The organism is Hymenobacter sp. UYP22 (genome assembly GCF_040547285.1).
Taxonomy (GTDB): Bacteria; Bacteroidota; Bacteroidia; order Cytophagales; family Hymenobacteraceae; genus Hymenobacter.
This window is the reverse complement of the sequence record NZ_JBEPPK010000002.1, coordinates 1-230,686: the sequence shown is the minus strand read 5'-3', so window position 1 is coordinate 230,686 and position 230,686 is coordinate 1. Positions and strand designations below refer to the sequence as shown.

General features: G+C 58.3%; 198 protein-coding genes, 5 tRNA genes, 2 pseudogenes and 2 riboswitches (1 of these 207 cut by a window edge). Of the genes and pseudogenes, 131 read left to right on the top strand and 74 right to left on the bottom strand.

Translation table 11 applies throughout. From position 1 onward, the window contains the following. The 11 genes from ABIB60_RS04385 to ABIB60_RS04335 form a co-directional block, all read right to left on the bottom strand. A protein-coding gene (locus ABIB60_RS04385; RefSeq protein WP_354577987.1) for a M28 family metallopeptidase crosses the window boundary here: on the bottom strand, positions 1-961 show its 5' portion. 368 nt of this gene lie to the left of the window's left edge; 961 of the gene's 1,329 nt are visible here — the first part of the coding sequence; its start codon is at positions 959-961; its stop codon lies off the left edge, out of view. Positions 962-996: 35 nt separating this feature from the next. Then, positions 997-1,404, bottom strand: coding sequence for a VanZ family protein (locus ABIB60_RS04380; protein WP_354577986.1), 408 nt, complete (start codon positions 1,402-1,404; stop codon positions 997-999). Positions 1,405-1,427: 23 nt separating this feature from the next. After that, entirely contained in the window at positions 1,428-1,808 is a 381-nt protein-coding gene (gene gcvH, locus ABIB60_RS04375; protein WP_354577984.1) for a glycine cleavage system protein GcvH, read from the bottom strand. Between the two features lie 117 nt (positions 1,809-1,925). Next, complete coding sequence (locus ABIB60_RS04370; RefSeq protein WP_354577982.1) at positions 1,926-2,489, bottom strand: hypothetical protein; 564 nt, start codon at positions 2,487-2,489, stop codon at positions 1,926-1,928. A gap of 120 nt (positions 2,490-2,609) precedes the next feature. Then, positions 2,610-10,130, bottom strand: a complete 7,521-nt coding sequence (sov, locus tag ABIB60_RS04365; protein ID WP_354577980.1) for a T9SS outer membrane translocon Sov/SprA — start codon at positions 10,128-10,130, stop codon at positions 2,610-2,612. 124 nt (positions 10,131-10,254) lie between these two features. Next, entirely contained in the window at positions 10,255-10,860 is a 606-nt protein-coding gene (gene ruvA / locus ABIB60_RS04360) for a Holliday junction branch migration protein RuvA (RefSeq protein WP_354577978.1), read from the bottom strand. 233 nt (positions 10,861-11,093) lie between these two features. Then, positions 11,094-13,370, bottom strand: coding sequence for an NADP-dependent malic enzyme (locus tag ABIB60_RS04355; protein ID WP_354577976.1), 2,277 nt, complete (start codon positions 13,368-13,370; stop codon positions 11,094-11,096). A 154-nt stretch (positions 13,371-13,524) separates the two neighbouring features. Next, positions 13,525-15,381, bottom strand: a complete 1,857-nt coding sequence (locus tag ABIB60_RS04350) for a LysM peptidoglycan-binding domain-containing protein (RefSeq protein ID WP_354577974.1) — start codon at positions 15,379-15,381, stop codon at positions 13,525-13,527. A 286-nt stretch (positions 15,382-15,667) separates the two neighbouring features. Then, positions 15,668-17,107 (bottom strand): Asp-tRNA(Asn)/Glu-tRNA(Gln) amidotransferase subunit GatA, encoded by a 1,440-nt coding sequence (gene gatA / locus ABIB60_RS04345; protein ID WP_354577973.1) that lies wholly within the window; start codon positions 17,105-17,107, stop codon positions 15,668-15,670. Between the two features lie 12 nt (positions 17,108-17,119). After that, positions 17,120-17,485: a Sec-independent protein translocase subunit TatA/TatB gene (locus ABIB60_RS04340; protein ID WP_315997015.1), complete on the bottom strand. Its 366-nt coding sequence runs from the start codon at positions 17,483-17,485 to the stop codon at positions 17,120-17,122. 12 nt (positions 17,486-17,497) lie between these two features. Next, on the bottom strand, positions 17,498-17,731 hold the full coding sequence (locus ABIB60_RS04335) for a Sec-independent protein translocase subunit TatA/TatB (protein ID WP_354577972.1): 234 nt from the start codon (positions 17,729-17,731) through the stop codon (positions 17,498-17,500). 319 nt (positions 17,732-18,050) lie between these two features. On the opposite strand from ABIB60_RS04335, the gene ABIB60_RS04330 reads away from it, so the two are divergent. Next, on the top strand, positions 18,051-19,007 hold the full coding sequence (locus ABIB60_RS04330; RefSeq protein ID WP_354577971.1) for a GAF domain-containing DNA-binding protein: 957 nt from the start codon (positions 18,051-18,053) through the stop codon (positions 19,005-19,007). Between the two features lie 267 nt (positions 19,008-19,274). Here the strand turns inward: ABIB60_RS04330 and ABIB60_RS04325 are convergent, their stop codons facing one another. The 7 genes from ABIB60_RS04325 to ABIB60_RS04295 form a co-directional block, all read right to left on the bottom strand. Further along, complete coding sequence (locus ABIB60_RS04325) at positions 19,275-20,618, bottom strand: murein hydrolase activator EnvC family protein (RefSeq protein ID WP_354577969.1); 1,344 nt, start codon at positions 20,616-20,618, stop codon at positions 19,275-19,277. Then, entirely contained in the window at positions 20,602-21,360 is a 759-nt protein-coding gene (gene lolB1 / locus ABIB60_RS04320) for a lipoprotein insertase outer membrane protein LolB1 (RefSeq protein ID WP_354577968.1), read from the bottom strand. The genes ABIB60_RS04325 and lolB1 overlap by 17 nt, the downstream gene beginning before the upstream one ends. Next, positions 21,353-23,167: a tetratricopeptide repeat protein gene (locus ABIB60_RS04315; protein WP_354577967.1), complete on the bottom strand. Its 1,815-nt coding sequence runs from the start codon at positions 23,165-23,167 to the stop codon at positions 21,353-21,355. The genes lolB1 and ABIB60_RS04315 overlap by 8 nt, the downstream gene beginning before the upstream one ends. A 115-nt stretch (positions 23,168-23,282) precedes the next feature. After that, positions 23,283-24,293 carry a sugar phosphate nucleotidyltransferase gene (locus ABIB60_RS04310; RefSeq protein WP_354577965.1) on the bottom strand — a complete coding sequence of 337 codons (1,011 nt, stop codon included), beginning with the start codon at positions 24,291-24,293 and terminating at the stop codon, positions 23,283-23,285. A 110-nt stretch (positions 24,294-24,403) separates the two neighbouring features. After that, positions 24,404-24,838: a dUTP diphosphatase gene (gene dut, locus ABIB60_RS04305; RefSeq protein ID WP_354577964.1), complete on the bottom strand. Its 435-nt coding sequence runs from the start codon at positions 24,836-24,838 to the stop codon at positions 24,404-24,406. Positions 24,839-25,008: 170 nt separating this feature from the next. Further along, positions 25,009-26,508 (bottom strand): polysaccharide biosynthesis C-terminal domain-containing protein, encoded by a 1,500-nt coding sequence (locus tag ABIB60_RS04300; protein ID WP_354577963.1) that lies wholly within the window; start codon positions 26,506-26,508, stop codon positions 25,009-25,011. A 117-nt stretch (positions 26,509-26,625) separates the two neighbouring features. Then, complete coding sequence (locus tag ABIB60_RS04295; protein ID WP_354577961.1) at positions 26,626-27,414, bottom strand: enoyl-CoA hydratase/isomerase family protein; 789 nt, start codon at positions 27,412-27,414, stop codon at positions 26,626-26,628. Positions 27,415-27,656: 242 nt separating this feature from the next. Here ABIB60_RS04295 and mscL point away from each other — a divergent pair, with 242 nt between their 5' ends. The 3 genes from mscL to ABIB60_RS04280 all read left to right on the top strand — a co-directional run bounded on the left by mscL (position 27,657) and on the right by ABIB60_RS04280 (position 29,703). Then, a complete protein-coding gene (gene mscL, locus ABIB60_RS04290; RefSeq protein ID WP_354577959.1) occupies positions 27,657-28,082 on the top strand; it encodes a large conductance mechanosensitive channel protein MscL in 426 nt (141 codons plus the stop codon). Between the two features lie 74 nt (positions 28,083-28,156). Beyond that, the gene (locus ABIB60_RS04285) at positions 28,157-29,158 is read left to right on the top strand and encodes a DUF3078 domain-containing protein (RefSeq protein WP_354577958.1); all 1,002 of its coding nucleotides are present in this window, start codon (positions 28,157-28,159) and stop codon (positions 29,156-29,158) included. A gap of 92 nt (positions 29,159-29,250) precedes the next feature. Further along, complete coding sequence (locus ABIB60_RS04280; protein WP_354577956.1) at positions 29,251-29,703, top strand: hypothetical protein; 453 nt, start codon at positions 29,251-29,253, stop codon at positions 29,701-29,703. A gap of 542 nt (positions 29,704-30,245) precedes the next feature. Here ABIB60_RS04280 and infB read toward each other — a convergent pair. The 4 genes from infB to ABIB60_RS04260 form a co-directional block, all read right to left on the bottom strand. Next, positions 30,246-33,392: a translation initiation factor IF-2 gene (gene infB, locus ABIB60_RS04275; RefSeq protein WP_354577955.1), complete on the bottom strand. Its 3,147-nt coding sequence runs from the start codon at positions 33,390-33,392 to the stop codon at positions 30,246-30,248. Between the two features lie 124 nt (positions 33,393-33,516). Then, positions 33,517-34,803 carry a transcription termination factor NusA gene (nusA, locus tag ABIB60_RS04270; RefSeq protein ID WP_315997001.1) on the bottom strand — a complete coding sequence of 429 codons (1,287 nt, stop codon included), beginning with the start codon at positions 34,801-34,803 and terminating at the stop codon, positions 33,517-33,519. Between the two features lie 99 nt (positions 34,804-34,902). Continuing rightward, positions 34,903-35,376: a ribosome maturation factor RimP gene (gene rimP, locus ABIB60_RS04265; protein ID WP_354577954.1), complete on the bottom strand. Its 474-nt coding sequence runs from the start codon at positions 35,374-35,376 to the stop codon at positions 34,903-34,905. Positions 35,377-35,604: 228 nt separating this feature from the next. Beyond that, on the bottom strand, positions 35,605-39,084 hold the full coding sequence (locus ABIB60_RS04260; protein WP_354577953.1) for a DUF7948 domain-containing protein: 3,480 nt from the start codon (positions 39,082-39,084) through the stop codon (positions 35,605-35,607). 135 nt (positions 39,085-39,219) lie between these two features. Between ABIB60_RS04260 and ABIB60_RS04255 the strand changes: the two genes are divergently transcribed. From ABIB60_RS04255 to ABIB60_RS04240, 4 genes are all read left to right on the top strand, one after another. Continuing rightward, positions 39,220-40,347: an endonuclease/exonuclease/phosphatase family protein gene (locus ABIB60_RS04255; RefSeq protein WP_354577952.1), complete on the top strand. Its 1,128-nt coding sequence runs from the start codon at positions 39,220-39,222 to the stop codon at positions 40,345-40,347. Between the two features lie 239 nt (positions 40,348-40,586). Next, a complete protein-coding gene (cysS, locus tag ABIB60_RS04250; protein ID WP_354577951.1) occupies positions 40,587-42,134 on the top strand; it encodes a cysteine--tRNA ligase in 1,548 nt (515 codons plus the stop codon). Positions 42,135-42,292: 158 nt separating this feature from the next. Then, the gene (locus ABIB60_RS04245) at positions 42,293-43,315 is read left to right on the top strand and encodes a M28 family peptidase (RefSeq protein ID WP_354577949.1); all 1,023 of its coding nucleotides are present in this window, start codon (positions 42,293-42,295) and stop codon (positions 43,313-43,315) included. 90 nt (positions 43,316-43,405) lie between these two features. Then, positions 43,406-44,731: a MutS-related protein gene (locus tag ABIB60_RS04240; protein WP_354577947.1), complete on the top strand. Its 1,326-nt coding sequence runs from the start codon at positions 43,406-43,408 to the stop codon at positions 44,729-44,731. A 55-nt stretch (positions 44,732-44,786) separates the two neighbouring features. Here ABIB60_RS04240 and ABIB60_RS04235 read toward each other — a convergent pair whose 3' ends face one another. Further along, positions 44,787-45,698 (bottom strand): S66 peptidase family protein, encoded by a 912-nt coding sequence (locus ABIB60_RS04235; RefSeq protein ID WP_354577946.1) that lies wholly within the window; start codon positions 45,696-45,698, stop codon positions 44,787-44,789. 139 nt (positions 45,699-45,837) lie between these two features. Between ABIB60_RS04235 and ABIB60_RS04230 the strand changes: the two genes are divergently transcribed. Together ABIB60_RS04230 and ABIB60_RS04225 are read left to right on the top strand one after the other, a co-directional pair. Continuing rightward, positions 45,838-47,064 carry a carboxylesterase family protein gene (locus ABIB60_RS04230; protein WP_354577944.1) on the top strand — a complete coding sequence of 409 codons (1,227 nt, stop codon included), beginning with the start codon at positions 45,838-45,840 and terminating at the stop codon, positions 47,062-47,064. Positions 47,065-47,140: 76 nt separating this feature from the next. Further along, entirely contained in the window at positions 47,141-48,298 is a 1,158-nt protein-coding gene (locus tag ABIB60_RS04225; RefSeq protein WP_354577943.1) for an alpha/beta hydrolase, read from the top strand. 69 nt (positions 48,299-48,367) lie between these two features. Here ABIB60_RS04225 and ABIB60_RS04220 read toward each other — a convergent pair whose 3' ends face one another. From ABIB60_RS04220 to ABIB60_RS04205, 4 genes are all read right to left on the bottom strand, one after another. Beyond that, positions 48,368-49,633, bottom strand: coding sequence for a homoserine dehydrogenase (locus ABIB60_RS04220; protein WP_354577942.1), 1,266 nt, complete (start codon positions 49,631-49,633; stop codon positions 48,368-48,370). Further along, positions 49,623-50,660, bottom strand: a complete 1,038-nt coding sequence (gene metX, locus ABIB60_RS04215) for a homoserine O-acetyltransferase MetX (protein ID WP_354577941.1) — start codon at positions 50,658-50,660, stop codon at positions 49,623-49,625. The genes ABIB60_RS04220 and metX overlap by 11 nt, the downstream gene beginning before the upstream one ends. A gap of 290 nt (positions 50,661-50,950) precedes the next feature. Continuing rightward, positions 50,951-52,330, bottom strand: coding sequence for an O-acetylhomoserine aminocarboxypropyltransferase/cysteine synthase family protein (locus ABIB60_RS04210; protein ID WP_354577939.1), 1,380 nt, complete (start codon positions 52,328-52,330; stop codon positions 50,951-50,953). Positions 52,331-52,712: 382 nt separating this feature from the next. Further along, positions 52,713-52,826, bottom strand: a riboswitch (SAM riboswitch). 356 nt (positions 52,827-53,182) lie between these two features. After that, entirely contained in the window at positions 53,183-53,479 is a 297-nt protein-coding gene (locus tag ABIB60_RS04205; RefSeq protein WP_354577938.1) for a LysM peptidoglycan-binding domain-containing protein, read from the bottom strand. Between the two features lie 227 nt (positions 53,480-53,706). Between ABIB60_RS04205 and ABIB60_RS04200 the strand changes: the two genes are divergently transcribed. Both ABIB60_RS04200 and ABIB60_RS04195 read left to right on the top strand, forming a co-directional pair. Then, entirely contained in the window at positions 53,707-54,126 is a 420-nt protein-coding gene (locus ABIB60_RS04200) for a lipocalin family protein (RefSeq protein ID WP_315996987.1), read from the top strand. Positions 54,127-54,255: 129 nt separating this feature from the next. Continuing rightward, on the top strand, positions 54,256-56,847 hold the full coding sequence (locus ABIB60_RS04195; protein WP_354577936.1) for an erythromycin esterase family protein: 2,592 nt from the start codon (positions 54,256-54,258) through the stop codon (positions 56,845-56,847). Between the two features lie 296 nt (positions 56,848-57,143). Here the strand turns inward: ABIB60_RS04195 and ABIB60_RS04190 are convergent, their stop codons facing one another. Beyond that, positions 57,144-58,229 carry a lysylphosphatidylglycerol synthase transmembrane domain-containing protein gene (locus ABIB60_RS04190; protein WP_354577935.1) on the bottom strand — a complete coding sequence of 362 codons (1,086 nt, stop codon included), beginning with the start codon at positions 58,227-58,229 and terminating at the stop codon, positions 57,144-57,146. Between the two features lie 492 nt (positions 58,230-58,721). Between ABIB60_RS04190 and dxs the strand changes: the two genes are divergently transcribed. The 4 genes from dxs to ABIB60_RS04170 all read left to right on the top strand — a co-directional run bounded on the left by dxs (position 58,722) and on the right by ABIB60_RS04170 (position 63,985). Further along, a complete protein-coding gene (dxs, locus tag ABIB60_RS04185) occupies positions 58,722-60,665 on the top strand; it encodes a 1-deoxy-D-xylulose-5-phosphate synthase (RefSeq protein WP_354577933.1) in 1,944 nt (647 codons plus the stop codon). 209 nt (positions 60,666-60,874) lie between these two features. Beyond that, positions 60,875-61,405: a YceI family protein gene (locus tag ABIB60_RS04180; RefSeq protein WP_354577932.1), complete on the top strand. Its 531-nt coding sequence runs from the start codon at positions 60,875-60,877 to the stop codon at positions 61,403-61,405. Between the two features lie 388 nt (positions 61,406-61,793). After that, positions 61,794-62,549 (top strand): alpha/beta fold hydrolase, encoded by a 756-nt coding sequence (locus tag ABIB60_RS04175; protein WP_354577930.1) that lies wholly within the window; start codon positions 61,794-61,796, stop codon positions 62,547-62,549. Between the two features lie 203 nt (positions 62,550-62,752). Continuing rightward, complete coding sequence (locus ABIB60_RS04170; protein ID WP_354577929.1) at positions 62,753-63,985, top strand: isocitrate dehydrogenase (NADP(+)); 1,233 nt, start codon at positions 62,753-62,755, stop codon at positions 63,983-63,985. Positions 63,986-64,165: 180 nt separating this feature from the next. Here ABIB60_RS04170 and ABIB60_RS04165 read toward each other — a convergent pair whose 3' ends face one another. Next, positions 64,166-65,287 carry a TraB/GumN family protein gene (locus tag ABIB60_RS04165; RefSeq protein ID WP_354577928.1) on the bottom strand — a complete coding sequence of 374 codons (1,122 nt, stop codon included), beginning with the start codon at positions 65,285-65,287 and terminating at the stop codon, positions 64,166-64,168. 119 nt (positions 65,288-65,406) lie between these two features. Further along, positions 65,407-66,405: an aspartate-semialdehyde dehydrogenase gene (locus ABIB60_RS04160; protein ID WP_354577927.1), complete on the bottom strand. Its 999-nt coding sequence runs from the start codon at positions 66,403-66,405 to the stop codon at positions 65,407-65,409. Positions 66,406-66,537: 132 nt separating this feature from the next. Here ABIB60_RS04160 and ABIB60_RS04155 point away from each other — a divergent pair, with 132 nt between their 5' ends. From ABIB60_RS04155 to ABIB60_RS04140, 4 genes are all read left to right on the top strand, one after another. Then, entirely contained in the window at positions 66,538-69,150 is a 2,613-nt protein-coding gene (locus ABIB60_RS04155; protein WP_354577926.1) for a lamin tail domain-containing protein, read from the top strand. Positions 69,151-69,464: 314 nt separating this feature from the next. Then, on the top strand, positions 69,465-71,036 hold the full coding sequence (locus ABIB60_RS04150) for a DUF1800 domain-containing protein (protein WP_354577925.1): 1,572 nt from the start codon (positions 69,465-69,467) through the stop codon (positions 71,034-71,036). 135 nt (positions 71,037-71,171) lie between these two features. After that, a complete protein-coding gene (locus ABIB60_RS04145; RefSeq protein ID WP_354577923.1) occupies positions 71,172-72,383 on the top strand; it encodes a DUF1501 domain-containing protein in 1,212 nt (403 codons plus the stop codon). Between the two features lie 121 nt (positions 72,384-72,504). Further along, the gene (locus tag ABIB60_RS04140; RefSeq protein ID WP_354577921.1) at positions 72,505-72,900 is read left to right on the top strand and encodes an SPW repeat domain-containing protein; all 396 of its coding nucleotides are present in this window, start codon (positions 72,505-72,507) and stop codon (positions 72,898-72,900) included. A 120-nt stretch (positions 72,901-73,020) separates the two neighbouring features. On the opposite strand, the gene ABIB60_RS04135 is transcribed toward ABIB60_RS04140, so the two are convergent. From ABIB60_RS04135 to ABIB60_RS04125, 3 genes are all read right to left on the bottom strand, one after another. Further along, positions 73,021-73,881 carry a transporter gene (locus ABIB60_RS04135; RefSeq protein WP_354577920.1) on the bottom strand — a complete coding sequence of 287 codons (861 nt, stop codon included), beginning with the start codon at positions 73,879-73,881 and terminating at the stop codon, positions 73,021-73,023. Between the two features lie 63 nt (positions 73,882-73,944). Continuing rightward, on the bottom strand, positions 73,945-76,413 hold the full coding sequence (locus ABIB60_RS04130) for a TonB-dependent receptor (protein WP_354577919.1): 2,469 nt from the start codon (positions 76,411-76,413) through the stop codon (positions 73,945-73,947). Between the two features lie 149 nt (positions 76,414-76,562). Then, positions 76,563-77,939: an Nramp family divalent metal transporter gene (locus tag ABIB60_RS04125; protein ID WP_354577918.1), complete on the bottom strand. Its 1,377-nt coding sequence runs from the start codon at positions 77,937-77,939 to the stop codon at positions 76,563-76,565. Positions 77,940-78,133: 194 nt separating this feature from the next. On the opposite strand from ABIB60_RS04125, the gene ABIB60_RS04120 reads away from it, so the two are divergent. Beyond that, on the top strand, positions 78,134-79,117 hold the full coding sequence (locus ABIB60_RS04120) for a cation diffusion facilitator family transporter (protein ID WP_354577917.1): 984 nt from the start codon (positions 78,134-78,136) through the stop codon (positions 79,115-79,117). 234 nt (positions 79,118-79,351) lie between these two features. On the opposite strand, the gene ABIB60_RS04115 is transcribed toward ABIB60_RS04120, so the two are convergent. After that, positions 79,352-80,749, bottom strand: coding sequence for a PQQ-dependent sugar dehydrogenase (locus ABIB60_RS04115; protein ID WP_354577916.1), 1,398 nt, complete (start codon positions 80,747-80,749; stop codon positions 79,352-79,354). A 134-nt stretch (positions 80,750-80,883) separates the two neighbouring features. Here ABIB60_RS04115 and ABIB60_RS04110 point away from each other — a divergent pair, with 134 nt between their 5' ends. The 6 genes from ABIB60_RS04110 to ABIB60_RS04085 all read left to right on the top strand — a co-directional run bounded on the left by ABIB60_RS04110 (position 80,884) and on the right by ABIB60_RS04085 (position 88,660). Next, positions 80,884-81,318 (top strand): GNAT family N-acetyltransferase, encoded by a 435-nt coding sequence (locus tag ABIB60_RS04110; RefSeq protein WP_354577914.1) that lies wholly within the window; start codon positions 80,884-80,886, stop codon positions 81,316-81,318. Positions 81,319-81,360: 42 nt separating this feature from the next. Further along, complete coding sequence (locus ABIB60_RS04105) at positions 81,361-82,011, top strand: HD domain-containing protein (protein ID WP_354577913.1); 651 nt, start codon at positions 81,361-81,363, stop codon at positions 82,009-82,011. Positions 82,012-82,188: 177 nt separating this feature from the next. Continuing rightward, positions 82,189-83,775 carry a glycoside hydrolase family 43 protein gene (locus ABIB60_RS04100; RefSeq protein ID WP_354577912.1) on the top strand — a complete coding sequence of 529 codons (1,587 nt, stop codon included), beginning with the start codon at positions 82,189-82,191 and terminating at the stop codon, positions 83,773-83,775. Positions 83,776-83,950: 175 nt separating this feature from the next. Continuing rightward, positions 83,951-86,398: a S9 family peptidase gene (locus tag ABIB60_RS04095; RefSeq protein WP_354577911.1), complete on the top strand. Its 2,448-nt coding sequence runs from the start codon at positions 83,951-83,953 to the stop codon at positions 86,396-86,398. A gap of 8 nt (positions 86,399-86,406) precedes the next feature. Then, positions 86,407-87,663: a hypothetical protein gene (locus ABIB60_RS04090; RefSeq protein WP_354577910.1), complete on the top strand. Its 1,257-nt coding sequence runs from the start codon at positions 86,407-86,409 to the stop codon at positions 87,661-87,663. A 79-nt stretch (positions 87,664-87,742) separates the two neighbouring features. After that, the gene (locus ABIB60_RS04085) at positions 87,743-88,660 is read left to right on the top strand and encodes a hypothetical protein (protein WP_354577909.1); all 918 of its coding nucleotides are present in this window, start codon (positions 87,743-87,745) and stop codon (positions 88,658-88,660) included. 156 nt (positions 88,661-88,816) lie between these two features. Here the strand turns inward: ABIB60_RS04085 and ABIB60_RS04080 are convergent, their stop codons facing one another. The 4 genes from ABIB60_RS04080 to ABIB60_RS04065 form a co-directional block, all read right to left on the bottom strand. Beyond that, the gene (locus ABIB60_RS04080) at positions 88,817-90,001 is read right to left on the bottom strand and encodes a hypothetical protein (RefSeq protein ID WP_354577908.1); all 1,185 of its coding nucleotides are present in this window, start codon (positions 89,999-90,001) and stop codon (positions 88,817-88,819) included. Between the two features lie 389 nt (positions 90,002-90,390). Next, a complete protein-coding gene (locus ABIB60_RS04075) occupies positions 90,391-90,630 on the bottom strand; it encodes a helix-turn-helix domain-containing protein (protein WP_354577907.1) in 240 nt (79 codons plus the stop codon). Beyond that, on the bottom strand, positions 90,630-91,388 hold the full coding sequence (locus ABIB60_RS04070) for a DUF2975 domain-containing protein (RefSeq protein WP_354577906.1): 759 nt from the start codon (positions 91,386-91,388) through the stop codon (positions 90,630-90,632). Before ABIB60_RS04070 ends, ABIB60_RS04075 begins: the two co-directional genes overlap by 1 nt. Before the next feature lie 156 nt (positions 91,389-91,544). Continuing rightward, positions 91,545-92,363 carry a phosphatase PAP2 family protein gene (locus ABIB60_RS04065; RefSeq protein ID WP_354577905.1) on the bottom strand — a complete coding sequence of 273 codons (819 nt, stop codon included), beginning with the start codon at positions 92,361-92,363 and terminating at the stop codon, positions 91,545-91,547. Positions 92,364-92,576: 213 nt separating this feature from the next. On the opposite strand from ABIB60_RS04065, the gene metK reads away from it, so the two are divergent. Further along, entirely contained in the window at positions 92,577-93,836 is a 1,260-nt protein-coding gene (metK, locus tag ABIB60_RS04060; RefSeq protein WP_354577904.1) for a methionine adenosyltransferase, read from the top strand. Between the two features lie 86 nt (positions 93,837-93,922). On the opposite strand, the gene hpf is transcribed toward metK, so the two are convergent. The 4 genes from hpf to ABIB60_RS04040 all read right to left on the bottom strand — a co-directional run bounded on the left by hpf (position 93,923) and on the right by ABIB60_RS04040 (position 96,802). Beyond that, complete coding sequence (gene hpf / locus ABIB60_RS04055; RefSeq protein WP_315996959.1) at positions 93,923-94,222, bottom strand: ribosome hibernation-promoting factor, HPF/YfiA family; 300 nt, start codon at positions 94,220-94,222, stop codon at positions 93,923-93,925. Between the two features lie 41 nt (positions 94,223-94,263). After that, on the bottom strand, positions 94,264-95,151 hold the full coding sequence (locus tag ABIB60_RS04050) for a tyrosine-type recombinase/integrase (RefSeq protein WP_354577903.1): 888 nt from the start codon (positions 95,149-95,151) through the stop codon (positions 94,264-94,266). A 153-nt stretch (positions 95,152-95,304) separates the two neighbouring features. After that, a complete protein-coding gene (rpsU, locus tag ABIB60_RS04045; protein ID WP_125425461.1) occupies positions 95,305-95,505 on the bottom strand; it encodes a 30S ribosomal protein S21 in 201 nt (66 codons plus the stop codon). Between the two features lie 157 nt (positions 95,506-95,662). Beyond that, positions 95,663-96,802: an acyl-CoA dehydrogenase gene (locus ABIB60_RS04040; RefSeq protein WP_354577901.1), complete on the bottom strand. Its 1,140-nt coding sequence runs from the start codon at positions 96,800-96,802 to the stop codon at positions 95,663-95,665. Positions 96,803-97,057: 255 nt separating this feature from the next. On the opposite strand from ABIB60_RS04040, the gene ABIB60_RS04035 reads away from it, so the two are divergent. The 11 genes from ABIB60_RS04035 to ABIB60_RS03985 all read left to right on the top strand — a co-directional run bounded on the left by ABIB60_RS04035 (position 97,058) and on the right by ABIB60_RS03985 (position 109,843). Beyond that, positions 97,058-98,014, top strand: a complete 957-nt coding sequence (locus ABIB60_RS04035; protein WP_354577900.1) for a polysaccharide biosynthesis/export family protein — start codon at positions 97,058-97,060, stop codon at positions 98,012-98,014. Positions 98,015-98,061: 47 nt separating this feature from the next. Next, complete coding sequence (locus ABIB60_RS04030; protein WP_354577898.1) at positions 98,062-100,518, top strand: GumC family protein; 2,457 nt, start codon at positions 98,062-98,064, stop codon at positions 100,516-100,518. Between the two features lie 17 nt (positions 100,519-100,535). Beyond that, complete coding sequence (locus ABIB60_RS04025; RefSeq protein ID WP_354577897.1) at positions 100,536-101,300, top strand: tyrosine-protein phosphatase; 765 nt, start codon at positions 100,536-100,538, stop codon at positions 101,298-101,300. 36 nt (positions 101,301-101,336) lie between these two features. Further along, positions 101,337-102,338 carry an NAD-dependent epimerase/dehydratase family protein gene (locus ABIB60_RS04020; RefSeq protein WP_354577896.1) on the top strand — a complete coding sequence of 334 codons (1,002 nt, stop codon included), beginning with the start codon at positions 101,337-101,339 and terminating at the stop codon, positions 102,336-102,338. A gap of 207 nt (positions 102,339-102,545) precedes the next feature. After that, positions 102,546-103,943 carry a tetratricopeptide repeat protein gene (locus ABIB60_RS04015; RefSeq protein ID WP_354577895.1) on the top strand — a complete coding sequence of 466 codons (1,398 nt, stop codon included), beginning with the start codon at positions 102,546-102,548 and terminating at the stop codon, positions 103,941-103,943. 214 nt (positions 103,944-104,157) lie between these two features. Further along, on the top strand, positions 104,158-104,991 hold the full coding sequence (locus ABIB60_RS04010; protein ID WP_354577894.1) for a phosphosulfolactate synthase: 834 nt from the start codon (positions 104,158-104,160) through the stop codon (positions 104,989-104,991). 95 nt (positions 104,992-105,086) lie between these two features. Then, positions 105,087-106,424 carry a PQQ-dependent sugar dehydrogenase gene (locus ABIB60_RS04005; protein ID WP_354577893.1) on the top strand — a complete coding sequence of 446 codons (1,338 nt, stop codon included), beginning with the start codon at positions 105,087-105,089 and terminating at the stop codon, positions 106,422-106,424. A 180-nt stretch (positions 106,425-106,604) separates the two neighbouring features. Beyond that, a complete protein-coding gene (locus tag ABIB60_RS04000; protein WP_354577892.1) occupies positions 106,605-107,519 on the top strand; it encodes a TraB/GumN family protein in 915 nt (304 codons plus the stop codon). A gap of 81 nt (positions 107,520-107,600) precedes the next feature. After that, positions 107,601-108,263, top strand: a complete 663-nt coding sequence (locus ABIB60_RS03995) for a spermidine synthase (protein ID WP_354577891.1) — start codon at positions 107,601-107,603, stop codon at positions 108,261-108,263. 83 nt (positions 108,264-108,346) lie between these two features. Then, positions 108,347-109,003 (top strand): DedA family protein, encoded by a 657-nt coding sequence (locus ABIB60_RS03990; RefSeq protein WP_315996947.1) that lies wholly within the window; start codon positions 108,347-108,349, stop codon positions 109,001-109,003. Between the two features lie 96 nt (positions 109,004-109,099). Then, positions 109,100-109,843 (top strand): shikimate dehydrogenase family protein, encoded by a 744-nt coding sequence (locus tag ABIB60_RS03985; protein ID WP_354577889.1) that lies wholly within the window; start codon positions 109,100-109,102, stop codon positions 109,841-109,843. A gap of 183 nt (positions 109,844-110,026) precedes the next feature. On the opposite strand, the gene ABIB60_RS03980 is transcribed toward ABIB60_RS03985, so the two are convergent. After that, entirely contained in the window at positions 110,027-112,507 is a 2,481-nt protein-coding gene (locus ABIB60_RS03980) for a TonB-dependent receptor (RefSeq protein WP_354577888.1), read from the bottom strand. A 297-nt stretch (positions 112,508-112,804) separates the two neighbouring features. Between ABIB60_RS03980 and ABIB60_RS03975 the strand changes: the two genes are divergently transcribed. Together ABIB60_RS03975 and ABIB60_RS03970 are read left to right on the top strand one after the other, a co-directional pair. Continuing rightward, positions 112,805-113,923: a sensor histidine kinase gene (locus ABIB60_RS03975; protein WP_354577886.1), complete on the top strand. Its 1,119-nt coding sequence runs from the start codon at positions 112,805-112,807 to the stop codon at positions 113,921-113,923. A gap of 43 nt (positions 113,924-113,966) precedes the next feature. Next, the gene (locus tag ABIB60_RS03970) at positions 113,967-114,719 is read left to right on the top strand and encodes a LytR/AlgR family response regulator transcription factor (protein WP_354577885.1); all 753 of its coding nucleotides are present in this window, start codon (positions 113,967-113,969) and stop codon (positions 114,717-114,719) included. A 103-nt stretch (positions 114,720-114,822) separates the two neighbouring features. Here ABIB60_RS03970 and ABIB60_RS03965 read toward each other — a convergent pair whose 3' ends face one another. The 3 genes from ABIB60_RS03965 to ABIB60_RS03955 form a co-directional block, all read right to left on the bottom strand. Next, positions 114,823-117,390: a TonB-dependent receptor gene (locus ABIB60_RS03965; RefSeq protein WP_354577883.1), complete on the bottom strand. Its 2,568-nt coding sequence runs from the start codon at positions 117,388-117,390 to the stop codon at positions 114,823-114,825. Positions 117,391-117,564: 174 nt separating this feature from the next. After that, positions 117,565-118,410, bottom strand: coding sequence for an ABC transporter permease (locus ABIB60_RS03960; protein WP_354577881.1), 846 nt, complete (start codon positions 118,408-118,410; stop codon positions 117,565-117,567). Between the two features lie 129 nt (positions 118,411-118,539). Next, on the bottom strand, positions 118,540-119,475 hold the full coding sequence (locus ABIB60_RS03955; protein WP_354577880.1) for an ABC transporter ATP-binding protein: 936 nt from the start codon (positions 119,473-119,475) through the stop codon (positions 118,540-118,542). A gap of 289 nt (positions 119,476-119,764) precedes the next feature. On the opposite strand from ABIB60_RS03955, the gene ABIB60_RS03950 reads away from it, so the two are divergent. Then, a complete protein-coding gene (locus ABIB60_RS03950) occupies positions 119,765-120,988 on the top strand; it encodes a sensor histidine kinase (protein ID WP_354577879.1) in 1,224 nt (407 codons plus the stop codon). 285 nt (positions 120,989-121,273) lie between these two features. Further along, entirely contained in the window at positions 121,274-122,014 is a 741-nt protein-coding gene (locus ABIB60_RS03945; protein WP_354577877.1) for a LytR/AlgR family response regulator transcription factor, read from the top strand. 167 nt (positions 122,015-122,181) lie between these two features. Here ABIB60_RS03945 and wrbA read toward each other — a convergent pair whose 3' ends face one another. Continuing rightward, positions 122,182-122,793: an NAD(P)H:quinone oxidoreductase gene (gene wrbA / locus ABIB60_RS03940; protein ID WP_354577876.1), complete on the bottom strand. Its 612-nt coding sequence runs from the start codon at positions 122,791-122,793 to the stop codon at positions 122,182-122,184. A gap of 475 nt (positions 122,794-123,268) precedes the next feature. On the opposite strand from wrbA, the gene ABIB60_RS03935 reads away from it, so the two are divergent. The 6 genes from ABIB60_RS03935 (at position 123,269) to ABIB60_RS03910 (ending at position 129,266) form a co-directional block, all read left to right on the top strand. After that, positions 123,269-123,853: an RNA polymerase sigma factor gene (locus ABIB60_RS03935; protein WP_354577874.1), complete on the top strand. Its 585-nt coding sequence runs from the start codon at positions 123,269-123,271 to the stop codon at positions 123,851-123,853. Beyond that, entirely contained in the window at positions 123,834-125,465 is a 1,632-nt protein-coding gene (locus tag ABIB60_RS03930; protein WP_354577873.1) for a hypothetical protein, read from the top strand. The genes ABIB60_RS03935 and ABIB60_RS03930 overlap by 20 nt, the downstream gene beginning before the upstream one ends. Positions 125,466-125,489: 24 nt before the next feature. Beyond that, positions 125,490-125,843: a DUF6970 domain-containing protein gene (locus ABIB60_RS03925; protein ID WP_354577872.1), complete on the top strand. Its 354-nt coding sequence runs from the start codon at positions 125,490-125,492 to the stop codon at positions 125,841-125,843. Between the two features lie 277 nt (positions 125,844-126,120). Beyond that, complete coding sequence (uvrB, locus tag ABIB60_RS03920) at positions 126,121-128,157, top strand: excinuclease ABC subunit UvrB (RefSeq protein WP_354577871.1); 2,037 nt, start codon at positions 126,121-126,123, stop codon at positions 128,155-128,157. 94 nt (positions 128,158-128,251) lie between these two features. Then, positions 128,252-128,599: a hypothetical protein gene (locus tag ABIB60_RS03915; protein ID WP_354577870.1), complete on the top strand. Its 348-nt coding sequence runs from the start codon at positions 128,252-128,254 to the stop codon at positions 128,597-128,599. Positions 128,600-128,735: 136 nt separating this feature from the next. After that, on the top strand, positions 128,736-129,266 hold the full coding sequence (locus tag ABIB60_RS03910; RefSeq protein WP_354577869.1) for a hypothetical protein: 531 nt from the start codon (positions 128,736-128,738) through the stop codon (positions 129,264-129,266). Between the two features lie 9 nt (positions 129,267-129,275). Here the strand turns inward: ABIB60_RS03910 and ABIB60_RS03905 are convergent, their stop codons facing one another. Beyond that, entirely contained in the window at positions 129,276-129,980 is a 705-nt protein-coding gene (locus ABIB60_RS03905; protein WP_354577867.1) for an HAD family hydrolase, read from the bottom strand. Between the two features lie 46 nt (positions 129,981-130,026). Here ABIB60_RS03905 and ABIB60_RS03900 point away from each other — a divergent pair, with 46 nt between their 5' ends. From ABIB60_RS03900 to ABIB60_RS03890, 3 genes are all read left to right on the top strand, one after another. After that, the gene (locus tag ABIB60_RS03900; protein WP_354577866.1) at positions 130,027-130,656 is read left to right on the top strand and encodes a CatA-like O-acetyltransferase; all 630 of its coding nucleotides are present in this window, start codon (positions 130,027-130,029) and stop codon (positions 130,654-130,656) included. A 215-nt stretch (positions 130,657-130,871) separates the two neighbouring features. Beyond that, the gene (locus ABIB60_RS03895; protein WP_354577864.1) at positions 130,872-131,966 is read left to right on the top strand and encodes a glycosyltransferase; all 1,095 of its coding nucleotides are present in this window, start codon (positions 130,872-130,874) and stop codon (positions 131,964-131,966) included. Between the two features lie 39 nt (positions 131,967-132,005). Continuing rightward, entirely contained in the window at positions 132,006-132,263 is a 258-nt protein-coding gene (locus ABIB60_RS03890; RefSeq protein ID WP_354577863.1) for a hypothetical protein, read from the top strand. Between the two features lie 146 nt (positions 132,264-132,409). On the opposite strand, the gene ABIB60_RS03885 is transcribed toward ABIB60_RS03890, so the two are convergent. From ABIB60_RS03885 to ABIB60_RS03855, 7 genes are all read right to left on the bottom strand, one after another. Further along, the gene (locus tag ABIB60_RS03885; RefSeq protein ID WP_354577862.1) at positions 132,410-134,626 is read right to left on the bottom strand and encodes a bifunctional alpha,alpha-trehalose-phosphate synthase (UDP-forming)/trehalose-phosphatase; all 2,217 of its coding nucleotides are present in this window, start codon (positions 134,624-134,626) and stop codon (positions 132,410-132,412) included. Between the two features lie 188 nt (positions 134,627-134,814). Next, positions 134,815-135,660: a cyanophycinase gene (locus ABIB60_RS03880; RefSeq protein ID WP_354577861.1), complete on the bottom strand. Its 846-nt coding sequence runs from the start codon at positions 135,658-135,660 to the stop codon at positions 134,815-134,817. A 252-nt stretch (positions 135,661-135,912) separates the two neighbouring features. Beyond that, a complete protein-coding gene (locus ABIB60_RS03875; RefSeq protein ID WP_354577860.1) occupies positions 135,913-136,827 on the bottom strand; it encodes an isoaspartyl peptidase/L-asparaginase family protein in 915 nt (304 codons plus the stop codon). After that, positions 136,824-137,243 carry a hypothetical protein gene (locus tag ABIB60_RS03870; protein ID WP_354577859.1) on the bottom strand — a complete coding sequence of 140 codons (420 nt, stop codon included), beginning with the start codon at positions 137,241-137,243 and terminating at the stop codon, positions 136,824-136,826. The genes ABIB60_RS03875 and ABIB60_RS03870 overlap by 4 nt, the downstream gene beginning before the upstream one ends. 593 nt (positions 137,244-137,836) lie before the next feature. Further along, a complete protein-coding gene (locus ABIB60_RS03865; RefSeq protein WP_354577858.1) occupies positions 137,837-138,463 on the bottom strand; it encodes a ferritin-like domain-containing protein in 627 nt (208 codons plus the stop codon). Positions 138,464-138,717: 254 nt separating this feature from the next. Next, complete coding sequence (locus ABIB60_RS03860) at positions 138,718-139,536, bottom strand: RES domain-containing protein (protein WP_354577857.1); 819 nt, start codon at positions 139,534-139,536, stop codon at positions 138,718-138,720. Between the two features lie 119 nt (positions 139,537-139,655). Next, positions 139,656-140,150, bottom strand: coding sequence for a YciE/YciF ferroxidase family protein (locus ABIB60_RS03855; RefSeq protein ID WP_354577856.1), 495 nt, complete (start codon positions 140,148-140,150; stop codon positions 139,656-139,658). A gap of 558 nt (positions 140,151-140,708) precedes the next feature. Here ABIB60_RS03855 and ABIB60_RS03850 point away from each other — a divergent pair. Further along, positions 140,709-140,972, top strand: coding sequence for a hypothetical protein (locus tag ABIB60_RS03850; protein WP_354577854.1), 264 nt, complete (start codon positions 140,709-140,711; stop codon positions 140,970-140,972). A gap of 102 nt (positions 140,973-141,074) precedes the next feature. Here the strand turns inward: ABIB60_RS03850 and ABIB60_RS03845 are convergent, their stop codons facing one another. From ABIB60_RS03845 to ABIB60_RS03835, 3 genes are all read right to left on the bottom strand, one after another. Further along, a complete protein-coding gene (locus tag ABIB60_RS03845; protein WP_354577852.1) occupies positions 141,075-141,974 on the bottom strand; it encodes an SDR family oxidoreductase in 900 nt (299 codons plus the stop codon). A gap of 10 nt (positions 141,975-141,984) precedes the next feature. Next, positions 141,985-143,271: a family 1 glycosylhydrolase gene (locus ABIB60_RS03840; RefSeq protein WP_354577850.1), complete on the bottom strand. Its 1,287-nt coding sequence runs from the start codon at positions 143,269-143,271 to the stop codon at positions 141,985-141,987. A gap of 375 nt (positions 143,272-143,646) precedes the next feature. Further along, positions 143,647-143,719: transfer RNA gene (locus ABIB60_RS03835), tRNA-Gly, on the bottom strand. A gap of 154 nt (positions 143,720-143,873) precedes the next feature. On the opposite strand from ABIB60_RS03835, the gene ABIB60_RS03830 reads away from it, so the two are divergent. The 3 genes from ABIB60_RS03830 to ABIB60_RS03820 are packed head-to-tail and all read left to right on the top strand — an operon-like array spanning position 143,874 to position 145,838. After that, positions 143,874-144,116 (top strand): hypothetical protein, encoded by a 243-nt coding sequence (locus tag ABIB60_RS03830; RefSeq protein ID WP_354577849.1) that lies wholly within the window; start codon positions 143,874-143,876, stop codon positions 144,114-144,116. Positions 144,117-144,161: 45 nt separating this feature from the next. Further along, entirely contained in the window at positions 144,162-144,698 is a 537-nt protein-coding gene (locus tag ABIB60_RS03825) for a GNAT family N-acetyltransferase (protein ID WP_354577848.1), read from the top strand. Between the two features lie 57 nt (positions 144,699-144,755). Further along, positions 144,756-145,838: a dienelactone hydrolase family protein gene (locus tag ABIB60_RS03820; RefSeq protein WP_354577847.1), complete on the top strand. Its 1,083-nt coding sequence runs from the start codon at positions 144,756-144,758 to the stop codon at positions 145,836-145,838. A 10-nt stretch (positions 145,839-145,848) separates the two neighbouring features. Here ABIB60_RS03820 and ABIB60_RS03815 read toward each other — a convergent pair whose 3' ends face one another. The 3 genes from ABIB60_RS03815 to ABIB60_RS03805 form a co-directional block, all read right to left on the bottom strand. Beyond that, the gene (locus tag ABIB60_RS03815; RefSeq protein WP_354577845.1) at positions 145,849-148,185 is read right to left on the bottom strand and encodes a B12-binding domain-containing radical SAM protein; all 2,337 of its coding nucleotides are present in this window, start codon (positions 148,183-148,185) and stop codon (positions 145,849-145,851) included. Positions 148,186-148,385: 200 nt separating this feature from the next. After that, positions 148,386-149,894 (bottom strand): hypothetical protein, encoded by a 1,509-nt coding sequence (locus tag ABIB60_RS03810; protein ID WP_354577844.1) that lies wholly within the window; start codon positions 149,892-149,894, stop codon positions 148,386-148,388. A 174-nt stretch (positions 149,895-150,068) separates the two neighbouring features. Beyond that, on the bottom strand, positions 150,069-150,641 hold the full coding sequence (locus ABIB60_RS03805) for a helix-turn-helix domain-containing protein (protein WP_354577843.1): 573 nt from the start codon (positions 150,639-150,641) through the stop codon (positions 150,069-150,071). A 576-nt stretch (positions 150,642-151,217) separates the two neighbouring features. On the opposite strand from ABIB60_RS03805, the gene ABIB60_RS03800 reads away from it, so the two are divergent. Continuing rightward, positions 151,218-151,493: a hypothetical protein gene (locus ABIB60_RS03800; RefSeq protein ID WP_354577842.1), complete on the top strand. Its 276-nt coding sequence runs from the start codon at positions 151,218-151,220 to the stop codon at positions 151,491-151,493. A 109-nt stretch (positions 151,494-151,602) separates the two neighbouring features. On the opposite strand, the gene ABIB60_RS03795 is transcribed toward ABIB60_RS03800, so the two are convergent. Continuing rightward, positions 151,603-152,682: a DUF5074 domain-containing protein gene (locus ABIB60_RS03795; protein WP_354577840.1), complete on the bottom strand. Its 1,080-nt coding sequence runs from the start codon at positions 152,680-152,682 to the stop codon at positions 151,603-151,605. 33 nt (positions 152,683-152,715) lie between these two features. Beyond that, a complete protein-coding gene (locus ABIB60_RS03790; protein ID WP_354577838.1) occupies positions 152,716-154,662 on the bottom strand; it encodes a TonB-dependent receptor plug domain-containing protein in 1,947 nt (648 codons plus the stop codon). A gap of 165 nt (positions 154,663-154,827) precedes the next feature. Next, a riboswitch (cobalamin riboswitch) is annotated at positions 154,828-155,049 on the bottom strand. A 48-nt stretch (positions 155,050-155,097) separates the two neighbouring features. Here ABIB60_RS03790 and ABIB60_RS03785 point away from each other — a divergent pair. Further along, positions 155,098-155,700: a DNA-3-methyladenine glycosylase gene (locus ABIB60_RS03785; RefSeq protein ID WP_354577837.1), complete on the top strand. Its 603-nt coding sequence runs from the start codon at positions 155,098-155,100 to the stop codon at positions 155,698-155,700. A gap of 72 nt (positions 155,701-155,772) precedes the next feature. On the opposite strand, the gene ABIB60_RS03780 is transcribed toward ABIB60_RS03785, so the two are convergent. Together ABIB60_RS03780 and ABIB60_RS03775 are read right to left on the bottom strand one after the other, a co-directional pair. Further along, a complete protein-coding gene (locus ABIB60_RS03780; RefSeq protein WP_354577836.1) occupies positions 155,773-156,981 on the bottom strand; it encodes a THUMP-like domain-containing protein in 1,209 nt (402 codons plus the stop codon). Between the two features lie 231 nt (positions 156,982-157,212). Further along, positions 157,213-157,836 carry a hypothetical protein gene (locus ABIB60_RS03775; RefSeq protein WP_354577835.1) on the bottom strand — a complete coding sequence of 208 codons (624 nt, stop codon included), beginning with the start codon at positions 157,834-157,836 and terminating at the stop codon, positions 157,213-157,215. Positions 157,837-157,981: 145 nt separating this feature from the next. Between ABIB60_RS03775 and ABIB60_RS03770 the strand changes: the two genes are divergently transcribed. Together ABIB60_RS03770 and ahcY are read left to right on the top strand one after the other, a co-directional pair. Continuing rightward, positions 157,982-158,743, top strand: coding sequence for a DUF4397 domain-containing protein (locus ABIB60_RS03770; RefSeq protein ID WP_354577834.1), 762 nt, complete (start codon positions 157,982-157,984; stop codon positions 158,741-158,743). 155 nt (positions 158,744-158,898) lie between these two features. Continuing rightward, on the top strand, positions 158,899-160,215 hold the full coding sequence (gene ahcY, locus ABIB60_RS03765) for an adenosylhomocysteinase (RefSeq protein WP_354577832.1): 1,317 nt from the start codon (positions 158,899-158,901) through the stop codon (positions 160,213-160,215). A gap of 83 nt (positions 160,216-160,298) precedes the next feature. Here ahcY and ABIB60_RS03760 read toward each other — a convergent pair whose 3' ends face one another. The 4 genes from ABIB60_RS03760 to ABIB60_RS03745 all read right to left on the bottom strand — a co-directional run bounded on the left by ABIB60_RS03760 (position 160,299) and on the right by ABIB60_RS03745 (position 163,624). Further along, positions 160,299-160,646 carry a DUF4870 domain-containing protein gene (locus ABIB60_RS03760; protein WP_354577831.1) on the bottom strand — a complete coding sequence of 116 codons (348 nt, stop codon included), beginning with the start codon at positions 160,644-160,646 and terminating at the stop codon, positions 160,299-160,301. A gap of 75 nt (positions 160,647-160,721) precedes the next feature. Further along, positions 160,722-161,759: an LLM class flavin-dependent oxidoreductase gene (locus ABIB60_RS03755; protein ID WP_354577829.1), complete on the bottom strand. Its 1,038-nt coding sequence runs from the start codon at positions 161,757-161,759 to the stop codon at positions 160,722-160,724. A 132-nt stretch (positions 161,760-161,891) separates the two neighbouring features. After that, complete coding sequence (locus ABIB60_RS03750; RefSeq protein WP_354577828.1) at positions 161,892-162,770, bottom strand: SDR family oxidoreductase; 879 nt, start codon at positions 162,768-162,770, stop codon at positions 161,892-161,894. A gap of 68 nt (positions 162,771-162,838) precedes the next feature. Next, positions 162,839-163,624 carry a tetratricopeptide repeat protein gene (locus tag ABIB60_RS03745; protein WP_354577827.1) on the bottom strand — a complete coding sequence of 262 codons (786 nt, stop codon included), beginning with the start codon at positions 163,622-163,624 and terminating at the stop codon, positions 162,839-162,841. A gap of 98 nt (positions 163,625-163,722) precedes the next feature. On the opposite strand from ABIB60_RS03745, the gene ABIB60_RS03740 reads away from it, so the two are divergent. The 6 genes from ABIB60_RS03740 (at position 163,723) to nadD (ending at position 168,073) form a co-directional block, all read left to right on the top strand. After that, positions 163,723-164,487, top strand: coding sequence for a glycosyltransferase family 2 protein (locus ABIB60_RS03740; RefSeq protein ID WP_354577826.1), 765 nt, complete (start codon positions 163,723-163,725; stop codon positions 164,485-164,487). Continuing rightward, complete coding sequence (locus ABIB60_RS03735; RefSeq protein ID WP_354577824.1) at positions 164,484-165,524, top strand: glycosyltransferase family 9 protein; 1,041 nt, start codon at positions 164,484-164,486, stop codon at positions 165,522-165,524. The genes ABIB60_RS03740 and ABIB60_RS03735 overlap by 4 nt, the downstream gene beginning before the upstream one ends. A gap of 389 nt (positions 165,525-165,913) precedes the next feature. Continuing rightward, positions 165,914-166,561: a sigma-70 family RNA polymerase sigma factor gene (locus tag ABIB60_RS03730; RefSeq protein WP_354577823.1), complete on the top strand. Its 648-nt coding sequence runs from the start codon at positions 165,914-165,916 to the stop codon at positions 166,559-166,561. A gap of 25 nt (positions 166,562-166,586) precedes the next feature. Beyond that, positions 166,587-166,877: a hypothetical protein gene (locus ABIB60_RS03725; RefSeq protein WP_354577822.1), complete on the top strand. Its 291-nt coding sequence runs from the start codon at positions 166,587-166,589 to the stop codon at positions 166,875-166,877. Between the two features lie 9 nt (positions 166,878-166,886). Next, a complete protein-coding gene (gene gmk, locus ABIB60_RS03720) occupies positions 166,887-167,471 on the top strand; it encodes a guanylate kinase (protein ID WP_354577820.1) in 585 nt (194 codons plus the stop codon). Further along, positions 167,468-168,073 carry a nicotinate (nicotinamide) nucleotide adenylyltransferase gene (gene nadD / locus ABIB60_RS03715; RefSeq protein WP_354577819.1) on the top strand — a complete coding sequence of 202 codons (606 nt, stop codon included), beginning with the start codon at positions 167,468-167,470 and terminating at the stop codon, positions 168,071-168,073. Before gmk ends, nadD begins: the two co-directional genes overlap by 4 nt. A gap of 109 nt (positions 168,074-168,182) precedes the next feature. Here the strand turns inward: nadD and frr are convergent, their stop codons facing one another. From frr to ABIB60_RS03700, 3 genes are all read right to left on the bottom strand, one after another. Continuing rightward, positions 168,183-168,746, bottom strand: coding sequence for a ribosome recycling factor (frr, locus tag ABIB60_RS03710; protein WP_354577818.1), 564 nt, complete (start codon positions 168,744-168,746; stop codon positions 168,183-168,185). Positions 168,747-168,832: 86 nt separating this feature from the next. Continuing rightward, positions 168,833-169,621: a UMP kinase gene (gene pyrH, locus ABIB60_RS03705; protein ID WP_354577817.1), complete on the bottom strand. Its 789-nt coding sequence runs from the start codon at positions 169,619-169,621 to the stop codon at positions 168,833-168,835. 114 nt (positions 169,622-169,735) lie between these two features. After that, the gene (locus ABIB60_RS03700; protein WP_354577815.1) at positions 169,736-170,245 is read right to left on the bottom strand and encodes an acyl-CoA carboxylase biotin carboxyl carrier protein subunit; all 510 of its coding nucleotides are present in this window, start codon (positions 170,243-170,245) and stop codon (positions 169,736-169,738) included. Positions 170,246-170,344: 99 nt separating this feature from the next. Here ABIB60_RS03700 and ABIB60_RS03695 point away from each other — a divergent pair, with 99 nt between their 5' ends. The 57 genes and pseudogenes from ABIB60_RS03695 (at position 170,345) to ABIB60_RS03415 (ending at position 217,795) form a co-directional block, all read left to right on the top strand. After that, entirely contained in the window at positions 170,345-172,942 is a 2,598-nt protein-coding gene (locus ABIB60_RS03695) for a M1 family aminopeptidase (protein WP_354577814.1), read from the top strand. Between the two features lie 249 nt (positions 172,943-173,191). Beyond that, a tRNA-Tyr gene (locus tag ABIB60_RS03690) sits at positions 173,192-173,271 on the top strand. A gap of 59 nt (positions 173,272-173,330) precedes the next feature. Then, positions 173,331-173,403: transfer RNA gene (locus ABIB60_RS03685), tRNA-Gly, on the top strand. 92 nt (positions 173,404-173,495) lie between these two features. Further along, positions 173,496-173,567, top strand: a tRNA-Thr gene (locus ABIB60_RS03680). A gap of 167 nt (positions 173,568-173,734) precedes the next feature. Further along, positions 173,735-174,922: an elongation factor Tu gene (gene tuf, locus ABIB60_RS03675; RefSeq protein WP_125435376.1), complete on the top strand. Its 1,188-nt coding sequence runs from the start codon at positions 173,735-173,737 to the stop codon at positions 174,920-174,922. 128 nt (positions 174,923-175,050) lie between these two features. Next, a tRNA-Trp gene (locus ABIB60_RS03670) sits at positions 175,051-175,124 on the top strand. A 63-nt stretch (positions 175,125-175,187) separates the two neighbouring features. Further along, on the top strand, positions 175,188-175,382 hold the full coding sequence (gene secE, locus ABIB60_RS03665; protein WP_354577812.1) for a preprotein translocase subunit SecE: 195 nt from the start codon (positions 175,188-175,190) through the stop codon (positions 175,380-175,382). Positions 175,383-175,400: 18 nt separating this feature from the next. Then, positions 175,401-175,967: a transcription termination/antitermination protein NusG gene (gene nusG / locus ABIB60_RS03660; RefSeq protein ID WP_315996891.1), complete on the top strand. Its 567-nt coding sequence runs from the start codon at positions 175,401-175,403 to the stop codon at positions 175,965-175,967. A gap of 117 nt (positions 175,968-176,084) precedes the next feature. Then, on the top strand, positions 176,085-176,528 hold the full coding sequence (rplK, locus tag ABIB60_RS03655; RefSeq protein ID WP_315996890.1) for a 50S ribosomal protein L11: 444 nt from the start codon (positions 176,085-176,087) through the stop codon (positions 176,526-176,528). Positions 176,529-176,547: 19 nt separating this feature from the next. Further along, positions 176,548-177,243 (top strand): 50S ribosomal protein L1, encoded by a 696-nt coding sequence (gene rplA / locus ABIB60_RS03650; RefSeq protein WP_125427633.1) that lies wholly within the window; start codon positions 176,548-176,550, stop codon positions 177,241-177,243. Between the two features lie 19 nt (positions 177,244-177,262). After that, positions 177,263-177,817: a 50S ribosomal protein L10 gene (rplJ, locus tag ABIB60_RS03645; RefSeq protein ID WP_354577811.1), complete on the top strand. Its 555-nt coding sequence runs from the start codon at positions 177,263-177,265 to the stop codon at positions 177,815-177,817. A gap of 63 nt (positions 177,818-177,880) precedes the next feature. Beyond that, a complete protein-coding gene (rplL, locus tag ABIB60_RS03640; RefSeq protein ID WP_354577809.1) occupies positions 177,881-178,258 on the top strand; it encodes a 50S ribosomal protein L7/L12 in 378 nt (125 codons plus the stop codon). Positions 178,259-178,542: 284 nt separating this feature from the next. Beyond that, positions 178,543-182,418, top strand: a complete 3,876-nt coding sequence (gene rpoB / locus ABIB60_RS03635) for a DNA-directed RNA polymerase subunit beta (RefSeq protein ID WP_354578479.1) — start codon at positions 178,543-178,545, stop codon at positions 182,416-182,418. 82 nt (positions 182,419-182,500) lie between these two features. Next, a complete protein-coding gene (locus ABIB60_RS03630) occupies positions 182,501-183,082 on the top strand; it encodes a hypothetical protein (protein WP_354577808.1) in 582 nt (193 codons plus the stop codon). A 262-nt stretch (positions 183,083-183,344) separates the two neighbouring features. Then, positions 183,345-187,697 (top strand): DNA-directed RNA polymerase subunit beta', encoded by a 4,353-nt coding sequence (gene rpoC, locus ABIB60_RS03625; protein WP_354577806.1) that lies wholly within the window; start codon positions 183,345-183,347, stop codon positions 187,695-187,697. 709 nt (positions 187,698-188,406) lie between these two features. Further along, on the top strand, positions 188,407-188,748 hold the full coding sequence (locus tag ABIB60_RS03620) for a DUF3467 domain-containing protein (RefSeq protein ID WP_354577804.1): 342 nt from the start codon (positions 188,407-188,409) through the stop codon (positions 188,746-188,748). 290 nt (positions 188,749-189,038) lie between these two features. Continuing rightward, the gene (gene rpsL, locus ABIB60_RS03615; RefSeq protein ID WP_045688446.1) at positions 189,039-189,467 is read left to right on the top strand and encodes a 30S ribosomal protein S12; all 429 of its coding nucleotides are present in this window, start codon (positions 189,039-189,041) and stop codon (positions 189,465-189,467) included. Positions 189,468-189,553: 86 nt separating this feature from the next. Further along, positions 189,554-190,021: a 30S ribosomal protein S7 gene (gene rpsG / locus ABIB60_RS03610; protein ID WP_110976705.1), complete on the top strand. Its 468-nt coding sequence runs from the start codon at positions 189,554-189,556 to the stop codon at positions 190,019-190,021. Positions 190,022-190,126: 105 nt separating this feature from the next. Beyond that, positions 190,127-192,271, top strand: coding sequence for an elongation factor G (fusA, locus tag ABIB60_RS03605; RefSeq protein ID WP_354577803.1), 2,145 nt, complete (start codon positions 190,127-190,129; stop codon positions 192,269-192,271). A gap of 20 nt (positions 192,272-192,291) precedes the next feature. Beyond that, entirely contained in the window at positions 192,292-192,597 is a 306-nt protein-coding gene (rpsJ, locus tag ABIB60_RS03600) for a 30S ribosomal protein S10 (RefSeq protein ID WP_022822123.1), read from the top strand. A gap of 114 nt (positions 192,598-192,711) precedes the next feature. Continuing rightward, a complete protein-coding gene (locus ABIB60_RS03595) occupies positions 192,712-194,052 on the top strand; it encodes an O-antigen ligase family protein (RefSeq protein WP_354577801.1) in 1,341 nt (446 codons plus the stop codon). A 249-nt stretch (positions 194,053-194,301) separates the two neighbouring features. After that, positions 194,302-194,922 (top strand): 50S ribosomal protein L3, encoded by a 621-nt coding sequence (rplC, locus tag ABIB60_RS03590; RefSeq protein ID WP_315996884.1) that lies wholly within the window; start codon positions 194,302-194,304, stop codon positions 194,920-194,922. Positions 194,923-194,931: 9 nt separating this feature from the next. After that, the gene (rplD, locus tag ABIB60_RS03585; protein WP_044003254.1) at positions 194,932-195,570 is read left to right on the top strand and encodes a 50S ribosomal protein L4; all 639 of its coding nucleotides are present in this window, start codon (positions 194,932-194,934) and stop codon (positions 195,568-195,570) included. After that, entirely contained in the window at positions 195,570-195,857 is a 288-nt protein-coding gene (rplW, locus tag ABIB60_RS03580; protein WP_125417664.1) for a 50S ribosomal protein L23, read from the top strand. The genes rplD and rplW overlap by 1 nt, the downstream gene beginning before the upstream one ends. Before the next feature lie 40 nt (positions 195,858-195,897). Next, positions 195,898-196,725: a 50S ribosomal protein L2 gene (gene rplB / locus ABIB60_RS03575; RefSeq protein WP_354577799.1), complete on the top strand. Its 828-nt coding sequence runs from the start codon at positions 195,898-195,900 to the stop codon at positions 196,723-196,725. Positions 196,726-196,728: 3 nt separating this feature from the next. Next, on the top strand, positions 196,729-197,007 hold the full coding sequence (gene rpsS / locus ABIB60_RS03570) for a 30S ribosomal protein S19 (protein WP_044003251.1): 279 nt from the start codon (positions 196,729-196,731) through the stop codon (positions 197,005-197,007). Positions 197,008-197,009: 2 nt separating this feature from the next. After that, positions 197,010-197,345: pseudogene (gene rplV / locus ABIB60_RS03565) on the top strand (50S ribosomal protein L22); the annotation flags it as partial. 155 nt (positions 197,346-197,500) lie between these two features. Beyond that, the gene (gene rpsC / locus ABIB60_RS03560) at positions 197,501-198,373 is read left to right on the top strand and encodes a 30S ribosomal protein S3 (RefSeq protein ID WP_354577796.1); all 873 of its coding nucleotides are present in this window, start codon (positions 197,501-197,503) and stop codon (positions 198,371-198,373) included. Between the two features lie 38 nt (positions 198,374-198,411). Continuing rightward, the gene (gene rplP / locus ABIB60_RS03555) at positions 198,412-198,837 is read left to right on the top strand and encodes a 50S ribosomal protein L16 (RefSeq protein ID WP_125417668.1); all 426 of its coding nucleotides are present in this window, start codon (positions 198,412-198,414) and stop codon (positions 198,835-198,837) included. A gap of 3 nt (positions 198,838-198,840) precedes the next feature. Continuing rightward, positions 198,841-199,053, top strand: coding sequence for a 50S ribosomal protein L29 (rpmC, locus tag ABIB60_RS03550; RefSeq protein WP_125417669.1), 213 nt, complete (start codon positions 198,841-198,843; stop codon positions 199,051-199,053). 2 nt (positions 199,054-199,055) lie between these two features. Beyond that, entirely contained in the window at positions 199,056-199,346 is a 291-nt protein-coding gene (gene rpsQ / locus ABIB60_RS03545; protein WP_125417670.1) for a 30S ribosomal protein S17, read from the top strand. A 1-nt stretch (position 199,347) separates the two neighbouring features. After that, the gene (gene rplN, locus ABIB60_RS03540) at positions 199,348-199,716 is read left to right on the top strand and encodes a 50S ribosomal protein L14 (RefSeq protein WP_110976717.1); all 369 of its coding nucleotides are present in this window, start codon (positions 199,348-199,350) and stop codon (positions 199,714-199,716) included. 3 nt (positions 199,717-199,719) lie between these two features. After that, positions 199,720-199,968, top strand: a pseudogene (gene rplX, locus ABIB60_RS03535) (50S ribosomal protein L24); the annotation flags it as partial. Positions 199,969-199,997: 29 nt separating this feature from the next. Continuing rightward, the gene (gene rplE / locus ABIB60_RS03530) at positions 199,998-200,558 is read left to right on the top strand and encodes a 50S ribosomal protein L5 (protein WP_354577793.1); all 561 of its coding nucleotides are present in this window, start codon (positions 199,998-200,000) and stop codon (positions 200,556-200,558) included. After that, positions 200,551-200,820, top strand: coding sequence for a 30S ribosomal protein S14 (rpsN, locus tag ABIB60_RS03525; protein WP_044003242.1), 270 nt, complete (start codon positions 200,551-200,553; stop codon positions 200,818-200,820). Before rplE ends, rpsN begins: the two co-directional genes overlap by 8 nt. 199 nt (positions 200,821-201,019) lie before the next feature. Next, positions 201,020-201,418, top strand: coding sequence for a 30S ribosomal protein S8 (gene rpsH / locus ABIB60_RS03520; RefSeq protein WP_044003241.1), 399 nt, complete (start codon positions 201,020-201,022; stop codon positions 201,416-201,418). A gap of 20 nt (positions 201,419-201,438) precedes the next feature. Beyond that, positions 201,439-201,993, top strand: a complete 555-nt coding sequence (gene rplF / locus ABIB60_RS03515; RefSeq protein WP_354577791.1) for a 50S ribosomal protein L6 — start codon at positions 201,439-201,441, stop codon at positions 201,991-201,993. A 9-nt stretch (positions 201,994-202,002) separates the two neighbouring features. Then, entirely contained in the window at positions 202,003-202,353 is a 351-nt protein-coding gene (rplR, locus tag ABIB60_RS03510) for a 50S ribosomal protein L18 (RefSeq protein ID WP_044003239.1), read from the top strand. Positions 202,354-202,359: 6 nt separating this feature from the next. Continuing rightward, positions 202,360-202,968: a 30S ribosomal protein S5 gene (gene rpsE, locus ABIB60_RS03505; RefSeq protein ID WP_315996878.1), complete on the top strand. Its 609-nt coding sequence runs from the start codon at positions 202,360-202,362 to the stop codon at positions 202,966-202,968. Between the two features lie 6 nt (positions 202,969-202,974). Continuing rightward, positions 202,975-203,154 carry a 50S ribosomal protein L30 gene (gene rpmD / locus ABIB60_RS03500; protein ID WP_044003237.1) on the top strand — a complete coding sequence of 60 codons (180 nt, stop codon included), beginning with the start codon at positions 202,975-202,977 and terminating at the stop codon, positions 203,152-203,154. A gap of 13 nt (positions 203,155-203,167) precedes the next feature. Next, on the top strand, positions 203,168-203,611 hold the full coding sequence (gene rplO, locus ABIB60_RS03495; RefSeq protein ID WP_354577788.1) for a 50S ribosomal protein L15: 444 nt from the start codon (positions 203,168-203,170) through the stop codon (positions 203,609-203,611). 12 nt (positions 203,612-203,623) lie between these two features. Continuing rightward, the gene (gene secY / locus ABIB60_RS03490) at positions 203,624-204,940 is read left to right on the top strand and encodes a preprotein translocase subunit SecY (RefSeq protein WP_315996876.1); all 1,317 of its coding nucleotides are present in this window, start codon (positions 203,624-203,626) and stop codon (positions 204,938-204,940) included. A gap of 1 nt (position 204,941) precedes the next feature. Continuing rightward, positions 204,942-205,712 (top strand): type I methionyl aminopeptidase, encoded by a 771-nt coding sequence (gene map, locus ABIB60_RS03485; RefSeq protein WP_354577786.1) that lies wholly within the window; start codon positions 204,942-204,944, stop codon positions 205,710-205,712. A gap of 4 nt (positions 205,713-205,716) precedes the next feature. After that, on the top strand, positions 205,717-205,935 hold the full coding sequence (gene infA / locus ABIB60_RS03480; RefSeq protein WP_022822146.1) for a translation initiation factor IF-1: 219 nt from the start codon (positions 205,717-205,719) through the stop codon (positions 205,933-205,935). 9 nt (positions 205,936-205,944) lie between these two features. Further along, entirely contained in the window at positions 205,945-206,061 is a 117-nt protein-coding gene (rpmJ, locus tag ABIB60_RS03475; RefSeq protein ID WP_044003233.1) for a 50S ribosomal protein L36, read from the top strand. A 27-nt stretch (positions 206,062-206,088) separates the two neighbouring features. Continuing rightward, on the top strand, positions 206,089-206,466 hold the full coding sequence (rpsM, locus tag ABIB60_RS03470; protein WP_045688471.1) for a 30S ribosomal protein S13: 378 nt from the start codon (positions 206,089-206,091) through the stop codon (positions 206,464-206,466). 75 nt (positions 206,467-206,541) lie between these two features. Beyond that, complete coding sequence (gene rpsK, locus ABIB60_RS03465; RefSeq protein ID WP_044003231.1) at positions 206,542-206,934, top strand: 30S ribosomal protein S11; 393 nt, start codon at positions 206,542-206,544, stop codon at positions 206,932-206,934. Between the two features lie 116 nt (positions 206,935-207,050). Further along, positions 207,051-207,656, top strand: a complete 606-nt coding sequence (gene rpsD, locus ABIB60_RS03460; RefSeq protein WP_315996874.1) for a 30S ribosomal protein S4 — start codon at positions 207,051-207,053, stop codon at positions 207,654-207,656. Between the two features lie 140 nt (positions 207,657-207,796). Then, positions 207,797-208,786: a DNA-directed RNA polymerase subunit alpha gene (locus tag ABIB60_RS03455; protein WP_315996873.1), complete on the top strand. Its 990-nt coding sequence runs from the start codon at positions 207,797-207,799 to the stop codon at positions 208,784-208,786. Positions 208,787-209,002: 216 nt separating this feature from the next. Beyond that, complete coding sequence (gene rplQ / locus ABIB60_RS03450; RefSeq protein ID WP_354577783.1) at positions 209,003-209,593, top strand: 50S ribosomal protein L17; 591 nt, start codon at positions 209,003-209,005, stop codon at positions 209,591-209,593. A gap of 203 nt (positions 209,594-209,796) precedes the next feature. Further along, positions 209,797-212,148: an outer membrane beta-barrel protein gene (locus tag ABIB60_RS03445; protein WP_354577781.1), complete on the top strand. Its 2,352-nt coding sequence runs from the start codon at positions 209,797-209,799 to the stop codon at positions 212,146-212,148. Positions 212,149-212,262: 114 nt separating this feature from the next. Then, complete coding sequence (locus ABIB60_RS03440; protein WP_354577780.1) at positions 212,263-213,288, top strand: sensor histidine kinase; 1,026 nt, start codon at positions 212,263-212,265, stop codon at positions 213,286-213,288. Between the two features lie 64 nt (positions 213,289-213,352). Next, positions 213,353-214,147 (top strand): LytR/AlgR family response regulator transcription factor, encoded by a 795-nt coding sequence (locus ABIB60_RS03435; RefSeq protein ID WP_354577779.1) that lies wholly within the window; start codon positions 213,353-213,355, stop codon positions 214,145-214,147. Positions 214,148-214,310: 163 nt separating this feature from the next. Beyond that, a complete protein-coding gene (gene eno / locus ABIB60_RS03430; RefSeq protein WP_354577778.1) occupies positions 214,311-215,582 on the top strand; it encodes a phosphopyruvate hydratase in 1,272 nt (423 codons plus the stop codon). Positions 215,583-215,767: 185 nt separating this feature from the next. Next, the gene (locus ABIB60_RS03425) at positions 215,768-216,082 is read left to right on the top strand and encodes an FtsB family cell division protein (RefSeq protein ID WP_354578478.1); all 315 of its coding nucleotides are present in this window, start codon (positions 215,768-215,770) and stop codon (positions 216,080-216,082) included. 56 nt (positions 216,083-216,138) lie between these two features. Beyond that, positions 216,139-217,242, top strand: a complete 1,104-nt coding sequence (locus ABIB60_RS03420) for a CARDB domain-containing protein (RefSeq protein ID WP_354577776.1) — start codon at positions 216,139-216,141, stop codon at positions 217,240-217,242. A gap of 190 nt (positions 217,243-217,432) precedes the next feature. Further along, positions 217,433-217,795 carry a hypothetical protein gene (locus tag ABIB60_RS03415; protein WP_354577774.1) on the top strand — a complete coding sequence of 121 codons (363 nt, stop codon included), beginning with the start codon at positions 217,433-217,435 and terminating at the stop codon, positions 217,793-217,795. A gap of 1 nt (position 217,796) precedes the next feature. Here ABIB60_RS03415 and ABIB60_RS03410 read toward each other — a convergent pair whose 3' ends face one another. Next, positions 217,797-219,008, bottom strand: coding sequence for an anhydro-N-acetylmuramic acid kinase (locus ABIB60_RS03410; protein WP_354577772.1), 1,212 nt, complete (start codon positions 219,006-219,008; stop codon positions 217,797-217,799). Between the two features lie 189 nt (positions 219,009-219,197). Beyond that, entirely contained in the window at positions 219,198-221,057 is a 1,860-nt protein-coding gene (gene hscA, locus ABIB60_RS03405) for a Fe-S protein assembly chaperone HscA (protein WP_354577771.1), read from the bottom strand. A gap of 473 nt (positions 221,058-221,530) precedes the next feature. On the opposite strand from hscA, the gene ABIB60_RS03400 reads away from it, so the two are divergent. The 8 genes from ABIB60_RS03400 (at position 221,531) to ABIB60_RS03365 (ending at position 230,603) form a co-directional block, all read left to right on the top strand. Next, positions 221,531-223,615: a DUF4331 family protein gene (locus tag ABIB60_RS03400; protein ID WP_354577770.1), complete on the top strand. Its 2,085-nt coding sequence runs from the start codon at positions 221,531-221,533 to the stop codon at positions 223,613-223,615. 252 nt (positions 223,616-223,867) lie between these two features. Then, the gene (locus ABIB60_RS03395; protein WP_354577768.1) at positions 223,868-225,193 is read left to right on the top strand and encodes a tetratricopeptide repeat protein; all 1,326 of its coding nucleotides are present in this window, start codon (positions 223,868-223,870) and stop codon (positions 225,191-225,193) included. Positions 225,194-225,341: 148 nt separating this feature from the next. Then, positions 225,342-226,004 carry a HupE/UreJ family protein gene (locus tag ABIB60_RS03390; RefSeq protein WP_354577766.1) on the top strand — a complete coding sequence of 221 codons (663 nt, stop codon included), beginning with the start codon at positions 225,342-225,344 and terminating at the stop codon, positions 226,002-226,004. 64 nt (positions 226,005-226,068) lie between these two features. Next, positions 226,069-226,455 (top strand): hypothetical protein, encoded by a 387-nt coding sequence (locus tag ABIB60_RS03385; RefSeq protein ID WP_354577764.1) that lies wholly within the window; start codon positions 226,069-226,071, stop codon positions 226,453-226,455. A 137-nt stretch (positions 226,456-226,592) separates the two neighbouring features. Then, entirely contained in the window at positions 226,593-228,881 is a 2,289-nt protein-coding gene (locus ABIB60_RS03380; protein ID WP_354577762.1) for a TonB-dependent receptor, read from the top strand. A 319-nt stretch (positions 228,882-229,200) separates the two neighbouring features. After that, positions 229,201-229,401 (top strand): hypothetical protein, encoded by a 201-nt coding sequence (locus ABIB60_RS03375; RefSeq protein ID WP_354577760.1) that lies wholly within the window; start codon positions 229,201-229,203, stop codon positions 229,399-229,401. Positions 229,402-229,536: 135 nt separating this feature from the next. Then, the gene (locus ABIB60_RS03370; RefSeq protein WP_354577759.1) at positions 229,537-230,394 is read left to right on the top strand and encodes a murein L,D-transpeptidase catalytic domain family protein; all 858 of its coding nucleotides are present in this window, start codon (positions 229,537-229,539) and stop codon (positions 230,392-230,394) included. Positions 230,395-230,405: 11 nt separating this feature from the next. Further along, positions 230,406-230,603, top strand: a complete 198-nt coding sequence (locus tag ABIB60_RS03365) for an SMI1/KNR4 family protein (protein WP_354577757.1) — start codon at positions 230,406-230,408, stop codon at positions 230,601-230,603. Positions 230,604-230,686: the final 83 nt, after the last annotated feature.

Below are 230,686 nucleotides of genomic sequence, written 5' to 3'. Positions count from 1 at the left end.
AATAACGGGAGCCAACCAAGCCCGCCTCTTCCGCGCCAAAGGCTATAAACACGAGCGAGCAGGCGGGGCGGTTTTCGGGGCGGGCGTAATGGGCCGCTAACTCCAGGAGCATTGCCACGCCGCTGGCGTTGTCGTTGGCCCCGGGGAAATAGGTGCGCTTGCCCATGGTGCCCAGATGGTCGTAATGAGCCGTCACCACCAGAAAGGAATCGGGTTGCACGCGGCCGGGCAGATAGCCCACGATATTCTGGGTTAGGTACTGACGCTGCAGCACTGCCTCCACGCGCGCGGCCACCAAGGCCACCGTGGGGCCGCTAGCCGTCGAGGAAATACTGTTCCATACCGAATCCCGCACCTCCAACCGCATCTGCGAAGCCTGCTCGGCGGCGAGTGAGGCAGTGAGCTTGGGGACCAGCGTCAGGCGCAAAGCCGCTGAATCCAGGTGCTGGCGCAGGGGGAGCGGCAGGGTAGCGAGTCGCCGCTCATCGGCGGCCCGGAGTACCAGGCCGCCCCCGTGCCAGGGGTGGTGCAGCAACTGTTGCTGGGCCGTGGCATCAATGAAGGCCAAGGTATCAAAACGTAGTAAGGGTACCGCTGAAAACGGGCCGCCCACTTTGCCGCTGCCCGAAGCCGGAGCCGCAATAAAATCGTGGCCGGGACGCAGGCGGCGCGCACTGCCCAGGCCCGGAAAGCGGAGCATCCCCAGGCTTAGCTCCAACTTCAGCTTGCCCGGGAAGGTGTTTACATCCAGCGGAAACGGTTGGGTATAGTTGGGAGCAAGGGGCTCTAACCCCAACTCCCGAAACCGTTGCTGCAGGTAGCGGGCCGCTTTATGGTCGCCGCCGCGCACGTAGCCCCGGCCATGCAGGCTAGGCGAGGCCAGCGTGGCAATAGTTTGGCGCACCCGGGGCATATCCTGCGCCTTTGCCTGCCCCAGCGCCAGGGCGGCGCCAGCCGCCATGCAGCGGACAAAAGAGGCGGAGACCCGGCCGCGCATCATTGCCAAATTCGTCTGGTGGCCCACATCAGCAGCAGACCCAGCACCACGCCCAGCGAATCACTCAGTAAATCCGACCACTCGCCGTGGCGGCCCAGGTCCATGCGCATCTGCAGGATTTCGATGAAAGCACCCATGCCCACGGCAACCAGCAGCACCGTCCGGAAAGCGTGGGTGCGCAGGCTGGCAAACCACCGCTGCCGCCGGGCCGAAAAAACGCTTAGCACGGCCAGTACCCAGAACACAAACGCGTGGGCAGCCGTGTCGAAGGACAGCAGCTCCCAGTGCGGCGTGTTGGGCATAGACCGGGCCGGGGTGAGGGTGCTTACCAATACAAACGCCGCCCACGCCAGCGGCAGAACCACGAAGGCTCGGCGGCGGGGCGGGGGCGGCGCAGTGGCAGACAAGGCCGGAAAAAGTAAGCGGCGGACTAAGCGCCTACCAGCTCACCGTAGGTTTCGGCCGACAGCAGGGCCTCCAACTCGGCGGGGTTACCAATGGACATTTTGATCATCCAGCCGTCGCCGTAGGGGTCAGAGTTTACCAGCTCAGGGCTGCCATCGAGCTTGTCGTTGATTTCCAGAACGGTACCGGTGATGGGGCTGTACAGGTCGGAAACAGTTTTTACGGCTTCCACGGTGCCAAATACCTCGTTTTGCGCCACGTCTTTATCGAGGGTGTCAATATCCACGTACACAATGTCGCCGAGTTCCTTCTGGGCGTGGTCGGTGATGCCGATGAAGGCAACGTCGCCTTCCACGCGGATCCATTCGTGCTCTTTCGTGTACTTCAGGCTGGCGGGCAGATTCATGGGTTGCGGTACTTGATGGGTGTAAGTAAGGATGCGGAAGCCACGGGCTCCGGAGCCAAAAGTACGAGTTGCCGCGCAGTTTCCGAGAGAAGCGCCCCCGGAAGATTTGGGGTATTGTTACGGGTTTGGGGCCAGCATTTGCGGCTTTGCGCGGCACACTACCCAAAAGCCCCAGGCGCCCTGCTCCAGCTCCAGGGCCAAGTAGCGGGCCAGCACCGCGCGGCCAGCCTGTTGGGGTAAGGCAATCTGCGTGGGGTGGCCATCTAGAAGTACTGCCGCGTAGGCGTCCTGCGCGCCCGGCACCGAGGTGGTTTGCACGGGCAGCAGCAGATGGCGGGTAGGTCCCGAGGCCAGCAGCTGGTTGGATGCCAGCAGCAACACCGCCGCCAGCAGCCCGAATGCCACAGTCGAGTACAGATATAGCAACACCGCCGTTATCAGCACGCTCTGGATAGCAGGCGCAGGAGCCTGTTTACGGCGTCGCTGGCCGGCGAAAAACCACAGCAGTCCGCCCGTAACTACGCCAGCCGTACCCAGCACTACGCCCCAGAGCAAACCCGCTGAAACCACCGTGCGTGCGGCCAGGTGCAGCAGTGCAAAGCCCCATACAATACCTAACAGCAGCAATACGGCCCCACGTATCACTAGGCGACTGGACGAGGTAGAGGTGACGGCAGCCATAGTGGAATGCGGAATAAGGTAGAAATCGGCCTAATTACTGCCATTTACCCATGCATACAAAAGCCCGCCTTCACTGAAGACGGGCTTTTACCGAAATGAGATTAAGCAGAACCGTACTGCTTACTGCGAAAGGCTGTAGCGGAGCTGAATGCCGCCCTCGGTAGCCGTGTTGCGGAAGGCGTTCTGCACCCGAGGCTCGGTAATGTTCTGGGTGAAGAAGAACTGCAGATTCAGGCGCTGGTTCAGCACGTAGTCGATGGTAGGGCGCAGCTGCACCTGGTGGGTGCCGCTGGTTACCTGGCTGGAGGAGCGGCCCTTGTCGCCGGTGACGCCGGCGGTGGGGTCTACCACATCCAGAATGGTGCGCTGCACGGCGTAGTTGTCGCTGATGCTCAAATCGAGGCGGGCGGTGAGGTCGTTGCGCAGGATGCGCTGCTCCCCACCTACCCGGAAGGGCAGCTTGAGGCGGTTCGTGGAGAAGCCTACCCGAATCACGATATCGGAGCGGCGCAGCTCGGTTACCTGGGCGTTGGTGGTGTTCAGGCCAATGGTGCGGTCGATGCGGTATTCCAGACCGCCCGAGAGCTTGCCGGTGGTCTGGAAGTTTACGCCAGCCAGCGGGGCCAGCCGCTCGGCAATACTTACCTGCCCCAGAATAAAGTAGGGAATGTACTGCCCGGCTTGGTTGGTGATGGACGAGAATTCATCCTTGCCCGGCTCTTTGAGGTAGTTAGCCGACGTGGTGTATCCCGCAATATTGTACTGGGAGGTATACACGTGGCTGAGCGTAAACGAGCGGAAATACTGCTGCATAAAGGGCAGCTCCGCCAGGCCATTGTACTGAATGTTCCAGTTGGGTACGGGCAGCATGGAGAAGGGGCTGAACCCTTTGGCCTTGTAGCCATTCGACGACTTACCCCGGTAGGCATCCATGAAGGCCGGAATCAGCACGTCCTGGGAGTTATAGCCGTAGCGGCCGGTGGCGTTGCTGCCACCCTGCGCCTCCTGGAGGCGCTGCTGCACAAACACCCGGTTTTCCACGAACCGGTCAAACGCCTTGGAAACCTCACCGCCCCGGCTCAAATCACCGAACAGCGTCTGGACTGAAATAAACGAGGTAGTAAACGTGCCCGAGCCCAGCGAATTGCTGGCCGTGGGTACCGCGTTGGGCGCGGCTTGCAGCGTGAGGGTATCCACTGGGTTGCGGTAGAACACTTCCCGGTTGCGCACCAGGTTGCGGCGAGCATCCAACTGCACAATGAAGTCGCGGAAGGGCTCCAGGGTGGTGCGTAGCGTCAGGGCTTCGGTGAGCAGGGAGCTGAGTGGGGTGTTCAGGTACTGGCTCTCCTCAGTGTACCAGCCGTTGCGGTAGGCCCGCTGGAACAGGGCATCCAGGTCTTGCTGCTGACCCAACAGGAAGGGCACGCCCGGAGCATCAAAGCCTCTGTCCAGCCCGAAGAAACGGGTGCGGGGCAGGTAACCGGGCAGCAGCGTACCATTGGAGCGGGCGTAGGTGAAGTTCAGGGAGCGGGCCGTCATCAGGGAGCGAAGGATGCCCTTCAGCAGCCGAAGCTGCGGGCCCTGGCTGGAGTCAGCGGCGGCCGTTTGGCCGGGGGTGTTGGTTTGGCCCGGCGCGGTGCGCGGGTTGTTCTGTCCGGCCTCCGGCTTGACCCGGGGCGGGGGTGGGGGCGCGTTGTTGATAATGTTGAGGAAGCGCACCTTGTTGTAGAGCTTCACCAAGTCAATTTTCCCGTTGGCGCTCACCTCCCCGTTGTTCTGGATGGTGTTGCCCAGGTTCAGCTCCCGCACCTGCGTACTGTCCGGGAATTGGGGGTACACTGGGGCCGTAAGGGCCGTGGAGGCCGCCTGCCAGGTGTAATTGGCTGCGTACCGAATATCGGAGGAAACCCAGTCAGTGAGCGGAAACTTGTCCAGGGGCAGGCGGTAGGTGAGGGCCACCGTCTGGTAGAAGTTGGTGGTGCGGCCCCCATTGCGGAGCAGGTTGCGCTTGATCTGGTCCCGGTTGCGCTGGGCCTCATCCGAGCTGCCAATGCTGCGGCCCAGGCCCTCATCCACAATAGCGCGGTTGTTGGCCGTGTAGTCCAGGGCTAGGGCCTTGGTCAGGTCCCAGCGCAGGTCGTAGATGCGGTTTACGTAGAACGACTTCTGGAACACACCCGGAATACCAACCGTACTGGGTACCTGACCGGGCTCCAGGGTGCGCTGCAGGAACCGCTCGTTGTAGCGGCGGTCCAGATCGGCGCGGAAGGAGAAGCGGGAGGGGAGGGGCGTGAAGTTCACCTCCTTAAACATGGCCAGGTAAGGCGAGTCGAAGGCTTTTACCTGGGCCAGGGGCGTGTAGTTTTTGGGCGTGGCCTGGTACACGTAGGCCAGGGCCCCGGTGTAGGTGCGCGTATAGTCCCGGTCGGTGCGGATATCGGTGTGCAGGCGCTCAGTGAGGGAGTAGCTCACGGCAAAGTTTTCGATATCGTAGGGCCGCACTTTCCGCTCGGGGTTGGTGCGCTCCTTGCGCACGTTCAGCAGGGAAATACTGCGCTGGCTGGTCTGGTCGATTACTTCCTTGCGGTAGTTGGCCCTCTCTTCGCCGGACTTAAACTTCTCCAGCGACTGGTCGAGCTTGGTGTCGGGGTCCAGCGGATCGTACTTGGGGGCGCGGGTTTCGATGCCGGCCTGTACCAGCACCGGCACGCGCAAACCCAGCTTCTCGGGGAAGAACTTCTCGGCCGCTATGGTGGCATTCACGTCGCCCCGGGTGATGTTGTCGATGGAGCGTTGCTGGGCCCGGTCCTGCAGCCCCCCGAAGCCCGTACTGATGAAGCTGCCGGTGGCCGTAATGTTGGCCACATCGGCCAGCTTGGCATTGAAGCGGGCCGTGGCGGCCCAGCCACTCTCATTCTCAAAATCCAGCACCCGCAGCTCATCAGCCCAGAGGGTAAAGGACTTGTTGGCGCCATCGTCGCGGGGGTTAAGTACGCCAATCATGGCACCCTGTACCGCCGACAAATCGGGGTTACCCACTACCGTGATGGTGGAACCGTCGGGCAGCGTTACTACGAAGGGGCGAGTGTAATCGATGCTGGATGCGGCCTGCTTGTTCCGGGCCGATTTGGCATCAACGAAGGCCTGGAAGGGCAGATCAATGCGGTTTTCCACGGGCCATACCTCATCTACCAGGCGCTGACCGGGCTTGGTGAGGGTGAGGGGCTTGCTGTACTCGTAGTAGTTCTGAACGTAATCGGTACCGAGGCGTACAAAGCCGCGCAAGTCCTTGTCGTCCACTGACCGGTCGTCCGATTCAGCGTGCAGGAACATCTTCAGCCGCTTGTAGCGCAGCATGTTCAGGTTCAGGTTTTTGTAGGCCGCCTTGGCAAACCCGTCGCGCAGGCCGTCCACCACCAGGCGCAGGCTCTGCTCGTTTTGCTGGCGGTTTACGGTGCTGGAGCCGTATTCCCGGTCGCGGCGGATGTTGGGCGGCAGCACGTAGGGAATTGCGTCGTTACCCGCCGTATTGGAAATGCCATTTTCCTCGATGCTGACGGTTGAAATACTGAAGCCGTCAGCGTCCGTATCCGGGTTCACAATCGTCTGGCCCGGCTCGGCCAGCTTATTGAGGTAGCGCCGCCACTGGTTGGCTACAAACTGGGGCTGCACCATGCGCAGTACCACCGGCTGCTGCCAGCGGGTGAGGTACATGCGCAGGAACCGGATGGATTTGAAACCGAACTCCTGGTTGTTGTTGCCCACGATGCCGGTGTACTGGCGCACCGGCACCCGGAACTGGTACCAGGTCACCGGCTCGTTGTTGGTATCGGTGTTGTTCACCGTAATCTTGTCCACGATGTAGTTCTGGCCCACATCCAGCTGGCCGGGGCGCAGCTGCAGGCGGTACTCGTAGTACCGCTCCGTGTCGTTGAGTACGTTGTCCCGGTTCAGGTCTTCCTTGTCGGGAAAGGCCGTGGAGCTGAGCTGGCTGCCCTCGGGCGAGTTGCCTTCCAGGCCGTTGAAGTCCTTGTAGCGGGCCAGCACTTTGGCATCCTGCTGGTCGTAGCTAGCGTCGAGGTGGTGGCGGAAGTTGTCGGCGGCGGGGTCCGGCACCGTCTGATAAGCGGGGCTGATAGTGGGCAACTGCTGCTCTTCGCCGTCGTTCACGCCATCTAGGCCCACATCCTGGCGGGCGCGGGCGCCGGGGGCGGCACTAAAGGCATCCGTCAGGAACTGCTGGCGGGAAGCGCGGCCCCAGTCGGTGGCCACGGTTTCGGTGGTCAGGTTGGCTGGGTCAGCGGGCAGCCCGTTCTCAAACTCGTACTGGTTGTTGTCCTGCAGGACATCCTCCGATACCGAGCCCAGGTTGATGTACACCTCGCCGCCGGTGGTGTTGTTGCTGTTGTGCCCGTCGGAGTCCACCACCCGGCCATTGTCGCCGGTCAGGAAGGGGTCCATCATCCAGAACTCCAAAAACTCCACGTTGGCGTTGTCGAAGTCCGTATCGAAGGTGATTTCCCGGGAAATACCGGCGTAGCGGGCCGTGTTGGCGGCCGGGGTGGTAGTAGCGAAAAAGGTAGGCCGGGTGGGGTCGAACTGAGGCGTGTAGTTGTACTGGCCGCGTTGGTCCGGGAAATAAGCCAGATCCAGTGTGCTTTCGAACGAGTTGCCGGTGGTGCCCACGTCCCGGTTCGGGAATACCTCCGTGCGCTTGATGCCGCGCACGTAATGGTTTTTCAGGTCATTAACACCAATGTTATTGGGTCTGCTCTGGCCGTTGGTGTAGTAGGTCTGGTCGATGGTATACCAGGCCATTTTGGCGCGGCTGTAGGCCGCCGCCAAGCCCTGGGCGGTACCGGCCAGTGGGGCCGGCGTGGCCGCCAGCCGCCAGGTAGTAGCCGAGTTGATGCCGCCTAAGGAATACGGGGTGCGGGCGTTTTCGAAGTCGTCGAGGTAGGAAGCCCCATCTTCGCCCCCACTGCCGCCGCTGCCCAGCTTGCTCTGGGAGGGTAGCAACTGCGCAAACTCCCCGCTGAAGGCTACCGTCGAAATTTCCTTGGTGCTCACGAAGGGCAGGGCGTCCAGGTACTTGGTCAGGGCCCGTGACTCCCGGCGCATATTCACGTCGAAGCCGTAAAAGGTATTGTTGCCCGGCTCGTCGCCAATGTTCACGCGGTTGATGCCGGGGGCTTGGTTTTCGCGCAGGTGCAGTACCGTGGCGCCAAAATTAATGTCGGGGGAAAGGCGGTAGTCAAAGCGGGCACCCAGCAGCTTGCGGGGCTGCACCTGCACCAGAGCGTTTTTCTCAAACTCCACCCGCAGCTCATTGGCCGAGTTCAGGTAGGCCGGGTTCAGGATTTTAACCTTGGCTTGGTCGTAGAACACCTGGTAGTCGGTGCCTTCCTGTAGCAGAGTGCTGCCGGCAAATACCCGCACCGAGCCCTCCGCCACGCCAATACCGGGCAGGTTGATTTCGTCGGTGGAAGTAGCCTGATAGCGGCCGCGCAGAAAGAACTTGTCTTTTTCCTGGCGCTGCTGGGCGTCGCTCTGCACCTGGTTATACAGCTCCCGGTACACGTATTTGCGCGCCAGCTCCCGCTCTGAGGCCGAGGCCGTGGTATCAAACTGGGCCGCCAGGTAACTGCCGAAGGGTTGAATCTCGGGGAAAATGATGCGTCCCAGCTCCGTATCCACCGTCACGCCCGGGAAAAAGTCGAAGTTGCCGTCGGGGTTCCGGTCGTTGTTGGGGTTTACATTGTCGAGGTTGAGCACCTCAATCAGTGGGCGGTTGGCAATGCGCTGGCCTTCCTTGAGCGAAATCAAATCCACCCCCGTCACGTCATCCTTGTAGATGATCTGGAGCTGGAAATTGTCCCGGTTGAGCTGGTTGGCGTTCAGGGGATAGATGTTTTTCATCATCAAATCCCAGGTCGGCAGGTTGCGCGTGAGCAGGTTGCTGTTGCCGCTGTTGGGGGCGCCGGGAGGGGGCACGTTCACCGTCGGATCGGCAAGGTTGGCCAGGCCCACGCCGGGGTTGGTGGCCTTCAGCATCTTCAGGAAGATGACCTGATCCTGCCCCACGTTGGCGTAATCGTTCTGAATTTCCCCAACGGTGTAGGTTTTGCCGTTGTAGATGTATTGGTACGATACGCCTAGCACCTGCTCGGGCAGCAACTGCGTGTTCAGGGAAAGGTACCCAAGCTGCGCGTTGTAGGTGTACTCGCGCGGGTCCAGTTTCCGAGCCCGCACGTGCTCAAAGTCTACGTTTTTGGCTAAGCCCAGGCTGGCCAGCGTGTTGTCCACACCCAAATTGTCGCGGTAGCCGGCAGTGCGCTGAATGGTACTCAGCAGGGTGTTGGCCGGGTTGTCAGCCAGAGAGTTGGGCCCGAAGGTTTTCTGGAACTGGCGGCGGTAGAGGCGGCGCGGTTCGGCCACGTCCATCAGCGTGATGACGTTGCGCAGGTTGTCGCTCTGGCGGTTGTCGTTGGTCACCCACACCTCCAGGTGTGTGATTTCCACCCCGCTCTGAATAGTAGGCAGGTTGCGCAGGGCCGCGTCGTACCGGTCGCGGAAGGTCTGGTTCAGGAAGAAGTGCCGGTCCCGCTCGTACTGGCTGGCCTTAATTTCAAACTGCCGACTCTGGCCCCCGTTCTGAATACGCACTTCATCAGCCTGCCCGCGTAGAGTGCTGGCCAGGGCCGTTACACCCAGGCGCCCAAACTGCAGCTGGGTTTTTACCCCGAACAGGTTCTGCCCGCCCTGAATCAGGGAGTTGTTCAGGGGCAGGCTCACGTTGCCCAGTTCTACTTTGCGGATGATATCGGTTTCGTAGCCTGTGTAATCGAGCTTCATGTTGTTCTCGAAATCGAAGGCCGCGCGGGTGTCGTAGTTAAAGGTCAGCTTGAGCTTCTCGCCAATCTGCCCGGTGAGGTTGAGGTTGAGGTTCTGGTCGTACTGGAAGTCGCCCACGCGCTGCTGGCGCAGGGTGAGGGTAGGGTTTTCGTTACGGTTGCCCCGGTAGCCCATGCGCAACGTCACGGCGCCCTGGGGCCGGATGTCCACGTAGCTGCCCCCAAAAATCCGGTCGGCCATGGGCCCCAGGTAGATTTTGGGAATAAGGCGGCGGTTTTCGGCCTGGTTCTGGTCGCCGGCCACGCCCCCGTTGGAGCGCTGGCGGAAGTAGTTGCGCACGGCCTGTTGCTGCTGCCAGCGCGAGTATTCCTCAAACGTCATCCGGCTAGGGTTCCGGAAGTCCACGTCCGAGCCCACCCGCTCCCGGATATCGAAATTCTGCAGGCTGTCGTCGGCCTGTACGTCCAGCTGCACGTTCGAGGGGAGCGGCAGGACCAGGGGCGAACGGCGGCGCTGGGGCGAAAACGGTGTACCCACCCGGTCTTCGGGGGCTACGCGGGGCCGGGTGCTGGGCCGGTAGCGCGTGGTATCGGTGCGGGGCGTATCGGGTGAGAACCCCAGGGAGAACCGGGGGTGTGGGGCGGTGCCGGGCAGCCAATCAGACCAGAGCTGACGCATAGCAAACGGCGCGGCCGACCCGCCCAACGGCCGGGCCTGGGACCACCACGCCACCAACGACACAACGGCCACCACCGAGGCGGCCAGGGACTTCTTACCGGTATTCAAGCGTCAATAATCCGTCGGGCGAATGGAGAGATAGGAGGCAGGCAATCAACCAAGGGACCTTCGGCAACTAGGGGCTACTGTAGCAGCCAACCAAGTGCACTCCGAAGCCGTAAGCCGATCAGACCTAATGCGACTTGAGAGCGAATTTAATCAATTCCTCCACGCTCAGGTCGTTGCCGTGCTTGTGCTGAATTTGGTCGAGGGTTTTCTCGGCCGCGGCCCGCGCAAAGCCCAGCGTAATCAGGGCTGCTAACGCTTCGCTGCGGTTGGTATTGTGCGCCTTGGCCAGCGGCACCGTATCAATGCCGGCTTTGGCTAGCAGCTCGTCTTTGCGGAGCTTGTCTTTTAGCTCCAGCACCACGCGCTGGGCAGTTTTTGGCCCCACACCCTTGATGCTCTGGATAGAGCGCACGTCCTCATTCACAATAGCCTGGCGGATTTCGCCCACCGACATGGACGATACCATCACAATACCAGTGCCCGGCCCTATGCCCGACACCGAAATCAGCTGCATAAACAGGGCCTTCTCGTTGGGGTCCAGGAAGCCGTAGAGCGTCTGCCCATCCTCCTTAATGTGCTGGTAGGTATAGAGCTTGGCCTTCTCCCCATCGGCGGGCAGCTTGGAATAGGTAGCCAGGGAAATCCGGATTTCGTAGCCGATGCCGTTTACATCCAGAATAGCTTGGGTAGGGTCTTTATAAGCGAGTTTACCGTCGACGTAGGCAATCATGCGGGGTGGTAAGGTTGAAGTGTATCAGAACCAGCAGAACAGGGGCGGGGCGGAAATTGTGCCAGTGTATTTAGTGATTCTAACAAGGTTAGCGTAGGGTTGGATCGGCTACCTAGGGCAAGTTGCGCCGAATTCGGTCGGAATCAAAACCTTGCCTCTTGGCCTGCACGCAACAGCGCCAGAACTGCACGGGGCAACTCTGGCGCTGAGGATGAAAAAAGTACGCGGGCAGACTACAGCCCCTTGCCGTCGGGCTGCTGGGCGTCTACCACCGCAATGGCGGCCATGTTCACAATTTCCCGGACGGAGGCACCCAGCTGCAGGATGTGCACCGGCTTGCGCATGCCCATCAGAATGGGCCCGATTACCTCAGCCCCGCCAATTTCCTGGATGACCTTGTAGGCAATGTTGCCGCTAATCACGTTCGGGAAGATGAGGGTGTTGGCTCCGCCGTGGGCGGCCAGCTCCGAGAAGGGATACTGTTCGCGCAGCAAATCGGGATTGAGGGCCGTATTGGCTTGCATTTCCCCGTCCAGAATCAGCTCGGGGAAACGGGCTTTGGCCAGCTCGGTGGCGCGGCGGGCCTTATCGGGCAGCTCACCAGGGTTAGAGCCAAAGTTAGAGTAGCTGATTACGGCCACCTTGGGCTCGGCATCAAAGAACTTTACCGCTCGGGCCGAGAGGCCGATAATTTCCACCATCTCCTCGGCCGTAGGGTCGATGTTCACGGTGGTATCGGCGAAGAAGAACGGGCCCTTCTTGTGCTGGATAATGTACATGGAGGCCACGCGCTTCACGCCCTCGGCCACGCCAATCACCTGCAACGAAGGCACAATGCTCTTGCCGTAATCCTTGCTGAGGCCGGTGATAAAAGCATCGGCCTCCCCGGTTTCCAGCATCATCGAGCCGAAGTAGTTCCGCTCCCGCAACAGGCGGCGGCCTTCGTAGAGCGTGGTGCCCCGGCGCTGCCGCTTCTCATAAAACAGGTTGGCAAATTCCTCGCGCTTGGCCTCCTCGTGCAGAATGTCGATGATCTGACAGCCTTCCAGGTCCAGAGAATTCTCCTGGGCAATGCGGGCAATTTTGTTGCGGTTGCCGAGCAAGATGGGCTGGGCAATGCCCTCATCGTGCAGGATCTGGGCAGCTTTGAGGATTTTGTAGGTGTCGCCCTCGGCAAATACTACGCGCTTGGGGTTGCTGCGGGCCGCCTGCGTAATACGGTTCATCAGCTTCTGGTTCACACCCAGGCGGGCGCGCAGCTCATCCTCGTAGGCAAACCAGTCGTCGATGTGGATGCGGGCCACCCCGCTTTCCATGGCGGCTTTGGCCACGGCCGGGCTCACGGCCGTAATCAGGCGCGGATCCAGGGGTTTCGGAATCAGGTAGGTACGGCCGAAGCTGAGGGTGTTGTCGCCGTAGGCCTTGTTCACCATTTCCGGCACGGCATCCTTAGCTAAGTCCGACAGGGCCTTCACGGCGGCCAGCTTCATAGCCTCATTGATTTCAGTAGCCCGCACGTCCAGCGCCCCCCGGAAAATGTAGGGGAAGCCCAGCACGTTGTTTACCTGGTTGGGATGGTCGGAGCGGCCGGTAGCCATAATGATATCGGGCCGGGTAGCCATGGCCACCTCGTAGGCAATTTCCGGGTCGGGGTTAGCCAGGGCAAACACGATGGGGTCGTGGGCCATTTTCAGCAGCAGCTCGGCCGGCAGCACGTTGGCCGCCGAAAGGCCCAGAAACACGTCAGCTCCGTCCATGGCCTCCGCCAGAGTGCTGATGGGGCGGGTGGTGGCAAACTGCAGTTGCAGCGCGGCCAAATCGGTGCGGGACGGGGTAATGATGCCGTCTTTATCGAATACCACAATGTTTTCGATGCGTAGACCCAGCGCCACGTAGAGGCGCAGGCAACTGATGGCCGCGGCACCTGCCCCGCTCACCACCATCCGGATTTCCTCAATCTTCTTACCCACCACTTCCAGCCCGTTCAGCAACGCTGCCGACGAAATAATGGCCGTGCCATGCTGGTCGTCGTGCATGAGCGGAATGTTCATTTGCTCGCGCAGGGCCGTTTCGATGCGGAAACACTCCGGGGCTTTGATATCCTCCAGGTTGATACCGCCGAACGTAGGCTCCAACGACTTCACGATGCGGATAAACTCATCGGGGTCGGTGGCATCAATTTCAATGTCGAAGCAGTCGATGCCGGCAAACTTCTTGAACAGTACGCCTTTACCTTCCATCACGGGCTTGGAAGCGTCGGGGCCGATGTTGCCCAAACCCAACACGGCCGTGCCGTTGCTGATAACGCCCACTAGGTTGCCCTTCGCCGTGTATTTATATACGTCTTCCTGGTTGGCGGCAATTGCTTTGCAGGGCTCGGCTACCCCCGGAGAATACGCCAGGGCTAAATCCAGCTGCGTACTGACGGGCTTGGTGGGAATCACCTCAATTTTGCCGGCAGGGCTCTGTGAGTGGTAGTTGAGGGCGTCCTGTTTGTTTATTTTCAGCATAAGCAAAGGCAGTGGGTAGGCTTCCAGCAGAAGAGCAAGGAAGCAAGATGGGGCAAAATCAACCCGCGTCAAAGGTACGCCCCGTTGCCCGGATAGAAAAAAGCCCCGAACCAGACTTTGGTTCGGGGCTAGTAAGGGCCCAATGAACAGGTAGTTAGCTTCTCACAATGAGTTTCTGGCCCGGCTTCACCTCGTCCGACTCCAGGTTGTTCAACTCCCGTAGCTTTTCTACTGTGAGGCCCTGGTAGCGGCGGGAGATGTTGTAAAGCGTGTCGCCGGGCTGTACCAAGTGCAGTTGGGGCGGTGGCAGCGTGGATTTCGACTTAGAAACCGGACGGGTAGCCGGGCGTTGGGCGGCTACCTCCCGGGTGGCACTAGCCAGTTCCGCAGTTGCCTCGTTCATGGCCCTGAGGTTGAGCCGCTGGCCGGGTTGCACCGTTTCACCCTTCAGGTTATTCCAAGCTTTGAGTTGGGCAATGGTGAGGCCGTGGGTGCGAGCTACTTTCTCGAGGAAGTCGCCCGACCGCACCACGTACGTGTTTGGTACCGAATCGTCTGCCGCCGGAGCCTCGGGCGCTGGTTTGCGTGCTGGCCGGGTATTGGCGGTTTTATTTACTGTAGGCTGCTTGAAAGCAGTTTCAACGGTTGTATCTTCCGCTTCGGGCTCCGGGGTGGGCTTGGGTTGGCGAATAGTGCCGGTAGGCTTTGTCCGGGCAACTGCTACGGTGGTTGACGCAACCGGCGCGGGCGCACTTTCCTGAGCGGTTAGGGGTACAAATACTACCAATTGCTTGCGTGAAGCCAGGGAGTTGCTGCGGCCCAGCTCATTCCAGCGCCGCACCTGAGCAGTACTTACAGCGTATTGCTCGGCCACGGAAGTCACCGTTTCACCCCGCTTTACGGTGTGGCGCAGGCGCCGGTAGCGCGGCTGCGCGGCAGTACGGGTGGTAGCCGCCACAGCCTTGTCGCGCGTCGGGAAAGGGTCTACCCCAGTCAGCACCACGGAGCGTAACGGAAGCATAGCCGGCAGCTCAGCCAAAGGGCGGCAGTAGTCAAACAGAGTTTCCCGGTCGACGGCGGCCAGGGTGGGGCGGGTGGCGGCCGGAAACTGTACTATGTAGGGCCGGTAACCGGCCGGTAGCCAGGGTTTGCGCAACTCCGGGTTCAGGCGGGCCAGCGCCATCGAGTCGGTGTAGCCGCAGGCCCGGGCCAGGCGCGTGAGGTCGAAAGGCCGGCCCCCCAGGTTCAGGGTATCCATGGCCTCGGCGTACTGGTAGCGCAGGGTAGGGGAGTGCAACTGGTGTTCCTTGGCGTACTTCATGGTATACATGATGGCCGTGAAAGTGGGCACGTAGTTGCGGGTTTCAGCGGGCAGGTTGGGGTGCACTTCCCAGTAGGTTTTTTTGCCGGTGCGCCGCACTACCCGCTGCATATTGCCCGCGCCCCAGTTATAGGCGGCCAGTACCATTTCCCAGTCATGAAATACACCGTAGAGGTAGCGCAGGTGTTTGCAGGCCGCCTCCGTGGCTTTTTCCGGGTTCATGCGCTCATCCACCCAGTCGTCGCGGCGCAGGCGCAGGTCGTTGGCCGTGGGGCCCATAAACTGCCAGAGGCCGGTAGCGCCCACCCGGGATTTGGCCGTCGGAATCAGGGCCGATTCCACTACGGCCAAATACTTCAGGTCGGCGGGCAGGTTGTACTTGGCCAGGTACTTCTCAAACAAGGGGAAGTAGAGGTTTTCCCGCTCCAGCACCCGTTGCGTGTAGCTGCGCTGCCGCTCGGTAAACAGCCGTACAAAAGCCAGCACGTGGTTATTAAAGGCGTGGGGCATATCCGTGTCAATGCACCCAATTCGGTCACCCACCAAGTCGCGCAGCTCGGGCGGAGTGCGCAGCCACACTAGCTTGGATGAGTCGATGGGAGCCGTTGCCAGCGAATCAGGCAGCAATTCCAGGTTCACTTGCACTGAGTCCGAGTTGCTGGGAACAGCGGGCTGCGGAATGGGTGGCAAACTGGGCTGCACTTGCGCTACCGCAGGCCGGGCTAGGGTCGAAGTGAGCAGAACAGGAAGGGCAGCACGCAGCAACGACTTTATCATCATCTACTATCAATCGGGCCAGCAGCCGGAGATACAAAACGCTGAGCATCAACCCAGCGTGTTTTCAAAAATAACGCAGAATCCCGAAAAAGCCAGCGCCATTACCAGCCAACTGCCTGGCAGGCCCTATGAACAATTCACCGGAATCGTTCAATAGAAGCCCGTCAGGCAGTTGGTAAGTACGTAGCGCTGCGCCTGGTTAAGCCTCAGCCGTGGCCAGTGTTTCGGTCACTGTGTTGGCAAATGCCAGCAAATGCTCCTCGCGGAAGGCCCCACTCAAAATCTGCAAACCAATGGGTAAGCCCTGCGAATCGGCCCCGTTCGGAACTGAAATAGCCGGCACCCCGGCCAGGGAAGCCTGCACCGTGAAGATATCAGCCAAGTACATAGCCAGCGTATCCTTGTTCACGTCGCCGATGCGGAAAGCCGTGGTAGGCGTAGTGGGCAGCACTAGGAAATCGTACTCCCGCAGCAGCTCGTCGGTTTTCTCCTTGATAAGCCGCCGCACTTTCTGCGCTTTCGTATAGTACGCGTCGTAGTAGCTGGCACTGAGTACAAACGTACCCAGCATGATGCGTCGCTGCACCTCCGGCCCAAAGCCCTGGGCCCGGGTTTTCTTGTAGAGCGACTCCAGGTCAGTAGCGTCCGGGGCCCGGTACCCAAACTTCACCCCGTCGTAGCGGCTCAGGTTGGAGCTGGCTTCGGCGGTGGTCAGGATATAGTAGGTGGGTACAATGAAGTCGAGGTAGGGGAAGTCTACGGCCTCCACCACGTGGCCCTGCCCGCGCATCTGCTCCAAGGCCTGCTCGGTGGCCGCCTTGATTTCGGGATTCAAACCCGGCCGGTCCAGACAGTCCCGGATATAGCCGATGCGGTAATGAGGAGCAGGAGCAAGCTGCTGGCTATACGCGGGCACTTCCCGCTGGCTTACGGTGCTGTCGAAGCTGTCGGCGCCGGCCATTACTTCCAGCAGCAGGGCGGCATCCTCCACCGAGCGGGTCAGCGTACCAATCTGGTCGAAGGAAGAGGCGTAGGCAATCAGGCCGTAGCGCGAAATGCGCGAATACGTGGGCTTGAAGCCCACAATACCGCAAAACGCAGCTGGCTGACGTACCGAACCGCCCGTATCGGAGCCAATGGAAGCCAGGCACATATCAGCTTGTACGGCTACTGCCGACCCTCCGGAGGAGCCGCCGGGCACGCGTTCAGGGTCTACCTCGTTGCGGGCCGGACCGAAATAAGACGTTTCATTGGATGCCCCCATGGCAAACTCGTCGCAGTTCTGGCGGCCAATCACAATGGCATCCTCGTCCAGCAGCCGCTGTACGGCCGTGCCAGTAAACAAGGATTTAAAGCCGTCGAGGATGTGGCTGCTGCTTTGCAGGGCGTGGCCTTCGTAAGCCAGCACGTCCTTCAGCCCGATAACCATACCGGCCAGCTTGCCGGCCGTACCGGCGGCCAGCTTGGCATCTACATCCTCGGCCTGAGCGCGGGCCTCATCGGGCCACACTTCCAAAAACGCGTTAAGGTGCTGCTTGCGGTGGATGTTATCCAGGTAATACTCGACGAGCTGGCGGCAGGACGTGGTGCCTGCCGCCAGCTCGTGGCGAACTTCCGTGAGGGAGTTAAAACGTCTCAAGACGAAAAGGATTTAGTTCAACTGGTCGGGGCGAGGGCGCTCGGCGGGCGTGGGCGTTACCGGAGGAGTAATGCCGCCATCCATGGGCGGTGCAACGGGCATAGCGGCCGGAGCATCGGCAACGGGAGCCTGGTAAGCAGGCTGCTGGTAGGGCTGCTGCTGAAACTGCTGCTGGTAAGGCTGCTGCGGAGCGCCGGAGTTTTCGATTTCACTACGGATTTCCCGGGAAGCATCTTTGAACTCCCGGATGCCTTTCCCCAAGCCGCGGGCCAACTCTGGAATTTTATTGGCCCCGAAGAAAATCAGGATGAACAGCACGATGACCATCAGCTCACCGCCGCCGATACCTTCCAAGAATAAAAACAAAGGAGTGTGCATGGCTACAGGGAATTAAACGCGGGGGGCGTTAGGGTCAGTGGTAGGGGGGGTAGGGTTATTAACAACCGGCCGGTCCCGGAATTCGGGGCTCTCCTCTTTGGTGGCGCTTTTAAATTCGCGCACGCCTTGCCCTACACCGCGGAACAGCTCCGGAATGCGCTTGGCCCCAAAAAGCAGAATTATAACAATGGCGACGAATATCACCGTGCGGGGGGATATCGACAGCAACAAGATGGTTGTTAGCATGAGAAAAGGCCCTGACTGGGCAAGTTTGGAGTGGCAAAGCTACTTATACGCAGCTTCGTGCGAACAAGGATTGATAAAGGTACCGCATAATTTCAAAATCAGTTCCCTTCACAATGCATCCGTCGGCCCCTATCTGACTGATAACGGGGTCTTCATCCGGAACTCATTTGGCCCGGAAAAGCCGACCTAGAAAACTCCACTATTAGGCGGGCAAATGTACTTATTCGGCGGGGTCACAAGCAAGATATCCTGATTAATACCCTATTTCGGTGTGTAGTACTGCCGGCCTCCGGTAAAAAGTATACTCACGCTTTACTAAATGTCGCCAAAACAGCTTACCGCTTCCTCCCGCACGAAACCGGCCGCCCGCCGGGCGAATGAAGCTGCCCGACTGGAAGCACTGCAGCGGTATCAGATCATGGATACCTCCCCCGAATCGGGCTTTGATGACTTGGTTCGGCTGGCTGCATTTATCTGTGAAACGCCTATTTCGCTGGTGTCCTTGCTGGATGAAGAGCGGCAATGGTTTAAGGCTAAAACCGGTTTGCCAGGTGTGGTAAGCACTCCTCGGGAACTGGCTTTCTGTCAGCATACCATTCAATCAGACGTACTGTTTGAGGTGGAAGATGCCCACGCCGACCCCTTGTTTCAGGACAACCCTATGGTAACCGGCGACCCGAACATTCGCTTTTATGCGGGTTTTCCTCTGCTCACCCCCGATGGCCAGGCAATAGGGACCATTTGCGCCATCGACCGGGTACCCCGCCGCCTGAACGCGGCCCAGCGGGAGGCCTTGCGAATTTTGGCCCGGGAAGTAGTAGCACACCTAGAGTTGCGGCGCGCGCACATTCAATTGCAGGAAGAGAAAAATAAGTTGGAAGGACTATTGCGAATGGCTAACGACAAAGCCGAAACGCTGTACCTCAACGGGGGACACAACGAGATATTCATCAAGCAGGATCATAAACTGCTCCGCGTTCAAACTACAGATATCCGCTACGTTGAAGCCTTGGGTGACTACGTGAACATTTACTCGGGGCGGGAGCGGTACACGGTATACAGCACCATGAAGGAACTGGAAGCCAAGCTACCGGCCCGGGAATTTGCTCGCGTACACCGCAAATACATTGTGCGCCTTGACCGGATCATCTCCATCGAAAGTGACGCACTGATTGTGGAAGCGGGCCGCAACCCGGATCAGGGAAACAGCCTGCTACCCGTCCCCATCGGCAATTCTTACAAATCGGCCCTCTTGGGGCGGCTAAACCTCATCTAGGGCAATATACACCGGCGGCATCCGGATTTTAATTATTCACCGAGCGAAAAAACCGATTCGGCGAATTTGAATGATCAGCTGATAGTAGCTCCCGTATCTTTCGAGCAGTTATCGGGGATTAACCCTGAAAGGCTTGGCGCACCGCTCGGTGCGCTCTGCTTTTAGGGGAGGGATTTCGGTAGCTAAGTTTGTTTTCATAGCTCAGAAAGACACCGTGCTTTGTGCGGTGTTTTTTTATGCCCTCTCTGCAAGCCTACGCCGCGTACTTTACTTGCGGCCCAGCCAGTTTTCCGGGTTCAGATTGGAGCTGTTGTGCCACACCTGAAACTGTACTTCTGAGGTGCCCTCTGCATCGGTAGATACTGTGCCGATGGGCTGGCGAGCCTGCACGGTTTGACCTTCACTTACGCTCACACTCCGCAGTTTGGCATACACCGTGAAGTAGTCGCCATGCTGCACCATTACAATGGTGTTCATGCCGGGCACGCTGGCCACAGTTAATACCTTGCCGCTGAATACGGCTCGTACAGCCTCTCCGGCACTGGTCTGGATATCAACGCCCCGGTTTTCTACCACCACATTTTTGAGTACTGGGTGGTTGTGGCGGCCAAACCGCTGGCTGATGAAGCCCCGCCCTACTGGCCAGGGCAACTGCCCCCGATTGTCGTGGAAAGAGGCAGCCAGCTCCGCCGTTTCGGGCGTGAGCGTTACCCGGTCTACCCGCTCCGCCGCCGATACGGCCGCCGCTTCCGCTTCGGCTGTGGGGCTGGTGCGGGAGGTTGCGGCCGGGCTGCGGGAAGCAGAGGCGGCCGTAGAGGAGCGGGCCGCGTTGGCCGCCGCAGCTTTACGTGCCGCCGCCCGGGCTGCCCGGGCAATTTCCTCACGCACCCGCAGGGCAATCAGGTTATCAAGGCGGCCGATGGCCTGCTGACGGGCGGCTAGCTCCTTACGCAGGGTTTCCTCCTGCTGGGTGAGCTTTACAACGACTTCGTCCTGCTGGGTTTTGAGCGTAAGCAGGTTTTTCTTCTCCGAAATCTGGTTGTTCAGCAGGCTGCCCTTCTGCTCCTGTTTCTCCTTAAGGCCTACTAGCTGGGTGCTGAGGCGCTGCTGAGTGTGGGTGATTTGGGCAGCTTGGGCCTGGCGCACTTCCGTATACTGACGAATGTAGCGCAGGCGCAGCATAAACTGGTTGAACGACTCCGAGGCAAACAGGAACATGAGCCGGTTGTAGCCGTTGGCCGTTTTGGAGCCGGCATAAATCAGGCGGGCATACTCAGCCTTGAGTTGCTCCAGGTTCTGGCGGGTTTGCTGCACCTGGCTTTCCGTCTGGCGCACATCGGTTTCAATGTAGCGCAGCTCACTGCTGATATTCTTGATAACGCCCTGCTGTACCGTCAGCTTTTCCTTCAACGCGTTCAACTGGCCCACGGAAGCCTGTTTCTGCTTTTGCGTTTGGGCCAGAATACGGCTGGTTTCCTGTACGCGCTGAAGGGTAGCGCGCCGCTCCCGCAGCAACTGAGCCTTGGTTTTGCGCTGCGCCCAGGCCGGCTCCGCTGAGAGCAGCAGAAGTACCCCAGCCGCCAGCCACCATCCGTTACTTTTTCCGTGCATATCCCTTCGGAACCGAAAACGGGAATTGTAGCCGTTCCTTATCCACGTCTACTGAGCGGTAGGTAAGCGTGACGGTAGTAGGGGCCGTTTGCCCTTGCTGCACCTGTACCAGCGTGTTATGGGCAAACTGCTGCGAGTTGCGCTCCAGGGTCCGAAAATCGGAGTATTCTACCGTGAGCTTGTTCTGGTTGGCGGGCGTTTGCACCTGCAGCTGCTGGATTCGGCCGCCCTCCAGGTTAATGAGCTGCTGTACCAAAGAGCCGGCCTGCTCATAGTTCACGCGTTGTAGGGAGCCTTCGGTGGTTACCGTGGGCTGCACCGAGGCGCTCAGCGGGGCCAAGTAGTTGCCCAGCAACATGGCCTGTATCACATCAAAATTGACGGGCACGTTCAGCCGCTGGCTTAGGTAGGCAAAGTCGCCGGAATAATACTCCTTGTGCAGCTTATCCAGCACCTGCACCGAGTCGCGGGTGATGTAGATGCGCCCGCCCTCAATGCCAATCAACGAGGCCGAAATCCAGATGACGCTGTCCTTTCGAATCCGCACGTTGATGTTGCCGCTCTGGTCGCCGAACTGGGCTTTGCCCTTGGCCGCCAAAAATCGAAAGTCTACGTTGGCAGCCCGCACAGCCTCGGGCATAGGTACTGCGGCAACTGGTTTTTTGCCGGGTAGCAGGTTGCGGGTACAGCTGCCCAGCAGCATCAGGGCGCTCAGCAGCACCAGCACATGGCGGTTACTCATACAGTTTTTTGTCTTTGATCTTCCGGTCGATAAGCGAGGAAGCTCCACCGAGTTTCTTGGCCCGTTGCCATTCGGCCAGGGCTTTATCCACTTCACCCAGCCGGAACAGTACGTCGCCGTAGTGTTCTACTACGGTAGCGTCGGTGGTGGTTTTAAGGGCTTTTTCGAGCTGCTGCCGGGCTCCGGTGTAGTCCTTTAGCCGGTACAGAACCCAGCCATACGTATCCAGGTACGTGTCGTTGTCGGGGTTCTGCTTTACCAGCTTGCCCGCCATTTCCTTAGCCCGCTCCAGCTTTTCGCCCCGCAAAGAAAGGTAGTAGCTGTAATTATTGAGCGCCTGGGCGTTGTTGGCATCAAACGTCAACGCCGCCTCATAGGCCGCGTCCGACTTTGGGTAGTCCTTGAGCTCGTGGTAAGTGTCGCCGAGCTGGGTATCAAACTGCGCCAGCAGCTCCGGGTTATCGGTGGCGAGCTTGCGCCCGTATTCCAAGGATTTTACGGCCTTGGTAGGCTGCTTATTGAGTTGGTAGCCTACGCCGTTGTAAAACCACAGAGGCGCTTGGTTCGGGAACAATTCCAGGGCCTGATTGGTATGCAGCAGAAGAGAATCTACCTGCGAGAGTTCAGCATCAATGAGTACCACTTGCTGCCAGATCTGGTAGCGGGAGTTGTCCAGGCGAATGGCCTTGAGGTAGTTGCTGCGGGCGGCGGAACGGTTGCCGCTCACCGTCTGAATGTCGCCGGCTATGGAAAAGGCTTTGGCTTCCTTGGGATGTACCCGGGTGGTAATGGCGGCCAACTCCTGCGCCGTCTGGTTGAGGTCGGGATTAGGCAGCTGCTTAATAAAGTCTACCAGGATGCGGACTTTGTTATCGATATCCAGGGATGGACTTTCAAAAGCCAGCTTCAACTGCCGCTCCGATTCCTGGCTGTTTTTCTGCTGCCGGTACACATCAGCCAGAATCATGTGGGCGCGAGGGTTATCGGGGTCCTGCTTCAGGGCCTGCTCCGCTACCCGAATGGCATCAGGTAGGCGGTTGTTGGTGGCGTACATCTGAGCCTGTGCCAGCACGTAGCGCACCTCGTCGGGGTTGGCCGTAATCAGGGCCTCGCCTTCCTGCAAGGCCTTGTCGAGGTTGTTCTGCTTGAGGTAAATCTGCTGCTTCTTGAACGACACCTCATCCAAGGGGCCAAATTTCTGCTCCGCCTGCTCAAACGTAGCCAAGGCCTCGTTCAGCTTCCCTTGAGCCATGTATAAATCGGCCAGGTTGAACAGATAAGGACCCGAGTTCGGAACAACCTTAATGAGGGTGGTGTAGGTCTGAATGGCTTCTTCGTACTGCTTCTGGGAGCTGTACACCTGGGCCAGTAGCAAGTAGTAATAGGCGTTCTGCGGGTCAAGCTTCACGGCCGCCAGCGCAAAATTGGTGGCGTCCTTGAGGTTGCCGCTCAGCAGGTTGGTTTCGGCAATCTTGTAGTTGATGGCTGCGTTGGTGGGGTTGAGGGCGTAGGCCTTTAGCAGCCGCTCCAGGGCCTTGTTATAATCTTCCAGCAGCAGAAACCGCACGCCATCCACGAAAAAGGACTCGCTCAACTCCCGGTCTTTCTCCGAGAGGTTCACGCGTTGCCGGGAAGCGGCGTCCAACGCAGCGCGGCGGGCTAGCTCCTTGCGCTCTTTCCGGCTTAGCTTACGAGGTTTCGTCGGCTCAGCCTTGGGAGCTGGCGCGGCTGGTTGTTGCTGGGCATACCCGGGCCCGGCCAGCAACAGGCCCAGCAACAACAGGAGAAAGACGCGAAATCGGCTCATTGAAAACGGTAGCGCGGACCCCAAGGCCCGCGAATTGGAAATAGGTAACCCAACCCCAACACGCTGTCAGCCCACAAAGGTCCGCGCTACTAAAACGTCAGGCGCCGCAAAAATATCACACGCGCAGGTTGTTGTAGTCGCCCACGCTCAAATCATTGGGCTGGCTGGCTACGGTGGCGTGGCTGCCCACCATGGAGTTGGTGATGTTGGCGTGCAAAATAGAGGCCGACTGTTGCACAATGGAGTTAGTAACGACGGAATGGCGCACGTTGGTATGGTCGCCTAAGGACACGTGCGGGCCCACCACCGAATCGGTGATAACCACGCCTTCGCCCACGTACACCGGTGGAATCAGTACGGAGTTGGTCACCTTCGCGGATTCGGCCACCAGCGTTTCGCCGCGCTCCTGCAGGTATTCCAGGTAGCGTTGGTTGGTGAAAACGGTAGCGTCCTTGTTGCCGCAGTCCAGCCACTCGGTTACGCGGCCGGGCACAAACTTGGTGCCCTTGTTTTTCATATTTTCCAGGGCGTTGGTGAGCTGGTACTCGCCTTTGTCCTTGATGTCGTTATCGAGCAGGTACTGCAGCTCCCGCTTTAGATATTCACCGTCCTTGAAGTAGTAGATGCCAATAATGGCCAGGTCCGATACGAATTCCTGGGGCTTCTCTACAAAGTCGGTAATCTGGCCCTGCTCGTCTAGCTTCACTACTCCAAAAGGCTTGGGGTCGTCCACGCGCTGCACCCAAATGGTGCCTTCCGCTGAAGAATCCAGCACGAAATCAGCTTTGAACAGGGTATCGGCGAAGGCTACTACTACCGGCCCATCCAGAGCCGATTGCGCGCACAAAATGGCGTGGGCCGTGCCCAGGGGCTCGTCCTGGTAGTGAATAGTACCCTTGGCCCCTACCGACTCAGCAATGTTGATCAGGCTTTTCTCCACCTCGCTGCCAAAGCGCCCGATGATGAAGGCAACTTCCTCCACCGGTTCGCCGCACACCTTGGCAATATCCTCTACCAGGCGGCGTACAATGGGTTTGCCGGCAATAGGAATCAGGGGTTTAGGAACAGTGAGCGTGTGGGGGCGCATGCGCTTGCCCATGCCTGCCATCGGGACGATAATCTTCATAAAAACGAGTAAGTGGAGAGTGAAAATTGAGTGAAAAAGCCAGAGGGCGGATCAGCTGCTGAAGCCAAGGGAAACAACGTAAAAATGATCGTTAGCAGCCGGCTCGTGCATTAACGCACCCCGGTGCTACCGTAGCCACCGGTGCCGCGCTGGGTTTCGCTGAGTGTTTCGGTGGGCTGCCAAGTAATGGTTTCGTGGCGGGCTACTACCAGCTGCGCAACTCGCTCCCCGTCCTGCACCACAAACTCCTGGTCCGACAGATTCACGAGTAGCACTTTCAGCTCGCCACGGTAGTCAGCATCAATAGTACCGGGACTGTTGACGATGCCAATGCCATGCTTGTAGGCCAAGCCGCTGCGGGGGCGAACCTGCATTTCGTAGCCAACCGGAATTTCCAGAAATAAGCCCGTGGGAATGAGGGCGCGTTGCAGGGGCTTCAACGTAATCGGCTCCGGGAGGTTGGCGCGTACATCGAGGCCCGCCGCGTGGGCCGTTTGGTATTCCGGCAGCGGGTGCTTGCTCTGGTTGATAACGGGAATCTGCATGAAGAGAAGAAAGTCAGGCAGTTGCCAGCAAGGCCAAGGCCGCTGCTGCCCCCAAAGGTCCGGATTACTTGCCGGATTCAGAGGAAAATATGGAAAATTTTGGGAGGAAAGCCCACCGAAAACGGCTCAATCTAGCGTTTTTTACGGTATTCGCAGTAGCCATAACGGGGTTAAATAGTGCGCAGGCGGCGCCCTTCCACGGCGGCTACCAACCCCACAAAGCCCAGGGTAAGTAGTGCGTGAAAACCGTAGCGGGCCCAGCCTTCGGCAACCGGCACCCACCAGCTAACGGCCACCACGGCTACGGCTACGGCCAGCCAGCTTAACAGCCGCGCCACCGGGTAGGGCACCGGGTAATGCCGCTCCCCCAGCCACCAGCACAACGCCGCCATCATAAAGTAACAGGCCAGCGTGGCAAGGGCCGAGCCCATGTAGCCCAGCACCGGAATCAGCAGGAAGTTGAGGGCAATGGTGAGAATAGCGCCGACAAAGCCCAAATAAGTGCCGTAGTACGTTTTGTCGGTGAGCTTAAACCACACCGACAAGTTCCAGTACACTCCCAAGAACAGGTTAGCCAGCAGCAGAACCGGTACCACGCTTAGCCCCTGCCGGTACTCAGCCCGCCCCAGAAATATCTGAGCTACCAAATCCACGTTCACGCTTACGCCCACAAATAGCATGGCGCAGCATAAGGTAAACCACTTGAGTACCAAGGCAAATGTGCGGGGGGAATTCTGCTCAGTGCTTTGAGCAAAGAAGAAGGGCTCGGCTGCGTACCGGAAGGCCTGAATTACGAGGCTCATCAGAATACTGAGCTTATAGCAAGCCCCGTACACGCCCACAGCAGCCAAGTTGCTCTGGCCCGGGTAAAAGCCCTCGGGCAACCAGCGGGGCAGCAGAATCCGGTCCAGGGTTTCGTTTACCATTCCGGCTAGGCCCATCAGCATAATTGGGTAAGCGTACTTCAGCAAAGGCCGGAGCGGCTCCAAGCTCAGGCGCGGCCGGAAATCCAGCAACTCCTTGCCCAGCAGCAACAGCGTGAAGGCAGAAGCAGCCAAGTTAGATATGAACACGTAGCCTACTCCCACAGTGGGGTCGTACACGCGGGCCACCAGCGGCTGCAATGCGGGCAGATACTTGCCGGCCAGCACATCGGGGCAGAGTACGATGAAAAACAGGTTCAATCCGATGTTCAGCCCAATATTGGCCAATCGGATGCCCGCAAATTTGCGGGCTTTATTTTCCAGCCGTAGTCGGGCAAACGGAATGGCCGCCACCGCATCCAGCCCAAGAATAGCCGCTATCCAGATGGCGTACCGCTCGTGGCCGGGAGGGAGGCTTAGCAGGCTCATTAGCGGGCGGGCTAACAAGGCCAGCAGTATGGTCAGCAGCACACTGGAAATGAGCAGCAGCGTCATCACCCGGTCATACAGTTCACGCCGGTCGGTGCCAGGGCGGTTGGCAAAGCGGAAATAGGTGGTTTCCATGCCGTAGGTGAACAGCACATTCAGAAACGACACGTAGGCGTAAAGCCCCGTCACAATACCGTACTCGGCCGCTGCAAACCGCCCGGTGTACACCCGCACCAGCAGAAACGTGAGCACGCGGCCCAAAATGCTGCTCACGCCATAAATGGCCGTTTGCGAAGCCAGCCGCTTGGCTATACTCATCTATTCTCCGTCAATTTAGAAAGTGAAACCAGGGAAATGAAAACAGCAGGGGTGGGTACAGAAAAGCCACTGGGCCCGAAGCCGCCCATCTGCTTCCCTCGCCCGCCACTCTTAGTTTCATTTGCCCTGAAATGCGGCCGGGCGCTTTTCCAGGAAGGCCGAAGTGCCCTCTTGAAAATCCTCCGACCCAAAGCACTGCCCGAAAGCCTCGGCCTCGGCCTGGTACCCGTCGCGCTGCTTATCGAAGTAGGCATTCACGGCGTCAATGCACAGGCCCACGGCAATAGGGGCCTTGGTAAGAATGCGCGTGAGCAGCTGGCGCGTGAAAGTCAGTAGCTCAGCCTGGGGCACTACGTGGTTGGCCAAGCCCAGGCGCAACGCCTCATCAGCCTTCAGCATATCGGCCGTTAGCAGCAGTTCAATGGCTTTGCCTTTGCCAATAAGCTGGGTAAGGCGCTGGGTACCACCGTAGCCCGGAATCAGCCCCAGGTTCACCTCCGGCTGGCCGAAGCGGGCGTTGTCGGCGGCAATGCGCATGTGGCAGGCCATGGCCAGCTCACAGCCCCCGCCCAGAGCAAACCCGTTAACGGCGGCAATAACCGGTTTGCGGCTTTCTTCAATCAGGCGGAATGCCAGCTGACCCGCCTCGGCCACGCGGCGGGCGGCGGCTTCATCCAGCTGCGTCAGCTCGGCAATATCAGCCCCGGCCACAAACGACTTCTCCCCGCTACCCGTCAGAATAATGCCGCGTACCGTTGGGTCGTTCTGGGCTTGCTCCACCGCCACCCGAATCTCCTGGATAGTAGCCGCATTTAGCGCGTTCAGCTTGTCGGGGCGGTTGACGGTAATGGTCAGAATACCAGTTTCGGGCTCAGCCTGATATAAGATGTTGGAGAAGGTAGTCATGCAGAAAGTGGGTAGGGAGGAGTGTATTGGCAGCAAAGATACTGGAAACTGCGCCGCTGCCCGGCCCAGCGCACAGGAAAGGCCTTCAATGGGTAGCCGCTCCAGTTGAGCGAAAAAAGCCCGTGGCGGGCCTAGTACGTTACCAAATTTGCCACCGGTAGCTAAACCCTAGCGCTGGATACAGAAATTTATATATTTAGCCATAGGTTTCTACCCGTCTCACCTTCAAATACTTCTAAAACATGGGCTTCGTTTCCGAATTCAAGGAGTTTATTTCCAAGGGCAATGTGCTCGATCTGGCCGTCGGCGTTATCATCGGTGGCGCCTTCGGTAATATCGTCAAGTCGTTAACGGATGATGTGTTGATGCCCATCCTGACCTTACTCACTGGAGGACTAGACTTCAAGGATTGGTTTTTCGCCCTGGATGGCTCCGCGTACAAAACCCTGGAAGAAGCCAAAAAAGCGGGTGCTGCCACCATCAATTATGGCCTATTTCTGAATGCCGTTATTACCTTCCTGCTCATGGCCTTTGCCATATTCTGGCTGGTGAAGCTGGCTAACCGCTTCAAGCGCCCGCAGGAAGTAATACCGGTAGCCGACCTGGGCCCCACCAAAGACCAGCAGCTGCTGATGGAAATTCGGGATGCCCTGCGTACACGCAGTTAACGGCAGCTGTCCGTAGTTTTGGCCGGCTTTTGCCTCCTCTTTGGGGCAGAAGCCGGTCATTTTCTTGCCTACTGATGTCCTTACCTCTATTGATCTGCCGAGTAACCGTCCTGCTAACTGTCCTGAGCCTGGGTGCCGCCACGGCTCAGGCCCAAACCGACGACCCTCGCCGCCCCCCGGCGCCCTTGCCCGCCTACAAAATATCAGCGGAGGTAGATACGGCCCGGGGCTGGCAGCGGGGTGGGGCCGGCACACTCAACTTCAGCCAGGTAAGTTTGCGCAACTGGGCCCCCGGCGGACAAAGCTCCCTGTCGTTGCTTTCCAGCGGCAACCTTTACCTGCACTACCGCGGCCCCGACCACACCTTCGACCTGGCTGGCAACATGATCTACGGCTTGCTGAAAGCAGGTAAGAGTCGCCTCCGTAAAAACGATGACCGCCTCGAACTAAACGGCCGCTACGCCCGGCAGTTCACCACCACACTGTCGTACGCGGCGCAGGTGAACCTGAAAACCCAACTCACACCCACCAAAGCCCTGGAGAGACCCGACTCCCTATTGTCGCGGTTTTTTGCACCGGCCTACATTCTGGCTTCGTTGGGCGTCGAATACAAGCCCAACACCGATTTCTCCCTGCTCCTCTCGCCGGCCACGGGTAAGTTCACGGTGGTAGGCAGCCGGGCGCTGGCCGATGCGGGTTCATTTGGGGTGCAGGCCGCCCGCCGCGATACGGCTGGTGTCCTAATTCGTGGTACCGGGGAGCGGCTACGGGAAGAGTTAGGCGCGTACCTCAATGCCCGCTACCGCCACGTCCTCTTCACCAATATCACCTTCAACACCAAGCTGGAACTGTTCAGCAACTACTTCCACAACCCCCAGAATATTGATGTAAACTGGGAAAACCTGATTGACTTTAAAGTAAACAAATACGTAAGCGCCAGCGTGACTACCCTGCTGATTTACGACGACGATATTCGGGTGCCCCTGGACCGGGATGAGGACGGTATTCCGGACGACCGGGGCCGCCGAGTACAGTTCAAGGAAACGCTAGGTATCGGCCTGACTTACAAGTTTTAACAGTATTTGAACTAACTTTGCATTCCGTCCGTTGGCCGCAAATATCCCGAAGTGGTTGTTTTCTGGCACAGGCTCGTTTTCCTCTTCATTCTATGATAAAGTTGCTTTCTGTTCTGGCTGTTGCCGCTGGTCTGTTGGTTGCCCCTACTGCTATGGCGCAGAGCACCATTGCCGGCGATAATCTGGGTCAGCCCCGGCGTTCTACGGAGGAAGCTCCGCGCAAAAAGCGCAAAGCTGCCCCTACGGATGTAGCCCGCATGCAACGCCGCATGAGCATGAACCCCGACGAGGTAAAGCGCGACCAGCAGATGGAAGTGTTGGAAGCCCGTTCCGGAGCAAATACGGCCAACACCAGCTTTGGGCGCTCCTCCGGCCCGGCCCGGCAGTACGAGAAGGGAGCCGGTGGCTTCACGGTCCGCAAGTTCAAGGATAAGCGTATTGGTACTGCCAAACAGAAGCGCGGCCAAACCCGCCAAGCCGGCTTCGTGGACCCGAAAGGCAAGCCTTTGAGCCACAAAAAGAAAAAGCATTTCCTGTTCTTCTAGCAGTCAACTACCTCCAGTAAACATGAAAAAAGCCCCGGCGCAACGCTCCGGGGCTTTTTGTTTCTTCAGCAGTACCGAAGCCACCGTTCGCCCTCAGTTCGGCCGAAGAAAAGGTGTTTGTATATCTTGTACTGGCAGGCGTGATGTGGACTCAAGAAACCCACTAAACCAGACTGCGAGCAGGAGACGGTTGATAGTTGCCAGCATCCAGCCGAAACCTTTCGCTAAAGTTTCCTGATCCACTGTGTACCCTGCAGGCAACTACTCGCATACTGGGCTTGTGGAAGGAAGCAGTTCCCAGTGTACGCCTGTTGCTTCCCCTCATATCATCTCTTGCCTTGCCCTACACCAGTGAATCACTGCGCTAACAATCAGGTTAGTACTAATATATGTAATTTTGGATGTACGCGCAAGCGGCTAGGATGAGTGTACTGGATGAACAGTTGATAGAATAGCTCAACACAGCATAAAGCACCCATACGCAACAGGGCCCCAACTGCTAGCAGTTAGGGCCCTGTTGCGTATGGGTGTAGACGGAGCGGTTACAGCGTCCGTTTCACTTCTTGCTCTTCGAAGCCTTCAATATTGTCGCCTTCCTGGAGGTCGTTGAAGTTCTTCAGCGAGATACCGCACTCGTAACCCTGGCGTACTTCCGACACGTCGTCTTTGTAGCGCTTGAGGTCCTGAATTTCGCCCGAGTACACCACAATACCGTTGCGCACGAGGCGAACTTTGGTTTTGCGGGTGAAGGTACCGTCCGTTACCATACAGCCGGCAATGGTGCCCACCTTGGTAATGTTGAATACCTGACGAATTTCGGCGTTGGCTACTACTACTTCCTTCACCGTAGGAGCCAGCATGCCTTCCATGGCATCCTTCACCTCGTTGATGGCGTTGTAGATAATCGAGTAGAGACGGATGTCGATCTGCTCCTGCTCGGCCAGTTTCCGGGCACTCTGCGAGGGCCGCACCTGGAAACCGATGATGATGGCGTCGGATGCTGAAGCCAGCAACACGTCGGTTTCCGAAATGGCACCCACACCTTTGCTGAGGATGTTTACGGCCACTTCCGGCGTGCTCAGTTTCAATAGGGAGTCGGCCAGTGCTTCCACCGAGCCATCCACGTCGCCTTTCACAATGACATTGAGCTCTTTGAACGAGCCAATAGCCAAACGACGACCAATTTCGTCCAGGGTGATGTGCTTTTTGGTGCGCATGCTCTGCTCGCGGGCTAGCTGCTGACGCTGCGTAGCCAGTTCACGGGCCTCGCGCTCCGTTTCCATCACCTGAATTTTATCACCAGCCTGCGGCGCACCTGTCAGACCCAGAACCTGTACCGGCGTGGCCGGGCCAGCCTGCTTCATCTTCTTGCCGCGGTGGTCGGTCATGGCTTTCACGCGGCCGAAGTGCGGACCCGCCAGCACAATGTCACCCACGTTCATGGTACCGGTTTGCACCAAGATAGTCGTTACGTAGCCGCGGCCTTTATCCAGGGAGGCTTCAATAACGGTACCGATGGCGTTGCGGTCGGGGTTGGCAGTCAGCTCGAGAATTTCGGCTTCCAGCAATACCTTTTCCAACAGGTCGTCGATGCCCAGGCCGGTTTTGGCCGATACTTCCTGGCTCTGGTACTTACCACCCCATTCTTCTACCAAAATGTTGATAACCGACAGCTCTTCCCGCACTTTGTCGGGGTTAGCACCGGGCTTATCAATCTTGTTGAGGGCAATTACGATGGGCACGCCAGCGGCTTGCGCGTGGTTGATGGCTTCCTTCGTCTGGGGCATCACCGAGTCGTCGGCCGCTACCACAATGATGGCAATGTCCGTCACCTTGGCACCCCGGGCACGCATAGCGGTAAACGCTTCGTGACCCGGCGTATCCAGGAATGTTACGCGCTTGCCCGATTTGGTCATTACGTCGTAGGCCCCGATGTGCTGGGTAATACCGCCGGCTTCGCCTTTGGCTACGCTGGCATTCCGGATATAGTCAAGCAAGGAAGTCTTACCGTGGTCAACGTGGCCCATGATGGTCACGATGGGAGCACGGGGCTGCAGATCTTCCTCGTTGTCTTCAATCTCAATGGTAGTATCCTCTTCCTCGGCGCTCAGGAATTCCACGTCGTAGCCAAACTCATCGGCAATAACCGTAATAGCTTCGGCGTCGAGGCGCTGGTTGATGGATACGAACATGCCCATGTTCAGGCAGACCTTAATCACATCATTCACCGAGACATCCATGAACGACGCCAGGTCGTTGGCCGAAATGAACTCGGTTACTTTGAGGGTTTTGGCATCCAGCTCGTTCTGGGCACGCAGGGCTTCACGGTCCTCAGCGGCCATGTTGCGCTTGTCGCGGCGATACTTGGCGCGATTCTGCTGCTGACCACCACGGCCGCCGCTGAGCTTGGCTAGCGTGGCCTTGATCTGCTCCTGAATCTGCTTGTCGTTCTGCTCGGGGGTGAGCGGAACCGCGGGCTGGCGGTTGCCACCAGTGCGGTTGTCACGGTTGCCACCACCCTGCTGGCCAGGACCACCAGGACGGTTGCCACCCTGGCCACCGGGACGGTTACCGCCACCTTGCTGGCCGGGCCCGCCGGGCCTGTTGCCGGCTCCCTGGGTTTGGCCACCGGTAGCTTGTCCGCCTTGCTGACCGGGGCCGCTCATGGGGATGCGCTGGCGCTTCTTCTTATCGTTGGCATTGAGGCCGCTCTTGCGCACATCGGAAGAGGCAACAGGGCGGGCGCCCCGGCCTCCACCGCCACCACGGCGCGAGGAGTCAACGGGTAGCTCAATTTTGCCAAGCACCGTGAGGCCTTTCAGCTGGTCGGCCTTGGCCACAATGGTGCCTTCTTCAGTGGCAGCCTCGGGAGAAGCCGGTGCTTCGGGGGCTGCGGCCGGAGTGGGCGCAGCAACTGTTACTGGAGCAGCTGCAGGAGCGACCGGCGCTTCCGAAGCCTTGGGAGCCGGAGCAGCCGCTTGCGGAGCTGGGGCGGCGGGAGCCGCTTGGGCTTTCTCGGGAGCAGGGGCAGGCGCAGCAGCAGGTTCTGGGCGCGGAGTTTCCTTGGCTTCTACTGGGGCCTTCGCGGCGGGAGCAGGCTCGGCCACGGGGGTTACCGGAGCTTTGGGTGCTTCCGGTGCTTTGGGCGTCTCTACTGCCTTCAGAGCCTCTGGGGCCGGAGCGGCAGGTTGCGAAGCAGCGGGGGCTGGAGCCGGAGTTGCGGGTTTGGGCGGCACGGGGCGGCCTTTGGCATCCAACTCAATTTTGCCTAATACCTTCAAACCAGGCACGCGGGCTGGCTCCTCGGCAGGGGCAGGTTTGGGGGCCTCAGCAACCGGAGCGGGCTGAGGAGCGGCTTGCGGAGCAGCCACGGGAGCGGGAGCAGCAGGCTTAGGAGCGGGAGCAGCGGGCTTGGCGGCCTCAATGGCCCGCGCCGCGGCTGCTTGGGCAGCAGCGGCTTCCATCTCGCTTTGGCGCTTGGCCTGACTCACTTTTGCGGCATCCATCTTATCCTGCGCCGACGACGCGAAGGCCTTCTCCAGCAGAGCAACTTGCTCCGAGGATAGCTTGGTCGTGGGTTTATTTTCGATGGAATGCCCTTTTCCCGCCAGGAAATCCACGATTGTGGACAGCCCAACGTTCAGGTCTTTGGCCGCCTGATTCAGCCGTTTGGTTGCTGCTTCCGCCATTCTATGCTCGCGAACGATACTCTTATCTTGGTGCAAAGGTACTAACTTAAATCTTGCCGGGCGGCGCTAACTTCAAACCACCCGGCCTGATGTTAGCGCCCGTGCCGTACCGGCCGCCGCGCACTCATTGCGCGTCGCCGGAATTTGGGGTTTCTTCCTCCTGGTCTTCGTTATCTTCGAACTCCTGGCGGATCACGCGGAAGAGCTCTTCCACCGTTTCTTCCTCCAGCTCCGTGCGGCGCACGATATCTTCTTTGCTAACGGCCAGTACGGCGCGGCCGGTATCGAGGCCGATTTTCTTCAGTTCCTCGAGAATCCAGCCTTCAATCTCATCCTGGAACTCGTCCAGGGCAATGTCTTCCTCGAAGTCGCCGGCATCCCGGAATACATCGATTTCCATACCAACCAAGCGTGAGGCCAATTTGATGTTGGCACCGCCGCGGCCAATGGCCAACGAAACCTGGTCGGGCTTCAAGAACACCGAAACCCGCCCAGTTTGTTCGTTGATTTTCATCGACGTGAGCTTGGCCGGCGACAGAGCCCGGGCAATGTAGAGCTCCAGGTTGTCGGTGTAGTTGATAATGTCAATGTTTTCGTTCTCGAGTTCCCGCACTACGGCGTGAATACGCGAGCCTTTCATGCCCACGCAGGCCCCTACTGGGTCGATGCGGTCGTCGAAGCTTTCTACGGCTACTTTGGCCCGCTCGCCGGGTTCCCGCACGATATTTTTGATGGTGATGAGGCCATCGAAGATTTCGGGTACTTCCTGTTCCATCAGGCGCTCCAGGAAAGCGGGAGCAGCGCGCGACAGGATAATTTTGGGCGTACCGTTGAGCACATCCACGCGGTGCACCACGGCCCGGATGGAGTCGCCCTTGCGGTAGCGGTCCTTGGGGATTTGCTCGCCTTTGGGCAGTACCAGCTCGTTCTCGTCCTTGTCCAGAATAAGGGCTTCGCGGCCCCATACCTGGTACACTTCGCCTACCACTACCTCACCAACCTGGTCTTTGTAGGTCTGGTAGAGGTTGTCGCGCTCCAAGTCCTTCACGCGCTGAATCAGCGTTTGGCGGGCCATAAGCACGGCGCGGCGGCCGAAATCTTCCAGCTTCACCTCCTCAGCTACCTGCTCGCCAATCTCAAAGTCGGGCTCAATTTTCTGCGCTTCCGTCAGCGGAATTTTGTCGAAGTCCCAGATGTCCTCGGAGTTGTCGTCCACGATTTCGCGGTTGCGCCAAATTTCAAGGTCACCCTTATCCACGTTCAGAATCACGTCGAAGTTCGAGTCGTCGTCGTACTTCTTGCGAATCATCGTGCGGAATACTTCCTCCAGGATGCTCATCATCGTGGGGCGGTCGATGTTCTTCGACCGGGCGAATTCGGCAAACGATTCAATCAGGACGTTGCTGTTCATGCTGATTTTTAGTTGTTGGGTGTTGGTTGGCAGTGGCTGGCAGGTTGCGGGCAGGCTGGTGAAGCCGACAACGGACAACGCGCTACTGACAACTCTATACTACTTAAACGAAATCACCACTTTAGCTTCGCTGATATCGGCGAAGGGTACAAAAGCGGCCGGGAGAGTCTTTTTCTTGTTCTTTTCCTTCACTTCTTCAGCCAACTGAATGCCGGTGGCATCAGTAGCCTCCAGTACGCCGGTTTTCTCGGTACCATCGGCCATTTTCAGGCTGAGGCTACGGCCCACATGGCGGGTGTACTGGCGAGGGTCACGCAGGGGCTGGTCGGCACCGGGGGAGGTGACTTCCAGCGTGTAGCTGATTTCTTCGCCGTACGCTTCCTCCACGCGGCGGGCCAGGCGGCGGCTAATCTGCGCGCACTCATCAATACCAAGGCCCTGCTCCCCATCCAGGGTAACAGTTACTTTAGGCCGAATGGCATCCGACACGGCGAGGCTGACCACGAACAGACTACCATCAACTGGTAGACTATCCTGGAGCATCTCGGAGAGGCGGGCTTGGTCGAGTTTCATGGGCGGGACAGCTGATAAAAGAAAGAGGGGACTATCCGTCCCCTCCGTTCACATTCTAATTTGCTGGGACAAAGATACAATGCAAAATCACGGAAAGCAAGCCAGTAACCGGTTTGCGCCGAAGAGGAAGTCAGCTGGTAGTGAGGTAGACAGTTCTGGGCGGGGGCTGGTTATAGAGGGGCTTGGCAAGGCGGCGGTATACGCTTGGTTGACGGAACCAGGGGGAGCCTACCGCTCAACCGTAACCCAGCCTTTTATGGCCCGGCCATCGGCATCTTTCAGATGATAATAATACAGGCCGTCGGGCAGGTTGTCGGCGCGCCAGTCGTTGCGGTAAGTATCGGTTTCGAACACCTTATTGCCCCAGCGTGTGAATACCTGCAGGCGGGCCGGTCGGCAGCTGAAGCGGGGAATAAAGGTTTCATTCTTGTCATCGTGGTTGGGGGTGATGATGTTAGGCACAAATACCTCGCCCACCACTATTGGCACGAAGCTGGTTTCTACGGTGCAGTTGGCGTAGCGGGCCGTGAGCTTAGCGGTATAGTTGCCGGGCTGCTCGTACACGTGCGTGGGGGCCTCTTCGGTTGACGTTGGGCTACCATCGCCAAAATCCCAGACGTAGGTGCCGCCGGAAAGGACGGGTACGAAAGGACAACTGAAGGGAGCCAGTCCGGCGTATTGCGGGAAGCTGGTGCACTCCGGCGCGCTCAGGGGGAAATTGACGGCCGGAGAGGGCGCCAGTAACACTTGGCGGGTGGCCGTATTTACGCAGCCGTTTTCCGTGATTGAGTAAGTAAGCGTAAAGATGCCCCCGCGCAGGTTGGTATTCGGAGGCGTAAATAATCCACCCGCAGTAACCCCGGTACCGCTCCAAGTACCGCCAGCCGGCGAGAAGCCGCTGAGCTGCACGGGCTGAGTTTCGTAGGCGCAAAACGTGAGGTTGGGGCCGGCGGCTATCTGGGGCAAGGGGTTTACCACGATGGTGCGAGTGGCCGAGCCGCAGCCCAGAGTATCGGCGAAGGAGTAGGTAAGCGTGTACGTGCCGGCTCCCGCCTGCTGGGGATTAAATACGTTACCCGTGAGCCCCTTGGTGGCACTCCAGGTACCCCCGGCCGGCGTGGCCTGCAGCGTTACGGGCGAGCCGCTGGCACATAGCGCGGGCACCGCGCTGATGCTAACTGTGCGCTCGGGAGTTACAATCATGGCCAGGGGGCGCACACTCCGGCAGATGCCGGTGGTGACGACGGAATACTGCAGCACGTTGCGGCCGACCAGCGCTGCCGTGGGTTGAAACTGATAGGTGCCATCGGGCTGGCGGGTGACACCCGGGCCGCTCCAAGTGCCCCCGGCGGGCTGCCCACCCAGGGTTACTGGCCCGTTGTTGGCGCATACGTAGCGGGCGGGGCCGGTTTCGGCTACGGTGAGGCCAAAGCTGATGGCAAAGGCGGCGTTGTTGCAGTTGCTGCTGCCGTTGCGGGTAGTGTAATAATTGGCACCAGCCGGGGTGGGAAAGCCCTGAGTGCCCCGACATCCGCCGCATACGGCCTGGTACACCACGCCTTTTTTATCAAAGCGGGAGGTGCCCCCGTCTACGTGCTCACCGGTGCCGCCGGACTCCCCGTAAAAGGTAGCGTATTCCAGTGCAGTGAGGCCGGCAGTAAACTGAGCAATGTAAAAGTCGCTACCATCGGTGGTTCGCTGCAGCGCGTTGGCCGTAGTGGGCAACAAGCGGGTGGAACCGCCGGCATAATTGGCGTTACTGTTGCCGCCCCAGCCGCTCACATACACCCGCTCACAGTCATCTACCAGAAAAGCAGTGGGTGAAATATCGTAGCCAGGTGAGGTGGAGCCAAAAGCAGTGCTGTAGCGGGTGGTGGCCAGATCGGGGCTGAGCTTATGAATGAACTGATGCGCCCCCCGTACCCCATACAAGCCCGTCGTGATGGGGTAATTGCTGGAACTGGTCTGGCCGAGCACGTACACGTCGCCATCGGCATCCAGCTGCAGAAAGAAAGCTAATTCTGAGGCGGCCGTGCCCAGGTACGTGGCGTGCTGCAGGGCGGTGCCGCTGGGGGAGAAGCAAACGGCAAATCCGTCGCGGCCGCCGGGCTGCTGCCGTTGCAGGGCGCCGGCCGTCGTCGGGAAATCGGGGCTGTCGGTGCCGCCGGCCACAAACAGGCGCTGGTCGGGAGTGAGCTGCAGGGAAAAGGCGGCTTCGGCCCCGGCGCCTCCCAGGTAGGTGCTCCAAAGCTGGCGGCTTAGCTGGCGGTTAAGCTTGCAGACTACGGCATCGGAACTGCCCCGGCGCGTGCCCTGAATTGGCTGCAACAGGGGAAAATCGGCGCTTTGCGTGACAGTGGCAATGTAGATGTTGTTTTCGCCATCGGTCAGTACGTCGCCCCGGAAGGCATCCCCGTAGTTGTTTACCAGCCCCAGATTCAGGCCATCATTGGCGCTGCCGCCCAGGTACGTAGATGATGTGAGCCGGGTACCGTCGAAGCTCAGGGTGCTGATAAATAAGTCGGACCCACTGCCGTAGCCCATTGGGCCGCTGGAAATGCCTCCCGTAGGGTTTACGGAGTTACCGCCGCGAAAATTCCGCTGCAGAGCTCCCGTTGAGGTAGGAAAGTTGCCGGAGCCCGTGGAGCCCAGAATCACCAGCTCGCCTGCGTTATTCACAACTAAGCTGTGCGGCGCATCGGTACCGGAGCCGCCGAGGTAGGTGGCATACAGGCGGGCGGCTGGCCCAGAGGTAGTCACGCGGTACTTGATGATGGCCACGTCGCCGGCCCCGGCAAAGGAGGACTGAAAGGCGCCCGGGGAAGTGGGGTAGCCCTGGTCGAAGGCTACCCCACCAGAGTACATATTGCCTTGGGCATCATAAGTTGCCGTGAAGCCCCAGTTATCGGCCGAGGAGCCGGTAAACGAGGAGAACAGCACCGTGGGGTCGATGGTGAGTGGCCGCCTGGTATCGTAGTTGCCCAAGCGGAAGCGCACCGTTTGGCCAACCAGCTCGAACCGGCACTCCACCGGCTGGCGCTGGCCTGAGGGCGAGGTTTGCCAGGCGTTGGGAGCTTGCTCAGCAACGGTACCTACCGAGGTTTCCAGTTGCAGATGTCCCTCCGAGGTTATTTTCATTGAGGTGAGCCCATCATAACGCAACCGGATGAGGTTGGGCCGAGCCCCGGGAGCCAACAGGAAGTCGTATTCCAGGTGCTTCTGTTGGTTTTCGTAGAGCTGCACGTCAATGCCGGGGTAGACGCCGGCGTAGCGCACCTGCCGGTACCCGCGCACCTGCGAGGCCCACTGGTGCGCATCAGAGCCCCGGAAGTAATTGCGGGTGCCCTCGGTGGGCTGCTGAGTGGCCAGGGCCGGCCGGGAACTGCCGCCCTCAAACGACATGGTGTACGCGTGACCCCGCAGCAGGGATGGGGCCGGCTGGCGCTGCGCCGCGTTGCTGCTCTGGCCGTGGTGGCTTAGAGCGGCAACATCGGCGGGGTGCAACAGGGAGTAAGTGAAGCCGCTGGCCGTAAGGTAGAGCTGCCCGCCGGGCACCTCAGCCCGAAACAGAGCAGCCCGCGGCCACTGGCCTTTATTCTCCACGAACTCCAGGCTTTGTACGGGCTCGGGGGCATTAACCGGGCGGGGGGCTGCCGTGGCTGGCAGGCAGGACAGCAACAGAGAAATAAACAGTAAGAATTGGGGCATATACGAATGGAAATAAACCAGACGAAAGATACGCACTGCGGCGTTGAAAACGTGCGCCATTTTCCGGGGCGCTTGGCTCACCGGGAACGGTTACCTTTGCCCACCTGATATCTATCTGCCGCAGAAAGGTTGCCCGTGCGTCGTTCGTTTGCTTTCAAGAGTACCGTGTTGGTAATGGGGTGGGTGCTGGCAGCCATTGCCTGCGTCCAGATTCCGGCCTATACCTTTTGGCCAGCCATTTTTGGGGCGCTTACCTTGCCCGTGGCCCTGGCCCTAAATCTGCTGCTGGTGGGTTACTGGCTGTTGCGGCGCTGGCCGGTGGCGCTGCTGCCGCTGGCTTTGGCGGTGCTCACGTGGCCGCACTTTCAGCGGGGGCTGGCCCTGCACCCGTTCAAGCTGAGCACTGCCCCCGTCCCGGCTAACGGGCCGGTGGTAAAAGTGCTGTCGGCCAACGTGCGCATATTCAACGTGTATCCGCAGCTGCGCAACGAAGCCTCGCAATCTTCGAAGGCCATGATTAAGTGGCTTCAGCAAAACCCGGCCGATATCCTGTGCCTGCAGGAGTTCTACAACGAGCCGGCCGGCACTCGCTCCCAGGATGGCACCCTGTTCCGCACGGTAGACAAGATTGGGCGGGAAGCGGGCCGGGAGTCATTTCTGTCCAAAACCCTGACCAATAGTGCCGGGGCCGAGTTCGGCATGGCCATCTTTTCGCGCTTTCCCATCGTGCACCGGGGCACCATCAGTTTCGGTAAGCTCACCCAGAATCACGCCATGTGGGCCGATGTGCGCCTGCCCTCCCAGGATACGGTGCGGGTGTACAGCTTCCATCTGCAAAGCATGAGTATGGACGAGAAGGATATTGTGGATAGCTACTCCAGCAAGGCCGGCCTGCGGCAGAAGGGCGCCGGTCTGCTGCGGCGCTTCAAGCGCGGAGCCATTGCCCGGCACTGGCAGATTGATACGCTGGTGCAGCGCTTTGCCCGATGTCCTTACCCCATTCTGCTCTGCGCCGACCTCAATGACGTGCCCTACAGCTACAGCTACGACCAACTGGCCGACCGTTTCCAGAATGCCTGGGCTAGCGTGGGTAACGGGGTGGGCAGCACCTACAATGGCCGCTTGCCCTTCGTGCGTATCGACAATCAGTTTGCCGGGCCCCAGTTCTCCGTCGAGGATTTTCAGGTGCATTATTCCATTCCCTACTCCGACCACTTCCCGACTACAGCCAGCTATCAGCTACGGAAGGCCGTCCGCAAGTAACAACCGTTGTACCTCTTGGGGAACATCTTGTACTGCCCATCGAACCTTTTGGACCGCTCTGACGGATTTTTGTACTGTTTAGGCTGAAGTTTAGACTAAGTTTTGGGAAAAAGCGGCTTGCAGCAGACTTTGGTAAGCTTGGGTTGTTGTTCGGCACCTTAGTTACGTACTACCGTCGGCGGTTATAAAATCTGGCACCGCCGCCGTTTCATGCCGCTACGGCGGTTACTTTTGCACCCATGCAGCACCCACTCTCGCTCTATAACACCCTAACCCGCCGCAAAGCCCCGTTCCAGCCCCTCAATGCGCCCTTCGTGGGCGTGTACTTATGCGGGCCAACGGTGTACAACGAAGCCCACGTGGGCAACGCCCGCGGGCCGGTGGTGTTTGACGTGCTGACGCGCTACCTCCGCTACCTCGATTATACCGTGCGCTACGTGCGCAACATCACCGACGTAGGCCACCTGGAAGGCGACGCCGACGAAGGCGAAGACAAGATTGGGAAGATTGCCCGGGCCCGGCAAGTGGAGCCCATGCAAGTAGCCGAGGGCTACACCAACCTCTACCAGGAACACATGGAGGCTTTGGGCTGCCTGCCTCCCGATATTACGCCCCGGGCCAGTGGCCACATTGTGGAGCAGATTGAGATGGTGCAGCAAATCATCGACAATGGCTTCGGCTACGAGTCCAACGGCTCGGTGTACTTTGATGTGCCCGCCTACAATGCCGCCGGCCGCGAGTACGGCAAGCTCTCCAACCGCGTAGTAGAGGAACTGCTGGCCGGCTCCCGCGACAACCTGGCGGGCCAAGAAGAAAAGCGCAGCCCCTTGGATTTCGCCCTCTGGAAAAAGGCCGATGAGCGTCACCTTATGCGCTGGCCCTCACCCTGGAGCGACGGGTTTCCCGGCTGGCACCTGGAGTGCTCGGCCATGAGCCGGAAGTACCTAGGCGCTGAGTTCGACATCCACGGCGGCGGGCTGGATTTGATGTTTCCGCACCACGAGTGCGAAATTGCCCAAAGCCAGGCCTGCAACCACCCTACCAACGAGGCTCAGGTGTGGATGCACAACAACATGATTACGGTGAACGGCCAGAAGATGAGCAAGTCGCTCGGCAACTTCATCACCATCAGTCAGCTATTCTCGGGTGATAATAACACCTTGGCCCAGGCTTACTCGCCCATGACGGCCCGTTTCTTCCTGCTGCAGGCCCATTACCGCAGCCCCGTAGATATTACCGATGAAGGTCTGCAGGCGGCCCGTAAAGGCTACCGCAAACTCATGAACGGCCTGCGCCTGCTCGGAAAACTGCGGGAGTTCAGCCTGTCCTCGGAGGTAATCAAGGCCCGCACCGTGGCCCCCGTAGCCGAGGGCAAAGCCCCCGACACTACCGCCGCTGATGCGGAGCTGAACAAGCTGGTGCAGGACTGCTTTGTGGGCCTGAACGATGACCTAAACACGGCCCGCTGCATTGCCAGCCTGTTCAACCTGCTGCGCAAGCTCAACGGCTTTGCGGCCAACCCCGCCACCCTGGCCACCGTCAGCGCCGCTGCTTTGGAGGGAGCTACTACGGCCTACCAGGCCCTGGTGCAGGATGTGCTGGGCCTGCGCGACGAGCCCCGGGCCAGCGCTGAGGACCTGCTGCGCCTGACCCTGGAGTTCTACCAGGAAGCCAAAGCCACCAAGGCCTACGACAAAGTAGACCAGATTCGGGCGGCGCTCAAGGAGCAGGGCATTGTGGTAAAGGACACCAAAGCCGGCATCGACTGGGCGTACAGCGAGGAGTAAAACAACTTGTTTGACCGTCATGCCAAGGCATGTGGCGCATCAAGCCAGGGTCCGAAGTATCTCGCTCGTGAGTCTCGTGAGTAATAAATTGCCAGTGCAACATCAGCACGCGAGATGCTTCGGCTGCGCCTCTGCATGACGTTCTTTATTCATTTTCTATGACGTCCAACCTCTTCCGTCTTGCTCCGGCCGCTGTGGCCAGTTTGTTGCTGCTCACGGCCTGCCCCAGCAAAAACGACACTGCCGAAACCACTACCGATACGACCACCGAGGAGCCCGCACTGCCCAAAGCCCCGGCCTTCAACGCCGATTCGGCCTACGCCTTCACGGCCAAGCAGGTGGCTTTCGGCCCGCGCGTGCCCAATACCGCGGCCCACGTAAAAACCGGCGACTGGATCATCAACAAGTTTAAGGAAGCGGGCCTCACGGTGAAGGAGCAGCCCTTTGAGGCCATGGCCTTCGACGGCAAAATGCTGAAGTCGCGCAACATCATTGCCCAGTACATGCCCCAGGCTACGCGCCGGGTGGCCATTTTCGCGCACTGGGATACCCGCCCCTTCGCCGATAAGGACAAGGAGAAGAAAAACGCGCCGCTTGATGGCGCTTCCGACGGGGCCAGCGGCGTGGCCGTGGCCCTGGAAATGGCCCGCGTGCTGGGTGCGCAAAAAGACAGCCTGGCCCCCGGCGTCGGCGTCGATTTCATCCTGTTCGACTCGGAGGATTACGGCTATGACGGCAGCACCCAAAGTGAAAAGAAGAACCTGTTGGGCAACCAGGAAAGCTGGTGTCTGGGCTCCCAGTACTGGGCTAAAAACGTGCTGCCTGTCGGCTACAAGCCTAATTATGGCATTTTACTGGATATGGTAGGAGCCAAGGGCGGCAAGTTCAGCCGCGAGGAGCTCTCCCGCCAGAAAGCCTCCGATGTAGTAGCCAAAGTCTGGAATACGGCCTCCCAGCTGGGATTTTCCGACTACTTCCTGTTCGCCGATGGCTATGGCATCACCGATGACCACGTATTCACCAATAACGCCGGCATCCGCACCATCGATATTATCGACTTCCTGCCCAACGGGGAGTTCCAGCCCTACCACCACACCACCCAGGATAATATGAGCATCATTGACCGGCGCACCCTCAAAGCCGTCGGCCAGACGCTGCTGACGGTGCTGTACGGAGAGTAAGCTGGCTGTAATCAACCCATCAAAAAGCCCTGGAAGCACAAGCTGCCGGGGCTTTTTTGCGTTCTTGCTTTCAAGCTATAATTGCGTGCTATGCTACAAGTGAAAGATTTACGGGTTGAGGTCGAACTGCTACCCTTATTCAATCATACCCACACCTACGAGGCGGAGCAGGCACTGCTGGGGCTGCTCCAAAAGCTGCCCCCGACCCTGGCCGAAGTGCTGGAGCGGCAGGCGGTATTGCGGGCTATGTTGGCGCAGTGGAGCATACTAGCCGATTTTAGCTATTCCCGACTGCAGCTGCAGGAGGCCCGTGAGTTTCTGCAGCAAGCCGTAAGCGGACGACTACCGCTGGAAACCAACCAGGTGAAGATGGCCGGCAAGCTGCTGTTATCGGAAGAAGCCCGCTACCAAAGCCGCGCCCGTTACGTGCAGTGCCTGCTGTTGTTGCGGCGGCTGGAGCAGCAGTATTTCAACCGATTGGACGCCGCCCAGTTTCCGGCTGGCTTTAAGCCGTACTTGCTGCGCATCGCCCACTTTCTGGAGCGTTTCAGCCTCGCCGATACGGCCCAGGTTATTGCTGAGGATGCTTTTTCTGCCCGGCATATGGTGCGCTTTGCCCGGCAGCTGCTGGGCGTGAAACCCGAGGAGCTGACAGCGTTTTGGGAAGCGTTTTACCTAGTAGAAGCGTACTGGTCGGCTGCCAAGGGCCTGCTGACGCTGGGGCTGGTGTTTCCGGAATTTCAGGAAACCGGGCTGGAACTGGTGGGTTTCTACCATCCGCTGGTAAAAGCGCCCGTCAAAAACACGCTGCATCTGAATTCCACTACCAACGTGCTGGTGCTGACCGGGCCTAATATGTCTGGTAAATCCACGCTGCTACGGGCGGTGAGCTTGTGCGTATATCTGGCCCAGGCCGGATTAGGCGTGCCGGCTGCAGTCTGCCGACTACCATTCTTCACCTCGGTTGCCGTTGCCCTCAACCTCTCCGATAATCTGGCGGGCGGCTACAGTCATTTTATGGCCGAAATCAACAACCTGAAAGCCGTGGTGCAGGCCGCTCAGGCCGGCGGGTGGGTATTTGCGGTATTCGACGAGTTGTTTCGGGGCACCAATGCCGATGATGCGTTGGAAATTACCGCCACCACTTTGCAGGGATTAGCGGCGTATCCGGAGTCGTATTCTCTGGTTTCCACGCACCTGTTGGAGCTGGAAAGCCAGCTGCCAGCACGGGTGCTGGGAGGTGCTTATTGCATAGAATGCGTATTGCAGGAGGGCGTGCCGGTGTTTTCCTATCGGCTGCAAAAAGGCTGGTCTACGCTGCGCATTGGTCGGATTATGTTTGAGCAGGCTGGCCTGCATAGGCTGCTACGGCCACATTCTCTCCGGCCTCTTGAAGTAGGAGGCCACTCGGCATAGCCCGCTGTTCGCAGTGCTTTGATAACTTGGTCAGCTGAACGGACAAGCTGCGGGCCTACGCAGGCACATACGCCAGCCGTGAGCCGGCTGCCGACACGGTGAGTTGGGCTTCCCGGCCCACAATCAGGGCCTGGTTATGGGGCTCATGGCCTACCGGGAAACTGTGAGCCACCGGAAATCCGTATTGCGCGGCATAGTGCTGAATGATTTCGTTGGGGGTTTGGCCGTAGGGCACAGTATTGTCCTGGGGGTTGGAAAAGTGACCTACTACCAGCCCCGCCAGGCCCGCCAGCTTGCCGGTGCGGTCCAGGTGCACTAGCATTCGGTCAATGGCGTAGAGGTACTCGTCAATATCCTCCAGAAACAAGATGCGGCCGGCCGTGGATACATCCGACTGGGTGCCGGTGAGAGTTTGCAGAATGCTGAGGTTGCCGCCCACCAGCTCGCCGGTAGCCGTACCCAGTTGGTTGAGTGCGTGGGCCGGAGCCGAGTAGCTGATTTCCTCCCCGAACAACGCCCGGCGCAGGCTTTCCAGGGAGTCCTCGCCGCCTTCCTGGTGAAACAGCAGCGGCATTACGCCGTGAATGCTCTGGTGGCCGCGCCGCAGCAAATGGCAGTTTAGCGTGGTAATGTCGGAGAAGCCGGCTATCCACTTTGGGTCCTGCCCGAACCGGCTGAAATCAATGCCATCAATAATGCGGGTGGTGCCGTAGCCGCCCCGGGCGCAGAGAATAGCCCGGATGGCGGGGTTGTCGAGCTGCTGCTGAAAATCCTGGCGGCGCACGTCATCCTCCCCCCCAAACTGGTGGTGCGCCACGTTGGTACTGGCCCCCAGCACTACGCGCAGCCCCCAGCTTTCCAGCGTGGCAACGGCGGCGGCCAGCTCCTCGTGTGAGGCTTTGCGGGCAGGGCAGATGATGGCAACCTGGTCGCCGGGGCGGAGGGGGGAAGGGGCGGTAGTGGGCATAGCAGTTAGCGTATCTGAGGCGGTAAACCTACTGAACAGAACTACGCGCCGCGAGGGAACGTATGCGCAGTGCTCGAAAATAAATCCTCTGACCGGGGGAGTTATATTTTATATTGCGTAAGTCACATAAAACAGCCTCATGAAGAAATTACTACTTGCTCTGTTGTGTGTGTGGTTGGGAAGTGCAGGAGTTGCCTCGGCTCAAAGCCAGATTGACACCACCGGTGGCCGCTACTACCGGCCTGTTTTCGCCAACGTCACCCGCACGCAGGATGTCACCTACGGAGCGGCAACCGACTTCTTAGGCAGCAACCAGAACCTGCGCTTGGATGTGTATCAACCCACCGGCGACACCGTGCGCCGCCGGCCGCTGCTCGTGTTTGCCCACGGCGGTGGGTTTGTTTCCGGCAACAAGAACGACGCGGACGTAGTGGAGCTGTGCACCCGCTTTGCCCGCATGGGCTACGTGACGGCCAGCATTGATTACCGCCTGCTGTTTCTGCCCTTTGATACCGTGAATATCGGCCGGGCGGCTATTCGGGCTACCCAGGATATGCGGGCCGCCGTGCGTTTCTTCCGCCGCGACGCCGCTACGGCCCGCACTTACCGCATCCACCCCGATTTCGTGTACGCCGGGGGCTCTTCGGCCGGAGCCTTCATGGCTCTGCAAACCGGTTACCTTGATAAAGCCGCCGAAGTACCCGCCTACATTGGGCTGGCCGACCTGGGCGGGCTGGAAGGCAATAGCGGCAACCCCGGCTACAGCAGTGCCGTGCGCGGCGTTATCAACCTCTGCGGTGCCCTGGGCCGCCCCGCCTGGATTGAGCCCGGCAACGTGCCCCTGGTAAGCCTGCACGGCACCGCCGATGCCGTAGTGCCCTACGGCGCTGGCACGGTAGGTGGGGGCTTACCCCCCCAGAAAGTGTACGGCAGCTCCATTCTACACGCCCGCGCTACGGCCGTAGGCATCGTCAACCGCCTCTATACCTTCAAGCGCGCTGGCCATGTACCCTATAGTGGCAGCAGCGCCACGGCCATGGCCTACATGGACACTACCACGCGCGTTGTCCGGGATTTTCTGCGGCCCCTGCTTCGGCAGCCGGCAGTTGTAACGGCTACTAAATCGGCTACGGGCACTACCCCGCAGGCCTACCCGGTACCCGCTATGGGTACGGTGCAGCTACAATGGCCGGCGGCGCTGGCGTTCCGGCCCCAGCCGGTGGAGGTGCTGGATGCCACGGGCCGCGTAGTGCGCCGCCTGCGCTGGGAGCAGCCCACGCTGCTGATTCGCCGGGAGACACTGCCTGCCGGCACGTACTTGGTACGGGCGCCCGGGCTGGTGGCCCGCCGCATCGTGTTCGAGTAGAAAAAACTGGCGCATCGGCCCGCAAACTGGCCGTATCTTTGAAAAAGCAACGGCTCCATAGTCGTTGCTTTTTTGCATGAAATACGGTTGGCTGCTTGGGCTATTGTTGTTGCTGAATTTGGGGGTCCGGGCGCAGCCGACGGCTTCCATTGATACTACCCACGGCCGCTACCACCGCCCGGTGTTTCGGCAGGTGCAGGTGCGCCGCAACGTGGAGTTTGCCCACGTCACCACCATGCTTGGCTTGCCCCAGACGCTGTACATGGATGTGTACGAGCCCCAGGGCGACACCGTGCGCCGCCGCCCCCTGGTAGTACTGGCCCACGAAGGCGGCTTCCTGACCGGTACCCGCGACGATGCCGTAATGACGGCCCTGTGCACCCGCCTGGCTCGCCTGGGCTATGTGGCCGCTACCATTGACTACCGGCTCTATTTCTTCCCGTTTGATACCGTGGGCATTGGCCGGGCGGCTATTCGGGCTACGCAGGATATGCGGGCCGCCGTGCGCTTTTTCCGTCACGATGCCGCTACGGCCCACAAGTTCCGGGTGCATCCGCAGTACGTGTTTGTGGGCGGATCCTCGGCCGGAGGCTTCATGGCGCTGCAAACCGGCTACCTCAACAAGGCCTCGGAAGTGCCCGCTTACCTGGATGTGGCCGCCCTGGGCGGACTGGAAGGCACGGGGGGAAATGCCAAATTCAGCAGCCGGCCCCGGGGGGTAGTAAACCTGTGTGGGGCGCTGGCCAGGGCTACTTGGCTGGAGGCCGGCGACCCTCCGCTGTGCAGTGTGCACGGCACCCGCGACGGGTTGGTGCCCTACGGCAAAGGCACCATTGGGGCGCAGCTACCGGCCCAGCTGGTATACGGCAGCGGGGCCCTGCGCGTGCGCGCCAACGCCGTGGGCGTACCCAACGTGCTGCGCCGCCTGCGCGGAGCCGGCCACGTGCCGTATTCCTTCGAGCCTACCTACATCGACTCGGCTTTCGTGGCCATGCGCGACTTCCTGCGGCCGTTGCTGGGAAACGGGGCACCTGGCCCCCTGCTAGCAGCGGCCTTGAGTCCGCGCCGTGAAGCCCAGGTTACTGCCCTGCTTTTACCTCGGCGCATAGCCATACTACCTCCTCAACCGGCCCTGGAATGGCGGCCTGCTTTGCTAAAAACCGAATCAGATTCTGTACAGACGCGCCCACAACCTACAACTCCGGAAGCTGCTGGAGTTGGGCCGCCTCAGTAAAAACCGGGTGCCCCGCTACTCTGAGGAGGTAGCAGAACACCCGATAAATGATTCTCGAAAAACGTGAGGTTATGCTAAGACCTCGGCTACCAACACCTCATTGCTGACGGGGCGGAGGCGGCCGGTGCGCACGATGAACGCGCCGTATTTGCGCAGCGTGTCGCGGTGACGGATGAGGTTGGCCAGGGCCACGTAGCCGACTACGTACTCGTCCTCATCAGCTTCCTCCGAAATTTCGCTGAAGTCGAGTAGGTCAATGAGGCGGTCCTCATCGGTGCGCAGGTAAATTTCTACTTCCAGGTCGGAGGCGTATTCGGCGGGGGTAGCGGCTTTGGGGTAATGGTAAGCGAAGCCCTGGCGCAGCGCAACCAAATCGGCCAGTACGGCCGAGCCGGTGGGGTGCCCGCCGGCCCCACGCCCCCGCAGAAACTGCTCCCCGGCAAAATCGGCTTCCAACACTACACCATTGAACTCATGGTCAACACTATACAGCGGCGACTCAGGGCCTACTAGCTGCGGCGTTACCAGGGCGGTTATGCGGCCATCGGCCAGGCGCTGCAGGCCGGCTACTACTTTAATTTTCTGGCCCTGGCTGGCAGCAAAGGCAATATCCACCGCACTGATGCTCTCAATGCCCAAATTCAGCACTTCCTCCGGGTTCAGGAAGGAGCCATAGGCGTGAGCAGCTAGTAGCACGGCTTTGGAGCGCGGGTCGAAAGCGGCCATATCTAGGGTCGGGTCGGTTTCGGCGAAGCCTTTGTGCTGGGCTTCCCGCAACGCCGGCGTGTAGTCGGAGCCATCCTCACCCATGCGCGTGAGCACGTAGTTGGAGGAGCCGTTCAGAATACCCGTGAGGCGGCGCAGCGGCTCCTGCCCAAAATAGGCGTCCAGCGTCCGGATAATGGGGATACTGCCGCATACGGCCGCTTCATACAGCAACGTGCCCTGCCCGGTGCGCTGCAGCTGCACCAGCTCGGGCAAGTGGCGAGCCAGCATAGCCTTGTTGGCCGTCACTACGCGGCGGCCCCGGCGCAACGCCTCGCTCACCAGCCGAAATGCCGTGTCGGCATCATCAATGAGTTCCACCAGCACGTCCAGGGAATCATCGATAAGCAGCGCCTGGGCGTCAAACTCAAACCGCTCGGCGGGCAAGGGGCGGGCTTTGTGCGGGGTTTTTACGGCAATGCGGCTGATAACGAAGCTGCTTTCCGGGTGCTGCTGCAGAATATCGTACAAGCCCTGGCCTACGCAGCCAAATCCAATCAAACCAACCCGCCACGCTTGGGCAGGGGCAGAAACAACGGAAACGGGTAGGGAAGCAAGGTTAGTGGACATACGTCTGGACGTAGAATCGTTCGAGGAAATGAGTGATTTGAGCGGTTTCAATCAGAAAGCCATCGTGGCCGTACTGCGAGTCCATCTCGGCGTACATGGCCCCTTTGATGTAGCGCGCCAACTCCTGCTGCTCCTGGGGCGGAAACAGCACATCGGAGGTAACGCCCACCACCAGCGTGCGGGCCCGGATGCGGCCCAGCGCCGCCTGCACGCTGCCCCGGCCCCGCCCCACATTGTGCGAGTCCATGGCGTGGCTGAGCGTCACGTAGCTGTAGGCATCGAAGCGGGACACCAGCTTGTCGCCTTGGTAACGCTGGTAAGAACTGGCCAGAAAATCGGTGATTTTGGCCTCGTTCTGGTCGGTTTGGGTACTGCCGTAGGCGCCGTAGCTGCGGTAGCTGAGTAAGGCCACGGCCCGCGCTGCCCGCAAACCCGCCGCCCCGCCCGCCGGGGTAGCCTGCTGGTAGGTTGGGTCGGCGAAGATGGCCAGCCGTTGAGCTTCATTGAAGGCAACACCCCAGGCCGAGTGCCGGGCACTGGTAGCTAACAGTAGTAAGTTCTCAAATACGGCCGGGCGCTGAACGGCCCATTCCACGGCCTGCTGCCCACCCAAGGAGCCCCCAAGCAAGGTATGGATACGCGTCAGGGCCAGGTGTTCCCGCAACGCCTCGTGCACCGCCACCATGTCGCGGATGGTAATAAGCGGAAACTGCTGGTAGGCGGCTTCCCCACTGGTGGGGTCTGGGGTGAGCGGACCAGTAGTGCCGTAGCAGGAGCCCAGCACGTTGGCGCACACGATAAACCACTCACTCGGGTCAAAATGACAGCCAGGACCTACCAAACCGGGCCACCACTCCTGTACATCGGAGTTGGCCGTGAGGGCATGGCACACCCACAGCACATTGTCGCGGGTGGGGCTCAGCTGCCCGTAGGTGTGGTAGGTTACCTCCACGTGCGGCAGCACGGCCCCGTTTTCCAGCCGCAGCGGCCGAGGCAGACGAAACACGTGGGAATCTTCGGAAGGCATTGTGTAGGAGTACTAAAGGAATGCAGTAGGGTAGGATGGGGCTAAAAAGCCACCATGCTGAGCTTGAAGGAGTATGACGCTCTGATCTTACCTAGATGCTATGAATCAAAAACTAGCCCGCGGGCGGAGTCGAATTCTACCCGGCTCCGCCCCGGCTAGGTGCGGGCACCCCTGCTATTCCCGGAGTCTCTCTCGTAAGCCCGGGAATGGGGGCCCGCGCTGCGTGCTGGAAGTTGTGCCGCCGATGGCTCTCTCACCTGCCCTCGGCGGCTTCAACCCCTCTCATAGTTTTACACTTCCAGCGGTGCAGCGTGTTCAGTTTCGGGTTCGGGCAGTAGGGTGCTGTGGGTGTTGGGCGAGGCGGCGTTGCGCACCGCGTCAAATGCCTGCTGCAAATCGGCCCGGATATCCTCAAAATGCTCAATGCCCACCGATAGGCGCAACAACGTGGGCGACACGCCGGCCGCGCGTTGCTCCTGCTCCGAAAGCTGCTGGTGGGTAGTAGCCGAGGGCTGAATGATGAGCGTTTTGGCGTCGCCTACGTTGGCCAGGTGGCTGACCAGCTTCAGGTTATCAATGAACTGGGTGGCAGTTTCCTTGGAGCCTTTGATGGCAAAAGTGAGTACCCCACCGTAGCCGCGCTTCAGGTATTTCTGGGCCAGGATGTGGTAGGGGCTGCTTTTCAGACCAGGGTAGTTCACGGCTTCCACCTGCGGATGCTGCTCCAGCCAGTTGGCCACGCGCAGGGCGTTTTCCACGGTGCGCTCCACCCGCAGACTCAACGTTTCCAGGCCTTGGAGCAGCAGGAAGGAGTTGAACGGGCTCTGCGAGGGGCCAAAGTCGCGCAGCCCCTCTACCCGGGCCCGGATGATAAAGGCGATGTTGCCAAACGGGCCGTTTTTGCCGAATACGTCGTTGAAAATCAGCCCGTGGTACCCATCAGATGGCTCCGTGAACTGCGGGAACTTGCCGTTGCCGAAGTCGTAGGTGCCTCCATCCACAATTACGCCACCCACACTGGTGCCGTGGCCGCCAATCCACTTCGTGGCCGATTCCACCACAATGTTGGCCCCGTGTTCCAAAGGACGGAACAGGTAACCGCCGGCCCCAAACGTATTGTCCACAATAAGCGGCAAATCGTGCTTGCGGGCAATGGCGGCAATAGCCTCGAAATCAGGAATGCTGAAGCTGGGGTTACCGATGGTTTCCAGGTAAATAGCCTTGGTCTTCTCATCAATCAGGGCCTCAAACTTGGCGGGCTGGTCGCCATCGGCAAAACGGACTTCAACGCCTAAACGCTTGAAGGCCACTTTAAACTGGTTGTAAGTGCCGCCGTACAGGTGCGTGGTGCTCACAAAGTTGTCGCCGGCCTGCAAAATGTTGTTGAGGGCAATAAACTGCGCTGCCTGCCCCGAGGATACCGCCAGGGCTGCCACACCACCTTCCAACGCCGCCACCCGCTGCTCGAACACGTCGGTAGTCGGGTTCATCAGGCGAGTATAAATATTGCCAAACTCCTTCAGGGCAAACAGGTTAGCGCCGTGCTCAGCATTCCTGAACACGTAGCTGGTAGTCTGGTGAATGGGTACGGCGCGGGAACCGGTTACGGGGTCAGGCTGCTGGCCGGCGTGGAGTTGGAGGGTCTCGAAATGGAAGTTCTGCGTGGACATGGCAGGGCTGAGTTTGAAGACGTTGGGGGTAGGAAGAGAACCTGAAAGGCAGAGCCGCCGCGAGGGGAATAAGGCCGCGTTGTTCATGCCAAATTGTTGACGATGAAGTTGGTAACGCGTGGGTTGCCTGCCGGATGCCTAGTAGCAGGCACCTTCGGCTCGGGCCGAAGCTAGGCTGGGAGGGAAGAGGGCTGCGGGGCCGGGCTTGCGGCTAGCAACAGCAACAACACGCGCTGCTACAGCAGCGCATTCGCATTCGGCCGGTAGCGGCTGAGGCAGCCGGGGCAACGCAAAAAACCCACGACGAAACAGCAGGCGCAATGGCGGCTGAGGCGGTAGGGGCTGAAAAGGCGAAAGCGAGGGTGTTTTCCATGGTACTCCTGAGTTATATGCCCCGCCGCCGGATGGCTGGTCGGGCAGGAATTGGCACCTTTCGCGCGGTCGAAGGTTGCCAGTGGGTCAGGGAGCCTGTTCTCTCGCCACTTCTGTATAAATCCTATGAGAACTTCCCCGCCGCGAGCGGAGGAGTACCGAGTTGGTAGTGCAAAGGTATAAACGCAGATTTGATATCTGCAAGCATTATTGGGGAAAATGCTGAAATTATTTTTTCTGGCTAATGTCGTTTTATAAACGGATGAGATTATGCGTAAAACATTGTTAATAAGCGGGTAATATAGATAAAAGAGAAGGTAGATATGCCGGGCGAAGTTAATCAGTGACTAAGTTGATCTGTATAAGCCAATAGCTCCAGTGAACAGCCAGGCTGAGTTATTGCGAGTAGCAAGGGGGCTGGCGCACAAAAAAAGCCGCTCTTATAAGAGCGGCTTTCTTGCATATTTTAAAGAATTAACCTTAGCTGGAAGCTTTGGGCAGGGTAAGCACCTGGCCTACTTCAATCTTGTCAGGGTCGGAGCCAATGATGCCTTTATTGGCCTCATAAATCTGGTGCCACTTGGTGCCGTCGCCGTAGTGGTTGCGGGCAATTTTCGAAAGGGAATCACCGCTTACTACGGTATAGGTTTCGCCTTCGGTAGCGGCGGGCTGGTTGGCGTTGCCGAAAAAGTCGGTAGCACCACCGGCGGCAGGTTTGGCGGCTGGCTCAACAGGTTTCTTTTCGCCGTCGTTCGAGAGAAAATCAAACAGTCCCATAGGAGTAGAATCGTTAAGAGTGGGAGGGGAAGCACCGACGTTCGGCCGGGTTGGCAGTCAGTCAGATGCTTCTTACGCCGTGGCAGACATTAGGTTGTAGCTGCACTATGTTCCGCTGGAGCAGGCATCCGCCGGGCAAACATCTTGCGGCGGGGTTCCGTACTAGACGCATTATCGGCCGTTGCGCCGTTGAGTTTGCCACATCCTTCACCCTATTCACTCTCCCCATGAAAACCCTGACCTCTCCCTTCCGCCTCCTGGCCAGCCTGCTGGTGTTGTTGGTTCTCTTCACGGCTGCATCCTGCGGCAGCAAAGAGGGCAAAGTAGAAGGTGTAAATATGCTGTACGGTGCCCAAAGCAAAGTATGGAAAACCGACAAGGAGCTGAGCTCCACCGGCGACAAAGTAAAGCAGACTGATGCGCAGGAAGACGAGCGTATCACCTTCTTCGCCAACGGCCAGTACAACATGACCTCCGCCGCTGGTGCCGTAAACGGTAAGTACGATTTCGACCAAGCTGGTAAAAAAATCACCATGACTCCCGACGGCGCTGCCCAAAGCAACACGTTTGATGTAGTTACCCTCACCGATGACAAGCTGACGCTCAAAGCTCCTACCGGTGCTGAGCTGAAACTCGAAAAAGAATAACCCCGCTGCTAGGTTTGTATAGCAGTCCAAAAAACTCAAAAAAGCCCTTCTGCCCAGTGCAGAAGGGCTTTTTTGATGCATTTTACCGGAAGTATGTAGCTTGCTGATCAACTACATACTATTGTTCCTATGTTTTCTATCCGAATGCTGGCCCTGAGTGGCTTGCTAAGTATGCTTGCCGGGCCGCTACTGGCCCAAAATGCGCCCGGTACTACGGCGGCCGTTGCGCCAATCAAAACCTACCCGGTGCGCACCATCAACCCAACGGACGCTGACTTAAGTGACCTGGAGTTTTTACGGCAGGAAATTGGTCCGGCGCGGGTAGTCATGCTGGGCGAGCCCACCCATGGCGTGGGTACGGCTACCGAGGCCAAAGTCCGGTTGATCCGGTTTCTGGCGGAGCGCATGGGCTTTACCACCGTGGCGTTTGAAAGCAGCCTATATCCGTTAGATCAGGCCGAGCGGGCAATTCAGGCGGGCGCTCCGGTTCCGGCCGCCATTGCCGCTTCCGTGTACCCGGTCTGGACGGAAACCCAGGAGTTTCAGGCGCTGCTGCCGCTGCTGGGCAAGGGCAAGCTGCACGTAGCCGGCTTCGACTCGCAGGTGGGCTGGGGGCACGATGATATGCTGGACGACCTGGAAACCTTTCTGAGACCCGAAAAAGGTAGCTCCGATATTGCCTACGACTACCTGGATGAGTGCATCAGCACAATGGGAGAGCACAACATCTTTCCTCCTTCGCACCAGCTGGTTTTCTTCAAGATGCAGCTTGGCAAGGCGCGAAAAATCCTGGATAAAGTAGCCGCTGGCCCGGACGCTAAACGCCGGGAGCGGGCTGGTTTCTGGTTGCAACAGTTGCGGAGTATACAGGCCCTGGCCCAGGACTACGCCTCCAACGACCCTGGTGCCAAAGATTCGGCCACGTTTAAGGCCGCCGACAGCAACGCCCGCGACGCCCAAATGGCCGATAACCTGCTGTGGTACCTGCGCAACCATCCCCAGGAAAAGGTGATTTGCTGGGGCGCCATCGGGCACCTGTCCAATACCACGGCCGGACTGGATCAGGAAGAGTTAAAAGGATTTCGCCCGATGGGCCAAGCCGTGAAGGCCGCGCTGGGAACGGATGCGGTGTATGTGTTCAGTACAGTAGCCGGTAGTGGTAAGCATGGGTTTGGGTACTGGGGTAAACATCAATCCGTCCCGGCTCCGGCTCTCGGGACACTGGAGGCCGAACTGCTGGCTCAAGGTCAGGAGTACAGCTTTGTGAGCCTGAAGCACGACGCGCCGGGCCGCCGGCTAACCACTTATGCGTTTGAATTTCTGCCGATTTCCGGCCCCTGGAGTGAGGCAATTGATGGGCTCCTCTATCTGAAAACGATAGCCCCGCCCCAGCCTGTGCTGCCGACGGCTGCCGCCCCGCCCAGCCAGGCTGTAGGCGCTGCGGCTCCGCCCGCCGTGCTAAGCCGGCAACGGGCCAATGTGCGCCCAATAGCCGGTAAAACCAGTGCTGCGCTTACGCTCACTGGCACAGTGCTCGACCGCAAAACCGGCCAGCCAGTTCCCTTCGCCACGGTGGCCCTACCCGCCCGCAGTGCCGGCACCGTTACGGACGCGCAAGGCCGGTTCCGGCTGGAGGCCCGGCTGGGGGAGCAAGTGCAGGTGAGCAGCATCGGTTACGAACCGGCTACCCTAGCGGCGCAGCACGCTACGGCCCTACATGTGCGCTTGGTTCCGGCGGCCTTTGCCCTGGCCGATGTACGCGTGAGTGCCCAGTCGCAGGACCCAAAGCGCATCATGAAGAATGTTATCAAGGCCATTGAAACCAACTACGAGCGGCAGGACTATGCCCAGGAGCTGTACGTGCACCGCCGCATTATGGGGTTCGATACGCTGCGTCATGAGCTGGAATACACCGGCCGGCAATGGACGCCTGCGGGCTACCAACATTGGGCGGGCGGCTTTTTGATGCTGGAAAAGCGGCCGGTGATACAGGTACAGGAAAAACGTGAGGCAACGACGAAGGCTGACGGCCACGCGTACAGTGAGCCAGGCTACGGCTTTTCCGGGGGCTTTGACCCGGTGCGCGTTTCGCCGCTGTTTAAATCGGCCACTCTAAGCCGCTTCCGAGTGCAACTGGATAGCATAGAACAACGGGGCGAAGAAGCATACTACGTACTCAGTTTTGCGGCCAAGAAGGCCAGCCACCGAGCTACCGGGATGGGTTTTATTCAGGGTTACTCGGGCAAAATATACGTGCGTCAGCAGGACTACGCTGTGGTGCGCTATGAAAGCCTTTGGCAGCACGACACGGCGGAAGTAAACGCCATAGCGCACAAATACTACGGCACTAGAAGCAACATCCGTCACTTTTTCAATGCGGTGTACCAAGACCACCGAACCACGCACGTGGTAACGTATCAGCAGACTGGCACCGGCCGCTACTATGCCAGTGCCAGCGTAGCGCAGGCTTTGGAGGTTGGGCACATGCTAAGTGGCCGCGGCCGGCATTTTTACAACCAGAAAACCTGCGACGTGTATTACGCGCCGCCAGTAGTCGTGTCGGCGGCTGAAGTGCCCGACCCTAATGCCCAGCCCGAGCTACGCGGGGACAGTACGGGTATTTGGCAGGTTGGCAAAGTTTCAAACCGCCCGGATTTCTGGCAAACTTACCAGCGCCCCGTGCCGGTTGAGGCTGCTCCGACCCTGAAGACCACCAAATAAAACGTGTCATTCCGAGCAAAGCGAGGAATCTGGGCTAAGCTGTGTGGACAGTAAGCAAGGCTAAACAACGCCACGTCATGCAGAGCATTCTGCGAATCGAGCAGAGACGAAGCATCTCGCGTGCTGACGTTGGGGCTACTATCTACATCAGCACGCGAGATGCTTCGCCTCCGGCTCTGCCTGACGTTCCAGTTGGTAGTAAGAAGCGTTACTGTCCACTCAGCCTAGGCCGTTGCTACGGTAACTCCAGATTCCTCACTTCGCTCGGAATGACAGTTTTTGCTCGGAATGGCAGTCTACGAGTGCATTACCTGCTCAACCTTTCGCTTGCCATAGATGCGCGTAACCCAACGAGGCAGGAACACGGCCCCTAACACCAAGTACAAGTAATACGTGACGATGCGGTAGAGCAAGACCATAAAATTGGTCATGGTAGGCGTGCCGATGAACTTACCGAAGAATGTGGGAAAGGCACCCTCGGCAACTCCCGCGCCGCCGGGCGTAATGGCAATTAGCAGAATAACCTTGTAAGTGAGGTTACGGCCAAAAATCAGCCAGAACTCCGACCAGCTCACGTCAATAAACGCCGCAATCAGGCAGCCAATAACCAGGTAGCGCGCCGTCCAGACAAACGCCGTGCTCAGGGCCGCCCGCAGCCAGTAGCCCCAGCCGTTGCCGCGCAGCTGAGCCGAGGCCAGCACCAACTCGTTACCGTGCTGATATGCCTTGTTGCGCCAGCGCCGCAGTCCGCGCGTTGAGAACAGCCGGATAAACAGCCGCCGCACTGACTGCGGATTCACGAAAATGGCGTACAGCATCAGCAGGGCATAGGCCGTAACGAATACGTAGCTCAGCACAAACCCGGCGCGAAGCGTTGCCATCAGCCCGCCCTGCAACGCCTCATGCGGGTACAGCGCATCACCCCCGATGAGCACCACCAGCGGCACCATCAGCACGTAATACAGGTTGTCGAGCATGGCCGTAGCCATAATGTAGGCCACCGATTTGCCCAGCGGAATGCCCTCCTTGTGCAGCAGCACTGGCGCCACGGCCGTGCCCCCCACCGCCGATGGCAGCACGCAGGACGAGAATTCCCAAAGCATAATCACGTCCAGGGCAGCCCGCCAGCTGAGTACTTTCTCGGTGAGGTAACGGATGCGGTACACGTAGCCGGCGTCGCGGGCCACCAGCACTACTAGCATCAGCAGCAGCCAGAGCGGCTTGGCATTGGCCAGCGGGGCCAGGTCGCCGGGTTTGTAGCTGCGCCAAAACATAAAGCCCACCACGCTCAGGCCAATAAGCACCGGCAGCACAATCCGCGAGGGGCGGAGCTTGTCGAGCAGCTGCTGGTCTTCGGCCTGGGGTTGGGTGAGCTGGGGCATCGTGGGGTGGCGGTGGGTGCGGCTAAAGGTACGGATTTGCGTAGGCGGGGATGTTAAAGTAGGGTTAATGGCTGGTTTTGAAGGGTGGGGTGACGAGGGAACAAGTATGATGAAGAAATAAAGTTGAGCGTCATGCCGAGCATGTGGCGGAGCAAGCCAGGGTCCGAGGAATCTCGCGTGCTAAGGTTGCAGTGGTAATTTCAACGAAGCGGTGGAGATGCTTCGGACCCTGGCTTGCTGCGCCACATGCTCAGCATGACGGATGCTCTCTGGTGTCAGCACGCAAGATTCCTCGACTGCCTTCAGAATGGCGTTCTGGTTTCTCCCCCCTTCATCCCTGTACGCCCTGAATTTCGTAACTCGACGGTTCATCCGGCCGCGCGGAAAACCCGTACCTTTGCCTGTTGTACATTTACTCAACTAGTAACTGCCTAACCTTTAGCGGTAGTTGCCGGTTGCCTAGCAAGTATTCCCTCTTCCTACCCCCTGCACATGATTGTCGAACCTGGTGCCCTGCTGGCGGAAATCAATTCGCCCGACGACCTGAAAAAGCTCAGCCCCGACCAATTGGTGCAGGTTAGCCAGGAACTGCGGCAGTTTATTATTGATACAGTTTCCATCTACGGCGGCCACTTCGGCGCTTCGCTGGGGGTAGTCGAGCTGTCGGTAGCGCTGCACTACGTGTTCAACACGCCCTACGACCAGCTGGTGTGGGACGTGGGTCACCAGGCGTACGGCCACAAAATCCTCACCGGCCGCCGCGACCGGTTCCCCACCAACCGCCGCTACAACGGCATGTCGGGCTTCCCCAAGCGCAGCGAGAGTGAGTACGATGCCTTCGGCGTAGGCCACAGCAGCACCAGCATTGGCGCGGCGCTGGGTATGGCCGTAGCGTCTGATTACAAAGGTGAATTTGACCGTCAGCACATTGCCGTAATCGGGGATGGGGCTATGACGGCCGGTATGGCCTTTGAAGCTCTCAACCACGCCGGGGTGGAGAAGTCAAATCTGCTGGTTATTCTCAACGATAACTGCATGAGCATCGACCCCAACGTGGGCGCGCTCAAGGAATACCTCACCGACATTACCACCTCCCGCACCTACAATAAGGTGCGCGACGAGCTGTGGAATGTGCTGGGCAAGCTCAGCAAGTTTGGGCCCAACCCCCAGCAGATTGCCCGCAAAGTGGAGTCGGCCATGAAGGCGACGCTGCTCAAGCAGAGCAATCTGTTTGAGGCGCTGAACTTCCGCTACTTCGGCCCCGTGGACGGGCACGACGTGCAACACCTGGCCACCATCCTCAACGACCTCAAGAGCATTCCAGGCCCCAAAATTTTGCACTGCGTAACGGTGAAAGGCAAAGGCTACGCGCTGGCCGAAAAAGACCAGACGCTGTGGCACGCTCCCGGTTTGTTTGATAAGGTGACGGGCGAAATCCACACCAAAACCTACGAGAAGCCCCAGCCGCCCAAGTACCAGGACGTATTTGGGCACACCATCGTGGAGCTGGCCGAGCAGAACGATAAAATCATGGGTGTGACGCCGGCTATGCCCTCGGGCTGCTCGCTCAACCTTATGATGAAGCAGATGCCCGACCGCGCTTTCGATGTGGGCATTGCCGAGCAGCACGCCGTGACCTTCTCGGCCGGCCTCGCCACTCAAGGCTTGGTGCCGTTCTGCAACATCTATTCCTCCTTCATGCAGCGCGCCTACGACCAGGTGCTGCACGATGTGGCCCTGCAGAAGCTGCACGTAGTGTTCTGCCTCGACCGCGCCGGTTTTGCCGGTGCCGACGGCCCCACCCACCACGGCTGCTACGATTTGGCCTACATGCGCTGCATCCCGAACATGGTGGTATCGGCCCCCATGAACGAGGAGGAGCTACGCAACCTGATGTACACGGCCACCCTGCCCGAAAACGCCGGTCCGTTCAGCATCCGCTACCCCCGCGGGGAGGGCGTTATGCCGGAGTGGCGTAAGCCGCTGAAGAAAATTACCGTGGGCACCGGCCGCGTGGTGCGCGAGGGTGAAAGTGTGGCAGTGCTCAGCATCGGCCACATCGGCAACTACGCCGTGAAAGCCACCCAGCAGCTTGCCGCCGAAGGCCTGAACCCCGGCCACTACGACATGCGCTTCTGCAAGCCGCTGGATGAGGAAATGCTCCATAACATTGCTCGCCAGTACAAGGCCATTGTGACCGTGGAAGACGGCTGCCTGCCCGGCGGCTTCGGCGCGGCCGTGCTGGAGTTCCTCGCCGACCACGGCTACAGCCTGCCCGTCAAGCGCCTCGGTATTCCCGACCGTATCGTGGAGCACGGCACCCAGGATGAACTGTACAAAGAGTGCGGCTTCGACGCCGCCGGCATTGCCGCCGCTCTGCGCGAAATGAGCGGCAAAGTTGCCGCTGCCGCGCCACTGGAAACGGTGTTGCTGTAAGCTGATACCTTAAAACACGGAAGCCCCGCCAGATGACTCTAGCGGGGCTTCCGTGTTTTAAGGCTATTCAGAGTGCCTACGAAAAATTAAATTGATGTACATACATCAATTATAAAATAAGTACGTACATTTGTCAGGAATTCGGCGCAGCAGTGTAGCTTGCCTGAGTTCTTACAGTGTTCAATTTCTTCCCTCAACTAAGTACCACTATGGCAATTACCAAATGGGTTCTTGACCCGATGCACTCCGAAGTACAGTTCAAGATCAAACACCTCGTTATTTCGACGGTAACCGGCGCGTTCAAGAAATTTGAAGGCACGGCGGAGTCAGAAGGCGACGCGTTTGATAATGCCAAGGTGCACGTGAGCCTCGATGTGGACAGCATCGACACGAACCAGGAGCAGCGCGACCAGCACCTCAAGGCCGACGACTTCTTTGCCGTAGCAGCCTACCCTAATATCACCTTCGAATCGACCAGCCTGACCAAGTCGGGCTCCGACTATAAACTCACCGGCAACCTCACCATCAAGGACGTAACCAAGCCCGTTACCCTGGACGTGGAGTACGGCGGCACCGCTACCGACTTCTACGGCAACACCAAAGCTGGTTTTGAAGTGAGCGGCAAAATCAACCGCAAAGAGTTCGGCCTGACCTGGGAAGGCATCACTGAAGCCGGCTCTATTGTGGTAGGCGAGGACGTGAAGCTGATTGCCAGTGTGCAGTTTGCCAAGCAAGCCTAACTAACGGCTGTATCTCCCGCGGCGGGCCGCACACCTGGGGGCCGTTCAATCGGCCCACCCGCCGCGACGAGGTTATTTACAAAACGCCCGTTTCCTGCCCAGGATGCGGGCGTTTTGCGTGAGAATGAGTGACATATTTCCCTCGGTAGTATGGAGAGCAAGCTAAAAGACCGTCATGCAGAGCACCGCGAAGCATCTCGCGTGCTGATGTTGCCACACTGTTTAAACGTCGGCAGGCAAGATGCTTCGCGGCGCTCTGCATGATGTGCTGGGTAGTAGCAAGCTTCCTTACCTTCTGTACATCATAAGTTGCCGATAAGATGCTGTTGGCTGAATTGGGCAAATGCGCGTACCTATGCGTATTCATCACCGAGCAACGCTCCAGTTAATGACCACGGCTCTCCCTACTATCCTGTTCCTCCACGGCTTTGCTGAATCCCGCGAAGTATGGACGGAATTCACTCGCGACTTTCCCGACGGCTACCGTCTGCTCACGCTCAACCTGCCCGGCCACGGTACCAACGTGCACGATGTCCGGGACTACTCCATGGAAGCCCAGGCCCGTTACGTGGCCGAGCAGCTGCGGCAGAAAAATGTGGAGCGGGCCCTGCTGGTGTGCCACAGCATGGGTGGCTACGTGGCCCTGGCTTTTGCCGAGCGCTACCCCGAAATGGTGGCTGGCCTCGTGCTGTTCCATAGCACCGCCCTGCCTGATACCGAGGAAAAGAAGGCCAACCGGGACAAGAACATGGATTTCGTGCGCCGCCACGGCGTAGAGAAATTTATGGCGTCGTTTATCCGGCCGCTGTTTGCCCCGGCCAACCGGGAGTGCATGCTGGAGCAGCGGGAGTTTCTGGAGGAAATTGGCAAAAGCACCCCCGAAGCCACCGTGCTCGGCGCGCTGGAAGCCATGAAAAACCGCCCCGACCGTACCAAGGTGCTCCAGGAAGCCCGTTTCCCGGTGCTGTTTATTGCGGGCAAAGACGACGTAGCTGTGCCCACCGAAAGCCTGCTGCCCCAACTGGCCCTGCCGGCCCAAAGCCACGCCCTGCTACTCAGCAACGTAGGCCACCTCGGCTACTTCGAGGAGCCCGAACTTACGCGCCGCGCCGTGGTGGATTTTGCGGGCAGCATTTTCAACTAACCAAGAATTCGGGGCATCTTGCCAGCGCATCGGCAGCAGCAAGCTGTGCTGGCCGGTGGCCGTACCCAATAACTACTGGCCCTGATACAGGTTATTACCAGATGTGCCGTAGCTTGGGCCCGCTTTCGGGCTTACAATGCCCTCATATGCACCCACCGCCAAACTCGTGGCGCACAGATTGACCACTTAATCCCCACTAACACATGGCCAAAATTAAAGTAGCAAACCCGGTAGTAGAACTAGATGGCGACGAAATGACGCGCATCATCTGGAAGTTTATCAAGGACAAGCTGATTACGCCCTACCTGGAGCTCGATATCAAGTACTACGACCTGGGCATTGAGTACCGCGACGAAACCAACGACCAGGTAACCATCGACGCGGCCAACGCCATCAAGCAGTACGGGGTGGGCATCAAGTGCGCCACCATCACCCCCGATGAGGAGCGGGTGAAGGAGTTCAACCTCAAGCAGATGTGGAAGTCGCCGAACGGCACCATCCGCAACATTCTGGACGGTACTGTATTCCGGGAGCCGATTGTGATGCAGAACGTGCCCCGCCTGGTGCCCAACTGGACGGCCCCCATCTGCATCGGCCGCCACGCCTTCGGCGACCAGTACCGCGCCACCGACTTCGTAACCAAAGGCAAAGGCAAGCTCACCATCAGCTTCCAGCCCGAGGACGGCGGCGAGGCGCAGTCGTTTGAGGTGTACAACTTCAAAGGCGACGGCGTGGCCCTGGCCATGTACAACACCGACGAAAGTATCCGTGGCTTCGCTCATGCCTGCTTCAACCAAGCCCTGAGCAAAGGCTGGCCGTTGTACCTGAGCACCAAAAACACCATCCTGAAAAAGTACGATGGCCGCTTCAAGGATATCTTCCAGGAGATTTACGAGCAGGACTACCTGGCCAAGTTCCAGGCTGCTGGCATCACCTACGAGCACCGTCTGATTGACGACATGGTGGCCTCGGCCCTGAAATGGAACGGTAACTTTGTGTGGGCCTGCAAAAACTACGACGGCGACGTGCAAAGCGACACCGTGGCCCAGGGCTTCGGCTCACTCGGCCTGATGACCAGCACGCTGGTGACGCCCGACGGCGGCACCATGGAGGCCGAAGCCGCCCACGGCACCGTAACGCGCCACTACCGTGACCATCAAAAAGGCAAGCCCACCAGCACCAACCCCATTGCCAGCATCTTCGCCTGGACGCGCGGTTTGGAGTTCCGTGGTAAGCTGGATAACAATCAGGAGCTCATCGACTTCTGCCACGCCCTGGAGCAGGTGTGCATCGAAACTGTGGAAAGCGGCAAGATGACCAAGGATTTGGCCGTTTGCATCCACGGCAACAAAGTGGAGCACGGCAAAGACTACCTCTACACCGAGGAGTTCCTGGCCGCGCTGGACGAGAACCTGAAGGCCAAGCTGGCTAAGTAGGTCTGCGGCTACTCCAACAAAAAAGCTCCTTTAGCTAGCCGGAGGAGCTTTTTTGTGTGCATTTGGGTAGTTGAATAAATGTAGCAACCACTACCAGATCGTACCGCTAAGTGAAGGGCAGAGGTTTTAGTACAAGCCCTTCCCAGTTCTAGACCCACGAATAACAGGTTGCCAGTTGACTTAAAACCGTAGATCCTTCTCCACAATGAATACCTGCCCGTAGGGGCGCAGGGCTTGCCAGGAAGGGGAGGAGGTAAACAGCAGCGTGTGAGGCGTGGTGGCCGCGGCCTGCAGGCTGCGTTGCTCCGCCGATGAGAAAAACCGTTCGTCGGGGTACGCCTTCGACGACCAAGCCGACTGACAGTTCTGGTAGTACGGATGAAAGCTCAGTACGCGGTGCTGCTGGTTGAGGGCGTTTGCCAGCCAAGGCCCGGTGATGGTGGTTTTGTGCACCTGCGCGTGCAGGCGGCCGTACTGCAGAAAGAACTTGCCCGCGGGTAGCTCCTGGCGCAGGCGCTCAAAGTTGTTGGCCAGCTCCCCGTCGCTGCGGTGCAGGGCGGCGGGGTTGTGCACCAGCATAGCTAGGTGGCGGTAGTCAGGGCCGAGCCAGGCCCGGGCCTCGGCTTCGTGAGCTTGTACCAGCGCCCAGGCCCGGTCCAGGATGGGAGCCATCCGCTTCCGGTCAAGGCGGTGCAGCTGCATGAAGTCGAACGGTTGCTGGCTGCGCAGGGTCAGGAGTTCCTGCACAGTACTCTGCAGCACCGCGGGCACCTGCGGGTGGCGGGCTACCAGGTCGCGGAGCAGGCCGTTGGTCCAATAGGGTTCTGTATCGATGGCTACTACCTGAATTTTCTGATCTGCGGGAGCCTGTGCGTTCAGCTGGCGCAGGTTTCTCCACAACGCCATTTCACTCCTGACTCCCAAGTGTACCGTATCGGCCGCTGTTTGCCGCAGCGAGGCAATAGCCGAGTCTAGCCACTGTGGCTGGCCGGTTTGCACGTAGCGGTCCACGAAATACACGTAGGTATAGCTGCCTTCTTTCACGTAATGCCGCACCCCGGCCCGCTGGTGTAGGTAGGCAAACAGTTTGAAGTGGCGCGGCTCGTTGCCCGCAATGTTGTGCGCCTCGCCCGACACGAACACCTCATAGCGTGGCACTACCGTATCGAGAGGGGCAAAGCTGCGGAAGTCGGTGGAATAGTCGAGTCCTAAAGGCCAGGTTTGAGGAAAAGAAGCTTCAAATCGAAACTCACAGAAGAGGAGGGCAGCAAGCAGCAGAATAGTGATAAAAGTACCTTTCATAGCATATATACAAAAAGCGGATTGGCGACCCTGATTTCAATCCACCAATCCGCCTCAATTACATGTGGTGCGTTGCTGAAATAAAATTTTTCAGCAACGCACCAGAGCAAGTCAGGTGATTAGCCCTGTAATAGTCCCATTTTTAGCATGGCCTCGGCAATCTGCACGGCGTTGGTGGCGGCACCTTTGCGTAGGTTGTCGGCCACTACCCACAGGTTGAGGGTGCGGGGCTGGGTTTCGTCGCGGCGGAGGCGGCCGACGAGCACGGCGTCTTTGCCGTGGGCGTCTTTGGGCATGGGGTAGACGTTGTTTTTCACGTCGTCCACCAGCTCAACGCCTTCGGTTTGGCGCAGGATGTCGCGCACTTCGGCGAGGTCAAATTCCTCGGCAAACTCCACGTTGACGGCTTCGGAGTGGCCACCCATTACGGGGATGCGCACGGTGGTGGCCGTTACCCGAATCTGGTCGTCGCCGAAGATTTTCTTCGTCTCGTTTACCATCTTCATTTCCTCCTTGGTGTAGCCATTGTCCTCGAACACGTCGATGTGGGGCAGCACGTTCAGGTCGATGCGGTGGGGGTAGGCGGGGTTGCTGGGCTCCTGGCCGGCGCGCTCCTCCAGCAGCTGGTCCACGGCTTTTTTGCCGGTGCCCGTTACGCTCTGGTAGGTGCTTACCACAATGCGCTGGGCCTTGTACCGCTCGTGTAGCTTGTTGAGGGCCACCACCATTTGAATAGTGGAGCAGTTGGGGTTGGCAATGATTTTATCGGCGGGAGTCAGTTCTTTGGCGTTGATTTCGGGCACCACCAGCTTTTTGCTGGGGTCCATGCGCCAGGCCGAGGAGTTGTCGATTACCACGGTGCCCACCTCGGCGAAGCGGGGGGCTTCCTGCTTGCTGATGGAGCCGCCGGCCGAGAAAATGGCCACGGCCGGGCGGGCCGCAATGGCGTCGTCCATGCTCACCACCTTGTATTTCTGGCCCTGAAATTCAATTTCCTGACCCACCGATTTGGCGGAGGCCACGGGCAGCAGTTCGGTTACGGGAAACTGGCGCTCAGCCAGCACTTTCAGCATCTCAGTACCTACCAGGCCGGTGGCACCTACTACGGCTACTTTCATGGAGTTGCGAGTTTTAAGAGGCGTAAAGGTACGGTAGCGCGGGCATTGATTTCTGGGTATATTTCAGGCAGTGATACGCGGCGTGGCCCGGGCACATACGGCTCCCAGCAGCGCCAATAACCCCTATTCAATGTGAAAAAACTACTACTACCCTTCCTGGCGCTGCTTTGCGCGCGCACGGCTACTGCTCAGCTTGTCGATACTTTCGCCGACGGCAACTTCACCCAAAACCCCACCTGGACCGGCGACGCGGCCTCTTTTCAGGTAAACGCCGCCCTCCAGCTGCAAACCAACGGCCCCGCCACCACTGGCACCGAGCTACAGTTGGTAACACCCTGCGCGGCTACCACCGGTACCACCTGGGAGTTTTGGGCCAACCTGAAACTGGCCACCAGCAGCGGCAACTACGCCGACGTGTGGCTGATGGCCGACCAGCCCGACCTCAAAGCCAGCAGCACCAAAGGCTACTTCGTGCGCCTGGGCGGCACCCCCGATGAGGTGGCTCTATTCCGCAAGGATGCCACCGGCAGTCCAGTGTATGTGGTAAATGGCGCTGACGGTACGCTCAACTCAACAACGAACAACGTAGTGCGAGTGCGCGTGACGCGTAGCACAGCGGGCCTCTGGACGCTGGAGCGGGATTTGGCCGGGGGCACTATGTACGTGAGTGAGGGCACGGCCACCGACGCCACCCACCAGCGCAGTGCGTATTTCGGGGTCTACTGCACGTATTCATCCACGAATAATCGGGCGTTTTTCTTTGACGATTTTCGGGTGACGGATGCCACCGCGCCGGTGCTGCTGCAGGCTGCAGCGTCCAGCGCCCGGCAAGTTAACCTCACGTTCAACGAGGCAGTGGCCGCTACGCAGTCGGCGGCCAGCTACCGGCTGAGCACGGGTAGCCCGGCCGTAGCAGTTGCCGCGCGGGATGCCCAGGATCCTACCGTGGTGCACCTCACGCTAGCTGCCGATTTGCCGTTGGGCAGCATTACCGTGGAGGCCCGCAACGTGGCCGATGTGTTTGGCAACGTAGCGGCCGGACCACTTACGGCTACGTTTCAGAACAACGGCTTTGCGGTACCGCCCGTCTTCAACCAACTGCTCATCACCGAAATCATGGCCGATGAAACACCGGTGGTTGGGCTACCTTCCTCGGAGTTCATCGAAATTCATAATCCTTCATTAACAGCAGTGGTGGATTTGGCGGGTGTGCGGCTGTTGAAACCGGGTAGTACCAGCAACCCGGCGGTATTTCCGGCCGGGGCGGTGCTGCTGCCGGGCGAGTATGCGGTGGTGTGCGGCAGTACCCGCACGGCGCTATTTGCCGCTTATGGCAAGGTGTTCGGCTTGACCAATTTTCCCAGCTTAAGCAACGCTGCCGACCAATTAGTGCTGCGCGGCAAGGATGGCCGCACGCTGTTTGAAGTTAGCTATTCCGATACGTGGTACCGGGATGCGCGCAAGAAAGACGGGGGCTGGACGCTGGAAATGCTGGATACGGCCAACCCCTGCGCCGGCGCCGATAACTGGAAAGCCAGCGACGACCCCAGCGGCGGCACGCCCGGCCGCGCTAACTCCGTGCGTACCGCCAACCCTGACCGGACTGTTCCTGCTTTGTTGCGTGCCTTGGCCCTGAATCCTACCACCGTGCGGCTCTATTTCGGGGAGAAGCTGGATAGCGTAACGGCGTCTAACGTGGCGCTGTACACCATCACCCCAACAGCAAGCATCCTGCGCGCCGCTCCAGTAGGGCCGGATTTTCGGTTTGTGGATTTGGTACTGGCGGCTCCCCTTACTCCCAATCAGCCGCTAACGGTAACTGCCCAGCGGGCCGTAGATTGCGCCGGCAATGCCAGTGGCCCGGCTACTTCAGCCGCATTGGCTTTGCCGGTACCGGTGGCCGCGGGTGACGTGGTTATCAATGAAATTCTGTTCAATCCACGCACTGGGGGCGTGGATTTCGTGGAGGTGCTGAACCGCTCCAGCAAGTTTCTGGATTTGCAGGGCTGGCAGCTCGGCAACCAGCGCCCCGATAACTCCGTGGATGCTGAACCCATCAGCAGCGGGCCCGTCCTGCTGCCGCCCGGTGGCCTGCTGGCCTTCACTACCCGGCCCGATATTGTACAGCAGCAGTATCCTAACAGCACCGATGTGGCCCACTTGCTCCAACTCCCTGCCCTGCCCACTTTTCCGGATGATGCGGGTACAGTAGTGTTGTTTGATAGCCGGGGGCAGCTGCTGGACAAATACGCCTACGCCGCCACGCAACACCTCAAACTGCTGGATAACGTGGACGGTGTGTCCTTGGAGCGGATTCGGGCTACTGGCCCGAGCGAGGCCGCCAACTTCCACTCGGCGGCGGGCAGTGCGGGCTATGCCACGCCTGGCCGCCCCAACTCCCAACAGCAGCCCGACGTGGTCGGCACCGGCGTGCTCACGCTGGAGCCGGAAATCTTCACCCCCGATGACGACGGCCAGCAGGATTTCACCACTCTGGCCTACCAGCTCGACCAGCCGGGCTACGCCGGCTCCGTCACCATCTATGATGCCCAAGGCCGCCTGGCCCGCCGCCTCGTGCGCAACGAAACGCTGGCTACCCAAGGCGCCTGGCAGTGGGACGGCCTCACCGACCGGGGCCAGAAAGCCAGTGTGGGCTACTACATTCTGCACGTGGAGCTGTTCCGGTCCAGTGACGGCCAGAAGCACGAGTACCGCAAAACGGTAGTGGTGGGGGCCAGGCAGTAAATCACAGATAGTGCAGATGCAGCCGTGGATGCCGCAGATGACGTTCTGACGGGGGCTGGATGAAATAAATAGATGGATTTAACTGTCATCCTGAGCGGAGCGAAGGACCTTATTACATTAGAACAAGTCGATCAGATGATACCTACGTGATAAGATCCTTCGCTCCGCTTAGGATGACATTGTAATATCCTATTTCATGCTGTTGCCCTCATCTATTCAATTCATTCCTGACAGAACGTCATCTGCGGTATCTGCGGCTTCATCTGCACCATCTGTGATTTAAACCTACCTGCCGGTTCCGCGTCCAACCGGATATGACGACGCAACAGCAGCTGCAGCACCTGTATTGGCGGGCGGGATTCGGGCCCCGGCCTGAGGAGGTAGCCGCGGGCATTTCGCCGCGTAAGGCCTTGCGCCAATTGCTGCAGAACTCGGAGAAAGTAGAGCTGATGGATAATCCGCAGATGCGATATACGGAGCCGCTGGCCCAGTTTCGGCCGATAACACCGGGCAGTGGCTCCCCGCAGAGCGGCATGGTAACCACGCCAGACCAGACGGTCCAGCAAACCGGCCAGTCCCAGCCCGCGCCGGTGGCGGCTATGCTGGTCCGCTCGGCGGTGGCCGGGACGCGGGGGCGTAACCAACCGCCGCTGCTACGCCGGCAGGAAATAACGCCTGAGCAGCGCAAGATGCAGAACCGGAGTATCCGCGACGCATTTTACGCCATGAATACCGGCTGGATGCAGCGCATGGCAACCTCGCCGGCCCAGCTGCGCGAAAAGCTGACGCTGTTCTGGCACGGGCACTTTGCCTGCCGGGTGCGCCGCCCCGATGCGGCGCTGCACCTGAATAACACCATCCGGCAATTGGCGCTGGGCAAGTTTGGCGATTTGCTGCTGGCCGTGAGCAGGGAGCCGGCCATGCTGCAGTTCCTCAACAACCAGCAAAACCGCAAGCAGCACCCCAACGAGAACTTCGCCCGGGAGGTGATGGAGCTGTTCACCCTGGGCCGGGGCCACTACTCCGAAACCGACGTGAAAGAGGCTGCCCGCGCCTTCACCGGTTGGGGCTATAGTGGGCAGGGTGCTTTCGTATTCCGGGAGAAGCAGCACGACGAGGGCCCCAAAACCTTCCTGGGCCGCACCGGCAACTTCGGGGGCGAGGACGTGCTGCAGATCATCCTGGAGCAGCCGGCCTGCGCCGAGTTTATCACCACCAAGCTCTACCGGTTTTTCGTGAACGACGTGCCCAACGCCCAGCACATCGGGCCGCTGGCGCAGGCGTTTTTCCGCAGCGGCTACGACATCCGGGCCCTGCTGGAGCAGATGTTCTCGGCCGAGTGGTTTTACGAGGCGGTCAACGTGGGTACCTGCATTAAGTCGCCGGTGGAGCTGCTGGCGGGCATCAAGCGCACGTTGGGGCTGCAGCTGGTGGATGACAAGCCACTAATTGTGTTTCAGAAGGCGCTAGGACAAACCTTGTTCGAGCCGCCAAACGTGGCCGGCTGGCCCGGCGGCCGGAACTGGATTGACTCGTCAAGCTTACTCTACCGGCTGCAACTGCCCTCGGTGCTACTCAAAAATGCTGAGTTCAGCGTGGCGTTAAAGCAGGACGAAAACGACATTGCGCCCAACCTCAGCCGCGCCGACCGCACCTTTCAGCAACCGGTAAAGACCACCGTACGGCTGGCCCCAGTGCAGGCTCTATTGGCCAAAACGCCGCCTGCCCAGCAAGCCGCGCAACTCGGCCAGTTCCTGCTCCAAACTCCACTCCGCCCCGACAATCTGGCCCTTATTCAGCAAGCCGCCGACAAAGCGCCCGCCGAAGGCCGCCTGCGCACGATGGTAACGGCCTTGCTGAGTTTGCCGGAGTACCAGTTGATGTGATAATTGGGGATGAGGGATAGTAGGATGAAGGATAAAGGACAGCATAAGCCCAACCTTATGCCTCCCTGGTTTTTCACCTCTTGCCATTCCTTCATTCAAAGTCCCTTATCCATCATCCTTTAATCCCTTATCCGAATGACTTCCCGCCGCGACTTTCTCAAGACTTCCGTGCTGGCCAGCAGCCTGCTGTTTGTGCCCACGTTTCTGCACGCGCTGGACCGCCAGGGCCTGCGCGACCTGCGTGACGCCCGGGGCCGCCGCCTCGTGGTGGTGCAGTTGGGCGGCGGCAACGACGGTCTGAACACCATTATTCCCTACGAAAACGACCTGTACTACAAGGCTCGGCCCACGCTCGGCATCCGGCCGCAAAGCGGTATTCTGACCCTGGACCAGGGCTTGGGCCTGAACCCCGCCATGACCCGCCTTAAGGGCCTCTACGACCAGGGGCAGATGGCCGTGCTCAACTCGGTGGGCTACCCCAACCCCGATAGGTCGCATTTTCGCTCCATGGATATCTGGCAGAGCGGCTCCGCTTCCGACCAGTACCTGAGTACCGGCTGGCTCGGCCGTTATCTGGATTCCAACTGCGCCGCCTGCCAGCTGCCCTATAATGGACTGGAGGTGGACGATACGCTGAGCCTGGCTATGAAAGGCGACCTGCGCAAGGGGCTGGCCCTGAAAAATCCGGAGAAATTCCACCAGATAACCCAGAACCGTTTCATTGCCCAGGTGAGTGGCGAAAAGCCCCAAGGTACCCTGTCGGAGCTGGACTACCTGTACAAGACCCTAGCCGAAACCTCGTCCTCCGCCGACTATCTGTACCAGAACGCCAAGGTGTACAAATCGGCGGTGGCGTACCCGAATACGGAGTTTGGCCGTAACCTCAAAACCACCGCCGAGCTGATTAACTCCGGAGTAACCTCGCGGGTGTACTATGTGTCGCTGAGTGGGTTTGATACCCACGTGCGGCAGCGGGAGCAGCAGGGTAAGCTACTGGGTGATTTATCGGATGGGCTGGCCTCGTTTATGGAGGATTTGCAGAAAGCCGGCAACCTCGACGATACGCTGGTGCTGGTGTTTTCGGAATTTGGCCGTCGCGTGGGTCAGAACGCCAGCAACGGTACCGACCACGGCACCGCCAATAACGTGCTGCTGCTGGGCGGTGGCCTCAAACAGAAAGGTATCCTGAACGCCGCCCCCGACCTGGCCAACCTCCAGGACGGCGACCTACGCCACCAGCTCGACTTCCGCAGCCTCTACGCCACCGTGCTGCACGACTGGCTGGAGGCCGATGATTCAGCTGTTTTAGGTGGGCAGTTTGAGCGGTTGAACGGACTACTGGCCTGAACCCAAAATCGGCTGAAACAAGCTCTACGCTAGCAAAAAAGGCGCAGCTCGACGATATCAATGCGGAAATCAGGTGCGTACAATAGGGTGAAAACTGTTCTTCACCTCACCTGTACCCGCTATGAAAGTTCTGTCGCCCGCCGCTCACGGCATCCTCGACTATCTAACCGTGGCCTTCTTTGCCATGGCGCCTTCGCTCTTTAATCTGCACGGCACTTACGCCACTGTTTGCTACGTGCTGGCGGCCGGCTATCTGGTTATCACCCTGCTTACCAATTTTCCGCTGGGGCTGATGCGCGTCATTCCTTTCCCAGTGCATGGCAAGCTGGAGTTGGTAAGCGGCTTGGTGTTTCTGGTTTCTCCCTTCCTGTTTGGGTTTGCCGATGACAACATGACAGCCCGTAACCTGTTTATGGGCGCCGGTGTGGTGTTTCTAATCGTGTATTTCCTTACCGACTGGCGCATCCAGACGCATACCGCCAACACCCACAACACGGGCACGGCTGTATCTCATTAGTAAGATGCTTTGCACATAGAAAGGCGGCTTCCATACCGGAAGCCGCCTTTTTTGGTTCTGGTAACTTAGTCTATCGAACTCCATTCTGAGTACAGCTGGGGTATTCGCAAACGCTATTCGTTAGCGCCGGAACGTGAGGCCGAGGAAGAATTCCCGGTCGGTGCGGCGGTTGAGGGCCAGGTGGGTACCCAGGTCTAGCTGCAGGTTGTCGGTGAGGGTGAAGATGGGGGCTACGTTGATGGAGGCTCCCCAGCGGCGGCGCAGGGCATCCCATTGGCCCACACCTTCCACCAGAAAGCTGAATACGTCGGAAAACTCATGGTCGAGGGCCACGGAAGGTAGTACCTGCGCGTAATGCTGGCGGGTTTCGTAGTCAAAGTTCATGTCGCCTTCCACCTGCAGGTCCAGGTTGAATTTGTGGGGCAGCTCAATATTTACGGGCAGAATCAGGCCACCTTCAATGGCTCCGTTGCCGGAATGACGGCCGGTGGGCAGGCGCCCGTATGCCACCACGGCCATGGCCACTGGGCCATCCTGGTCGTCGCCCAGGAAGTTGTGCTTAACCCGCAAAGTCATGTCGCCAAAACCGCGCTGACTTTGCCAGTTGGGCTGCTCGGCGGTGCGCTGCTTTTCCACCTTGTACAATGGCACCTCCAGTTGCACATCGGTGCGCCGGCTGAGCCCCAGCTTGAACACCGAGTAGGCCGCTTTCCAGGTGCGTTCCTGCTGCTCGTCGTCGCGGGAGTTGATGAGGCGCAGGGCATCTACTTCCAGCTGAAAATGGCCGGCATCTACTGTGAAGGGGCTTTCCGTTACGCCGGGTCGGTCGGGCCGCAGGGGGCGCAGGCGGTTGCGCGGCACCGGATGAAACAAATCAAAGTGGGCCGAATCGTAGGGGCAGGTTTGGGGCTTGTTCTGGGCCAGCAACTGCCCGGGTAGCAGCAAACCCAGCAGCGCAACGGGTACGTAGCGGTACAACATACAGCAGAAAGGAGGGGAGTGAAAGGTCGTTGGGCCCCCTACGCAGCTACTGAAGCCAGGGGTTTAAAAAGTAGTACTGATTTTCAGGGTGAAGTTGCGTCCTTGGTTGAAGATGCCCGAGCGCCCGGTGGGGGATGCCGCGTAGTACTCGAAGTATTTCAGGCGGTTAAGGTGCGACTGATACACGGTGTTCAGCACGTTATCCATCTGCGCCACTACCTGCAGCCATTCTCGGTTTTCCGGGCCGGTAGTCAGGCTGAAACCGGCGCCCAAGCCCAGCAGCGCGTAACCGGCCGTGCGGGTTTCGGTGTTATCCACGGCGTAAAAACGGTTTTGCGGGGCATTATAATCCAGCACGGCCCGCAGGTAGAGGCCGGTAACCTGCCGCCAGTTCTGCTGGCTGCTGAAGCGCAATTCGGAGCGGGTGTGCAGGGGCGGAATCAGGGGCAGGTAGCGGGCGGCGCGGCCGTGGTCTTCCAGCAGGCCAGCCTGCTTGTTGAGGCCGGTCACGTAAGCCAGGCTGTTGTGGAAAGCCAGCATGGGCAGGGCGCGCGGGTGCAGGTTGGCCGTAATTTCGGTGCCGTACAGGCGGGCGCGGCCTTGTTGGTACTGGTAGGTAGCGTTGCCGGGAACTATGACCACCGGTTGCCCGTCGGCGTCGGTCAGGCGGGCCTGGTAGATATAGTTCTGGATGTCGTTGTTGAATACACTGGCGCTCAGTTCGGCATCAGGTAAGTAGGCGCTCAGGCCAATATCCTCCTGCAAGCTGAACTCCGGCCCGAACGTGCGGTTGCCCAGGTACACAATGTGAGCGCCGGGGTCGAGGCCGTTGGAGCCTACTTCGGTAATATTTGGTGCCCGGTACCCCCGCGCCACGTTGGCCCGCAGCAGCAGCTTGTCGGAGAAGGAATACGTAGCCCCCGCACTGGCCGATACGCCCTGGTAGCGCGTGCGGAAAGCACCAAACTGCGGCTCGGCTCCAGCGGCTTCCGCGCGGCTCACCTGTCGGGCAAAGCCGGTGCGGGCGTCGGTGCCCACGTAAAAATCATTCCAGCGCAGCCAGCGGGTATCATAGCGCAACCCACCCGACAGCTCCAGCGGCCCCCATGCTTTTTTCAGGTGCAGGTAGCCGCCCACGTCCGTCAGGTTGTAATCCGGAATCGGGAAGTCGGTGGCGTTGCGGTTCTGGTTGAGTTGGTGCATGCCGTTCAGGCCCACCGTGGTTTCCAGCCCTTGCCAGGTAGGCGCGGCGTAGCGCACATCGTAGCTGGTGGTAGTCAGGGCTACGGCCAGGCCCGGCTGGCTGGGGGCCGTGGGGTGGTTGTACTCCCGGCGCCGGTTCTGCTGCACGCCTAGCAGCGTCTGTAGCTCGCCGGTGCCCAGGCGCAGGCGCGTGCGGTTGAGCAGGCGGTAGTGCTGAATGTGCTGGTGCAGCGGGTTGATGCGGTAAGTGCTCAGGTCGGCGGCTGGTACCAGCGGGCGGTTCTTGATGTCGTCCTGTTCGCCCTCGAACACTTGCCGGGTAAAGCGCCGGCTCAAAGAGTCGCGGCTGCCGTCGGGTATTTCCTGGAGGTTGTTGTAGAGCGTGGCCGTGAAATGGGTGCTGCCCCAGGTTTTCTCCACCCCGGCCATGCCCGTCAGGTTTAGCTCCCGGAAGGCGGTGCCGTACACCCGGCCTTCCAGGGCGTTGCGGTAGTTTTGGGCCAGGCGGTAGGAGCCCCGGGCCGCGTACTGCCAGCCGCGCTGGTGGTAGGTGAGCCCCAGAGAAGTGCCCAGCAGGTTGTTATTCGTCTGGTACTCCGTGAGGGCGTCGCCGTGCAGGTGGCCGGGCGTGCCGGTGGGCAAACGGGGTAGCATATTAATCACCCCGGCCACGGCATCGGAGCCGTACATCAGGCTGGCGGGTCCCTTCACTACCTCAATCCGGTCAATATCATACTGGTCGATTTCGATGCCGTGCTCGTCCCCCCACTGCTGGCCCTCCTGGCGCAGCCCGTTGTACAAGGTGAGCACCCGGTTGTAGCCCAACCCCCGAATAAACGGCTTGCTGATGTTGGGCCCGGTAGTCACGGCACTTAGGCCCGGTACGCCTTTCACGGCCGCGTCAATGATGTTGCCGTTGCTGTTAAGCAGCACTTCCCGCTTGCTGAGCACGGCCACGGATACCGGGCTTTTCCGGATTTCAGTGGCCCGACTCACGCCCGTTACCACCACCTCAGTCAGCGTAGCCGGAGCAGCGGTCAGGCTCACGTCAATAGTAACCGTAGTTCCGGCCGTCACCGTTACGCTCCGCTCTGCAGGCTGAAACCCCACGGCGCTGGCCGCCAGTCGGTAGCTGCCTACTGGTACAGCCGTCAGTACAAATTCTCCCTTCTCATCGGCCGTAGCACCCAACTGACTGCCCTTCAGGCCCACACTGGCAAAGGCTACCGGTTGGCTGCCGGCCCGCACCACACCCTGCACGGTACCGGTAAGCTGGGCCCAGCCTGGAACTGAGCAAAGCAGCAAAATCAGCGAGAAAACGTATTTCATTTTAGAAAAGGCTGTGGTATTTATTTAGATTAACCTAAATCTGCAGTGCTGAAAAAAGCGCGAAACATCCGCGCTTTTATTCTTCCAGACGGAGTGAGAAATCTAACAGCAGACCTGGACTGCTTGCTCCGTTCAGAACGTCAGGGTTATCAACCAAAGAAGGTCTGGTACAACAGATACACATTCAGCACGATGATGATGCCCGACACGGTCCAGGCCGCCATCTGCAGCCAGGGCTTGTTAACGAACACGCCCATTTTGGCCTTGCTGCCCGTGAATAGCACCAGCGGTACCACGGCAAAGCTGAGCTGCAACGAGAGAATTACCTGACTGAGAACCAGCAGTTCGCCAGTGCCTTTTTCGCCGTAAAGTAAGGCCACAATGAAAGCCGGCACTACCGCAATACCGCGCGTAATGAGGCGGCGCAGCCAGGGCTTGAGGCGCAAATCCAGGAAGCCTTCCATCACAATCTGCCCGGCCAGCGTACCCGTCAGGGTAGAGTTCTGGCCCGAAGCCAGCAGGGCTATGGCAAATACTGCCGAGGCCGCACCGGCGCCCAGCACCGGGGCCAGCAGCTTGTGCGCGTCGCTGATATCGGCTACGTCGTGGTGGCCGTTCTGGTGAAAGGCGGCGGCTGAGGTAATCAGAATGGCGGCATTCACGAAGAAGGCCAGGAACAGCGCCACTGTGCTGTCGATGGTGGCAAACTTGATGGCCATGCGTTTGCCGGGCTCGTCCTGCTCGAAAGCCCGCGTTTGCACAATGCTGGAGTGCAGGTACAGATTATGGGGCATTACTGTGGCGCCCAGAATGCCAATGGCAATGTAGAGCATGCGCGGCGTGGTTACCACCTCCGGCCGGGGTACCAGGCCACCCAGGATGCCAAACCAATCGGGCCGCGACACGATGATTTCGTAGAGGAAGCAGCCGAAAATCACCACAATCAACCCCGCCACAATGCTTTCCAGCACCCGGAAGCCCTTGCTCTGGAACAGCAGCACCACTAGCACATCCAGGATGGTGAGCACCACGCCCCAGGTAAGCGGCAAGCCAAACAGCAGGTTCAGGGCAATGGCCGAGCCGATAACTTCGGCCAAATCACAGGCGGCAATGGCAATTTCGCAGAGTACCCAGAGCACCCGGGACACGGGCTTGCTGTAATGGTCGCGGCAGGCCTGGGCCAAATCCCGGCCCGTTACAATGCCCAGCTTGGCTGCCAGGTGCTGGAGCAGCATGGCAAACAGGTTGGAAATCAGGATAACCGATAGCAGGGTGTAGCCGAAGCGGGAGCCGCCCTCAATATCGGTAGCCCAGTTGCCGGGGTCCATATAGCCCACGGCCACCATCAGGCCCGGGCCCCAGAAAGCCAGCAGCTTGCGCCAGAAGGACGCATCCTGAGCTGGCACCCGCACCGAAGCGTACACTTCCTGCAAGGAAGGGGCCGTGCGGGCCCGCCGCCAGCCGCTTTCCGGCGGGGCAGTTTTGGGAGTAGCAGGTGGAGCAGGCGAGGGTAATACTGAGGGCATAATATCGGCTGAAGGCGTCGGCTGAGGTGCTGATGTATTGATATTCACAAAGAAAGGGAATTTTTAGGCTTGTCTAAATTTAAATTTAAGACAGTCTGCTTACTGTTTTTGTTCTAAAAAGTTGCGTATACCCGCCGAAGCCCGATTTTTCCCCGGAATTTTGCGCCCCCTTCCGCCGTTAGCCGCCTATGTTCATGCTGCCCGTCAAAACCCGTTTCGCCGTGCTGTCTTTGGTGGTCAGCGTGGTGCTGATAGCCATTAAGTTTTATGCCTGGCTGCTCACCCGTTCTCAGGCCGTGCTGACGGATGCGCTGGAATCCATCATTAATGTGGTAGCCAGTGGGTTTGCGCTCTACAGCATCTACCTGGCCAGCTTGCCCAAAGATGAAAACCACCCGTACGGGCACGGCAAAATTGAGTACCTGTCGGTGGGGTTTGAGGGCGGACTGATTCTGATGGCGGGGGTGTACATTTTCTACTCGGCCCTCAACTCCCTGCTGCACCCGCACGCCATGGCCCGGCCCGATTGGGGTATGGCCCTGCTGTTCGTGACGGCTCTGGCCAACCTAGCTACGGGGTTTCTGCTGATTCGGGCGGGCCGGCAGCACCACTCGCCCACGCTGGTCGGCGACGGGCAGCACCTCTACTTGGACGCCGTGAGTACCTTGGTTTCCTGCGGGGCGCTGCTGCTGGTGGTATTCACCGGCAATGTAGTGTACGACTCGGCGGCGGCTTTGCTACTGGGTATATTCATTGTGGTGAATGGCTGGCGCATGGTGCGGCGCTCGGTATCGGGGCTGATGGATGAGGCTGATACGGCTACTGTGGAGCACGTGGTGCGGGAGCTGCAGGAACACCGGGAGCCCGCCTGGATTGATGTGCACAACCTGCGCGTGGTACGCTACGGGGCCAATATGCACATCGACTGCCACGTAACCATGCCCTATTACTTCAGCCTGGAGCAAACCCACGAGCAGGTGCACCGCATCGAGCAGCTGGTAGACCAGGAGTTTGAAGTACAGGTGGAAATGTTCGTGCACGCCGACCCGTGCCGCTTCTACGCTTGCTCCCACTGCCACATGCCCGACTGCCCCGTGCGCCAGCATCCCTTCGCCCAGGAAATTCCCTGGACGCTGGCCAACGTAGCCAAAAACGAGCGGCACCAGTTGATAGGGTAGGAGGGTTTGGGGGTAAGAGGATAGGGTAGGCAATTAGAACAGCAGAAAGCTGGTAATTAGAAATACAATGTCATCCTGAGCCGAGCGAAGGACCTTGTCACGCAAGCTAAAGTTGCCGAGGTGACTATTACTCGGGCCGGTGATGAGGCCTTTCGCTTGGCTCAGGATGACATGTTTATTACTTGTTATTTCCCTTGTCTAACGCTTACCCTCCTACTTTCTGGGCCTGAAACCTTATTCTACCACAAAGCGCTGCACCACGTCATTGCTTCGTACAGAGTACACGCCGGGCCGCAAGCCCTGCAGCGTGACTTGGGTGGTGCGCTGGCCGGGGGTGAATTGCGCGGTTTGTACAATTCTGCCCAGTACGTCCCGGATTTCGGCGGCCGTGGCCTGAGTGGGGGCCGCTGCTAGCTGCAGGGTGAGGGAAGTGCGGGCGGGGTTAGGCCAAAGGCTGAGCTGGCCGTTATTGGGCTTAAGGGTGCTGGTGAACAGTCGGTTTTCCAGTACCAGAATCTGGTCGTCATTGGCTCCGGGAGTGGCCCGCCCGTCGCGGTTGCTGGTGCCCACGTACACCTTGCCCTGGGGCGAAACGCAGACGGAGCGTAGCCGCCCGAAGCTGGAGAGGAAATCGGCGCTGGTGCCGGCCGTGGTACCGGCGGCATTCAGCGGAATCTGAGTGATACGGTTGCCGCGCAGGGACAGCGCCAGCAGGCTGTTGCGCCAGCCCGGAATGGCGGGGTGGTCGTAGTAGGTGATACCTGCGGCGCCCACGGTGGGGGCCCAGTTGTAGATGGGTTGCCGCACATTATTGTCCGTACAGAAGGTCTGCTCGGCGGCCAAGTTGCAGAAGCCCTCCACCGTAGGCCAGCCGTAGTTGCGGTTGGGCTCAATGATGTTCACTTCATCCTCGGCGTTTTCGCCGTGCTCCGAGCTGTAAATGAGCCCGTTGCTGGCCCGCACGAGCCCCTGGGGGTTGCGGTGGCCGTAGCTGTAGCTGGCGTTGCCAGCCACGGGGTTATCGGCCGGAATGGTGCCATCCAGATTCAGGCGTAAAATTTTACCGTTGAGGGTGGCCCGGTCTTGGGCAGTGGGGCGGTTTTGAGCGTCGCCGGTGGTCATCAGCAGCGTCCGGTCGGGCAGAATGAGTAAGCGGGAGCCGCTGTGCGTGCTCACGGCTGGAATATCGCCCAGCAGAATCAGCGGGCTGCTTAAGGTGCCGTTGGCATAGGTCAGGCGGACCAGCTTTTCCCGATACTGGCCCCCAGCATCGTTGTAATTGTACACCACGTACACGTAGGGCGAGGTAGTCAGCAAATCGGGGTGCAAGGCCATGCCCAGCAGGCCGCCTTCCGAAGAAGTCACTACATCTGAGAGGGTAACCAAGGGGGTAACCTGCCCGCTGGTGGGGTTTACGCGGCTGATGCGCCCGCCCCGCTCCGTCATCCAAATGAAATTGTCAGGCCCCCACACCAGCTCCCACGGCACCGAAAGCCCCGTTGTGAGAGCCGAAACGGTAACAGTGGTGCTGCCCACGGGAAAAGTGGTGAGCGTAGGCGCGGTTTGTGCCTGCAGCAGCAGCGGGCTGCAATACACCAGGCCAGTGAGAAGTAGGGAGTGGAGGTGTTTCATAGTCAGATGGTTGAAAAAGGTGTCAGGAGTTGTTAAGCTAGAAGCAGTAACGTGCCGCAAAGTTTTTGGATTGAAAAATGTGCGGCTTTGCGGGCACTTGGCGTTCTTGCCAGCCGGCCATTTCCCCGCACGCTATGTTTACAATTAGCTCTGATTCCTCCCTGCTCAATGTTGCCCTGATTCACCGGTATCTGGCCGAGGAGTCGTACTGGGCCCGGGGCATTCCACTTGAAACGGTGCAGCGGGCCATTACCAACTCCCTCTGCTTCGGGGCCTACACCCCTGAGGGCCAGCAGGCCGGGTTTGCGCGGATAGTTACGGACAAGGCTACCTTTGCCTGGCTTTGCGACGTATTTGTGCTGCCGGAGTTCCGGGGCCAGGGCCTAAGCAAACAGTTGATGCAAGCGGTGTGGGGCCACCCGGATGTGCAGGGGCTACGGCGGCAGCTGCTGGCTACCCTGGACGCCCACGGCCTGTACCGGCAGTTTGGTTTTCGGGAGCTGGAAGCACCCGAGCGGTACCTGGAAATCCGGCGTCCTGACCCCTACGGAGCGCCCACAGCCAATTAACCACGTACATCTATACCGTATCCCCACCCAGAATCTGAGTTTATGGCCGCGCATACTACCCTGGCTGCCCGCTGGCAGCAACTTACTACTCCCCTGTTGGCGGATGAGGCCCTGCGCACGGCTATGTACCAACAACTGGCCACGGCCTACGGGGCATCCGACCGACACTACCACGCCCTGCCCCACATCCGGGCCCTGCTGGACGCGGTGGACCGGTACCCCACGCTGGTGCACGACCGGGAAGTAGTGGAGCTGGCTATTTGGTTTCACGATGCCGTGTACAACGCCCGCCGCTCCGATAACGAAACCCGCAGCGCCGCCCTGGCCCGGGAGTTTTTGCAGCACACCACGCTGTCTTTGGCGCGGCAGCAACGGGTGGCCTTCCTCATCGAGCGCACCCAGGACCACACCCAGCCCCAACCCGCCGACCCGGACTTGCACTTCTTCCTGGATGCCGACCTGCAAATCCTGGGCGCGCCCGAAGCCGATTACTGGCAGTACGCCCGCCAGGTACGGCAGGAGTATCGCCTCATTCCCGATTTTCTCTACCGCCGGGGCCGCCGCCAGGTGCTCGAAAAGCTGCTCCATACGCCCCAGCTTTACCACACCGCCGCCTTCCGGGAGCGGCTGGATGCCCCCGCCCGCCGTAACCTGCAGGCCGAGCTAAAGGCGTGGGAAAATGGAGGGGTGTAAGGAGGGCGTGAAAATGCAGCTGCGTTTGGCAACCCTAGTTTGCTCAAGACTGCTTGCTGGACTGTTAAGTGGCAAATAGGGTACTGCACTGTTCAGAGCCTTTCCGGGCCGTTACCCTACCAGAAGCCATAGGCCGGATGTTGCTACCTTGGCCGCTGTTCACTCGTGCATTTCCTCATGCGGCATTTTTCGGCTAGGCTTCTGCTTCTCGGAGCACTCTTTTCGTTTCTGCTCCACTCACCACTTTGTGCGCAGGTCAAGCAGGCGCAAAACCCGATTATCCACGCCGATGTGCCGGATATGTCGATAATTCGGGTGGGCGCTACTTACTACATGAGTAGTACCACCATGCACATGAGCCCGGGCGTGCCCATTATGAAGTCTCAGGACCTGGTAAACTGGCACTTGGTAGGCTACGCGCACGATACATTAGCCAGTATGGATGAGCTGACGCTGAGCAACGGCAAAAGCACCTACGGGCGGGGTTCCTGGGCCAGCAGCCTGCGCTTCCACCAAGGTCGCTACTACGTCACCACCTTCGCCCAGACAACCGGCAAAACCCACGTGTACTCCACCGCCGATATTGAGAAGGGGCCGTGGAAAGCCGTATCGTTTAAGCCCAGTTACCACGACCATTCCTTGTTTTTTGAGGATGATGGGCGGGCGTACATGGTGTATGGCGCTGGTATGTTGCGGCTGGTTGAGCTAACGGCTGACTTATCCGGCGTAAAGCCTGGGGCCCGGGAGCAGGTGCTCATTGAAAACGCCAGTGCGCCCGCCGGGACCGGCATTGCGCTGCCCGCCGAAGGCTCACAGCTGTTTAAGGTGAACGGCAAGTACTACCTGTTCAACATCGTCTGGCCCAAGGGGGGTATGCGCACCGTAGTAGTACACCGGGCCGATAAGCTCACCGGGCCCTACGAAGGCCGGGTAGCCCTCCAGGATTTGGGGGTTGCGCAGGGCGGCCTCATTGATACGCCCGACGGCCGGTGGTTTGCCTACCTGTTCCGGGATTTCGGAGCCGTGGGCCGGATTCCTTACCTGGTGCCGGTAACCTGGGCCGACGGTTGGCCGGTGCTGGGGGTAGGCGGCAAGGTACCCGCAACGCTGGACCTCCCGGTCAGCCGGGGTTTGGTGCCCGGTATTGTGGCCTCCGATAATTTTAGCCGGAAGGCCGGGGAGCCAGCCTTGCCACTGGTGTGGCAGTGGAATCACAACCCCGCTAACGCCCTGTGGTCGGTGAAGGAGCGCCCCGGCTATCTGCGCCTGAAAACCGGCCGCGTGGACACTTCCTTCCTACTGGCCCGCAACACACTCACCCAACGCACCATCGGGCCGGTATGTGCCGGTGCCACTGCCCTGGATGTTTCTCACCTCCGGGATGGGGACGTGGCCGGACTGGCCTTGCTACAGAAGCGCTACGGCCTGATAGGGGTGAAACGTGAGAAAGGCCGCAACTTCCTCGTGCTGGTTAGTGCCGAGTCGGAGAGGCCCGTGGAAGTGCAGCGCTTGCCACTAGCGCAAAGTACCGTTTACTTCAAGACGGAGTGCGATTTTACAGACCGCCGAGACGAGGCTACTTTCTTTTATAGCCTGGATGGTGCCTCCTGGAAACGCCTGGGTGGCCCACTGAAAATGGCGTACACCTTACCTCACTTTATGGGGTACCGGCTGGGGTTGTTCACTTACGCTACCAAAACCGCGGGGGGCTACGCCGACTTTGACTACTTCACCATCGACCAGCAAATCAGCCGAAAGGAATAGGGGGTATCTGGTTGCCGCACTAAGCAACCAGGTACTTGATTCACGGCTCTGCTTACAGGCGGGGGTAGAGTGGGCAGTGCAGGGTACATAACGCACTATTCAGGGGCCCAATGCTGGCAGGCCGAATATTGCATAGTAAGTTGCAGGACCGCACCATTTCCACTCCCTGTTCTGCATGCGCTACCACTACCTACTGTTGCTGGCCGCCGGGCCCTTGTTCTTTACTAATGCCCCTGCCCAGCAGCTTGGTCCGCTGACTGTGGAGAAAATCATGCGCGACCCGGTCCAGTGGCTGGGTAGCTCGCCCAGTAACGTGCAGTGGGCCGAGGATGGCAAAACCATCTACTTCAACTGGAACCCCGAAAAAGCCCGCCGCGACTCGCTCTACCGCCTCGCGCCCCAGGGCGGCACCCCGCGCAAAGTAAGCCTGCGGGAACAGCAAACCCTGCCTGCCACCAGCGGCGAGTACGACCAGCGCTACACCCGTAAACTGTACGAAAAGGACGGGGACATCTACCTGCTCGACCTCAAAACCCAGCGTATCCGCCGCGTAACCAACACGGCCGAGCGGGAAACTGATGCGCAGTTCGCCCTGCAGGAACAGGCTATTAGTTACACCCGGGGCGGCAACCTGTTCACCTGGAACCCCGTCACCGGCGAAACCGTGCAGCGCACCGACTTCCGCAAAGGTGCCCGCCCGGCCTCCGGGGAGCCCACCGACAAAGGCGAGAAGTACCTGAGAGCCCAACAGCTGGCCCTGTTTGAGGTGTTGCGCGGCAAAGACCAAGATGCTAAAGCCCGACAACGCCAGCAGAAGGCCCTGGCTCGGCTCCGGCCCAAAGCCATCTACCTGGGCCAGCAAACTGTGCGTAACCTGCGCCTCTCGCCCGATGGCCGCTACGTCACCTACACGCTGACCCAGGAGCCTGCTAGCGAGAAAGTGGCCATTGTGCCCAACTTCGTGACGGCCTCCGGCTTCACCGAGGATATCAACACTCGCACCAAGGTAGGGGCCGCCCAAACTGCCTACCAGCTCGGCCTCTACGATGTGAGTCGGGATACCACCTTCGTGCTGGGTTACAAGGAGCTAAAGGGCCTGGATGAGCAGCCGGCTTACCGCAAGGAGTACCAGCTGAAAGCCAAGGCCCCCGTGCCCGCCGATACCAGCAAAGCCACCGCCAAAAAGGAAAAGCCCGCCACCGAGCTGCGCCGCGTAATTCCCTTCGGCCCGTTCTGGTCTGATAACGGCCAGCAGGCTTTTCTGGTCATTCGCAGCACCGATAACAAAGACCGGTGGATTGTGGCCCTGGACCCCGCCACCCAGCAAATCAAGCTCCTGGACCGCCAGCACGACGATGCCTGGATCAACGGCCCCGGCATCGGCTACGACGAGGGTAATGTAGGCTGGCTGCCCGATTCGCGCCGCATTTGGTTTCAGAGCGAGGAAAGCGGCTATTCTCACCTCTACACCGTCGATGTTACCTCGGGGCAGAAAAAAGCCCTGACCAGCGGCAAATTTGAGGTGCAGCGGGCCCAGCTGAGCCGGGACCGGAAGACGTGGTACCTCACGGCCAACAAAACCCACCCCGGCGAACAGCATTTCTACCGCATGCCCCTGGAGGGCGGCCCCCTCACCCAAATCACCACCCAGCCCGGCGGCTATGAGGTCAGCCTCTCCCCCGATGAGAAAACGCTGGCCCTGCGCTACAGCACCAGCAACCAGCCTTGGGAGCTATATGTGATGGATAATAAGCCCGGGGCCAAGATGCGCCGCCTCACCCACAGCACCACGCCCGAGTTTGAAAGCTACCCCTGGCGGACCCCCGAGGTTATCAGCTACAAAGCGCAGGATGGGGCCGATGTGTACGCTCGGCTCTACCGCCCGGCCACTGGGCAGCCCCAGGGCCCAGCCGTGATATTCGTGCACGGGGCCGGCTACCTCCAGAACGCGCACAAATGGTGGAGCACCTACTTCCGTGAGTACATGTTCCATAACCTGCTGGTTGATAAGGGGTACACGGTGCTGGATATCGACTACCGCGGCTCCAGCGGCTACGGCCGCGACGTGCGCACCGGCATTTACCGCTACATGGGCGGTAAAGACCTCACCGACCAGGTAGACGGGGCCAGGCTCCTGACCACGAAATACGACGTGAGCCCCCAGCGCATCGGCATCTACGGGGGGAGCTACGGTGGCTTTATTACGCTTATGGCCATGTTCACTCAGCCCGACGTGTTCAAGGCCGGGGCCGCCTTGCGCTCCGTTACCGACTGGGCCCATTACAACCACGGCTACACCGACAACATCCTCAACGAGCCCTACAACGACAGCCTGGCCTACGCCCGCTCCTCGCCCATCAACTACGCCAGCGGCCTGAAGGGTGCCCTGCTTATGTGTCACGGCATGGTAGATACCAACGTGCACTTCCAGGACATCGTGCGCCTCTCACAGCGGCTGATTGAGCTGAAAAAGGAGAATTGGGAGTTGGCCGTATACCCCGTAGAAGACCACGGCTTTGTGGAGCCTTCCTCCTGGACGGATGAGTACCGCCGCATCCTGAAGCTGTTTGAAACCAACCTAAACCCCGGCAGCGCGGCTCCCAGAACCGCTGGCGGGCAGTAACAACAGCCATGGCAACCTTACTGGGGCAGTGGCTTCGGCGGGCAACTGCGTACACCGGGCTTATTGTGCTGGCCACGGTATCGTTTCTATTCTCGCCCGCCCCGCTCACCGAGGACGAGTACTGCGGCACTTACCTGCACCTGACCTCCTTTGCCGGCTTCACGGCCAACTGCGACGGGTTTGTGTACATGGAAGATGCCCGTTACCCAGCCCATTTGCTGGAACAGGGAGAAGTGCGTCAGTCCCGACCCCTGTTTATACTGTTGGGTACCGTTGTGGGCTACCCGCTTACTTGGACAGTGCAGGGCCTGCAGAGTAGCGGGTTGCTGCCGGCCTCGGTGGTGCAGAAGCTGCCGGTGAAGTATCAGCCGCTGCTGGGGTTTTACGTTGGCTACGTGTTGCTGAATTACGCGGTGCTGCTGGCGGCCCTACTGCTGTTTCGGCACCTATACTACCGGCTCACGGGCCGGCACGGAAGCCGGTGGGTGTTGGCGGCTCTGCTGGTTTTTTTGGTGTCTAACCAGGTAACGAAGGCATTTTTCTGGACGGTGCACCAGCAGATGTTCACTTTTCTGGTGCCGTTGCTGCTAGCGTATACCGGGCTGCAGCTGCGCGAGTCGGGGCGGTGGCGGGCGTGGCTACCGGGGCTGGCGGTGCTGGGCGGCTTGCTGGCGCTGGTGTATGGAAGCTTCGTGCTGGGGCTGCCGGTGCTACTATACGGTGCCTGGCTCCAGCAAAATAAGAACTTCACCGCTGGGTTCTTCCTCCAACTAGCGGGGCTGAGTTTTCTGTTCGCACTACCTACCCTCGGCTGGGTTGGCCTGCTGAAGTTGCACGGCGTAACCTATTACAACCATGAGGCCCAGTCCTACGGCCAGCTGGTCTGGCTGCGGGCAGCCTGGCAGCAGCCGTTTACTGGGTTTCTGCAGCTAGCGGGCCGCAACCTGCTCCGGTTTCTGGTTACCGTGCCGGCTATTGCGCCCTTTCTCGGGCTAGCGGCTGCCGTAGTGCTGTGGCCCCAGAAAACCAGACTTTTGCACCGGCCATTAACTCCAATAGGTGGGCTACTGCTCCTGCAAACCGGGTTTCTGGCTGGGCTCGGCTACTACAAGGAGCGGCTCACGTTTGCCCTGCTGCCTTTGCTCCTGTTGATAATAGCCGTGCAGCTGATACAATATCCTGGCCGCCAGACCGGCGCTTGGCTATTGGCCGCGGCCCTGGGGTGGCACGCCTGGCAGGTGCTGCGCTATGGCCCGTTTTCCTGAGCAAAATTAGCGGCGCGGCGTTGTGCGGTACAGGCTAAACGCCTAGGTTTGAGCATTTACGTCCTTTTCCTACTTTTCTATGACAAACTTGTACTACCAGCCTTCCGGACGTTTCACAGTGGGAGGCATTCTGGGATTGATAGGTGTGGGAGCATTGGCTGCCTTGCCGTTAGCATTCCTGTACGTGTATGCTGTATGGTATATCCCGTTTATCTACATCAACTTCGCCGTTACGCTGGGGTTTGGCTTTGGCCTGGGCTGGGTACTCAAGAAAATGGTGCGCGCCGGTAAGCTGCGCAATCCTAAGCTAGTGGGCTGGCTGAGCGTGGCCATTGGGGTATGGGCCTGGTACGTGCAGTGGTGCGTGTACATAGCCCTGCTGGCTGGAGCCGGCGAAACCGAAAGCCTGGGCAGTCGGGCCTCCTTCACCCATACCACCTTTCAGGAAGACGTGTTCCTGGGGTCTTTGCTGAATCCTGCCGCCGTATTCAGTGTGTTGCCGGGCTTGGCTGAAGAAGGCACCTGGAGCATTTTCAAGGTTACCGTCAGCGGTGTGTTTCTCTACCTGATCTGGCTGGCTGAATTCCTGATCATCGTGTTCCTGGCCTGGACGTTGCCCCACAGTGAGGCCGGAGTCCCTTTCTCCGAGCTAGCCGGTGAATGGGCCGAGAAGACCACGCTGCCCCAGCGCGCTATTCACTTCCCTGATGCCGCCGCCACCAAAGTAGCCTTGGAAGCGTCCGACTGGGGCCATCTTCAACCACATCAGCAGGATGCAGCTACCGGCTTGGACCCCTTCGGGCGGCTCCACTTCTACCGCGCCCCCTCCGACCCCGAATGCTGCTACCTCTCCCTCGAAAACGTGACGGTTGAACTGGATAAAAAGGGCAAGTCTTCGGAGAAAACAGCGGATGTAGTGGAATACCTGCGCGTGCCGCCCCAAGTCTGCACGGAGTTACACGCCCGGTTCGGGACCGAGGCAAAGGTGCAAGCGTAAAGCCTTCGAAGGCCAGATAAAGCTCCTGCGCCAACCGCGCATTCTGAAGCTGTTTGAGCCTGACCTGTGTAGCGTAACGCTTATTGGCTGCGCCGGCAGTAGTGGCGAAAGTGACGGGCGGATACTTTCGAAAAAAGTAATGAAGGGCCGCGCACTTTACCTGGCCTGGGGTAGCCGGTCGGAGTTACTGTTGAGTTGAAAGCCCAGACTTAAGGCTACACTCACAGTACGGGTTGTATAGCTATAGCCGCGGATAGAGTAAGCAGGATAGTTATAACTGCTGGTAGATACGGCCAGCGGGTCGTAGTAATTCTCCTTACCGTAGCGGCGGGCATGAAGCAGCAAAGTGAAACGGTTGCGGCGTATTCCGGCTTCCACGTACGGAAGCAAAGTGCGCTCAAAGCCAAGTAACGGATACTCTGAAAGGGTAGGAACAGGATGGGTATTATCAATCAGGCGGGGAGAGGTTGTGCCGTAGCGCAGCAACTGATTTCGGAAGGACTGGATGGGCGGAAGCGTAAGACCAGTGCCTAGTACCAACTGCGTAGCTGAGCCCAGTGAAGGCATAAAGCGTAGCCCTAACTCGGCGGATGTCATAGCGCCCTGCCATGCCAGCTCCCCTTTCCATTGGTCGGAACCATCGGGTGAGGCTACAGCCGTAACGCCCCCGAACCGGGCGTAGGTGAGGCCTGAGTGCAGGGCTAGTTTTCGGCCTCCAAAAATGACGTCAAGAAAAATACCGGCTTGAGGATGCAGACGGCCGTCTGCCTGCACGCCGTCCAGGGTTTGAACTTCCTGTCCGGCTGCCTCGGCAGCGCGCAAGCGCTGCGAGTTGTAGCGCATGCCCAGGGTAGGGCCAACTAGTATTTTGACACTGGGCCCGCGTTTGGCCGGGGCAGCAAGTGACCCTACCTGCCGCGTCGTGGAACAGGTAGTATTGTATAGTTGCACCAAGTTGCTGAGGGCGCTGGCCGTAAAAGGCGTTTTAGCCAATGCCGCTACCACAGCCTGACAGTCGCCAAAGTAGACTTGCAGTTGGGCGCGGTAGTTATTGCCGTCCACCACCTGTTGCCGGCCGTTTCGCTCAAGCAAATAGCGTCGCTCCGTTAGCTCCAAGTAGGGCTGCTGCTCCCGCCGCACAAAAAAATGCTTGACGTCGCTGGTTTCAATAGCCAGCAGCGAGGCAGGGCCTTCCAGCAGTACATCAGCCAGTACAGTATCGGGCCGCTGTGTGCTTGCTGGAGTATTAGAAAGCTGGTTGATGGTTGTTCGGGCTCCGTAATCAATGGGTAAAACCTCGCGCCGTAACCGCCGGCCGCTAGACAGCTGTAGCTCGCGCAAGTGTTGCACCGCGTAGGTGATAACCGGACTTTCTGAGTTTATTCTGAATCGAATGGTAGTTGGCGGATCTGACCAGAAAGCATTTTCTATTTCTCCTCGCAGTGTATCGCCGGAAGAAGAAAGCAGATACCCTGACTCGAACCGTTGCGCCAGTGCTGGCAATGTACATACGCTCAGGAATACGAGCAAAGAGAAGCTACGCGCCAAGGATGAGCGACAAACAGACATTATAAGAGCACTAGCCAGAAATAAAAAACGGTGACGTAGGGCGAAAGTACGTCATCTTACCTGATGGAAAAAGGCAGACCGCTTTCTGTCGGGTTCGACCAGGAAAATGCTTCTACAAGGAACACATGGCATTCCCGGGGCCATTCCGACCAAAAGCCGGGCTACTCAGGCCCCGAGCCTGGCCGCAGGTCAGCTGGGTCGGGGCGGTGCTCCAGCAAATCGGCGGGTTGGCACTCCAGCACCTGACAAATAGCGGCCAGGGTACTAAACCGCACAGCTTTGGCTTTGCCGCTTTTCAAAATCGACAGATTAGCCAAGGTAATTCCCACGGCTTCGGCCAGGGCGCTGAGCGTCATTTTGCGCCGGGCCAACATCACATCCAAGTTTACAAGTATCGGCATCAGACGGTCAGTTCGGCTTCTTGTTGCAATTCTACCCCGCGCCGGTACACCAAGGCAATAACGGTGAGCATGATGATGCCTAGGGCGCCCGGCGTGTGGCCGTCACCGTGTAACACCACATACTGCACCAGCGTCCCACCATCGGCCACAAAGTTAGGCACCAGGCGCAGCAACAGCATGTGCGCCAGCGTCTGCCATATTTCCCAGCTCACTACCAGTAGCATCATGGTACGCAGGCGGCGGGCATTGGCCAGCGTGAAAGGCGTGGCCGGCGTTACGTCCCGCAGTAGCTGCCACAGCAGCAGCGCTAGCCCAAACATAATCAAGGCCTCCACCACCGACATGGTAGTGGACGAGGCTCCTAGCCACAGCAAGGCCAGGCGCTTGCCAAAACTAGGCTCCTGATACCGGAGCACCTGCCGGTTACGCTGCACAACCACATCAAACCCTTGGGTGTTGAACGAGGCCTGTACCGAGTCGGGGGAGAAAAACACTGGCCGGCTAATAGCGCGGTTCTGCCACCGCTCATGGTTCCAGCCGTTCTGAAAAGCCCGCACAGCCCCATCAAAGGGGTAGCGCGTGGGATGGTTACGGTCCAGTTGCAGCATAATAGTATCCGCCGGTTTCAGCCGGGAGTGCGCCGCCACGTACCCCGTATCGTACCCCGACATAAATAGGTTGATGAGTGTGCCCAGCATAAACAGGAACACAACAACGCGGGTAAACCGCAGAAACCAGAACGAGAATTTGCTCCGCATAACAAGAAGAATAAGGACAGAATGACTGCGTCAAATATAGAGAAGTTATTTATTGATAAACAATAATTAAATATCGTTTAATGAGAAAAATGTATTGAAAAGCAACAAGCCGGCTTTCTGGGCCGGCTTGCTGTTAGTTGCTGGAAGGAGTTACTGCTACAGCTGCTTTGTCAACGACAAGCCACTATAGGAGTAGCCGTTCACGTTTACGCCCTGCACGGGCAGCACGCTCAGACCGTTGGCCTTCTTGTGCAGTTGGGGCACTACAATGCCGGCCGTAGCGCCCACCACGTAGCCCACAATGTTGTCGGAGAGGAAGTGTTTGCCGGCCTTGAGGCGGGTATAGCCTTCGGCTGCTGGCACCAGCGCCGCCGCCGTCCACACAAACGGTTTCAGCTTGGAATCTGGGTGGAAGTCGTGGTACACTTTGGCCGCGAAGAACGTAGCCGCCGCCGTGTGCGCCGTGTGCCCGGCAAAAAACGAGTTGGTGGAAATCTTGCTGTTCCGGTCGCCGCCGCCTTCCGTGCCATACAGGAAGGGTCGGTAGCGGGTGATGTTGCCCACGCTCATTGTGAAAGTGGCGTCGGCGGCCAGCATCGTTTGCAGATACAGCCCCAGCACTTGCCCGTACCGCCCGCGCACGTCAGCATCCAAAGCCAGCAGTGCCGGCGCTACTACCAACGATGGGTACACAATCAGGTCGCCAGCCGTTTGAGCCTTGTCACTGTAGTAGCCCGCCGAGAACCGGTCGAACTTGGGAATATCGTTTTTGTTAAGGGCCGCCAGTTGGGCGTCAGTCAGGCCGTCTTTCTGCTGCACCAGCAATAGCCCCGTAATACTAAGCGCCCCCAGGCCAGCCGAAATAGGTGCATCAACGGCAAAGCGCGTTTTGTAGGGCGAAGGAGCCTTTTGCGCCTGTCCGGGAAGGCTGGCAGCAAGGCAAAGTCCGAGGCTAAGGAGAAGCGGTTTTTTCATGTGGGCTGCGGGAAGAGTACAAGTCAGGAGATGGTGCCCTAAACGCAGACAGGCAGCAGGAGTTGAACTCAACTGTAAATTCCTGCGTCGGCAAATGAGCGTCAGCGCGTAGTAACCACCGGAAAACTTGTAGCTTTGCGGCCCTGCCTGAACAGTTGCTTAGAGCAGGGCAGGGGCTGCCGGCCCCTCGCGTACTACTACATTTTCAAGCTGATGCCCTACCTGTTCACCTCCGAATCTGTTTCGGAAGGCCACCCCGATAAAGTAGCCGACCAGATTTCTGATGCCATCCTTGACGAGTATTTGCGTCAGGACCCCACCGCCAAGGTGGCCTGCGAAACCCTGGTTACCACCGATTTTGCCCTGGTAGCCGGCGAAATCAAATCGACGGCCCACGTAGAAGCCGAGCCCATCATTCGGGAGGTAATCCGCCGCATCGGCTACAACAAACCCGAGTACTTATTCAATGCCGATACCTGCGAGGTGATGAACCGCCTCCACGAGCAGTCGGCCGATATCAACCAGGGTGTGGAACGCGCCGTGGCGGAAGAGCAAGGCGCCGGCGACCAAGGCATGATGTTCGGGTACGCCACCAAGGAAACCGACAACTACATGCCCCTGGCCCTCGACCTCTCGCACCGCTTGCTGCGCGAGTTGTCGGCCATTCGCAAAGCCGGCCAGGAGATGACCTATCTGCGCCCCGATGCTAAAAGCCAGGTAACCATCCGCTACGCCGACGACAACACGCCCGAGGCCATTGAAACCATTGTGGTGAGCACTCAGCACGATGATTTTGACGAAAGCGAGGAGCGCATGCTGGCCCGCATTAAAGAGGATATCATCAACATCCTGATTCCGCGCGTGAAGGCCCAACTGAGCCCCGAGGTACAGCAGCTGTTCACTGCCGACATCAAGCACCACATCAACCCCACCGGCAAGTTCGTCATCGGCGGCCCCCACGGCGACTCCGGCCTCACTGGCCGCAAAATCATTGTGGATACCTACGGCGGCAAGGGTGCCCACGGCGGTGGTGCCTTCTCCGGCAAAGACTCCTCGAAAGTAGACCGTTCGGCTGCCTACGCGGCCCGGCACATTGCCAAAAACCTGGTAGCGGCCGGCGTAGCCGATCAGGCGTTGGTGCAGGTAGCTTACGCCATTGGCGTTGCGGAGCCCGTGGGTGTGTTCGTGACCACCTACGGCACTACCAAAGCCACCAGCAACGGCCAGCAGCTCACCGACGGCCAGATTGCCGAGAAAGTACAGCACCTCTTCGACCTGCGCCCTTACGCCATTGTTCAGCGCTTAGGCCTGCAAAACCCTATCTTCGGCGAGTCAGCTGCCTATGGACACATGGGTCGCCAGCCCGGCACCAAGCAGGTGCAGGATGCTCACGGCAATACGCGCACGGTGGAAACCTTCACCTGGGAGAAGCTTGATTACGTGGATAAAATCAAAGCAGAATTTGGCTTATAAAATTCAGCTCAGCCTCCCTGCTGTATAGCTAAACGCCCCGCCTGATGATTCAGGCGGGGCGTTCTTTATATAAAGAGTTGCTCAACTTAGTGGTTAACCAACTTCTCTTTGTGCTTGGTGATTTGGCGTTTTAAGCTCTCAGCGGCAGCATCTGCAGCAGCTTCAAAGGAAGCCGCATCTTCCTGGGCGAATAGGCTGCCGCCGGGTACGTACAGCTTAATCTCAACTGTTTTATTATCGATGCCATCCTTGTTATTGAGGCGCATAATCACTTCGCCTTCTGTCACGCGGTCATAGAAGGTTTCGAGTTTATCGAGGCGCTTCTGGATGAAGTCGAGCAGTTTCTGGTCGGCGTCAAAGTGCACCGATTGGATCTGTACTTTCATCGGTCGTGGGGGTTAAGAGGTAAAGAAAAAAGGGAACAATATCAGGCCTTGGGATGGGCCTTTTCAAACACTGATTTCAATTTATCAATACTCAGGTGCGTGTACACCTGAGTGGCCGCCAAATTGGCGTGCCCGAGTAGCTCCTTGATGGCGTTCAAATCGGCTCCTTTACCCAGCAGATGCGTGGCGAAAGAGTGGCGCAGCACATGCGGATGCTGTTGCCCAGCCGCCGTAGTTATCTGACTCAGATAGTGCTTTACCGTCCGATACACGAACTTTTCATAGAGCGGTTCTCCCTTATCCGTAACGAGGAGTACGCCGTGGGCGTTGCTGACGGAGCCAAATTCCTGCTGCTGAAATGCTATATAGCGCTCTAAGACGACAAGTAAGGTGGGGTTCAGGGGAATAATGCGCTGCTTGTTCCCCTTGCCAGTTACCCGCACCGCTTTGCCAGGTAAACTGAGGTCAGCATGCTTAATGCCAAGCAGTTCCGAGAGCCGGATTCCGGTGCCGTATAGTAGCTCCAGAATTAGCTGGTCGCGCATGCCGGTTAACGTTTCCGGAAATTCAAAGGAATTCAGCAGCCCGTTGAGTGAATCCTCCGGCACGAAGTCCGGTAGCTTTTTGGCCACCTTGGGTGAGGTAATGCGCAGCATAGGATTTTTCTGCACCACTCCCGTCCGCAGTAAAAACTTGTAGTAGGAGCGCAGGCAAGCAATTTTGCGATTAACAGTACGAGGGTCATGCTGCCGCTGCATTAGGTCCACTACCCAGGAGCGGATCAGGGTGTGGTCGGCCTGAGCTGGCTCCGCCATGTCAAAGGTGGCGTTCAGAAAATCCGAAAACTGCCGCAGATCCGTTTGGTAAGAAAGTACGGTGTGGGGGCTATAGCGCCGCTCAAACCGCAGGTAGTCAAAAAACAATTCCATGCGCAAGGTGTCCAGCTACCAAGGCCGGATACCCAATGTATGGAATTCAATCGAAGAAAAAAACTGAACTATATAGACGCGAAAAAGCCGGCTGATTCGCCCGAAGGGGGCAAATCAGCCGGCTTTCGTCCTTACGAACAGGTAGTCAGAAACCTAGGCGTTCGTAGCGTCGGGGCCGTAGGTAGCCAGCTTGTAGATAGCCTTCTGCTTCTGCTTGCGGTTGGTGATGGAAGGCTTCTGAAAGAAGGTGCGGCGACGCAGCTCTTTCAGAACGCCAGTGCGCTCAAATTTCTTTTTGAAGCGCTTCAGCGCACGGTCAACCGACTCGTTTTCTTTGATTTGGACGATGATCATATCTTCAGTGAACTTGGAAACCCAGTTTGCAGGGGGCGCAAAGATACTCATTGATTGGAAAAATTGAAAATACTTCCCGTGTTTTTCCCTCATCGGCAGACCGATAGATAAAACATAGTCGAAAAAAATAGCTTCAATTCTTCCCAATACCTTATTTCTACTTGAGCAGGGTGCGGGCAATAACCAGCTTTTGAATTTCGCTGGTGCCCTCCCCAATGGTGCAGAGCTTGGCGTCGCGGTAGTATTTCTCCGCCGGGTAGTCTTTGGTGTAGCCGTAGCCTCCAAAAATCTGCACACCCTCGTTCGCTACCCGCACCGATACCTCCGAGGCATATAGCTTAGCCATTGCCGATTCACGGTTCACATTCAGGCCCCGGTCTTTCATGTCGGCGGCACGGTAGGTGAGTAGGGAAGCGGCTTCGATTTCGGTGGCCATATCAGCTAGCTTAAAGCTGATGCCTTGAAAGTTGCTAATGGGCTGGTTGAACTGGTAGCGCTCCTTGGAGTATTGCACGGCAGCCTCGTAAGCACCTTGGGCAATACCCAGGCTTAAAGCTGCAATGCTAATACGGCCGCCATCCAGCACCTTCAACGACTGTACAAAGCCGTCACCAACTTTTCCGATTACATTTTCCTTGGGCACACGGCAGTCCGTGAAAATCAACTCAGTGGTTTCGGAAGCGCGCATGCCCAACTTGTTTTCCTTACGGCCGGCCTCGAAGCCCGGGGTGCCGCGCTCCACAATAAAGGCCGTCATGCCGTGAGAGTCACCCACTTCACCGGTGCGGGCAATGACTACAGCCACATTACCGGATTTACCGTGCGTGATAAAATTCTTGGCTCCGTTCAGCACATAATGGTCGCCATCAAGCACGGCCACGGTGCGCATGTTGCCGGCATCGGAACCTGTATTGGGCTCAGTGAGCCCCCAGGCCCCAATCCACTCGCCGCTGGCCAGCTTAGGCAGATACTTGCGCTTCTGCTCCTCGGAAGCATGCTGCAAAATGTGGCCGGTGCATAAAGAGTTGTGGGCGGCCATGCTCAGGCCGATGCTACCATCAATTTTAGCCAGCTCAGCAATGGCCGTCACGTACTCTACGTAGCCGAAACCTGCGCCACCATACTCCTGAGGCACTAGTACACCCATCAGGCCAAGCTCACCGAGCTTGTGAAAAACGTCTTTGGGAAACTCCTGCGTTTCATCCCACTCCATCATGTGGGGTTTGATGTGCTGCGCACCGAAGTCGCGCACCATCTGGGCAATCATTGCCTGGTTTTCGGTAGCTACCAGTTCCATAAGTGGGTGGGGTGGGGGTGGGGAAGTATGGTCGAGGAAGTGATGAGAATGAACGTACTCGACCAAAAAATGAGTCTGCGAAAGTAGGGTTTTGTTGGCGTACAAGCCAGTGTAGGATTAGGTGCTTCACCGGAGGAATTTTGATAGGGGCGGCTAATTCGGTTTCTTTGATGGTTTTTAGGCAAAAACTGCCCTTGCAAACCAAGGCCAGTTTGCCGCCACTTCCGTACCTGACCCCGGAACACTCCGGTTTTCATGCAAACTACTCTGTTTCGCCGCTACGTAAACATCTGCCTCCTATGGGTAGCAGCAGGCTTTCTGTTAGGATCCTGTGCCACCGCACGGGTGCATCAGCAAAATATTCTGTTCCGCGCTGACGGCTCCGGTCGTATGGACACAGCTAAGTTGCGGGACGTAGTAAACCGGGCCGAGCGCAACTACATCATCCAGCCCAACGACGCCTTGGATGTGCGCGTGTATACCAATAACGGGGAACGAATTCTGGACCCCAACGGGGAGTTGATGTTTGGCTCTCCGGGTGGAACTGGTGGTGTAAGTGGGGGAGTAGGAGGCGGTGTAAGCCGACAATCTACCTCTGGCCGTTCTATGGGTCAGGGCCGACAGCAAAATCAACAGAGCCAGCAAGGGCAATATGGCAACACGGAGTTTTTGGTGCAGCATGATGGAGTAGTAAAGTTACCTATGGTAAATTATCAAAAGCTGGCTGGCCTCACTTTATTAGAGGCAGATAGTATGCTGCAACGCAAGTACACAGAATTCTATAAGGATGTATTTGTAACCACTCGCGTAAATAATAATCGAATCATTGTGCTGGGTGCCGCATCCGGGGGGTCAGGCCAGGTGATTCAGATGCTGAACGACAATATGAACTTGCTGGAGGTACTAGCGCAAGCTGGAGGTATCGAGGGCGCTTTTGTTGGCACCAGTGGTTCTGGACGGGCCGGCCGGGCAGATAATATCCGTTTGATCCGCGGTGACTTAAAGAATCCGCAAGTACAGATCATTGATCTGACTACTATCGACGGTATGCGCCGAGCTAACTTACAGGTGGAACCAAATGATATCGTGTATGTTGAGCCGATTCGACGGCCGTTCTACGAAGGGTTACAGGATGCAGCTCCTTTGTTTACGCTAATAAGCAGTGTAGCTGCTGTTGTTAGTACTATCTACTTCGTGAGTAATATCAAGTAAGGTAGGTAGGGCCCAGTCTCATTCATTTTTGTATTACCAGAACATACATGGCGGCGAAAGAAGACGCTGAATTAGAAGAGCTTATCCGCAACGCTGGCGGTGCCGACTCTGAGGCTGAGGATGATGGGCCAGAATTTGACCTAATTACACTGTTAGCTGTTGCTCGCAAGAGTTTACCTTGGATATTGCTATTGTTAGGACTGGGTATAACAGCATCCTGGTTATTTCTTCGCTACACGCCGGCCCAGTACAGATCCACGTCTACTCTCAAAATTGATGAGAAAACGGAGGCTGGAGTATTAGGATTGGGTGGCTTGGGAGCTGTAGCAGAGCAAAAGCAAAGTCTTAATAAGCTATCTGGCGAGATTGAACTAATTAAGTCTGATATCATATATCGGCGTTTGAAAGACTCACTGGATTTGGACGTAAACTACTATGTGCAAGGCACAGTGCTTGAAACCGAAATGTATGGCAGCTCGCCATTTCGGATTGTATTTGAGCCCACGTCGGCTGCTGCCTACGACCAGAAAATTAACGTTCAACTCCTCAGTTCTACCCGGTTCCGCATAGTACAGCCGGAACAGTTAGGCGGTGAAACAGCGGAACATGCAGTAGGAGCTCCGTTCATGGCAGCTGGGTTTCGGATGCGCTTGCTGCTCAATAATTCACTTACTCCAACTGACTTGGAGGGGGCGTATTCTTTTGTTGTCAACAGCAATGGGGCACTCAACGAGTATTTCAATAAAAACCTGTTGGTTGACATTATTAACCCTGACGCTAATACCATCAGCATTTCATTCACGGATCGTAATCCACTGAAGGCCCGGGCTATTGTCAACAAAATTGATTCGGTATACCTAGTGGAAAAGCTGTTGCGTAAGCAAGAGCAAGCAACCCGCGCTATGGGTTATATCAACGAGCAGCTAGGAGAAAATAATCAGAAGCTGGGCCGTGCTGAGGAAGATATGCAGGCATTTGTAAAGCGAAACGGTACATACGATGTAAAAGGTGATGTAGGCCAGATTACTTCTTTATTGCAGGAACAGGAGACAGAACGGGAAAAAATTCAGGAGCAGATTGATGTATTGAATGATTTAGCAAAACTGATAGAGCAAGAGCGCCTAACGGAACGTGCTGACGGTGATGTTACCCAGAGTATACCTGCTCTGGCTGATATCAAAGATTCTCAGTTGTCTTCCCGCATCCAAGAGTTAAGCGATGCGCAGCTCGATTTGAAACGCGCACTGCTCTCGTATCAGCCGGGAGCTACCACGGCCATGCAAATCAAGGAGCAAAACATTGCCAACTTAAAGAGAATAGTGCGGCAACTGTTGCGGAAAAATAGGCAATTAGCCCAGAGTCAGTTAATCAAACTAGACGGTAAACGGTCCGAATTGGAGGGCCGGTTACGGGCACTGCCAGAGAAACAGACGGAGCAGGCTCGGTTGCAACGCCCACTGGAATTGTACGAAAAGTACAACCTCATTATGATGGATAAGCGCATTGAGTTTGGCATTTCTATGGCGGGAGCTACAGCCGATTTTCAGATTCTGTCGCCGGCTAGCGTAGCAGAGCGTATTTCGCCTGTTAAAATTATGATCTATGCTATTGGGCTGGCGGCCGGAATTATTTTGGGGCTAGGATTGATTGCCGTGCGCTACCTAATGCACAATACGGTGACAAACATCCGAGAGCTAGAACGCAATACCGGTGCTTCAGTACTAGGAATAATCCCGACGTATGACAAGGAGAAGATGGCTGTATCAAAAATGGTGGTGGATCGTAACCCGAAGTCAGCTATATCAGAATCAATTCGTTCTATCAGAACAAATCTAGAGTTCATTGCCAGCTCCAAGAAAAAGCGGCTAATATCTGTTACCTCTACCATTAGTGGGGAGGGTAAAACATTCGTAACAGTGAACTTGGCCGGTATCATTGCCGCTTCCGACCAACGGGTGATTATACTCGACCTAGATATGCGCAAGCCTAAGGTAAACCTCGCCTTTGATGCCGAGAACGTCAAAGGCGTCAGTACTATCCTGATTGAAAAGCATACTTGGCAAGAGTGCGTGCAACATACCAGCATTCCTACGCTAGACTTTATTTCGGCCGGGCCCACGCCGCCTAACCCGTCAGAACTTATCCTGAGTGCCCGGTTTGATGAAATGATTAAAAGTCTGCACGAACACTACGATGTAGTAATGATTGATACGCCGCCCGTAGGTTTGGTAACGGATGGCATTCTTATTATGCGTAAGGCTGATGTGCCTATTTATATTGTGCGGGCTAACTACTCTAAAAAGTCGTTCCTGAAGAATATCAATAAACTGATTCGGGCCAACGGCTTCACTAAAATGACCACCATTCTGAACGACGCCAAAACTACTGGCGGTTACGGGTATGGGTATGGCTACGGGTACGGTTACGGGTACGGGCAAGGGTATTACGAGGAGCCCACGAAACCTACTGGGCTGCTGGGTGGCCTGCGGAAACGGTTGTCCTAAGCCTGTTTTTTCGGCGTATGTCCTTTTTTCAGAAGCTATTCGGTAGCCGGGAAGCTCCTAGTACTCAGGTTGCCTCGCTAGCTGTTCTGGGCGTGGATATGCACTCCCACTTGTTACCGGGGCTGGATGACGGAGCTGAAACGCTGGAACAGTCGCTTGATTTGCTGCGGGGCTTGCAGGAACTAGGCTACCGAAAGCTGGTGATGACGCCCCATATTATGGGCGACTTCTACCGTAACACCCCCGAAGGCATACGAGCGGCACTGACCGCCCTGCAGGAAGCAGCCACCAAAGCCGGGCTAAGTGACGTCGAGTTAGCCTGCGCGGCCGAATACTACCTGGATGAGAGCTTCGGCCCGCGTTTGGAGCGGGGGGAAGAGCTGCTGAGCTTTGGTGGGGAGCGGCGCATGGTGCTGGTAGAAACCTCCTATATCAATGAGCCCTTCAACTTCACCGAAATCATCTTCAATCTGAAAGCCGCCGGGTACCAGCCGGTACTGGCCCACCCGGAGCGCTACACCTACCTGTACGGCCGGTATGAGGAGTTGCTTAGAATACGGGATTTGGGGGTGCTGTTACAGGTAAACCTGAACTCCATTATCGGCTACTACTCAAGTGGGGCTAAGCATGTAGCGGAGAAGCTGATTGATGGCGGCCTCGTGGACTTGCTGGGAACGGATACCCACAATGGAAAGCACCTCGATAACATCCGGGATAAGGTGCTCAAGAGTGTATACTTAGCAAAAGCGCTGGCGCTGCCTTTGCTCAACAATACATTGTAATTCATCTGACCTGATCATTACACTAGTTGCCGCACTATGATTTTTGTTACCGGTGGTAGTGGTTTGGTGGGAAGGTTTCTGCTGGCTGAGCTGGTAGCCCGGGGTTTGCCGGTACGCGCCCTGTATCGACAGCAAATTCCGGTTATTCCCGTTGCTGATCAGGTGGACTGGGTGCAGGGCGACATTCGGGATACAATAGGATTGCGGCAGGCATTGGAAGGCATTACCCATGTGTTTCACTGCGCCGGCCTGGTATCCTACGCTCCGCAGGATGAGGACGAGTTGCTGCGCATCAACGTGGAGGGTACGGCCAACGTGGTAGATGCCTGCCTGGAGCGGCCGGGCATTCGGCTGGGCATGGTGTCATCGGTGGCGGCGCTGGGCGGCGGTACCTCCACAGAAGCCGCAACACAACCGGGCCCTGTGGTGCTGGATGAACAGACCAAATGGGACCTGGGAGCGGCGCACAATGCGTATGCTTCCTCCAAGTATTTGGGCGAGCTGGAAGTATGGCGTGGGGTTTCCGAAGGGTTGCAGGCCATCATGGTGAACCCATCCGTAATTCTGGGGCCGGCTGATTGGACGCAAAGCAGCACGCGCCTGTTCCGCTACGCCTACCAAGAGCACTATCTCTACACCCCCGGCGCCATCAATCTGGTAGATGTGCGGGATGTAGTGGACGCGCTAGTGCACCTGACGCTGCATACCACGCGCAGTGGGGAGCGGTACGTGCTGAATGCGGGTACCATGCCATTGCGTGAGTTTCTGCGGCAGGCGGCCACTAACTTCCGCAAACGCCCGCCCAGCGTGGCCGTGCCCGACTGGGCGGCGGAGGTTATCTGGCGGCTGGAGTACGTCCGGTCCCTGGCAACTGGAGCCCGGCCCCTGATAACCAAGGATACTGCTCGGGCCGGTCGGCGCCCGGTAGCCTACCGGACGGAGAAAATTCGGCAGGAATTGGGCCGCAACTTCCGACCTTTGTCGGAGACAATCAACTGGTGCTGTCAGGAGCTGAAGAGCAGCGGAGTAGCGGAGTAAATATGTGGCTGGCGCAGACAGCGCGAATTGCTGACACTGGCACGGTTACTACTTTCCGCTGTTTCTGCGCTGCTCCCAAAGAACCCATCGGCGTCCGGTGTGGTTGTTGTATATTAAAGGCACAGCGCTTTTCTACTATAAAAGCCGTGTGCTTATTCACGGAGCCTGCCGTTTTGGCGGCGTTGTGCCGATTGTTGCCGCATGAGAATGAACGAGAATTTTGAGGACCGGGACGAAGTGCTGGCTACCGTACGCCGCTTTGAGCAGATGGTAGCCCACAACGAGCCCGTGTTTTTTGATCTGGCCGATTTCGAGAACATCATCGACCATTATACCTCCACTACCCAATACGATAAAGCCCTGCAGGCCTGCGAGGCGGCCATTGCCCAGTATCCGTTCAGCACGGAGCTGCTCATTGACCGCTCACAAGTATTGGCCATGAAGGGCGAGTACGCCGCTGCCAGCACCCAGATTGAGGATGTGGCCCACCTGGACCCTGACAACCCCGATGTGGCCGTGACACGGGGCATTATCGCCACGCAGAAAGGCGAGTTTGCCGAAGCCATTGCCTTCTTTCATCAAGCCGCCGAGCGGGCCCCCGACCGGGACGATATTTTTTTCAACCTGGGGCTGGCGTACCAGAGCTGGCAGAAGTTCAAGAGTGCGGCCAAATACTACAAGCAAAGCCTGCGCCTGAACCCCGACAACGACGTGGCGGTGCAGGAGCTACTGTATTGCCTGGAAGTAAGTGAGCGGCTGGAAAAAAACCTGGACTTCTTCCGCCGCTTCACCGATGAGGACCCGTATTCGGCCATTGCCTGGTATAACCTGGGGCAGGCCTACTTGCGCGCCAACAAGCTCGATGACGCGGTGAGTGCCTTTGAGTATGCCATTCTCATTGATGCCAAGCTGTACGAGGCGCACGGCTACCTGGCCAGCACCTACGTGAGCATGGAGCGGTACCGGGCCGCCATTGCCGAGTTTGAGCTGAGCTACCCCGAAGGCGAGCCTTCCCCCGAGGCCCTGTGCAACATTGGGGAGTGCCACGAAAAGCTGGCCGAGTGGGACCTGGCCCGCCGCTTCTACCAACGCGCCATCGACCTGGACCCCGAGATGGACGAGGCGTGGTTTGGTATTGGCATCATCATGAACGCGCAGGAAAAGTATTTCGAGGCCATTCACTTTTTCCGCAAGGCGGTAAGCCTCTACCAGGAAAGCGTGGAGTATTGGCTGGCCCTGGCGGCGGCGGAGTACCAGATTGGCAACATCATTTCGGCGGTGGAAGCCTACGAAAAAGCCACCGAAGTAGCCCCCGATAATAAGGACGCCTGGCTGAACTGGAGCATCCTGCTGTATGAGCAGGGCAACTTCGACGGGGCCATTGACCTGATGCGTAATGCCGTGGAAATTCAGCCCATGGAGGCCGAACTGCACTACCGCCTGTGCGCCTACCTGCTGGCCGCTGGGCGCTACCGCGAAGCCTACCAGTGCCTGGAAAACGCCCTGACCCTGGATTTCGACAAGCACCGGCTGCTGTTTGACTACTTCCCGGAGTTGGAGTCGCAGAAGGCGCTGGCCCGCCTAATTGATCAGTACCGGAAGTAGGGCAGGTTGGAGTCAAAGGTGAAAAGTGAGAAGTCAAAAGCGGATATGAGCCAAGCAAATGGTTTATAGCCGCTTTTTACTTTTTACTTTTCACCTTTGACTTCTTTCAAGGCTTACAGAATTCGGGCGTACTTTTACCGCCGTTGTTTCTTCGGAAGAGGCCGCTGACGTTAAACCAGCCAGTGCCTCTCTCAAATCCCCAAGCCATTCGATAATGAACTACACGCTTAATCAACTCCCAGAGCGGACGCAGAAACCCCGTGAGCAAGGCTTCACCATGGTGATGGACAAGGGCCTGAGCGTGCGGGAAGCAGAGGACTTCCTCGAAGTAGGGGCCGAGTACACGGACATTGTGAAGCTGGGCTGGGCCACCTCCTACGTGAATCCTAACCTCAAGCGCAAGCTGGCGGTGTACAAGGAAGCCGGTATTCCGGTATACTTCGGCGGAACGTTGTTTGAGGCGTTTATTATCCGCAACCAGTTCGATGATTACCGCCGCCTGCTGCAGGAATTCGGGATGGAGTACGCCGAGGTGTCGGATGGCTCCCTGGACCTGAACCACGATAAAAAGCTGGAGTTCATCCGCACCCTCTCGCAGGATGTGAAGGTACTGAGCGAAGTAGGCTCCAAGGATGCCGAGAAAATCATTCCGCCCTACAAGTGGATTTCGCAGATGAAAACGGAGCTGGAAGCCGGCGCCGTGAAAGTAATTGGCGAGGCCCGGGAAGCTGGCAACGTGGGCCTGTTCCGCAGCACCGGTGAGGTACGCTCGGGGCTGGTAGAGGAAATTCTCACCCAGATTCCGTTCGAGAAGATTATTTGGGAAGCGCCCCAGAAGGCGCAGCAAGTGTGGTTTATCAAGCTGCTGGGCCCCAACGTAAACCTGGGCAATATTGCCCCCAACGAAATCATCAGCCTGGAAACTATCCGGCTGGGTTTGCGCGGCGACACCTTCCTGGATTTCCTGGACCTGGAAAACGTGGACGAAATGTTCAAGCCCGAGCCCAAAGCCCAGGGCAAGCCCGGCACTTCCATGCCCCGGGGCTAGCCCAGGCTAACCTGAACGGCAGAAAATGAGTACACCCAAATGCCGGACTACCCAGTAGTCCGGCATTTTCTTGTCCATACTCACTGCTTTTTGATATGAACCGACTGATTTCCAGCTCTGCCTGGGCCTCTGTGGCCCTGCTGGCCGCCTGCGGTGGCCCCTCGAAAGAGGAAAAGGCCGAAGCCGCCGCCACTACTCCCGCCGACACCGTAGCTACTGCTGCCAGCACGGTAAATCTGCCCGAGCCCTACGCCACCAAATCGATAACCAAACGCAGCAAGGTGATTGGCTGGCCGGCCGGCAAAATGCCTACGGCCCCGGCGGGTTTTGTGGTAACCAAGTACGCCGATGGCCTGGTGAGTCCCCGCAATGCCTACGTGCTGCCCAACGGCGACGTGCTGGTAGCCGAGGCAAATACGGTGCCCACCGACGTAAAAGAAAAAGTTACGGCGCAGCTGGAGCTGGACCCGTCTAAATCGTTGCGGGCCAGCAGCGCCAACCGCATCACCCTGCTGCGCGACACCAACAAAGACGGCAAGCCCGATACTCGCACCACGTTTTTGGCCGGGTTAAACCAGCCGTTTGGCATGGTACTGATTGACGGTAGCTTCTACGTGGCCAACACCGATGGCGTGTGGCGTTACCCCTACAAATCGGGCGAAACTAAAATCAGTGGGGCCGGCCAGAAAATCATGACGCTGCCGGCGGGCGGCTACAATAACCACTGGACGCGCAACCTGCTGGCCGGGCCCGGAGGTAAGAAAATCTACGTGTCGGTGGGCTCGGCTTCCAATGTGGCCGAGCATGGTATGAAAGAAGAGGAGCGCCGCGCCAACGTGCTCGAAATAAACCCCGACGGCAGCGGGGAGCGGGTGTACGCCGCCGGCTTGCGTAACCCTGTGGGCCTGGACTGGGCCCCCGGCACCCAAACCCTGTGGACGGCCGTGAACGAGCGGGATGAGCTGGGGGATGAACTAGTGCCCGATTACCTGACCAGCGTGCAGCCCGGCAAATTCTACGGCTGGCCTTATGCGTATTTCGGTCAGAAGGAAGACCCCCGCCGCAAGGGCGAGCGGCCCGATCTGGTGAAGCAAACTGTGGTGCCCGAGGTGGCTCTGGGCCCGCACACGGCTTCGCTGGGGCTGGCGTTCTACAAAGCCGATAAATTCCCGGAGAAGTACCGCAGCGGCGCATTCATCGGGCAACACGGCTCCTGGAACCGCTCCAAGTTCTCGGGATATAAGGTGGTGTTTGTGCCCTTCAGCAACGGCAAGCCCAGCGGCCCCATGGAGGATTTCCTGACCGGCTTCATTGCCAACGAGAATGAAAAAGAAGTGTACGGCCGCCCGGTGGGCATTACGGCCTTACCCGATGGCTCTTTGCTAGTAGCCGACGATGCTGCGGATACTCTGTGGCGCGTGGCCGCGCAGTAAGCTGTCAAAATACCACTATCAGGCAAACCGGCCTGCCAGCGCTTCGGCGGTTGGTGGGCCGGTTTGCGGCGTTTAGGCGCAGTAGGTTAGCGTTGGTACAATAAACTGACGAGCGGATACGGGGCGCTGCATCTTTGTGCAGATCATCCTTCACCCCTCACTTATTTCTACCCGATGACTATGTTCCGCACGCTGCTACTGGCCGGCACTCTGGCCCTGACTTCCCTGAGCACGCAGGCCCAGAAAACCAAAATCAAGACTAAAACGGCCGATAAGGCGTCGGTAACCGCCGCCGCTCCGGCTAACTCCTTGCTGTGGGAGGTTTCGGGAAAGGGCCTGGCTCAGCCTTCTTACATCTACGGCACTATTCACCTGATTTGCCCCCAGGATTTGCAGGTGACCGAACCCATGAAACGCGCCTTTAGTAGCAGCAAGCAGGTAGTAATGGAGCTGGATATGGATAGCCCCACCATGATGCAGGAAATGCAAGCCGGCATGATGATGACCGACGGTCAAACCCTGGAAAAGCTGCTGCCCGCCGCCGACTATATCCGCGTAGGCGACTACCTCAAGGCCAAGGCCGGTATTCCTATTGCTCAACTAGGCATGCTGAAGCCGTTCATCGTAAGCTCCATTATGTACCCGGCCCTGCTGGGCTGCACGCCGGCCAGCTACGAAACCACCTTTGTGAAACTGGCTCAGGAGCAGCACAAGGAGGTAACTGGTCTGGAAACGGTGCAGGAGCAGATGGGCTTCTTCGATAAGATTCCGTACGCGGTGCAGAGCAAGATGCTGGCCGACATGGTAACCAAGGAAGCCGAAGCCCAGCAGGAGTTTCAGCAGCTGCTCACACTCTACAAAGCCCAGAACATTGAGGAGCTGCGCACCGTGAGCAGCAAAAGCAGCTTCGGGTTTCAGGAGTATGAGCAGTTGCTATTGGACGGCCGCAACCAGCAGTGGATTGCCCGCATGGAGAAGCAGGCCGCCGCGCAACCCACGTTTTTTGCAGTAGGCGCGGCCCATTTGGGCGGGTCCCAGGGCGTACTCAACCTGCTGCGCCAGCAGGGTTACAGCGTAAAGCCGGTGCTGCAGTAAACGGTCTTTTCACCTATTCCCAGCGGCCTCCCGGCGGCGTAGCGTGTGCTGCGGAGCCGGGAGGCCGTATGTTTGCGCCCTATGAACAAGCTGCTTGCATTCCTGCGGAATTGGGTAAACTATGCCCTGCCGCTGGCCCGGCGGGTGCCCTCGCGCTACAGTCCGGGGCTGGTGGTACGCCAGCACCAGGGCCGTAAGGTGCTCGATACGCAGTACGCCAACTACAGCTACGGCCCCCTGCACCAGGTACTGCGCTACGCCCTCATGCACGTTGCCCCCAGCTCGCCCGAGGCGCCGGCGCTGGTGCTGGGGATGGGCGGGGGCGGCATTATTGAGTTGCTGCGCCAGGAGCGGGACCACACCGGGCCCATTACGGCCGTGGAGCTGGACCCCGCCATTGTGGCAGTAGCCGCCTCGGAGTTCAACATCCGCCCCAGTGCTACCCTGCAGGTTGTGTGCGCCGATGCCTTTGTCTGGCTGCCCACGGCCCCTGCGGTGGCTTACGAGCTGATTGTGGTGGACCTATTCCTGGACTTGCTGCTGCCCCGGCAGCTCTCGGAGCCCGGCTTCTGGCAGCACATCCGGCGGGTGCTGCGGCCCGGAGGAACGGTGGTAGTGAATACGCTGCAGCAAGCCCCGCTCCGTATCGGGGAGCAGGCGGCGGTGGAGTATCTGCGGGGGCTGGGCTTGCAGGTAAAGGAGCTGGAGGTGGAGCATAACCTGGTGCTGCTTGCACGGGGCTGATATCAACCAGATACAAACCTGAACGCCGCCGTGGAGTAGGCAACGGATAAACCGCTTTCTTTGTAGCCTCACTGCCGCACTCCATGGAAATTCTGAAGCATCTACTCGACTTTATCCTCCACCTCGACAAGCACCTGGCGGAAATTATTCAGGACTACGGGACCTGGACATACGCCATTCTCTTCCTCATCATCTTCGTGGAAACCGGCGTAGTGGTGCTGCCCTTCCTGCCCGGCGACTCCCTGCTGTTTGCCGCCGGTGCATTGGCCGCCAACCCGGCCAATGGCCTGAATGTGGGCATCCTAATTGGGCTATTGATTCTGGCCGCCGTGCTGGGGGATACGCTCAATTACCATATCGGCGACTACCTGGGGCCGCGCGTATTCAGGGAAAACTCGAGGTGGCTGAAACGGGAACACCTGGACCGCACCCAGGATTTCTACCAGAAGCACGGGGCCAAAACTATCATCATTGCCCGCTTCATTCCCATTATCCGCACGTTTGCTCCCTTCGTGGCGGGCATAGGTACCATGAGCTACTCTAAGTTCTTGTCCTATAACTTGGTAGGCGCGGTAGTGTGGGTTGTGCTGCTGACGGGAGCGGGGTACTTTCTGGGTAGCTTTCAGTGGATTCAGAATAATTTCGGCCTGCTCACGCTCATGATTATTTTCGTATCGGTACTGCCAGCCGTGTGGGAGTTCTTTAAAGCCCGCCGGGAAAATAAGCGCCCGATAGCCTAGCCAGAACCCGTTGGAATAGATACGAAAACCGCCCCGGTTACTTTGGCCGGGGCGGTTTTTTTTGTTGCTTACTTCTCAAACCTTAGTCATGCAGTTATGCCGGAATTCGGGCTTCTCGGCCGCTCACTAAAGCACTCCTTTTCCCAGACGTACTTCACCCAGAAGTTTCACAACCTGGGCCTGGACGACCACCGCTACGAGTTATTCGAGCTGGCTACCATCAATGAGCTGCCGGCTCTGCTAGCGGCCCACCCGGAGCTGCGGGGCCTTAACGTAACCATTCCGTACAAGGAGCAGGTGTGGCCGTTTCTGAATGAGGTAGCGCCTTCCGCCGCCCGGGTCGGGGCCGTCAACGTCATCGAATTTCAGGACGGTGGCCGCTTAGTTGGACACAACACTGACTACATCGGCTTCCGCGAGTCCTTGCGCGGATTTCTGCCCAAAGGTGGCCTAGCAAATTTTCGGGCGCTGGTGCTGGGCAGCGGTGGGGCCTCCAAGGCCGTGGAAGTGGCGCTGAAAGATCTGGGCATCGGCTACTGGGTGGTGTCGCGCAACGCTATGGGCGCGGGATTAACTTACCAGGAGCTCACGCCCCGGCTGCTACAAGAACATCAAATTATCATCAACACCACTCCGTTGGGTACTTTCCCGGAGGTGCACGAGTGCCCGCCCATCCCGTACGAGGCCCTCAGCAGCCAGCACTACCTCTACGACCTGATTTACAACCCTCGCGAAACCGAATTCATGCAGCGCGGGCAAGCGGCCGGAGCACAAACCAAAAACGGCTTCGAAATGCTCTGCCTGCAAGCCGAAGCCGCCTGGGAAATCTGGAATAGGTGATAGAGTAGGAAACTCTTGTCATCCTGAAGCAGCGAAGGAGCTTGTAGCCGTAATTCACGTACGATGTAGCGACAATGAGAAGACGCATATTTGCGTCTCCTCATTTAGCAGCACGTGGCGCGGACGATGAGACGCAAGTATGCGCCTCTACTGTTCAAAAAACCGCTATAGTCCCTTTAGCACTTATCCGCCCTGCTGGCCACCGCTACCGCCGCCTTTGCCGTCGTCGTTGCGGATGGAGCGGCGCTGGCGCTGCCCGCCTTCCAGCTTGCCGAAGCGGTAGTTGAACGAGAGGCGGATGTTGCGCTGGTAGGAGTAGAAGCTGCCGTAGTTGACGAAATCAGGGGTGGTGGTGGTGCTGCGGAATTCGCGGCCGGGCGCCAGGAAGTTGTTGAGGCCCAAAGTGAGGTCGGCTTTTTCGGCCAGCAGCAGCTTCTTCGCGCTGAGGCCGTAGTACACGCCCCCGGAATAGCGCGTCTGAAGCTGTACGCCGCCCGTCCAGAAGCCGCCGTAGCCCTGGGCCGAGTAGGTTTTGCTCAGCTTCACCGAGGAATTGACGTTCATGTAGAGGCTGGCCCGGCTGTTGGTGCCCTGGAGCACCGAGCTGTTCAGGCGGGTGTAGTCGCCGCTGAGGTTGGAGCTCAGGTCCCAGTCCTTCAGGGGTTTCCAGGAGCCGTACAGGTTCACGCCGTAGTTGTACACCGTGGCCAGGTTGCCGTAGGTGGTTTCGTTGCGGGCCAATTCCTGATTATAAGAGCTGAACCGCTCAATGGAATTACCAGTGCGCCGCATGAAGGCCGAGGCGTTAAAGGAGCTTTTCTCCCCGAACGTACCGTACCCTAACTCCAGCAAATCGGCCGTTTCGGGCCGCAAGCGGGGGTTGCCGAAGTTGACGGAGTTGGGCGTTACCTGGTTGACGTAAGGGTTAAGGTAGAAAATGTGCGGGCGCTGGATGCGGCGGGAGTAGCTCAGGCGCAGTGTTTGGCCGTCTTTCTTGAGCGTGCGGGTGGCACTCAGGTTAGGCAGCAGGTTCAGGTAATCGTTCCGGAAGCGGCCGGCTTCACTCTGAAACTCGCCCGCAATGGCCGTGCGCTCCAGGCGCGTGCCCAGGCTGAAGGCGTATTTTTTACCGGCCGAAAAGTTGTAGGTGCCGTACGCCGCCAGCACGTTCTGGCTGTAATCGAAGCGGTTGGAACGCAGGGCGCTGCGCGCAAAATCAGTCTGCTGGCTTACCAGCAGCGTGTCTAGGGTATAGTCGCTGCTAACCTGGCGGCGAATGTGCTTGGCGCCCAGCTCCAGCGTGTTCTTCTCCCCAAACGGGTGGGTATAATCGGTCTGGAAGGTGGTTTCGAGGTTGCGGGCCAGGTTGCGGCTGGCTTCCCGGTACTCAATGGGCCCACCAAACAGCTCGGCCGTCGGGAATTGGTCGAGGCGGTATTTTTCGCGGCTGCGGTTGTTGGTGTGCTGGGCCAGCAGGCTCCACTCGCGGCGGGGCTGCTGCTCGCCGAAGGTGCGCGTGTAGCCCGCATTCAGGTCGTAGTTGCGGCTTTCATCCTGGCGGTTAATGTCGCGGGTATACAGCGTATCCAGCTGGGGCTGGCCCTGATATTGGTTGAACAGCTGCTGGGGGGCATCGTTGCCGTACAGGTTGCCGTTGCCGCTCACCGTGAAGCTGTGCAGGGGCGAGGGGTCGTAGGTAAACTCCACCTGCCCGTAGCCGCCCGTGCCCTGGTTGCGGGAGGTAGTGCGCTCCGTGAGTTGGCCAGTGCCGCCACCGGGCAGAAAGCTGGTGCGCTCCGTGAGGCTCTTGAATGGATACAGATTGCGGAAGCCGCTGAGCTTGGTATTCACGCCCACTTTGCCGCGCTTGGCGTTCAGGCTGCCGTTGAGGCTCTGGTTACGGTTGCCGCCGCTGGCACCCACGCTGCCGTTGGTACCCTGCAAGCTGTTCTTCTTAAGCACGATATTAATAACCCCGCCGGACCCTTCGCCATCGTACTTGGCCGAGGGCGCGGTAACTACCTCAATAGCCTTGATCTGGTCGGCCGGAATTTGCTTGAGGGCTTCGGCCAGGTTGCCGGCCAGCAGGGCCGAGGGCTTATTGTTGATAAGGATACGCACGTTGCTGGTGCCACGCAGTTGCACGTTGCCTTCCCCGTCCACGTTCACCAGCGGGGTTTTGCGCAGAATATCGGCGGCCGTACCGCCGGCGTTGCTGGCATCCTGGTCGGCGTTGTACACTAGGCGGTCGGGCTTGGTTTCTACCACTGGCCGCTCCCCGGTTACGGTTACGCCGGCCAGGTTTTGGGCCGAGGCGGTGAGCGTGAGGTTGCCCAGGTTCTGGGGCTCAGCCGTAATAGTCACCGGCTTCATTACGCCGCCATACCCCACAAAACTGATTTGCAGCCGAAACTCGCCGGTAGGCAGGTCGCGCAGCTCGAAGCGGCCATCCGCGTCGGCGGTGCCGCCCAGCAGCGGGGCCGTGCCGGTGGCGGGCAGCAAAGCCACGGTGGCGTACTCCACGGGTTTCTGGGTAGCGGCATCCAGCACGCGCCCGCTCAGGCGGCCGGGGCCCTTGGTGGCAGAAACGGTGGCGGTAGCCGGGGCCTGAGCGTGTACCGCTACGGGAGCCGCCAGCAAAAGCAGCGGGAAAAAGTGCTTCATAAGAAGAATAGAGAAAAAGTAATATGCATGGGCTAGACGTTGCCAGCAGAATTAGGAGCACAACGCTGCAAACCTAGCGGGTATTTGAGCCAGGAGTCATAATAATCAACCAACGTTGCGTGCGGCCTCAACCAACCCGGTTATCCGGGGCATTTGTGGCAGTGCCGGACTGGTAAGCAGCCCGGCCAAGTTGATTGAAGCCAGCAGCCTAGTTGGTTGAAAACTCCGCCGGAAGTGGCCGCGTGGTTGTATGTTGCCAGGGCATTTGGGGGCGGCAGTGCCCACCGGTTACTTCTCTTGGCTCTGAATCCATCGTTTTCTCCTACCCGCGCCGCCCGCCGCCCGGCCTGGCAGCTGCCCGCGTGGCTGCGGCGCCTGCCCTGGGTGCATCTGGGGTGGCTGGCGCTGCTGCTGTACTTTGATGCCCAGGGCTGGCTGCTGAACCAGGGCGTGCTTATTCCGCCGCTCAAAGACCATTTCTGGGCTTTGGCCCTGGCCACCAACGCCCTCGATTCGGGCCTGTTCTACCTGAACTGGTTTGCCATGCCGGCCCTGTTTCAGCGGGGTCGGCTGGGTGCCTATCTGCTGGTGCTGGCGTTGGGCCTGGTGGTGTTTTGTACCACCCGCATCGGGGTGAGCTACTACTTTGAGGAGGTGAAGGTGCAGGGCCAGAACCAACCGCTGGGCTTCTACGTGCAGGTATTGCAGAGCTACTATCTGCTGCTGGGCGGCCTGATTCTGACCCTGAGCTTCTTTCTGCGGCTGGCCGGCGACTACCTCCGGGAGCGGGACAACCGCCGGGAGCTGGAGCAGCAGCATTTGCGCACCGAGCTGGCCCTGCTCAAAAACCAGCTGCACCCGCACTTCCTCTTCAACACGCTCAACAACATTTACTCCCTCACGCTCAACGCCTCGCCCCAGGCCCCGGAAGCGGTGCTGCGCCTCTCCGAGCTGATGCGCTACCAACTCTACGACAGCCAGGACGACCTGGTGCCCCTGGCCCGGGAAATTCACCATGTGCAGAGTTTTCTGACGCTGCAGCACCTGCGCCTGCCCCCGGAGGATGCCGACGAAGCCATCCAGTTCACGGTGCTGCTGCCGCCCGGCGCCGACCACGCCTGCCGCCTGCCGCCCATGCTGCTACTGCCGCTGGTGGAAAACGCCTTCAAGCACGGCGACTTAACGGCCCGGCCCCACGCCGTGCGCCTGAAGCTGGAGCTCACGCCCGAGGGCCAGCTGCAGTTTCTGGTGCGCAACCGCGTGGCTCCCGAAGCGCCCGGTCCCGGCGGGGTGGGTTTGGCTAACCTTCGCCGGCGCCTGGAGCTGCTCTACCCCGATAAACACGCCTTAGTGGTTACCGCCAACGCCCAGGAATACGCCGTGCGGCTGTCGGTGCAAATCAGCGGCTGGTTGTAGCCGTTCAGTCAAATCGTTTCATCATCACTCTTATACCTCCTGCATGGAATCTGCTGTTACCCGTCGTCCGATGAGCTGCGTGATGGTGGATGATGAGCCCCTAGCCCTGAAGGTGCTGGCGGAGTATTGTGCGCAGGTGCCGTTTCTGGAGTTGCGCGGGCAGTTTCAGGAGGCGCTGGCGGCCGTGGCTTTCCTGCAGGATAACCCCGTGGATGTGGTGTTTCTGGATATTCAGATGCCCCGGCTCACGGGCCTGCAGCTGGCCCAACTGCTGCCCGTGCCCCGCCCGCTCATCATCTTCACCACCGCCCACCCCGACTACGCCGTGCAGAGCTACGAGCTGCCGGCCCTCGACTACCTGCTCAAGCCCATTTCCTTCGAGCGGTTTGTGCAGGCCGCCCACCGGGCCCGCGCCGCCCTGCAGCCCATTACTGTGGCCACTGGTGCTACTGAGCCACTGGAATCTGCTGAGCCCGGGGAGGCGCTGTTCGTGAAGCAGGACAGCCGCCTGCGCCGGGTGCCCATTGATGAGCTGTACTACGCCGAAGGGCAGAAGGAATACCTGATGTACTACACGGCCACCGGCAAAATCCTCACCCTGCAGTCCTTTCGTAAGCTGGAAGAACTGCTGCCCGCCGGCCGTTTTGCCCGCATCCACAAGTCCTACCTCATCAACCTGCGCCACCTGGAGTTTGTGGAGCGCCACCGCGTGCAGGTACACGGCGCCCAACTGCCCATCGGCGAAACCTATCGGGAAGCATTTCTGGAGCTGCTACGCTACCACGGGAAGCTGTGAAATCAAGTGAAAATTGAGAATCAAGAAGTAAAAATGAGCCGTTGGATGGACCTGTAACCGGACCGCCCAACGGCTCATTTTTACTTCTCAATCTTTACTTGATCTAGTTCCCTTGCTGGCCCTGGCCGTCGCCACCTTGCTTCACATCGTCGTTCTGGATGCTGCGGCGGCGTTTGGGAGCTTGCTGGGTTACTTTGCCGAAGCGGTAGTTAAAGGCCAAGCGCACCCCGCGCAGGTAGATGTAGTTATTGCTTTCCTGGCGGAACTGGTCGGTGTCAAGGGTGCTTCGCAGGTTGCGGGTGGCCGAGAGGAAGTTGTCGGCGTTCAGGGTCAAGTCAGCTTTGTCCTTAAGCAGGTTTTTGCGCAGGCCCACCGAGTAGAACGTCCAGGCGGCTTGGCGGCCCTGTAGCTGCACCCGGGGCGAGTTGAGGCCCCCGAAGAACTGCACGCTCAGACCCTTCTCGAATTTGTAGCCGGAGTTTACGTTCAGGTTGTACATCACCCCGCTATTATCCAGGCTCAGGGCGTTGCTTTTCAAGGATACGTAGTACACGTTCACGTTGCCGCTCACATCCCACTTCGGCACCGGCTTCACCGAGCCAAACAGGCTGATGCCGTAGGTAGCGTTGCGGCCGATGTTGCGGAAGGTTTGGTTGTTCACCCCGTTTTCCACAAACCGGTAGCTTTCAATAGCATTGCCAGTGCGACGGGCATAGGCCGACATATTCAGCACCGAGCCTTTGATGAATGTGGTGTAGTTGACCTCGTAGCTATCCGTCAGCTCAGGCTCCAGCTGGGGGTTGCCGTAGCTCACGTTCAGCGTGTCGGAGGTATTGCGGAAGGGGTTGAGGTAGAAAATCTGGGGACGCTGGATGCGCTTGGAGTAGGCTAGGCGCAGGGTTTGGCCCGGCTTTTTGGGGTTCTGGGGCTGGTAGCTCAGGCTCAGGTTGGGCAGCAGATTGGTGTAGTTCTGCTTTACGGCCGAGTTTTCGCTCTGCTGCTGCTGGAAGTTGCCGTTGATGCGGGTATTCTCCACCCGGGCGCCCAGCTTAAAGCTCACTTTCTTACTGGCCGAAAACCCGTAGGTACCGTAGCCCGACACCACATCCTGGTTGTAGTCGAAGAGGTTGGAGCGGCTGGGGTTGTACACCGGGTCAAGCAGGCTGACGGACGGGCTGTTAAACACGTCGTAGTCACTGCTCACGCGGCGCAGAATGGCCTTGGCCCCGGTTTCCAGCAAGGCAGTCTCCGAGAAGGGGTGGGCGTAATCGGTCTGGAGGGTGGTTTCGAGGTTGCGCGCCAGGTTGTCGGATTCTTCCCGGTAGTTTTTGGCCAGGTTCTCGGTGGTGTTGCCCGCAAACTGATCTAGGTGGTAGGCCTGCACGTTGCGGTTGCGCGTGTGCTGGGCCAGCACGCTCCACTCCCGGCGCTTCTGCTCGAAGGTGCGGGTGTAGGAGCCGCTCATGTCGTAGCTCTGGGTACGGAAGCGGCGGTCGGTAGCGCGCGTAAACTGGTTGCTCACCGGCAGCAGCACATTGTTGAACTGGTCGTAGTCGCCGCTGTTGCGGAACAGGCTGCCTTGCACGTTCAGCGTGAGGTTGTGGTACTGGGCCGGGTCGTAATCGAGTCCCAACCGCCCAAAACCGCCACCCCCGATGGTGTTGCCGTCGCCCTCCTGCTCCAGGGAAAGCCGCTCCTGTCCGCTGCCGTCTTTCAGGTAACGCGTCAGGTCGTTGCGGTTGGGGCTGTAGAAGGCAAACCCGCTAACGGAGCTGGTGAGGCCCACTTTGCCCTTGCGGTAGTTGAGCGAGGCGTTGCTGTTGGAGCTCCGCGTACCCGCCGCCAGCCCCACCGAGCCGTTGATGCCCTCCAGGTTGTTCTTCTTGAGCGTGATGTTGATGATGCCGCCGGTGCCTTCGGCGTCGTACTTAGCCGAGGGCGTGGTAATCACCTCCACGCTTTTAATCTGGTCGGCCGGAATCTGCTTCATGGCATCGGCCACCGAGGAGGCCACGATGCCCGAGGGCTTGTTGTTGATGAGCACGCGCACGTTGCTGGTGCCGCGCAGCTCCACGTTGCCGTCGGGGTCCACGTTCACCAGGGGCACTTTGCGCAGCACATCGGCCGCCGTACCGCCGGTGTTGGTCAGGTCCTTTTCGGCGTTGTACACAATGCGGTCCGGCTTGGTCTCGATAACGTCCCGCTCACCCGTTACGGTTACCTCGCCCAATTTCTGGGCCGTGCCTTCCAGGTTAATGGTGGGCACCGTTGTCAGCCCGCCGGTAATAGTCACGTTGCGCGTTTGGGTCGCATAGCCGATAAAGCTGATCTGCAACCGGAACTCGCCGGCGGCCAAGCCTTGCAGCTTAAAGCGGCCCCGCTCGTCGCAGACGCCACCATCCAGGGGCGTGGTGCCACTCAGGGGAAGCAGCGTGATGGTGGCAAACTCCACGGGCTTCTTGGTGGCCGCATCCAGCACGGTGCCTTCGAGGCGGCCGGTGCCTTTAGCCGCCGTGGGCAGAATGGGCTTGGCTGCCGCTGCGCCGGGCTGGCCCGGAGCCCCAGCGGGGCGCTGACCGGCTGGCGGAGTGCCGGCGGGAGGCGCAGTCTGGGCCAGAACCGGGGTAGCGAGTAAGCCAGTAAGCAGCAGCGGAAGGGTAACAGTTTTCATCGAGAGATAAAGAGAAGGTAGTTGCAAAGAGAAGGTATCGGACGCGCAGCAAAAAGTAGAGCTTGCCGAACGGTAGGAAAGGGTGCCTGAAGCGTCAGGAAAGAAGGGTAAGCTGCGCGGAGAAGGCGCGCCAAGGACTAGAAAAGGGCTAGTCCGTTGCCGCTACGGGAAGTTTTAATTCGTCACGTTGCGGCGGAGGAGCAGCATGTAGCCCAGCACCAGCACACCGGCAAACCAGCCCAGGGAGTACCATTCGTGCTTGGCCAGCTCGTGGGCTACTTCCAGGCCCCCGCCTTTCACCATCTTCATGGCCATAGAAGTGCCCAGGGGCGCGGCGTAGGGTATTTTATCGGCGTGCTCCCACTGCAGCAAAGCAATGGTGGCCACCACTGCGCCCATACCCACGCCCACCGGCACCACAAAGGAGCGCCAGAACAAGCTCACCACGTACTGCACCGCCAGCAGGCCCAGGGTAGCCACGTAGGTGCGCAGCAGCATCCATACAACGGTTTCGAAGGGAATGGTAGTTAGCGCAAACCCCAGCTTGGGCCGGAGCACGCTCAGCAGCATTCCCGCGCCCAGCACCAGCGCCGTAAACAACAGCAGAGCCACCGCATTCAGGGCCAGAATGAGCAGGAGCTTGGACAGGAACACCGCGCCGCGCCCCACGGGCTGGGCGTAGAGGTGTTTCCAAGCGGTGGCTTTGGTTTCGATGTGCACCACCAGGCTGGTGAGCAGCACCACAAACAGCGGCAGCAGCAGGGTGCCCGCCGTCTGCCAGCTCGTGCTGATAAACCGGGGCCAGGGGCTGCCCCCGGCTTTCATAATAATGTCGCCCTTGAAAAAGAAAATCAGGAACGTAATGAGCACCGGAAAAGCGCCGCTGAGCAGGGTGAGCCGCAGCGCGGCCGTGCGCTTCAGCTTCAGGGTATCGGAGGCCAGAGCGCGGCGCAGTTGCATAAGCGGAGCCGGCGCGGCGGGCAGGAGCGTAAAGTCGGAGGAGGGTAGGGTAGCTTCCATAAAACGGAGTGAATAGAGAGTAACTGTCATTCCGACGAAGGAGGAATCTGGGTTGACTATCTGGATGAATCGAACCAGATTCCTCATCTCTGCTTGATGCGCAGAATGCTCGGAATGACAAAAGTGAGTTTACACAGCGGCCACGCGGCTTTCGGTGAGGTGGAGGAAGGTGTCTTCCAGGGTGGGCTGCTCCAGGCGCAGACCGTAGAGCGGCTGCTCGGCGGCAATCAGCTCCACGGCCAGGGCGGCCGTGTGCTCCTGGCTGAGCCAGGGCAGCCACAGCGTGCCGGGGCCTGCTACCGTAGCGCCGGCCAGCAGGCGGGGCAGCAGGTTGCGGCAGCTTTCCGCGTCCCGGGTTTCGATTACCAGGCGGGCCCGGCCGGTTTGCAGGCGGCGCAAATCGGGCAGGCTGCCCTGGAACACCAGCTTGCCCTGCTGAATCACGCCCACGTGGGTGGCCATTTTCTCAATCTCGCTGATGAGGTGGCTGCTCACCACAATGGTTTTGCCGTGCTGCTTGCAAAGGCGCTGCAGCAGCTCCCGCATTTCAATAATGCCGTTAGGGTCGAGGCCGTTGGTGGGCTCATCCAGTAGCAGCAGGTCGGGGTCGGAGAGTAGGGCAATGGCCAGGCCGAGGCGCTGGCGCATGCCCAGGGAGTACTCCTTGGCGGGGCGGTGGGCGTTATCGGTCAGGCCCACCAGCTCCAGTACTTCGGCGGTGCGGCTGGCGGCCACGCCCCGCAGGCGGCGGGTGGCTTCCACGTTTTCGCGGCCCGAGAGGTGGTCGTAGAGCGAGGGGTTTTCGATAAGGGCGCCCACCCGGTTCAGCAGGGCCACGCGGTGTTGGGCCAAATCGTGGCCGAACAGGTGCACCGAGCCGCTGGCGGGCCGCAGCAGCCCCAGCAGTAGCCGCATGGTGGTGCTTTTGCCGGCCCCATTCGGCCCCAGGAAACCGTAGAGGCTGCCCGGCTCCACCTGCAGATTCACATCGTGCAGAATAGGCCGCTGGCCGAAGCGGAAATGGAGGCTGCGGGTTTCCAGCAGCAGGGGAGTAGTGGATTTCATAGCGCAGAAAGACAGAGAGAACGGCAGCAAACCTAGCGGCCCTTCTATATCTTCTCCGGCCTATTCAACCAACCCTCAGGCCCGACCCCGAAACGATGGTTTTTCCCGCGCAAAACCCGTTTTCAACACCCTCGCAAGTCCTCATTCACGTTTGCGCTGGCTTTGCGGGCGTTGGCGGCAGTTATGGGCGGGTTGATTGAAAAAAAGCCCAAAATGGGCCGGCCGCGTGCTATTTTCGATGATGGAAGTTCTGTCCGCTCCCTTAAAAGCAGCATCGGGGAAAGATGCAGTGAGTTCCCGCCGAAGCTGGCGCAAGCGCCTGCGCGCCTGGCTCCGCCCCGATACGTGGTCGGCGGCCCAGGAAAACCTGCGCGTGCCCCGCTGGATTCACGTGGTGCTCTGGGTGGTGCTGGTGCTGCTGGATGGCCTCAAGCTGGGCAGCGTTATCAATGTGCTGCCCCGTTTCCCCGCCACGCTGGCCGAGTGGCAGCCCTTGTGGCCCATGATAGGGCGCCTGGTGGTGGAAGATATCTGCGCGGCTACGCTGTTTTACCTCACCTGGCGCTGGCTGGTGCCGCGCACCCTGGGCCGGGCCCGCGTGTTGCAATACGGCCTGATTACGTCCCTGCTGGTGCTGCCCTACGCCTTTGCCATTGGCTGGCTCACGGCCCAAACCTCCCGCAAGGGCGTGCAGATTTCGGCCTACCGCGTAACGCGTCCGGTAGGCACCAATGGCCGGCAGGTAACGACCATTGTGCCGGGCCGTAAGCCCAACGCTGATACCACGGAAGTGTGGGCCCGCATCTTCAGCTCGGCCATTGTGGGCGTGTTCATCATCGGGAGCAGCTCGGCCCTGCGCATCACCGGCGACTACGTGCGGGGCCAGCGCAACCGCCGCGAGATGGAGCGTCAGCAGCTACTCACGGAACTGGCCATGCTCAAAACCCAGATCAACCCGCATTTCCTGTTCAACACGCTCAACAACATCTACTCCCTTACCAGCCGCAAGTCCGACAAGGCCCCGGAAGCCGTGCTGCGCCTGGCCGAAATCATGCGCTACCTGCTCTACGAAAGCAGCACCGATACTGTGCCCCTGAGCCGGGAAATTGCCCATTTGCGCAGCTTCCTGGATTTGCAGCGGCTTCGGCTGTCGGCTTCGGCCCAGGATGCCATTCAGTTTGAGGTAGAAGGCACTTCGCCCGATTGTGCCCACCCCATTGCGCCCCTGCTGCTGCTGCCTCTGGTAGAAAACGCCTTCAAGCACGGCGACCTGACGGCCCGTCCCGTGGCCGTGCATATTTCCCTGTTGCTGGCTTCCGATGGGCTGCTGCGCTTCACGGTGCTCAACCACGTAGCACCCGCCGATGCCGAACGGGAGCTGCCCAAACAGCCCGGGGGGGTGGGCCTCGTCAACCTGCACCGCCGCCTGGAGCTGCTCTACCCCGGCCGCTACGCCCTCGATGTGCAAACGCCCCCCGGCCAGCACGTGGTAACGCTGGTGTTGCTGCAGTAGGGTAGGAGGGTTTGGGGGCGAAATATAGAACGTCATTCCGAGCATGTTGCGCTTGGAGCAAGGACGAGGAATCTGGCGTGCTGACGTTGCTTCACTGGCCCAAGGTTTAAACCCTGGGCTGCGGAGCGGTTATCGTTCGACGGTTCAATAACAGTAGCACGCGAGATTCCTCGTCCTTGCTCCAAGCGCAACATGCTCGGAATGACAGGCTTCCCGCATATCTTTCCGCGGCTGCTGCCTAACCACACTGCTAACTCACCAATTCACTAACTCACCACTTCACCTATGACCTGCGTTATCCTGGATGATGAGCCCCTGGCCCTGGACTTACTGGCCGATTATTGCGCCCAGGTGCCCGGCCTGGAGCTAAAAGCGCAGTTTGACGATGCGCTGCAGGGCCTAGCCTATCTGCAGGATAACCCCGTGGACGTGGTGTTTCTGGATATTCACATGCCCCGGCTCACGGGTGTGCAGCTGGCCCAACTGCTGCCCCAACCCGGCCCCCGCATCGTATTTACCACCGCCTACGACCAGTACGCCGTGCGCAGCTACGAGCTCAACGCCGCCGACTACCTGCTCAAGCCCATTGCTTTCGAGCGGTTTGTGCAAACGGTGCAGAAGGTACGCCAACAGCTGCAGCCCACTACGCCCGTGGTGCCGGCCCCGGCTGCTGCGCCAGCTCACTCCGAGGCCACGCCCACTGCGCCCGATGCCATGTTCGTGAAAAACGACCACCGCCTCCAGCGCGTCGCCTTCGATGATATTCTCTACATCGAGGGGATGAAGGAGTACCTGATGATTTATACTGCCACCGGGAAGGTGCTCACGCTGCAGTCGTTCCGGCGGGTGGAGGAGGTGCTGCCGCCTGAGCGGTTTGCCCGTATCCACAAGTCGTTTCTGGTAGCCCTGAGCCGCATTGAGCACGTGGAGCGCGGCAAAGTGCAGGTGGCCGGCCGTCTCCTGCCCATCGGCGACACCTACCGGGACTCGTTTAACGCCTTGATTAAAGCCTATAATCTGCTGTAGAGTAGGAGAAAGGAGTTAGGAGCTAGAAGAGAGGGAGGCAGAGGAAGTTCATCATCCGGCGCAATGAAAAGGACCTTATCATGTTAGAACAATCTGTTCCAGCGTGATAAGGTCCTTCGTTCTGCTCAGAATGGTAGGCAGGCTTCTAGCTCCTGTCTTCTAACTTCCTACTTCGCCAGCTTCTTGGCAATTTCGGCGGTGTGACGGCCTTGGAAACGGGCACCTTCCAGCTCATTGTCGCTGGGCTGCCGCTCGCCCTGGCCACCGGCCACGGTACTGGCGCCGTAGGGCGTGCCGCCGGTTACGTCAGTGTGGCCCATCTGGCCCTGCCAGGCGTAGGGCAGGCCCACAATCACGAGGCCGTGGTGCAGCATTTCGGTGTGCAGGCTGCGCAGCGTTACTTCCTGGCCGCCGTGCTGGGTGGCGGTGCTCACGAAGCCGCCGCCAACCTTACCTATCAGCTTGCCCTGGGCCCACAGGGCGCCCGTACCGTCGAGGAAAGCCTGAATCTGGCTGCACACGTTGCCGTAGCGGGTGGGCGTACCGATAATGATGGCGTCGTACTGGTCCAGCTCCTCGGGCTTGGCTACCGGAATGTGCTCAAACGCCTTTTGGGCCTGGGTAGCGCCAATCTGGTCGAGTAGCTCCTTGGACAGGGTTTCGGGTACACGCTTGATAACTACTTCATTGTCGGCTACCTGACGGGCACCTTCGGCTACGGCTTCCGCCAGCTTGTATACGTGACCATACGTGGAGTAAAACAGCACCAGAGTTTTCATGCGGAATGGGGTTGGGATATGGAATGAGGCAACTACAGCGGTGTCATCCGGGCGCTTTGCCCCGGCAACGGATGTAACTACATACTAAGTCGGCGGTAGGTTACGAAAGCCCAAATTCTATAAGTTCAAAAAGCTGCTGCTGAAACGCTTATATTGTACTCCCCAAAAAAGCATGTGGCTCGTGCAACCTCTCGGGCGGTGGCCGGCCTCTTGGGTGCGTAACGGTTGCTGCGGCTTTAGGGCCCGCTTCCAAATTAGTTTATTCCACTTTGCAGCGTATGCAGCATTCTTACTTGCGCGGTTTCAGCCTCCCTGCCGAGGTAGCCGCAAGTGCGCACCCCAACGCCGGTCCTTGCCAGGGCCGGAACCGTCAATGAGCGCCCTCTCGGCCACGTTGGGAGGGGGCGGGCTGCGTAGCCTGCTGCCCGGTGCTGCTGCGCGCCCGGAGTCTCTATCGTCGTCGTTATCCGCTCCTGTGCGCACTCTTACCCCGCCTTCCCAGCTCTCCGACACCGAGCTGCTCGACGGTTGCCTGGCGGGCAGCCGCCTCATGCAGAAATACCTGTATGAACGCTTTGCCGGCCGCATGATGACCGTGTGCCTGCGCTATGCCCAAACCACTTTCGAGGCCGAGGATGTGCTGCAGGAGGGTTTTCTGACGGTGTTCAAGAACCTGGGCAGCTTCCGCCGGGAGTGCCCCCTGGAATTCTGGATTCGCCGTATTATGGTAAATGCCGCCCTGCGCCAGCACCGCCGCAACGCCCCGCTGGTAGCCGTCAGCGACGGTGGCGAGTACCCCGAGGACCTGGCCGGCGAGGAATTCACTCTCTCCAACTACAACTTCGAGGAGCTGCTCAACCTGATTCAGGAGCTGGCTCCCCGCTACCGCATGGTGTTCAACCTGTTTGCCATTGAAGGCTACGGGCACAAGGAAATCGGCGAGATGCTGGGCATTTCCGAGGGCACCAGCAAATCACAGTACTCCCGTGCTCGGGCAATTTTGAAAAGTAAAGTCGAGCGTCTCGACGCGCACCGCTCCCATGGCAGCTTCCGCTCCTAACGATAACACACCCAACCACCAGGACCCCCGCCCCACCGGCGACCTGGAGCACCTGTTCCGGCAGAAGTTTGCCGATGCAGAGGTGGCTCCGCGCGCCAGCTTCTGGGAGCAGCTCGACCACGAGCTGGTAGTGCAGCAGCACGAGCAGGTAATTCAGGAAAACACCACCTACCGACGCCGTCTAGTGCTGCACCGCTGGGTGGCCGCGGCCTGTCTGCTGCTGGCCCTGGGTTTCGGTAGCTGGGCGTATCTGCACACGGCTCCCTTTACCGCTGGCCTGGAACTGGCTGCGGAAACAGGCTCAGGTAATAGCACGAGTGCACTGCCCGGAACTGCCGGCACTGCTCCCACCGGCAGCGCCGCCGATGGTGCCGCCAGTAGCGCCTACAATGAGGCGTTGGCCGCTGCCTCCTTGGCGGGCTCCCAGTCTGCCGAAGGGTTACTGGCGGCTCAGGTTGCTGGCGGCAGCAGTGCTGAGTTTGGTGACGCAGGCTACCCGGTAGCTACGCGCTCAGTGCGGGCAGAAAACGGGCGTGCCCTGGCGTACGGCGCGGCTGCCTACGGCCGAGACGGGCAAGCGGCTTATGGCTACACTGGCAGCAGCTACCCCAACGGGCTGCTCAACGTACTACTCACGAACGGCCAAGCCGGGCAAGGCGGACCGGAAACCGGCCTTTTGTCGGGTGCGGGCCTGCTCACGCCCCGGGCCGCTTACCTGCGCAGCCTGCTGGGCCTAGGCCGCCCCGACTCTCTTAAGCCAGCTTTGCTAGCCGTGCCCCAGCCCTCCAACGAGGCCGTTGCCGCCGCCGAGCCAGAGCATAAGGAGACGCCCAAACTGTGGAAGCGCCTGCGCCTGGGCGGGAGCTACGCGGTAGGTACGTTCAACCCAAACATCAACTTTTCCCGCACCGATGGCCGCGTGAAAGCCGACCCGGTAACCAATGCCCTGCGCTCCTACTACCAGGAGGAAGCGGAAGATGAGTACCGCCGCAACCTGCGGGCTGGCCTGAGCCAGCGGGTCGCTCTGGCTGCTTCCTATGCCCTCAACAAGCATTGGACGCTAACTGCCGCCGCCGAGGCCTCGGAGCAGCGCGCCACTTCGGCTACTACCTACGGTTTCATCGACGGGAAGCAGGTGGGGCCCCAGGCCGCCGATATTTTCAGCCGGCCCGCTGCTTACAGCCCGGCCCCGGCCCAGCCCCGCACTACCTCTTACCGCTACCGCATGGCCAGCGTACCGGTAGCAGTGCAGTATGGCTCCGGGAAGGCAGGCTTGTCGCTCTACGCTAAGGTGGGGGCGGCCGTAGGAGTTCTGCTTACCAGCCGCTCAGAGCTGGCCGGCTCGCCCCAGGCTACCCGGGAGTACACGGCCAAATCTACGGACTCGCCCTACCGGCAGGTGCTGGTTTCGGGCCGGGGTGGGGCTGGCGTGCGGTATCAGCCAGCTTCGGCGGGGTGGAGCATGGCCGTCGGCCCGGTGGCCGAAACCTACTTCACTACTCTCAACGCCAACCCCAACCAGCGCGCCATCAACCAGAGCCGCCCCTACAGCCTGGGCATTGAGGCCAGCGTAGAATTTGGAACTCCCAAGCCTATGCCAGGCGTCCAGTAGGCACAGTATGCTGCCGCTTTAGTTATGAACCGCACCTTTTTCCGTTGCCTGATGTGGCTGCTCCTGCTGGGGGCGGCTACCTCCTGTGCCTCCACCAACGACGCTGTTGAGCCCGCCTGCGCCGGTAACTTTTCCGCTACCCTCATTGAGCAGCTCAAGCAAAAGCCCAAGCAAACTCCGGCCGCCGAAGTAACCCAGTACACCTACCAGAGCCAGACGGTATACCTGGTAACCGGGGGTAGTACCAGCTACGTGTTTGATGCCTGTGGACAGGTAATTTGCTCGGCGGCGGTGCGAAATAACTCTGGCGACGGTCGTTGCCCCGATTTTGCCGCTACGGCCACCAACCCCCAGCTCCTCTGGACTGACCCCCGGTGAGATAGTGAAATGGTAAGATGGTGAAATGGTGAGTGCCCTGGCGAACCGACCGACACCATCCGTCCTCACTTTTGCGCACCACCTGCTAACCTGATGAGCCCTTACTTCCACGTGGAGGTAAGGGCTTGTTACATTTCAGGAGGTAGCCCATTGATCAGGATGGTATCGGTCGGTTCGCCAGGGCACTCACTATTTCACCATCTCACCGTTCCCCGAACCAACGGCCCCGAAATGCAGTTATGATAGGCTACCCTTTCAAGCTCTATCTTGCCGCTGCATGAAGTATCAACTGACCTCGGAATTCACCCCCACCGGCGACCAGCCGCAGGCCATCAAGCAACTGGTAGAAGGCGTTAACAACGGCGAGCCGGCCCAGGTGTTGCTGGGGGCCACGGGCACGGGTAAAACTTTCACTATGGCCAACGTAATTGCCGAAACCGGCAAGCCGGCCCTGGTGCTCTGCCACAACAAAACCCTGGCCGCTCAGCTCTACGGCGAGTTCAAGCAGTTCTTCCCCAACAATGCCGTCGAGTACTACATCAGCTACTACGACTACTACCAGCCCGAGGCCTACATTGCCTCCACCGACGTTTTCATTGAGAAAGACCTGGCCATCAACCAGGAAATTGAGAAGCTACGGCTGCACACTACTTCCACGCTGCTTTCGGGCCGCCGCGACGTGATTGTGGTGGCTTCGGTGTCGTGCATCTACGGTATCGGTAACCCCGAGGAGTTCGGGAAAAACGTGATTTTCCTGGCGCCCGGCCTGCGGTACTCGCGCAATAATCTGCTCTACCAGTTCGTGCAGATTCTGTACTCGCGCACCGAGATGGAGTTCACACGGGGCACGTTCCGGGTGAAGGGCGACACGGTGGATGTGTTTCCGGCCTACGCCGACCACGCTTACCGCATCTTCTTCTTCGGGGATGAAATTGAGGCCATTCAGAAGATTGACCCCCAGAGCGGCAAGAAGCTGGCCGACGAAAAATCGGTGACGCTGTACCCGGCTCAGCTGTTTGTAACGGGCAAGGATACGCTCAACCAGGCCATCCGGGAAATCCAGTTCGATATGACCCAGCAACACGCCTACTTCGAGAAAGAAGGCCGCGACCAGGAGGCCAAGCGCATCATGGAGCGCACGGAGTTCGACTTGGAGATGATCCGGGAGTTGGGTTACTGCTCGGGCATTGAAAACTACTCGCGCTACTTTGACGGCCGCCAGCCCGGCAGCCGCCCGTTCTGCCTGCTCGACTACTTCCCCGATGACTACCTGCTGGTAGTGGACGAAAGCCACGCCACCATGCCCCAGATTCGGGCCATGTGGGGCGGTGACCGGAGCCGCAAAACGGCCCTGGTGGAGTACGGTTTCCGCCTGCCCTCAGCTATGGACAACCGTCCGCTTACTTTTAATGAGTTTGAGGGCATGGTGCGCCAGGCCGTGTACGTATCGGCCACACCCGCCGATTATGAGCTGACCCAGGCCAACGGTGTGGTAGTGGAGCAGATTATCCGGCCTACTGGCCTGCTTGACCCCGAAATTGACCTGCGCCCCAGCGGAAACCAGATTGACGACCTGCTGGACGAGGTGGACAACCGGGTGAAAATGGGCGACCGGGTGCTGGTGACTACGCTTACCAAGCGCATGGCCGAGGAACTGCAGAAGTACATGGAGCGCCTGGGCATCAAATCCCAATACGTGCACTCCGATGTAAAAACCTTGGACCGGGTAGAAATTCTGCGGCAGCTGCGCCTGGGCGAAATTGACGTGCTTATCGGTGTAAACCTGCTGCGCGAGGGCCTCGACTTACCGGAAGTAAGCCTGGTAGCCATTCTGGACGCCGATAAGGAAGGCTTCCTGCGGGACCAGCGCAGCCTGATTCAGACGATGGGCCGCGCCGCCCGTAACGACCGGGGCAAGGTGATTATGTACGCCGACCGGATTACGGGCTCCATGCAGCGGGCCATTGATGAAACCAACCGCCGCCGCGCCACCCAGCAGGCCTACAACGAAGCGCATGGCATCACGCCCCGCACCGTGCGCAAAAGCCGGGAGGCCATCATGGAGCAAACCTCCCTGTCGGATTACCGCATTCAGGAAGGTGTGGCGTATTCCGGTCCCGATGCTGATGTACCCCTGGCCATTGCCGCCGAGCCGGTGGTATCCGTTATGGCCCGGCCGGAGCTGGAAAAGCTCATCAAGCAAACCGAAAAGCATATGGAAGCCGCCGCCAAGGACCTCGACTTCCTCACCGCCGCTAAGCTCCGCGACGAGTTGGCTGCCCTCAAACAGGTACTTAAAACCAAGCGGGAGTAACTGCTTGCGTAGGCAGAAACCACGTGGCGCAATTATTGCGCCCGTACGAGCTACCGGCTGCTATTGGCCGGTAGCTCATTTTTTACATTCGGTTATGCGCCTTATTCTTACCGTATTACTCTTGTGGGCTGGGAGCTTCCGGGTGCCCGCTCAGGCCCAGCAAGTGTCCGCCCGTTCCCAGTTCATGCACGTCAGCCTCGATTATAACCGCCTGTATTTCTTTCCGGCGTATCAGAACCGGGAAGATGTGAAGGTGGAGGAGTATATGGGAAAGTCAGTAGGGCTTTTTGACAGCCGAATGCTGGGCTGGGAGGCCATGAGCCGCCTGCTCACGGAGCTGTCGGCGGAGAGCTGGGAATTGGTGAATATGGTAGCTAACAATGATGAGGACGGTAACCGAGGAGCTGTGTATCTGCTGCGGCGGCCTTTGCCCGCCAAGTGACTGCGCGAGCCCCGGTTCGTGCAGTAGCTGGTAGGGATAGTGCAGCATCAGGCCTGGAGAAAACAGCGGCCTGGCACAATATTCGGAGAAGGGCAAATAGTACAGCCAACGTAGGCCGTACCCTTTCTTCTACCTTATGAAATATCCGGTACTGTTATCTGTTTTGCTATTACTGCATACGGCCGCAAGTGCCCAAACCACCGAGCCGGCAAAACCCGTGCGCCCCATGCCGGCCTTCCCGGCGCTACCTGAAACGGCCCTGCAGCCTACCGCCACTGTCACCCGGCCACCGGGCGCCGCAGTTAGCAGCCGCTTTCAATACCAACTGCTGAAAATGCAGAATGGGCAAGTCGCCTATCTGGCGCCAGCGTGGCGGGGCGTCACCCAACTGGAGCCCGACCGTGTGCAGAATGGCCGTCGGAGCGAGGTAGTGCCGGGTTCACTGGAGTCTAAGCTGATGCTAACGCTCAATGAGTTGTCGATAGAAGGTTGGGAGCTGGTAGAAATCTACAACTTGTCGCAGCCAGTGAGTGCCCAGCAAAGCATTGAAACCAGTCTGACGTTTAACGACCCCAATCGGCCCGTTTACTCCGGCTCTACTTCCATCAATACGTACACCGAAACGCGGTACCTGCTACGCCGCCCGCTGCCTGCAACTGGTAAGTAGGCTGGCACATTAGTTTAGCTGGGCAAGCCAGCCCGGCACTTCGGCCAGGGAGGCCACCTCCTGAAACGATACGCCCGCCAAATCCTCTTCGGAAACCCGCTCCATTACCCAAGTAGTGTAGTAGGGCACGTACACGGCCCGGCCGCCCAGGCGCGCCACCGGCAGCACGTCCGATTTGAGGGAGTTACCAATCATGACGAACTCCTCGGGCGGCACACCGTGGCGGGCCAGCAGGCGCTGATAGGTAGCCTCGTTTTTCTCGCTCACAATTTCCACGTGGTCGAATAAGTCGCCGAGGCCGGAGCGGGCCAGCTTGCTTTCCTGATCAAATAAGTCGCCTTTGGTGAGCAGCATGAGGGGTATGCCCTGGGCCTTTACGGTGGCCAGTACTTCCGGTACGTGGGGCAGCAGCTCAATAGGGTAATCCAGGAGGCGCTTGCCGTGGTCGAGGATGTGCTGAATTTCCTGGCCGCTTACCTGCCCGTTGGTGAGCCGGATGACGGTTTCAATCATGGAGAGCATAAAGGACTTGGCCCCGTACCCGAACAGGTGCAGGTTTTCGCGCTGCAGGGCAAAGAACTGGTTGCTGAGTTGTTCTGGGGTGCCGTAGTGACTCAGCAGTTCATACAGGCGTGCCTCGGCCAGGTCGAAGTGGGGCTGGTTGGGCCAAAGGGTGTCGTCGGCGTCGAAGGCAATCAGGCGGGGCGCGGGCATGGGGCAGCAGGAAATTGGTAGCGCGAAGTTACCGAACTTGCCGCCCATGAAGCAGCTGATTGACCTGAGTACCTGGAACCGGCGGGAGCATTTTACCTTCTTTTCGGGGTTTGAGGAGCCTTTTTGGGGCGTGGTAGCGGATGTGGATGCCACTTGGGCTTTGCAAAGGGCCCGCGACCTGAACTGCTCATTCTTTCAACTCTACCTGCACTGCACTCTCACGGCCGTGAACCAGGTGGAGAATCTGCGCTACCGCATTGAGGAGGGCCAGGTAGTGTACTATAACCAGATTCATGCCTCGCCTACCCTGGGCCGCCCCGACCATACGTTCGGGTTTGGCTTCGTGCCGTATCACCCGGCGCTGGCCACGTTCGGAGAAGGACTGCGGGCCGAAATTGCCGCCGTGCAGGCCTGCACGGGCCTGCGCCTGGGGCCGGAAACGGGCCGCCTGGATGTGATTCACTTTTCGGCCATGCCCTGGTTTTCCTTCACCGGCCTCACCCACGCCCGCTCTTTCTCCCACCCCGACAGCATTCCGAAAATTTCGGTGGGCCGCCTCCGCCCCGAAAACGGCCGCCAGCTAATGCCCGTAGCCGTCAACGTGCACCACGGCCTGGCCGACGGCTACCACGTGGGGCTGTTTATGGAGGCATTGCAGCAGGCGCTCAATCAGTAGCCACTAGCCAAGCAGGCGGGAGCACATAGGCCGAAACGGCGGAGGCGTTGAGGAAAATACGTAGCGTAAAATCCTGCTTTATTCGCCGTGGATTACGTGTTTTTTGGATAGTAGCTGCCCAGGATAGGGGCGTATAGCAGAAACCGGCGGGCCGACCTGGCCAGCTGACGTTGCGCAGCGTGCGCCTGGTTTTTCTTCGGCTCCGGCAGTTGCTTATGGCGTTTCCCGTCCTGTTTTTCGGTGTGTTCTTTGGCGTCTATGCGTTGGTGCTCTTGCTGGTGCTGCGTCGGGTCCCCATCCGTCCCCTGGCAGAGTGCCCGCGGGTGAGCATACTGGTTGCCGCCCGCAACGAAGCCCCCACTATTGAGCGGTGCCTGCGGGCGCTGGCTAAGCTGAATTACCCACCCGAGCAGCTCGAAATCCTCATCGGCGACGATGACTCCACGGACGACACGCGGGCCGTGGTTGAGCGTTTTATTGCCGATAAGCCCCAATTTCAGCTGCTCTCAATTCGGCGGCAGCTGGGTACGGCCCGGGGTAAAAGTAACGTGCTGGCCCACCTCTGCCGCGCCGCCACTTCCGAGTACTTCCTGCTTACCGATGCCGACATGGCCCTTTCGCCGGAGTGGGTGCGTACCCTGCTGGCGGCCACTACTGCCAGGGTCGGCATTGTTACGGGAATTACCACGGCTACCGGCTCGCTGTTTGGGCGGCTGCAGGGCCTCGACTGGCTGTTCGGCCTCAACCTGATTCGCCTACTGACGGACTTAGGCGTGCCCGTAACGGCCGTAGGCAACAACATGTTGGTGCGCCGGGCCGCCTACGAGTCTATTGGGGGCTACGAGGCCCTGGCTTTCAGCACCAGCGAGGACCTGCAGCTGTTTGAGCAGGTAGTAGCGCAGGGCTGGGAGTTTCGCAACCTGATTGTGCCCGAAGCCCTGGGAGTTTCGTTGGCCCAGCCTACCGTGTCCCACCTGCTGCGCCAGCGCCAGCGGTGGATGAAAGGGGCCGGGCATTTGCCCTGGCAACTGGGGGCTTTATTTGGTTCCTATGCCTTGTTTTACACGGTGCTGGGCTGGCCGGGCCTACTGCCGCTGAATAGTATACTGCTGCTCTGGGCCGCTAAAGTTGGCTGCCAGACGCTGTTTCTGCTGATAACGCTTCGCCAGGCCGGGCACCGGGAGCAGCTACCCGTGTTGCTGCTCTATGAGTTTCACCTGCTGGTGATGTCCTTGGTAGTGCTGGCCTACACGGTGTGGCCCCGCCCCATTGAGTGGAAAGAGCGGCGCTATACCTGGGCTGAGGCCTAGCCTACGTTTGTAACTGAATTCCCCTAATCTCCTTGTTCTATGCCTTTGCACCACGAGTTAGAAAAGAAATTAAGCAAGAAATTCGAGCCCTCCAGCCGCATTGATGATGTATTCAAAGGCTACGACATCACCTTTGTCACGAATGAGCACGGGGAGCCGATGACCTTGTTTTTCGGTAAGCGCCGCCCCGATGGCCTCATTGCCGGGGAACGGTTTACGCGCACCATCAAACGCCAGCCCGATGGGCTGGAAGTAAAATCGAGCCACTGGGACAACCGGGGCAAAATCATGCGCTGATAAAGAATCAGAAACACAAAATCGGACCAGCTAAGGAGCAAGTATAGCTCGCTTTGCTGGCCCGATTTTGTGTTTCAAATTAGGTTCTGGCGCGCGTTCCTGCCTTATAGTAGGTAGAATCAAAAACCAGCTGACGGGTACTCCTATCAGGCATCAGCGGCGGTGGGCTCAGCTACCAGTGTCGGCTGCAACAGGCTACCCAACAGCCTGTGCACCTCTGCTACGCCGGCAACCGAGTAGCGGGCTCGGGAGCGGGGTGTGGGCCCAACTTTCAACGAATAGGCCCCAGGGGGCAGCGCCGCAAAAATATCCTCATCGGTCCGGTCGTCGCCCAGGGCCAGTATAAAGCCAGGCTGCGTTGCCCCGACCCACTGCGCGGCGGCCGTGCCCTTGTTAATACCCGCGTTTTTGATTTCCAGGATTTTGTTGCCTTCCAGCACTTGCAGGTCGGTGTTGGAGGTCATGAAGGTGAGGTGATTGAGCAGGTCGCGGGTGCGGACGGCTCCCAGCCCGGCATCGGCCCGGCGGTAGTGCCACACCAGGGAGTAGTCCTTCTCTTCAATGGCCGAACCTGGGGTACGGCTTACGTACTGCTCCAAAATAGGCCGGATATCCCGCTTCCAATCAGCCCGAAGGCCCTCCTGAAACGGCCGCCACTCCTCGCCGGCCCGCCGCAGCCATACGCCGTGCTCAGCCACAAAATGCAGCGGCAAATGCCCCAACCAGCGGTCCAGGGTCGCCCGGTCGCGCCCACTGATGATGACTACTTGGTTGCGCACATCCGAAGTTAGGTTGCTCAAGAGTTGCAGCAGATCTTCGCGCGGGTACGCATCCTGGGGGCTGCCGTGGAACCGCACCAGGGTTCCATCATAGTCAAGCAGTAGCAGCCGCTGTCCAGCCGCCCGGTAGTCGTGCAGCAGCTGGACGCGGGTGGGGGCATCCAGGGTATCGGTGGCCAGGATTTGCTGCTTAATTTTGCTATAGGCCAAGCGGTCCAGAAACAGCCGGGTCCAGGCAAACACGTCGTACTGCTGCACGAGGGCCTGCATGGCAGCCATGCGGGTTTGCTGCTCTTCAACGGGCATGTGCAGGGCTTCATGCAGCGCCCCCACCAGCTGCCCGGTATTGGTGGGATTGATAAGTAGGGCATCGGCCAACTCCTGAGCTGCTCCGGCCCGCTCGCTTAGGATCAGCACACCGCGCTGGTCGGTTTTGCTGGCAATAAATTCTTTGGCTACCAGGTTCATACCGTCGCGCACGGGCGTTACCAAGGCTACATCGGCGAGGCGATAGAGAGCGGCCAGCTCATCCGGTGGGAAGGAGCGGTAGAAGTAGTGGATGGGGTTCCAGGCAATGTTGCTGTACTGGGCATTGATACGGCCCACCAGCTCGTCAATTTCCTCTTTCAGGGCGGCGTACTGCGCTACTTGGTCGCGGGAGGGCACCACCAGCATCAGCAAGCTTACCTGTTCCCGCCACTCGGGGTAGCGCAGCAGCAGCAACTCAAAGGCCCGCAGGCGCTGGGCAATGCCCTTGGAATAGTCAAGCCGGTCAATGGACAGTACCACCCGCGTGTGGCCCAGGGCTTCTCGGTAGGCGTGCTCGTGCTGGCGGGCGGCTTCCGAAGCGGCGGCTTCTGCGTAGCGGTGGTAGTCAATGCCCATCGGAAAGGCATCTGCCAGCACCGTGCGGGTGGCCGTTTCTACCTGCCCGTTGTGGCTGGGCAGCCCCAGCAGGTGCGACACGGCGCTCAGGAAATGGTGCATGTACCCGAAGGTGTGGAAGCCAATCAAATCGGCCCCCAGCATGCCCTGGAGCAGCTGGGCACCCCAGGGCAGCACCCGCACCAGCTCGTAGCTGGGAAAAGGAATGTGCAGAAAGAAGCCGATGGTAGCCTCGGGCCGCTGCTGGCGCAGCATGTCCGGCAGGAGCAGCAGCTGGTAATCGTGCACCCAAATAGTATCATCGGGGCCGGCCAGCTCCAGCACCGCCCGGCAGAACTTCTCGTTTACGGCCACATAAGCCTCCCAGTGCACTTGCTCGTAGGTGGCGTATTGACTGAAGTAGTGGAACGTAGGCCAGAGGGTGGAATTACTGAATCCTTCGTAGAAGTCCCGGATTTCGTCCTCGGTCAGGAATACAGGCGCCATGCTGTCCTGGCGCAGCTGCTCGGTTACCTGGGCCTGCTCGGCGGGCTCCTCTATCGATAAGCCGGGCCAACCTACCCACACGTTCCCATCGGCCTGGTAAATGGAGCCCAGGCCGGTAGCCAGGCCGCCTTCGCTGGGCTGAAACGTGAGGCCCTCGGCGGTGCGCTGCCCCTTGGTAGGGAGGCGGTTAGAAACAATCAGGGTTCTGGACATTACTTTTCAGCACTGGAAAACCAGTTCTATCAACAGTTGTCGTGAACTGGGCCGCGTGCATTTCGGGCTGAGGGGTTGTGCTGTAGCAAATAGTTAGCAGACGTTTTTGGCCGGAGCCAGCAGGCCGACACGCAACACGCGGGGCGTCGCATACTGGCCACCTAACAGGGTGAGTTGGTGGACCAAGGTTAGGCCTCCTCGTTGAAGCCCGGCAGGGTAAACCGCTGGCCCTTGGAGAGCAGGTGCAGGCGCAGGTCGCGGATGGAGAAAACCTCCCCGGGCTCTATCTCCGCAATGGTGTTGCCGGTACAGTTGTGCCCATCCAGCAGCACTACAATGCCATTGCCAACTACCTCCAGCTCCGAGCCTCGGTGCACGAGTACGGCCGTATCCTCTTCCAGCCCCAGGCCAATGCAGCCGGGGTTGGTGGCAATAATCTGGGCCATGCGCACAATGCGGCCGCGGGCAATAAAGTGGGTGTCGATGGCCACGTCGCGCAGCAATTGCAGGCCGGTGGTAATGTGAATCTCGTCCTTTACAAACCCGGCGTCGTTGCGGCCCTGGTAAATCATGGGCGTGCTCATGGCCGTAGCGCCGGCACTAGTACCAGCAATGATGATGGGCTCCTGGTAATAGCGCTCCGTGAGGCGGTGCAGCAGCCGGGTGCCCCCAAGCAGGGAGGTAAGGCGCAGCTGGTCGCCGCCGGTAATCATCACGCCATCGGCCCGGCTGATAACTTCCAGCGCTTCGGGGCTGTTGGCCTGGTTCCGGTCCCGGATATCGAGCACCTCTACGCTCTCAATGCCCAGGGCTGAAAACGCTTCCAGGTAGCTTTTAGCGGCTTCTTCCGGTTCCTCAGATGCCGCCGGAATAACGACAACGGTGCGGGAGCCTTTCAACTCTTCTGCAAAGCGCTGCAGAATAAAATCGGGCGAAGTTTCAGTGCTAGCGCTTTTCTGGTCAGACGCGTCGCGCTGTTCGTGGCCGCCGATGGCGAGCAAACGGCCCTTGGGCCGGGGTGAGGTAGTAGGCATAGGGAGAAGAAGGGAGTATAATCAGCGCCCACGCTTCTGCTGGCCATAGGCGGCTGACAGGAAACGTGGGCGTTGACGTGTGGGAGGGCATTAAGCCCTGTAGGAGCCTGTGCCGTTCCCAGTCCATTGATACAACTATGTTCTGCAAGGATGGACTCAGGTGGTTTTACGGCGCTATTAGCGGCCAGGATCCGCTAGAAATACGGATTTGCGGGTCGGCAAAACACGTAATTACGTGGCTATTTGGCGGCGCTATTCGTTCCGCCAAATAGCCACGTAGGGCTTATCCGTGCCCACGCGGTAGGCTCGGCGCATTACGTTGGTATTAAATTCCAGTGCAATGTTACCCTGAGGGTCAACCCCAATTATGCCCTTATCACCGCGCAGTTCTTCGTCGCGCAGGTGCACGGCTGCTTGGCAGGCTTCATTCAGGGGCAGGCGGCTGTACTTTACCAGCGCGTATACCTCATGAGCCAGGGCTCCGCGCAGTATTACCTCCCCGTCGCCGGTGCAGGATACCGCGCAGGCTTCGTTGCTGGCGTACGTACCCCCACCTAGCACCGGACTGTCGCCAACACGGCCCTTTGATTGGCCCTCCAGGCCGCCTGTGCTGGTGGCCACGGCCAGGTTGCCGGCTTGGTCGAGGGCTACGGCTCCCACCGTATCGTGGCTGGCGGGAGCTGCCGGGTTCCGCTGCATGATTTCCAGCCACTCCTGCCGGGTTTTCCCGGTTTGGAAGTAGCTAGGGGGCTGCAGGGGCAGGCCGCACTCCAGGGCCAGCTCCAGGGCACCTTCCCCCGATAGGCAGACGTGGGGACTGTTGGCAATTACCTTCCGAGCTAGGCTGATGGGGTTCTGCACGTACTTTACCCCACTCACGGCCCCGGCTTGCAGGGTGCGCCCATCCATAATGGCGGCGTCCATTTCCACCTCACCCTGGCGGGTAAGGCCGCTGCCCCGGCCGGCATTGAAGTGCTCATTGTTTTCTAAGGAGCGTACGGCAGCTTCCACTGCATCCAGGGCCGTGCCGCCGTCGTGCAGAATCTGCCAGCCGGCCTGCAAGGCTTCCTGGAGGCCTTGGCGCTGCTGGGCTTCTTCTTCCGGGGTCAGCTTGCTGGGTTCCATCGTCACGGCGCCGCCGTGCAGTACAAGGGCATACTGGCTCATACGCGGCTGATGGGGGTAAGCTGCCACAATTGTCCACACCCTGCCGGCAGGCAATGCAGACGGTAATGGCCACGCAACAAATTTCCGCTGAAGCTGAGCCGTAGGGTGCCCTGGGTCAGCTCCCGGCGCAGGTTGAGGGTAGTGCCCGAGGCAGTAGGGGCCGACTGCACAGTACCGGTTTCCAGGCACACCAGGGGGCTGGAGGGCGGCGAGGTAGTAAGCAGCCACAGCAATACGGGGCGCTTAGACAGCCGCTTGACGGGTTGCGAAATAACCCAGTGGGCCAGTACCCCGGAGGCATCTTCCAGCACCAGTTCCTGGTAGGCCGGGGTTTCCGGGGAGTAGCGGATGGTGAAAGCCAGTGCCGAGCGAGGTGGGACTACTACCACGTCGGCAAAGTGGAGTTCAGGATTCATAGCGAAGGTAGGACGGGACAACATCATGCCCAGTATAACGGCGTCCCGCTCAACTGTGGCCAGATAGAAAATACTGATTTTACGGCTGCTACCTCCACACTCTGCTCCGGATTTATACGGAATAGCACAACTATGAATTATTGACAAATAATTGTTACAGAAAGAATTGCATTCAGAATTCATTCTGTAAAGCACGTTTCTATCCAGAGGATTGTTCTTAACTAGTTGGCTATCAAAGTTTTGCTTGCTCACACCCAGCAAGGTAGTTCGGGCGCCGGTAGCGGAGCCTGGCCGGCTTACAGGGTAGCCTTTGACTACGGTACTCCACAGAAATTTACCCGGGCCTACTGTCACTCCCCACGGGTCATTGAGTTGGCGGACTAGTACGCGGGTACTGACGGTTCCGCTCCCGGGGCCCCACTACCGTTCGGACCTGCACTGGTAGGCCCAGTAAAAGCAGCAGGACTAGTAATAGAATAGGATGACGCATAGAAACAACGGTGCGTACACTAACCGGGCCCCCAGCAATAAGCCCCGCCGGGCGCATCTCACTGAGAAGACACTCCCGGCGGGGCTCATACTGGCAGCCTATGCTACTGACTAACTTCCAGGTTTTTCAGGCGGCGGTAGGTGTTCTGCGACAACTCGTACTGGCGCTCCACCGTCCGCCGGATTACGCCCGTGAGTTGGGGGTCGGCCAAGGCTTCCTGGTACGCTTTCAGTGCCCATTCCTCCCCGTAAATGTTAGCCCCGAGAATGGCCTTTTCGTCACTGCCGGTCAGGGCTGCCTGGGTGTCCATCCAACGGCGGTATAGCTTGCCTTTCAGCGTGGTGCTGGTTTGGCGGCCCTTGCCTTCCCGGCTGAGGTAGGTATTCAGGTCTGTGGAAAACTGCTGGCTTTGGCTAACCAGCTGTTTGTAGTAACCGCGCAGCTCCGGGTTTTGGCTTTCGGCCACGGCCCGCTCATACCCCGCAATCCGGTCGTTCACGAAGTACAGCAGCTCGTTGAGAGTGTCGGCGGTGGAGGAGGTTTTGCTGCCGCCTTTGCTGCGGACCAAGTACCCCACACCCAAGGCCAACAGCGCACCACCCACCACTTTCTGGGTGGTGCTGAGTTTGCTGAAGCCCGCCGACGTTTTGCTGCCAGCGTTTTTCAGGGAAGTAAGTACCGGGCCCGACCAGTGGTCGGTTTGCGGAGCGGAGGCGGTAGTCTGGTTCATAGCTCAGAAAGCAGGTTGATTGGGAAATAGTACGCGTGGTAAGCTGAGAGTATCCGGCCGCTGCGGCGCAGGCAGGCATCGATACCCGCCTTCATTATACGTGCCTTGGCCCTGCGTTACATACTGATTTAGAAGTGGTAAACACGTAAAAATGGAGTGGTTGCTGCCCCGGCTGGCTACGGCTCGCACCATTTGCCCTCCTGCAGCCAACAGTTGGTAGCCGTGGCGTTTTCGCGCAGTACCCAGTTGCCGGCCTAGCCTCGCCAGCGCAGGCGGCCTTCCGCATCGGCCCCGTGGGCAATTGCCAACGACTGCACATCCAGCGTCTCGGTGTCGGAGGATACGTGGTTGACGCGCAGGTGCTCCACATAATGCAGGGCCAGCTTGCCCGTATCCAGGCAGCTGGGGTGGAGGGCTACGTTGTGGGCCGGCGAAGTCATGGCCGCCGACGGATACAGGAGGCCATCGAAGGCGTGGCCCAACTGGCAGGCTTCGGCAATGGCAATGGATAGGCGGTAATAGTGGCGGTCCGCATCGGTAACGGCCCGCGTGAAGGCTCCCGTCAGGAAGGTGGCTACCTCCCGGGCCGGAGCCGGGAGGCGCTGCAAGGCCTGGCGCAAGGCCCGGTCACGGTTGGTGTGCGGGTCGTCGGAGCAAGTATCGGCGTAGCCAAAGCTGAGGATGCGCAGGGGCTGTTGGGTTTGCCAGCGCGTAATCACAATGTTGTCGCCGGGCCGTACGTTGGCCTCGAAAAATGGCGGGTGCCAAGTCGCGCTGCAGTAAAACATGGGAGTTCCGGCCCGGTTGGCCCGCTGGTCGTACTGCACCCGCTCGGCCGGGGGGTACGATACCTCGCTTAACCAAAGCGGAGGCTCGGCCCGCGGCACACCCCGGTACAGTAGCAGGCCTGGGGCAAACTCCAGGCAGCGCAGGGGCTGCCCTTCCAAAAGCTCCCGCAACCGTTCCGCGAGTTCATCAATGGAATACCGGCGCACATCCAGGTGCCGCAAGGAGTTTAGCCGCCGCCGCACCAGAGCGGTGGCCGCGGCAGCATCGGAAACACAGGCTTTCATTCGGGCAGTGGTACAGCAACGGTAGAAGGCACAGCAGCGCAGCCACCCTATAACCAGCAATGCCCGCTCAACACGGGCATTGCTGGTTTTGGCGGTTGTCACTAAACAACCAGGGCAGTTTATTCGGCTTTGCCGTTGAGGTAATTGATGGCTAGGTCGTTGAGCTTGGTATCGGTGTTTTGCTCTTCCTCCAGCGTTTGGCGCAGCAATTCGGCGGCTTCCGCCTGGCCCAGGCGCTTGGCATAGTGAGCCGCCGTGCCGTAGCCTGATATTTCGTAGTGCTCGATGCGCTGGGCAGCGGCAATCAAGGCGGCGTCCATTACCTCGTCGGTAGCCCGCTCCGACATCGTTTCCTGGCCCTCGGCAATAAGCCCGGCCATGGCTTTGCAGGTATGGCCATCTAACTTCAGGTCCAGGGCCTGCCCGATGCGCTCCAGGCGCTGTACTTGCTTCTCGGTTTCGTGCAGGTGCTTGGTGAAACCAGCCCGCAGGCGGCCGTCCTTGGCTTTTTCGGCCATCAGGGGCAGGGCTTTTACCAGCTGGGTTTCGGCACTGTACAGGTCTTTGAGCTGCATTTCGAACAGGTCGTCGAGGGTTTCTAGTTTATCGAACATACAACAAGGGCAAAAGGGTGAAATAATGGAAAGTAGCCAACGGCCGAAAGCCAGCTGGCTGGGGTATTCCATACGCTTGCTAGGGTCCGGCGTTAGCACCGCTTGCGCAGCCTAAGCCGCAGTAAGTGGGGGTTGTTGTTTCTAGGTATGGTTTTGATAAATAGATAGTTGTAATCTATTTGATAATGGTATCTGCTGACGCCCAAGGCCCAGTACAGAGCATTGAAATACGTAGTAAACCAGGCTGAAATCCGTGTTTTTTCGGCTAGTTTAGCTAGTCCGTTTTGGCGGCCGCAACGGCGCCTACCAGCCAAGCTCGCCTCGCTCATGCAGGTTCTGGCCCAACTTCTCAGCCTCTAATAAATGGCCCTGCTGCCACTGGTCAAGCCCGGTGGTGTAGCGAAGCCGCTGTGAAGTTATCTGTCACATGTAGAGCATAAGTAAGCTGCTGCTATACAGACTATTTACGTAGTTATTCCATCGTAATTACGTTTTTCCGCGGAGCCGTTGCGGTAGGCCCAAAGCGTAAATTTGTGTTGTCAGAATTTGCTGCTACCTATGCTATACAACGACAAATTTGGCCCGGCTGCTCAAACAACTCAGCAGCGTGCGCGCATCCTAAAGCAGTTGGTGGCTCTCACTGCCTCCCCAAGAACCCGGATACCGACTCATGTGCGCAACCTGTACCAGCGCTACGTAGCGGGCGAGCTAAGCTGGCAGGAAGTGTGTGAGCTACGGGATGCGCCCAGTGCTCTGCCCTCGTTTGCCCACTTCATGGTTGGCCCTACATCCTTCTGGCAGGCTGCGGGAGCTTATCGATAAGCTTCCCAAGGCATTATCCCTAACCAGCCAAGGCCGAATGGGTGTGCCAGCCAGCGGATAGATGACCAGCTGGAAAGCAACTGAATGCTCGATGCGGAAACGCTAACCGAGCAGGAAAGCCGGCGGATTGGCGGATAGCAGCAGCTGCGCGTCGGCCAGGTAGCGGTGCAGGCCACTTTCCACGCTGGGCAGCAGTATGCCCTGGTTGCTGCCTAATGCACTGAAGCCCGGGCGCGGGGCTGCCCAGCCGAAGGCGGCTACCGGTTGAGGCACCACGCAAGCCGTATCCAGGCCGGCCGTTGCCACGGCCAGGCGTGCCAGCTCGGCCCAGGTATAGGTTCCCTCGTTGGTTAAGTGCCAGATGCCTCTTTCCTCGTCCAGAAGCAAGTCGAGGGAGGTGTTCACCAAGTCAGGTACGTAGGTGGGGGTGATGACGACATTGTCGGCGGCGGGGAAAGCCTGGCCTTGCCGGGCAGCAGCCAGGGCATGGTGCACAAAGTTATGCTCGTCCCAGGCCCCAAAAAACGAGCTGGTACGCACCACTAGCGCCTTGGGGTGCTGCGCTAAAACTGCCTGTTCGGCCAGGAGCTTGCTGTTTCCATACACATTAAGGGGGCGGGCCAGGTCATTTTCCAGGTAGGCCCGACGCTGCTTCCCATCAAAAACTAAATCCGACGAAAACGTGAGCAGGGCTACACCGTGCGCGGCGCACGCCTGCGCCAGCAAGGAAGGGCCAGTTGTGTTCTGCTGATAGCAGGAGCTGGGCTCGTCCTCGGCCGCATCTACCCGCACGTAGCCCGCCGCATTCACCACCGCCCAGGGCTGATAGGTGCGCAACGCCTCCTCAATAGCGTCGGCGCTGGTGATATCCAGGGCCGCCCGGTCTAGGCTAACAGCTTCCAGCCCCCGAATGCGGCAGATAAGTCGGAATGCGCGGCCCAGGGTGCCGTTGCTGCCCGTAATAAGCAGAGGCGGCAGGGTAGTTGATGGAGCAGTTTTCATAGCTGACGGATTAGGCAAGAGGGTAAAAACGGCTGGGGCGCTGCCACCAGCCCGCGCCCTTCAGCACCGGGTGGGTGTGGTGGCCGTGGCGGGCTAGGTTTTGCACCATCTTGAATAGCGCCGTGGGCCGGGGGTACCCGCCCCGCATATCAAACACCCCGCTTTCGTAGGAGGCTCCATCGTGGGTGAGTAGGTTACTCCAGTCATAGGCTCCCAGCAGCGACCAAACCGTGAGGCCGCGCACATCCACCCCACTATGGCTTAGGCGGTTGACAGCCTCCCAGGCCTGTTGCAACCAGCGCATCTGCTCTTCGCGGGTGCACCCCAAGTGTGATTCGGTGACGGCCAGGGGCCGGCGGTAGCGTGTCCAGGCTTGGCGCAGTAAGCTTTCCAGGCCTTCCACCTGGGCTTCGGGTACCCGTAGTGCCTCCACGTCCACGTAAGCGGGCATTCCTTTGTGGGCCGGTGCCACGCTGCGGCCGGGGTAACGCGCTACTCGCTCATCCAGAAACCGCTCACTGGTAGCGTAATAGTTGAGCCCCAGAATATCTGGGGGGAGGGGAGATGCCCGGAGCACATCCAGCTCGGTTACGCTCAGGCCGTGGTGGCGGAGGTAGCGCCACAGCGGGTGCTGTGGCGTAACGCTACCGCTCAGTAAGTCAAAGCTCAGCCAGCGGCGGTGATTTTGAAACTCAGCTTGAGCCCTGAGGGCCGGGGTACTGTGGGCCTGGCCCAGGTCCTCGGTTTGCACCAGTTGGGCTGCTGGGTTCACCTCCCGAATAGCCTGCATAGCCAGCTTGGTTGCCAGCACCTGGTTGTAAAGCACTCGCACGAATACCTCGTCACTGGTGCCGTGCGGATACCATAACCCATACAGCCCGCTGAAACGGGCGGTGGTGAGGGGCTCATTAACGGGGGTGTAAAAGCGTACCCACGGGTAGCGCCGGGCTACCAACCCTGCGTAGCGGGCTAGCCCAGTGGCAAAGCTTGGCTGGTGGAGGGCCGTGTAGCGGGGCCCGCTGCCGTGGTGTACCAGTCCTACAATGGGCTCAATGCGCAACGCCTGTAGCCGGGCCAAGCGCTTATCAGACCAGCGCCAGTCGGGCTGGGCGAGGCTGGTGGGGGCAACGTGTTCCCAGAGCACCGGGTAGCGCAACGTGCGCAGCCCCAGTTCCGCAAACCGGTCCAGGTCCGAAATTCGGGTGCGGTGGCCACTGCGCGTAAGTTGATCCGAATACGAGTCTCCTATTCGCCGACAGGTGCATTCTACTCCGCCCCAAATTTCTACGTCTTTCATTCCCAAGGATTTCGTTGCCGAATAACCACTGCCCTGCTTACAGCCTGGCAGTGGCTTAACTGCCTCACTTGTCACCGCTAGGCACGGTAACAGCTGGCAAGCTTAGTCCTTGTATACCTGTTACAGGCAGAGAGCGGACGCCGTATTTCCCGCAAAAAGCGCCCGGATTTATACCTAAAAAACGAAGGATAATTCTGCTGTTCAGGCTAGCCAGGGGCAACCACCATAGTACTGCCGTGCCCAAACAAGCCCATAACCGCTCTGCGCCGCATTGCGTGGCTAAGCAACACACACACGGCCGGAACCGCCGCTAAACACCAGCACCAAACGCAAATCAGCCACCCAGACCTGGGTCCGGATGGCTGATTTACAGTGAGCGGGAAACGAGGCTCGAACTCGCGACCCTCAGCTTGGGAAGCTGATGCTCTACCAACTGAGCTACTCCCGCTTCTGAAGTAAAGCAAAAGTACGGGCAGAAAATCAAAATCCAACTGCTTGCGTATCGGAAGGCAGTAGGATCTGACCGCCTAACTTGGGGGCTGTATATTTCCCTGGCTTTTCCGGCGCGTTGGTTCGCGTGCGTACCTCACATCTGCTTTCCTATGGCTTGGCCACTTCCTCCCACCACCCGCCGTTTGGTTGGGTTGCTGTTTTTGCTTGCCGGATTTCTGCTGCTATTGGGCGTCGCGCTGCGGCTGTACGTGGTATACGATACATACCAGCGTCTCGGGGCCGATGCTGTTGCCTCCACTCAACTAGTTATTTACCTGATTATGCTGGTTGGAGCGGTGATGATGCTGCGCTACGGCTGGCGTGAGCGGCGCGGTAACGATACCGTGGATTAAACCGCACTACCTTTGCGGGCCCACTCAGATAGGGGTATCCAGATTATGTCGTCTCCGCTCCAAATACTCGTGGCCAAGCGCACTGCCGCTACCGCCGCGCAACTGGCCGAACTGGGTCAGCGCCTGTTCCATGCCACCTATGCCACCCAAAACCGCCCGGAGGATATGGCCGCCTACGAGGCCGCTACCTTTGGTCAGGAACTCCAGCTGGCGGAGCTCCAGGACCCCAACACGGTATTCCTGTTAGCTCAACTGGTGCAGCAGGTAGTAGGCTACGCCAAACTCAACGTAGATTCTAGTCTGGGTCTCGACCCGGCCAAAACACCCGAAAAGCGCTTGGAAATTGAGCGGCTGTACGTGGAGGAGGACTGGATTGGCACTGGCCTGGGTGCAGCCCTGATGCGGCGGGCCATAGAGGAAGCCCGCCAGCAGGGGTGCCGGGCAGTGGTGCTGGGCGTATGGGAGAAAAACGAGCGGGCCCGGGAATTTTACCAGCGGTTTGGTTTCAAGCCGGCCGGGGAGCACACATTTACCATCGGCTCGGATGTGCAGCGGGACTTGATTCTGCGTAAAGGCCTTTAAACTAGCCGGCTATATTCGCCGCTCGAACGGCTCCTTCCTCACCCTAGCCCCACTTGCTTGTTGCATCTGCATCTTACCCGGTTGTTGCGCCTTGTGGCATGTTGGGGGCTGATTGGCGCCGGCCTGGAACTGGTGACTGCCTGTTCCGGCAACCCCGGCTCGGAGGAAGCAGCAACGGTACCACCACCTACTGGTCACTACGAGGGCCCCATTACCTACCAAGGCAGTGAGCTGCGGGTGACAATGGAGCTGCGGGAGGTTAGCCCAGGCAAACTGGAGGCTGAAATTGACTTTCCCCAGTTGCCCGGCTTGGGCTTCGCCGCTACCCGCACCAGCTACCAGGCTCCTCAACTGCGCCTGGAGCAAGCTAGTGCTGGCGGGGGCATTGGAATACAGGCCGTACGCGAGGGTGATTTTTTGCGGGGAGTACTAACCTGGGACAGCCTGCAGGCTGATTTTGTGTGGGCCCGGCGGGGCGAGGCTGCTCCGCGTGGCTTCCGGGAGCAAGCGCTAGGCAGCGCCCAGCGGCTACGGCTGCTGCTACCCGACGATACCCTGCCCCAACATCCGGCCCTGGTGCTTTTGGCAACTCCGGCCACAGCAGCGGCGGCGGCACAGCGTGCCACTTACCTGGCCCGGCATGGGGTAGCTGCGGTAGTAGTTCCTCTCCCTGCCTCTGCCCCCGATTCGGTGGCTGGCATGGAGGGGGCGGCAGCTCTGGCAGCAGTGCGTCGCCAGGCTGGCATTGATTCCAGCAAGGTGGGCTACTGGGGCCGCGCAACCGGAGGGCTGGCCGTGGCCGCCGCCGCCCGGCAGCAACCCTCACCGGCTTTTGCCGTGCTGGAAGGCGTGCCGGTTATCACCCGCGAGGACGGACGGCCCTACCAAGTATTTAACCAGCAACGAATTCCGGTTCTGGGGCTGTATGCGGCCCTGGATACGGCCGCGCAGGTGCCAGTGAGTGCGCGGCGCCTGCGCACGGCACTGGGCCAGCGCCAAGGTACCTACGTACGGGTGTTCCCGGGCGCCACCTCCGACTTTCTGCTGCCCGGGCGCAGCCGCCCTGATGGGCAGTGGCAGTGGCCCCAACCCGCTGCCGGATACTGGCCAGGCCTAGTGCAATGGCTGCAACAGCAATAACACGGGTAGACTACAGTACCAGTAGCCCCTTCTCGCGCAGCAACTGCCAACCCGCCGATACCAGAAACTGCTCCCAGGGCTGGCCGCCGCTAGGGTAGGAAGCGGCGGCATCTTTAACCAAGACTTTAGTATCGTAGTCGTTGGCTAGGCCAGTCAAGAGGGCGTGCAACCAGGGGCCGAGGGTGGCCGGTACGGTAACCTCAAAATCCTCCGCCTGCTCATAAAATGTAAGCACGGCCCGCTGCCCTTTGCGGCCCGGCTCGTAGCGCAGCTCGGGCGCGTTGCCCAGCCAGAACAGCCGACTGTTGGGGCGACTGGCGTCCGGTTTGCCGGGTTCCTGCAGGGCCTGGCTGATGAGGTGGCGGGGTACGGTGGTTTTGGGTACCCGGAAATCAAACCAGAAGCTGAGCGGCTCCTGTAGCGCCACGCTGTGCAAGTAGTTGTAGAGGGCTTTGGCCAGGCCGGGGCCGAACTGCTCGTGGTCGGTGCCGGTGGGGTCGTCGTGCCACAGGTCATTCCAGGCAAAGGCCCCGGGCTCGGGGCCTACGGCGGCCACCTGGTACTTTGCCGGGTTTTTGCCCACCGGTGAGTGGGCCGTCATCGAAAACCGGTGCCAGTAGCCGCTCTGCACAATGCCGGCCTGAAACAGCTGGCGCACTACTTCCAGGGAGTCCACGGTTTCCTGGGCGGTTTGGGTGGGAAAACCATACATCAGGTAGGCATGCACCATAATGCCCGCCTGGGTAAAGCCATCCGTCACGCGGGCCACCTGGGCAATGGTCACGCCTTTTTCCATGAGAGCCAACAGGCGGTCGGAAGCCACTTCCAGCCCTCCGCTCACGGCAATGCAGCCGCTGGCGGCCAACAGCCGGCACAGGTCAGGCGTGAAGGTTTTCTCGAAGCGAATATTACCCCACCAGGTAATGCTCACGCGCCGTTTCAGCAGTTCCACGGCTAGGTCGCGCAGGGCCAGGGGCGGGGCGGCCTCATCCACGAAGTGAAACCCGGTCTGCCCGGTCTGGGCAATAATCTGCTCGATGCGGTCCACCAGCAGCGTGGCCGGGGCCGTTTCGTAGCGCGAGATGTAGTCCAGCGTCACGTCGCAGAAGGAGCACCGCTTCCAGTAGCAGCCGTGGGCAATAGTTAGCTTGTTCCAGCGCCCGTCGCTCCAGAGCCGGTGCATGGGGTTCAGCACCTCTATCACCGACAAATACTCCGTCAGCGGCAAATCCGAATAGTCCGGCGTGCCCACTTCCGGGTGCGGAATATCCGGCGAAGGATGGTTGACGTACTCGACCTCGCCCGTCGCGTTGCGCAGAAAGGTGCGTTGAAGGCGGTGAGTAGGTATGGGTTGGAAAAGAACGTCATGCTCCATCTGGCGTCCGCCTTGTCGAAGCATCTCTACCGCTTCGTTGCCTTGAAATTGATTAGTCAGCGGTAGAGATGCTTCGGAAAGGCGGACGCCAGATAGAGCATGACGGTTTTGTTGACCGCTCAACGCTTCCAGCAGCCGCAGCCACGGCCCTTCACCATCATCCAGCGTCAGGAAGTCGATGTAGTCGAAGAAGCGGGGCTCCCGAATGGTCCGCAGCTCGGTGTTGGGGTAGCCGCCACCCATGCTGGTGTAGGTGCCGGGCCGGGTCTGTTTCACGTGCTGGGCCAGCCGCAGTGCTCCGTACAGGTTGCCGGGGAAGGGTACCGTGAACCCCACAATGTCGGGCTGGGCGCGTGCCAGCAGCTTGTCCAGTAGCTCCAGCAGCATCCGGTCGAGCAGGTTGGGGGCGGCGTGCAGGGCTTCGTGCAGGGCATCAAACGAGGTGGCCGACATAGCCAGCTTCTCGGCGTAGCGCGAAAAGCCGAACTGCGGGCCCACCGTTTCCTTGATCAGGTCGGCCAGGTCTTCGAGGTAGAGCGTGGCCAGGTGGCGGGCCTGGTCGGTGAGGCCCATCGTACCGAAGGCCGTTTCTAGGTCGGCCACGTTATCAAAGCGGCTGGCTTCGGGCAGAAACCGGCTGTGGCAGATGCGCGGGGCCAGGGTGTTGTCCTTGTTCTGCAGAAATCGAATAACCGGCTCCACCGTGCTCAGGTAGCTGTTCTTGAGCCGCAGCATCCGCCGGGCATTGTCGCTCAGCTCGAAGCCGCCGGCCTCAATTTCGGCAAACACCCGCGCCAACCCTGCCCGCGAAAACAGCTGCAATACCAACTCCAAGCCCAAATCGGCCTGGGTGACGTGGTAGCCCCGCCCGCCCAGAAAACCCTTGAGGTAGGCCGTGGCCGGGTAGGGCGTATTCAGCTGCGTGAGCGGCGGGGTAATGAGCAGGATGCGGGGCTGGGCAGAAGACGACACGGGGACAACAACCGCCAACCGGCGGCAAAGGTGCCCGCAAAGGTAGGGGTCTTGTGTGACCTCACCCCCCGGCCCCCTCTCCTCGGATTCCGCGCATCAAGCGGCGAAGGGGGAGCCAGACAATTAACGATTGGTGTCTTATTGCCGACTCAAGAACTCACCCCCTCTCCCCGAGGAGAGGGGGCCGGGGGGTGAGGTCCCTACCGCCCATTCATCCGCATCAACGAAGGGTTCAGCCGCAGGTACACCTGCGCCGACACGGGCGTGGAACCGTAGTAGAAGCGCATATCCTGGTCGGGGCGGTATACGGTGGCCTGGGCACCCAGCGTAAGGTCGGTGCGGGCCAGCTGGGCCACGCGGTAGTTGGCACCCAGGGTGAGGGCGTGCACGTTGTACTGGGCGGTGAGGGGCTCATCGGCCGGGCCGAACAGCGGAATCTGCAGCTCCTCGTTGGATTTCTGCACAAACTCGTAGCGGCCGTACACGGCGGGCTTGCCTAGCTGCACGTTGGTTTCAGCCAGCACCGAGTGCGAGGCCGCGCCGTGGCTGTGCCCATCGGCCTCCACGTGCTGGTTCAGGCCCCACACCAGGGCCGAGGTGATGAAACGGTACTCACCCCACTGGCTGCTCTGGATAACGGAGGCCGTGGTGCGCTTCACATCCTCGTCGGGGTGCAACTCCTCGGGGCGCTTAATGTAGGCGCGCGAAACCTGCAACGCCAATGCCCCGGTGGGGTTCCAGCTCAGGCGGCCGGCCCAGGAGTCGGCCCGGGGCCGGTCAAAGCCGTAGCGGTGCTCATCCGGCTCCCGGCCCGTGAAGTTGGAGCCCTCCAGCCGGAACTGCTTGTAACGCACGCCCAGCGTAGCCACGCCGAAGGTGATGTGCGTGGCGTCCTGCCAGTGGTGACCCAGCGCCGCATCGGGGTTGGGCATGGCGGAAATCCGGTGCATGAAGGCTACTGGCCCAATAGCCGGCTCACCGGGGTAGCCCAAATAGGCCGTCACATCCACATCCTCCGAAATGGCGTGGGTGTAGGCCACGCTCAGGGCTGACAGCAGGTCGTGAGGGTGCTGACGGTCTACCAGCGGGCGGCCTTTGTAGGCCTCCCCACTCTGAAACAGCAGCGGGTAGCCGTTGCCGCCCTCCGTCAGCGGGTCGAGGGACACCATGGCCGTGAGGTTGAGCAGCCCCTTCTGCCCAAGGGGGCGTTGGGCCATGGTCATAAACCAGTTGGGCGCATCGAAGGTGCTACCGCCCCGCTGCCCGCTGCCGCGCCCAATGTTCTGGCGCGTATAGCGCACATTAACGGCCCCGTGGTTCATCACCATCCAGGCGCCCTTGTGGTGCATCCACATAAACATGGGTGTATTGTCGGGGTTCCAGGCAGTGCCGGACCCGTTGCGGTTCATGGGCAAGCTGCGCGAGTAGGCGTGGGTCATCGGCTCTATACCTGCCATACTGCCCCCATGCTGCATGCCGCTCATGTCGTGACCAGCGTGCTGAGCACCGGAACGAGCCTGCCGGGTAGTATCAGGAAGGGCCGTGCCGGGCATACCCATGTCATGACCGGCGTGCTGGCTGGGGTTGGCGGGAGCCGGGCGGCGCGTGGTATCAGCGGCCGGGGTAGGTTGGTGGTGCTGGTGCTGGCTGTGGGCTGGCCGGGCAGCCAGCAGGCTAAGCCCGAGCGGAAAAAGAAGAAAGGAGCGCATAGGCAGCCGTATTACTGTATTACTGTGGAGCGAACAACTACGCAACAATACTGCCGCACGGCCCTTGCAGTTATACACAACCCGGGCCGATTACGTACGATTGTGTGCCCATAACGGCAGCAGGCCGCTCAGCTACTGCTGAACGGCCTGCTTTTCAAGAACGACGTCTGCTGGCTAGGCCAGTTGGTCCAACGAGAGGCGGCGAGGCATCAGGTCCCGGCGAAATTCGCTCACGGAGTGGCCAGTAACCTGCCGGAACTGGTTGCTCAGGTGCTGACCAGAGCTGTAGCGCATGTGCTCGGCAATTTCGCTGAGCGTCATTTCATTGTAGCTGAGCATTTCCTTCACCCGCTCAATTTTCAGCCGGATAAGGTATTTCTCAATGGTGAGGTTAGCCGTGCGCGAGAATACCTTGCTCAGATGAGAGTAGGTGGCCGCAAAACGGTCGGTGAGGAAGGCCGAAGTAGTCAAGGGCATGCGCGCTGTGCGCAGGTGCTCCAGGTATTCCACCAAGGCCGTCTTGATTTGTTCCGTCAGCTGGTCGGCCCGGCCCATAATTACATCGAAGCCGGCTTCGCGCAGCATAGGTGCCACGGATACGGGGTCGGCGGGAGTACTTTGGTCGAGCTGCGCCTGGCCCAACGTAATGTCAGTGGGGCGGTAGCCAGCTTGTTCGAGAAGGTTGCGCACGGCATCAATGCAGCGTGGGCAAACCATGTTTTTGATGTGGAGGAGCGTCGTTTTCACGGATGTTGAGTTGATTTCAACCGCGGTGCGGTACGCGTGGATGTACGGGTTGGTGGTGGAGAAGCGGCGGGCTTGGTGCGGCGCACGGTTGGCGCGTCCTCAGCCCATTGCTTCCCAAACCAGTTGGCGGCTGCCCAATTCACGAAAGGAACTACTCCCAGAAAAGTAACAGCCAGTAGCCAGAAAAATACGAAAAAAGCGCCAAAGAATCGACCGAAGAACTGGTCCTGAACTCCGTACAGATACGCAACCAGTAGCAAAGCCAGTAAGGCGCTACTGCCAGCCAGCCAGGCTGTTTTCCGCAGGAACGGGTGGGACGGGGTAAATCGGGAAGTGGTAGCTCGGGTCATGTAAGCAGGTCCAGACAAGCAAAGATAACCGTTGGCCGCATACAAACCGGGGAAGGGTATAGACGGGGCCAGCTATGGGTCGGCGTGAAGCATGGGAGCAAAATAGACTGAGTTGTGGCGAAATGGTTGCGGTAGGAAAAGCTCAAAACTTAGTACGTAAAAACCAGGGCGGCGGTCAGCCGTACAGCCCAAATAGTTTACTGCTCCTCCAACTTCCCCCAGACGTATGAAAACGCTTCTTGCTTTTCGCTCCTTGGCCGTAGCCGCCCTGCTTGTTTCCTCCGTATCGGCCTGCAACACGGGTTCCGACAGCGGAGATACCAACGTGGAGCGCGGCTCCGAAAAAAGCCTCGACCCGGCCCGGCATCAAAACGCCTCGGTAGCGGCTGATTCAGCTACCTCGGGCATGGCGCGCGACACTGCCGCCGGCCCCACTGGCCGCCAGCAATACGAAGCCGCCACTGACCGGAAAGACCGTAACAACGACGGCCTGGCTGACTAGTCGGCTCCTGAACCAGATGCCAACAAAAAGGCCCGTAACCATGGTTACGGGCCTTTTTGTTGATGCCGTGGAAGCAGCATCAGGGTTTTCAAAGCTCAGAAAAACAGGACTAGTAAAAAACGAATCCGTTGGGGCCCACACCTACGGTAAACGAATCGATGGGCGCGCCGGTGGTGCGGTAACGAATTACCTTATCGGTGGTCGTGAAGGAGGCCCGGGCACCGTAAATTGTGCCGTCCTGGGGGTCAACGCCTAAGCCGTAGAAGCTGCGCCGGATAAGCGGGGTAGTGGGCAGGGCCGCGTCGGCGGTGCCAAGCGTGTACACTCCTCCTTTGTAGGTGTAGTACAGCTGGTTTTTGGCGCCGTTAATAGTCAGGCGCCCCGGAGAGCTTTGGTTGGAATCAAACTCCCGGGAAGTGGCGGTAAGCTGGCCGGGTACAATTTTAGCGAGGCTGCCTTTGGTCAACAAAGAGAAATTAGGATTGTATACCCCTTTGCCCCCGCTCAGCACCCATACGTTGCCGTCCCGGTCCTGAGCCAGGCTGTTGGGCGAGTCGCCCACCGTAATGGTGCCTTCCACGGCATCAGTGGTGGTATTAATAACCGTTACCGTATTGCCGCCGCTGTTGGTTACGTACAGGCGGGAGCCGGCCACCAGCAGTTGCTCGGGTTCTACCCCCACGGCAATAGTTTTGGTAACAGTGTTGGTTGTGAGGTTAATAACCGATACCTGCCCATTGGAGCCGTCGTACTTCACGGTTTCCGTAACGTAGCCTTTCGTTGAGGAAACCGGTGCGAAATAGCGCGGCAGCTTCAGGCCCGTCACTGTACCTTTCGACCGAAACTTGGCCAAGGATACTACTTCCAGCTTATTGCTGTTGTTCACCACAATGTAGCCCAGACTATCCTGAATGGCCATGCTCTGGGCGATGTCGCCAAGGGCTTTGCCGTTGGCCGCACTGAACAGGGCTTTGTTGGTTACCGTGCCGCTGGCTTTGCTGAATAGGCTGATATCGGCGTTGGAGCGCAGGAAATTGCCTTCGTTCACCACGAACACGGTGCTGGTTACGATGGGCTGCTCAACCGGCTGAGGGTTGTCGTTTGGGTCGCAGGCCAGCAGGCCCAGGGCGGTGGCGCTGCCTAGCAGCAGGCGGCTACTCAGGCTGGCGAAAGGAGAGGAATGCTTCATAGTAGAAAAACAGGTAGAAAAAATGTCGGGAGGTTAGCGCCACAGCACCCGCAAACTCAGGCTGCCGCTACGTAGCGGCATGGCGCGGTTCTGGTAGCTTTGGTAGGCGGTGTTGGAGAGGTTATAGCCCTGGGCCAGCACCTGCAGGCGCCAGTCGGGCCGTACGGCCAAGGTGCGGCCCAGCGCGGCATTCAGCAGCCAGTAGCTGGGCAGATAATCCGTGGCGGAAGCATCGGTGTAGCGGTAGCCAGTAAACGTGAGCGTGGTGCTGAGCTGCCAGCCGTGCCAGGTGTGGTCGGTGCTGAAGGCGGCTGTGTGCAGGGGCACAAAGGGCAGCTGCCGCCCCACCGGGTCAGCGTCAGAAGCCACGCCCTGCGTTTTCACCGACTGTGTAAAGCCGTAGCTGGCTCGCGTCTGTAGGTGGTAGGCTCCCGGCTGCCAACCTAATTGGGTGCTAGCCTCCAGCCCTTGGGCGCGTACCTGCCGTAAGTTCCGCGGCGACCAATACGTGGCTCCCGGTGTCCATTGCACCCAGTTGTCCACCAGTTGTCGGTAGCCCGTCAGTTCCGTTTGCAGGCGCAAATGGGCCGGGGCCGCCGTGAGGGTGTGTACTAGGCCACCCTCGTAGCCCAGGCTTTCCTCGGGCAACAAGTTGGGGTTACCGCCGGGCCGCCAGTATCGCTCGTTGAGGGTGGGGGCCCGGTAGCTGCGGGAGGCGCTGCCTTTGGCCGTGAGGGTATGCAGCCCTGCTTCCAGGGCCAGCCACTCCGCTCCCAATGTAGGGGTGAGGGGTGGGCGGCGGTCCGGTAGCACGGCTTGGCGCAGGTTCAGGGAGAGGCGCAGGCGGGGCCGGGGGTCGTAGCGGAGCAGGGCAAAGCCGGAGTAGCGGTTTTCGGTGCGGGGCTGACTGCCGTAGCCATCCACCTGGGCCGCAAAGTGCTGCGCCTCGCCTCCCAGCCGCACCGAGGCATTGGGCGCCACGTTCCAAGTGTGCTCGGCCTGCGCCTGACTGGTGCGTACTCGTGATTCGCTGAGCCCACTCACGTCGTCGCGGTAGTTGAGCACATCCTCAAACCAGGCGGTGCGGGCGGTCCACTCGTGGTGCTGGCTCACGTAGCGGTAACTGCTCGTAAGGCGGCGGCTCTGGTCCCGTTCCTCGGCGTGGGTGTTGTTGGTGCCAATGCCCGGCTGAATCTGCCGGTCGGCATCGGTGAGCCAGGCAGCCAGTGCCACTTCGCTGCGCTGGCCCAGGCGCAGGGTTACATCCTGGCTGAGGCTGGCCTGGCGGAGGGCGGCGTTTTCCTGGCGCTGCTGCACGCGGCCCCGGAATTCTTGAGTATAGTAGACAAAGTTGTTGGCAGCTTCCCGGTACAGCAAGCTGGTGCGCACAGCTATTTTCTGGTTGCTGAAGGCGGCTTCCAACGTGCCCGCGCCCAGCCCAAAGCTGCCGTACTCGGCTTGGGCTGCGCCGCGCCAGCCTTTCCCCCATTTCGCATCCGACGACAGCAGCACCGTGCCCCCAATGGCCCCGTTGCCGTAGGTAGCGGCGGCCGGGCCCAGCTGCACATCAGCCTGAGTAAAACCGCTGACGGGTAGCAGAGAAAAATCGGCCTCACCTAAGCTGGGTAAGTTGATGTTGAAGCCGTTCCAGAGCACGGCAGTATGCCGGGCCGAGGTACCCCGCAGCGTGATAGAAGCCAGCTGGCCGGGGCCGTAGTTTTTCAGGTAGACGGCCGTGCGCGCACTGAGCACATCGGTCAGCGTGCCGGTGCGGTAGGTGGTGAGGGCCAGCGAATCGAGGGAGAAGCGGCGGCTTCCTACGGCAAACCGCTCTACCCGCACGCCGGAAATGCGCACAGTGGGCAGGCGCTGCACGCGGGCCGTATCAGAGGCAGTCTGGGCTGCGGCCGAGGTAGGCAGCAACACCGCGCCAGCCAGCCAGCCCAGCAGGCCACCACGCACTAAAACCGTAAAACGCATCTTCCGAACCAAATTTTCGCACTCGAAAAATTCAGTTCAAAACCTCGTTGCTCAGCTGGCTTTTAGCAGCTGACCCCCGAAGCCGAGGCCGAAAACAGAAGGGTACTCCGCGCAGCCTGGGCTCCGCCACTGGTTTCATTCTCCGCCCTTCCTCCGAAAGCGCTGAACATAGGAATTGCAAAGGCAGGTCTCCTGGCTTGCTCCGGGCGCGTCGCCTTCCCATTTCAACGGCCGCCGCTGGGGCAGCCGGGGCAGAAACAGTGGCCGGTGATGACGCGCCGACTCATGAAGCGTACAGTTGCGGGGACAGCTCCGGATTTCAACCGGATTCCCTTTTCAGCCTCGCCCCGCAATTGGGGTCCGGCCACCTTTACAGCGGCAAAGGTAGGCAATACCTCGTATAGATGGCTACTCATCCGTAACCGCTGCCGAACTATGTCCATAATTCCTCTGGATTTCTATCGCCGCCCCAACCCCGTGCAGATTGCCCGGGAGCTACTGGGTAAATACCTATACACCCACATTGGTGGGGTGCTCACCGGCGGCCGCATCACGGAAACCGAAGCCTACGCCCACGAAAACGACCAGGCTTGTCACTCTCACCTGGGCCGCTACACAGCCCGCACCCAAATTATGTATCAGCCTGGCGGAGTAGCCTACGTGTACTTGGTGTACGGCCGCTACGCTCTATTCAACATTATCACCAATGAAGCTGGCAAAGCCGATGCCGTGCTGATTCGGGGCCTGGAACCCACCAAAGGTGCGGCCGAAATGCTGCTGCGCCGGGAGCTGCCGCAGGTGCAGCGCAACCTCACCGGCGGCCCCGGCCTACTCACCCAGGCCCTGGGCATTACTACCGCCCACTACGGCCTCGACCTGACGGGCGACACCATCTGGCTGGAAGACCACCACGAGCCAGTAGCCGAAGCCGACATTCTAGCCTCGCCCCGCGTGGGTATCGACTATGCCGGGGAGGATGCCGCCCTGCCCTGGCGCTTTCGCATCAGAGGCAGCAAATGGACCAGCCCGGCGCGGTGAAGAGGTGAGTTGGTGATTGAGTAAGTGTGACGTTCTGCTTGCATTAACTGCGCGAATTGAGCATCACACTCACTAAACCACCAACTCCCCATTGTACAGCTTTTCGCACACCAGCACCATCAGCTTGCCTTCCAGGTTGGTGGTGGCGAATAGGTACAGCTCCCCACCTTCTTTGATGGCGGTGCGGTGCCGGAACTCAGCCACGGAATCGGGGAAATTACGGGTGGTGACGTGGGCGCGGTTGTCGGGGCCAAGGTGGGCGCGCAAGGCCGTCCCGTCGTACTTCTCTACTGCCCGGATGCGGAAAATCCGGCCGGGGAAGTCGGTTCGGAGGGCATCGGAGGTGTAGAGGTGGCTGTGCTGGTGCAGCTTCAGCATTTCGAAGGCCGTACCAATACTCTTGAAGGCACCGGCTTTCAGCACGGCTACGTTGGGCTCGTAGAGGTACTGCCGGGGCTCGGCGTAGCGGGCAATGGCGCGGGTTTCCCGGGCCCGGTTCAACCGAAACTCTTGCTGTTGCCCGTTGCGGAGCAGGTTTACCGTGAACCGCTCGGGGTCGATGGCGGGTTCAGGGCCCAGCTCATACAGCACTTCCTTGCACTCATTGTCCACCGCCACCACCCACAGCCGCCGCACCTGCCGCAGCTCCAGAATGGCCTGCTCAATATCGAGCATGGGCGAGGTTTTCAGCAGTACACAGCGGCTTTTGTGCAGCAACAGCGGCATCAGGCGCAGAATGTCCGGCTCACAGTCCTGCAACCGGAAGATCTTTTTGGCGGCCGTGTCGCGGCGGGCGGGGTCCAGGTACAACCAGTCGAAGGTATCGGGCGTGTTGCGCAGAAACTGCACGGCGTCGCCGGTATGGCACTGCACATTGCTGATGTCCAACTGGGCCAAGTTGTAGCGCACCACCTCGGCCAAGGCCGCGTTGCGCTCCACATAGTGCACCTCGGGCACCGACGCAGCGAAGTGAGCCGCATCCACACCAAAGCCCCCGGTCAAGTCGGCCAGGCGTTGCCCATTCACCAGTGAGGCTTTAAAAGCAGCTGTGCGGGCCGAGGAGGCTTGCTCCACTGAAAGGGTAGGAGGGAAGATAAGCTCCGGATTCTCGGCCCAGTCGGGCAGCTTGGTGCGGGCTTTCTGGCGGGCCTGAATCTGCCGGATAAGGTCGGGGACGGGCAGACCGGGGTAGCGGCGGGCTTGCAGGGCTAGTTGGGCGGGGTCATCGTGCAGGTGCTTGGCAACGTATTGCCGAGCCGCCGTGGGCAGCGGGTATTCCATGTAGGGTTCCTACGAAAAACAGACCGGCTCCGGACGATCCTCTGCGCCGGCCTGGGCGAAAAGCATACTCAAACGTAAGCAGGAAATACGCAACTATTATTTCCTGGCAGCATCCGGCCAGCTGTGGTACAGTGAAAAAAGAATATTCCGGGCCCGTATTTCGGTGCGCAGCTCACTACAGAGAAGCTGCCCCGAAAACGGGCCCGGAATATCCGGAAAACAAGAAAGGTGTTAGCGTAGGTTCCAGCTTAGTGCGAGCAGCGGCTGCCCGCTACGGCTGGCCGCTAGCCCCACTGTGCTGGGCCGCATTTGCTGCAGCATACCAGTGCGGGCCGCCGGCAACCCCGCATTATGCGCCTCAACAGCCCGCTGCAGGTGCGAGTTGGTGTGGCGGCTGATAAGCACATTGCTTAGTAGGCTGAAGGCGGCTACACCTACGGCAACCTGCTGGGTATTGTTGAAATATTCCTCTTTCTCAGTGTGCGCAAGCACCTGCTGGCCATACAAGCCTACTGCGCCCACAAACGTGAGGCGCTCAGCCAGATACATCCATTTCTGCCGGCGGTAGCGGTTCAGGTTGTCCAGGGCTTCCTGGTTGCCGGCCAGGTAAGGCCGCAGGCGCTGTCCGAAAAAGCCGGCGCTCTGGTAATCGTCGTTAGAAGTGCCTGCGCCGGTAGTGAAAAAGAAGTTTTTCTGGGCCCCATTCAGCCCGCGGCTTACATCCTCGGGTGCTAAACGCAACACGGTGGTAGCTTGCTGAGCCTGAGCCGCCAGGGATACTCCCAACGAGCAAGCAGCAACTAAAATAAAGCGGCGTAACCCGCCGGAAACACGAGACAGTTGGTTATAGGGCATGAGGACAAAACTACGGTCTATATAGTCAAAGAGCTAAGTGTTTGGACGACAAAAAAGTGCAATTCATCGAGCAAAAGTTTTAGGGCTCATCCAACAAAAGCGGTTAGGGCTTCGTTGAGGCACTCAGTTCACCTACTTCCTGCTTATGAAAACCCTGACTTCGCTTTTCCGTCCGGCCGTTTTATTGGCCGCCCTGCCGGCTGCTCTGGCTTTCTCAGCCTGTGGCAACGATGATAATGATAACAACACGCCCGCGCCCGACCAAGGCAAGGTAGTAGTAGTACATGCCGCTGCGGCCGCTACAGCCGCCATAACGCCGGTATTCGATAATCAGCAGGGCAGCTCACTCACGTACACGCAAAATAGCGGCTACCTCGGCGTCAACGTGGGCTCCCCGCAGCTGCGCCTCGTTAATGGTACCGGCACTACGGTAGTCAGCCGCACGCTGGCCGTGGCCAAAGACCAGAGCTACTCAGTATTCGTGTACTCGCCCACGGCCTCTATCGGCAGCGCCGAGTTGCTGTCTGTTACCGACGACCTGACCGCTCCGGCCGCTAATCAAGCTAAAATCCGATTGGTGCATTTGGCGGTAGGCGCGCCCTCTCCGGTTCGGCTAACGGTGCCGTCGGCTGTTCCAGGCACGCCTGGCACTGATGTTACTCCAGACGTAGCCTTTGGAACGGCTTCCGCCTTTTTCGCCATTAATGCTGGCTCACCAACCCTCACCATTACGAGCGCCGGCACCCCGCGCCCGGTTGTGTTAACCGTTGGTGATGGGTCAGGTTCGGGAACGGGTACTAAAAACTATGAGGCTGGCAAAATCTATACAATTCTGGTGCGGGGCATTGCCGGCGCCGGAGTAGCGGCCGAGCAACAACCCAAAGCAGTTATTCTGCAAAACAACTAGCACCACTCGCTCAATGATAGTACAAGGGCTGCCCGGATATTTCCGGGCAGCCTTTTTTGATGTCCCGCATCGACCAACTGACCCGGAATAAAAAGGCTAACAAATCGAGTATCTTTGCGGTTAGAATCCGACTACTTCACCACTGTATCTACCTGATGGAGACTAAGACCACGGCCTACGTTCCGTACAAAGTAAAAGACATGAGCCTCGCTGAGTGGGGCCGCAAGGAAATCCGCCTCGCCGAAGCCGAAATGCCCGGCCTCATGTCGCTGCGGGCGGAGTATGGTGACAGCAAGCCACTGAAGGGCGCGCGCATTGCGGGCTGTCTGCACATGACCATTCAAACGGCCGTGCTCATCGAAACCCTCATTGAGCTGGGCGCCGATGTTACGTGGTCGTCGTGCAACATCTTCTCGACCCAGGACCACGCCGCTGCAGCCATTGCCGCCGCTGGTATTCCGGTGTACGCCTGGAAAGGCCTGAACGAGGAGGAGTTCAACTGGTGCATTGAGCAGACGCTGTTCTTCGGCGAAGAGCGTCAGCCCCTGAACATGATTTTGGATGACGGCGGCGACCTGACCAACATGGTGCTGGACCAGTACCCTGAGCTAGCCGCCGGCATTAAAGGCATTTCGGAAGAAACCACCACGGGTGTGTTACGCCTGTTGGAGCGGGTGAAAGCCGGTACCTTGCCCATGCCCGCCTTCAACATCAACGACTCGGTAACCAAGTCGAAGTTCGACAACAAGTACGGCTGCAAAGAGTCGGCCGTGGATGCCATTCGTCGGGCTACCGATGTAATGATGGCCGGTAAAGTAGCAGTTGTGGCTGGCTACGGCGACGTAGGAAAAGGCACGGCGGCTTCGCTGAACGGTGCTGGTGCCCGCGTTATCGTAACCGAAATTGACCCTATTTGCGCTCTGCAGGCTGCTATGGATGGCTTCGAGGTGAAGAAGATGGAAAACGCCATTCCGCGCGCTGACATTGTCATCACTACTACTGGTAACTGCGACATCATTCGGGAGGAGCATTTCCGCGCCCTGAAGGACAAAGCCATTGTCTGCAACATCGGCCACTTCGATGATGAGATTGATATGGCGTGGCTGAATAAAAACTACGGCCACACCAAGGACACGGTGAAGCCCCAGGTAGATATTTACACCATCGAAGGCAAAGAGGTAATTATCCTGGCGGAAGGCCGCTTGGTAAACCTGGGCTGCGCTACCGGCCACCCTTCCTTCGTTATGTCGAACTCGTTCACCAACCAGACGCTGGCTCAACTGGAACTGTGGAAGAACGCCGACAAGTACGAAAACCAGGTATACACCTTGCCCAAGCACCTCGATGAGAAAGTGGCCCGCCTCCACCTCGCCAAAATTGGCGTGGAGCTGGACGAGCTGACGCCCAAGCAAGCCGATTATATCAAAGTGCCCGTGGAAGGTCCGTTCAAATCAGACCTGTACCGCTACTAAGCGGCCATAGCCTCCATAGAAAACCCCGCCTGGCACTGCGCCGGGCGGGGTTTTCTGCTATACTGAGCCAGTAAAAAAGGCCGCTACGAGAGGAAACGGATGGTAAGTGGGTAAGACCAGAGGGTGCCTTCATTAGCCTTAACAGCCCCGATGATAGGAAACACGATGGATACTATGCCCAAAATACCCAGCAGGGGCAGGCCAATAAGCAAGAAGCTGAGTAGGCCGAATACGGCTCCGTAAATAACCGCGCTGATTAGCCAATTGGTTACCATTTTGCCGTGCGCATCGATACTGGGCAATTCGTTTTTCTTTACCTGCCACAGAATAATAGGCAGGACAAAACCAGCCCCCGGTACGAGTACTCCGGCCAGGAGAGAAAGGTGCAGGAACGTGGCCCATTGGCGGGTTTCCGAATCGGAATAATGCATGGTGCGGCAGACCGTACGCGCTGCCGGTGTTGGCAGGCGGCAGTAAGTAACACAAATTTCCCGGGCCTGCACGTACTACACAGCTACACCCAGACGGGCGCGCACAGCCGGGGCCACCACCTGCCCGAATAGCGTAGTGGAGTGCAGTACCGCCTCGTGGGGCATACCTTCCAGCATCAGCTGGCCAATGAAACGGGTGTTCTGGAAAAGACCATGCAAGTAGACCAGCTTCTCAGTGACCTCCTGGGGTGTGCCAACGAACAGCGGCCCCTGCGGCCCACGCAGGTAATCAAATTGCTGCCGCGACATGGGCGGCCAGCCCCGCTCCCGGCCAATGCGGTTCATCACCAGGGAATAGGCCGGGAAAAACTCATCGGCGGCCTGTTGAGAGTTATCAGCCAGATGGAAATGGCAGTTCAGGCACAGGGGCAGCGCCCCAGTATGGCCCGCCTGCTTGGCGGCCCGGCGGTGCAGGTCAGCAAATGACACGTATTGCGCCGGCGCGCCTCCTAAAATGGCAATAGTCAGGCCGAGGCCCAGGGAGCCCGCCCGGGCTGCCGAAGCAGGGGTGCCACCCACTCCAATCCAGATGGGCAGCTTAGGTTGCAGGGGCCGCGGATACACGCCCTTGCCCGCAATGCTGGGCCGGAGCTTGCCCTGCCAGGTAATTACTTCCTGCTCATTGAGCTGCAACAACAAGCCCAGCTTCTCAGTGAACAGGGCATCGTAGTCGCCCAAATCCTGGCCAAACAGCGGAAACGACTCAATAAAGGAACCCCGGCCCGCAATAATTTCGGCCCGGCCATTGGAAAGTAAGTCCAGGGTAGCAAAGTTCTGAAAGGTGCGCACTGGGTCGGTGGAGCTCAGTACCGTAACGGCGCTGCTGAGCCGCACGCGGTTGGTAACCGCTGCCACGGCCGCCAGCACCATCTCCGGCGACGATACCACGTAGTCGGCCCGATGATGCTCACCAATGGCTACCACATCCAGCCCGGCCTCATCGGCCCGGTGCCCCAGTGCTACCAGCTCTTGAGTGCGTTGGGCCGCTGCTGTGTCGCCGCCCGCTACGTGGGCCGGGGCTACTTCCCCGAAAGAACTGATGCCAAGTTCCATATAAATTCAAAAAAGAGGTAGGTACATGAATTGCCTGCGTAACGCATCTACCCACCGAATTGTTTACCCGTAAACCTACGCCCGCAGAAACAAAGCATCTAATCAATGCCACTTATTAGCGAAGCATTGGCATTAGGCTTCCGAGAGGAAGGGCTGTCCTGCTAACCGCTCAGATTCCTGCCAGAGCTTCCGGGCGTTTTCGGGGGAGTTGAAGGCTGACTTTACAGCTTCCGGTTGCTGCTTCACAAAGTAACCACCACTGGTTTGCGCTACTGCGGGGTCGGAAGCCAGATAAATGCTGGTTTTGGCGCCACCCTCGGAGGAGGTCATGAACGGTGCAGCTACCTTATAAAAGGCCCGGGTAAACCACGTAGAGTTGCTGCCGAAATTACTAGCTACCACGCCGGGGTGCAGGCTGTTGGTGGTAACGTTGTGGCTGCCCCGCTGGCGCAGTCGCCGCGCCAGTTCCTGCGTGAACATGATGTTGAACAGCTTGGAGTTGGCGTAAGCCCGCATAGGGGAGTAGTTACAGGTAGCATCCAAGTCGTTGAAATCGGGCTTGGCAAACTGGTAAGCCATGGAAGCCACGTTCACAATGCGGGCGGCCGGGCTCTGCTCCAGCTTGTCGAATAGCAGGCTGGTGAGCAGAAAAGGGCCGAGGTGGTTGGTGGCAAACGTCATTTCGTGGCCGTTGGCGGAGGTTTCGCGCTCCGCCCCAAACACCAGTCCGGCATTGTTCACCAGTACATCTAGCTGGGCGTAGCGTTGGTTGAACTCCTCTGCCGCCCGCCGCACCTGGCTCAGGTCCGATAAATCACAGAGCAACACGTCTACGCGGCGGCCGGGCCAGGCTACTTGCTGAATTTCCTGGCGCGTTTGGGCCGCTTTATCGGCGTTGCGGGCCAGCACCACCACGTGGAAACCCTGGCGGGCCAACTCCAGCGCGGTTACTTTGCCAATGCCAGAGGTAGAGCCCGTAACCAGCACAATTTTTTCGGAAGATGCAGTCATGTATAGAAGCAAAGTGGAGGGCCTGTATACGTAGCCTCTCTATTGGGGGCCATAGGCTTAACTTCGGGCTATAGACGGCGGGGCTTGTTGGCTGGCTTAGCCGGAACTCGTGGTGAGGGACTTAACTTGGCTAGATAAGGCTGTACATACCGGTTGCTTGGGAATAGCTGCATGGCCTGCTTGCCAAACTGGCGGCACAGCGTAACTTCCTTAAGTTCATAGAGGCATTCTGTCTGGTAATTGAGCACCTGTTCATGCAACGGTGTACCAGCATACGTTTCCTCCGGCGTCGCCACCAGAAATTGCGAGATACTCAGAAGTGCTTCTGGCCATTGTTGATTATCCATGTAGAGCGTGCCGAGTTTCCAGTACGCCTCCGAAAACTGTGCATCTGCGGTCAGGATAGAATCATGGGCGGGCACTACGCTGGCGAGTTGCTGCACCAGCTGTTGATAAAGAGTATAGGCTCGGGGCTTGGTTTTATCGGTACGATAGAGCGAACGAGCCAGCTGATTCAGAATAAACGGATTAGTAGGCTCTTTGGCAAAGGCTTCTTCCAACACTGTTGCGGCTTCAGAATAGCTGCCATCAGCGTACAACTCCTCCGATTTTAGCAATTGCAACCCGTAGCGTACCGAACGGATTAGCGGCTGACCGGTAGTATGCCCTATAACCTGACCAACTTCCACCTGCTTATTAAATAAGGTTGAATCAAACTCCACATGTAGCAGCTCAATGGTGTTGATGCTTACCGGTAACACTGCTCGCTGGCCGTGTACCCAGTAGCGAACTGGAGCCTGCGCCGATGCAGATACGGTACATAATAGCAGCCACAAAAAAATAAAGCCACGCATTGAATACGATTGATTACGTCGGTAATTAATCTGAGGGCAGATACCCAAACATACAAGGAAGAATGGGCCCACGCAAAACCCCGATATTTGCCCGTATTATGCCTCAGGTTCCGCTGTCCGTCGTTATCATCACCTTCAATGAAGAAGCCAATATTGCCCGCTGCCTTGAGGCGGCCCGTCCAGTGGCCGACGAGTTGGTGGTAGTTGACAGCTTCTCCACCGACCAGACCGTAGTCATCTGTCGACAGCTGGGCGCACGGGTAATTCAGCACGCATTTGAAGGGTACGTGGAGCAGAAAAACTATGCTACTGCCCAAGCTCAGCACCACCACGTACTGCAGCTGGATGCCGATGAAGTGCTGACCGAGGAGTTGCGCTATAGTATTCAGGCCGCTAAAGCCAACTGGCAGGGCGCTGGCTACACCTTGGCCCGGCTTACCAACTACTGCGGTAGCTGGGTGCGCCACGGCGGCTGGTACCCCGACCGTAAGCTGCGGCTGTACGACCGTCGGTTGGGCCGCTGGGAAGGCCTGCTGCTGCACGAACGGTACGAGTTGGCCGCTAATCAGCCAACGCCATTACCACTGGCTGGCGACGTGCTGCACTACTCCTACAACTCTGTGGAGCAGCATGTGCAGCAGCTCAACCGCTTTACCAGCATTGCTGCCGATGAATTGTGGCTCCGGGGCAGGCGTGACGTGTCCATATTCCAGTTGCTGCTGAAACCCTGGTGGAAATTTGTGCATGGCTATTTCCTGCGGTTGGGCTTCCTCGATGGATTTGCTGGCCTGAGCATAGCCGTAATTTCGGCTTGGGGCGTGTTCCTGAAATTTGCCAAGCTCAAAACCCGCACCGCCGCATGAGTCGCACCTTCCTCATCAGCCGCACCGATGCCATCGGCGACGTGGTGCTGACGCTGCCGGTTGCCGGCCGCCTCAAGCAGTTATTTCCGGAGTGCCGCGTGCTGCTGCTGGGTCGCACCTACACCCAGGCCGTAGCCGCTGCCTGCCCCTGGCTGGATGACTTTCTGAACCTCGACGAGCTCCTGCACCTGCCCGAGGCGGCCCAAGTAGCCGCCTTACAGGCTACCGGCGCCGATACCATACTGCACGTTTTTCCCAACAAGCAATTGGCCTGGCTGGCGCGCCGGGCTGGTATCCGCTGCCGCGTTGGCACCCGCAACCGGTGGTTTCACTGGCTTACTTGCACCAAGCTGGTTACCCTCAGCCGCCGCCACTCACCCCTTCACGAAGCCCAACTTAACCTGCACATGCTGCACGGGCTGGGCCAAACCGGCACGATGCCGCTGGCGGCCGTAGCCCCGCTAGTCCAGCTTACCCCCACCGTTCCACTCCGGCCTGAGTTGTGCCAGCTTCTGGCTGCCCGTCAACCCCAGCAGCTCAACGTCATTCTGCACCCGCGCAGCCGCGGCAGTGCCCGGGAGTGGGGGCTGGGGCACTTTGGCACTCTGGCCAGGTTGCTGCACCAGGCTGGGCACCGCGTATTCATCACCGGCACCGCTGCCGAGGGGGAAGAGCTGCGCCCCTGGCTGCACGAACACCAACCCTACCTTACCGCCGATCTTACTGGCCAGTTGGGGCTGCCCGAGTTCTTGGCCTTTATTGCGGCTGCCGATGGGTTAGTGGCGGGCAGTACCGGCCCGCTGCATTTGGCCGCGGCGCTTGGCCGCCATGCCCTCGGCCTCTACCCGCCCATTCGGCCCATGCATCCGGGCCGCTGGGCTCCGCTCGGTCCGCACGCTAGCTACGTGGTCTATGACAAGCCTCATTGTCAGGAGTGTCGCGCGCAGCCGGCTGCTTGCTCGTGCATCAAAGCACTGGAGCCCATGCAAGTGGCCAGTCGGGTATGTGGTTGGACTACTTTACGGCCGGCCGAATGATACGCGGCTGGCCTTATATAGCCTCAGTAATATTTATATCAGTACTGGGCAACAACGAATAACGGGCAGTAACACAGGCAGTCATCCGTAATCCGAGCACAGATTCTCTGCTGCTAGCCAGGTTGCTGCTTCCATCGGCGCAACCCGTATACCGGCGTAGCCCGTAGGTGTATCAGTTTCCGTTGCGGCAAATTACCCTCCAAGCGGTAGTTCGTTATCGGAATGTTGAACTGGCCTTAATTAGCCTGTTTCTTACACGGGTTTCCGGATGTCCAGACTGAACAATGCGCTGCATTGCCAAAAAACATTCTGCCTGAAAGCCGGTATACTCCCGTAGATTTGTCTAACAGCGGTATTTTTCTAATATTCAGCCGCAATTTTCAGCGTTCATGAGCGACTCTCCCGAGCGGATTCCTAAACTGAGCAAAGAGGAAAAAGACCGGCGTTTTCAGGCCGAGTTGATGCCCGTGCTCGACTCCCTGTACAACTTTGCCTTTCGCCTGACCCTGGACGAAGATGACGCAAATGACTTGGTACAGGAAACTTATCTGAAAGCATATCGCTTCTTTGAGTACTTCGAACCAGGAACAAACGCCAAAGCGTGGCTGTTTCGCATCCTGAAAAATTCGTTCATCAACGATTTCCGCAAAAAAAGTAAGCAGCCTGCCAAGGTTGATTACAGCGAAATCGAAGGTTACTACAACTCGGAAGATGTAGAGGCGGATAACGACGCCGGCCCCTCCTCCTCCGACATGCGGCAGCAAGCCGTGCGCGACCTGATCGGTGATGAGGTGGCCCGCGCCTTGAACTCGCTGCCCGTGGATTTTCGCACGGTCATTATCCTCTGCGACCTGGAAGGGTTCACCTATGAGGAGATGGCAAAAGTGCTGGACATCCCCATCGGTACGGTGCGCTCCCGCTTGCACCGGGCACGCAATTTCCTCAAAGAAAAACTTGAAAAGTACGCTAAATCAATGGGCTACGGCTCCAATGAAGATGGCGAAGATGAATTCACTACCTCGGAAGAATCCGAATAAACTCCCCTCAGCCAACACCTGCGTTATGGAAACTACGTCTACAAAACAAACCAACCAGAGCGGTGCCCCTGTTACGAGCGGCCCCGACTGTGAACGTGTGAACACCATACTCGACCAGATTATTGTAGGCCAGGAGCCTACGGCGGAGGACACGGATTATTTCGTTAACCATGCCGAAGACTGCTCTCCTTGCTTTGACAGCATTGATAAGCAGAATATCTTCATTGATTTCCTCAGTGAAAAGGTAGGCCGTAAAAAGGCCCCAACCTCGCTATCAAACTCAATTCTTGCGAAACTTCAGGGAGAAATGGCCTAATTTTGCCCGATGCAGGGTAAAATCATCGCCTTTTCTGCTCCCTCGGGGGCTGGCAAAACCACCATCGTGCACCGGTTGCTACAGCGTATGCCGGAGCTAAGCTTCTCAATTTCAGCGTGTACGCGTGATAAACGCGGCCGCACCGAAGCCAACGGAAAGGATTACTACTTTATCTCCGTACAGGAGTTTCAGGAGAAAATCCGGCACGATGACTTTGTGGAATGGGAAGAAGTGTACGAAGGAGCCTTCTATGGCACTCTTAAGTCCGAGGTGGAGCGCATTTGGGAAAATGGCCAGCATGCCATCCTGGATGTGGACGTAAAAGGCGGCCTCAGTATCAAGGACTTCTACAAGGAGCGGGCCTTGGCCATCTTCGTGAAACCACCGTCGCTGCAGGTGCTTGAGCAACGGCTGCGCCACCGCGCTACCGACTCTGAATCCAGTATTTCGGCCCGTATCTACAAAGCCAACTTTGAGCTGACGTTTGAAGACCGCTTTGACGTTGTAATTGTCAACGACGATTTGGAGCGCGCTATTGATGAGGCGGAAAAACTCGTCCGTGCTTTCATCACCGCCGAACCAGCCATTCTGTGAGCAGTCCTGCTGCCGTTGCCCCCGTGGGCCGGAAAGTAGGACTGCTTTTCGGTTCTTTCAACCCCATTCATACCGGGCATCTTATCCTGGCGAATTACATGGCCACGCACACCGATCTGGAGGCAGTGTGGCTGGTAGTTTCTCCCCAGAGCCCGTTTAAAGTGGGCCAGGAATTGCTGGGCGAAGCTCAACGCTTTGACTTAGTGCAGCGGGCTATTGCTGGCAATGAGCGGCTACAGGCGCTGGATGTGGAGTTTGCTATGCCCAAGCCCAGCTACACCATCAGTACGCTGGATGAGCTGCGCCGCCGCTACCCGAATGTCCAGTTCGTATTGCTGATGGGCGAAGATAACCTGCCCGGCCTGCCGCGTTGGGAACAGGCAGCACGTATCCTCGCGGAGAATCAGATTTACGTGTACCCGCGCCCCGGCGTAGGCATCACCGATCCAAGCATGCATCCGGCTGTTCAGATAGTAAAAGCACCTTTGCTGGATATTTCGGCCACGTTTGTGCGGGAGTGCATCCGGGCCGGCAAGTCCATCCGTTATCTGGTGCCTGAAGCTGTAGAGCAACAAATTGCAGCTGCTGGCTACTGGCTATAAAGAAGCAGACGGTAGACACCAAAAAGGGAGGTACGGCTTTTGTTCAACGGCGTAGCGCCAGAACAAAAGCCGTACCTCCCTTTTTGGTGTCTACCGTCTGTCTGAATGATCAGATGGTCATGATTTCTGACTCCTTTTTGCTGAGCAGTTCGTCCACCTTACTGATGTAGCTGTCGGTAAATTTCTGCACTTTAGCCTCGGCGTCCTTTACGGCATCCTCAGCAGCTCCATCCTTCTGCAACTTGCGCAACGACTCGTTCACGTCCTTGCGGATGCCGCGGATGCGCACTTTGCCACTTTCCGACTCCGACTTGGCCTGCTTCACCAGGTCACGGCGGCGCTCCTCCGTCATGGGCGGCAGGTTCAGGCGAATACCCTCGGCATCTGACTGCGGATTCAGGCCTAGGTCGCTGTTCTTAATGGCCTTGGCAATTTCGCTGATCATGTTTTTCTCCCAGGGTTTGATGAACAGCGTGCGAGCATCGGGGGCCGCTACGTTGGCTACCTGAGCCACGGGAGTTGGCGTGCCATAGTAATCTACCCGCAAGGAGTCGAGCATGGCAGGAGTGGCTTTACCGGCGCGGATGCGGGCAAATTCTACCTGCGTATGTTGCAGGGCCTTGCCCATCGACTCCTCGGCCTCGTCCAGATAAAACTTAATTTCTTCGTCCACTTTTAAGAAAGTTGAATGTTGAGTGTAGGTGTTGAATTTGCGAGAAAGCGGCGGAAACAAGGAGTTTACGAGGCGCCGCTACGGGGCTAAGCCTGTTCTGCTGAGCCGTTGCGTGCGGATGGTTGCAGGCTGCTATGCTTGGAGTCAAGCCCGGCCGCTTTGCTGGCGTGCATACTTACTAGTGTGCCCACGCTTTCCCCGTCTAATAAGCGTTGCAGGTTACCGCCTTTGTTCATGTCGAACACAATGATAGGCAGGTTATTTTCCTTGCACAGCGTAAAGGCTGTCATGTCCATCACGTTCAGGTTCTTCTCCATTACCTCATCAAAAGTAATTTCGGGGAAGCGTGTGGCCGACGGGTCTTTCTCAGGATCGGCCGTGTAAATACCATCGACCCGGGTACCTTTCAGCACTACGTCCGCTTCAATTTCAATGGCCCGTAGCGAGGCCGCTGAGTCGGTAGTAAAGTAGGGCGAACCAATGCCGGCCCCGAAGATGACCACGCGGCCCTTCTCCAGGTGGCGCATGGCCCGGCGACGGATATACGGCTCACACACCCGCTGAATGGTAACACCGGAGAGTAAGCGGGTGTTCACGCCCAGCTTTTCCAGGGCGCTTTGCAGGGCCATGGAGTTGATAACCGTGGCCAGCATACCCATATAGTCGCCCTGTACCCGATCAAGCCCGAAGGCTTCCGCCTGCACGCCCCGGAAAATATTACCACCTCCGATAACCACGGCTACCTGTGTACCCGTAGCGGCAGCGGCCTTAATTTCTTCAGCGTACTGCATGAGCCGCGTGGCATCAATACCATATTGCTGCTGGCCCATTAGGGCCTCACCGCTTAGTTTGAGCAGAATTCGGTTGTACTTCAAAGTGAGAGAGAGTTAGGGCGTAAAACGCGAGTGTACGTGGCGAGGCCGTAAGCAAATACGGGCGGGAGAGGCCGCACGGTATCCGATTACGGCCCCGGGTAAAGAAAGTGGTGCCTAGCTGAACAGAATCAGTACTTGGCCCTTGGTTACGTTGTCGCGCAGGGCAACTTTTATAGCGGCCACGGTACCATCACCGGGCGCTTTCAGGATGTTTTCCATTTTCATGGCCTCTAGCACCAGCAAAGGGTCACCTTTCTGCACCATTTGTCCTGGCTCCACCCGAATATCCACAATCAGGCCTGGCATGGGTGCTTTCAGGTCATTTACCTTCTGACTGGCCGCGTTGCTCATGCCCAGTTTATCCAGCAGCAGATCAAACCGGTCTTTGGCCTGTAGCTCCAGCTTCTGGCCGTTCAGCTTCAGACTAATGGTTTTGGCGGCGTAGTCAGCGGTTACCAACTCAGCCGTGTAAGAGCGGCCCCCATATAACAGGTGGTAACGCCCGTTACCCAGAGGAGCAATGTCCCAGTGAAAAGGCTCCCCATTGAGGGTGATGGCGCCGTTGGGCTGATAATTGACCTCCCAGGTTTGTTGGGGGGCGGCTTCGGTACGTACCTGGAGCATAGAATAGGGGCAGGGGTGGGGCGGAAAAGGGGCTTAAAGATAGGCCTATTCTGAAATAAATTCGGAACTTGACCCTCCAATGTCCTAGTGCCTTCCCGCATGAAATATCCGGTCCTCGGTGCCCTTATTCTGGCGCTGATGTGTGAGTTGTCGGCTTCTGCTCAGGCAGTTAAACCAAGTCGTCCAGCTTCTGCTATACCCCATGCCAACCGCAAAAAAGTAGCGGAACCCGTTACGCAGCCTGCGCCGGCTGCTGCCAGTGTAGTTGTGCCCAACTGGCTGCCTTCCACCAATTCCCTCCAGCCCTCTGCCACCATCCTGCACGACCTGGCCGATACTAAGCTGGATGTCCGCTTCGACTGGGCAAAGCAATGGTTGCTCGGAACGGCTATACTCACCCTGCGCCCCCATTTCTACCCGCAAAGCCAGCTGGTGCTGGATGCGAAGGGATTTGATGTCAAAAGCGTGGAGCTCATGAACGGTTCCCGCAAGGGCCGGGACCTGAAGTTCAACTATGACAAGCGCAAACTCACTATTAGCCTCGACCGGCTATACCAACGCACCGAGCAGTATCAGGTACGCATTCAGTACGTAGCCAAGCCCAACGAGCTACCCAAGGGCGGCAGTGAGGCCATTACCGATGATAAAGGCCTGTACTTCATCAACCCCTTGGGTACCGATAAGACCAAGCCCCGGCAGGTCTGGACGCAGGGCGAAACGGAGGGAAGCTCCTGCTGGTTTCCGACTATCGACCGGCCCAACCAGCGCATGACGCAGGAAATTACCATGACGGTGGAAAGCGGCCAGAAAACCCTATCCAACGGCATATTGGTATCGGCGCGCCGCAACCCCGATGGCACCCGCACCGACACGTGGAAACTCAGCCAGCCCCATGCCCCTTACCTGGCCATGATGGCCGTGGGAGATTTTGCCGTGGTAGCCGATTCTTGGCGGGGCAAACCAGTAGAGTATTACGTGGACCCTGCCTATCAGCATACAGCCAAGCGGGTGTTCGGCAATACGCCCGAGATGATGGAGTTCTTCTCTAAAAAGCTGGGGGTTGATTTTCCCTGGGAGAAGTACGCCCAAATAGCCGTACACGATTTCGTGTCGGGCGCTATGGAAAACACGTCGGCTTCCACGTTTCAGCAGCAACTGGTGCAGTTCACTCCGCGTGAGTTGCCGGATGTAACGTACGCAGGCTCCGAGTCCGTAATTGTCCACGAGCTGTTTCACCAATGGTTTGGGGATTACGTGACCACGGAATCCTGGAGCAACCTACCCCTCAACGAATCCTTCGCCGATTATTCCGAGCTGTTGTGGGCCGAGCATAAATACGGAGCCGATGCAGCGGCGCACGTCCAGCAAAGTAAGCTGCGTAATTATTTGGAGGAGGCCCAGATGAAGCGGGAGCCTCTCATCCGTTACCGCTACAACAGCCAGGAAGATATGTTCGACCGGCACTCCTATGATAAGGGCGGGCGGGTGCTACATATGCTGCGCAAGTACGTTGGCGACGAAGCCTTTTTTGCCTCGCTCAACCGTTACCTGGTCAACAACAAACTGTCCTCAACGGAACTTGCCAAGCTGCGCATTGCCTTCGAGGAAACGACGGGGGAGGATCTGATGTGGTTTTTCGACCAGTGGTTTCTGCAGCGTGGCCACCCTGAGCTGCGCGTGACGCATAGCTACGAAAACAGCCAAGTGGTTGTACATGTGCAGCAGGTACAGGATACCCTTTATCAGCCTGTTTACCGTTTGCCGGTAACCGTAGCCACCTGGAACGGCAACCAAGCCACCGAACACCGCCTTCTGGTAACTAAAGCCGACCAGACGTTCCGTTTGCCTGTCAATCAGCGCCCCAGCTTGGTCAAATTTGATGATGAAGGTGTGCTGCTGGCAGAAATTGACGAAACGCAAAGTCAGGAAGAGCTACTGTACCAGCTGAGCCATGCCCGCGGTTACCTTCAGAAGTACCAAGCTATTCAGGGACTGCGTAGCAAATCTGCCGACTTACTGGTCAGCGCAGCATTTCGCAATACCCTCAATGACTCCTTCTGGGCAACCCGGGTTGCTGCCCTCGAAGGCTTGCGCCGCTACCGGGGAGCTGAGGGCAACGCCGTCCGGAAGGATTTGCAACGAGTGGCTTTAAACGAAAAGAACGGGGCTGTACGCGCAACGGCCATTCGGGTACTGAGTGGTTTCCCCAACGAAGATTTTAGTGAGGTATACAGTACAGCGCTTAAAGACAGCTCCTACGTAGTAACCGGGGCTGCTATTGAGGCCCTGTCGCATGCACCTACTGCCACTACCCGCTCCCAGATAGCCGCCCTGCAAACAACTACAAACCCCGCGCTCCTTACGGCACTTTCCAATTACTACGGGCTCAATGGGACGCTTGATGACTACCAATGGTTCTTACTGCGTAGCAAGGACGCTCCAGCCGAGGTTCTGTACGTCATGCTGGAGAACTTTGGAGTCTTAATGCAGCGAATTCCTCCCATTGAGCGGGAGAAGGGCATCCAGCGGCTGGAAACGCTGGCCCGTACGCATCCGCAGATGTATGTCCGGCTAGGAGCCTACAAAGGACTACACGAGTTAGTTGCCAGCATGCCCACCCTAAAAGCCACCCTGCAGGACATCCGGAACAAGGAAAAAGACAGCAGCCTGAAGTCGATGTACAGTCTGATTCAGTAAAAGCGCATTTTTTTTTGCCGGCCGTCAAATTTGTTTTCGTTGCTGCTTGTGCTAGGTAGTCAGATAATTACCTGCCGCTGCAATACCTGCTGGTTACCCAAGCGCAAGAAAAAACAAAACCTTTTTGGGACGAGGTCTTGACTTGCATCAGAAAGCCGCTAATTTTGCAACTCCAATCGACACAGTAACGGTTTTAGCCGCTGCAGTATAGAAAGGGGAGTCCTGGCAATCGGCGCAGGAAATATAGCTGGGGGCGTCGCATAGCGGCAATTGCGGGTGACTGTAACTCACCTCCTTCGGGTTCAAAGGTTCGAGTCCTTTCGCCCCCACAAGAGTTTCTGGGTAACCATTTTTCTTAGCTAGAAATAGGTGTCCAGCAGCTTCGCACGCGGGAGTAGCTCAGTTGGTAGAGCGGCAGCCTTCCAAGCTGCAGGTCGCGGGTTCGAACCTCGTCTCCCGCTCGGTGTCAGGAATGACGACGAGAAGTATAAGCAGTAGCATCACTGGCAAATGTTTCTCGACAGTTGTATCTTTGCCAAGCACATTGCAATAAGCCGTTTTAGCTCAGTGGTAGAGCACTTCCTTGGTAAGGAAGAGGTCATGGGTTCAAATCCCATAAATGGCTCAGAATTACGAGTACCAACGGGGCAGCGCGACTGCACCGTTTGGAACTGTCAGCAAAGTAAAGCGACGTGCAGTCCCGACTAAACGGAGCTGTGTTTCGCTTTCTTACTGTATAGTCTAGTCGCGTTTCCCCCTCATCACCTCAAAATTCCTCTTAATCTCTTTACAATGGCTAAAGAAAATTTTGACCGGTCCAAGCCGCACGTAAACATCGGCACGATCGGTCACGTGGACCACGGCAAAACCACCCTCACCGCCGCCATTACCATGGTTCTGGCTAACAAGGGTCTGGCTGCCAAGCGCGACTTTTCTTCGATCGACAATGCTCCCGAAGAAAAAGAGCGTGGTATTACGATCAACACCTCGCACGTAGAATACGCTACCGAAAACCGTCACTATGCTCACGTTGACTGCCCCGGTCACGCTGACTACGTGAAGAACATGGTTACCGGTGCTGCTCAAATGGACGGCGCTATCCTCGTGGTAGCTGCTACCGACGGCCCCATGCCCCAGACGCGTGAGCACATCCTGCTCGCTCGCCAGGTAGGTGTGCCTCAACTGGTAGTGTTCATGAACAAAGTAGACATGGTGGATGACCCCGAGCTCCTTGAGCTGGTGGAAATGGAAATCCGTGAGCTGCTGTCGTTCTATGACTTCGATGGTGACAACATTCCAGTTATTCAGGGTTCGGCTCTGGGTGGCTTAAATGGCGACGCTGCTTGGGTTCCCAAGATCGAAGAGCTGATGGCTGCTGTTGATAGCTACATTCCAATTCCTGCTCGTCTGACCGACCTGCCCTTCCTGATGCCCGTAGAGGACGTATTCTCTATCACAGGTCGTGGAACGGTTGCTACCGGCCGTATCGAGCGTGGTATCATCAACTCGGGTGAGCAAGTTGAAATCCTCGGTATGGGTGCTGAGAACCTCAAGTCGACCGTAACGGGCGTTGAGATGTTCCGCAAAATCCTGGACCGTGGTGAAGCTGGTGACAACGTAGGTCTGCTGCTCCGTGGTATTGAAAAAGAAGCCATCCGTCGTGGTATGGTTATCTGCAAGCCCGGTTCGGTTAAGCCCCACACCAAGTTCAAAGCTGAGGTGTACGTGCTGTCAAAAGAGGAAGGTGGCCGCCACACTCCGTTCTTCAACAACTACCGTCCCCAGTTCTATTTCCGCACCACCGACGTTACCGGCATCATCACGCTGGGCGAAGGCGTAGAAATGGTAATGCCCGGTGACAACGTAACTATCTCGGTTGAGTTGATCAACTCGGTAGCTATGGAGAAAGGCCTGCGTTTCGCTATCCGTGAGGGTGGCCGTACGGTAGGTGCCGGTCAGGTAACCGAAATCACCGAGTAGTTTTAACCAGCTACCGTTGAAATAATACAGATCCGCCCTCGAAAATTTCGGGGGCGGATTTGTTTTGTGTAAACAGTTTCCTACATTTGCAGTCCCAATCCAGCACCTTGACTGGGCGGGGCGCATACACGGGCGTAGTTCAAGGGTAGAATAGAGGTCTCCAAAACCTTTGATGGGAGTTCGAATCTCTCCGCCCGTGCCACACACAAAAACTACGGCTGCTTCGGCAGCCGTAGTTTTACACCCCAAACCGGTGCTACTTACCATGAGCAAGTTCACGAACTACTTCCGGGAGACTTCTGAGGAGATGCGCTACAAAGTATCGTGGCCTTCGTTGGAGGAACTGCAAAAAAGCGCTGGCTTAGTGCTGATTGGTTCTTTGCTGTTTGCTGCTGTGGTAGGCGTGCTAGACGTGGTTTTCAAAGAAAGCCTGGAAGCTTTCTATAACTCAGTCCGCTAATCGGTAGAACATACGACAATGGGTGAGTTGAAATGGTACGTAGTCCGCTCGGTTAGCGGGCAAGAGAAAAAAGCCAAAACCTATCTGGAAACGGAAATTGGTCGTCATGGCCTTTCTGATTTGGTACCCCAGGTGCTGATTCCGGTGGAGAAGGTGTTCGAGATGCGCAACGGCAAAAAGCGCGTGCGTGAGCGGAACCTCTATCCCGGCTATATCATCATTCACGCTGATCTTACCCACGGCGAAGTGGACCATATTATTACCAGTACACCTGGCGTAATTGGTTTCCTGAGCGACAAGGAAGGGAAGGCAGCCAACCAGAACACAAAACCAGTTCCTCTGCACATTTCCGAAGTAAACCGCATCCTTGGGATTGTGGATGAGGTGGAAGAGCAGGCTGCCACGCTGGAAACGCCTTTCGTGGCGGGCGAGCTGGTAAAGATTGTGGACGGTGGTTTCGCGGGTATGTCGGGCACTGTATCCGAAGTATTCGAGGAACGGAAGAAACTGAACGTTATCGTGAAAATTTTTGGCCGTAGCACTCCCATGGAACTCAGCTACACACAGGTTGAAAAGGAAGCGTAACCGATATACAACGTCACCGGTTATCCGCTCCGGACCGGTGGTGCTTCCACTTTTGGAGCAATTTTCATCTGAGGGCAACTACGTGTTACCGTAGAAACCCGAAGCCTTTTAAACCAAATGGCCAAAGAAATCAGAGGTTATCTGAAGCTTCAGATAAAGGGAGGCGCCGCAAACCCTGCGCCGCCGGTTGGACCTGCACTTGGTAGCAAAGGCCTTAACATCATGGAGTTCTGCAAGCAGTTCAATGCGCGGACCCAGGATAAGGCCGGCCAAGTTTGTCCTGTACTCATCACCATGTACACCGATAAGTCGTTTGACTTTGTGGTGAAGACTCCTCCGGTACCGGTTCTGCTTCTCGAAGCAGCCAAGCTCCAAGGTGGTTCGAAAGAGCCTAACCGTAACAAGGTAGGGTCGGTATCATGGGACCAAGTGCGCACCATCGCCGAGACCAAAATGCCCGACCTGAACGCCTTTAAGGTTGAGTCGGCCATGAAGCAGGTGGCTGGTACGGCTCGTAGCATGGGTATCACCGTGTCGGGCACTTCTCCCTTTGCTGAATAATTAACAACGGAGAAGACACATGGCAAAGATTAGCAAAAAGCGCAAGGAAGCCCTTGCCAAGCACGACCTGACCGAAGTTCGGAACTTGGTGGAAGCTGCCAAAGTGGTAAAGGACATCACCTATACCAAGTTTGACGCTTCCGTTGACATTGACGTTCGTCTGGGTGTGGACCCCCGTAAAGCTGACCAGATGGTACGTGGCGTAGCCACGCTGCCCCACGGTACTGGCAAAACGGTTCGCGTTCTGGCTCTGGTTACCGCCGACAAAGAAGCCGAAGCTACTGCAGCTGGTGCTGACTATGTTGGTCTGGATGACTACATCTCGAAAATCGAGAAAGGCTGGACCGATATCGACGTAATCATCACGATGCCGTCGGTAATGGCTAAGGTTGGCCGTTTGGGTCGCGTACTGGGTCCTCGTGGCCTGATGCCGAACCCCAAGTCGGGCACCGTAACCACGGATGTAGCCAAAGCTGTACAGGAGGTGAAAGCTGGTAAAATCGACTTCAAAGTTGACAAAACCGGTATCATCCACTGCTCGGTTGGTAAAGTGTCGTTCGATGACCAAAAGCTGGCTGAAAACGCCATCGAGGTTATCCAGACCCTGATCCGTCTGAAGCCTTCGTCCGCCAAAGGCACGTACATCAAGAGCATCACGCTTTCGAGCACGATGTCGCCCGCCGTTCCGGTTGACACCACGGTAACTTCCGCCTAATTTTAATCAACACGACGATATGATCCGGGAAGACAAACAAGCCCTCGTCGACGAGTTGAGCGAGAAGTTTCAATCGCACAACGCGTTCTACATTGCCGATGCTTCGGGAATGTCGGTGGCGAAAATCAACGAATTCCGCCGCCTGTGCTTCACCCGCGGCATGGAGTTCAAAGTGTACAAGAACACGTTCATCCGCAAAGCCCTCGATACCCTCGGTGGCGACACAGCGGAGATGGACGCGGCGCTGAAAGGCCAATCGGGCATCCTGTTCTCGAAAGAGTCGGGTAACGCTCCTGCCAAACTGCTGCAAGACTTCTATAAGTCGCAGAACTATGGCAAGAACGTAGAGCCTAAGCCTGCTCTGAAAGGTGCCTACGTAGATGCTGGCATCTACATCGGTGCTAACCAACTGGCTGGTCTGAGCACGCTGAAAGGCAAGAATGAGCTTATCGGTGATGTTATCGGTCTGCTCCAGTCGCCCGCCAAGAATGTTATCTCTGCTCTGTCGAGCGGCGGCAGCAAACTGGCTGGTATCCTCAAAACGCTTTCCGAGAAAGAAGAGGTTGCAGGCTAACCGCTGCTCATCTTTTTCACTTTCAATTTCCTTCAACAACCCCCTTTTTAACAATCTACAGAAATGGCAGATTTGAAAGCATTCGCCGAGCAGCTCGTTAGCCTGACGGTAAAAGAAGTAAACGAATTGGCTACCATCCTGAAGGACGAGTATGGCATTGAGCCTGCTGCTGCTGCTCCCGTAATGATGGCTGGTGGTGGCGCTGCCGCTGCTGACGCTCCCGAGGAGAAGACTTCGTTCGACGTAATCCTGAAGTCGGCTGGTGCTGGCAAACTGGCTGTGGTGAAACTGGTGAAAGACCTGACCGGTCTGGGCCTGAAAGAAGCCAAAGAACTGGTTGACGGTGCTCCTAAAGCCCTGAAAGAAGGTGTTGCCAAAGACGAGGCTGAAGGCCTGAAGAAGCAACTGGAAGAAGCCGGCGCTGAAGTAGAAATCAAGTAGTTTCTGCTGCCTGCTCGTAAAACCAGCAAATAAGGAGAGGCCTGGCAACTAAGCCAGGTCTTTTCCTGTTTGTAGGCAACAAACTAATCGGAAGTTCGTTTGCACGCCGCTTTGCGGCTTTTCGTGCCTACGGACGCCAGAGGCGCAAAGTTTTGCTTTGCGCTTTCGTGCGCTCAATACTTCCGGAATTTTCAAGGTAGGGGCCCTGCCGCTATCCTGTTCTGGATTCTCTCAGTATCCATTTCCTAACCCCACATACATTGGCTACACCGAAAGCAACAGGTCTGCAAAAGCTGCAGGCGGCTGACGAGCGGATCAACTTCGCCAAGATTAAAAAGGTTATTGAGTACCCGGATTTCCTGGACGTGCAGGTTCGCTCGTTCATGGATTTCTTCCAGTTGGAAACGGCTGCCGAGAGCCGGACCGATGAGGGTCTTTTCAAGGTATTCGCCGAGAATTTTCCGATTTCGGACTCGCGCGAGAACTTCGTGCTGACCTTCCTCGACTACCACGTTGACCCACCCAAGTACTCGGTTGACGAATGCATTGACCGGGGCCTCACGTACTCGGTACCGCTGAAAGCCAAGTTGCGCCTGGTCTGCAATGATACGGACAACGAGGATTTCGAGACGATTGAGCAGGAGGTTTTCTTGGGGAATATTCCCTACATGACCGAAAAAGGCTCGTTCGTTATCAACGGTGCGGAGCGGGTTATCGTGTCGCAGCTGCACCGCTCGCCGGGCGTATTCTTTGCCCAGAGCAAGCACACGAACGGCACTAAGCTGTATTCGGCCCGTATCATCCCGTTCAAAGGCTCGTGGATTGAGTTTGCCACGGACGTGAACAACGTGATGTACGCCTACATCGACCGGAAGAAGAAATTCCCGGTTACCACGCTGCTGCGCGCCATCGGCTACGGCACCGACAAAGACATCCTCGACCTATTCGGGCTGTCGGAGGAAGTGAAGGCCGATAAAAAGAATCTCAAAAAAGCCGTTGGCCGCAAGCTGGCTGCCCGGGTGCTGCGCACCTGGACGGAAGACTTCGTGGACGAGGACACCGGGGAAGTGGTTTCCATCGACCGGAACGAGGTACTGCTGGAGCGCGACTCCACCATTGAGGAGGAGGATATCGACACGATCCTGAACGCCGGGGCCAAGTCGGTGATTCTGCACCGCGAGAACGTAAACATTGCAGACTACGCAATTATTTACAACACGCTGCAGAAGGATAACTCCAACTCGGAAAAAGAGGCCGTGGAGCAGATCTATCGTCAACTCCGGAACACGGAGGCTCCCGACGAAGAAACTGCCCGCGACATTATCCAGAAGCTGTTCTTCTCGGATAAGCGCTACGACCTCGGGGACGTAGGCCGCTACCGTATCAATAAGAAGCTGGGTATTGACACCGGTTGGGACGCCCGCGTACTGACCAACGAGGACATTGTTCTCATCGTGAAATACCTGATTGGCTTGATCAACTCAAAGGCCATTGTCGATGACATTGACCACTTGAGCAACCGCCGGGTACGTACCGTGGGCGAGCAGCTCTACGCCCAGTTCGGCGTGGGCCTGGCCCGGATGGCGCGTACCATCAAGGAGCGCATGAACGTGCGTGACAACGAAGACTTCAAGCCGGTTGACCTGATCAACGCCCGTACGCTGTCGTCAGTTATCAACTCGTTCTTCGGCACCAACCAATTGTCGCAGTTCATGGACCAGACCAACCCACTGGCCGAGGTGACGCACAAGCGTCGTGTATCGGCACTGGGGCCGGGCGGTCTGTCGCGGGAGCGGGCTGGTTTCGAAGTACGTGACGTTCACTATACGCACTACGGCCGCCTCTGCACCATCGAAACGCCGGAAGGCCCGAATATCGGTCTGATTTCGTCGTTGTGCGTGCACGCCCGGGTTAACTCGATGGGCTTCATCGAAACGCCTTACCGCACAGTAGAAAACGGCAAGGTAGATACCACGGAAAACGTGAAATATCTGACCGCCGAAGAAGAGGATACCCACCACATCGCGCAGGCCAATGCCCGCATCGATGAGGAAGGTAACTTCATCAACGAGCTGGTAAAAGGCCGTTTCGAAGGTGACTTCCCCGTAGTTGGTCCTGACGAATACAGCTACATGGACGTTGCTCCGAATCAGATTGTGTCGGTAGCTGCTTCGCTGATTCCGTTCCTGGAGCACGATGACGCCAACCGGGCCCTGATGGGTTCGAACATGCAGCGCCAGGCGGTTCCGCTGTTGCGTGCTGAGGCACCCATCGTAGGTACTGGTCTGGAAGGCCGCGTGGCCATTGACTCCCGCACGCTGGTAGTTGCCGAGGGTGAGGGTGTGATTGACTACGTAGACGCCAACAAGATTGTGGTGAAGTACGACCTGACGGCCGATGACATCCTCGTAAGCTTCGATGCTGAGAAGATTTCGTACGACCTGATCAAGTTCCGTCGTACCAACCAGGACACCTGTATCAACCTGACGCCTCTCGTGAAGAAGGGCGAGCGGGTGAGCAAAGGACAGCCCCTCTGCGAAGGCTACGGCACGAACAAAGGCGAGCTGGCTCTAGGCCGCAACATGCAGGTGGCCTTCATGCCGTGGCAGGGCTACAACTTCGAGGATGCTATTGTCATTTCGGAGAAAGTAGTACGCGACGACATCTTCACCTCGATTCACATTGAGGAGTTTGAGCTGGAAGTGCGCGAGACCAAGCGTGGCGAAGAAGAGTTGACCTCGGAAATTCCGAACGTGAGCGAAGAAGCCGTGCGTAACCTCGACGACAACGGCATCATCCGTCTGGGTGCTGAGGTGCGCGAAGGCGACATCCTCATCGGTAAGATTACGCCGAAAGGCGAAACCGACCCAACCCCGGAAGAGAAGCTGCTCCGCGCCATCTTCGGCGACAAAGCCGGCGACGTGAAGGATGCCTCCCTCAAAGCGCCACCGTCCCTGAACGGGGTGGTTATCGGCACCAAGCTGTTCTCGCGTCCGAAAAAAGACAAAAACCTGCGGGCTAAGTCGAAGAAGGAAGTAGAAGAGCTGAAGGAGTCGTACGCTCGGGAGCTGCGCGGCATCAAAGCGGTGATGATCGAAAAGCTGGTGGATTTGCTGGAAGGCAAAACCTCCCAAGGCGTGAAGCACAAGTTTGGTGACGAAATCCTGACCAAAGGGGCCAAATTCGGCAAGAAGAACATCTCTGATGCCCTCTTCCCCGAAAAGAACCCTTATAAGGACGAGAGCAACTACGCCGTGCCGGAAGAGGTGAACATGTTCAAAGACCTCATTCTGGAGAACTGGACCGCTGATGCCCGCGTGAATGGTATGGTGCTGGAACTGGTGAAAAACTACACCAAGAAGCGCAACACCATCACGGCCCGCTTCAAGCGCGACCGGTTTACGCTGGAGGTTGGTGACGAACTGCCCGCTGGTATCGTGCAACTGGCCAAAGTGTACATCGCCAAGAAGCGCAAGCTGAAGGTAGGTGACAAGATGGCTGGTCGTCACGGTAACAAAGGGGTAGTAGCCCGCATTGTGCGCGACGAGGACATGCCCTTCCTGCCCGACGGTACGCCAATGGACATCGTGCTCAACCCGCTGGGCGTACCGAGCCGGATGAACATCGGTCAGATTTACGAAACCGTACTGGGCTGGGCTGGGCTGAAGCTGGGCCGCACTTACGCTACCCCGATTTTCGACGGTGCTACCGAAGAGGAAGTATCGAAAGAGCTGACGGAAGCCGGGCTGCCGCACTTCGGCCGTGCTTACCTGCACGATGGTCTGACGGGTCAGCGCTTCGACCAACCAGTAACCGTGGGCGTGATTTACATGCTCAAGCTCGGTCACTTGGTTGACGACAAGATGCACGCCCGTTCGATCGGGCCGTACTCGCTCATCACGCAGCAGCCGCTGGGTGGTAAGGCGCAGTTCGGTGGTCAGCGCTTCGGTGAGATGGAAGTGTGGGCACTGGAGGCCTTCGGTGCTTCCAACGTGCTGCAGGAAATTCTCACGGTGAAGTCGGACGACGTGGTAGGTCGCGCCAAAGCATACGAAGCCATTGTAAAAGGCGACGTGCTGCCCAAGCCGAATATCCCCGAGTCATTCAACGTACTCATCCACGAGTTGCGCGGTCTGGCCCTAGAAATCACGCTTGACTAAGGTTTGAAATAAGTGGCTGCTGGTGCGCAAGTATCGGCAGCCACTTTTCAAGTCTTGCTTAGATAGACCAAGAAGTAACCAGATGAAGCCGCAGAAATTTTATTTCGACGATGAAGAGGAAGGATTGGCAATGCAAACCAGTCACCCGGATTTCACCGCTGTGGTAAAAGAAGAATTCTACTTCGACTGCGTAGACGATTTTTCTCCTTTCGGTAATGACGATGGCGCTGATGCTCTGCTGTCATTAACCGAGTGGTACCAAGAAACCAGAGGGAGAAATAAGATTGTCAACTGGCTATTTCGGACCATTGATGAGTACGGGTTTGCCTATCAAAGTAAATGGGCTTCAAGCCTAACAGGGGCTGAGGAACTTCAGAAGCTTGAAGAGGAAGACCCAAGTTTCATTGGGTGCATGGACCGGACAATCATCGGTGTAGGATTTGGCCAATGCAAAATCACGGGAAGCATTAATGCAGAGTTGAAGCAGCTTGTAAAAACTGCAATTGCACGGCAGAAAATGATTCACGAACAAGAAATAGCAAAAAGCAAGCAAGCACAAAATGAGGCCGGAGTAAATCTTGAACATGAAGAAAAGCTGCGCAAGGAATACTTGCACCGGCTTGCTATCATGGAAAGAGACTTATCCGCATTCAAAGAAGCATAGTCAAAACGCAGTAATCATAGCTCAATAGACGCCTCATATCTGATGTTCCGAGACATGGTCAGAACGTCGTTAAAGAGAAAGGAAGAGTCTTGAGAGCTTGATTCAAATACCAGACCTGGCGGAAAACTACTGCGCGGCGTACCTGTCCGACCCGCAGAGCACTTTTCGCAGAGTCGAACTGTTACGTTCTTTCTGACCTCTCTTAAGAGGGGCAGAGCCAACGGACAGAAAACAAGCCACCAGCTAACAACAGCTACCCTACATGGCGTTTGCAAAAAACAAGAAACTGGTACAGGACTTCTCGAAAGTTACCATTTCGCTGGCCTCGCCCGAATCCATTCTGGAGCGGTCGAACGGTGAAGTTGTAAAGCCCGAGACGATTAACTACCGGACGTATAAGCCCGAGATGGGCGGCCTGTTTTGCGAGCGGATTTTCGGTCCCGTGAAGGACTGGGAATGCCACTGCGGCAAATACAAGCGGATTCGCTACAAAGGCATCATCTGCGACCGGTGCGGCGTGGAGGTGACCGAGAAGAAAGTACGTCGGGAGCGGATGGGCCACATCGAACTGGTGGTGCCCGTAGCACACATCTGGTACTTCAAGTCCCTGCCCAACAAAATCGGCTACCTGCTGGGCCTGCCCACCAAGAAGCTCGACCAAATCATCTATTACGAGCGGTATGTAGTAGTACAGCCGGGCGTACTGGGTGAAGAAGGCGTGCAGCAGCTTGACTTCCTCACCGAAGACGAATACCTCGATATCATCGACAAACTCCCCCGGGAGAACCAGATGCTGCCGAACGAGGACCCCAACAAGTTCATTGCCCGCATGGGTGCTGATGCCCTGCAGCTCCTGCTGGAGCGCATCAACTTGGATGAGTTGTCGTACTCGCTGCGTGACTCTGCTGCCCACGAAACTTCGCAGCAGCGTAAGGCTGAGGCCTTGAAGCGTCTGCGTGTAGTAGAAGCTTTCCGTGACGCCGCTACCCGCGTGGAGAACAAGCCCGAGTGGATGGTAATCCGCATGGTGCCGGTGATTCCGCCGGAACTGCGTCCCCTCGTGCCGCTGGATGGTGGCCGTTTCGCTACCTCCGACCTGAATGACCTGTACCGTCGCGTAATCATCCGCAACAACCGCCTTAAGCGCCTGATCGAAATCAAAGCGCCTGAAGTGATTCTGCGGAACGAGAAGCGCATGCTGCAGGAAGCTGTGGACTCGCTGTTCGACAACTCGCGTAAGGTGAATGCCGTGCGCGCCGAAGGCAACCGCGCCCTGAAGTCGCTGTCCGATATGCTGAAAGGCAAGCAGGGCCGCTTCCGTCAAAACCTGCTCGGTAAGCGTGTGGACTACTCCGGTCGTTCGGTTATCGTGGTAGGCCCCGAGCTGAAACTGCACGAGTGCGGTCTGCCCAAGAACATGGCCGCCGAGCTGTTCAAGCCGTTCATCATCCGCAAGCTCATCGAGCGTGGCATCGTGAAGACGGTGAAGTCGGCCAAGAAAATCGTGGACCGCAAGGACGCTGTGGTATGGGATATCCTGGAGAATGTGCTGAAAGGCCACCCAGTGCTCCTGAACCGGGCTCCTACGCTGCACCGTCTGGGTATCCAGGCGTTCCAGCCGCGCCTTATCGAGGGCAAGGCTATTCAGCTGCACCCGCTGGTGTGTACCGCCTTCAACGCTGACTTTGACGGTGACCAGATGGCTGTGCACGTGCCCCTCGGGCCGGCTGCTATTCTGGAAGCCTCCATGCTCATGCTGGCCTCGCACAACATCCTGAACCCGGCCAACGGCGCGCCCATTGCGGTACCGTCGCAGGACATGGTTCTGGGTCTGTACTACGTGACCAAAGGCAAGCGCAGCACCGACGACGAGCAGATCCAGGGCGAAGGCCGCATGTTCTACTCGGATGAGGAAGTAGTAATTGCTCTGAACGAAGGTCAGCTGTCGAAGCACGCATACATCAAGGTGCGCACGCAGGTTCGTGATGAGGACGATAACCTCGTAACGAAGATCATTGAGACGGTAGCCGGCCGCGTACTGTTCAACCAGCTGGTGCCGGTTGAAGTAGGCTTCGTGGATGAGCTGCTGACCAAGAAAAAGCTGCAGCAAATCATTTCGATGGTGTTCAAGCGGACCGGTATGGCCCGCACCGCACAGTTCCTCGACGACATCAAGACGCTGGGTTTCCAGTCGGCTTACAAAGGTGGTCTGTCGATGGGTCTGGGCGACATCAACATCCCCGCCGAGAAAGATATCCTCGTAGCGCAGGCGCAAGCCGACGTGAAAGCCGTAACCCAGAACTACCAGATGGGTCTGATTACGGACAACGAGCGGTACAACCAGGTTATCGACATCTGGACCCGCATCAACAACCAAATCACTGAAACCCTCATGGGTCGCCTCGAAAAGGAGAACCAGGGCTTCAACTCGATTTACATGATGATGCACTCCGGGGCCCGTGGTTCGCGCGAGCAGATTCGTCAGCTCGGTGGTATGCGGGGTCTGATGGCTAAGCCGCAGAAGTCGTTGCAGGGTTCGGTAGGCGAGATTATCGAAAACCCGATTCTGTCGAACTTCAAAGAAGGCCTCGACGTAATCGAGTACTTCATCTCGACCCACGGTGCTCGTAAAGGTCTGGCTGACACGGCTCTGAAGACGGCTGACGCCGGCTACCTGACCCGTCGTCTGGTAGACGTGTCACAGGACGTAATCGTGAACGAAGTAGACTGCGGTACCCTCCGTGGCATCGAAACCTTCGCCCTGAAGGACAACGAGGACGTAGTAGAGCCCCTGGCCGAGCGTATCCTGGGCCGCGTAGCCGTACACGACATCGTGGACCCGCTGACGGACGAAGTAATTCTGCCCGCCGGTGAGGAAATCACTGAGGAGGTAACCCGTCGTATCGATGCCACCAGCATCGAGTCGGTGGAAATCCGTTCGGTACTGACCTGCGAAAGCAAGCGTGGTATCTGCGGTAAGTGCTACGGCCGTAACCTGTCGTCGGGCCGCATGGTACAGAAAGGTGAGGCTGTAGGCGTAATTGCTGCTCAGTCGATCGGTGAACCCGGCACCCAGCTGACCCTGCGTACCTTCCACGTAGGTGGTACGGCTTCTAACATTGCCGTTGAAGCCAGCCTGAAAGCTAAATTCGCCGGTGTGGTGGAGTTCGAAGACATCCGTACTGTGGAAACCGCCAACGCCGATGGCGAGCCGGTGAAAGTAGTGATGGGTCGTTCGGGCGAAATCCGCATCGTGGAGAAAGGCACCGGCAAGGTGTTTATCTCGAACCACGTGCCCTACGGCTCGTTCCTGCTCGTTGAAGAAGGTCAGGAGGTAGAGAAAGGCCAGGAGCTGAACAACTGGGACCCCTACAACGCCGTTATTCTGGCCGAGTTTGATGGTACCGTTCAGTACGACGCCATCACCGAAGGCATCACCTACCGCGAGGAATCGGACGAACAGACCGGTCACCGCGAGAAAGTGATTATCGAATCGAAGGCCAAGGACCAGAACCCCGCCATCATCGTGCGCCCCGGCAAAAAGGGCGACATGGAAGGTTCGAAAGGCTACTCCATCCCGGTGGGCTCGCACTTGAACGTGGAGAACGGCGAGAAAATCAAGGCTGGTCAGATTCTGGCCAAGATTCCGCGTGCCGTGGGCAAAACCCGCGACATTACCGGTGGTCTGCCCCGCGTTACGGAACTCTTCGAAGCCCGTAACCCCTCGAACCCGGCCGTTGTGGCCGAAATCGACGGCGTAGTAACCTACGGTACGGTGAAGCGTGGTAACCGTGAAATCTTCGTGGAGTCGAAAGACGGCGTGAAGAAAAAATACATGGTGCCGCTGTCCAAGCACATCCTCGTGCAGGACAACGACTTCATCCGCGCTGGTTCGCCGCTGTCTGATGGTGCCATCACCCCGTCCGATATCCTGAACATTCAGGGCCCGGGTGCGGTGCAGGAGTACCTCGTGAACGAGATTCAGGAAGTATACCGCTTGCAGGGTGTGAAAATCAACGATAAGCACATCGAGGTGGTGGTTCGCCAGATGATGCAGAAAGTGGTTATCCTTGACGCCGGCGACACGACCTTCCTGGAGCATCAGGTAATCGACAAGATTATCTTCATGGAGGAAAACGATACCATCATCGATATGAAGGTGGTAACGAATGCCGGCGACTCATCGAACCTGAAGCCTGGCCAGATTGTAACGGCTCGTCGCCTGCGCGACGAGAATAGCAGCCTGCGCCGCCGCGACCTGCAACTGGTAGAAGTACGCGACGCTCAGCCGGCCGTATCTCGCCCCACGCTGCAGGGTATCACCCAGGCTTCGCTGGGCACCCAGTCGTTCATCTCGGCCGCATCCTTCCAGGAGACCACCAAGGTGCTGTCGGAAGCTGCCATCCGTGGCAAGGCCGACGAACTGCTGGGCCTGAAGGAGAACGTAATCGTCGGTCACCTCATCCCAGCCGGTACCGGTCTGCGCGAGTATACGCGTCAGATCGTGGGCTCTAAGGAAGAGTTGGAAGCCGCCCAGGCCGCCAAGACCGACGAAACGCCTGCTCCCGCCAAGCGTGGCGCCCGCGCCTCGCGTCGCGAGTCGGTTTCGGAGTAATCTGAATCGGAGTAAATAAGGAAAGCCGGCTGGGGAAACCCGGCCGGCTTTTTCTTTTACCTTTCGGATATAAAGACACATTAATTCATAATTTATGAGAGGTCCATTCTTTCTATTGGATTTATCTTTATTTGAGTCTATTGTAAAAGTTGCGTTTGCTATTCCGTGTGTTGCCGCTCTAGTATTGATCCTAAACAAGAACCCTGTTCTACGTACTATTGGGTTGGTGCTTGCTGGAATTTTAGCTCTCATTTCGGCACCATTGTGGGATGATAATGGCTGGGGTTCAATGCTTATACTTACTTCACCGCTACTGTTTGGTGTATATAAAGTAGCTTCTCGGTTCATTAGGTGGACTAAGTACAAGTAATCATGAAGGCTTGTATGGCGAATAGAATTATGTGGGAATGAAAAAGCTACAGAGTTCTATCTATTATCGAATAGGAGTAGTAACCTTGGAAATAATCACGCTGATTGCGTGCTTGATTCCAGCTATATGGGCATTGTTAGTCTTGTATGGATTGCAATTAGTAACACAGCAAAAATCGATTTATCCACCTCTAGATTGGTTAGCTGAACTGTCGATAATATTGCCTTTTCTACACTTGAGTATAGTTGTAAATCCACTTTTGACCCCTTTTGCTATGTGGATCAGTATTCTAGCTTTCAGCCGAGTTTTGAAAAACAGCTCATTCAATCATAAACAAACATGAATCAACCCGAACCCGAGAACACACCACAACCCCAGGACCCCAATGCCATCAGCATTGAGTTGTCGGAGGAAATTGCCGAAGGTGAGTACGCCAATCTTGCGATGATTGCCCACAGCAACAGCGAGTTTGTCATCGACTTCATCCGCCTGATGCCCGGTTTGCCCAAAGCCAAAGTGAAGTCCCGCATCATCCTCACGCCGGAGCACGCCAAACGGCTGGTAGCGGCCCTGAACGAGAACATCGAACGGTTCGAACAGGCCAACGGCATCATTAAAGAGCAGCCCAACGACGGCCCGCTGTACCCCATGGGTTTCGGTGGCAAGATGGGAGAGGCTTAGAAACTCGGAATAATACAGCACTTGGAGCGGCTTTTATCGGAAAGATAGAAGCCGCTTCTGCGTTGAGTGCAAAAAGAGTGAAGCGGGCGTATAGGCTGGGGCCTGCGTGCCTTGGTGCCTAGTATAAGTGGATGAATTAATGGCTCAAGTCAACAGTAGGAGGGTAAGTAGGGAGGAGTGAAGCACTCTAAAATTAACTAATTCAACCTGTTTGCTATTTGCCGGCAACTTGTCTACCTTTGCAAGCCTAATTTTTGGGAGAGAACCCTCCTTGACAAAACCTACCGTAGATGCCTACCATCAACCAGTTAGTACGAAAAGGCCGCGAGAAGCTGACGACCAAGTCGAAGTCGCCGGCTCTGGATTCGTGCCCGCAGCGCCGTGGCGTTTGCACCCGTGTGTACACCACCACGCCTAAGAAGCCGAACTCGGCTATGCGTAAAGTGGCCCGTGTGCGCCTCACCAACGGCAAAGAAGTTAACGCCTACATCCCTGGTGAAGGCCACAACCTGCAGGAGCACAGCATCGTGCTGATCCGTGGTGGCCGTGTGAAAGACCTTCCCGGCGTACGTTACCACATCATCCGTGGCGCTCTTGACACCGCCGGCGTAAACGGCCGTCTGCAGCGTCGCTCGAAATACGGCGCTAAGCGTCCGAAGCCCGGCCAAGCTGCAGCAGCTGGCAAAGGCGGCAAACCAGCTCCCGGCAAGAAAAAATAAGTGAAACCGAGGGCGGCAGCGCCCGGCGCCGGCTAGCAAATGGTTCTTAGCCCGTTGCCTGCTGTCCGTCGCTCATTTCTACACCCATGAGAAAGTCAAAACCAAAAAAGCGTATCCTCCTGCCCGACCCTAAGTTCAAGGAGACGCTGGTAACCCGTTTCGTCAACTACATGATGTACGACGGGAAGAAAAACCTGGCCTACACCATTTTCTACGATGCCTGCGAACTGGTTGAGCAGCGCACCAAGGAGAGCGGCCTGGAAATGTGGCGTAAGGCCCTGAACAACGTAATGCCGACCGTGGAGGTGAAAAGCCGCCGCGTAGGTGGTGCTACCTTCCAAGTGCCCACCGAGGTTCGTCCGGACCGTCGTATTGCTGTTGGCTCGAAGTGGCTGATTCAATATGCTCGTCGTCGTGGTGAGAAAACCATGAAGGACAAGCTGGCGGGCGAAATCATTGCCGCCGCCAAAGGTGAAGGTGCTGCCGTGAAGAAAAAGGACGACACGCACCGGATGGCAGAAGCCAACAAGGCATTCTCGCACTTCCGCTTCTAATCAGACCAGCAGGATTACTAGAAGTTTTGCGCGGCTGGAATGCGAAATACGTTTTTCGCGTTCTGCCAGCTCAACTACTAACCTTCCTACGTCACAACAAAAGCAATGGCTGTTAATAAAGATCTGCAATACCTCCGGAACATCGGGATTATGGCGCACATCGACGCCGGTAAGACCACCACGTCGGAGCGCATTCTCTACTACACCGGTAAGACCCACAAAATCGGGGAAGTGCACGAAGGTGCCGCCACGATGGACTGGATGGAGCAGGAGCAGGAGCGTGGTATCACCATCACCTCGGCTGCTACTACTACGTTCTGGAACTACCCGACCGACGCCCAAGGCGACCCGACTCCGGATACCAAGCAATACAAAATCAACCTCATTGATACTCCCGGCCACGTTGACTTCACGGTAGAAGTTGAACGCTCGCTGCGCGTACTCGATGGTGCTGTAGCCCTGTTCTGCGCCGTATCCGGCGTGGAGCCGCAGTCGGAAACCGTATGGCGTCAGGCTGACAAATACAAAGTGCCCCGCATCTGCTTCGTCAACAAGATGGACCGTGCGGGTGCTGACTTCTTCAAAGCCGTTAACGAGATTAAGGACAAGCTGGGTGCTAACCCCGTGCCCCTGCAAATCCCGATTGGCGCTGAAGACACCTTCAAAGGCGTAGTTGACCTGCTGACTGGCAAAGCCATCGTATGGGACGACGCTACCCAAGGCAAATCCTACCACGAAATCCCCGTTCCCGAGGATCTGGTGGAAACGGTTGCTGAGTGGCGCGAGAAACTCATCGAAAGCGTAGCCGAGTACGACGACACGCTGATGGAGAAGTTTTTCGAGGATCCGGAAAGCATTACCCGCGAAGAAATGATGGTGGTAATCCGCAAAGCGGTTATCGACATGAAGTTCTCGCCCGTAATGTGCGGCTCGGCCTTCAAAAACAAAGGTGTACAGTCGATGCTGGACGGCGTAATGGCCTACCTGCCTTCGCCGCTGGATATGCCCGCCATCATCGGTACCAACCCCGATACCGGCGAGGAAATCGAGCGTCACCCCGACAATGCCGAGCCTTTCACCGCGCTGGCGTTCAAAATTGCTACTGACCCCTTCGTTGGTCGTCTGTGCTTCTTCCGCTGCTACAGCGGCGTGCTAGATGCTGGCTCGTACGTGCATAACAACCGCACGAACAAGAAAGAGCGTATCTCGCGCCTGATGCAGATGCACTCCAACAAGCAGAACCCCATCGACAAAATCCAGGCTGGTGACATTGCTGCCGGTGTGGGTTTCAAAGACATCAAAACCGGTGATACGCTGACCGACGAGAAGTCGCGCGTAGTACTGGAGTCGATGAGCTTCCCTGAGCCCGTAATCGGCTACGCCATTGAGCCCAAAACTCAGGCCGACGTTGATAAAATGGGTATGGCTATTGCCAAACTGGTAGAAGAAGACCCCACGCTGGTGGTGCAGACCGACCCCGAGACGGGCCAGACTGTACTGAAAGGCATGGGTGAGCTTCACCTTGAAATCATCATTGACCGGATGCGTCGGGAGTTCAAGGTTGAAATCAACCAGGGCGCTCCCCAGGTAGCGTACAAAGAGGTTCTCACCAAAACGGTTGAACACCGTGAGACCTACAAGAAGCAGACGGGTGGTCGTGGTAAATTCGGTGACATCGTATTCGAACTCGGTCCGAAACTGACCGATCCGGAGAAACCCGGTCTGGAGTTCGTAAACGACATCACGGGTGGTGTTATTCCCCGCGAATTCATTGCTCCAGTTCAGAAAGGTTTCGAAGAAGCCATGAAGAACGGTCCGTTGGCGGGCTTCCCCATCGAAGGCATGCGTGTGCGTCTGTACTTCGGTTCGTACCACGACGTTGACTCGGACGCCCTGTCGTTCGAACTCGCCGCCCGTGGTGGTTTCCGCGAAGCTGGCAAGCAAGCCGGTCCGAAACTGCTCGAGCCTATCATGGCTGTAGAAGTAGTTTCGCCGGATGAATACACCGGCTCGGTAACGGGTGACCTGAACCGTCGTCGGGGTATCATGAAGGGCATGGACACGAAAGGTGGTGCCAACGTTATTAAGGCTGACGTTCCGCTGTCGGAGCTGTTCGGCTACGTAACGTCGCTGCGTACCATCTCCTCGGGCCGTGCTTCGGCCTCGCTGACGTTCTCGCACTACGACCAGGTGCCGAACAACCTTGCTGAAGGCATCATTGCCAAGCAAAAGGGTAACGCCATTCGCTAATACCGCTTTCATTCAAAGACATGAACCAGAAAATTCGCATCAAACTCAAATCCTACGACCACAACTTGGTGGACAAATCGTCGGAGAAGATTGTGAAGGCGGTAAAGGCCACGGGCGCCATCGTAAGCGGCCCCATTCCATTGCCGACCGACAAGGAAAAATTCACCGTTCTTCGTTCGCCCCACGTGAACAAGAAGTCGCGTGAGCAATTCCAGCTCTGCACCTACAAGCGCCTCGTGGACATCTACTCGACTTCGTCGAAGACGGTAGACGCCCTGATGAAGCTGGAACTGCCCAGCGGCGTTGACGTTGAAATCAAAGTCTGAGGACCGGTTTCTTTAGGTAAATAAGAGTAACGCCCCACTGGCTCTTCGGAGTTGGTGGGGCGTTTTCTGTTTTTATTGATGCAACTTGTGCTTTAAGTAAAGGCTCGTTGTACCGTGGAGCTGCGCGGCAACGTTCATCGTGCGCCTTACACTATTGGCTCCTTAGCTCTGTTCATGCCCTCTTCCGTAGGAACCATTTTGACCACAACCCGGCTGTTGGTCACAGCTACATTTTTTTGCGCCTGCATACTTGTTGGGCTGTTTGCGAGTAGCTTTTTTCGGGTGTTACCCAGTATTGGAATGGTGGGGCTGCTGCTTACCGGTATTACCTGCTTTTTCCTGCATGGCCAACATTACAAGCGGGCTTCTTTAAGTCATTACTTGCCGTTTCTGCTCATTTTTTTGGTACACGCAAGTGCTGGGTTGCTGACCTCCGCGGCTAGAATGGGGGAATACACGCGTGATGTAGTGCTGCAACTGCCGTTTGTAGTTTTGCCCTTAGGCTTCTGGTTGCTGCCACCTCTGCCCACCCGTAATCTGCGCGCGTTGTGGCTGCTCTTGATTACCACTACTATAGTGGCTGCTTTGCTGAGTACGGGAAACTACCTGCTGCATTTCGACCAGATCAACGAAATGTACCTGCACTCCAAAGTGATGCCCACGGAGCCGGATCATATCCGTTTCAGCTTGCTGGTTACCTTATCTGTGACAGCCGGGGTCTGCTTGCTGGCACACCGCAGTGTGGTTGGCCGAAGTGCAGCCATGCTGTGGGTTGGAATACTCTACTTAGCGTTTTATCAGCATCTGCTAGCTGTGCGGAGTGGCTTGGTGACACTCTATGTAGTAGGAATAGTGGGCCTACTCTGGCTGGTTTTCCGGACGCGGCAGTATCAACAGGCATTGGTGCTGGCAGCGGCGCTGGTTCTGGTGCCGGCAGTGAGTTATTCTGTGTTCCCAACACTGCAGAACAAGTCAGCCAATACCCGCGAGGATGTAGGCCGAGTCGATAATACCTCGTCCGCCAACAACTACTCCTTGGTAGGGCGAGTCTACTCGTATAAGGTAGCTCTGGAAGTGGTGAAAGATAACCCCTGGGTTGGCGTGGGGCGGGCCGATATTGAGCCGGAAATGGCTGTGCGGTATCAGCGTGATTATCCTAATATCCGTCCGGAGGCTTATATCCAACCGCATAACCAATTCCTGTTTTCGGCGGTAGCCTTCGGGTTAATCGGTTTGGTGCTGTTCATCATTGGGTTCTATTATACTGGTATTAGTATATGGCCCACGTATGCGCCGCTGCTTCTGGCTCAGTACCTCATTGTCACTCTTTCATTTTTGGTAGAGTACACCCTGGAAACCCAGATAGGACTTGGCTATGCCCTGTTCTTTATACTACTGGCTCTGGAAGGACAAAAGGTAGCGTCTGAGCCGGAAGGGGAGTGGCGCCCCGTGTGAGCAACTGCTTTCAGAACAATAAATCAGAAGCCAGCTACCGTGTCCGGTAGCTGGCTTACTTGTCTAACTACCACGTATAGCGCTTGAGCTACTGCCCAAATCGGACTTATGAATGGCTAACTACTTAACTCTTAAAATATTTCAGAAGGCAGTTAGATTATGACCCAACAATTTCCTAGCTTTGCACTCCATTTCCGAAAACGCCACTTGGGCGTTTTCAAGTGTGTCTTTTTCTAAAACCCCAATCGAATGCCTGGCATCATCGGTAAAAAAATCGGTATGACAAGCCTCTTCACTCCGGACGGGAAGAACATTCCCTGCACGCTCATCGAAGCGGGTCCGTGCGTAGTGACGCAGGTTAAGACCATCGAAACGGACGGCTACACGGCCATCCAGCTCGGTTACGGCGAGAAGAAGGCGAAGAACACCACCAAAGCACTGGCTGGTCACTTCGCTAAAGCCGGAACCACCCCCAAGAAAAAACTCGTTGAGTTCCGCACCGACGAGGCTGGCAACTTTGCTGCTGGCTCTACCATCGACGCTACTCTGTTTGAAGAGGGTGAATTCGTTGACGTAGTAGGTACCTCGAAAGGTAAAGGTTTCCAAGGCGTTGTGAAGCGTTACAACTTCGCTGGTGTTGGTGGCCAAACGCACGGTCAGCACAACCGCGGCCGTCACCCCGGTTCTATCGGTGCTTGCTCCTGGCCTTCGCGCGTATTCAAAGGAATGCGCATGGGTGGCCGTATGGGCAATGACCGTGTGAAAGTGCAGAACCTGAAGGTGATGCGCATTGTAGCCGACAAAAACCTCATCGTGGTGAGTGGCTCGATTCCCGGTGCCAAGAACTCTTTCGTGGTCCTGGAAAAATAAGCTAGCAACATGGAACTGTCAGTAATCAACATCAAAGGCGAAGACACCGGCCGCAAGGTTACCCTGTCCGACGCCATCTTCGGCCTGGAGCCGAACGAGCACGTGATGTACCTCGACGTGAAGCAGTACTTGGCCAACCAGCGCCAAGGTACGCACAAGTCGAAGCAGCGCAACGAAGTACACGGCACCACCAAGAAGCTGAAGAAGCAAAAAGGTACTGGTGGAGCTCGTGCCGGCTCTATGAAGTCGGGTGTATTCGTAGGTGGTGGCCGTATTTTCGGTCCTCAGCCCCGCGACTACGGCTTCAAGCTGAACAAGAAAACCAAACGTCTGGCTCGTCTGTCGGCTCTGTCGGCACTGGCCAAAGACGGTAAGGTATCGGTAGTGGAAAACATTTCCCTCTCGACTCCCAAAACCAAAGAGTTTGCCGCCATCCTGGCTGGTCTGAAGCTGAACAACGGCCGCAAGACCCTGCTGGTAACTGGTTCGGTTGACAAGAACGTCGTTCTGTCGGCCCGCAACATTCAGCGCGTGAGCGTGGCTACCCCCGTAGCCCTGAACACCCACGATCTGCTGAACACCGACACCTTGCTGCTGTCGGAAGATGGGTTGAGCGCACTGGAACAACTCTATACCACTGCTGAGTAATGAGCATCCTGAAGAAACCCATCGTAACTGAAAAGGCTACGGGTCTGAACGAGAAAAGCCAGTACGCTTTCGAAGTGGCCATCGACGCCAACAAGGTTCAGATCAAGAAAGAGATTGAGCAACTGTACGGGGTAACGGTAACGGGCATCAGCACCATCCGCACCATCGGCAAAGTGAAATCGAAGTTCACGAAAGGCGGCGCCGTTTCCGGCCGTCGTCCGCATGGCAAAAAAGCCATCGTGACCGTGAAAGAAGGCGACGTAATCGACTTCTATAGCACGCTGTAAGCCTGCCTTCCCGCCAAGAATTTTTTCCTAAGCAAGAGTAATGGCACTCAAAAAACTAAGACCAACATCACCGGGTCAGCGCTTCCGCATCGCCCCGGCCTTCGACGAGATTACCGCGTCGACGCCGGAGAAGTCGCTGTTGGCACCCCTCAAAAACTCCGGTGGCCGTAACAATTCGGGCAAAATGTCTAACCGCTACATCGGCGGTGGTCATAAAGCCAAGTACCGTATCATCGACTTCAAACGTGACAAAGCCGGCGTTCCGGCCACGGTGAAGACGATTGAGTACGACCCTAACCGCACCGCTCGTATTGCTTTGCTGCAGTACGCTGACGGTGAAAAGCGCTACATCATTGCTCCCGCCGGTGTTACCGTAGGTGCCAATGTTGTATCGGGTTCGGGCGTTGCTCCGGAAGTTGGTAATGCCCTGCCCCTGCGCGAGATACCGCTGGGTACCATTGTACACAATATCGAGCTGATGCCCGGTAATGGTGCTGCAATGGCCCGCTCGGCCGGTACCTATGCTCAGTTGGTAGCTCGCGAAGACAAGTACGCCACCCTGAAATTGCCCTCCGGCGAAATGCGTATGGTACTCGTTACCTGCATGGCCACGGTTGGTACCGTTTCCAATGGCGACCATATGAACGTGCGTCTCGGCAAAGCCGGTCGTAACCGCTGGTTGGGCCGTCGCCCCCGTGTTCGTGGTGTAGCTATGAACCCCGTGGATCACCCCATGGGTGGTGGTGAAGGTAAGTCGTCGGGTGGTCACCCACGCAGCCGTAACGGTATCTTCTCGAAAGGTCAGAAGACCCGGAACAAGAATAAGTATTCCGAGCAGCTCATCGTTAACCGCAAAGGCAAGAAGTAAGCAATGGCACGTTCACTAAAAAAAGGGCCGTACATTGACTTCCGGCTCGAGAAGAAAGTAACGGCAATGGATGAGTCCGGCAAAAAGTCGGTGGTGAAGACCTGGTCGCGCCGCTCGATGATTTCGCCCGATTTCGTTGGCCACACCTTCGCCGTTCATAACGGCAATAAGTTCATCCCGGTGTATGTAACGGAGAACATGGTAGGACACAAACTCGGTGAGTTTGCCCCGACCCGTAACTTCCGCGGCCATATCGCCAAGAAAGATAAAGGCAAGCGCTAATCATGGAAGCAGTAGCTAAACTCCGGAACGTGCCTACCTCACCGCGCAAAATGCGCTTGGTAGCCAACCTAGTACGCGGTCAGAAAGTGACCCGTGCTCTGGGCCTGCTGAAATTTGAGACCAACTCGGGTGCTCCTAAAATCGAGAAACTGCTCCTGTCGGCTCTGGCCAACTGGCAGCAGAAGAACGAGGATGAGCGCATCGAAGATGCTAACCTCTACATCAAAGAGATTTTCGTGGATGAAGGCCGTCAGCTGAAGCGTCTGCGCCCCGCCCCCCAGGGTCGTGGCCACCGCATCCGCAAGCGCAGCAACCACGTTACGCTGATCATTGATTCCAAAGTAGAACCGCTGGGCAGCAAAGCTGCTGCTACGCAGGCTGCTGAAACTAAATCAGCTGAAACGGGTGTTGACGTAGCTCCGAAAAAATCGGCTCGTCGCAGCTCGGCTAAAAAATCCACTGAAACCACGGCAGAAGCCACCGCATAAGCACTATGGGACAGAAAGTAAATCCGGTTGGCTTCCGTCTGGGCGTCATCAAAGGATGGGACTCGAACTGGTACGGTGGCAAGGACTTTGCCGACAAACTGGTGGAGGACGAGAAAATCCGCAAGTACATCATGGCTCGTATCCCGAAGGGTGGCATTAGCCGCATCGTGATTGAGCGTACTCTGAAGCGTGTTACCATCACTATCAACACGGCTCGTCCGGGTGTAGTTATCGGTAAAGGCGGTGCAGAGGTTGATAAGATCAAAGACGAGCTGAAGCAGATTACTGGTAAGGACGTTCAGATCAACATCTTCGAAATTAAGCGTCCGGAACTCGACGCCAAGCTGGTAGGTGAGAGCATTGCTCAGCAGCTGCAAGCCCGTATCTCGTTCCGTCGTGCCATGAAAATGGCTATCCAGGCTGCCCTGCGTGTTGGTGCCGAAGGCATCAAAATCCAGTGCGGTGGCCGCTTGGGCGGTGCTGAAATTGCTCGTTCCGAGCAGTACAAAGAAGGCCGCACTCCCTTGCATACCCTGCGCGCTGACATCGACTACGCTCTGTCGGAGGCTCAGACGGTATATGGCAAAATCGGCATCAAGGTGTGGGTGATGCGCGGCGAAGTGTTCGGCAAGCCCGACCTCTCCCCGAATCAGCAGCCCGCCGGTGGTCAGGGTGGCGACAGCCGCAACGACCGTGGCCCACGCGGCGACCGGAATGACCGTGGTGGTGACCGTGGCCCGCGCCGCGACCGGAACGACCGTGGTGGCGAAGGCCGCGGCGGTGATAACCGTGGTGGTCAAGCTGGCGGTCAGCGTCGGGGTCCAGGCCAAGGTGGCCAGAACCGCGGCGGCCAAGGCGGTGGCGCTCCTCGTCGCTAGCCTGTTTCTTTCTCTCGGATTTTAATTCAAGATAACTCATGTTACAACCGAAAAGGACCAAGTATCGCAAGATGCAAAAGGGTCGCGTGCACGGTTTAGCGCATCGCGGCAGCTCCATTGACTTCGGTTCGTTCGCTATCAAGTCGCTGGAACAGGCTTGGATTACGGCTCGCCAGATTGAGGCGGCTCGTATTGCCATGACCCGCGCCATGAAACGCGAAGGTCAAGTATGGATTCGCATCTTTCCAGATAAGCCAATCACTAAGAAACCAGCCGAAGTGCGGATGGGTAAGGGTAAGGGTTCCCCGGAGTATTGGGTAGCCTGCGTGAAGCCCGGTACCATCATGTTCGAATCGGATGGCGTATCTCTGGAAGTAGCGCAGGAGTCGCTGCGTCTGGCTGCGCAGAAACTGCCAGTTCGGACCTCTTTTGTTGTTCGTCGCGACTACGTAGAAAGCAAGTAAAAGATGAAGAACGCAGAAATTCGCGCCCTCTCCCTGGAGGACCTCAAAAACCAGATTAAGTCGGAGCAAACTAACGGCCAGACCATGCGCTTCGCGCACGCCATCTCGCCCTTGGAAAACCCTCTCCGTCTGAAGCAAGCCCGCAAAAATGTCGCCCGTCTGCTGACCGAGTTGAAGCGTCGCGAGAACGAGCAGGCTACTAACACTGCTAACTAACGATGGCAAGCAACGAAGAACAGCAAGGCACTACCGCCGTTGAGCGGAACCTGCGCAAAGAAATCATCGGGCGCGTTACCTCCTCCAAAATGGACAAGTCCATTACGGTGATGGTAGAAAGCAAAATGAAACACCCGATCTACGGCAAGTTCGTTACCAAGTCGACCAAATTTATGGCCCACGACGAGAACAACGAATGTGGCGAAGGAGATACGGTTCGCATCATGTCGACCCGTCCTCTGAGCAAGAACAAGCGGTGGAGACTGGTAGAAATTGTAGAACGCGCCAAGTAAGATGATACAGCAAGAATCCCGTCTGACCGTCGCTGATAATAGCGGCGCCAAAGAAGTTCTCTGCATCCGTGTCCTCGGTGGCACGGGCAAGAAATACGCCAGCGTAGGCGACAAGATTGTAGTAGCCATCAAATCGGCTATTCCTTCCGGCAACGCTAAAAAAGGCGCAGTTTCCAAAGCAGTAGTAGTTCGCACGAAGAAGGAAGTACGCCGCAAAGACGGTTCGTACATCCGTTTCGACGACAATGCTGCTGTACTGCTCAACAATAACGACGAGCCCCGCGGTACCCGCATCTTCGGCCCAGTGGCCCGCGAATTGCGTGAAAAGCAGTTCATGAAGATTGTTTCGCTGGCTCCTGAAGTTCTCTAAGCAATGGCAACGAAACCCAAAGCAACGCCCGCGAAACTGCACGTGAAGACTGGTGACACCGTACTGGTGATTTCCGGCGACGAAAAAGGCAAAACCGGCACCATCAAGTCGGTGAACCGTTCGACGCAGCGTGTTATCGTGGAAGGCCTGAACCTGGCAACTAAGCACAACAAACCCAGTGCGAAGAATCCCCAGGGCGGCATCACCAAGATCGAGGCACCGATTCACGTGAGCAACGTGAAGCGCGTAGACTCGGCCAACGCCTAACCCGCTCTACGACCATGGCTCGACTGAAAGAGAAGTATCAAAAAGAAGTAGTACCGGCGCTCCAGGAGAAATTCCAGTTTAAGAGCATCATGCAGGTACCCCGCATCACCAAAATTTGCATTAACCGCGGTATTGGTGCTGCTGTAGCCGACAAGAAACTGGTAGACAACGGTGTTGATGAGCTGACCATCATCACCGGTCAGAAAGCAGTTGCTACCATCGCCAAGCGTTCGGTTTCGAACTTCAAGTTGCGCGAAGGTATGCCCATCGGTGCCCGCGTTACCCTGCGCGGTGAGCAGATGTACGAATTCCTGGACCGTCTGCTGACCGTGGCTCTGCCCCGTGTTCGTGACTTCAAAGGCATCAACGACAAAGGCTTTGATGGCCGCGGTAACTATACCCTGGGTATCAAGGAGCAAATCATCTTCCCCGAAATTTCGATTGACAAAATCAAATCGATTTCCGGTATGGATATTACCTTCGTAACGACGGCTGAGAACGACGAACAGAGCTACGAGCTGCTGCGCGCTTTCGGAATGCCTTTCGCTAACGCCAAGAAACAGAACAATGGCTAAGGAATCAATGAAAGCACGGGAGCGGAAGCGTATTGCTACCGTTGCCCGTTACGCTGAGAAGCGCAAGGCTCTGAAGGAGGCTGGCGACTTCGAAGGCCTGGACAAACTGCCGCGTAACGCGTCGCCCGTGCGTCTGCACAACCGCGACAAAATTGACGGCCGTCCCCGCGGTTATATGCGCAAATTCGGCATCAGCCGCGTACGTTTCCGCGAAATGGCTCTCGCCGGCAAAATTCCCGGCGTAACCAAGTCCAGCTGGTAATTCCACTGTTCTTCCTGCCAACACAGAGCTTTCTGTAAGGCATTGTTACTTGGCAGGTTGCCAAAAGAAACCATCAGCCGAGCCCTCAAAAGCCGAGTTGAGTAGTCTTAATCGAAAATTTCGTCGCCTCTTTCCGTGGCGGCGAAATTTTCATATCTTTGCGGCTCCCTAAAAATGGGCGCTTCATTTTCATAACCGAATGAACACAGATCCAATTGCCGACTACCTGACCCGGGTGCGCAATGCCATCAAGGCAAACCACCGGGTGGTGGAAATTCCGGCCAGCAACATCAAAAAGGAAATCACGAAGGTGCTCTACAAAAAGGGCTACATTCAGAGCTACCGTTTCGATGACGCCGCTGTACAGGGCACGATTAAAATCGCGCTGAAATACAACCCGGCCACCAAGAAGCCCGCCATCACGAAGCTGGAGCGCATCAGCTCGCCTGGTCTGCGCACTTACGCTCACGTGGAGAACCTGCCCCGCGTACTGAGCGGCCTAGGCATTGCGATTCTGTCAACGTCGAAAGGCGTGATGACGGAGAAAGAGGCGAAAGCCGAGAACGTGGGCGGCGAAGTGCTGTGCTACGTCTACTAATCTGAAAGGAAAACGAGACTATGTCACGCATTGGTAAACTGCCCATCAGCCTGCCCAGCAACGTGCAGGTTGAAGTGAGCAACGAAAACACGGTTATCGTGAAGGGCCCGAAAGGCACCTTGACGGTTCCGGTTGACCGCGATATTACCGTAGCTACCGAAGATGGTCAGCTGGTAGTGACTCGCCCCACCGAACAGAAGCGCCACAAGGCTATGCACGGTTTGTACCGTGCCCTGCTCAATAACGCCATCAACGGCGTGAGCAACGGCCAGGAGGTAAAGCTGGAGCTGGTTGGTGTAGGTTACAAAGCTTCGATGTCCGGCACCACGCTGGAACTGTCGCTGGGTTACTCGCATAACATCTTCCTGTCGTTGCCTAAGGAGGTGACGGCTACGGCTGTAACGGAAAAGGGTAAGAACCCCATCGTTACCCTCAGCAGCATTGATAAGCAATTGCTGGGTCAGGTAGCTGCCAAAATTCGCTCGTTGCGCAAAGTTGAGCCCTACAAAGGCAAAGGCGTGCGCTTCGTGGGTGAGCAGATTCGTCGTAAGGCTGGTAAAACGGCTTCGAAATAACATCACACCATGGCTTTCGATAAAGCAACTAGAAGAAAACGGATCCAGCGCATCATCCGCACTAAGGTGGCTGGCACGTCCGAGCGTCCACGTTTGTCGGTGTTCCGCAGCAATACGGGCATTTATGCTCAGATTATTGACGACACCACCGGCCACACGCTGGCGTCTGCTTCCTCGAAGCACGTATCGGTGGAAGGGGGCAACGGAGTCGCCCTCGCTGCCGCAGTCGGCAAAGAACTTGCTGCCCGTGCTACAGGAAAAGGAATTTCGAAAGTGGTATTTGACCGTTCCGGTTACCTCTACCACGGCCGCGTAAAATCATTGGCAGAAGGAGCCCGCGAAGGCGGCCTCAATTTCTAAATCATCATGGCAGAATTTAACAACGGCCCACGTGGTGGCAGCGGCGACAACCGTGGCGGTGGCAATGACCGTCGTGGTGGTGGCAATGACCGTCGCGGTGGCAATGACCGCAAAGAAGAGTCGCGCACTGGTGACTCTGACCTGAAAGAGAAAGTAGTTGCCATCAACCGCGTAGCCAAAGTAGTAAAAGGCGGTCGTCGCTTCAGCTTCTCGGCCATCGTAGTAGTTGGTGACGGCAACGGCACCGTAGGCTACGGCCTCGGCAAAGCCAACGAAGTAACCGACGCCATTGCCAAAGGCATTGACGACGCGAAGAAAAATCTGGTGAAGGTGCCGCTGTACAAGCACACGGTTCCCCACATCATGGAAGGCAAGTACTCGGGTGGTTTCGTGCTGGTTCAACCGGCTGCCGCTGGTACGGGTGTAATTGCAGGCGGTGCTATGCGTGCCGTGTTCGAAAGCGCTGGTATCAAAGATGTACTGGCTAAGTCGAAAGGTTCGTCGAACCCCCACAACGTGGTAAAGGCTACCTTCGATGCCCTGCTGAAAATGCGTGACCCCATGCAAATTGCACAGGCTCGCGGCATTACTCTCTCCCAAGTTTTTAACGGCTAAGAGCAGATGGCGCAGATCCAAATCAAACTCGTAAAAAGCGTTATTGACCGCCCCGAGCGTCAGAAGCGCACCGTGCAGGCCCTAGGCCTCGGCAAAATGGGCAGCACCAAGAGCGTAGAGAATACGCCCCAGGTTGCTGGCATGATTAACGCCGTAAAGCACCTGTTGGAAGTAACCGAACTCTAGGAATCTCCCGAAAATGAATCTCAGCAATCTCCAGCCCGCCATTGGTGCTACGCGCAACGAAAAGCGTATCGGCCGTGGTACGGGTTCCGGCCGCGGCGGCACGTCGACGCGTGGTCACAAAGGTGCCAAGTCCCGTTCGGGTTACTCCAAAAAGTCGGGCTTCGAAGGTGGCCAGATGCCTCTGCAGCGTCGGGTACCTAAGTTTGGCTTCAAGAATATCAACCGTGTAGAGTACAAAGCCATCAACCTTGATGTGCTGGCTACTCTGACCGAAAATGGCACCACCACGCTGGACGCTACTTTCTTTGTAACGGCTGGTCTGGCTTCGAAGAACGCCAAAATCAAGGTGCTTGGCCGTGGCGAAGTAACCAAAGCTCTGGAAGTACACGCTCACGCTTTCTCGAAATCGGCCGTTGAGGCCATCGAAAAAGCAGGTGGCAAAGCAGTTACGCTGTAAGCTTACTTGGCAATGAACAAGTTCATCACCACGATTAAGAACATCTTTGCGATTGAAGATCTGCGTATGCGGATCTTCAATACGCTTTTTTTCATTGCCATTTACCGGCTGGGTTCTTACGTGGTGCTCCCCGGCGTTGATCCGACGCAGCTTAAGCAAGGCGGCGCTACTGGCGTATTGGGTATACTCGATACACTACTTGGCGGTGCTTTCAGCCAAGCGTCAATTTTCGCCTTGGGCATTATGCCCTATATCTCGGCGTCCATTGTTTTGCAGTTGCTGACAATTGCCGTACCCTATTTCCAGAAACTTCAGAAGGAGGGTGAATCGGGGCGTAAGAAAATTAACCAGTACACGCGCATCCTCACAATTCCGATTGTGGCGCTGCAGTCGGTTGGCTTCATTGCTACCATCAACGCAGAAGCCATTATCAATCCGGGTGTGTTCTTCACCGTTTCCACGGCCATGATTGTAACGGCGGGTACGCTGTTCTGCATGTGGCTGGGGGAGAAAATCACGGACAAGGGTATTGGCAACGGTATTTCCATGATCATTATGATCGGAATTGTATCGCGCCTGCCTGGTGCCCTGATTGGGGAAGCTACTGCTCGTACTATGCGGGGCTCTCTAATCTTCCTGATTGAGCTGGTAGTACTATTCCTCGTGGTTATGGCGGTTATCATCCTCACGCAGGCTGTTCGTCAGATTCCAGTACAGTACGCCAAGCAAATAGGAGGCGCTGCTAGCCTCAGCTCCCAACGCCAGTATATCCCTATGAAGGTGAATGCTGCCGGTGTTATGCCCATCATCTTCGCTCAGTCGTTGATGTTCGTGCCCGCCATTGCAGCCTCCGCCTGGAATAAGGACAGTGAAACTGCTGGTTTGATCGGTACCTGGTTTCAACCAAATCACTGGGTGTACAATGTAGTCTTCGGGCTGTTGATCATCATCTTTACTTACTTCTACACGGCTATCAGTGTTAACCCCAACCAGATTGCGGATGACCTGAAACGCAGTGGTGGTTTCATCCCGGGTGTAAAACCTGGCCGTGATACCTCGGAGTACATTGATGAGGTACTGACCCGGATTACACTGCCTGGCGCTGTGGCCCTGGCCGTCATTGCTATTCTGCCCTCACTGGCTACAGTAGCCGGTATTACCCGCCCCTTCGCTCAGTTCTACGGTGGTACTTCTCTCATCATCATGGTGGGTGTAGTGCTGGACACCATGAACCAGGTGAAAAGCTATCTGCTCATGCGTCATTACGATGGTATGATGAAGACCGGCAAAGTGCGGGGACGTTCCCAAAATATTGCCCTCGCTTCGTAAGATGATTTTTTACAAAACGGAGGAAGAGATTGAATTCATGCGGGCTAGCGCGAAAGTGCTGGCTCAGGCCCACGGAGAAGTTGCCAAGCTGATCCGAGAAGGAATTACGACGCGGCAGCTGGACCAGCGCGCGGAGGAGTTCATCCGAGACAATGGGGGAGAACCTTCATTTAAGGGGTACAATGGATTTGAATACAGCCTCTGCATTTCGCCAAACTCGGTAGTGGTGCACGGTTTCCCCGGCGACTACACGCTACAGAGCGGTGATGTTGTTTCTATTGACTGCGGAGTGAAGCTCAATGGCTACCATGCTGACAGTGCTTACACTTACCCAGTAGGGGAGGTAGCACCCGAGGTAACTCAGTTGCTTGAAGAAACCAAGAAGTCACTGTATCTGGGCATCGAGCAGGCAGTAGCGGGTAACCGAATGGGCGACGTGAGCTACGCTATCCAGAACCACGTTGAAAAACTGGGGTACGGAGTAGTTCGAGAGTTAGTCGGTCACGGCATCGGTAAAAAGTTGCACGAGCGCCCCGACGTGCCGAACTTTGGTAAGCGCGGGGCAGGCTTGAAGCTACAGACCGGGTTGGTCATTGCCATTGAGCCTATGGTGAACCTTGGTACAAAGAATGTGATCCAGGAAAAGGACGGATGGACAATTCGTACGAAAGACCTGAAGCCTTCGGCGCACTTTGAACACACCATAGTTGTTCGCAAAGACAAGGCGGAAATACTTACCTCCTTTGAATACATAGAAAAAGCCTTACAGTAGCCTTATGGCCAAACAAACTTCCATTGAGCAGGACGGTGTCATCCTGGAAGCCTTATCCAATGCCATGTTCCGCGTGGAGCTGGAAAACGGTCACCAGTTGATTGCCCATATTTCGGGCAAGATGCGGATGCACTACATCAAGATTCTGCCGGGAGATAAGGTAAAACTCGAAATGTCGCCCTACGATTTGTCGAAGGGACGCATTGTGTACCGTTACAAATAACCCGACGACATGAAAGTCAAAACCTCCGTAAAGAAGCGTAGCGTTGATTGCAAGATCATCCGCCGCAAGGGCAAGCTCTACGTTATCAACAAAAAGAACCCACGCTATAAGCAGCGTCAGGGCTAGTAGCACCAGACCTTTTTAAAAAAGCACATGGCTCGTATTGCAGGGGTAGATATCCCAGACAACAAGCGCGGCGAAATCGCGCTGACCTACATCTTCGGCATTGGCCGTCCTTCTGCCCAGCAGATCCTCACCAAAGCAGGCGTTGACCTGAACAAGAAGGTGAAAGACTGGACTGAAGCCGAAGCTGGCGAAATTCGCGGCGTGATTGCCGCCGAGTATAAGACCGAAGGTGTACTGCGCTCAGAAGTGCAGTTGAACATCAAGCGTCTGATGGACATCGGTTGCTACCGGGGTCTGCGTCACCGCAAAGGTCTGCCAGTTCGTGGTCAGCGCACCAAAAACAACTCCCGTACCCGTAAGGGCAAGCGGAAGACCGTTGCTGGCAAGAAAAAGGCTACTAAATAATCTGTAGCGGGAATCGAAGCCTGACTTATTTAGAATCGGGCTTCAACACCTTCCGCAGTATTTTGCGATAACCAAATGGCACAAAAAAGAAAAGACAAAGCCAAAAAGCGCGTTGTCGTTGTAGAACCAGTAGGTCAGGTACACATCAAGGCCTCGTTCAACAACATCATCATCTCCATTACCAACAACAACGGTCAAGTTATTTCTTGGGCCTCGGCTGGTAAAATGGGGTTCCGCGGTTCTAAGAAGAACACGCCTTACGCCGCTCAGATGGCTATGACGGATTGCGGTAAAGTTGCTCACGACCTGGGCATGCGCAAAGCCGAAGTATTCGTGAAGGGTCCGGGTGCTGGTCGTGAATCGGCCATCCGTACGCTGGGTAACGTGGGTATTGAGGTAACGACCATTAAGGACGTGACGCCGCTGCCCCACAACGGCTGCCGTCCTCCCAAACGTCGTCGCGTTTAAGTACGTGACCCGAACTATCGGTTCCGATTTGAAGTTATGCCGGCCCTTGGGGCTGGTGACGCTACCTCTGGACATAGCCGCATAGTTCACCCTCCTCAACACTCAACAACTCCGAAATGGCACGTTATACTGGTCCCAAAACCAAGATTGCCCGTCGCTTCAATGAGCCGATTTTCGGCCCGAGCAAGGCACTCACCAAAAAAGCATATCCTCCCGGCCAGCACGGCCGTGGTCGTCGTAAGAAGCAGAGCGAGTACGCTGTCCAGCTGATGGAAAAGCAGAAAGTGAAGTACATGTACGGCATTCTGGAAAAGCAATTCGAGAACCTGTTCCACAAGGCTGCCACGATGCCCGGCATCACCGGCGACAACCTGCTGGGTCTGCTCGAGTCGCGCCTTGACAACACGGTATACCGCTTGGGCATTGCCCCTACGCGTCGGGCCGCTCGTCAGCTTGTTCTGCACAAGCACATCACCGTAAACGGTGAAATCGTAAACATTGCTTCGTACAAACTCCGCGCTGGTGACGTTGTTGCCGTGCGCGAAAAGTCGAAGTCGCTGGAGGCCATCACTACGAGCCTGAGCGCCCGCAACGCGCGTGCTTTCTCGTGGTTGGAGTGGGACGGCAAAGACATGGTGGGCAAGTTTATCAGTGCCCCCTCGCGTGAGTTGATTCCGGAGAAAATCACGGAGCAGCTCATCGTCGAGCTGTACTCGAAGTAATTGGTGGAACGGCCCGGCAGTCCGGGCCGTTTCTCTGCTTCGACTTTCTTACATGGATTCAGGTATTGGGTATTGGGTATCGGGACTTTTTGTCTAACTACCTGATACCTTTTACTCAATACTAACAAACCGCCCCACTTATGTCAATCTTAGCTTTTCAAATGCCGGAGAAGGTGGTAATGGAGAAATCCGACGACTTCTACGGAACGTTTGAATTCAAACCGCTGGAGAAAGGCTACGGCGTCACGATCGGCAACGCTCTGCGCCGCATCCTGCTGTCGTCGCTGGAGGGCTATGCCATCACGTCGGTTCGCACCAACAGCGTCCTGCACGAGTTCATGACTATTGAAGGTGTGATTGAGGACATGTCCGAAATCATACTGAACCTGAAACAGGTTCGCTTCAAGAAAGTGAGCGACGCCATTGAGGATAAAATCACGGTGCGCGTGAAAGGCCAGGACACCTTCTCGGCTGGCGAAATCAACAAATTTACGACTGGCTTCCAGGTGCTGAACCCGGAGTTGGTTATCTGCAACGTGGACCCCAGCACCGAGCTGGAATTTGAATTCACGATTCAGAAAGGCCGTGGCTACGTTCCCGCTGAGGAGAACAAGCCGGCTGACCAGGTTTTCGGTCAGATTGCCATTGATGCCATCTTCACGCCCATCAAAAACGTGAAGTACAGCATCGAAAATACCCGCGTGGAGCAGAAGACCGACTATGAGAAGCTCGTTATTGAGATTCACACGGACGGTTCGATTCATCCGGAGGACGCGCTGAAAGGTGCGGCCAACATTCTGATTCAACACTTCATGCTGTTCTCCGACAGCACCATGACCTTTGAGACGGTAAAAGCCGAGGAGGAGGAAACTGTGGACGAGGAGACGCTGCACATGCGCAAGGTGCTGAAGACGCCGCTGGCGGATATGGACCTGAGCGTGCGCGCCTACAACTGCCTGAAAGCCGCCGACATCAAAACCCTCGGCGACCTGGTGCAGCTCGACATGGCCGACATGATGAAGTTCCGCAACTTCGGTAAGAAGTCGTTGACGGAGCTGGAGAACCTGGTAGAGGAGAAGGGCCTGACCTTCGGGATGGACCTGGGCCGCTATAAGCTCGACGAAGAATAGGCGCAAGCCAGTTAATGTGCTGCTGCTGAAGATGTGTGAAACGCACATTTTGGCAGCAGCACATTTTTTTTGCCCGGGGTTTCACTACCTTTGCACCCCATTCAACTTTTTCACTTAGTGAGCCCGAAGGGGCAGCGGTTCTAATGTGAGAGCAACGCTAGCGCGTTTGTTTTCCGCCGTGGTTGTTGCCCGCAAGCTCACACTTTCATCATTTTTATGCGTCACGGTAAAACCATCAACCACCTCGGCCGCACGGCCTCGCACCGCACCGCCATGCTTTCGAACATGGCCTCGTCGCTGATCCTGCACAAGCGCATCACTACGACGGTTGCTAAAGCTAAAGCCCTGCGCAAGTTCGTAGAGCCCCTGCTGACCAAATCCAAGAACGACACCACGCATTCGCGTCGTCTGGTGTTCTCGGAAATCGGTAACAAAGAAGTTCTGAAAGAACTGTTCGGCACGGTAGCCGCTAAAGTAGCTGGCCGTCCCGGTGGTTATACCCGCATCATCAAACTGAGCCAGAGCCGTTTGGGTGACAACGCCGAAATGTGCATCATCGAGCTGGTTGACTTCAACGAAACGCTGCTGGAGGCCAAAAATGCCGGTGAAGCTAAAGCTGCTACCACTCGTCGTTCGCGTCGGGGTGCTGGCAAAAAAGTAGAAGGTGAAACTTCGGCTGAAGTAGTAGCTGAAGAGAAGCCCGCTAAAAAGGCTAAAGCTGCCACCACGGAAGTTTCGGCTCCCGAGGATACGGCTACTGAAACTCTGAAAGACGGCGAAACCCGCGAGGAGAAAGCCGCCGAGTAGTCGGACCAAAGTATCAGTTTAGAAAGGGACGCTCCAAGTGGGGTGTCCCTTTTCTTTTTAGCAAGCGTGGCAGGCTGCCGCTGGAATTCACGGGTAGTTTCGCGGGCTTCATCAGGATTTTGCCCTGCTTCGCAAGATAGGACCTGCGCCGGAGGGCTTGTAGGGCTTGTTTTGGGGGTTCATTTACCTCAAAGCCCAGCTCCATGAAAGCTTTTTTCTCCTGCCTGCTACTACTACTCGCTCTTACCGCGGCGGGCCAACAACTAACAGCCACCGTAAGTGGGCGGGTGGTAGATTCAAAAGGGCAGGCTGTGCCCTTCGCTTCGGTGCTGCTGCGGCAACTGGCCGATTCGGTGGTAGTGCAGGCCACGCAGGCCTCGGAAGAGGGGCGCTACCAATGGGTGAGCGTGCCGACGGGGCGCTACCGGGTGGTGGTGTCGGCGGTGGGCTATGGCGGCGGACGGAGTGGGGCGGTGGAGGTAGCGGGGCGGGCCCTGACGGTGCCGGATGTGCAGATGGTGGCAGCCGCGCTGGCGCTGGGCGAAGTGCAGGTGGTGGGTCAGAAGCCGCTGCTGGAAATGACGGCTGGCAAGCTGGTGGTAAATGTGGCGGGTAGCCTTACGGCCGGCACTACGGCGCTGGAAGTGCTGGAAAAAGTGCCGGGCCTGCTGGTGCTCAATAACCGGCTCAGCCTGGCCGGGCAGGAAGGAGTGCTGATTCAGATTGATGGGCGCACCACGCAGTATATGGATGTGGTGAGCGTGCTGAAGGATTTTCCGAGCAGTACCATCGAGCGGATTGAAGTGCTGACGCAGCCCGGTGCCACGCATGATGCCGCCGGTACGGCCGGCATTATCAACATCATTTTGAAGAAGAACACCAACTTGGGCACTAACGGCGCGCTGACGACCAGCGCGGCGTACGGGCGCTTTGCCAAAACCGGCATGCTGCTCGACCTCAACCACCGCGCCGGGGCGCTGAACGTGTTCGGCACGACCAGCTATAACCGCCGCCACACCTACGAGCAGCTGAACACCGAGCGGCTGGATACGGAAACCGACATCCACTACCAGCAGCAGAGCTACCAGCCGCGCCTGGCGCACGTACCCATCCTGCGGCTAGGGGCCGACTACACCCTGCCGCACCGCCAGACGTTGGGCGTGCTGGTGAACGGCTACCTTAACCAGACGCAGCTGAACGCGCAAAGCAGTACCCGAGCTGATAATGGTGTGAACGTTTTCACGGACAACGATACCCGCCGCCGTACCAACTCGTACGCGGCCAACCTCAACTACAAAGTGCTGCTTGATACGCTGGGCCGCGAGCTGACCGCCGACGTGGACTACTCGCGCTACACGGCTAGCAGCCTAGGCCAGCTGACCAACCTGGTGCGTGTGGGCGACGTGAACCAGCCGCAGGTCCTGCGCAACGACCAGCAGACGCGCATCGGGCTGGCCTCGGCTAAGGCAGACTACCGGCAGCAGCTGACGGCCACCACCACACTGCTGCTGGGCGCCAAGTTCAGCCGGGCTGATATCGAGAGCCAGCTGGATTTGACCGGCGGGGCCGCTACCCGGGCTGACCGGTTCGGCTACACGGAAAGTATTCGGGCGGGCTATGTGCAGGCGGAGGGTACCCAGCTGGGCATGACGTGGCAGGCCGGCCTGCGCGGCGAATACACGGTGGCCGTGGGCACGGCCGCCACCCGCATCCGTCGGCAGTACGGGCAGCTGTTTCCGAGCGTGAGTTTGGATAAACCGCTGACCAAGGTGCTGGGCACGAACCTGGCGTACAGCCGCCGCATTGGGCGGCCCAGCTACCAGGACCTCAACCCCAATCTGGTGTACCTCGACCCCTACACCTCGCAGCGCGGCAACCCGCTGCTGACGCCGCAGTTTACGAGCAACTACAAGCTAGCCCTGACATACCAGAAGCAGCCGTTCCTGGTGCTGGGCTACAGCCGCACCCGCGACGCTATCAGTCTCGTGACGGCCACCCAGGACAGCGCCATCTACTCCACCTCAGCCAACCTCGACAACCTGCGCAGTTACAACGCCACTCTCAACCTGCCGCTCAACTACCGTAAGCTGCTGACGGGCTACGCGGGCGTAACGGTGTTCTACAACGAGTACCTGAGCGAGTATCTGGGCAGCACCTATCGGGCGGGCCGCACGGCGGCCACATTCTACGGCCAGGCCAACGTGCAACTACCACAGAACATCAAGCTGGAGGCATCAGGCTTTTACCAGACCGCGGGCATCAATGGCCTGATCAACTTCCGGGGCTTTAGCGCGTTAAACCTGGGGCTGCAGAAAACGCTGTGGCAGGACCGGGCCACCCTGCGGCTGGGTTTGAACGACGTGCTGTTCTCGAACCGGCAACGGGGCACCGTGCGCTACCAGGACCTGAACGTGCAGTTCCGCAGCTACGGCGAGAGCCGGCAGGTGCGCCTGAGCCTTAGCTGGAAGCTGGGCAACCAGCAGTTGCAGGCGGCCCGCAAGCGCAGCACCGGCCTGGAGGAAGAGCGCGGCCGCGTGAAAACCGACAAAGAATAGCATCTTTCCATTCTGTCATTCCGAGCAGAGCGAAAAATCTGGGTGAAGCCGTTCAGCAACGCAGCCCGGATTCTTCGCTCCGCTCGGCATAACACTCCCCATGCTGTAACCCCTATGCCGTTCACGTTCCAACGCCCCGGCCGCTCCGACCTGCTTCTGGTACTGGTGTACTGGCTGCTGGCCGCGCCCATCATCTTCTTCAGCTACCTGCAGCAGTTTGGGCTGGCGCGCGCGGCGCCCACTATCCTGTACACCATAGGGCTCGATACGCTGGCCGTGTACCTGCTGGTGTTCGGGTTGCTGCCGCTGGCGCTGGCCCGCCGCAGTGCCTGGGTGGTGCTGGGCGCGCTGGTGGTATTTGTGGTGCTGGATGCCCACCTCTACTGGCTGGGTTACGGGTTGCTACTCGATGAGCGGCCCATGCACTGGAGCGCCAACGCCATCCTGTCGACTATTATGCAGCACACCCAGAGCTACGGCATGCTGGGCATTCTGATGGCGGGCAAGCGTTACTTTGAGGTGCAGAAGCGCCTGCTGCAAACCCAGCAAGCCCAGACCGCAAGCGAATTGCGCAACCTCAAGGCCCAACTCGACCCGCACTTCCTGTTCAACAACCTCAACGTGCTGCGCGGCCTCATTCAGCACGACCCCGCCGAGGCCAATGAGTACCTGAGCCGCTTCGCCAACCTCTACCGCTTCCTGATCCGGCACAAAGACGACGACTTCGTGACCCTGGCCGAGGAGCTGCAGTTTGTGGACGAGTACGTGTACCTGCTGCGCCACCGCTTCGGGGCGGCCTATGCCTTCCGGCAGACGCTGCCCGAGGCCGCCGCGCAGCACCAGCTGCTGGTGGTGCCCGGCACGCTGCAACTGCTGGTCGAAAACGCCATCAAGCACAACGCCGGCGACGAAGATGACCCGCTGCTGATTGAGATTCAGGCGTCCGACACCGAGCTGAGCGTGCAACACCCGCGCCGGCCCAAACTCACCCCCGTCGATTCCCTCGGCTTGGGGCTTGCCAACCTGCGTGAGCGGTACCGGCTGCTATTTGATCGGGAAATCAGGGTGGAAGCCACGGCGACGGAGTTTCGGGTGGTGGTGCCGGTGCTGCGGCAGGCCCGGGCGTGGTCGGCGGCCTAATGGAAAATTTGACGGCCCTTCCGAGCGTGCGGCCTGCTGTTTCTTTATTCGGGGAGTACTCGCTATGAACATTCTAATTCTGGAAGACGAAGAGCTGGCGGCGCGCCAGACGGTGCAGTTTCTGCGGCAGGCCGGCGCGGTGGCCGAGGCTACCCCGCCCGTGCTGCGGAGCGTGGAAAAGGCTCTGGTCTGGCTGCAAACCAATCCCATGCCCGACCTGATTTTCTCTGACATTGAATTGCTGGACGGCAACGTATTCCTACTGTACGAGCGGTTTGCGGTGACGTGTCCCATCATCTTCACCACCGCCTACGACCAGTTTCTGCTACCAGCCTTCCGGGGCAATGGTATTGCGTATCTGCTCAAGCCCTTCACCTACGAGCAGTTTCAGGAAGCCCTGGCCAAGTATCATGGTCTGAAAATGAGCTTAGGAAATTTCGCACCGGCACCCACACCGGCTCTTACGCCGGAGGTGCTACGTGAGCTAAGCCAGGCCCTGCGGCAAAATAGCCAGCCTCAGTACAAGCAACGGTTTTCAGTGCGCATGCGCAACGGTTTGTACGTGCTGCCAGTGGAGGAAGTGGCCTATATGCAGGCCGATGAAGGGGTAGTATTCGCGGTAGACCGTGCTGGGGCGCGCTACCCGTTGCAGGGCACGCTCACGGAACTGGAGCGGCAGCTCGACCCCGCCCGCTTTGGGCGCCTGAACCGCTCGGAGCTAGTAAACATTGCTTTCGTGGAGAAAAGCGAGGCCTACTTCAACAACCGACTGGCCGTAACGCTGCGCGGGTTGCCCGGAACGCCGCTGCTTACCAGCACCGCCCAGACCCCAGAATTCCGTCGCTGGCTGGAAGGGTAGTGCGCTATGCGCTTTTTTCGGTGCTGGCTTGGCAACTGCCGGATTTCGCACTGGGCAAAACGACCAATTGAGTACCTTGCCCCCGCAACGCAGTACCTTGGCCCGGTAGGCGAAGTGCTGCGGCGCACGGCGTTGTATTCCTTACCCAATCAACTTTTCTCTCATGAGCATTATCACCGAAATTCACGCTCGCCAAATTTTCGATTCGCGCGGCAATCCTACGGTTGAGGTAGACGTAACTACCGAGAATGGCACTGTTGGCCGGGCCGCTGTTCCTTCGGGAGCCAGCACGGGCAAGCACGAGGCCGTGGAGCTGCGCGACGAGGACAAGTCCAAATACATGGGCAAAGGCGTGCTGAAGGCCGTGGAAAACGTGAACAGCAAGATTGCCGAAGAACTGATTGGCTTCTCGGTTTTCGAGCAGGGCCTGCTCGACAAAATCATGCTGGAGCTGGATGGCACGCCTAACAAGGCGAATCTGGGTGCCAACGCCATTCTGGGGGCTTCGCTGGCTATTGCCCGCGCCGCTGCCGCCGAGGCTGGCATGCCGCTGTACCGCTACGTGGGGGGCGTAAACGCTACCACGCTGCCCGTACCGATGATGAACATCCTGAACGGGGGCTCGCACGCCGACAACAGCATTGACTTCCAGGAATTCATGATTATGCCGGTGGGCGCTCCTTCCTTCTCGGAGGCGTTGCGCTGGGGCACCGAAATCTTCCACCACCTCAAAAACGTGCTCAAAAAGCAAGGCTTTAGCACGAACGTAGGCGACGAAGGTGGTTTCGCACCCAACATCAAATCCAACGAAGACGCCATCAAGATTGTACTGCAGGCCATTGAAACGGCCGGCTACAAGCCCGGCGACGACGTGATGATTGCCATGGACGCCGCCGCTTCGGAGTTCTACGTGGATGGTCACTACCACTTCAAGAAGAGCACCGGCGACAAGCTGACTTCTTCAGAAATGGTGAGCTACTGGACCGACTGGACCAAGAAATACCCCATCATCAGCATTGAGGATGGTATGGATGAGGATGACTGGGCCGGCTGGAAAAACCTGACCGAGAGCATCGGCTCGACCACCCAGCTGGTGGGTGACGACCTGTTTGTGACCAACGTAAACCGCCTGCAGCGCGGCATTGATGAGCAGATTGCCAACGCCATCCTCATCAAGGTTAACCAGATTGGTACGCTCTCCGAAACGATTGATGCCATCAACCTGGGCCGCCGCAACGGCTACAAGAGCATCATGTCGCACCGCTCGGGCGAAACGGAGGACAATACTATTTCAGACCTGGCCGTGGCCCTGAACACCGGCCAGATCAAAACGGGCTCGGCTTCGCGCTCCGACCGGATGGCCAAGTACAACCAGCTGCTCCGCATTGAGGAGGAACTGGGCGAGGTAGCGTACTTCCCTGGCCGCAAAATGTAAAGAAAGAATCCAGACGGATTTCTGTTGAACGGCACCGTTGCCTGTGGGCGGCGGTGCCGTTTTTGTTGCCTGATGGGCTGAGCAGCGGATGAGGGCGGAATGGAGAGAATACCGGATATTTGCTTAGGAAGCCCCTGGTACCGGGGTACCGTCCATAAAACAGCAACTTTACTTGTACGCCTGTGATGAGTGCTTCGGAAATATTTGAGCGGGTTCCGCGCTTTCTGCGCAGCTTCTACTTCCTGGCCGGAGTAGCCTTTCTGGCCTGGATGTTCCTGTTTGATGCCAACGACTTCGTGAAGCAGTACGACATGTACGCTAAGTGGCAGGAGCTGAACAATGACAAGGAATACTACCTGCGCGAAATTGACAAGGTGAAAAAGGACCGCGCCGAGCTGCTGAGCAGCCCGGAGCTGCTGGAAAAGTTTGCCCGCGAGAAGTATATTATGAAGCGGCCCGGCGAGGATGTCTTCGTGCTGGTACCGCAGGAAAAAGAGTAGTAGCCGCTTGCTGTTTCATTTTGGCAATCATTTTATCCCACTATCCATAATTACCAATGTTGAAAAAACTACTTACCTGTGGTATATGGGTGATAATGATGTGGGGCCTTACGGGCTACACGCAAGCCCAAAACAGGCCAGATTTGGTGGTGCAGCCACCAGTTTCTTTGCCCTCCACTGTGCTAGCGGGCGGTGTGTACCCGCTGTCGGCCGTGATAAAGAATCAGGGCACGAATGGCTCTCAGTTTAACTGCATTGGGTACTATCTGTCGAAGGATGCCGCTTGGGATGCCACTGATACATATTTGGGGGCTAGCTGCCAATCGTTGCTGTTCCCTGGACAGGCGGGTACGTGCGCCATTATAGCTACGATGCCACTAGTGGCGTCTGGAGCGTACAGCTTGCTACTGGTGGCCGACCCCCTAAATGCCGAGCAGGAATCGGATGAGTCAAACAACGTGGCGGCATTTGCCGTCACGGTAACAGGCCGCGCCGTTGCCCTGCCGGATCTGGAGCTATGGCGGCCTTCTCTTTCCTTCAGCACACTGCCAGCCGGGGGGCAAACCGGGGTGTTTTCGTTTTTGTATAATCGAGGAGAAGGCGGCGCGGCGGCGCATGAGATTAGCTTCTTCTTATCCACGGATACGGTTTTCTCAATGAACTCCGATGTCCAGTTGGGTACGGTGCTGATGGCCGGCCTGAGCGGAACTACGGGCACGGGAGGAACCGGAGTCGGCACTGTTTTTTCGGCGCCGGTACTGCCGGTACCGGCGGCCACTGCACCCGGCAGCTACTACTTAATTATCATGATTGACCCCCGCAATCTGCTGGCTGAGTCAAACAAGCAGAACAACTCTCGGGCGCTGCCTTTGCGTATTACCGGCCCAGTTACACGTGCCCGGGCTGCCCAGGATGCTGGGGTAGAAGTATACCCAAATCCCGTTGACTACGCGGGCTGCACACTGCGGTGGACGCACCACCGCATTGGGCGGGTGGAAGTGCTGAACGGACAAGGCCGCCGCGTAGCTACTCAGCAGTGTGCGGCCGCAGGAGGCGCCGCCGTGCAACTGGATACCAGCTTCTGGCCGGCCGGGCTCTATACGGTTCGGCTGACGGATACTAACGGCGAAACGGTAACGCGCCGGGTTGCACGCCACTAGCCGGAACCAGCCGGTGAGCAGGGTCGTTTGCAAGGCATATGATACGACACCGTTGCGTTGGCCTATGACAGTTTTGGGAGTGCCTGATTGGGCGGTAGCAGCGTTGTGTAGTGCAGGGCTGTGGCTAAATACTGCAACAACGGGACCCGCCGCGCGCCCTTGCTCGGGCTTAGTGGGTGTAGCCAAGAACTTGCCCACGCAGGTAGTTTCGTCCCAGGTGCAGGTGGCCCGGCAATTTTTGCTGGCCGTGTTGGGTGGTAATTGGGATGCGGCGTATCAGTACCTGAGTCCGGCGGCCCGGCAGCAACTGCCGATGCCCGCTTTCCGCGCCGCCACGCAGCCCATTATTGACCAGGCGCGCACCTATGGCCCCACCATCGACCTGTACAAGCTGGGCTACCGCCTGCGCGAGGAAGATGCCGTTCAGTCGTTCGTGGCTTTCACCTACCGCGCCGACAGCCTGCGTCCCGGCCCGCACGTGCAACTGGACGTGACGTTTCAGGATTCTTCGGCCCGGCAGATACAGACTTTTCGGGTGGTGCCGTTGCGGTAGTTTACCCCGGAAAAGAAATCTTGCCCATGCTCACGGCCGGCACCCGCTGCCGCCCCGCCCCGATGCTCACTGGCTGGCCCGCCACGGCCTCATTGGCCAGCAAGGCAAACAGAATGGCCTCCTTAGCATCGGGTAGTACGCCCAGCGTCTCGGTGGTAGAGAAAGTACAGGCGGGCAGCTGCCGCCGCAGAGCCGCCTGCAAGGCCGGGTTATGGGCTCCGCCCCCGCTGGCGTACACCGCCAAGCCCGGCTGCACGCCAAATACTTGTTGGGCCGCCCGCGCCACGCCCACGGCGCTTAGCTCCGTGAGGGTTGCCAGGGTATCTTCCAGGCCCAGCTGCAGGGTGTTGGTGCGCTCCAGGGCCTGCCGCAGATACGCTGGACCAAACAGCTCGGGGCCGGTGGTTTTGGGCAGCGGAGCCGCAAAAAACGGGTGGGCCAACAACTCATGCAGCAGAACTTGGTGTACCTGCCCGGCCGCGGCCAGCTTGCCATCTTCATCGTAGGCCAGCTCGGGGCGGTGCTGGCGCACAGTGGCATCCAGCAGGGTATTGCCGGGGCCGGTGTCGGTGCTGAAGGCAGTGCTGGCATCCTGACCGGCCCGCGGCAGATAAGTGAAGTTGGCAATGCCTCCCAGGTTCAGTAGCAGGCGTTCCTCTTGGGTGCTGCTCAATAGCAAATAGTCGCCGTAGGCGGCCAGGGGGGCGCCCTCACCCCCGCCAGCAATGTGCTTCTGCCGAAAGTCGCTGAGCGTAATGATGCCGGTGTGCACGGCTACCTGGTCCCCGTCGCCGAGCTGCAGGGTGGCATTCATGCCCGCAAAATCGGGGTGTTGATGCTGGTGGGCGGGGGCATGGTACACCGTCTGGCCGTGGCTGGCTACGAGGTCTACTTCCGCCGGAGCAATTTGCCACTGTTGCAGGCACTGGTTCACCAACTCGGCATGGAGCTGGCCCAGCCAGGGGTTCAGCAGGGTGAGGTACTCCAGACTTACCTGCCCGCCCGCAAACACCTGCCGAATGCGGCGGCGCACCTCGTTGGTGTAAGGCACTGTGGCAAACTGCTCCAACTCCAGCCGGGTGCCGGTGCCGTGCCCGTGCAGGCGGCACAGAGCCACATCCAGCCCATCAAGGGAAGTACCCGACATCAAGCCGATAATGCGGCGGCTGGGTTGTTGGGCGAGTTGGTGCAGGCGGACTAGGTGCGAATTCATCGGAACTTTTTATACTGTTTACTGCTGCTTCTGGAACTCAATGTAGCCCGCAAATAGACTTTGTACTCTTTAGTGCCTGTTGATGGGGTTCAGAAGCAAGGTTTGTAAGCCTCTAGGCGCAAAATAAAAAGCCCCACCATCAGGATTGATGGTGGGGCTTTTATCTCTCAGTCTATCAGGCCGCGTCTGTTATTCAATCTTCTTACCGGCCATAGCCTGGCTGATGCTGATGTTCATCACGCGCTCCGCAAAGGGGCGGGTAAGTTCTTCCAACTCGTCCACGGCTTTCAGGATGGTATCTTTTTCCTGCGTTTCGAGGGCGGTTTTGAGCGTGGCTACACCGGCCTGGGTTTGGGCAGTTTCCTCGGGGGTAAGGTGCTGACCGTTTTTGGCCACGAACCGCTCCACCTGGTAGAGCATCTGCTCGGCCACGGTGCGGGCTTCTATCACCATGCGGGCGGCAATATCCTCGCGGGCATTGGTCATGGAGTCCAGCAGCATCTGCTCCACCTGCTCATCAGTGAGGCCGTACTGGGGCTTGATTTCTACTGAAGTGCGGGTGTTGGAGCGCAACTCAATGGCCTCTACTTTCAGAATACCATCGGCGTTTAGGATGAAGTTCACATCTACCTTGGGCAGGCCGGCGGGCATAGCCGGAATGCCGCGCAAATCGAACTCGGCCAGTTTGCGGTTTTCCTTCACTAAATCCCGCTCGCCCTGGTACACCGATATTTTCAGGTTCACCTGCCCGTCCACGCTGGTGGTGTACTGGCGGCCGGCTTTGGTCGGGATTTTGGAGTTGCGCGGAATAATTGGGTCCATCAGGCCACCCAGGGTTTCGATGCCCAGCGTGAGGGGCGTCACGTCCAGCAGCAGCACGTCGCGGCGGTTGCCCCCCAGGATGTCGGCCTGAATAGCGGCGCCGAGGGCAACTACTTCATCCGGGTTGAGGGAATTGTTGGCGGGCTGCTGGAAAAACGCCGAAACGGCCTCGTACACCAGCGGTACGCGGGTGGAGCCGCCCACCAGCAGCACGGCATTTAGGTCTTGGGGCGTGAGCTTGGCGTCGGTGAGGGCCTGGCGGCAGGCGGCCAGGGTACGGTCCACGAGAGGCTGCACCAAGTGGTTGAACTCGGTTTTGCTGAGGCGCACCACCACGTCGTCGCCCAAGTTACCGGCAAAGTCATCGTGCTGGCTCAGGTACCGCTTCGCCGACTCCGCCAGCAGCCGCAGCTCCTGCTGGAGGGGGCCGTTACCTTGCAAGCGGCCCGTGAGGCTGTGTTGGGCGGTCCAGTGGTTGGAAATGGCGCGGTCCAGGTCGTCGCCGCCCAGGTAGGTGTTGCCGTTGGTACTCAACACCTCAAAAATTCCTTGGTGTAGGTGCAGAATGCTGATATCGAATGTGCCGCCGCCCAAATCGTACACGGCCACGGTTTTCTCCTCCTCGGGGTTGAGGCCGATACCGTAAGCCAGCGCCGCCGCGGTGGGCTCGTTCACGATGCGCAGTACTTCCAATCCGGCCAGACGGCCGGCGTCGCGGGTGGCCTGGCGCTGGGAGTCGTTGAAGTAGGCGGGCACCGTAATGACGGCCTTGTTTACAGGCGTTTTGAGGGCGTGCTCGGCCCGGGCCCGCAATTCCTTCAGGATTTCTGCCGACAGCTCGATGGGGGAGTAGAACGTGTCGCCCACCCGGATTTTCACCAGGCCCTCGGAATTATCGTCGATGACTTTATACCCCAACTCCTCGGCATGCTGACCCAGGTCTTTATAGCTCTTGCCCAGCAGGCGCTTCACCGAGTAAATCGTGTTTTGGGGCTCAGTGAGCAGGTATTCCTTTGCCTCGGTGCCCACAATGGGGTCGTGGCCGGCCGGAAAATGCACTACAGAGGGCACGATGGTGCCGCGGCCTTGGTCGTTGATGGCCTGGGGCTGGCGGCCATCAGGGTGAATGTAGGCGACTAGGGAGTTGGTGGTGCCCAGGTCAATGCCCACGATAATTTCTTCTTGCTGCAGGCTCCCGGTGGAGAGGTTGATTGCGACTTTGGCCATATAAAACGGGGCGCACCGCGGCGCGCCGGGAAAAGCGAAAAAGGGAAATAATCCAGCAGCAGGTACAACCACCAAACGGCCGGAACGGCGCAAAAATACGCAACAAAAATGCGGCAGGGCCCGAGGCGGAAGGCTGGTTGAGGCCGGCGCTTCAAGGCGCTGACTGTGAATGTTATCTACTTCTACGGTAATGGTTCCAACAGCCCGAAAAATACTTGTATAAAATTCAGGCTATTTAAATCCAGGCTTGCAAGCCCAACCGTACTGCTTGTACTTTTCTGCACTACTTACCGACCGGCCGGTTTCCCTGGTTATTTTCTGAAAACCGGCACTTATCCTTCTGGCCGCCTCCTGTTGAGGCGTACAGTATCTCACGCACCACCGTATCCTGCTCTTTCAGCCAAGTCCGGCTGTTTATTCCGCTACCCAGCACGGGTAGTGTTTTCCCATCCATTTCCCAATTTTTACCCATTATGAAGAAAACGCTTACGCGTCCGATTCTCCACTTATCGGTGGCGGCTACGGCTGCCTTGGGCCTGCTGGCCTGGAGTGGACAACAGACTCCTCTGGAAGCCTCCAGCCACCGGGAAGCCCCGCTTATTGCCGACGACCCGTTGGCCGACAACACCGACCTCTACGCCTTCCGCGACCCGGTGAATGCGGAAATGGTCAACATCATTGCCAACTACATTCCCCTAGAGCTACCCCAGGGCGGGCCGAACTACAACACGTTCGGGGAGAATGTGCGCTACGAGATTCACATCAAGAACTCGGGCGCCAATGCCAACCAGGACGATATTACCTACCGCTTCACGTTTAAGCGCGTAAACGAAGACCCCACCACGTTCTTCAACATCCGGCTGGGCAAACAAAACCTGAAGGCCACCTACACCATGGAGGTAAGCCGCAACGGCGGAGCCTTCACCACGCTCACCAGCACCGGCGTAGTGCCCCCGCCCAACATCGGCCCGCGCTCCATTCAGGGTGCGGCCGGCCTGGCGGCCCCCAGCTACGAGAGCCTGATGACCGGCGCCATCCAGACGGTGGGCACTAACGTACGCGTATTCTGCGGCCCCGTTGATGACCCCTTCTTCACGGATCTGGGTGGTATCTTCGATTTGGGCGGTATCCGTACCGCCGCCGCCCGCGACGGTTTGGCCAAGAAAAACACCCACACCATTGCCCTGCAAATCCCGATTTCGCAGTTGCAGAAAGATGGCAAAACCGGTGCACAGGCCGCTAATATCCTCGACTCGGACTACGTGATTGGGGTGTGGGCCTCGGCTAGCCGCCCGGCCATGCGCACCCTGAACACCGACGGCACGCAAACGCACAGCGGTAACTGGGTGCAGGTGTCGCGCATTGGTATGCCGCTCACCAACGAAGTAATTCAGCCCATCGGCTCGAAAGATGCCTGGAACGCCGCTACGCCTTACACCGAAGCTGCTACCACCGAGGACTATATGTCGAACCCCGAGTTGGGCTTGTACATGGCTGAGGGAACTGGCTATTTCGGAACGGCGGTACCCGGCCTGGGTGCACTGCGGATTCAGCGCAACTCGCTGGGTATGTTTGACTTTGCTAACGGTAAAAACGGCGTTTCGGGTCTGCTGAACGCACCCGCCGCTGATGTAGCCGGCACGGCCTTCGCCAAAATTGCTGCTGGTGGTTATGCCGAGTACCTGTTGCGCCCGGCTAAGCCCCGTTCCGTGGATATTCTGCCCATCTTCCACACTGGTGTGCCCAACGTGCGGCCTTACCAGCTGGCTACCGGCAAGCCCACCGGGCAGCCCCTGGCCGCCGGCAAGCCCTTCATCAACAACTTCCTGCCCCTCATTGATAACCCTGCCGCTGCTGCTGGCGTGGGCGGCGACATGCTACGCCTGAACATGGCCGTGCCCACCACGCCCCGCAACTCCGCCGACTTTAGCTCGGAAGGCTTGCTGGCTGCAGCCGTACTGGGCCTGACGGATGCCCGCTTTAATACCACCACTACCTTGCAGGCCATTCCGAATATGGACGGCTTCCCGAACGGGCGCCGCCTGGAAGATGACGTGACCCGCATCGAGCTGCAAGCTGTAGGCGGAGTAGTGCTGGCCGCCATCGGCTTGCCCTATGAAACCACCAATGGCCTGACCAACGTGCTGACCTTCCGCACCGGCGTAGAAGCCAATGATACCACGTTCCGGAATGCCTTCCCGTACGCGCAGCTGCCCTGGAGCGGTACCAAAGCGCAGTCCACCATTACTTCCCAGCGCGGAGCCTCCGGCCTGGGCCTGAAACCCTCCATCGTATCGGTAGCGCAGAATTACCCCAACCCCTTCGCTGAGACGACCAACGTGCACTACGAAGTGGCTGAGCGGAGTTCCCTAACCATGTACGTGAGTGATTTGACCGGCCGCCGGGTAGCTACCCTGATGAATGGCAAGCAACACAAACCCGGCACCTACGACCTGAGCTGGAAAGCTGGTGCCGATCTGGCGGCGGGCACTTATGTGCTCACCATTGCCTCGGGTAGCACCGTGCTGCAGTCGGTGAAACTGGTGCATACCAACTAAACCCCTATCCACCAGCCGGCCTGCTTACCCATGATGGGCTGGCTGGTGCTATGGGTAGATAGCCGGGCCCTGGGTGAGTTCGGCTATCTTTTCCACCGCTTAGAAGGGAACCGGCCGCGAAGCTGGTTCCCTTCCTGGCTGACTTTGCGGCCCGTTGGCCCGCGCCAGCTAGTAAGCAGGCTTGCTCATTAGAGCCCCTCCTTACTACCTGGCCCCGGCTGGCTGGCGCTTAACTCCTAACCCTCAGACTCTGTGCGGAAATACTTCTACCCTGTACTTATTACCCTGTTTCTGGGCTTCGTGGCTACTATTTTCCTGACCCAAAAGCCGGACCCGGTGCCCACGCTCAAGGAGCGCCGCGGCGACCTGGCCGTGGGCGGGGAGTGGGTGAATACCAAGGCGGCCATTAATGGGCTGCTGGCTCGCCTACGCGCCAAACCCAACGACACTAAGGCCAAAGTGCTACTGGCTGAGGCCTACATGCAGGAGGCCCGCGTAACCGGCGACCATCCGTACTACGACACGGCCGCCATGGAGCTGCTGGACCAAGCCCTGCGCCAAGAACCCGAGAACTTTGAGGCCCTGTGCTGCAAGGCGTCGTTGTGCCTTACGCAGCACCATTTTTCGGAGGGGCTGGCCGTGGCAGAAAAAGCGGTAGCCCTCAACCCCAGCAACGCCTTCGTGTACGGGCTGCTCTGTGATGCCAACGTGGAGCTGGGCCGCTACCCTGAGGCCGTGCGCATGGCCGATAAAATGAACCAGGTGCGCCCCGATTTGCGCTCCTACAGCCGCGTATCCTACCTGCGGGAAATTCACGGCGACGTGCCGGGGGCTATTGAAGCCATGCAAATGGCGGTGCAGGCCGGCTACACAGGGCTGGAGCAAACGGAATGGTCGCGCGTAATGCTGGGCCACCTCTACGAAACCTCCGGCGACCTGGGCCAGGCGGAGCAGCAGTACCGGCAGGCTTTGCTGGCGCGCCCGCACTACGCCTATGCCCTGGCCGGGCTGGGCCGGGTGGCGCAGGCCCGTCAGAATTACCCGGAGGCTATCAAATACCTGGAAAACGCCCGCATCACGGTAAAGGATTATGCCTTTGCTGATGAGCTGACGGAAGTATACCAGCAGAACAACCAGCCCGCCGAAGCCCGCAAAATGGCCCAAGAGGCCATCAGTATGCTGGCCGATGCCGCCAACGAAGCCGACGAGAATGAGGCTATGGGCCACTACGCCGACCGGGAGCTGGCCTACGCCTACGTGAAAACCGGGGAGCTGGACAAGGCCCTGAAACACGCCAAAATTGAGTACGAGCGTCGCCCCGATAACATAGACGTGTGCGAAACCATGGCCTGGGTGCATTACAAGCGGGGCGAGTACAAGGAAGCCGAGCAGTACATGAAAACGGCCCGCCGCACCAACTCCCGCAACCCCACGCTGCTGTGCCGGGCCGGCCTGATTGCCACCAAAAACGGCCGCACGGCCGAAGGGCAGGCCCTAATCAAACAAGCCCTGGCCATCAACCCCTACCTCACCCTGGACCTGGCCGACGAGGGCCGCAAGCTGCTGGCCACCCGGTAACGCCTGTTAGTTTGGTCGTCATCCTGAGCTTGCGCAGGACCTTGTCACGTTTGAGTTACCACAGAACAGTTACTGTTTCAGTGTGACAAGGTCCTGCGCAAGCCCAGGATGACAGCCTATCGAGTTCAACTATCCGCCCGCTTTCCTGATGGCTTCCGTGCGCCTCATCCGGTATATATTGCCCGCTGCCCTGCTGCTGTTGCCGGGGCTGGCCGCCGCGCACGTGCTGGATGCCGACCTGAGTAAACTCTCCCGCACCGACGTTTTCCTGACCTACCTCCAGCTCGGCTACACCCACATTCTGCCCCTGGGCCTCGACCATGTGCTGTTTGTGCTGAGCTTGTACTTGCTGGAGCCGCGCCTGAAGCCGGTGCTGTGGCAGGCTACGGCGTTTACAGTAGCCCACTCCATCACGCTGGGGCTGGCCATGTACGGCGTGGTGTCGCCGCCGGCTAGCTTGGTGGAGCCGCTTATTGCGCTGTCCATTCTGTTTGTGGCCATTGAGAACATTGTGGTGGAGCGACTGAACCCCTGGCGGATTGTGGTGGTGTTCGGGTTCGGGCTGCTGCACGGGCTGGGTTTTGCCGGGGCGCTTACGAGCTTGGGACTGCCGCGCGCTATGTTTGTGGAGTCGTTGGTGGCCTTCAACGTGGGCGTAGAGCTGGGGCAGGTGTCCGTTATTCTGCTGGCCTGGGTTCTGATTGGGCGCTGGGCCGCCCACAAGCCCTGGTACAAGCGCCGCGTATTGGTGCCCGCCTCCGTGGCTATTGGCCTGCTGGCCGCCTACTGGACCATCGAGCGGCTGAGCTGATAGTTGCTAGATATGAGCTTTGAATGACTCTTTAATTACGCTCTGACAACCAACAACCAACCCCATGCTTCGTCACTGCCTCATTCTGCTGCTGTTGCTGCCCTACCTGCTGGGGTTGGGCGCCGGCCTGGTGGGGCGGCCGGAGCCGGTGGGGCCCAGTGCCGCCCACCCCTATATGCACAGTGCCGAGTGCCAGCGCCACAACTACCTGCGCCTCGACTGTTTCGATACTTGCAACGGCAACCAGCAAGCCGTACAGGCCCAGCACAAAACCGAAAAAACGGCTCAGCTGTTGGCTGCGGCCAAAAGCATCGACCTGCACTGCCTGACGGAAATGCCGCTCCTGCGAGTGGTCTATATTCGGCAACTCGTTACGTACCGGTTGCTACCTGCCTTCCAGTTAGTGGCGGGCATCCGGGGCCAGGTGGATCAGCCGCCCCGGCAAGGATAAGGTTCGGGCCAGCCTGTTTACTGGGCTGGTAAACTGTTTTGCGCAAGGCAGAGCAGATTTTCTCCTTATTCTTTCGCTGGACGCTGCCCTGCTGGTTACGCCTTCATACAACGGCCGGGGCGTCGCATAGTGCTGGTATGCACCCTCATTTTACTGGATTTCTTTCCGCTGGCCTGGGGCTGGCGGGTATGTTGTGCGCGGCCGAAACGCAGGCCCAAACCACGGCAACACTGCGCGGCTCCGTAGCTGACTCTGCCTCGGGCCGGCCGCTGAGCGGTGTGCAGGTACAGGTGCTGAACCGGGCCGGTGGTACCACGGCTGATGAGCTGGGCAACTTCCAGCTGAGCGGCCTGTCGGCGGGTACCTACACGGTGCGGGCCAGTGGCCTGGGCTTTGCCCCGCGTACTGGCACCGTAACCCTAACGGCGGGCCAGACCAGCCGCCTGGCCCTGCGCCTGCCCACCACCTCCCTCACGTTGGCCGAGGTAACGGTGGCCCAACCCCGCGACCCAAACCAGTCCCTGGCGGCTATATCCAACATTGATAAGCTGCTGCGGCCGGTGAACTCAGCCCAGGATTTACTGCCGCTGGTACCGGGCCTCGTTATTGCCCAGCACGCGGGCGGGGGCAAGGCCGAGCAAATCTTTATTCGGGGGTTTGATGTGGACCACGGCACCGACTTCAACGTGAGCATTGACGGGTTGCCGGTGAACATGGTGAGCCACGCCCACGGCCAGGGCTACGCCGATTTTCACTTTGTCATTCCCGAAACCGTGGACCAGCTGCGGGTGTACAAGGGCCCCTACACGGCTCGGTTCGGTGATTTCGCCACAGCCGGCGCCGGCGAGTTTACTACCAAAACCCGCCTCGACCAAAGCCAGGTAAAGGTGGAGTTGGGCCAGTTTGACACCCGCCGGGCGGTGGCTCTGGTGAACCTGCTGCCAGTGAACGGCCATTTGCTGGGTAAGGGCCCGGAAAACGCCTACGTAGCCGCCGAGTACAACTTCACTAACTCCTACTTCGACGCCAAGCAGCACTTCAAGCGCTTCAATGGGCTGGCCAAATACACCGGCCAGCTCTCCGACCGCACTTCCCTGATGCTGCTGGCCTCCCGGTTCAACTCCCGCTGGGATGCCTCGGGGCAGGTGCCGGAGCGGGGTATTCGGGAGGGTATCATTTCCCGCTTCGGCAGCATCGACCCCACCGAGGGCGGCTCCACGAGCCGCACCAACGCCTCGGCCGTGCTGACTACCGGCCTGCCCCACGATGCCGTGCTGCGCCAGCAGGTATACTACTCCCGCTACGATTTCAACCTGTACTCCAACTTTACCTTCTTCCTGAACAACCCGGTGGACGGGGACCAGATCCGGCAGACCGACGGCCGCAACATCTGGGGCTACACCGGCACCTATGAGCGAAGCTTCCAGTTGGGCAGCCGTACCCTGCGCACCACCGCCGGCCTGGGTACCCGCCTCGATGATGTGGATGTGGCTCTGCTGAACTCCGTGCGCCGCACCGTCACGGATACCATTGTTACGGGCCGGGTGCAGGAGCAAAATCTGAACGGCTACCTGGAAGGCACTCTTGCCCTGACGGACCGCCTCACCCTAAATGCCGCTTTGCGCGCCGATTATTTCCGCTTTCGGTTCCGGGAAGACCGGGCTGATTCCCTGTCGGGTCGGGCGGGTAAGGGCCGGGTAAGCCCCAAATTAAACTTGTACTACGATGTGACGCCGGCCGTGCAGCTGTTTGTGCGCTCGGGTTTTGGCTTCCATTCCAACGACGCCCGCGCCGTAGTCACCAACCCGGGCGGCAACGTGCTGCCCCGGGCCATCGGCTACGAGGCGGGCAGCACCTTCAAGCCCCTGCCCGCGCTGGTGGTCAATACGGCCCTATGGGCCCTGCATCTGCAGGATGAGCTGGTGTATGTGGGCGACGAGGGCGTGGTGGAAAGTGCCGGCCGCACCCGTCGCTACGGCTTGGATGTGGCGGCCCGCTACCAACTCACGCGCAGCCTGTTTGCCGATGTAGACCTGAATTACAACCGGGGGCGCTTGGTCGGAGCACCTTCCGATGCCAACCGCATTCCGCTGGCTCCCACGTTTACCAGCGTGGGGGGCCTCACGCTACGCCGGCCCGGTGGCCTGAGCGCCAGCCTGCGCTACCGCCATATTGATTCCCGCCCCGCCAACGAGGACAATTCGGTACGGGCCCGGGGGTATTTTCTGCTGGATGCCGTGGTGAGCTACACCAAGCGGCGCTTTCAGGTGGGTGCTACCGTGGAAAACCTGCTGAATGTGGAGTGGAACCAGGCCCAGTTTGACACCACCACCCGCCTGCGCAACGAGGCCGCGCCGGTATCGGAGCTGCACTTCACGCCCGGTACGCCCTTCTACGCCAAGCTCAACGCCAGCGTGCTGTTCTAGGCTGTGTGGACAGTAAGCAAGCCTAGTGCCGGGTAGCAAATCTCGATAAATTGTTTTTTCACAGATAAGGCCTGCCGGGCGGTGGTAGAGACGCGCCACTTTGCGTCTCAGCGCTAGAGCAATACCAACGGCTAATCTTACAACAACCCTGGCCCGCGAGCAAACGCAAAGTATGGTGCCTCTACGCCGTATTTGTGACTTCACCTTCCGGGCAAACAGTTTCGCGGTATTCTGTTCTGCCGATTGAGCAGGACGTCGCCGCAATGGCCCGGCTTTTCAGCGGATCTGGGCCTTTTCTTCCCATTTACTTCTACTCACCATGTCTCTTCTCTCGACTTCCGCACTTTCCATTGGCAAGTTTCCGGCTCAGCTCCAAGTAAAAATCAAGCTCACGCAGAAAGTACCGGGTCCGCCACCCGTGCCGCTGCCGGCCCGCCAGCGCATCACCGAGCAACAGGCGGCGGCCCGTTGCCGCAACCACGCCCGCTCCACTCCCTACCACTCGGGTAAGCGGTGGTAACCAGAAAGGCCTTTCCCTGCTGCAGGAAGGGGCTTTTTTGCTGGAAGAGAATTGCCCGGTTGGGGGCTTGTACCTGCAGTTGGCTTGGATACCGACTGGCAAATGCAGATTTTCGGCCAGGATTTACCCACTGCCATGACCCGTACCGCCACTTCTTGCCGCCTGCTCTACCGCCGCTACTTGGGGGCCGCGCTGCTGGCGGGGCTGCTGGCCGGCTGTCAGTCCTCAGCGGGCGAACTAACGGCCGCCCGTGCGCTGGCTTCTGCTCCGGCCCCCGCCGCGCCCGACTCGGTGGCCGCGCCTGCGCTAACGGATTCACTGCGCCTGACGCCCCTGGAGCCCCTGGCCGCCGTCCCTGATTCGTTGCACCAAGCCGTACAAAGGCTATATGCCGCCCTGGGGCCCGACGCTACGGCGCTGCGCCTGGAGGTGCTGGAGCGGGCCTGCGTAGGCTACCTAAACTTGCGCAACGCCGGGAAAATCAGCCAGCCGGGCATTCTGGCCGTGGCCGATATGGATTTGCCTTCCTCCGAAAAACGCCTCTGGGTGCTGGATTTGCGCAAGGCGCAGGTGTTGCACCGCAGCCACGTCGCCCACGGCCGGGGCTCGGGCCACCTGCGCGCCCGGCGCTTCTCCAACGTTATGAAATCAGCCTGTACGGCCCTGGGCTTCTATCGTACCCAGGATACCTACCAGGGCAAGCACGGCCTCAGCCGCCGCCTGCGTGGCCTGGATGTGGGCCAGAACGACAACGCCCTGCGCCGCTACGTGGTGCTGCACGCTGCCGACTACGTGAGCCAGCAGCATCTGCAACGCCACGGCCAGGCCGGCTACAGCCGCGGCTGCCCCGCCCTGCCGCCAGATCAGTGCCGTGCCATCATCCGCACAGTGGGGGAGGGCGGCTGCCTCTACCTCAGCGGCCCCGGCCTGGAATCGAAGTGGCTGAATCCCAAAGTAGCGGCTCAGCAACTGGCGGTGCGGGGGTGGCGGTAAAGGGTGATTCTATGAAGTCAATACTTGTAGCACTCCAGCAGATACAGGAGGAACCAAGGAAGTATGGTTTTACCATCTTCGATACCGTGCCGCAGTCTGCTTTGACTGACATAGAGCAGGAACTAGGAAGAAAACTGCCGACAGAGATTCGCGCATTTTATTCTCAATGGGGCGGTTTCTGGGACGATGAAGACTTAGAAGCTGTTTAGGAAGTGGGTTTTCGGGCGATTTTACGCAACAGGAGCGCCGTAAATGCGAGCCAGTGTAGGGCGAGCCAATTTTCCAGACACGT

Excerpts from the sequence above, each read along its gene's own strand:
- gcvH (WP_354577984.1), bottom strand. The coding sequence starts at position 1,808 with ATGAATCTGCCCGCCAGCCTGAAGTACACGAAAGAGCACGAATGGATC.
- ABIB60_RS04370 (WP_354577982.1), bottom strand. The coding sequence starts at position 2,489 with ATGGCTGCCGTCACCTCTACCTCGTCCAGTCGCCTAGTGATACGTGGG.
- ruvA (WP_354577978.1), bottom strand. The coding sequence starts at position 10,860 with ATGATTGCCTACGTCGACGGTAAACTCGCTTATAAAGACCCTACCCAA.
- ABIB60_RS04355 (WP_354577976.1), bottom strand. The coding sequence starts at position 13,370 with ATGCTGAAAATAAACAAACAGGACGCCCTCAACTACCACTCACAGAGC.
- ABIB60_RS04340 (WP_315997015.1), bottom strand. The coding sequence starts at position 17,485 with ATGCACACTCCTTTGTTTTTATTCTTGGAAGGTATCGGCGGCGGTGAG.
- ABIB60_RS04335 (WP_354577972.1), bottom strand. The coding sequence starts at position 17,731 with ATGCTAACAACCATCTTGTTGCTGTCGATATCCCCCCGCACGGTGATA.
- ABIB60_RS04330 (WP_354577971.1), top strand. The coding sequence starts at position 18,051 with ATGTCGCCAAAACAGCTTACCGCTTCCTCCCGCACGAAACCGGCCGCC.
- ABIB60_RS04325 (WP_354577969.1), bottom strand. The coding sequence starts at position 20,618 with ATGCACGGAAAAAGTAACGGATGGTGGCTGGCGGCTGGGGTACTTCTG.
- lolB1 (WP_354577968.1), bottom strand. The coding sequence starts at position 21,360 with ATGAGTAACCGCCATGTGCTGGTGCTGCTGAGCGCCCTGATGCTGCTG.
- ABIB60_RS04315 (WP_354577967.1), bottom strand. The coding sequence starts at position 23,167 with ATGAGCCGATTTCGCGTCTTTCTCCTGTTGTTGCTGGGCCTGTTGCTG.
- ABIB60_RS04310 (WP_354577965.1), bottom strand. The coding sequence starts at position 24,293 with ATGAAGATTATCGTCCCGATGGCAGGCATGGGCAAGCGCATGCGCCCC.
- dut (WP_354577964.1), bottom strand. The coding sequence starts at position 24,838 with ATGCAGATTCCCGTTATCAACCAGAGCAAGCACCCGCTGCCGGAATAC.
- ABIB60_RS04300 (WP_354577963.1), bottom strand. The coding sequence starts at position 26,508 with ATGAGTATAGCCAAGCGGCTGGCTTCGCAAACGGCCATTTATGGCGTG.
- ABIB60_RS04295 (WP_354577961.1), bottom strand. The coding sequence starts at position 27,414 with ATGACTACCTTCTCCAACATCTTATATCAGGCTGAGCCCGAAACTGGT.
- mscL (WP_354577959.1), top strand. The coding sequence starts at position 27,657 with ATGGGCTTCGTTTCCGAATTCAAGGAGTTTATTTCCAAGGGCAATGTG.
- ABIB60_RS04285 (WP_354577958.1), top strand. The coding sequence starts at position 28,157 with ATGTCCTTACCTCTATTGATCTGCCGAGTAACCGTCCTGCTAACTGTC.
- ABIB60_RS04280 (WP_354577956.1), top strand. The coding sequence starts at position 29,251 with ATGATAAAGTTGCTTTCTGTTCTGGCTGTTGCCGCTGGTCTGTTGGTT.
- infB (WP_354577955.1), bottom strand. The coding sequence starts at position 33,392 with ATGGCGGAAGCAGCAACCAAACGGCTGAATCAGGCGGCCAAAGACCTG.
- nusA (WP_315997001.1), bottom strand. The coding sequence starts at position 34,803 with ATGAACAGCAACGTCCTGATTGAATCGTTTGCCGAATTCGCCCGGTCG.
- rimP (WP_354577954.1), bottom strand. The coding sequence starts at position 35,376 with ATGAAACTCGACCAAGCCCGCCTCTCCGAGATGCTCCAGGATAGTCTA.
- ABIB60_RS04260 (WP_354577953.1), bottom strand. The coding sequence starts at position 39,084 with ATGCCCCAATTCTTACTGTTTATTTCTCTGTTGCTGTCCTGCCTGCCA.
- cysS (WP_354577951.1), top strand. The coding sequence starts at position 40,587 with ATGCAGCACCCACTCTCGCTCTATAACACCCTAACCCGCCGCAAAGCC.
- ABIB60_RS04245 (WP_354577949.1), top strand. The coding sequence starts at position 42,293 with ATGACGTCCAACCTCTTCCGTCTTGCTCCGGCCGCTGTGGCCAGTTTG.
- ABIB60_RS04240 (WP_354577947.1), top strand. The coding sequence starts at position 43,406 with ATGCTACAAGTGAAAGATTTACGGGTTGAGGTCGAACTGCTACCCTTA.
- ABIB60_RS04235 (WP_354577946.1), bottom strand. The coding sequence starts at position 45,698 with ATGCCCACTACCGCCCCTTCCCCCCTCCGCCCCGGCGACCAGGTTGCC.
- ABIB60_RS04230 (WP_354577944.1), top strand. The coding sequence starts at position 45,838 with ATGAAGAAATTACTACTTGCTCTGTTGTGTGTGTGGTTGGGAAGTGCA.
- ABIB60_RS04225 (WP_354577943.1), top strand. The coding sequence starts at position 47,141 with ATGAAATACGGTTGGCTGCTTGGGCTATTGTTGTTGCTGAATTTGGGG.
- ABIB60_RS04220 (WP_354577942.1), bottom strand. The coding sequence starts at position 49,633 with ATGTCCACTAACCTTGCTTCCCTACCCGTTTCCGTTGTTTCTGCCCCT.
- metX (WP_354577941.1), bottom strand. The coding sequence starts at position 50,660 with ATGCCTTCCGAAGATTCCCACGTGTTTCGTCTGCCTCGGCCGCTGCGG.
- ABIB60_RS04210 (WP_354577939.1), bottom strand. The coding sequence starts at position 52,330 with ATGTCCACGCAGAACTTCCATTTCGAGACCCTCCAACTCCACGCCGGC.
- ABIB60_RS04205 (WP_354577938.1), bottom strand. The coding sequence starts at position 53,479 with ATGGGACTGTTTGATTTTCTCTCGAACGACGGCGAAAAGAAACCTGTT.
- ABIB60_RS04200 (WP_315996987.1), top strand. The coding sequence starts at position 53,707 with ATGAAAACCCTGACCTCTCCCTTCCGCCTCCTGGCCAGCCTGCTGGTG.
- ABIB60_RS04195 (WP_354577936.1), top strand. The coding sequence starts at position 54,256 with ATGTTTTCTATCCGAATGCTGGCCCTGAGTGGCTTGCTAAGTATGCTT.
- ABIB60_RS04190 (WP_354577935.1), bottom strand. The coding sequence starts at position 58,229 with ATGCCCCAGCTCACCCAACCCCAGGCCGAAGACCAGCAGCTGCTCGAC.
- dxs (WP_354577933.1), top strand. The coding sequence starts at position 58,722 with ATGATTGTCGAACCTGGTGCCCTGCTGGCGGAAATCAATTCGCCCGAC.
- ABIB60_RS04180 (WP_354577932.1), top strand. The coding sequence starts at position 60,875 with ATGGCAATTACCAAATGGGTTCTTGACCCGATGCACTCCGAAGTACAG.
- ABIB60_RS04175 (WP_354577930.1), top strand. The coding sequence starts at position 61,794 with ATGACCACGGCTCTCCCTACTATCCTGTTCCTCCACGGCTTTGCTGAA.
- ABIB60_RS04170 (WP_354577929.1), top strand. The coding sequence starts at position 62,753 with ATGGCCAAAATTAAAGTAGCAAACCCGGTAGTAGAACTAGATGGCGAC.
- ABIB60_RS04165 (WP_354577928.1), bottom strand. The coding sequence starts at position 65,287 with ATGAAAGGTACTTTTATCACTATTCTGCTGCTTGCTGCCCTCCTCTTC.
- ABIB60_RS04160 (WP_354577927.1), bottom strand. The coding sequence starts at position 66,405 with ATGAAAGTAGCCGTAGTAGGTGCCACCGGCCTGGTAGGTACTGAGATG.
- ABIB60_RS04150 (WP_354577925.1), top strand. The coding sequence starts at position 69,465 with ATGACGACGCAACAGCAGCTGCAGCACCTGTATTGGCGGGCGGGATTC.
- ABIB60_RS04145 (WP_354577923.1), top strand. The coding sequence starts at position 71,172 with ATGACTTCCCGCCGCGACTTTCTCAAGACTTCCGTGCTGGCCAGCAGC.
- ABIB60_RS04140 (WP_354577921.1), top strand. The coding sequence starts at position 72,505 with ATGAAAGTTCTGTCGCCCGCCGCTCACGGCATCCTCGACTATCTAACC.
- ABIB60_RS04135 (WP_354577920.1), bottom strand. The coding sequence starts at position 73,881 with ATGTTGTACCGCTACGTACCCGTTGCGCTGCTGGGTTTGCTGCTACCC.
- ABIB60_RS04130 (WP_354577919.1), bottom strand. The coding sequence starts at position 76,413 with ATGAAATACGTTTTCTCGCTGATTTTGCTGCTTTGCTCAGTTCCAGGC.
- ABIB60_RS04125 (WP_354577918.1), bottom strand. The coding sequence starts at position 77,939 with ATGCCCTCAGTATTACCCTCGCCTGCTCCACCTGCTACTCCCAAAACT.
- ABIB60_RS04120 (WP_354577917.1), top strand. The coding sequence starts at position 78,134 with ATGCTGCCCGTCAAAACCCGTTTCGCCGTGCTGTCTTTGGTGGTCAGC.
- ABIB60_RS04115 (WP_354577916.1), bottom strand. The coding sequence starts at position 80,749 with ATGAAACACCTCCACTCCCTACTTCTCACTGGCCTGGTGTATTGCAGC.
- ABIB60_RS04110 (WP_354577914.1), top strand. The coding sequence starts at position 80,884 with ATGTTTACAATTAGCTCTGATTCCTCCCTGCTCAATGTTGCCCTGATT.
- ABIB60_RS04105 (WP_354577913.1), top strand. The coding sequence starts at position 81,361 with ATGGCCGCGCATACTACCCTGGCTGCCCGCTGGCAGCAACTTACTACT.
- ABIB60_RS04100 (WP_354577912.1), top strand. The coding sequence starts at position 82,189 with ATGCGGCATTTTTCGGCTAGGCTTCTGCTTCTCGGAGCACTCTTTTCG.
- ABIB60_RS04095 (WP_354577911.1), top strand. The coding sequence starts at position 83,951 with ATGCGCTACCACTACCTACTGTTGCTGGCCGCCGGGCCCTTGTTCTTT.
- ABIB60_RS04090 (WP_354577910.1), top strand. The coding sequence starts at position 86,407 with ATGGCAACCTTACTGGGGCAGTGGCTTCGGCGGGCAACTGCGTACACC.
- ABIB60_RS04085 (WP_354577909.1), top strand. The coding sequence starts at position 87,743 with ATGACAAACTTGTACTACCAGCCTTCCGGACGTTTCACAGTGGGAGGC.
- ABIB60_RS04075 (WP_354577907.1), bottom strand. The coding sequence starts at position 90,630 with ATGCCGATACTTGTAAACTTGGATGTGATGTTGGCCCGGCGCAAAATG.
- ABIB60_RS04070 (WP_354577906.1), bottom strand. The coding sequence starts at position 91,388 with ATGCGGAGCAAATTCTCGTTCTGGTTTCTGCGGTTTACCCGCGTTGTT.
- ABIB60_RS04065 (WP_354577905.1), bottom strand. The coding sequence starts at position 92,363 with ATGAAAAAACCGCTTCTCCTTAGCCTCGGACTTTGCCTTGCTGCCAGC.
- metK (WP_354577904.1), top strand. The coding sequence starts at position 92,577 with ATGCCCTACCTGTTCACCTCCGAATCTGTTTCGGAAGGCCACCCCGAT.
- hpf (WP_315996959.1), bottom strand. The coding sequence starts at position 94,222 with ATGAAAGTACAGATCCAATCGGTGCACTTTGACGCCGACCAGAAACTG.
- ABIB60_RS04050 (WP_354577903.1), bottom strand. The coding sequence starts at position 95,151 with ATGGAATTGTTTTTTGACTACCTGCGGTTTGAGCGGCGCTATAGCCCC.
- rpsU (WP_125425461.1), bottom strand. The coding sequence starts at position 95,505 with ATGATCATCGTCCAAATCAAAGAAAACGAGTCGGTTGACCGTGCGCTG.
- ABIB60_RS04040 (WP_354577901.1), bottom strand. The coding sequence starts at position 96,802 with ATGGAACTGGTAGCTACCGAAAACCAGGCAATGATTGCCCAGATGGTG.
- ABIB60_RS04035 (WP_354577900.1), top strand. The coding sequence starts at position 97,058 with ATGCAAACTACTCTGTTTCGCCGCTACGTAAACATCTGCCTCCTATGG.
- ABIB60_RS04030 (WP_354577898.1), top strand. The coding sequence starts at position 98,062 with ATGGCGGCGAAAGAAGACGCTGAATTAGAAGAGCTTATCCGCAACGCT.
- ABIB60_RS04025 (WP_354577897.1), top strand. The coding sequence starts at position 100,536 with ATGTCCTTTTTTCAGAAGCTATTCGGTAGCCGGGAAGCTCCTAGTACT.
- ABIB60_RS04020 (WP_354577896.1), top strand. The coding sequence starts at position 101,337 with ATGATTTTTGTTACCGGTGGTAGTGGTTTGGTGGGAAGGTTTCTGCTG.
- ABIB60_RS04015 (WP_354577895.1), top strand. The coding sequence starts at position 102,546 with ATGAACGAGAATTTTGAGGACCGGGACGAAGTGCTGGCTACCGTACGC.
- ABIB60_RS04010 (WP_354577894.1), top strand. The coding sequence starts at position 104,158 with ATGAACTACACGCTTAATCAACTCCCAGAGCGGACGCAGAAACCCCGT.
- ABIB60_RS04005 (WP_354577893.1), top strand. The coding sequence starts at position 105,087 with ATGAACCGACTGATTTCCAGCTCTGCCTGGGCCTCTGTGGCCCTGCTG.
- ABIB60_RS04000 (WP_354577892.1), top strand. The coding sequence starts at position 106,605 with ATGTTCCGCACGCTGCTACTGGCCGGCACTCTGGCCCTGACTTCCCTG.
- ABIB60_RS03995 (WP_354577891.1), top strand. The coding sequence starts at position 107,601 with ATGAACAAGCTGCTTGCATTCCTGCGGAATTGGGTAAACTATGCCCTG.
- ABIB60_RS03990 (WP_315996947.1), top strand. The coding sequence starts at position 108,347 with ATGGAAATTCTGAAGCATCTACTCGACTTTATCCTCCACCTCGACAAG.
- ABIB60_RS03985 (WP_354577889.1), top strand. The coding sequence starts at position 109,100 with ATGCCGGAATTCGGGCTTCTCGGCCGCTCACTAAAGCACTCCTTTTCC.
- ABIB60_RS03980 (WP_354577888.1), bottom strand. The coding sequence starts at position 112,507 with ATGAAGCACTTTTTCCCGCTGCTTTTGCTGGCGGCTCCCGTAGCGGTA.
- ABIB60_RS03970 (WP_354577885.1), top strand. The coding sequence starts at position 113,967 with ATGGAATCTGCTGTTACCCGTCGTCCGATGAGCTGCGTGATGGTGGAT.
- ABIB60_RS03965 (WP_354577883.1), bottom strand. The coding sequence starts at position 117,390 with ATGAAAACTGTTACCCTTCCGCTGCTGCTTACTGGCTTACTCGCTACC.
- ABIB60_RS03960 (WP_354577881.1), bottom strand. The coding sequence starts at position 118,410 with ATGGAAGCTACCCTACCCTCCTCCGACTTTACGCTCCTGCCCGCCGCG.
- ABIB60_RS03955 (WP_354577880.1), bottom strand. The coding sequence starts at position 119,475 with ATGAAATCCACTACTCCCCTGCTGCTGGAAACCCGCAGCCTCCATTTC.
- ABIB60_RS03945 (WP_354577877.1), top strand. The coding sequence starts at position 121,274 with ATGACCTGCGTTATCCTGGATGATGAGCCCCTGGCCCTGGACTTACTG.
- wrbA (WP_354577876.1), bottom strand. The coding sequence starts at position 122,793 with ATGAAAACTCTGGTGCTGTTTTACTCCACGTATGGTCACGTATACAAG.
- ABIB60_RS03930 (WP_354577873.1), top strand. The coding sequence starts at position 123,834 with ATGGCAGCTTCCGCTCCTAACGATAACACACCCAACCACCAGGACCCC.
- ABIB60_RS03925 (WP_354577872.1), top strand. The coding sequence starts at position 125,490 with ATGAACCGCACCTTTTTCCGTTGCCTGATGTGGCTGCTCCTGCTGGGG.
- uvrB (WP_354577871.1), top strand. The coding sequence starts at position 126,121 with ATGAAGTATCAACTGACCTCGGAATTCACCCCCACCGGCGACCAGCCG.
- ABIB60_RS03915 (WP_354577870.1), top strand. The coding sequence starts at position 128,252 with ATGCGCCTTATTCTTACCGTATTACTCTTGTGGGCTGGGAGCTTCCGG.
- ABIB60_RS03910 (WP_354577869.1), top strand. The coding sequence starts at position 128,736 with ATGAAATATCCGGTACTGTTATCTGTTTTGCTATTACTGCATACGGCC.
- ABIB60_RS03905 (WP_354577867.1), bottom strand. The coding sequence starts at position 129,980 with ATGCCCGCGCCCCGCCTGATTGCCTTCGACGCCGACGACACCCTTTGG.
- ABIB60_RS03900 (WP_354577866.1), top strand. The coding sequence starts at position 130,027 with ATGAAGCAGCTGATTGACCTGAGTACCTGGAACCGGCGGGAGCATTTT.
- ABIB60_RS03895 (WP_354577864.1), top strand. The coding sequence starts at position 130,872 with ATGGCGTTTCCCGTCCTGTTTTTCGGTGTGTTCTTTGGCGTCTATGCG.
- ABIB60_RS03890 (WP_354577863.1), top strand. The coding sequence starts at position 132,006 with ATGCCTTTGCACCACGAGTTAGAAAAGAAATTAAGCAAGAAATTCGAG.
- ABIB60_RS03885 (WP_354577862.1), bottom strand. The coding sequence starts at position 134,626 with ATGTCCAGAACCCTGATTGTTTCTAACCGCCTCCCTACCAAGGGGCAG.
- ABIB60_RS03880 (WP_354577861.1), bottom strand. The coding sequence starts at position 135,660 with ATGCCTACTACCTCACCCCGGCCCAAGGGCCGTTTGCTCGCCATCGGC.
- ABIB60_RS03875 (WP_354577860.1), bottom strand. The coding sequence starts at position 136,827 with ATGAGCCAGTATGCCCTTGTACTGCACGGCGGCGCCGTGACGATGGAA.
- ABIB60_RS03870 (WP_354577859.1), bottom strand. The coding sequence starts at position 137,243 with ATGAATCCTGAACTCCACTTTGCCGACGTGGTAGTAGTCCCACCTCGC.
- ABIB60_RS03865 (WP_354577858.1), bottom strand. The coding sequence starts at position 138,463 with ATGAACCAGACTACCGCCTCCGCTCCGCAAACCGACCACTGGTCGGGC.
- ABIB60_RS03860 (WP_354577857.1), bottom strand. The coding sequence starts at position 139,536 with ATGAAAGCCTGTGTTTCCGATGCTGCCGCGGCCACCGCTCTGGTGCGG.
- ABIB60_RS03855 (WP_354577856.1), bottom strand. The coding sequence starts at position 140,150 with ATGTTCGATAAACTAGAAACCCTCGACGACCTGTTCGAAATGCAGCTC.
- ABIB60_RS03850 (WP_354577854.1), top strand. The coding sequence starts at position 140,709 with ATGCTATACAACGACAAATTTGGCCCGGCTGCTCAAACAACTCAGCAG.
- ABIB60_RS03845 (WP_354577852.1), bottom strand. The coding sequence starts at position 141,974 with ATGAAAACTGCTCCATCAACTACCCTGCCGCCTCTGCTTATTACGGGC.
- ABIB60_RS03840 (WP_354577850.1), bottom strand. The coding sequence starts at position 143,271 with ATGAAAGACGTAGAAATTTGGGGCGGAGTAGAATGCACCTGTCGGCGA.
- ABIB60_RS03830 (WP_354577849.1), top strand. The coding sequence starts at position 143,874 with ATGGCTTGGCCACTTCCTCCCACCACCCGCCGTTTGGTTGGGTTGCTG.
- ABIB60_RS03825 (WP_354577848.1), top strand. The coding sequence starts at position 144,162 with ATGTCGTCTCCGCTCCAAATACTCGTGGCCAAGCGCACTGCCGCTACC.
- ABIB60_RS03810 (WP_354577844.1), bottom strand. The coding sequence starts at position 149,894 with ATGCGCTCCTTTCTTCTTTTTCCGCTCGGGCTTAGCCTGCTGGCTGCC.
- ABIB60_RS03800 (WP_354577842.1), top strand. The coding sequence starts at position 151,218 with ATGAAAACGCTTCTTGCTTTTCGCTCCTTGGCCGTAGCCGCCCTGCTT.
- ABIB60_RS03795 (WP_354577840.1), bottom strand. The coding sequence starts at position 152,682 with ATGAAGCATTCCTCTCCTTTCGCCAGCCTGAGTAGCCGCCTGCTGCTA.
- ABIB60_RS03790 (WP_354577838.1), bottom strand. The coding sequence starts at position 154,662 with ATGCGTTTTACGGTTTTAGTGCGTGGTGGCCTGCTGGGCTGGCTGGCT.
- ABIB60_RS03785 (WP_354577837.1), top strand. The coding sequence starts at position 155,098 with ATGTCCATAATTCCTCTGGATTTCTATCGCCGCCCCAACCCCGTGCAG.
- ABIB60_RS03780 (WP_354577836.1), bottom strand. The coding sequence starts at position 156,981 with ATGGAATACCCGCTGCCCACGGCGGCTCGGCAATACGTTGCCAAGCAC.
- ABIB60_RS03775 (WP_354577835.1), bottom strand. The coding sequence starts at position 157,836 with ATGCCCTATAACCAACTGTCTCGTGTTTCCGGCGGGTTACGCCGCTTT.
- ABIB60_RS03770 (WP_354577834.1), top strand. The coding sequence starts at position 157,982 with ATGAAAACCCTGACTTCGCTTTTCCGTCCGGCCGTTTTATTGGCCGCC.
- ahcY (WP_354577832.1), top strand. The coding sequence starts at position 158,899 with ATGGAGACTAAGACCACGGCCTACGTTCCGTACAAAGTAAAAGACATG.
- ABIB60_RS03760 (WP_354577831.1), bottom strand. The coding sequence starts at position 160,646 with ATGCATTATTCCGATTCGGAAACCCGCCAATGGGCCACGTTCCTGCAC.
- ABIB60_RS03755 (WP_354577829.1), bottom strand. The coding sequence starts at position 161,759 with ATGGAACTTGGCATCAGTTCTTTCGGGGAAGTAGCCCCGGCCCACGTA.
- ABIB60_RS03750 (WP_354577828.1), bottom strand. The coding sequence starts at position 162,770 with ATGACTGCATCTTCCGAAAAAATTGTGCTGGTTACGGGCTCTACCTCT.
- ABIB60_RS03745 (WP_354577827.1), bottom strand. The coding sequence starts at position 163,624 with ATGCGTGGCTTTATTTTTTTGTGGCTGCTATTATGTACCGTATCTGCA.
- ABIB60_RS03740 (WP_354577826.1), top strand. The coding sequence starts at position 163,723 with ATGCCTCAGGTTCCGCTGTCCGTCGTTATCATCACCTTCAATGAAGAA.
- ABIB60_RS03735 (WP_354577824.1), top strand. The coding sequence starts at position 164,484 with ATGAGTCGCACCTTCCTCATCAGCCGCACCGATGCCATCGGCGACGTG.
- ABIB60_RS03730 (WP_354577823.1), top strand. The coding sequence starts at position 165,914 with ATGAGCGACTCTCCCGAGCGGATTCCTAAACTGAGCAAAGAGGAAAAA.
- ABIB60_RS03725 (WP_354577822.1), top strand. The coding sequence starts at position 166,587 with ATGGAAACTACGTCTACAAAACAAACCAACCAGAGCGGTGCCCCTGTT.
- gmk (WP_354577820.1), top strand. The coding sequence starts at position 166,887 with ATGCAGGGTAAAATCATCGCCTTTTCTGCTCCCTCGGGGGCTGGCAAA.
- ABIB60_RS03700 (WP_354577815.1), bottom strand. The coding sequence starts at position 170,245 with ATGCTCCAGGTACGTACCGAAGCCGCCCCCCAACAAACCTGGGAGGTC.
- ABIB60_RS03695 (WP_354577814.1), top strand. The coding sequence starts at position 170,345 with ATGAAATATCCGGTCCTCGGTGCCCTTATTCTGGCGCTGATGTGTGAG.
- tuf (WP_125435376.1), top strand. The coding sequence starts at position 173,735 with ATGGCTAAAGAAAATTTTGACCGGTCCAAGCCGCACGTAAACATCGGC.
- secE (WP_354577812.1), top strand. The coding sequence starts at position 175,188 with ATGAGCAAGTTCACGAACTACTTCCGGGAGACTTCTGAGGAGATGCGC.
- nusG (WP_315996891.1), top strand. The coding sequence starts at position 175,401 with ATGGGTGAGTTGAAATGGTACGTAGTCCGCTCGGTTAGCGGGCAAGAG.
- rplK (WP_315996890.1), top strand. The coding sequence starts at position 176,085 with ATGGCCAAAGAAATCAGAGGTTATCTGAAGCTTCAGATAAAGGGAGGC.
- rplA (WP_125427633.1), top strand. The coding sequence starts at position 176,548 with ATGGCAAAGATTAGCAAAAAGCGCAAGGAAGCCCTTGCCAAGCACGAC.
- rplJ (WP_354577811.1), top strand. The coding sequence starts at position 177,263 with ATGATCCGGGAAGACAAACAAGCCCTCGTCGACGAGTTGAGCGAGAAG.
- rplL (WP_354577809.1), top strand. The coding sequence starts at position 177,881 with ATGGCAGATTTGAAAGCATTCGCCGAGCAGCTCGTTAGCCTGACGGTA.
- ABIB60_RS03630 (WP_354577808.1), top strand. The coding sequence starts at position 182,501 with ATGAAGCCGCAGAAATTTTATTTCGACGATGAAGAGGAAGGATTGGCA.
- rpoC (WP_354577806.1), top strand. The coding sequence starts at position 183,345 with ATGGCGTTTGCAAAAAACAAGAAACTGGTACAGGACTTCTCGAAAGTT.
- ABIB60_RS03620 (WP_354577804.1), top strand. The coding sequence starts at position 188,407 with ATGAATCAACCCGAACCCGAGAACACACCACAACCCCAGGACCCCAAT.
- rpsL (WP_045688446.1), top strand. The coding sequence starts at position 189,039 with ATGCCTACCATCAACCAGTTAGTACGAAAAGGCCGCGAGAAGCTGACG.
- rpsG (WP_110976705.1), top strand. The coding sequence starts at position 189,554 with ATGAGAAAGTCAAAACCAAAAAAGCGTATCCTCCTGCCCGACCCTAAG.
- fusA (WP_354577803.1), top strand. The coding sequence starts at position 190,127 with ATGGCTGTTAATAAAGATCTGCAATACCTCCGGAACATCGGGATTATG.
- rpsJ (WP_022822123.1), top strand. The coding sequence starts at position 192,292 with ATGAACCAGAAAATTCGCATCAAACTCAAATCCTACGACCACAACTTG.
- rplC (WP_315996884.1), top strand. The coding sequence starts at position 194,302 with ATGCCTGGCATCATCGGTAAAAAAATCGGTATGACAAGCCTCTTCACT.
- rplD (WP_044003254.1), top strand. The coding sequence starts at position 194,932 with ATGGAACTGTCAGTAATCAACATCAAAGGCGAAGACACCGGCCGCAAG.
- rplW (WP_125417664.1), top strand. The coding sequence starts at position 195,570 with ATGAGCATCCTGAAGAAACCCATCGTAACTGAAAAGGCTACGGGTCTG.
- rplB (WP_354577799.1), top strand. The coding sequence starts at position 195,898 with ATGGCACTCAAAAAACTAAGACCAACATCACCGGGTCAGCGCTTCCGC.
- rpsS (WP_044003251.1), top strand. The coding sequence starts at position 196,729 with ATGGCACGTTCACTAAAAAAAGGGCCGTACATTGACTTCCGGCTCGAG.
- rpsC (WP_354577796.1), top strand. The coding sequence starts at position 197,501 with ATGGGACAGAAAGTAAATCCGGTTGGCTTCCGTCTGGGCGTCATCAAA.
- rplP (WP_125417668.1), top strand. The coding sequence starts at position 198,412 with ATGTTACAACCGAAAAGGACCAAGTATCGCAAGATGCAAAAGGGTCGC.
- rpmC (WP_125417669.1), top strand. The coding sequence starts at position 198,841 with ATGAAGAACGCAGAAATTCGCGCCCTCTCCCTGGAGGACCTCAAAAAC.
- rpsQ (WP_125417670.1), top strand. The coding sequence starts at position 199,056 with ATGGCAAGCAACGAAGAACAGCAAGGCACTACCGCCGTTGAGCGGAAC.
- rplN (WP_110976717.1), top strand. The coding sequence starts at position 199,348 with ATGATACAGCAAGAATCCCGTCTGACCGTCGCTGATAATAGCGGCGCC.
- rplE (WP_354577793.1), top strand. The coding sequence starts at position 199,998 with ATGGCTCGACTGAAAGAGAAGTATCAAAAAGAAGTAGTACCGGCGCTC.
- rpsN (WP_044003242.1), top strand. The coding sequence starts at position 200,551 with ATGGCTAAGGAATCAATGAAAGCACGGGAGCGGAAGCGTATTGCTACC.
- rpsH (WP_044003241.1), top strand. The coding sequence starts at position 201,020 with ATGAACACAGATCCAATTGCCGACTACCTGACCCGGGTGCGCAATGCC.
- rplF (WP_354577791.1), top strand. The coding sequence starts at position 201,439 with ATGTCACGCATTGGTAAACTGCCCATCAGCCTGCCCAGCAACGTGCAG.
- rplR (WP_044003239.1), top strand. The coding sequence starts at position 202,003 with ATGGCTTTCGATAAAGCAACTAGAAGAAAACGGATCCAGCGCATCATC.
- rpsE (WP_315996878.1), top strand. The coding sequence starts at position 202,360 with ATGGCAGAATTTAACAACGGCCCACGTGGTGGCAGCGGCGACAACCGT.
- rpmD (WP_044003237.1), top strand. The coding sequence starts at position 202,975 with ATGGCGCAGATCCAAATCAAACTCGTAAAAAGCGTTATTGACCGCCCC.
- rplO (WP_354577788.1), top strand. The coding sequence starts at position 203,168 with ATGAATCTCAGCAATCTCCAGCCCGCCATTGGTGCTACGCGCAACGAA.
- secY (WP_315996876.1), top strand. The coding sequence starts at position 203,624 with ATGAACAAGTTCATCACCACGATTAAGAACATCTTTGCGATTGAAGAT.
- map (WP_354577786.1), top strand. The coding sequence starts at position 204,942 with ATGATTTTTTACAAAACGGAGGAAGAGATTGAATTCATGCGGGCTAGC.
- infA (WP_022822146.1), top strand. The coding sequence starts at position 205,717 with ATGGCCAAACAAACTTCCATTGAGCAGGACGGTGTCATCCTGGAAGCC.
- rpmJ (WP_044003233.1), top strand. The coding sequence starts at position 205,945 with ATGAAAGTCAAAACCTCCGTAAAGAAGCGTAGCGTTGATTGCAAGATC.
- rpsM (WP_045688471.1), top strand. The coding sequence starts at position 206,089 with ATGGCTCGTATTGCAGGGGTAGATATCCCAGACAACAAGCGCGGCGAA.
- rpsK (WP_044003231.1), top strand. The coding sequence starts at position 206,542 with ATGGCACAAAAAAGAAAAGACAAAGCCAAAAAGCGCGTTGTCGTTGTA.
- rpsD (WP_315996874.1), top strand. The coding sequence starts at position 207,051 with ATGGCACGTTATACTGGTCCCAAAACCAAGATTGCCCGTCGCTTCAAT.
- ABIB60_RS03455 (WP_315996873.1), top strand. The coding sequence starts at position 207,797 with ATGTCAATCTTAGCTTTTCAAATGCCGGAGAAGGTGGTAATGGAGAAA.
- rplQ (WP_354577783.1), top strand. The coding sequence starts at position 209,003 with ATGCGTCACGGTAAAACCATCAACCACCTCGGCCGCACGGCCTCGCAC.
- ABIB60_RS03445 (WP_354577781.1), top strand. The coding sequence starts at position 209,797 with ATGAAAGCTTTTTTCTCCTGCCTGCTACTACTACTCGCTCTTACCGCG.
- ABIB60_RS03440 (WP_354577780.1), top strand. The coding sequence starts at position 212,263 with ATGCCGTTCACGTTCCAACGCCCCGGCCGCTCCGACCTGCTTCTGGTA.
- ABIB60_RS03435 (WP_354577779.1), top strand. The coding sequence starts at position 213,353 with ATGAACATTCTAATTCTGGAAGACGAAGAGCTGGCGGCGCGCCAGACG.
- eno (WP_354577778.1), top strand. The coding sequence starts at position 214,311 with ATGAGCATTATCACCGAAATTCACGCTCGCCAAATTTTCGATTCGCGC.
- ABIB60_RS03425 (WP_354578478.1), top strand. The coding sequence starts at position 215,768 with ATGAGTGCTTCGGAAATATTTGAGCGGGTTCCGCGCTTTCTGCGCAGC.
- ABIB60_RS03420 (WP_354577776.1), top strand. The coding sequence starts at position 216,139 with ATGTTGAAAAAACTACTTACCTGTGGTATATGGGTGATAATGATGTGG.
- ABIB60_RS03410 (WP_354577772.1), bottom strand. The coding sequence starts at position 219,008 with ATGAATTCGCACCTAGTCCGCCTGCACCAACTCGCCCAACAACCCAGC.
- hscA (WP_354577771.1), bottom strand. The coding sequence starts at position 221,057 with ATGGCCAAAGTCGCAATCAACCTCTCCACCGGGAGCCTGCAGCAAGAA.
- ABIB60_RS03400 (WP_354577770.1), top strand. The coding sequence starts at position 221,531 with ATGAAGAAAACGCTTACGCGTCCGATTCTCCACTTATCGGTGGCGGCT.
- ABIB60_RS03390 (WP_354577766.1), top strand. The coding sequence starts at position 225,342 with ATGGCTTCCGTGCGCCTCATCCGGTATATATTGCCCGCTGCCCTGCTG.
- ABIB60_RS03385 (WP_354577764.1), top strand. The coding sequence starts at position 226,069 with ATGCTTCGTCACTGCCTCATTCTGCTGCTGTTGCTGCCCTACCTGCTG.
- ABIB60_RS03380 (WP_354577762.1), top strand. The coding sequence starts at position 226,593 with ATGCACCCTCATTTTACTGGATTTCTTTCCGCTGGCCTGGGGCTGGCG.
- ABIB60_RS03375 (WP_354577760.1), top strand. The coding sequence starts at position 229,201 with ATGTCTCTTCTCTCGACTTCCGCACTTTCCATTGGCAAGTTTCCGGCT.
- ABIB60_RS03370 (WP_354577759.1), top strand. The coding sequence starts at position 229,537 with ATGACCCGTACCGCCACTTCTTGCCGCCTGCTCTACCGCCGCTACTTG.
- ABIB60_RS03365 (WP_354577757.1), top strand. The coding sequence starts at position 230,406 with ATGAAGTCAATACTTGTAGCACTCCAGCAGATACAGGAGGAACCAAGG.